The following is a 226,774-nucleotide window of genomic DNA, read 5'->3' as shown; positions in this document are numbered from 1 at the left end:
AAGGACCTCGCCGAGGAGCTCGAGATCACCGCGGCGTCGACCTCCGCACTCGTCGATCGACTCGTCCGCAGCGGGCACGTCGAGCGCCACGCGGACCCGAACGACCGCCGCGGCGTGATCCTCACTGCGACCGGTGCGTCGATGCGCGACGTGATGCGGGTCCTCGACCAGCTCGACTCCCGCGCGATCGAGGCGACTGAGAGCCTCTCGGGCGACGAGATGGCGGTGATCGTCGCGTTCCTCGACCAGATGGTCCGAGCGGTCGACGACGTGGACTCCCGTCACGGACGTTCCGCGTAGCCTGCTCCCATGGCAGGAACGGGTCCGCACGGTCACACGCCCGCACCGCACGACCCCGAGGACGACATGCCCCTCGCGGAACTCGATGCACGGGCCCGGGCGGACGCAGCACTCCGGCGCATCCACGCGGGCGCCGACCCCGCGCGTGAGGCGTTCGACCTCGCCAACACGATGAACGACGAGACCGTCGGACGGCTGACGAACGCGGTCCGACGGTTGTTCCGGCGCCGGTAGCCGGGCGTCGCTAGAACGCGGTCCCGACCGCCGCGATGTCGTCGCCACCGTGCCCTGCCGCGCTGGCGTCCGCGTACACCCGGCCGAGCGCCTCGAGCAGGACCGTCGAGACCCCCTCGCTCCGTGCTGCGTCGGTGATGAGCCCGATGTCCTTGCGGAGGCCGTCGAGGGCGAACTGCGCCGGGAACTCCCCCGCGATCATCGACTTGCCCTTGGTGTGCGCGTACGCCGAGTCGCTCGCACTGCCCTCGATCGCCTGCAGGAACAGTGCCGGGTCGAGGCCGAGCGCCGCCGCGAGGGCGAGGGACTGCCCGGTCGCCGCGGTGATCGACGCGATCCAGGCGTTGGCCGCGAGCTTGAGCGCCGTGCCCGCACCGACTTCGTCGCCCGCACGGACCGTCTTCGCACCGATCGCGTCGAGCACGGGGTCGATCCGGTCGAGGACGTCGGACGGTCCCGCGGCGAGCATCGTCAGCTTCCCCTGCTCCGCCGGCGCCTTCGTGCCGAGCATCATCGCCTCGACGAGCGTGATGCCGTACTTGCCTGCGAGCTGCACGACGGTCTCGGTGCCGGCGACCCCGATCGTCGAGGCCTGCACCCACACGGCGTCCGTCGGGGCGTCACCCGCCGCCGCCTCGAGCACGTCCAGCACGGCCTCGGTGTCGAACAGGGTGAGCAGGACGACCTCGGCGTCGGCGACCGCTGCGGCCGGATCAACGGCGACGGTCGCGCCGTGTTCGCCGAGCGGGGCGGCCCGGTCGGCGCTCCGGTTCCACACCGTCACCTCGTGGCCCTCGCGGAGCAGCGACCCCGCCACCCCGGCCCCCATCGCCCCGGTTCCCAGTACCGTCACCCGCACGTGCGTCTCCGTCTCCCGAGCAGCACCGTGCCGCTCCGCCGACGACGCTACGCGCCCGGTGTCAGAGCAGGCCGCGGTTCCGCAGCCACGTGGCCGGGTCGACCGGGGTGCCGCCGAGGATGACCTCGAAGTGCAGGTGCGACCCGGTGGAGACACCGGTGTTCCCCACGGCGCCGATCCGCTCGCCGACCGCGACCGTCTGGCCGGCGCGGACGCTGATCTGCGACAGGTGGCCGTACCGGGTCTCCGAGCCGTCGGCGTGCTGCAGGAGGACCTGGTTGCCGTACCCGCCGAACACGCCGGCGGACACGACGCGGCCGGACATCGCCGCGACGACCGCGGTCCCCGTCGGGGCGGCGAAGTCGAGGCCCTGGTGGTTCGTCGAGCACGAGGCGCACCCGCGCACCCACCGGGAGCCGAACCCACCGGCGATCGGGATCGTGCCCGCGACCGGCCGGACCGAGGTCGGGCCACCGCTCGTCGACGGCGGGGGCGATGCGGGCATCCGGATCGGGACCCTGCCGATCGCGAAGGAGTCGCGCAGGACCGGGATCGAGGACCCTGCGGCGACGGTGTACTCCTGCGCGTCGAGCGCGGGGAGGGCCGCCTGCGGGGTGGCGGCCACGGCTGTCTGCGGAGTCGCGACGGTGAAGAACAGGCACGCGGCGACGGCGGTCGCGGTCACGGGGACGGCCTTCGCGGAGGCGACGGCGCTGCTGATCGAGCGCAGCGGGAGGGTGATCCCCCGGGTCACGGTACGACCCACGTCCCGAGGGGTGGGTCGTGACTCGCGCTTCCGCTGCGGCCCGGCGCGGAGTTCGCGTCGGGATGGCAGGGCTTCGGACACCGGCCGGCAGGCACGGAGGGTGTCCGCGACGTCGCCTGCGGTCCGTCGAGGGGTCGTCTCTGGTGCAGTGGAGACCGGGGCGGCGGGTGCGGTCGCCGCCACCCCGGTGGCTTGGTGGGAGACCACGCCGGCAGCGGCCGCTGCGGCGGCGGCGGTCGCGGCGTTCGCCGCCTGCCGGGCTGCCCCGCGCGGACGCATCGGTGGGGGCTCGGTCGTCGTGGTCATCGGGTTCGTCGGGTTCGGCGGGTTCGTCCGGCTCGGCAGGTTCGGCGGGGTCGTCGGGTTCGTCGGGTTCGTCGACAATGCGTCAGACGCGGACGACGCCGTCGCGCGTGATCTGCTCGAGCTCGATCACGACGGCGTCGACCACGGCGCGGGTGATCGCGTCGGCAACGGCCTCGACCAGCGCGAGCTGTTCGGCGCGGACGACGTGCGCGGCACCTGCGGCAGCGACGACACGGGCCGGGATCTCGTCGATCGCCGCGACGAGGGCGGCGGGGACGAAGGTGGAGTCGTGCGACCGGACGGGCGCGGACATCGGCGAGGTGGGAGCCGGGGTGGGGCTCGCCGCGGCGACGCTCGGGACGGGCGCGGTCCCCTCGGCGCGGCGGGCGATGGTGTCGAAGAGCGGGGTGGAGGACATGCTGCTGACCTTCCGATCACGTGTGAGGCGGTCCGTTCTCGGCCGGACCGCGGTGGAGTGTGCCCCTGGGCACTGCCCCATTCAAACACTGATATGTCGGATGTGCAATAGCTGATACGGAGATCGTGCGACGATCAGTCCGGTTCGACGGCCTCGGTCGGGTCGTCGCGCCGGAGGGCCTGCCGGACGCGCTCCACGATCGTCGCCGGCGGGTTGTTGTACGCGTTCGCCGGCTCCTGCCCGCTGAGCTCCTGGATCGCGGCCATCACGGCGTCGGTGGCGTGACGGCGCGCACGGCCGGACGACGCCTCCCCGAACGAGGACAGGTCGAGCGGTTTCCCGAACTCGATCGTCACCTTCGCGAGCTTCGGGAGCCGGGACCCGACCGGCTGCACGTCCTCGGTGCCGGTGAGGGCGACGGGCACCACGGGAGCGCCGCTCGTCAGCGCCAGCCACGCCACACCCGTGCGGCCCCGGTAGATCCGGCCGTCGAGGGAGCGCGTGCCCTCGGGGTAGATGGCGAACGCCTCGCCCGCCTGGAGCCGCTCGAGCCCGAGGTCGAGGGCGTGCTGCGCGGCCGCACCCGCACCGCGCTCGACACCGATCGCGCCGATGCCGCCGAAGAAGGCGCGGGACACGGCACCGCGGAGGCCCTTCCCCGTGAAGTACTCCTGCTTCGCCAGGAACGAGACCTTCCGGGGCGCCATGAGCGTGATCGCCGGGGAGTCGATGAACGAACGGTGGTTGCTCGCCAGGATCACGGGGCCGCGCTTCGGGACGTTCTTCCGACCGACGATCCGCGGACGCCACAGCATGCGTGCGAGCGGGGTCACCACCGCCCGGCTGAGCGTGGTGGTGAACTTCGTCGAACCGGACACCGGGCCTCCTCGTGACGGGAGTCTCCGAGTGTAGTGAGGCAGAGCACGACCGCATGCCCGAGCGGGCATGTGTCGCGCTCAGTCCGCTGCGGCCACCACGTCGAGCACGGCACGGCCGTAGCGCTCGAGCTTCGCACCGCCGACACCGGAGATCTCGGCGAGCTGGTCCTCGTCCGCGGGCTTCACCGCGGCGATGCCGCGGAGCGTCGCGTCGTTGAACACCACGTAGGCCGGGACACCCTGCTCGCGGGCCTGTGCGGCACGCCATGCGCGGAGCGTCTCGAAGAGCCCGACGGCCTCTTGGGGCATGTCCGTCACGACCGCCCGGCGCACCCGGCTGCCGCGCGGGGCCTTCACCGGGTCGCGACGCATCCGGACGGTGACCTTGCCGCCGAGGACGTCGGCGCTCGTCGGACTGAGCACGATCGTGCCGAACCCGTCGCCCGACACCGCGGCGTACCCCTGCGCGAGGATCTGCCGGGCGACCCCGCGCCACTCGGCCTCACCGAGGTCGTTGCCGATGCCGAACGTGGCGAGCGACTCGTGCCGGAGCTCCTGCACGCGGGGCGACGGCTTGCCGACCAGGATGTCCACGAGGTGCGAGACGCCGTACCGCTGCCCGCGCTCACGGTCGAGCCGGACGACGGTGGAGAGCAGCTTCTGCGCCGGCACCGTGCCGTCCCACGACTCGGGCGGTGCGATGCACGTGTCGCAGTTGCCGCACGCCGTCGACTCCTGCCCGAAGTAGGCGAGCAGCCGGACGCGACGGCACTCGATCGTCTCGCACAGGGCGAGCATCGCGTCGAGGTGCGCGCTGAGCTGGCGTCGGTGGGCGGCGTCGCCCTCGGACTGGTCGATCATCCGGCGCTGCTGCACGACGTCGTTCAGGCCGTAGGCGAGCCACGCGGTCGCGGGCTGCCCGTCGCGCCCGGCCCGACCGGTCTCCTGGTAGTAGCCCTCCACCGACTTCGGCAGGTCCAGGTGCGCGACGAACCGGACGTCCGGCTTGTCGATCCCCATGCCGAAGGCGATCGTGGCGACCATGACGATGCCGTCCTCGCGCAGGAACGTGGACTGGTTGCGCGCGCGCACCGCCGCGTCGAGGCCCGCGTGGTACGGCAGCGCCTGGATCCCCTGCTGGGCGAGCGCCGTCGCGGTGCGCTCGACGGAGTTGCGGGACAGGCAGTAGACGATGCCAGCGTCGCCGCTGTGCTCGGTGCGGATGAAGGTGAGGAGCTGCTGCAGCGCCCCGGTCTTCGGCTCGATCCGGTACTGGATGTTCGGCCGGTCGAAGTCGGCGACGAAGTGCGCGGCGTCGTCGAGGCCGAGCCGGGCGGAGATCTCGCGGTGGGTCTGCGGCGTCGCGGTGGCGGTCAGGGCGATGCGCGGCACGGTCGGCCAGCGCTCGTGGAGGACGCTCAGTTCGAGGTAGTCCGGCCGGAAGTCGTGGCCCCACTGCGCGACGCAGTGTGCTTCGTCGATGGCGAACAGGGCGATGCGCGCGCGGTCGAGCAGCGCGCGGGTGGACTCGAGCCGGAGTCGTTCGGGTGCGAGGTAGAGCATGTCGACCTCGCCCGACACGACCGCGCGCTCGACCCGGGCACGTTCGTCCGGCCCCTGCGTCGAGTTGAGGAACGCGGCCTTGACGCCGTTCGCCGCGAGGGCGTCGACCTGGTCCTGCATGAGGGCGATGAGCGGCGACACCACGACCCCGACGCCGTCGCGCACGAGCGCGGGCACCTGGTAGCAGAGTGACTTGCCGCCACCGGTCGGCATGAGCACGAGGGCGTCACCGCCGGAGACGACCTGCTCGATGATCGCGGCCTGCTCGCCGCGGAAGTCGTCGTAGCCCCACACGCCGCGCAGGACCTCGAGCGCGGCAGCGCGCGACGGCGAGACGGCGGCACCGGCAGGCACGACGGCGGGCGCGGGCGTGGTGCTCATGCCACGAGCCTACGGCCGACCGGCGACACCCACCGCGTTCTCCACACGGTCCGCACCGGTGCCGGTGCCGTCGCCGTCGCCATCACCGGACCCGGCCACGTCGTCGACGCGGGCCGGTGCACCCGCCCAGCCCGTGCCTCCAGGCCGGAGCCACTGTCGGCCACCTGCCCAGGCCGGGGCCACACCGCGGAACCGTGGCGCCTCCCTGCCGGCGAACCGACGGTCCAGCTTCCGCCACCGAGCGAGGAGCTCGACCATGCCCCAGAACGCGAGCGACGTCCCGAGGGTGAGGAGCCAGCCGCCGACCGTGCCGTTCGCGTCCGACGAGGTCAGGTCGATCCGCGACCACCCCGGCGCCTGCAGCACGAAGATCATGATGTTGTTGAAGGCGTGCTGGAGGACGGTGGCCTCGAGCCCCCCGGTGCGCAGGACGATGATCGCCGCGATGAGGCCGAACGAACCGACGTCGAGGATGCCCCACACGTTGTAGCCGTTGGGGATGTGGAGCAGCGCGAACACCACCGTCGAGACCGCCACGGCGACGACCGTGCCGACGATGCGCCACGGGATCCACGAGCCGATCGTCTGCATGAGGAAGCCGCGGAAGATGTACTCCTCCGCCGCGCCCTGGAACGGCACGAGCAGCAGGACCAGCACGATCGTCAGGGTCAGCGTGCCGAGCGACACCGTCGACTGGCCGATCGCCGCGTGGTCCCAGCCGAAGCCACCCCTGAACGTGAACATGCCGCCGGTCTGGAACAGGAACATCACGACCGCGATGACCAGCGTCGGCAGGAGGCACCACGCCGTCCACGCCCAGCGCACCCGGAAGCGCACGGAGGACAGGATGCCCGCCGGTCCGACCCGCGCGATCCGCACCGCGAGCAGGATGCCGGGCAGCAGCACCACGAGCGACACCAGTGACATCGACAGCACGATCGGGTCCGTCGGGTCGAGGGCACCGCTCGCGAGGTCGTTCTGCAGGTCCATCAGCCCCTGCGCGCCCTGCGTCGCGCCGATCGGCACGAAGTACGCGACCGCGATGAGGACCTGCGACGCGATGTACCAGCCCGCCAGGAAGGCGAGGGCCACGAACGGGCGCCACCACCTCCAGCGTGCGTCGACGCGGGGCAGCCGGTGGTAGGGAACGCTCACGCCACGCAGGCTACCGGGCGGGGCAGGATGGGAGCCGTGCTCACCGTCGTCCTCGGCCTGTCCGGCGCCCTCGTCTACGGGTTCGCCGACTTCCTCGGCGGGCTGGCGTCGCGGCGCCTGCGCGCCGTGACCGTCGCCGCGGTCGCCGCGGCCGTCGGGATCGTGCCGCTGTTGCTCGGCCTCGTGGTCGTCGGCGGGGTCTTCACGTGGGCCGGCACGCTGTGGGGCGCGGTCGCGGGGATGTCCGGCGGGATCGGGGTGCTCCTCCTCTACCGTGCGCTGGCGATCGGGCCGATGAGCGTGCTCTCACCCCTCACCGCCGTGTTCGCCGCGGTCGTGCCCGTGCTGGTCGCGGTGTTCCGCGGGACGGCACTGTCCGGGCTCGCCGTCACCGCCCTCGTGGTGGCCGTCGTCGCGGTGGTCCTCGTCGCGGCCGTCCGGGACACGTCCGGCGCACGGTTGACGGCGCGCGGGCTCGTCACCGCGGCGGTCGCCGGGTGCGGGTTCGGCGGGATCGTGCTGGCGTACGACCTGACGCCGTCGGACTCCGGCGTCGCGCCCCTGGTGGTCGCGCGGGTGCTGCAGGCGGTACTGCTCGGTGTGGCGGCGCTCGTCTCGGGACTGGCCGGACGCCCTGGAGGCGCGGCAGACCCCGCAGCGTCGGCCGCCGTCGCGGGGTCTGCCGTGCCTCCAGGGACGCGCCCGCGTCTGGTGGGTCGGCTGCTGCTCACGGTCGTCGCCTGCGGCGTCCTCGACGCCCTGGCCAACGTGTTCATCCAGGCCGGGCTGCACTCGAGCGACGACCCGGTGACGCTGCCCGTCGTGAGCGTGCTCAACGCGCTGTACCCGATCGGGACCGTCGTCCTCGCGGGGGTGGTGCTGCGGGAGCGGCTCAGCGCGGTGCAGTGGGCCGGCATCGTGCTGGCGTTCGCGGCGTCCGTCGGGCTGGCGCTGGCGTAGGGCTCCGCTGCGCTGCGCTGCTGTGCTGCGCTCCGCTGCTGCGGGCCGGCGCGCGGTTCTTCGCGCTGAGCGACACGTCACGCGGTTCCGATCGCGTGAGGTGTCGCTCGGCGCGAAAGCTCGGTGGGGTCAGGCGTCGGGGATGAGGCGCTTGCCGAGCGAGACCGTGTGGTCCGGGGCGTAGCCGAGCGATTCGTAGAAGCCGAGCACCTGCTCGTTGCCGGCGCGCACCTGCAGGTTGAGCTTCGGGCAGCCGAGGTCCGTCAACAGGCGCTCGAACTCCGCCATGAAGGCGCGGCCGAGTCCGGAGCCCTGCAGGTCCGGGCGGACGGCGAGGTAGTTCACCCAGCCGCGGTGCCCGTCGAACCCCGCCATTCCGGCGCCGACGATCGCGTCCTCGGCGACCTCGGCGACCAGGAACAGCTCGGGCTGGACCGTGAGCTTGCGCGCGATGTCACGTCGGGGGTCGTTCCACGGGCGGACCAGCCCGCACGACTCCCACAGGGCGATGACGGCGTCGGTGTCGGCTGGCGTGAAGGCGCGGAGGACGTGCTGCATCTCCTCACGCTAACGGAGCTGTGGAGAACCTCGTCACGGTGCCGTCGCCGTGGTCTGATAGACCTGTCCGACCACCCCTTCCGGATCAGGAGCCCCGTGACCGCACACGACACACTGCCCTCACGTCGATCCCGACGTGACGGTGAGGGCGGTGCGACACGGACGCCCCGTCGCCGGCAGACGGTCGGCGGCGCGATCGTGTCGCTCATCGCGGAGCTCCTCATCATCGCGGGCGCGGGTACCGGGCTGTACGTGGTGTGGACCGCGTGGTGGACCGACGTCGTCGCGGTGCACGCGCAGACGGCGCTCGTCAAGGACCTCGGGCAGACCGAGACCAAGCCGACTGCCGGCACCGAGCACCGTGGGCCCGCTCCCGTCCTCGCCGAGCCGCCGAACGTCACCGACGTGTTCGGCACGATGCAGATCCCCCGGTTCGGTGCGGACTACACGCGGCCGATCGGCGAGGGCACCGATCGTGAGAAGGTCCTCAACACCATCGGGCTGGGCCACTACCAGGACACCGCGATGCCCGGTGCCGAGGGGAACTTCGCCGTCGCCGGCCACCGCGTCACCTACGGCAAGCCGCTCAACCAGATCGCCGAGCTCAAGACCGGCGACTCCGTCGTCGTGCGGGTCACCGACGCGAAGACGAAGTTCGACGTCTGGTACGTGTACAAGGTCACGGACTCCCAGATCGTCACCCCGGACCACATCGAGACCATCGCCCCGGTGCCGAACAAGCCCGGCGTGGAACCCACCGCCGACGACCGCTGGCTGACCCTGACCGCGTGCCACCCGATGTGGTCGGCCAAGGAGCGGTACGTCACGCACGCCAAGCTCGACTACTGGATGCCCGCGTCGGAGGGCACCCCCAAGGAAGTCTCGGAGACGTCGAAGTGATCTTCCCGTTCGTGTGGCGGATCCTGCCCGGTCCCACCGCGCTCAAGGTGATCGAGTTGCTCGTGCTGCTCGCGGCCATCGTGTACGTGCTGTTCACGTGGGTGTTCCCGTGGATCGCGGCCGACATCCTGCCGTCCCCGGACGGCACGGTGGACGTCTCCCCGACGCCCTGACTCGGCGGGCCGGTCGCGCCGGTCGGTCGCACGGCCGGCCGGTCGCGCCGGGCGCACTGCGGGCGGTCGCGCCGGTCGCACGGCGGGCCGGGTCAGACCGTGGTCGTGACGCGGGAACCGCCCTCGGCCGTCCGGCGTACCGCGATGCGCTCCGGGATCCGCTGCTTGAGTTCCTCGACGTGGCTGACGATCCCGACCTGACGGCCACCGGCGGTGAGCCGCGAGAGCTGCCCGATGACGTCGTCGAGCGTCTCCGGGTCGAGCGTGCCGAACCCCTCGTCGACGAACAGCGTGCCGAGCGAGACCCCGCCGGCCTCGGCCTGCACGACGTCGGCGAGCCCGAGCGCCAGGCAGAGCGACACCGTGAAGGTCTCGCCACCGGACAGGCTGCGGGGGTCACGGACGGTGTCGGTGGTCTGGTCGTGCACGGCGAGGGCGAGCCCCGTCCGACGTGCGCGTGACCCGGACTCCCGCTCGTCGGAGGTCTCGAGCGTGAACCGGCCCGCGAGCATCGCCCGCAACCGGTCGTTCGCCGCGGCGACGACGTCCTCGAACCGTCGCATGAGCACGTAGGTGCCGAGCGTGATGCCGCTCGGGTTCACGGACGGCTGTCCGGCGGCGATGTCGGCGAGGCGCACGACCGCGCGGCTGCGGGCCGAGGTGTCGTCTCGTGCGCGTCCGGCGTCGGCGACGTCGGCGGCGCACCGCTCGGACGCCGTGGCCCGGTCCCCCGCCGAGGTCGCGACGCGGGTGGCGTCCTCGGCGTCCGTGCCGGCCCGGTCGCGCGCGGCCCGGGCGCCGTCGAGGTCGAGACCTTCCGGGTCGTCATCGGCGGCGGCGACCACCGCGGGCTCCGCCAGACCGGCATCGACCACCGCGCGCTCACGATCCGCGGTGGCGACCGCGGTCCGGAGCCGCTCGGTCTCGGACCGGTCGAGGAGAGCAGCACGCGCAGCACCGACGTCGTCGAACTCCTGCTCGGCGAGCACCTGTTCGACCTCGGCCGCTCGTTCGCGGACGGCCTCGGTCGCGACGGCAGCGCGCTCGTCTGCCTGCGCCAGGGCGTCGAGCCGGTCGATGAGCACGTCGAGCTGCTCGACCCCCGCACGGAGTGTGTCCGGCGCGGCGTCGAGGAGCTCGGCCACACGGTCGACCGCCTGCTGCACGGCTGCGGTGTCCTGCTCGAGACGCTCGGCGTCGGCCGACGCCGAGCTCGCGAGGACCGCCCGCTCGGTGTCGACCTCGTTGCGCTGCCGCTCGAGAGCCCGGGTCTGCTCGTCGTGTGCGGCCCGCTGCTGCTCGAGGTCACGGACCCGCACGGCGGCGTCGTGGGCGGCGTCGACCCGGGCCCGGGCAACGGCGTCGAGGGCGTCGACCGTCGCCTCGTCGGTGTCGCCGAGCACCTGCCCGAGACGCTCGAGTTCGGCCCGCTCGACCGCGAGTGCCGCTGCGGCGTCGGAGAGGTCCTGTTCCGCGCGGCGGGCGACGTGGGCGGCTGCCTCGATCGCGTCGGCGGTGGGGTGGTCGTCCTGCGGGAGTGCGACGACGGGGTGCTCGGTCGCGCCGCACACGGGGCAGGGATCACCTGACACGAGCGCAGCGCCGAGTTCCCCGGCGAGTCCGGCGATGCGGCGCTCGCGGAGCTGCTGCTCGGCCCGGACCAGGTCGTGGGCGGCCGTCCGGGCAGCACTGACGGTCTGCTCGGCACCGCGGACCCGGCGCTCGGAGACCGCTCGGGCGTCGAGTTCGGCACGGAGCCGTCCGACCCGCTCGACCTCGACCCGTGCGCCCTCAGCCCCGGCGGCGATCTCGGCAGCGGCGCGGGCGGCCTCGACGATGCGGGCTCGTCCGGCCGGCCGTGCGTCGAGTGCGGCGTCGAGTTCGGCCAATCGGACGGTGAGCTGCTCGCCGCGACCGACGGCGGCGTCCGCGGCCCGTCGCCGCCCGGCGATCCCGGCTTCGACGGAGACCAGGTGGCGGACCGTCGTGAGGCAGCCGGAGACGGTCGAACGCCGACGGACGAGCGCATCGCCCGCCATGCTGATGTCGTGCCGGGTACGGAGGGCTTCGGCCGCCCCGAACGCTTGATCCGAGCGGGCGCGGGCGGCATCGAGTCCGTCGGCGACCGCCGCCACCCGTGCGGCCCGCTCGGCGAGGCCCAGGCGCGTCCGGGCAACATCGACGTCGGGCGCACCGGCGTCGAGGAGTGTGCGACGTCGGAGGAGTTCGGCGCGACGGTCGAGGGCCGCCGCGCGTGCGGTGACCGCCTGCTCGTGCGCCGCGGCTGCTGCGGCGACGCCGGCCGCGGATGCCCGCGCTGCCTCGGCGACGTCGGCTGCGGCGCGGAGTGTCACGACCGTCGGGCCGACGACGGACTCGTCCGGATCGTCGGTGCCGGCAGCCTGTGCGAACCGGCTCAGGGCGTCGCGCACGCGGGCGTCCGCGCCGCCGACGTCGGCCTGGACCGCTCGGCGACGGGCCGCGAGCTCGTCGGCGGTGCGGTCGTAGACCTGCGTGCCGAACAGGGACTGCAGGAGCTTCCGGCGGTCCTCGCCCGGGGAACGGAGGAACCGGGCGAACTCGCCCTGGGGCAGCACCACGGTCTGCAGGAACTGCGCCCGGTCGAGTCCCACGATGCGGGCGATCTCGACGGCGACCTCGGGGATGCGGGAGGACAGTGGCTCACCCGCGACGTCGGCGGGGTCGGCCAGACGGACGAGCTGCACGGACGCCTGCTGCTTCACGGTGCCGGTCCCACGCTGCTTCGGGCGGTCGTACTGCGGCGTGCGCCGGACCCGGTACACGCCGGCACCGGTCTCGAACACGAGCTCGACGAAGGGCTCCACCGCGGGGTCGGCGTGCTGGCTGTGCAGGCGGTCGTCGCTGGCGTCAGCGCCGGCGAGCTTGCCGTACAGGGCGAACACGACGGCATCGATGATCGTGGACTTGCCGGAGCCGGTCGGCCCCTCGAGCAGGAACACCCCGGAGGCGGCGAGCGCGGCGAAGTCGATCGACACGAGGTCCGGGTAGGGACCGATCGCGCGGAGTTCGAGACGGTGCAGGTACATCAGCGGTCCCCCTCGCGCTGCAGCGCCAGCGCGGCTGCCTCGTACGCCTCGGTGAGGATCGCGCGGTCGTCGTCGCTCGGCGCAGCACCCGTGGCGAAGGACACGAAGTCCGACGCGACCTCGACCGGGTCGGAGGTCGCCGTGACCGCCCGGACCGCGGCGCGTTCACCACGGTCGGCCGGCTCGTGCGTGATCGCGAGGGCGTGCGGGAAGTGGTCCTTCACGCGGGCGTACATCCGTTCCGGGTGCACGGTGTCCGTCACGGCGACCCGGACCCAGGCGTCCGCCGCGGACCGGAAGGTGCCCGACTCGATGTCGTCGATGCTGCCGCGGACGTCGACGAGGCGTCGGGGCACGGGTGCCGGGACGAGTTCGACCGTCACCCCGCCGGCGGCGTCGAGGTCGACGACGGTCACCGACTTCTGCTGGTTCCGCTCGCCGAACGAGAACGCGAGCGGCGACCCGGCGTACCGGATGCGGTCGGACGAGCCGACCCGCTGCGGTCCGTGCAGGTGCCCGAGCGCGACGTAGTCGACGCCGTCGAACACCGCCTCGGCAACGCGGTCGACACCGCCGACACGGATGTCCTGCTCGCTGTCGCTCGGTTCGGTCCCGCCGACGAACGCGTGCGCCACGACGACGCTGCGCGTGCCCGGGCGGTCGGCGAGGTCCGCGCGCACCCGCTCCATCGCGGCGCCGACGACGGCCTGGTGGGAGCGGGCGAGCGGTTCGTCGGGCACCGCTGCGAGCGCGTACCGCGTGAGGTCGGGGTGCAGGTACGGGATGCCGTAGACGGCGACCGTGCCAGCCGCGTCCGGCACGATCACCGGGGTCGCGATGCCGGCGGGTTCGGCGAGGATCCGGACGCGGTCGCCCATCACACCGGCGCCGAAGCCGAGTCGCGCGGCGGAGTCGTGGTTGCCCGGGGTGAGGACGACCGTCGTGGTCTCCGCCAGTCGCTCGAGGACACGGGACAGCATCCGGACGGCGTCGACCGGCGGGATCGCGCGGTCGTACACGTCGCCCGCGATCACGACGAGGTCGATCGCGCGCTCGCGCACCTGGCGGACGAGCCAGTCCAGGAACGCCACCTGGTGCTCGAGCAGGTCAGCACCCAGCAGTGTGCGGCCGAGGTGCCAGTCGCCGGTGTGCAGGATGCGCATGCCGTCACGCTAGCCGCGGCCACGGACATCACCCGACGCCCCGCGGCGACCTGTGGAGAACTCAGCCGCAGGTGAGGTTCGTGCCGACGAGCGCGGTCTGGATCTTCGTGCTCGAGGTGCTCGTGGCCGTCCAGTTGCTGCCGAGCTCCGTGCGGACGGTGATCGTGACGACGGCCCCGAGGCTGAGGATGCCGGATCCGGCGACGCGGATCGGCGATCCCGTCCCGCTCGTGACGACGGTGTTGCCGTTCATGATGACGGTGTACGTCGCGGTCGTGCCGGCGGGCGGCGTGAAGGTGATGTTGACCGAGTGGTCGGCGTTGTTCGTGCAGCCGAGGGCCGTCGGCGCGACGGCGGTGGCGGCACCGAACGAGGACCTCGGGTTCACCGTCGTCTGCGACCACGGCACCGCGACGGCCTGCTCCGGCAGCAGGACACCGAGACCGCCGGCGACCACCAGGACGGCGGCCGCCCCGCCGAGTCGGCGCAGCCGACGCACGCGTCGCGCCTGTCGACGGAGGACGTGGCGGCTCCGGACCGGAGCGGGATCGGACGGGAGGCGCGGGGCGGCGCCGTCACGCGCCTCCAGGCCGTCATCCGCACCGTCACCGCCGCCGTCGCCGTCACCGCCGTCGCCGTCGCCGTCGTCCGTGGGAGCGACCGGTGAGGACCCCGCGAACCGGCGCAGCGACCCGTCGATCGTGCAGAGCGCGAGCACCGCGACCAGCGCGAGGGCCAGCATGCCCACCGGCATCCACTGACCGGTACGGATCCAGGTGATCGGCGTCCCGACGAACGGCACCCGCAGGAACGCGACCCCGTGCACGGCGGACCGCTCGAGCGGCGTCGAGTCCTGCTGCGGGTTCGCGTCGCCCTTCGTGACGAGGGTGCCGTCGGGGCCGTCGTCGACGTAGCGGTGCATGCGGAGGTGTCCGGGCTGGTCCGGGTCGTCGGCGAGCAGGATCTTGCCCATCCGGACCTCGCCGGCGCTGACCGGCCGTGAGACCACGACGTCGCCGGGCGTGAGCCGGGGCTCCATGGACCCGGTCATCACCGTGGTCGGCTGCCAGCCGATCACCGCGGGTGCCGCTGCCCAGAGCGCGAGCCCGAGCAGTGTGGCGACGACGCCGCGGGCGAGGGTGGCGACGACGACGCGCCCCCAGTCGACGGCGTCACGGAGCACGTCGTGCGGTGTGGGACCACCGTGCACTGCGATGCTTGCCATGACTGCCTTCGACCGGGGGCGCGTTCAGGAGGGGGCGACGGGGCCGGCGTCACGCGCGGCCCCGGAGGTCACCGGGAGGAGCGGTCAGGAGCGCTGATCACGCTCCAGACGGTCCGGTTCAGCTGTTCTGGGCTTCCCAGGTGAAGCCGAGGGCCGCGGTGCCGCCCTGCACGGTGTTCGGCGCGGTGCTCGAGACCGAGTAGGTGAAGCGGTAGACGCGCGACTCCGAGGCGGTGCCGGTCGGGGCCCACGTGCCGAGGCCGCTGGCGAAGCTCGACGCGGTGAAGTTGCTGAGCAGGCCGCTGTAGAGGCTGCCGCTGGTCGTGGCGGGGGTGAAGCCGGTGCAGGAGCCGAAGCCGCCGCCGGTGCCCTGCTCGACCGTGAGGGTCATGTTGGCGTCGAGGCCCTTGGTGGCCGCGGCGTTGGTGCCGTAGAGCTTGACGGTCGAGGGCAGCGAACCGGTCGACGTGACCGTGATGCAGTTGGCGCCCGTCGAGCCCGGCTTGAGGCCGGTCGCGTTGAACAGCGCGGTGTTGTTGTCGTCGTCGGTGAGGGCGACGCTGCCGGCGGTCCAGTTGCTGGTCGGGTTGACCGTGGTGGCCGAGAAGGCCGAGTAGGACGCGGTCGAGACGACGACACCCGAGGCCACGAGAGCGGCGGGGATGGCGATCCAGGCGGCGAGACGGGCGGCGCGAGGGGTGACACGAGACATGGCGGAGCTCCTGATCCAGAGGTGGAACCGGTCTCGCGGTGGTTGGCCGCGCTTCGGTGCCGTGGTTGGTTGGTACGACGATCAAGCTACTTGGCAACCGTGCGGCTCACAAGCGGAGGTATGCCCCCACTGCTGGGGGTACCTTGATCGGTGAGATACTTGTTCAATGAGCAGCACGGCGGCATACCCGTGCCGTCCCTCCGATCGCGCAGGCGATCACCACCCGAGAAGAGCCGCCCGATGACGGACACCGCCCCCGCGCTTCCCCAGCAGCGTGGACAGGAGCTGCCCCCAGCCCCTGTCTCCCCCACCGTCAGCGTGCCCGAGCCGACGCCGGACACCGACCTCGCGAAGCTGATGACCGCGTTCCGCGTGCTCCAGATGCAGCACGCACGCGTCCTCCACCACGAGAGCCACACCCGCAGCCTCAACGCCACCGACACCCGGTTCGTGTTCTTCCTCGCGGCCGCCGACGGCCAGGGCGTCACCCCGAAGCAGGCCGGCGAGTACCTCGAGCTGACGACCGGGGCCATGACCTCGCTCATCGACCGGCTCGAGAAGCGCGCCCACATCGAGCGCCGCCCGAACCCCGAGGACCGCCGCAGCATCCTCATCCACCTCACCCCGTCCGGGGCCGAGGTCGCGAAGGGCATCGGCGCCGTCTACACGTCCGCCTTCCGCGAGGTCATCGCACCCGACGACCGGGCACAGCTCGCCGCCGCGTTCGACCGGCTCGGCACCGCGCTCGACCGGCACTCCCGCGCCGTCCACGACCAGGCGACGGTCGCCGGTCTCGTCCCCTGACCGAACGAGGGTGACGGGCGGGCGCCGTGACCGGCGGGCGCCGGTCACGGGCGGACGCGTGTGACGGTGCGTGTCGTGCCCGCCGCGTAGCGTGGCCGGCATGACCCCATCAGAACTCCTCATCGAAGCCTTCTCCCGCGTGCCCGAGACCGTGTCGCGCGCCGTGGACGGGCTCTCCGAGGACCAGCTGGCGTCGCGCCCGGCGACGGGTGCGAACACGCTCGCCTGGCTCGCCTGGCACATCGCCCGCGGGCAGGACGCACAGATCGCGGACCTCGCCGGCACCGACCAGGTGTGGACCGCCGACGGCTGGGTGGAGCGCTTCGGCCTGCCGTTCCCCGCCGAAGCACTCGGCTACGGGATGTCCCGCGACGACGTCGGGCGCGTGCGTGCCTCCGCCGAGTTGCTGCTCGGGTACCTGCGCGCGGTGCACGAACGCACCGTCGCCTACGTCGGCACCCTGTCCCCGGAGGACCTCGACCCGGTGGTCGACGACGCGTGGGACCCGCCGGTCACCGCCGGAGCACGGCTCGTCAGCATCCTCGACGACTGCACGCAGCACGCCGGGCAGGCCGGCTACGTGCGCGGCCTGCTCTTCTTCAACCGCTGAGGGCAGACGGGAGGCACGGTGCCAGCTGGCACCGTGCCTCTCTTCTGTCGTCTGGTCGCGACTACCGCGCGGCGAGCTCCGCGACGATCCCGTCACCGGGAGCGGCGTCGACGAGGTCCGCCTCGATCTCCGCGTGCTCGAGGATGCCCTCGATCTTGCGGCGACGGCTGCGCGGGACGATCGTCACGACCGTGCCCTCCTTGCCGGCACGACCGGTCCGGCCGGAACGGTGCATGTACGCCTTGTAGTCGTCCGGGGCGTCGGCCTGCACGACGAGCGACACGTCGTCCACGTGGATGCCGCGGGCGGCGACGTCGGTCGCGACGAGCACGTTGACGCGGCCGCTCGTGAGCAGCTGCAGGTTCCGCGTGCGGCGTGACTGGTTCAGGTCGCCGTGGAGCGAGGTCGCCCGGATGCCGGCGTCCTCGAACTGGTCGGCGAGCCGCTCGGCGTACGCGCGGGTGCGGGCGAACACGATGGTCTTGCCCGCGCCGGCGACGAGCTCCTCGAGGAGCTGGTCCTTCTGGCGCTGCTCGACCACGAGCACGCGGTGGTCGATCGTCGAGGACGCCTGGTCCTCGCCGGCGACCTCGTGGACGGACGGCTCGTGCAGGAACTCCTCGACGAGCGCCGCGACCTGGGCGTCGAGCGTCGCGCTGAACAGGAGCTTCTGCGCGCGGTTGCCCTCGGGCGTGACCTGGGCCGTGGCGGAGAGGATCTCCTGCACCGGCTCGAGGAACCCGAGGTCGCACATGTGGTCGGCCTCGTCGAGCACGGAGATGACGACCTCGCTGAGGTCGAGCGTCCCCTTGTTCATGAGGTCCTGCACACGACCCGGCGTGCCGACGATGATGTCGACGCCGCGCTCGAGGGCACCGACCTGGCGGCCGTACGGGACACCGCCGTAGATCTGCGTCGTGAAGAGCCCGACCGAGCGGGCGATCGGCTGCACCGTGCGGTCGATCTGCAGGGCGAGCTCGCGCGTCGGGGCGAGGATGAGCGCACGCGGGGCGCGGCCCATCTTGCGCTTCGTGCCGCCGCCGTTCTCCATGAGCTTCTCGACGAGCGGAGCACCGAACGCGATGGTCTTGCCGGAGCCCGTGCGGCCACGGCCGAGGACGTCCTTGCCGGCGAGCACGTCGGGGATCGTCGCCGCCTGGATCGGGAACGGGCTCGAGGCACCGAGCTCCTGCAGGGCGCGGGAGATGTTGCCGCCGATGCCCAGGTCGCCGAAGGTCACGCCCTCGACGTCGGCCGCGACGGTGGCCTCGGCCTGGAGCTTCTCGAGCTTGACGTCGTCCGCGGGGACGAACGGCTTGCGCTCGGCGTCGTCACGGGCGGGACGGCGGGGGGCACGGTCGTCGCGGTCGAACGTGCGCGGGGCACGGTCGTCGCGGTCGAAGCGACGGGGCGCGCGGTCGTCGCGGTCGAACCGGCGCGGGGCACGGTCGTCGCGGTCGGGGGTGCGACGCGGACGGTCGTCGGCGTCACGACGCGGGGCACGGTCGTCGCGATCGAACCGGCGCGGGGCACGGTCGTCACGACGGGGCGCGCGGTCGTCGCGGTCGAACCGACGCGGAGCACGGTCGTCACGGTCGAAACGACGCGGAGCACGGTCGTCACGGTCGGGGGTGCGACGCGGACGGTCGTCGCTGTCACGACGGGGTGCACGGTCGTCACGGTCGAACCGACGCGGAGCACGGTCGTCACGGTCGAACCGACGGGGTGCACGGTCGTCACGGTCGAACCGACGCGGAGCACGGTCGTCACGGTCGGGGGTGCGACGCGGACGGTCGTCGCTGTCACGATGCGGTGCACGGTCGTCACGGTCGAAGCGGCGCGGGGCTCGGTCGTCACGGTCGAAGCGGCGGGGGGCGCGGTCGTCACGGTCGGGGCGGCGCTGACCAGCGTCACGCGGCTCCCAGTTCGGACGCGCGGGGCGCTCGCCCTGCGACGAACGGCCGCGACGCTCCTCGGCGTCCCAGCGCTGCTTCTGCCGCGGCTGCGACGGTTCGGCGGCGCGGAACCCGCGGTGCTTGCTGCTGCGAGCGGCGGGGGTGCCGTTCGGGTGACGGACTCGGTCGGAGGCGCGGTTGTCCGCGCCCTTGTCGTACGGGGCCATGGCTACTTTCTCGGGGTGCAGACGTACCGCAGCGCCCGACAGCGACATCGGCGGGGGCTGCTTGCGGAGGGGGTTCATCCCGTCGCGGATCGACGTGATTCCAGCCCTCGAGCAACACACACCCAAACGAAAAGCCCGTGATCACAATGTCACGGCGTCGAAGGCCGACCGAGTGAGTCTACGTGATCACGGGCACGGTGGCCAGCCCCGAGGCGGGCGCAGGGCGCCCGGCGGGGGTGATCCGTTCCTCCAGGCCCGGTCGTCGGGTCAGGACTCGGCGAGCCGCTGACGCTGCTCGGCCACGTCGAAGTCCGCCGCGGGCCACGAGAGCTGCATGTCCTCGAGGGTGCGGAGGAGCAGCTGCTGCACCGCCAGTCGGGCGTACCACTTGCGGTTCGCCGGGATGACGTACCAGGGCGACCGCACGGTCGATGTCCGGTCGAAGACCGTCTGGTACGCCTGCTGGTAGTCGTCCCACAGCAGACGCTCGTCGATGTCGCCGGGGTTGAACTTCCAGTGCTTGTCCGGACGGTCCAGGCGCTCGCCGAGCCGCTCGCGCTGCTCGTCCTTCGAGATGTGCAGCATCACCTTCACGATGCTCGTCCCGGACTCGGCGAGACCGTCCTCGAAGGCCACGACCGCGTCGTACCGCCGCTCGATCTCCTCCGGCGGGGCGAACGAGCGCACCTTCTGGATGAGGACGTCCTCGTAGTGCGACCGGTCGAAGACACCGAGCTGCCCGGCGCCCGGCAGCTGCCGTTCGACGCGCCAGAGGAAGTCGTGCTCACGTTCCTCGGCGGTCGGCGCCTTGAAGCCGGCGTAGTGCACGCCGTTCGGGTCCACCGCTCCGACGACGTGCGACACGATGCCGCCCTTGCCCGCGGTGTCCATCGCCTGCAGCACGAGGAGCACGCGGCGGTCGTCACCAGCGGTCGACGCCGCCCAGAGCCGCTCCTGGAGGGCGGACAGACGGGAGGCCCCGGCGGCGAGCGCCTCGAGCCCGTCGATCTTCCGACCGGGGAAGCCCGGCGTGCCGTCCGGGTCGACGCTGTCGAGGCGGAAGCCCTCCTCGACGCGGAGCAGGGGTTCGGGATCGGCGTTCCAGGCCTTGCGACGGCTCACGGGTCCTCCAGCGGGGTCGTCTCTCATCCTGGCACCGCGGGTGCGCTGCGTCCGGGCGGGCGGGCGGTTCGGTCGGGCGGGCGGGACGGTCCGGGTGGGCGGCTCGGTCGGGCGGCGGACGGTCCGGGTGGGCGGTTCGTCCGTTCGGTGGACGCCGGGGTGCGGGGGCCGGGTTACCGTTGTCCTGATGAGGTCAGGCCGTCGCACGCTGCTCGCGCTCGTCGCCGCGGTCGTGGCGCTCGGCGTGGTCGCGTCGTGCTCGTCGGACCCGGTGGGCGACGAGAACCAGACGGTCACCGGCGGCCCCGTCATCTACCCGCTCTCGCTCCGGTACCACGGCATCGACGTGGTCGCCGACGTGCCGTACGGCTCGGACGCGCTGCAGCGGCTCGACGTGTGCCTGCCGGCGGACAGTGCGCCGGGTACGTCGGCGACGCCGAGCGCCACGGCGTCTGCGGGGTCCGCCGCGTCAGCGTCACCTGCTCCTGCTGCTGGGTCACCTGCTCCTGCTGCTGGCGGCGCAGCGGTCGCCGCTGCGGACGCCGTGGCTGCTGCCGGTACCGGTACCGGTGCCGGTGCTGCCGGTGCCGGTGCTGCCGGTGCCGGTGCGGGTGCTTCCGGTACCCCGTCGTCGTCGTCGTCACCGGCGCCGGATGCGGCGGACGGTGTGGTCGCCGGAGCCGAAGCCGTCGCGGCGGCCAGCGGCACCCGACCCGCCGTCCTCATGATCCACGGCGGCAGCTGGTCGCACGGCGACAAGGACACCGCGGCCTACCGGTCCGTGTGCAAGTACCTCGCCTCGCAGGGGTTCGTCACCTTCAACGTGGACTACCGACTCGCGCCGACGGACCCGTTCCCGGCCGGGCTGGACGACGTCCGGCGGGCGCTCGACTGGGTGTTCCGCCCGACGACGCTGTCCACGTACGACGTCGACAGCAAGCGCGTCGGGGTGTTCGGCGGCAGTGCGGGCGGGAACCTCGCCGCGATGCTCGCCGTCACCGACCACGACTCCACCGCGTACGCCGAGGGCAACCGCATCCGGGCGGTCGTCGACCTGAGCGGGCCGACGAACCTCACCACCCGCTCCACCCGGGCGGACGGGGTCTCCGCGGCGTTCCAACGGCGGCAGCTGCTGTACCTCGGCTGCCGGACGTACACGAACTGTCCCGCGGCGACACGGGCCTCGCCGGAGTACCAGGTCACGGAGGACACGGCCCCGTTCTTCATCGGGCACTCGACGGACGAGTTCATCCCGATGTGGGAGTCGCAGGAGTTCGCGGCGACCCTGCGGAAGCACGACGTGCCGGTCACGTTCGTCGCCGTCCAGGGCACGGCGCACTCGATCGCGCAGCTGGACCAGGCGATGAGCCGCCGCGTGGTGAACTTCCTGCAGCGCCGGCTGGGCTGAGCGCCGCCGGGGCCTGGCCGCGGCGGCGGCCGCCGCGTCCGCCGGGGCCGCGGCCGCCGGGGCCGCGTCCGCCGGACTCGGCCGCGCTCGCGGGGCCGAGTCTCGGCTGGGCGGACAGTCTGCGGGCATGTGGAGCACGAAAGTGTCCGCGGGGCCGAGACTCGCCCGCCCGCCCGGCCAGCCAGCCGGCGGGCCGGGCGGGCCGGCGGCCCGGGCGCCGTGCGGGCTGGCGCGCGCGTGCCCCGCGCGGGTGCCACCCGGAGTCGGGACTGCCGCCGACGGCCGCACCGCCGCAGAATTCCGTGGTGACCGACACCACGACGAGCCCCGCACGCGCCACCACCACCCGGTGGGAGCGGCACTCCCCGCTGCAGACGTTCGCCGAGCTCCTGCTCGGGCTGTCGTTCACCGCCGCCGTGGCCTTCGGCGGGTACGGAGTCGTGACGGGTCAGCTCACCGTGCTGTCGCAGGTCGCCGGGATCGTGTTCCTGGTGACCCTCACGTGCGTGCTCGTGTCGTGGTTCCGCGCGGTCGAGCGCGAGGACACGCCTGCCCCGACCGGCCGCGCCGTCGCCCAGGCCGCGTCCGCCGCCGTCGCCCAGGCCGCTCCCGCCTCCGTCAACCCGATCGCGGCCGTCGACGCCGAGTACCGCCGCTGAGCAGCTAGTCCCCCACCGCCGCCGCTGAGCGGCTAGTCCCCCGCCGCCTCCTCCGCACGCCGGTCGGCCCGCCGCTCCCGCGCCCGCTCCACCACGAAGTACAGCGCCGGCAGCACCACGAGGGTCAGCAGCGTCGACGACACCAGTCCGCCGATCACCACGAGTGCGAGCGGCTGCGAGATGAACCCGCCCTGCCCGGTGAGCCCGACCGCCATCGGCACGAGCGCGAAGATCGTCGCGAGCGCCGTCATGAGGATCGGCCGGAGGCGTCGGGTGGCTCCCTCGACCAGGGCCTCGCGCACGCGGAGCCCTCTTCGGCGGTACTGGTTGACGAGGTCGATGAGGACGATGGCGTTCGTCACGACGATGCCGACGAGCATGAGGACACCGATGAGCGACGCCACGCCGATCGGGATGCCGGACGCGATCTGCAGCAGGATCGCCCCCGTCGCCGCGAACGGCACCGAGACGAGCAGGAGCAGCGGCTGCAGCAGGCTGCGGAACGTCGCCACCATCACCACGTAGACGATGAGGATCGCGATGAGCGCGGCGAGCAGCAGCTGGCTGAACGCCGACGACTGACTCGACGCGACGCCGCCGATCGACGCCGAGGCGCCCCGCGGCAGGTCGAGCCCGTCGACCGCGGTGGTGACGGACTGCACGGCGGCACCGAGGTTCGTGGCGTCCGGGGTGACCGTGATGGTCGCCGTCCGCACGGCGTCGGAGGTCGTGACCGAGGTCGGCCCCTCGGCCTGCTCGATCGTCGCGACGTCCGACAGCGGCACGGGACCGGTCGACGTCGGGATGGAGAGTGCCCGGAGCGCGGCCGAGGTGGTGGGCGCGTCCCCGTCGGCGATGTAGACGTCGAGTGAGGCGTCGTCGATCTCGACCGTGCCGGTGTCCTGCGGGGAGACGGCGGCGGCCACGATCCCGCCGACCTGGGTCTCGGTGAGCCCGCGCGCGGCGGCCTTCGTGCGGTCGACGCGGACGGCCAGGTACGGTTCCGCCGACGACAGGTTGCTCGAGGCTCCGGTGGTGTGGTCGACCGTCCGCATCTCGCGGAGCACCTGGTCGGCCGCCGTCCGGAGCTGCGCCTGGGTGGGCGCGGTGACGTCCACCTCGATGTCGCTGCTGCCGCCGAAGCCGCCGCCGCCCGAGGCCACCGTGACCTCGCCCGCGTCGTCGAGGGCGTCGAGCCGCTTCCGGGTGTCCGACTGGATCCGGTCCTGGTCGGCGTCGGCATCGGTCGTCACGGCGTACTGGATCGAGGCCGAGGCGCCTCCGCCGAAGGCCGCCTGGATCGACTGGCCGCTCGTGCCGATGGTGGTCTGCACGGTGTCGACGCCGTCCACCGCGCGGAGCTGTCGTTCGACCTTGCGGGCCTCGTCCGACTGCACGTCGAGGCTCGAGCCGGGGTCGAGGTCCTGCGTCACGGTGAACGTGTTCTGCCCGGAGTCGCCGAGGTAGTTCGTCTTGACGAACGGCAGTGCCGCCGCCGTGCCGCCGAGGACCACGATCGCCAGGACCAGGACCGTCCACGGTGTCCGGAGCACCCACCGGAGCACCGGCTGGTAGCCCCGGCGGAGCCGGTCCGGCGCAGCCGCGTCGTGCAGGTCCGCCGCGGAGGTGAGCGTTCCGGTGGTGGCGGAGGAGCCTGGAGGCGCGGTGCCGGCAGGTGCGCCGGCTGCGGGCTCCGACGTGGTCGCGCCCGCGTGCTTGTGCGCCTTCGGGGCTCGGAGGAACCAGTACGCCAGCACCGGCACGATCGTCAGGGCGACGAGCAGCGACGCGACCAGGGCCATGCTGACCGTCAGGGCGAACGGCCGGAAGAGCTCGCCGACGAGCTCGGCGACGAAGGCGACCGGCAGGAACACGACGACGGTGGTGACGGTCGACGCGGTCACGGCGCCGGCGACCTCGCGGACACCGTCAAGCACCGCCTGCCGTCGGTCCACCCCGGGCTGCAGGTGCCGCTTGATGTTCTCGATCACCACGATGGAGTCGTCGACGACGCGGCCGATCGCGATGGTGAGGCCGGCGAGCGTGATGATGTTGAGCGTGTAGTCCGCTGCCCGCATGCCGATCGCGGCGAGGAGCACGGACGTCGGGATCGAGATCGCGGTGACGATCGTGGAGCGGACCGACAGCAGGAAGAGCAGGATCACGACGACGGCGAACCCGAGGCCGAGCAGCCCCTCCTCGGCCAGGGAGTCGATCGACTGCTGGATGTACGGCGCCTGGTCGAACACCACGGTGATCTCCGGGTCGTCGGTGATCTTCTTCTCGATCCCGGGCAGGGCGTCCCGCACGGTCGTCGAGACGTCGACGGTGTTGGCCTCCTGCGTCTTCGTGATCGCGATCGTGAGCGCCTGCTCGCCGTCGACGCGGCTGATCGAGGTGCGCGGGGACTCCTCGATCGCGACCTTCGCCACGTCGCCGATGGTGGTCGCGCTCGTGCCACCGGTGAGCGGCAGCGCCTCGATGTCGTCGATCGAGGCGATCCGTGCCCCGGTCTGCACCGACAGCGTCTTCCCGTCCTGGGTGATCGTGCCGCCGGGGATGAGCGTGCCGTTGTCGTCGAGGGCGTCCGAGATGGCCGTCTGGGCGAGGCCGCGGGTGGCGAGGGCGTCCTGGTCGGGGGTGATCACGACGCGTCGGCCGGGGTTGCCGTAGACGTCCGCTTCCCGGACGCCGTCGAGCTTCTCGAGGTCGGGGATCGCCGTGGCGTTCAACCGGTCGACGAGCTGTTCCTGGTCGCCCTTCGCCGACACCGCGAGCTGGATGACCGGCAGGTCGTCGAAGGACCCCGTCACGATCTGGGTCTGCACGGAGTCCGGCAGCGACAGGGCGTTGACGACGGTCTGGATCTTGTCCTCGGCGCTCGCCAGGTTCGACCCGTAGGCGAACTCGGCGGAGACGATGCTCTGCCCCGTGGACGACGTCGCCGTGGTCGACTTGAGGTCCGGCACCGCCTGGATGCCCTGCTCGATCTTCGTGGAGACGTCGTTCGACACGACCTCCGGCGTCGCCCCGGGGTAGGCGCTGACGATCGCGACCTGGGGGAACTGGACGCTCGGGATGAGCTCCTGCTTGAGGCTCGTCAGCGCGATGCCACCGAACACCGCGACCACGATCGTGACGAGCGCGATGAGTGCCCGGTTGCGGAGGCTGAAGACCGAGAGGAAGTGCACGGTCCGATCCTTGCAGGGCGGAGCCGTGCGCGGCCGGGATCAGCCGCCGAGCGCCAGGTACACGGCGAGCACCCCGACGGTGCCGAGGACCCCGGTGCCGAGCGCCAGCACCCGGCCGACGGACGTGCGTGCGGTGAGGACCGCCACGACCAGCACGGCGACGCCGACCGCGATCTCGACCACCCACGTCACCGGCCCGGTGGTGTCGGCCACCTGGAGGAGCGCCCGCACCCCCTCGCCGATGAGCACGGCGGCCGTCGCGCCGAGGGCCGTGCCGCGCCACCGGACGTCCCGGGAGCGGAGCGACACCGCGACGGCGCCGGCCAGCATCCCGGCGGGGATCCCCATCAGGACCCAGAAGTTCGTGATCGACAGGGAGTCGGGGTACCCGCGGAGGTTCGATGCCGCCCAGTAGCCGACGTGCATGAGCTCGAGGAGGACCACCCCGAGCACCATCGCCACCGGCAGGGCGACCCGGCCGGCACGGACACCGGCGAGCAGGCACAGCGCCGCGGCGACGACGAACCACGGTCCGGCCGAGTTCGCGACGGCCGACAGCCCGGGCAGCGCCTGCCCGTACGAGGTGAGCACCCCGACGAGGAGTGCGCCGGTGAGCGCCATCGACACCCGGGCGGCTGCGGGGACCGCGTGCGCGGGGGCAGCGGCTGCAGCGGCGACGGGGCCGGGAACGGACGAAGCGGTCATGGTCCCAGGATCCCGAACCGACCGGCCACCGCACATCACCCCACGGAGCGACATCCGGACCCGGCCCTCACCCCGCAGGATGACACCGGAGGACACAGGGCGACGCCGAGGGACGCCGGATCACACCACCGCCGCGAGCGACCCCCGCACCCCGGCGCTCTCCCCACCGATCCGGGCCCACGACCGCTCGAGCACGTCGACCAGCCGCACGCGGTCCGCCGGCGGCATCGTGAACGGCACGCGCAGGAACCGCTCGTACCCGCCGTCGGGCCCGAACACCCCGCCGGACGCGAGCACCACGCCCTCGGCCCGAGCGGCGAGCACCAGTGCGCTCGACACCGGCCGCCCGAGTCCCACCCACGTCGTCAACCCGCCGGCCGGCGAGGGGACGTCCCACTCCGGGAGCCGCGCGCGCAACGCGCCCACGACCTCGTCGCGACCCTGTCTCAGGTACTCGCGCCGCGCCTCCAGGACGGCCGCCGTGCGTGGGACCAGCTCCCGCGCGACCAGCTGGTCGAGGACGGGTGTCCCGAGGTCGCCCGTCGGGCGGGCGAGGAGCAGGCGCTGCAGCAGCTCCGGTTCCGCGCGGATCCACCCGATCCGGAGGCCGCCCCAGAACACCTTGTCGGCGGACCCGATCATGACGACCGGAGCCCCGGAGGGACCGGCGGCCAACGGCACCGACGGCACCCCGTCGATCCGCAGCTCCCCCATCGTCTCGTCGGCGATCACGGTCGTCCCGACCGACGCGGCGACCGACAGGAGCACCTCGCGCGTCGAGGCCGACATCGTGGCCCCGGTCGGGTTGTGCAGCTCGGGCATCACGTAGGCGACGACCGGAGCGGTCCGGCGGAGCGTGGTCTCGAGTGCCGACGCGTCCCAGCCAGTGCGGGCGTCGACGGGGACGCCGACGAGGCGGCCGCCGGCCTCGCGGAAGGCCTCGTGCGCGTGCGGGTAGGTCGGCGACTCGACGAGCACCGCGTCGCCCCGTCGGACGAGCACCCGTGCGAGCAGGGCGATCGCGTGCTGCGCCCCGATGGTGACGACGACCTGCGAGGGGTCGGTGGGCAGTCCGCGGTCGGTGTACCGCGCAGCGATCGCCGCGCGCAGTCCCGGGTCGCCCACGGTGTCGTACCCGATCCCGGCGAGCGCCGCGGGCACGTGGCGCATCGCCCGCTCAACGGCCTCGGCGACGCCGGGTGCCGAGTGGAGTGCGGCCTTCCGGAGGTCGAGCACGTCGTCCTCGACCACACCGCCGAGCCGCTCCGGGTCCGGTCGGCCGATGAGCCCGGCGGGCAGGCGGACCACGCTTCCGGAGCCGCGCAGGGACACCAGGAACCCGTCGTCCCGCAGCCGCGCGTAGGCGTTCGCGACGGTGGTGCGCGAGACGCCGAGGGCCGTGGCGAGTCCGCGCTCGGCCGGCAGGCGGACGCCCTGCGGGATGCGGCCGTCGATGACGAGCACGCGGACGGCGTCCGAGAGTGCCTCGTACGCCGGGGCGTCGGTGCCGGCGCGCCAGTCGGTGAGCAGGAGCGCAGCGGAGCGAGCGCTGAGGAGGACCGGGGACATGGATCCACGGTAGCGGAATTGGCCCTCGACGCGCAGTCCAATTCCGGACACGATCGACCCATGTCCCGCCCCACCGCCCTCACGCTCCGCTTCGTGCAGCTCTTCGTCGGCCTCTTCCTCTACGGCGCCTCCACTGCGCTGCAGGTCCGCGCGGTCGTCGGGGTCTCGTCGTGGACCGTGCTCACCGAGGGGCTCGAGAACGTGGTCCCGTGGTCGTTCGGGGTCATCACCGTGGTGTCGAGCGGCGTGATCCTGCTCTTCTGGATCCCGCTCCGGCAGAAGCCCGGCATCGGAACGCTCCTCAACGCCCTGGCGATCGGGCCGTCCGCCGACCTGGTGCTCTGGCTCGTCCCGACGCCGTCCGAGCTGGTCGGCCGGGTCCTGCTGTTCGTCGCCGGACTCCTGCTGCTCGCCGTGGCCACCGCGTTCTACATCGGCGCCGGCTTCGGCACCGGCGCCCGGGACGGCCTGATGGTCGGCCTGCACGAGCGACTCGGCTGGCCGGTGTGGGCGGCGCGGACCGTCATCGAGGTGACGGTCGTGATCGTCGGCTGGTTCCTCGGCGGCGACGTCGGCGCCGGCACGGTGGTCGCGGCCTTCGCGATCGGGCCGATGGTGCAGCCGCTCATGCCGGTGTTCCGCCGGTTCCCGTGGAGTCCGGAGCGGACGGGCGCTGCGGTCGCGCCGCCGGCCCTCGCTTCGCAGGCCCCGGAGGCCCTGGAGGCCCGCCCCACCCCCGCCGCGCCCGCTTCGTGAGCAGGAGTGGTCGGGTCGCGGCACCCCACCCGACCATTCCTGCTCACGGTCCGTCCGACGGCACGCCTCACCATCCGCCGGACGCCCTTGCGCCCTGCCCACTCGCGATATAACGTGTCCCGCACAGACGCGATACATCGCGAGTTGGAGGAAGCAACATGGCCCAGGAGAAGTGGCTCGTCGAAGAGCCGAAGGTGATCGACACCGGCATCGTCCGCACGCTCCGCGTGGGCCTCGCCGGTGGCCAGGTCGACGTCGTCGCCCACGACGAGCCGACCGCCCGCATCGAGGTGCACAGCGTGTCCGGCAAGCCGCTCAAGATCGAGCTCGACGGTGACACGCTCACCATCGACCACCCGCAGATCCGGTGGGACGACCCGCTCGGGTTCCTCCGCTCGTTCCGCGGCAAGGCCCACGCCGACGTCAGCGTCCTGGTGCCCCGCGACGCCGGCGTCACGGTCGGTGTCGTCTCCGCCGGTGCGCTGCTGTCCGGCACGAACCGCGGCGCGACCCTCAACACCGTGTCCGGCGACCTGGTCGTCGACGAACTCGCCGGGGACCTCGTGGTCAACGCCGTGTCGGGCACCACGACGATCCGCGAGCTCGACGGCGCGCTGACGGTGCACACCGTGTCCGGCGACATCGTGGCCACGGGCGAGATCCCGCGGTTCTCGGCCGACGGCGTCTCCGCCGACGTCGTGCTCGACCTGCACGGCACGCCCGACTCGGCCCGCGTGAACACGGTGTCCGGCTCGGTGAGCGTCCGGCTCGAGGACGGCGTGCCCTACCGCTGCACCGTCAGCACGGCCTCGGGCAAGCTGCAGTTCGACGACTCGGAGATCCGGGGCGTGCGTGGTTCGTACGTGAAGCAGGGCGGGGAGCTCTCCGGCCAGTGGCTCGATCTCCGCGTGAACTCGGTGTCCGGCGACATCTCGGTGCTGCACGCGCCACCGGTGCCCGGTCCGTCGGGCACCGCCCCGTCGGGTACCGCCCCGACCACCCCGTCCACGAGCACGACGACCGACAGCGAGGTCCCGGAATGAGCCCCGTCTTCGCGCACGGTCACCTGCGCCTCTACCTGCTCGTCCTGCTGGCCGACCACCCGATGCACGGGTACGAGGTCATCCAGGCGCTCGGTGACCGCTTCGGCGGTACCTACGTCCCGAGCGCCGGCACCGTGTACCCGCGGCTGTCGAAGCTCGAGGACGAGGGCCTCGTCTCGAAGTCCGCCGACGGCCGCAAGACCGTCTACGCCATCACCGACGCGGGCCGTGCCGAGCTCGACGCCCGCGCCGACGAGATCGCCGCGGTCGAGAACGGTGTGAACGACTCGGTGAAGACCCTGGCCGACGGTGTGCGCGCCTCGGTGGGCGAGGCCATGCGGTCCCTCCGCGCCGACCTCGCCGCGAGCGCACAGGCCCCGCGCAGTCAGACCGCCGACGAACCGGTGGACGTGCCGTCCGAGGGTGCGCGTGCACTCCGCGAGGTCGAGATGATCCTGTCGTCGTTCCGGCAGCAGGTCCGTGCGGACCTCCGTCGCCGCGCGACGCGCGGGACGCTCACCTCCGACACGGTGACGCGTCTGCGCGACGGCCTGGAGGCACTGCGCAAGTCCATCTGACGGCCGCCGGCCGACAGGCGGTCGCGCCCCGTGCCTCCAGGCAGTCGACCGCGGACCCTCAGAGTCCGCGGTCGGCCAGCGCGTGCATCGCGTCCCGCAGGGCGCGCGAGGCGCCCGCGCCGGCCCACTCGTAGGCGTGCGTGAAGCGCTCGTCCTGCACGTACATGTCGGCGAGCGTGCGGAACCGGTCCGCGGTCAGCTCGGTCGGGGGCGTCGCCTCGGCCAGCCACGCGAACTGGCGACGTGCCAGCGCGTCCCCGGCCGGCGATGCCGGACCGTCGCCGGACGCCGCGAGCGCCGCCGCGTCCGACGCGATCGCGCGCTGCTCCGCCTGGAACGCCGCCTTCGCGGTGGCGTCCTTCGACTCCCACCAGCTGGCGCCGCGGTCCCAGGCGTCGGCACCCCAGCGCTCGGAGACCTCCTGCTTGAACTTCGACTGGTCGAACCCGTCGAACGTGTCGGTGGTGTTCATGTCCTCTCCCTGTTCGATCCTCGTGATGGTGGTGCGGACGGCGGCGAGCTGCCGGGCGATCCGGTCGCGCTCGCGTTCGAGCCAGGTGACGTGCGCCGTCAGGGCCGTCACGTCGTCCTGCTCGCCGTCGAGGACCCGGCGGATCTCGGGCAGGCCGAGGCCGAGCCCGCGGAGCAGCAGGATGCGCTGCAGCCGGACGAGCGCGCGGTCGTCGTAGCGGCGGAGGCCGCCGTCGCCGACCGCGGTCGCCGGCAGCAGTCCGATCGCGTCGTAGTGGCGCAGGGTCCGGCTGGACACGCCCGCGGAACGCGCCACCTCGGCGATGCCGTGGGGTGCTTTCGCAGCTGCGTCGCTCGTGTCTGTCGAATCCCTCATGTCGACGACGGTAGCCGTTGACGCAGCGTCAACTGCAAGGGGTTTTCGGGGGTGAACCGGGGTCTCGCGCACCCGAACCGGAATAACCGACCGGCGACCCGTGTTGACTCGCGGCCGGAAATGAGTAGGTTTGCCGCTCGTGACGAACGAGATCCGGTCGTTGAAAGCACGACTGATCGGGGATCCCCTCCCCTCCGAGAAGCTCGAAGGGCAGCTCCTCCCGAAGCACCTGGCCCTGCCGATCTTCGCGAGTGACCCGCTGTCCTCCGTGGCGTACGCGCCGCAGGAACTCCTCATGATCCTGCTGCTCGGCGGGATGTCGTTCCTCACCTTCGCGCCGTGGGTCGCCGCACTCGTCGTGCTGCTGCTCGTCGTGGTCGTCGCGTCCTACCGGCAGCTCATCAAGGCGTACCCGTCCGGCGGCGGCGACTACGAGGTCGCGCACCGGAACCTCGGCGAGAAGGCGGGGCTCGTCGTCGCGTCGGCACTGCTCGTCGACTACGTGATGACCGTCGCGGTGTCGGTGGCGTCCGGCGTGGACAACATCATCTCCGCGCTGCCGATGCTCAACGAGTTCCGGGTCGAGCTCGCCCTGGTGTTCGTCGTGCTGCTCGCCGCGGCGAACCTCCGCGGCGTCCGCGAGTCGAGCAAGGCCTTCGCGGTACCGACTTACCTGTTCGTCGCGTCGGTGTTCGTCATGGTCGTCACCGGCCTGATCCGGGTCGCAGCGGGCCACGCACCCGTGGCCGAGTCCGCCGCGTACACCGTGCAGAACGTCGAGCACACCACGCAGGCCGCCTTCATCCTGCTGCTCCTCCGCGCCTTCGCGTCCGGCTGTTCGGCGCTGACCGGCGTCGAGGCGATCGCGAACGGAGTGCCGGCGTTCCGTCGGCCGAAGATCAAGAACGCGCAGAAGACCCTGGTCGCGATGGGCGGCATCGCGATCGTCCTGTTCGTCGGCCTCATCTCGCTGGCACTGATCTCCCGCGTGCACTACGCCGAGCGCGCCTGCGACCTGCAGGGCTTCGCGAACTGCGCCACCACGCCGCAGCGGTCCCTCATCGCGCAGATCGCCGCCGCGACGTTCGGCAACGACTCGGTGCTGTTCTTCGTCATCCAGGCGACGACCGCGGCCGTCCTGCTCCTCGCCGCGAACACGGCGTTCAACGGGTTCCCGCTGCTCGGCTCGATCCTGGCCCGCGACTCGTACGCCCCGAAGGCCCTGTCCACCCGCGGCGACCGGCTCATCTACTCGAACGGCGTGATCGTCCTCGCGCTCGTCGCGGCGGCGCTGCTGATCGTCTACCGGGCGAACGTCACGAGCCTCATCCAGCTCTACATCATCGGTGTGTTCGTGTCGTTCACGCTGGGGCAGAGCGGGATGGTGCGGCACTGGACGCGGCTGCTGCGCGAGGACCGGGCGGGGAGCGCGGGTGCCGGGGTTGGCGCTGGCGCCGGTTCGGGCCCCGGCGTGCCCCCGCTCAACCGCCGCCAGGTCTACCGCTCCCTCACCATCAACGCGATCGGCGCGACGTTCACCTTCGTCGTCCTCGTCATCGTCACGATCACGAAGTTCACCCACGGTGCGTGGCTCGTGTTCGTGATCATGCCGATCCTGTTCGTCCTCATGCTCGGCGTGAACCGGTACTACCGCGACGTCTCGCACGAGGTCGAGGCGGACGTCGAGACCCAGTTCGGCGCCACCGGCGACCACGCGATCGTGCTCGTCAACAAGCTCCAGAAGCCGGTGCTCAAGGCCCTCGACTACGCCATCGCCGCGAAGCACGCGAGCTTCGAGGCCGTGCACGTCGCGATCGACGACGCCGACGCCGCGCGACTCCGCGAGCAGTGGGCCGAGTACGGCATCGAGGTTCCGCTCACCATGGTGCCGAGCCCGTACCGGGACATCTCGATGCCCCTCATCAAGTACATCAAGGCCCACCGGGCGGAGCACGGCTCCGAGGTGGTCACGGTCTACACGCCGATCTTCATCGTCGGGCACTGGTGGGAGTCGCTCCTCCACAACCACCGCGGCCGCCGGATCCGGAAGAAGCTCCTGCTCGTGCACGGCGTCACCGTCGCGCTCGTGCCGTGGCTCCTGGACTCGTCCGAGCTGCTCTACGGCCGGCGCTCCCGGCCGCTGCCCGGTCAGGAACGCCGCGGTGAGCCGATCCGCCCCGCCTTCCGCCGTTCGACGAACGGCGCCGTCGAGCGAGACGTCGAGGTCGAGGACGACCGCCTGCTCCGATCGGCGCAGCGCAACAGCCTGCAGCCGCGTCGGGCGACCCGTCCCGCCGGTCCCGCCGAGGGTGTCGACCAGACGCTCTGCACGGGCGAGATGCAGGTGCTCGTGCCGTCGCCGCCGCGAGGTGACGGTCGTGCGTCGTAGTGGTCGAGTGCTCGATGCGGTCGTGCGTCGTCGTGGTCGAGTGCTCGCGCGGTCGTGCGTCGTCGTGGTCGTGCGTCGTCGTGGCCGTCCGTCGTAGCATCTGACGTCATGACCATCTCCGACCTGCGCACCTTCGCCACGTTCGACGGGCACGGCGGCAAGGTCTCGAAGCGCGTCGAGGTGCTCGACCACGAGCCCTCCGCCGGCGGCCCGTACGAAGGACTCGTCGCCGTCCGCGGCGAGCACCCGCTGGGTGCGATCGACGAACGCGCCGCCGACGAGTCGGCAGCGCTCGCCCGCGGCACCGTGAGCATCGGCTGGGTGGACCCCGCCACCCTCCGCGACTGGTACCGCCCGGACCGGGTCGTCGTCTCCCGTCTCGAAGCGCGCCGCTCCGGCATCGAGGCTGGCACCTACGCCGATTCGCGCGGTCGCGGCCGGGTCCGGATCGACGGCCTGGAGGCACGGCTCGCCCCCGACGGACGCCCCGCTTTCCGCGCACTGGCCGGTTCGGCCGAGGCTCCGGTCGCGGACGTCCCGCTGCCGACCGACCAGGCGGTGCGGCTCGTGGTCGTCCGCCCCGTCGAGGAGGGGTTCGAGATCGTCACCACCCCGGTGTCGCCGTTCCTGTCGCCAGGGCGGTACCCGGCGTTCGGCGACGACGTCGTCGGGCTGCCCCCGCACGGCGCCGCCGGGCACGTGCAGGTCAGCGCTGCCGTGCTGCTCGACGGCGAGCTGCACGAGGTCGAGCGGATCGACGTGCAGGCCGCGACGATCTGGATCCGGCGCGGTGAGCGGACCGTGCCGATCGCGGTGAGCTCGGTCGGGCCTGACCTGGTGCGGTACACGGCCGTACCCGCCTGACGCGGTTCCCGGGGTCCGTCGCGATCGGCACCGTCCCGGGTCCGTCGCGATCGGCACCGTCCGGGGGACGACGCGGTGAGGGTCCCGGTCGGGGGCGCGGCGTAGCGTCCACGGCATGAGCGACGTAGACCCCAACCAGACCCCGCCGACCGAGCCGGACGCCGCTCCGGAGACCCTCGGCGGCCCCCGACCGGACCCCTCGACCGACGCGAGCAAGGACCCCGAGGACTGGGTGACCGGCGACGAGCCGATGACCGGTCCGCAGCGCAGCTACCTCGACACCCTCGCCCGTGAGGCCGGCGAGGAACTCCCCGCCGACCTCACCAAGGCCGAGGCGTCGGAGCACATCGACCGCCTGCAGCAGCAGACCGGACGCGGCACCGATTCCTGACCCCGCTCCGTCGACGCGGACCCGCAGCTCGTTCCTGAGCGCGGGTCCGCGTTTCTGCGGCCCCGCGCCTGGACAGGTCCTGGTGATCTCCGAGCAGTCCCCCGGACGAGGGTCACCGATGACGTGTCACCGGTTAGCTTCGGCGACATGCGAACGACAACGACCTCCATCGGCCTGACCGCGCTCCGCATCGTCCTCGGGGTGGTGTTCATCGCCCACGGCGCGCAGAAGTTCGCGCAGGGCATCCCCACCGTGACCCAGGGGTTCTCCGGCATGGGCGTCCCGTTCGCCGAGATCGCCGCACCCCTCGTCGCGGGACTCGAACTCGTCGGCGGGGTGCTGCTCGTGCTCGGCGTCGCGACCCGGATCGTGGGGGTGCTGCTCGCGGTCGACATGGTCGTCGCCGGCCTGCTCGCGCATGCATCCTCGGGCTTCTTCTCGCAGGACGGCGGGTTCGAGTACGTGCTCGTGCTCGCGGTGGCGTCCCTCGCGGTGGCGCTCACCGGGCCGGGTCGGTTCTCGCTCGATGCCGTGGTGCTGCGCGCATCCCGGCGTCGTCGTGGCGCGCAGGAGCCCATCCCCGCCTGACGCGCTCCCTCGCACCGTGCGAGGTCCGTGGTGCCGCCCAGCGGCCCTCCCTCGCACCGTGCGAGGTCGCGCGGCTGCGCCCGAGTCCGGCGCACGCAACGGTGCAAGGTTCCCGACCCCGTGCGAGCCAGCGCGGCTCGCACCACGTCGGGAACCTCGCACCGTCCGCGCCGACCCTCGCACGGTGCGAGGTCAGGCGCCCCGGAGCTCGTCCATCACCTGGCGGGCGATGAGCCGTCCGGCGCGGTTCGCCCCGATCGTCGAGGCCTGCGGCCCGTAGCCCGCCAGGAACAACCGCGGCTCGTCCGCCGCACGCCCGTCCTCGACGACCACGCCGCCGGCCGCTGTCCGCAGGTGCAACGGGGCGAGGTGCCGCAGGTCGGCTCGGAACCCCGTGGCCCAGATGATCGCGTCGGCGTGCACGTGCCTGCCGTCGGCCGTGATCACACCGGACTCGTCGATCCGTCGGAACATCGGCTCGTCCTGGAGCACCCCTCGGTCGATTCCGGCCCGGATCCGTCGGGAGACCGGGACGCCGGTACCGCTGACGATGCTCGGCAGAACCTCACCGGCGCGGGCTGCTCGGTCCTGTTCGTCCACGGCGGCGACCGCCGACTCGAGGTCGAGTGACGTCGTGTCCGCCCAGAGGACCGGGCGCCGTGTGAACCACCGCGTCGAGCGGGCCACCCCGTCGAGCTCGAGCAGAAACCCGATGGCGCTCGTTCCACCGCCGACGACGACGACGTCCTGGCCGGCGAACTCGGCGGCGCTCCGGTACTCCGTGGTGTCGAGCTGCCGGCCGGCGAAGACGTCGCGGCCGGGGTACCACGGCATGAAGGGGGTGCCCCACGTGCCGGAGGCGTTCACGACGACCTCTGCACGGATCCGGGCCTCGGTACCGTCGGGCGTCCGGGTCGTGACACAGAGCGATCCGTCACCGATGCGGGAAACGGATGACACCGCGACGGGGCGGCGGACCCGCAGGTCGTAGTGCTGCTCGAACCGTCGGTAGTACTCGGACACGACATCACGGGCGGGCCGGGAGCGGTCGGCGTCGTCGAACTGCAGTCCCATCGCCCGCATCCCGGGCAGGTCGTGCACGCGGTGCGCCGCACCCAGTCGCAGGGCTTCCCACCGGAACTGCCACGCCCCACCGGTGCTCGGCGCGCGGTCGAGGACGACCATGTCGCTCCCGGGCACGAGCCCGAGGCGACGCAGGTGGTATCCCACCGAGAGACCCGCTTGCCCGGCACCGATCACGACCACGCGGGCGTGCTGGTCTGCTGGTGTTTCGAGGGGTTCGGTCATCACTTCGATTCTCCTGTGCGCGGAGCCGTCGCGGCGACGTCCAGATCGGGGTACATGGTAGAGTGATCGGCAGATTTCAAACCACGAATCGTCCAGTTCCCCGAGTGATCCTCCTTCACCCGCCAGGACCGGACCAGAGCCGATCACGAGGGGGTCACGCATGGGGCGCGGCCGTCAGAAGGCAAAGCACACCAAGGTCGCCCGAGAGCTGAAGTACTTCAGCCCGGAGACGAACTACGGTGCACTCGAGCGCGAGCTCTCCGCCGGACAGCATTCCGACCAGGACTACGTCGACCGCTGGGGCGACGAGTACAGTCCGGAACCCTCCGGCGACGAAGACGAGTTCGAGACCCAACAGGACCAGAACAAGTCCGCCTGACGTCTCTCGTCGTCACGCCGCGCGCCTCCGGGCACGCGGCGTTTCTTCGTTCCCGGCAGCACAACCGAGCGCACGAGTACACAACCGACGGCGGGCGCACCGGCACACGAACGAACGGCCACTGAGATCGCACTCGGGCGACGTTGTGCCGATCAGGTCCGCGCCGAACTGCGATCTCACCGCGCCCGCGCCGCGGCGAAGTGCGATCACACCCGCGCCGGGGCCCGCACCCGGGCCGGCGAGGCCGCTCAGCGGGACAAGGCCTCGCGGAGCACGCCGCTCAACGACCGCGCCATCCGCTCGGTGAGGTGCGACCGGTCAGCGCGCACGAGCGTGTCGCCGATGAACGCCGGGCACGTCCGGTCGGCGTCGCAGAACCACCGCGTGACGTCGACGCACTCGACCGCCCCCACCGCACAGCTGGCGTCGACCTCGGCCTGCGGCAACGTCGTCTCGCAGCGCTCGGGGCCGGCCGTCCGCACCGCGCAGTCGGCCGTGTGCGGGCCGTTCGGCGCCGGGCCGAGGACCACCACGCGCTCGGCGAACTGCTCGTACTCGGTGACCCGCTCGCGCACGGCGTCCGACCAGTCCTGCCGGAAGCGTTCGCGGTCGTCGTGCGCGACCATGGCGGCTAGCTCGGTCCACGTCTCACCGCCGGTGGAGAGCACCACGAGGTCGGGTGCGTCCTCGGCGGCGAGCGCGAGCTGAGCGGCACGAGCGGCATCGCAGGCGTTGGACGCGCCACCGCCGTCGCCGGACGGCTCCTCGTCACGGGTCACCGGCTTCGGGACGGAGAACGGCGAGCACGCCGAGAAGGACAGCGTCCGGACTCGCCAGCCTTCGGGCACGAACGCGTCCGCGACCCCGGGAGCCCAGGCCGCCGCGGTCGAGTCACCGATGAGCAGCAGGGTCCGATCAGCCGTCTCCGGGCCGTCGTCGCACGGGCGCAGTTCTGCCGGGTCGGTACCGGCCCAGAACCGGCAGCCGCTGACCTCGTCGAAGTGTGCGGAGATCGTCGTCGTGAACGCCCGGTCGAGCCCCGGTTGCAGGTCGCCCGGCCAGCGGTCCGCCGTGACGGCGGCGTCGACGGCGCGCTCGAGTTCCTCGGCGTCCGACCACGGGTGGACCGCCGGCGCACGCACCTGTCCGACGGCGGACGCCACGGCCGCGGTCGCTCGGACCTGCCCACGGTCCGCGACCGCACCGACGGCGCCGACCACGACCACCAGCGTCACTCCGGCCAACGCGGCCCGGACGACGTGGCGGGACGGACGTCGGACCACCGCGCCGGCGACCCGGAGCGGCCGGTGCTCGCCGGTCATCCAGCTCCGGAGCCATCGACTGCGGAGGACCGGGGTCTCGAGCCACCGGGACGTCAAGTCCGCGAGGAGCACCGACAGCAGCACGGCGGCCACGAGCACCGGCACCCCGCGCCCGAACGCCAGGGGCAGCATGATCGCGATGGGGAAGTGCCAGAGGTACAGCGGGTACGAGATCTTCCCGAGGTACATCGCCGGGCGGATCGTGAGGACCCGGAGTGCCCAGGTGCCGTGCACGCCGAAGGCGACGAAGAGCGTGGCACCGAGGACGCTCGGCACCGCTCCGGGCCACGGGAAGCCCGTCGTCGGGTCGAGCACGAACGCGGAGACGGCGAGGAGCACGAAGCCGAGCGATCCGATGAGGGTCCGGACCCGGACGTCGATCCGGTCGATCGTCACGGAGAGCGCGCCGGCGATGATCCCGGGGATGAACTCCCAGCTGCGGGCGATGGTGTCGAAGTACGCGGCGTCGGGCGCGGTGGCGGTGCGCCAGGCCGAGTAGGCGGCGGTCAGCGCGAGCGCGATCACGGCGAGCACGACGACGCGGGCGACGACCTTCCGGCGGTCTCCGGTGCGGACCGCCAGCGTCGCGAGGACCACGAGCACCGGCCACACCAGGTAGAACTGCTCCTCGACCGAGAGCGACCACGTGTGTTCCAGCGGCGACGGTGTGCCGCTCGGCTCGAGGTAGGAGTGCTGCTCCGCGATGAAGTGCCAGTTCGCGACGAGTGCCATCGCGCTGAGGCCGTCCCCGGCGACGACGATCGCCCGCGGCAGGTACCAGAGGAGCGCCGCAGCCAGCACGGTGACGACGATCACGAGCACGGCCACGGGCGCGATCCGCCGGATCCGCCTGGCGACGAACGCGACGAGCGAGATCCGGCCGGTGCGGGCGCGTTCGTCGACGAGCTGACGGGTGATCAGGTACCCGGAGATGACGAAGAACAGGTCGATGCCGACGGGGCCTCCGTTCGGGACGGCCCACAGGTGGTAGACGACGATCAGCGCCGCGAACCACCCCCGCGACGCGAGGATGTCGTCACGGAAGGTCGTTGCGCGTCGGGACATCCCGCAACGCTATACGGCAATACTCAAATATCGTGCATCCTGTGGATACGACATGTACGCCGCAGAGCGCCGCATCGACGCCGCGAAGCGCTGCGCTCGTCAGCCCGCGTAGCTCCCGACGAGCCGCACGGCGCCGCCGTCGACACCCTTCGCACCCTGCTCGAACCCGGCCAGGTCGCGCTCCGAGGTGGCGATCGTGCCCACGGGCCACGACGGCATCCCCGCGGCGCCGAGCGACGCGATGACGTCGGTGGCAGCGGCGGCGGAGACCACGGCGAACATGCCGATCCCGAGGTTCCAGGTGCCCTCGGTGTCCTCGATCGGGGTGCCGGCCATGTCGGCGAGCACCCGGAAGACGGGCAGGGGCTGCCACGTGGAGCGGTCGACCTCGACCCACGAGCCGACGGGCAGCACGCGTGCCAGGTTCGCCGCGATGCCCCCACCGGTCACGTGCGACAGCGAGTGCACGGCACCCGGGTGCTGCTCGAGGAGCGCCAGCAGCGGCGACGTGTAGAGGCGGGTCGGCTCGAGCAACGCCTCGCCGACGGAGACGGACGCGCCGAACTCCGGCAGCTGGTCGGTGAAGCCGATGTCCCGCGTTGCCAGGATGTGGCGCACGAGCGAGTACCCGTTCGAGTGCAGCCCCGACGACTCGATCGCGAGCACGACGTCGCCGTCCTGCACGAGGTGCGCGCCGAGCTGCGATCCGGCCTCGACCGCGCCCACCGCGGCGCCGGCCACGTCGTAGTCGTCCGGTCCGAGGAGACCGGGGTGCTCAGCGGTCTCGCCGCCGACCAGCGCGGTGCCGGTGTCCGCGCAGCCGCGCGCGATCCCGGCGACGATGTCGGCGATGCGGGCGGGGACGACCCGGCCGCACGCGATGTAGTCGGTCATGAAGAGCGGCTTCGCCCCGACCACGACGATGTCGTCGACGACCATGCCGACGAGGTCCTGGCCGATGGTGTCGTGCTTGTCGATCGCCTGCGCGATGGCGACCTTCGTACCGACGCCGTCGGTCGAGGTCGCGAGCAGCGGACGTTCGAAGTCCTTCAGGAACGAGACGTCGTAGAGTCCTGCGAACCCACCGACACCGCCCAGCACGGACGGGTTGTGGGTCGCCGCGACGGCGGACTTCATGAGCTCGACGGCGAGGTCACCGGCAGCGGTGTCGACGCCGGCCTCTGCGTAGGGGTTGGGCATGCGTAGTCCTCCGCTTGGGCATGGCAGACTTGTTCGGTACCACCCGATTCTACGGTCTGGAGCACTCCGCGAATGTGCGGCATCGTCGGCCTCGTTGCGCAGGGGCCTGCAAACCAATCCATCTACGACGCACTGCTCCTCCTGCAACACCGGGGACAGGACTCGACGGGCATCGCCACGGTCGAGGGTCGCATCCACCACATGCACAAGACCCGGGGTCACGTACGGGAGTCCTTCCGCACCCGTGACATGCGTGCCCTCCTCGGCACGATGGGACTCGGGCACGTCCGGTACGCCACGAAGGGCGCCGCGAGCAACGAGGAAGAGGCCCAGCCGTTCTACGTGAACGCGCCGTACGGCATCGTCCTCGTGCACAACGGCAACCTGACGAACACGCGGGAACTCACCCGTGAACTGTTCGACATCGACCGGCGGCACCTCAACACGACCTCGGACACCGAGCTGCTGGTGAACGTGCTCGCGCACGAGCTCCAGGGCCAGGTGCGCGACGCCGACCTCGACCCCGGTCAGGTGTTCGACGCCGTCGAGCGCGTGCACGAGCGGGTCGAGGGGTCCTACGCCGCGATCGCGACGATCGCCGGGCACGGCCTGCTGGCGTTCCGCGACCCGTTCGGCATCCGGCCGCTCATCCTCGGGCACAAGTTCGACGAGGCCGGCAACCCCGAGTGGGTCGTCGCCTCCGAGTCCCTCGTGCTCGAGTCGGGCGGCTACGAGATCGTCCGCGACGTCGCTCCCGGTGAGGCCGTCTTCATCGAGATGAACGGGCAGATGCACGCCCGCCAGTGCGCGAAGAACCCGCGCCTGGTGCCGTGCTCGTTCGAGTACGTCTACCTCGCCCGTCCCGACTCCGTGATGAACGGCATCTCGGTGTACGACGCACGGCTCCGGCTCGGCAACCGCCTGGCCGACACGATCGAGCGCTACGCCCCCACCGGCGACATCGACGTGGTCATGCCGATCCCGGACTCGAGCCGGCCGGCCGCGATGCAGGTCGCGCGGAAGCTCGGCATCGAGTACCGCGAGGGCTTCTACAAGAACCGGTACGTCGGTCGCACCTTCATCATGCCGGGGCAGGCGGAGCGCAAGCGGTCCGTGCGCCAGAAGCTCAACGCGATGTCGTCCGAGTTCAAGGGCAAGAACATCCTCATCGTCGACGACTCGATCGTGCGGGGCACCACCAGCCGCGAGATCGTGGAGATGGCCCGCGCCGCCGGTGCGAACGAGGTCACGTTCACCAGTGCCGCTCCCCCGGTCCGGTACCCGCACGTGTACGGCATCAACATGCCGACCCGCGCGGAGCTCATCGCGCACGACCGGAAGATCCCGGAGATCAACAAGGTGCTCGGCAGCGACCACCTGATCTACCAGGAGATCGGCGACATGCGCGACGCGATCATCGAGGGCTCCGACGTCACGGACCTCGAGATGAGCTGCTTCACCGGCGAGTACGTCACCGGCACCGTGAGCCCGGAGTACCTGGCCTGGGTCGAGGACAACCAGCTCAGCTGAGTGGGGGTCGCGAACGCGACCAGACGAACGGACTGGAGCGCGCCCCGCTCAGCGGTGACGCGCCAGCGTCACGCGGGGCGCGCCGACCGAGCCTGCGAGGGAGGAGTGCCAGCTGGCACCGCGCCTCCAGGCCGTTCCGGGGTCTCGTCTACTGCGACCGTTCGCCGCGGCCGTCGACGTCGCCGTGGTCCTCGATCTCGCCCTCGACCGTCTCCGGCGGGAGTTCCACCTCGACGCGCTCCGCGGTGAGGCGGGCCGCCCGCCGCGCGAAGACGCGGTCCAGCACGACCGCGACGACCGCGCCGACGAAGGCGCCGATCGTGACGCCCCACAGGCTGAAGTACCCCACCAGGCTGCCGAAGCTCGCGGTCTCCTGCTGGTCGCCGCGCTCGATGTTCATCGTCGCCGACACCACGATGAGCGTCGCGACGAAGCCGAGGACCGCGCCTCCCACGATGAAGACGCCGAACTTCGGGGCACGACGGATCGTGACCTGGTCGGAGGAGGTGACGGCGTTCGGCGCCGGGGCCGGTCGTTCGTCGGGTCGGTCGGTGTCGCTCACCAGTCCATTGTCCCCCACTGTGGGACGTGCTCCGGCCTCCACGGCGGGGTCGATCCGGGAGAGGATGGTCCCGACCGATCGGTATCCCACGGGGAGGAGTGACGCGTATGCGAGAACGCAGTGCACGTGGTGTCCGTGTCCCGGCCCGTGTGGCGTGGCCGATCCTCCAGCGCCGCGAGGAGGACCGCGCCGTGGCCGTCGTCGCCGAACACCGGTGGAGCGTCGCCCTCGTCGGGGCCCCCGGGCTCGGCAAGAGCGCCGCGGCGGGCCGGGTGACCGACCGGGTCGCCGGTCGTGACGCCTCCGGCCGGACCCTCGTCGTGCCGATCACCGCGGTCGCCGCGAGCCGTTCGATGCCGTTCGGTGCCGTCGCCGAGCGGTTCGGCGAGCTGCCGGGCTCCCTGACCGAGCTCGTCGGCGGGAGCCAGGCCGAACAGCGCCTCCGCGCGACCGAGGACCTCGCCGACCGTGACGTCCTGCTCCGCGTGGACGACGCCGACCACCTCGACGCGATCTCGGCGCGCTACGTCGCCTGGCTCGTCCGCGAGCAGGGCGCACGACTCGTGCTCACGTGCCGGGACTTCGCCGCGCTGCCCGAACCGCTGCGCTCGCTCTGGCAGGACGACCTGCTCGAGCGGATCGACCTGGCCCCGCTCGACCTGCACGAGACGTCGTCGATCATCGCCGAGGCCCTCGGAGCCCAGCTCGAGACGGCCTCGGCGGAACGGGTGCACCGCGCGACCGCCGGGAACCCGCTCTACGTGCGCGAGGTCGTCCGGGCTGCCCTGGCGACCGGAGCGCTCGAGCAGACGGCGTCCGGCTGGTACTGGCGCGGCCGAGTGACGGCGTCGAGCAGCCTGGCGGACATGTACCGCACCGAACTCGGCGCGCTGCCTGAGGACCTCCGCGACGTCGTGGACATCGTCGCCCTCGCGGACCCGATCCCGCTCCCCCGGCTGCTCGGGCTGGTCAGCGGCGGCGACGTCGACCGGGTCGTGGCGCTCGGTCTCGTACGCATCGACTCGCTCGACGACGGCACCGCTGTCGTCCGGCCGTCACACCCCCTCGTCGGCGAGGTCGTCCGCGCCCTCGTGCCCGTCGCCCGTCGCACGGCGCTGTTCGCCCGCGCCAACGCGTTCCGCACCGACCGTCCCGAGGGAGCGCCGGCCGCCGCGCGCCTCCGTGCCGCGCTCTGGTCGCTCGAGTGCGGGGTGCTGCCGGCCGTCGACCAGCTGCTCGACGCCACCCAGGTCGCGGTGCGCCTGCAGGAGCACGAGAGCGCGATCGCCCTCGCCTCGGCCGCCATCCGCACGACGCTGACCCCTGCCGAACGGGTCGCGGCGCACTGCCTCCGGTCCCTCGCACACTCGTACAGCACCGGTCGCGAGGCCGGTCGCTCGGACGCCGAGGCCGCATGGGCCGTCGCCCGTTCGGCGCCGGACGAGGTCGGCGACGCGGGCGTGATCGAGGCGTGCGAGACGCTGGCGAACATCCGGCAGTTCCACGATGACGACACCCTCGCGGCGGTGGCGCTCACGGACACCGCCGCCCGGCTCGTCTCCGAGGACGCGGCCGAGCGGCTCCGGCTCCTCCGGCTCGCGCACCTCGGCTGGGGCGGACGCTTCGAGGAGGTCCGCGCCGAGCTCGAACGCTCCGGCATCGTGCACGCCCCGACCGTCCCCTTCGCGTTCCTCTGCCTGGCGCCGTGCGCGGTGATGGCACTCGCGACCGCCGGACGGCTGGACGACGCCGCCGCCTTCGGGAAGCGGTGTCTCGCAACGGCTGTCGAGCACCTCGAGGAAGCCCCGTGGAGCGTCGGCGAGATCGTGTCGGTCATGCACCAGCTGCAGGTGTGGCGAGGCGACATCGCCGACCTCATCACCGAGGTCCCGGTGCGCCGGTCGAGTCCCTACCTGAAGTACGACTTCACCCTCGAGCTCATCGGCGACGGCAACCTCGCGATCGCGCAGCGCCGCTGGGACGACGCCGTGGCCGCGTTCTCGGCCGCCTGCGAACGCTACGACGTCGCCGACCACGGCGGCTTCGCGGCGTACCCGTGGGCACGGCTCGCGATGTCGTACGCCTACGCCGGACACACGGAAGAGGCCACGGCAGCGCTCGAGCGCGCGCGGTCGACACCGATCCGGGCGATGCGGATCACCGGCGAACAGGTCGCGGTGTCGATCGCCTGGACCGAGGCGGTGCTCGGCAACCCGGCGGGGCTCCGGCACGCCGACGAGATCATCGAGCGCTCGACCGCGAGTGGCTCGTGGACGCCGGTGATGTACGCGGAGACGCTCCACTACACGAACGACATGCTGAGCGGACGGGACACCGCTGCCTCGCTCGACCGGATGCGGGCGGCGGCGGCGAAGGTGGACGGACCGCTCGCCCATGCGATCGTCGCGTACGCCGACGCGGTCCGGGCCGGCGACCGCACCGGGACGATCGCGGCGCAGGGCGTCCTGGCGACGCACGGCATGTCGGTGACGGCGGGACGGTCGAAGACGCCGCTGACGAACCGCGAGTACGAGGTGGCCGCGCTCGCGGCGAAGGGCCTCAGCAACCGCCGGATCGCGGAGACGCTCGGACTGAGCGTCCGGACGATCGACGCACACATGTCGCGGGTGTTCTCGAAGTGGGACCTGCACACGCGGACGCAGCTCAGCGAACTGCTCTGACGCGCGTACCCGACACGCGACTCGGCCGAACCCGCAGGATCGTTGCGGAATGCAGCACGACTCGCCGGAACGGTTGACACGGTGTGTCGGATGTCGCGTACCTTTGGACCTGTCGCCGGGTTCGGACCCGTTCGGGTCGGGTCCGAATCCCGGCGACTTCTCCGGCCGGCGTCATCGGCGGCCCGTGTCTTCTACGGTAGGCGGCCGGTCGGTGACGTCACATCGGTAGGCATTACCTAATTCGGGTCGCCGAATTCAGCAACGGCTGTCGCCTCGTCCTGGAGGCCCGTGGCGGGCCCGCACCGCGCCTCCAGTCCGCCGTCCCGTGACGTGTCAGGTGTCCAGCCGCACCGGCAGGAACTCCGTCAGGACCGCACGGGAACCGGACGCGCTGACGCGCGACTGCGCGACCGCCTCGTCCCAGCGCAGCTCGCCGGTGGCGAGCGCCAGCCACGTCGTCGCGTCCGTCTCGACCACGTTCGGCGGCGTCCCCCGGGTGTGCCGCGGGCCGGGCACGGCCTGGATCGCTGCGAACGGTGGTACCCGGACCTCGACGCTGTTGCCGGGGACGTCGTCGGCGAGCCGCTGCAACGTCCAGCGCACGGCGGTCGCGAGGGTCGGCCGATCGGTCGCCCCCTGCCGGACGGCGGCGAGTGCGGCGCGCCCGTCGGCGTCCTCGATCCTCCTCGGTGGCATGTCCACAGGCTAGCCGTCGCATCGCAACGGGCGAGTCGGGCTGGGTAGGGTGATCGGGTGCGAATCCTCGTCCTCGGTTCCGGTGCCCGCGAGCACGCGATCATCACGGCCCTCCTCGCTGAACAGGCGGGCCACGTCATCACGGTGGCGCCCGGCAACGCCGGCATCGCCGCCGACGTCGAGACGGTCTCCCTCGACCCCACGAACGGCGCCCTCGTCGCCGAGTACGCGCTCGAGAACGACATCGAGCTCGTCGTGGTCGGGCCCGAGGCGCCCCTCATCGCCGGCGTCGCCGACCCCCTGCGGACACGGGGCATCCCGGTGTTCGGCCCGAGCAAGGCCGCCGCGCAGCTCGAGGGCTCGAAGGCGTTCGCGAAGCGCATCATGTCCGAGGCCGACGTGCCCACCGGCCGCCCGGTGTACGCCGGCACCGCCGACGAAGCGGTCGCGGCCATCGACGAGCTCGGTGCCCCGTACGTCGTGAAGGCCGACGGGCTCGCCGCCGGCAAGGGCGTCCTCGTGACCGAGGACCGCCAGGCGGCGATCGACCACGCCACCTACTGGCTCCAGCACGGCCACGTCGTCGTCGAGGAGTTCCTCGACGGCGAAGAGGTCTCGCTGTTCTTCCTGAGCGACGGGCACGACGTCCGACCGCTCAGCCCCGCGCAGGACTACAAGCGCCTCGGTGACGGCGACTCCGGGCCGAACACCGGCGGCATGGGCGCGTACTCGCCGTTGCCGTGGCTCGCCGACCGCTGGCCGTCGGAGCGCGCCTTCGTGGACGAGGTCACCGACCTCGTCGCGCTCCCCACCGTCCGCCGACTCGAGCACGAGGGCACGCCGTTCGTCGGCCTGCTCTACTGCGGCCTCATCGTCACCGAGCAGGGCGTGCGGGTCATCGAGTTCAACGCACGCTTCGGCGACCCCGAGACCCAGGTCGTCCTCCCCCGCCTGGCAACACCGCTGTCGAGCCTCATGCTCGCCGCCGCCAGCGGACAGCTCGCGTCCGCGCCGACACCGGAGTTCCGCGACGACGTCGCCGTGACGGTCGTCCTCGCCAGCGAGGGCTACCCGGAGAACCCGAGGACCGGTCGCACGATCACCGGCGTCGACGCCGCGAACGCGCGCGACGGCGTCTCGGTGGCGCACGCCGCGACCGGGGTCCTCGACGGTGACCTCATCGCGACCGGTGGCCGGGTGCTCAGTGTCGTCGCCGTCGGCTCGACGTTCGCGGAAGCCCGCGACCGTGCGTACGCCGGCGTCGGCGACATCACGCTCGAGGGCGCGCAGTTCCGCACCGACATCGCCGCGAAGGTCGTCCGATGAGCCCGGCACCCGTGCTCGCGGGGTGGCGCCACGTCTCCTCCGGCAAGGTCCGCGAGCTCTACGTGCCCGAGGGCACCGCCGACGTCGCGAGCGCATCGGAACTGCTCCTCGTCGCATCCGACCGGGTCAGCGCCTACGACTTCGCGCTCGAACCGCCGATCCCCGGCAAGGGTGAACTCCTCACCCGCCTGTCCCGCTTCTGGTTCACGCGGCTCGCCGACGTCCCGAACCACCTCATCGCGCCGTCGGCCGGCGGCACCCCGGTGCCGGAGTCGGTCGCGTCGCGGTCCATGCACGTGATGCCGCTCGAGATGTTCCCCGTCGAGTGCGTCGTGCGCGGGTACCTCGTCGGCAGCGGTTGGGCGGAGTACCAGGAGTCCGGCAGTGTCTGCGGCGTCGCACTCCCCGAGGGGCTGTCGAACGGGGACCGCCTGCCCGAGCCGATCTACACGCCGGCGTACAAGGCGCCACAGGGCGAGCACGACGAGAACATCTCCTACGAGCAGACGGAGGAGCTCGTCGGCGCAACGGCGGCGGCGCAGCTCCGGGACCTGTCGCTCCGGGTGTACTCCGAGGCGGCGGCGATCGCCCTCGAGCGCGGGGTGGTCATCGCGGACACGAAGTTCGAGTTCGGCCGCGACGGCACGGGGCAGATCCGCATCGGGGACGAGGTCCTGACGAGCGACTCCAGCCGCTACTGGGACGCCCGGTCGGGGAACCGCACCGAGTCGTTCGACAAGCAGATCGTCCGCGACTGGCTCAGCGCGAACTGGGACCGGCAGGGCACGCCCCCGGTGCTGCCCGAGGCGATCGTGACCCGGACGGCCGAGCGCTACCGCGAGCTGATCGAGCGGCTCGGCGCGTAGCGCGGGCGCCGCTCACCGTCGCTGAGATCGCACTTCGTGCGGCCCGCGCGCCACGGAAGCGGCAGCAAGTGCGATCTCAGCACCGAAGGACAGGCGTCGAGCGCGCCGTCCGCGCACCCTCCGCGTCAGTCGCGCGCGATGACGACGACCGTCAGGTCGTCGCCCGGGTCGTGCGTCCCCGCACGGGTCCGCACGCGTCCGAGGAACGTGTCGATGTCCGGGGCGTCGCGCCACATCGCGCCGAGTGCTCCGAGTGACGCGAGCGTGGAGTCCCACAGCTCGAGCGCGCCGTCGCTCACGAGCACGAGGACGTCCCCCGGCTCGAGTTCGAGGGTGCCCGTGACGCGGTCGGCGCCGACGGGGTGCAAACCGATCGGCAGGTCGTAGGAGCGTCGGACGGTCTCGGTGCCGTCCGCGTGCAGCTGGATCGCGAGGCCGTGTCCGGCGTCGGTGAACTCCATCCGCCCGGTCGCCGGGGTCAGGCGTCCGTGGAACATCGTGGCGAACGACTCGGCACGGCTGAGGTCCGGTCCGACCTGCGCCTCGAGCCCGGCCACCGCACGTGCGGTGGACTCGGAGCCTCGTGCGAGCAGCGCACCGCGGATGGTCGCGGCGAGGAGTCCGGCCGACATGCCCTTGCCCATCACGTCGGCGACCGTCACGACCAGCGCATCGCCGTCGACGTGCCAGTCGTGGAAGTCACCGGAGACGACACCGTGCGGGACGGACATGCCACCGACGCGGTACCCCGGCACCTCGATCACGGACGGCTCGAGCCCGGCGAGCACCGAGCGGAGGCGGTCCTCGTCGGCGCCGGCGGCGAGTTCGCGCTCGGCCCAGACGCCGAGTTCCTCGAGCAGCGCGAGGTCGTCGGGTGCGAAGGTGCGCGGAGCGGAGTCGATGAGGCAGAGCGTGCCGACCTTCACGTCGTCGTCGCCGACGCGGATCGGGACGCCGGCGTAGAAGCGGACGTTCGGGTCGTCGAGCACCATCGGGAGGTCGGCGTACCGGGGGTCCTCGAGCGCGTCCGGCACGACGATGGGCCCCTCGGCGGCGAGGGTCCGGCCGCAGAAGGTGTCCTGCAGCGGGATCGTCGGGTCGAAGACGTCGTCGCTCTGCTGCGACTTGATCGTCAGCACGTCGAGCCCGGCGAGGTTGAGGAACGAGCCGCTCACACCGAAGGCCTCCCGCGCGATGCGGGTGATCCGGTCGAACCGTTCCTCGGCACCGCCCTCGACCACGTCGAGTGCGGCGAGGAGCGCCGCGCGCCGGGCGTCCGTCGTCGGGCGGTCGGAGACGGCGGGCTCGGAGTGCATGGGTCCACGCTAACGCGCCAACCGGACAGTCCCAGTCCCCAGTACGGAGGACGCGGCGAGAGGATCCGGCACAGGTCCGCGCACGAGGACGGCGTGACGCGTGACGTCGGGCGCGTGCGGAGCGCCACCCAGCGCGGCGTACCCTTGGCGACGTGCTCCGTCGTGTCGTCCCCGTGCTCGTCCTCGGTGTCGCCGCCGCGCTCGCCCTCACCGGCTGCGGCGCGCACGACTCCACCGGGCAGGTGTCGGTGACGGTGTCGGCCAACGCCGCGGACCACCCCTACGAGGTGAAGGTCTTCGCGTCCACCGGCAAGCTGTCCGAGCACCAGCGGGTCTTCCCGGGCGGGACCGCGGACTTCGCGGGGGTCCCGCTCGGCGAGGTCACGGTGCGGGCGAACGAGCTCTGCCCCCAGAAGACCACGGTGTCGAACGATGCCGTGGCGAAGGTCAACCTGACGACGACGGGCTGCTGACCCCCACGGCCACCAGGTGCTCGACGCGGGGCTCCCCCGCCACCTCGCGCACCGCGTCGAGCGTCCGGGCGTCGTCGCCGGTCTGCCGCACCTCGTGCTGGTCGACGTGCTCCTGCCACGACCCCACCCGGAACGCCTCGACCCACGCACCGGGCCCGGCGCCGGCATCCCGGTAGAGGTTCCAGTCACGCGCCCCGGTCCGTCGGCGGCTCTTGCCGAGCGAAGCGGCGCGGGTGCGGAACACGTCGACGGACGCCTCCGGCACGGTCCAGTGCAGCAGAACGAGGGTCTCGCCGGTGGCCGCCGCGTGGTCGTCGGGGACGATGTCCACGTCGCCGAACGGCATCGGCGTCGCCGCACGCTGCCGGTCGGTGAGCACGGGGAACCGTGACGTGGCGAGGAGCAGCGCGCTCGCGGCGGTGACGACCCCGGCTCCGGCGAGGACGCCGACGACCCCGAGCGGCGTGGCCACGATGCCGGCCAGCGCCGCGCCGACCGCCGTGCTGCCGAACAGCACCAGTTGGTACACGGCCAGACCACGCGCCCGCACCCAGGCGGGCAGGAACGCCTGCACCGTGCCGTTCAACGTCGTGACGACACCGATCCAGGCCACCCCGCCGACGACGAGGGCGACGAGCACGACGGGGAGCACGGGGACGAGGGCGACGACACCCATGCTGATGCCGAAGAGCACCGAGGTCACGCCGACCAGCCGTCCGGTGCCGAGCCGCGCGCGCACTGCCGGCATCACGAACGCCCCGCCGACCGATCCGACGCCGACCGCGGCGAGCAGGAGCCCGTACCCGCCGGAGGACAGGCCGAGGGGCCCGCTGGCGACCAACGGCAGGAGCGCCCAGAGCGCGTTCGCCGGCACCATGAACACGGCCAACTGCACGAGCAGCCGGCGGACGACCCCGGCGTGGAGCACGTACCGCAGGCCGGCGCGGGTGGCGTCGATGAACGGTTCGGCCCGGGTCTCCGGCCGCTGGTAGCCACGCCACGCGAGGAGCACCACCAGGAAGAACGCGAACGACAGGGCGTTCGCCGCGAACACGAACGGGACCCCGAGCTGGGCGATGACGACACCGGCGAGCGCCGGCCCGATCGCCCGTGCGACGTTGACGCCGACGGAGCTGAGGGCAGCCGCGTCGGTGATCGCCGCCCGCGGCACGAGCTCCGGCACGAGCGCCTGGTAGGCGGGCAGCTGCAGGGCAGAGGCGGCGCCGAGCAGGAACGTGACGGTGAGGAGGAGCGCCGGCGTCATCGAGCCGGTCGCGGTCAGCACGGTCATCGCGAGGCCGACGACCACCTGGAAGGCCTGCACCCCGATGAGGAGTCGCCGACGGTCGACGAACTCGCCGATCACGCCGGCGGGGATGCCGATGAGCAGGACGGGCAGGCTCGACGCGGTCTGCACGAGCGCGATGACGACGGGTGCGGCGTGCTCGTCGACGAGCAGCCACTGCGCGCCGACGGTCTGCATCCAGCTGCCGATGTTGCTCACCAGCACCGCGATCCACAGTGCGCGGAAGACCGGGATCGCGAGCGGCGCGAGCGCCCCGCCGCGGGGTGTCGTCGACTGGTCGGTGGTCACGTCGCCTCCTGGGGGTGGAACGGTGGGGGCCTGGAGGCGCGGTGCGCGTCGGACGCACACCGCGCCTCCAGGCCGGGGTCGTGTCCCGATCAGTCGGCGAGTGCCGCCGTCAGGAAGGCGACCGCCTGCGCGATCGCGGCAAGCTCGGATCGTCGCTCGTCCACGGAAGCAGGATAGCCGGAAACCGCACGGATGAGAACCACCGTTCTCTGCGGAGCTCAGTCGTGCGTCGGGTCGGTCCGCCGCATCGACTCGTGCGGACGCTCCCCGAAGCGCCGCCGGTAGTGCTCGGCGAACCGCCCCAGGTGCGTGAACTGCCAGCGGTGCGCGACGTCCCGGACGGTCCGGACGCCACCCCGCGGCGACACCAGCTCGAGGTGCACCCGGTCGAGCCGGACCTCGCGGAGGTAGCGCATCGGCGTGACCGCGAGTCGCCGCCGGAAGAGGTCCTGCAGTCCACGCTCGCTGAGGTCGGCCCCCGCCGCGATGTCCGCGACCTCGATCGACTCCCCCGCGTGGTCGTGCACGAAGCGGATCGCCCGACGGAGCCGGTGCTCGACGTCGGACCGCGACCGGGTGAACGTCGACAGGACCACCGTCGTGACACGTCGGTTCAGGGCTGCACGCTCGCCGGCGTCGAGTGACGGGTCGAGGATCCGGTCGGCGACCTCACCGAGGAGTGCGAGGAGCGGCTCCACCCCGGGGTCGTCGTGGTCGGGCTGGACGAACTCGGACGGCTCGTCGGCGTCCCCGAGTACCGACGGGGCGACGTGCAGCAGGGTCATCGCAGTCGCGTCGGTGTCGAACGCGTACGCCACCGACGCGGAGAGCATCATCGGCCGTCCGGCTGCCACGGACCACTCGCTGCCGTCGTCGGCGGTGAGGGTGGCGTGACCGTCGGCGAGGACGAACACGACGTGGTCCGGACGCGGCCCGATGGTGCCGGACTGCGGTCCCGGAGTGCGGATCCGGTGCAGCGCGACGTCGTCGTCGCCGCCCGTCACGTACTCGAAGGCCGGGCCTGCTGGTGTCACGGGGTCCCTCCGGTCGACGACGCGTCGGGGACACCGTCCCACACGTCGGCGTGCCGCGACAGCACCGTCCACCGCGACACGGGCCAGGTCGTCAGGAACGCCCGCCCGACGACGTCCGACACCGGCACCGTGCCGTGCACCCGCGAGTCCGCGGAGTCGGAGCGGTTGTCGCCCATCACCCAGAGCCGACCCTTCGGCACCGTGACCGTGAAGTCCTGCCGCGAGACCCGGTCGGACCCCGGTTCGAGGACCACGTACGACTCGTCGACCGGGTGCCCGTTCACCGACAGCCGCCCCTGGGAATCGCAGCACGACACCGTGTCGCCGGGCATCCCGATCACCCGCTTGATGAGGTCGTCGCCCTGCGCCGCCGTGAGCCAACCGCCCGGGTCCTGGAAGACGACCACGTCACCGCGCTGCACCGGCACGACACCGGGCACGAGTTCGTTCACGAGCACGCGGTCGCCGATGAGCAGCGTGTTCTCCATCGACGCGGAGGGAATGTAGAAGGAGCGGACGAGGTACGCCTTGACCAGGAACGACGCCAGCAACGCCGCGACCACGATGATCACCACGTCGCGGAGGAACTTCCACCCGGGCCGCCTCGTCTGCTCCTGCGCCGCGCTCAATGCGTCAGCACCACCTTCACGAAGCCGATGACGAAGGCGACCGCGGCGAGCACGATGCCGCCCCAGAGCCCGAGGAACGTGGGGCGCTTGCCGCTGAACCGCTGCATGAAGACGCCGACCATGCCGATGCGCACCACCAGGATCACGGTCGCCGCGATCTGCGCCCACTCCGCCGGCAGCCACCCGATCCACGCCGCTGCGTAGAGGACCGCCGGGATGAGCCCGGACGTCGCGATCGGGTTCGCGTTCCGCACGGTGGTGACGACCGACTCGCGACGTGCGTCGTCGGACCCCGAGCCGTCGTCACCGAGACCGTGCGCGACGAGGTGCGCGAGGACGTGCGCGAGGTACGTCAGGACTGCGGTCGCGAGCACCGTGAGGACCGCCGCCCCGTGGTGGATCTGGTCGGGGTTCACCGCGATGGCCACGGCGAGCACCGTGATGTTGCCGTAGATGTACGACGACATCCGGTCGCGCATCTGCTCGACGGGGAACGTGGCGGGGTCGGGACGGCCGCCGCGACGGCCGCGTCCGCGTCCACCGCTCGGTCGCTCGTCCGGCAGGCGTCGTGAGCGTGGCATCCACCCATCTTGGCCCCGGTCGGCGCGGCCCCGCCGACAGGACACCGGGTGCGATGCCAAGCTGGGTGCGCCGACGCACCGCTGCGACGGACAGACGGGAGGCACGACCCATGTCCCACAGACCCCTCGCCCTGGTGACCGGTGTCGGTCGACGAGCCGGGATCGGCGCAGCGCTCGCGCTGCGGTTGGCGACCGACGGCTGGGACCTGGCCATCTCGTGGTGGGGCCCGTACGACGCCCGCGTCCACGGTGCCGCCGATCCGGAAGGGATCGACAGCGTCGTCGCCGGGTGCGAGCACGCGGGTGCACGCGTGACGCGCCTCCCGGTCGACCTGGCCGATCCGGAGCAGGCGGCCGCACTCGTCGGCCGAGCCGAGACCGAGGCGGGCGCGCCCGTGACCGCGGTCGTGATGTCGCACTGCGAGTCGGTGGACTCGGACTTCGCCACCACCACCATCGAGTCGTTCGACCGGCACATGGCGGTCAACGTCCGCGCACCGTTCCTCATCGTGCAGGCGTACGCGGCGCGACTGCGCGCCGGGGCCGCCGCACCCGAGGACCGGCGCCGCATCGTCGCGCTCACGAGCGACCACATCGCCTTCAACCTGCCGTACGGCACGAGCAAGGGCGCGCTCGACCGGCTGATCGTCGGGGCGGCCCAGGAGCTCGCGGACGTGCACGTCAGCGCCAACCTCGTCAACCCGGGGCCGAACGACACCGGGTGGATGACGGAGGAGATCCGGCAGTCGGCGATCGCGCAGACCCCGGGCGGGCGGACCTCGATGCCGAGCGACACGGCGGCGCTCGTGGGGTTCCTCTGCGGGCCGGACGGGGGCTGGGTGAACGGGCAGCTGCTCAAGTCCGACGGCGGGTTCAGCGCGAAGTGAGGCGGGCGCGCGCGTGCGTCATGGCCGCAGTCGTACGACAACGACGATGTCGCAACCCCGCGACGCACTGAGCAGGTCATCTTAGGTGACGCGTCACCGAAATTGGTTGACGCATCAACTATTTCGGCGCAGACTGATGCCATGCACACGCAGGACCTCCTCGCCGCCGACACCGGGATGGGCGCCGTCACCCTCCGGGTCGCGAACCTCGACCGGATGATCGGCTACTACCGCGAGGGCATCGGCCTGTCGCTGTTCTCGAACGACGGCGGCGTCGCCGTGCTCGGACGACCGTCACCGTCGGGCGTCGCCGTGCCGATCGTGATCCTCGAGCACGCCCCTGCGATGCAGCACGCCGGCGCGCACGAGGCCGGGCTGTTCCACACGGCGATCCTGTTCGACACGAAGGCCGACCTCGCCGCCGCGCTGTACTCGGTCGCGACGAAGTACCCGCAGACCTTCACGGGCAGCGCCGACCACCTGGTCAGCTTCGCGTTCTACTGCACCGACCCCGAGGGCAACGGCGTCGAGCTCTACTGGGACCGCGACCGCACCGAGTGGTCGTGGACGCACGGCATGGTCGACATGGACACGAAGTACGTCGACCCGAACGCCTTCCTGCAGGAGCACCTCACGCCGTCGGCCCTGGACGGCGTCGCCACCGCTCCCGGCCGGGTCGGACACGTCCACCTGTCCGTCGGCGACGTCGCATCGGCCCGCGAGTTCTACGTCGACAAGCTCGGCTTCGAGACCACCGCCGGGTGGGGCGAGGCACTCTTCGTCAGCGCCGGCGGGTACCACCACCACATGGCCATGAACACGTGGAACTCCCGCGGTGCCGGACGCCGCCAGCTCGCGCTCGGACTCGGGCTCGTGCGGATCGAGGTGCCGGGCGAGGACGACCTCGGCGCGCTGGCCTCTCGCATGCGGGACACCGGCGTGCAGACCGCCGACGACGGCCGCACGGTCGCGTTCGAGGACCCGTGGGCGAACCGGCTCGAGGTCACCGCACCCGGTCGCGGCTGACGGGTCGCGGCTGACTCGTCGCGGCTGACCGGTCGCGCTGGAAGCCCCTCGTCGGGTGCTGCCCGCTGCGGGCGGCCGGTCATCGCGACCGGAAGTAACGGTGCAGGGCGCGTTCGCGCACCATCATCGCGGCGAGCGCCCCGCCGAGCACCACGGCGACGAGGCCGAGCGTCGCCGTCGCCGCCGCTTCGAGCACGATCGGCAGCGCGTCGTCGACCGGGAGACCACGCACGAGCACCACGGCCACACCGACCGCGACGAGGGCGCCGACCGCACCCCACACCGCGTGCTGCACGACGATCCCCAGCACCTGCACGCTCCGCTGCACCCCGACGTGCAGGTCCGAGGCCAGCGCGAGCCGCCGCCTGGCGACCGCCGCCCCACCGACCGCCAACCCTGCGACGACCGCCGCGCCGAACGGCACCTCGGCCGATGCCGCAGCGGACGGCGCGAAGGCCGCGCCGAGCCGGGGATTGAGCTGCCCGACCGTCGGACGGGCCTCGTCGTCGGCGCCACTCGCCGGCAGGACGGTCCGCCGGAGCATCGCGCGGGTGTCCTCGCGCTGCGGCCAGACCGTGACCCAGCAGGCGTCGAACGGTGCTCCGTCGTCGGCGGTCGGCGCGAGGAGCGCGTACTCGAGGTCCGGGTCTCGACCGTCGTCGGGGTAGTCGTACACGCCCGCGACCTCGGAACTCGTCCCCGCCGCCGTGACGAGCGGATCACCCGGAGCGAGTCCGAGCGATTCCCGCACCGCGGGCGAGACGATGACGCCCGCGACCCCGACGGTTCCCGCGGTCCCCAGGACACCGGGCAGCCCCGCGGTGACCTCGTACGTCGGGACGGCCGAGCCGGGGAGCGCAGCGGGCACCGTCCCGGCGTCGAGACGCCGGAGCGCGCCGGACGTGATGACCCCTTCCGTCTCGGCGAGCGCATCACACACTCGGCCGTCGATCCTCCCTTCGGCGCGTTGCACGGTCGTCGCCGCCCCGCTCGCGACGAACGCCGCCGCGGCACGGACGTCCTTCGCGACCGCTGCCGTCCGGAGGCCGACGACGCCTCCGAGCAGGACCGCGAAGACGATCGCGCCGACACCAGCCCAGGCGGCACCGGACGCGATGTCCCGCCAGGCCTCGCGGACGACCTCGGCCAGCCGCATCACCGGTACCGCCCCAGGTCGAGCACGCCGTCGCAGGCGTCCCGTGTCTCGTCGTCGTGCGTCGCGACGACGACCGCGGTCCCCGACGCGGCGAGCGCGCCGATCGCGTGGTTGACCTCGGCCGCGGTCGTTCGGTCGAGCTGTGCCGTCGGCTCGTCGACGAGCATGAGGTCCGGGCCACTGGCGATGCCCCGCGCGAGCATCAGCCGTTGCGCCTCACCGCCGGAGAGTTCCGCGAACCGCGCGTGCGCCCGGGGGCCGAGCCCGAACCGGTCGAGGACCTCCAGAGCGCGCGCGTCGGCCGTCCTGCGGTCGGCGCCTGCCGCGAGGAACGGCAGCGCGACGTGGTCGAGGACGCGCCGCCGGGCGACGCCGTGCGGGTTCTGGAACACCCACAGGGGGCGGCAGCCTTCCGGCCGGACGACCGCGCCGTGGGTCGGACGGAGCATCCCCGCCAGGATCGCCAGCAGGGTGGACTTGCCCGAACCGCTCGGGCCGACGACGGCGGTCACCGTGCCCGATGCGAAGACCCGGTCGACACCACTGAAGAGCGCGGTGCCGTTCGGCCACACGTGTCCGATGGCATCGAGGGTCACCGGCACGAGCGGGACCGATCGGGGTCGGCGCGGACTCGATCGAGCGTCCGCCCGTCGGGCACCCGGACGAACGACTGACCGAGCTCCGACCCGAGCACCTCGACCCGGAGCGGCTGCCCGGTCGTCGGTTGCACACAGGCGTCGCCGCCCTGGAGGTCCCAGAGCACGGTCGGTGGCAGCACCTGGACGGTCCGCGGCCGGCTGAGCGTCCACGTCGCAGGCAACGTCGGCACTCCCTCGGCCGAAGCGACGGTCGCCGCGTACTCCGGCAACGCGGCGACCGCTGCGAGCGCCGTCGGTGCCGAGACCACCCCGCGCGCGTCGACCGGCACATCCCGACTGCCGATCCGCAGGACGCGCTCCCCCGGCGCCGGTTCGACCGGTGGCGTCTCGATGCGCGCGCCACGGAGTTCCGCGGGGAGTTCGACGAGGACGCCGTCGGTGCCGACCGGCGCCCCGACGATCGCCGTGCACGACCGCACGGTGTTCTCGGACGCCGGAACCCATGCGAACGGCCCCCGCGGCACCGTGTCGTCGGGCAGGTCGTGCTGTTCGACGCCCCGGTTCACCAGGAACTGCCTTGCGGCTCGGAGCGTCGCCCGCCCGAGGACACCGTCGACGGTGAGTCCGGCCCCGAATCGCGTGAGCTCACGCTGGAGCCCGGAGACGTCCTCGCCGCGGTCCCCGACTTCGAGGTCGCGCCACAGAGGACCGTCCGTGGCCAGCGCGATCACCGGCTGCCCGTCGATCCGGGCGACGACGGCGCCACTCCGGAGCGGTGCACCCGTCGAGCACGACGACGAGGTCACCGTGCCGGCCCGCACCGTGACGACCGCACGCGGCGAGCCGATGTCGAGCGCGAGCTGCACCTGCCGTTCGTCCGCGTCCGTGCGCTCCGTCACGCGGACGGTGCTCGCTGGCAGCGCCGTACGGAGTGCCGCCGGAGGGTCCGCGGGCACGACGACCACGATCGCGGCGGCCGTGCCCGCTGCCACCACCATCGACCCGAGCGCCAGGAGCGCCGCTGACGGCCACGTCGTCACCGCTCCCACCAGAGTCCGAGCGGATCGATCCGGCATGCGGTCCATTGCGGATCGAAGTCACCAAACGGCAGGTCGTCAGCGTCGTAGTCGAGTTCCCACTGCTCCTCGGTGTAGTCCCCGTCGACGAGCCCTGCCTTCCTGAGGCAGGCGACGGTGATCTTCGCGTCATCCAATCGTTCCGGATTTCGGCGAGTCTCTCCGTAGAGGTAGGTGATGCTCCGATCGAATCGCGCTTCGCAGGACTCAAGCACGCTGTTGGTGCGGCTCATGTCATTGCTCGGCGCGCTTCCATCGGTGCTCGCGACCTCGAACCCGCCCTCCGCGTAGTAGTTGATCGTGAGGTTCGAATCCCGCAGACACGAGTCGATCCGCGCATGCGCGTCCTCGAGCTCAGCGGGAGTGACGACACCGTCCGCCAAGGCAGCCCGCTCGTAGTCGGATCTGCTCTCCCCGTACGACGATCGGAACTCGTCCGCCCAGGGACCGTCAGCGATCGCGTCCGAGGTCTCAACGACGGGTGACACGTCGGTCGAGCATCCGCCGATCGTGGCCGTGAGGACGACCGCGACGCAGAGTCCTACGCCTCGTTCCAGCGCGGCGGGCATTCAACGCGCGGTCATGCCGTACGACACGACGTTCGCCCAGCACAGCTTCTGCTGGGAGATGCGCCCCTTGCCGACCCAATCGCCGTACTTCGGATTGGCGTTCTTGATGGCGTTCCAGTGCCGTGCCCCATTCGAGCACGAGTTGTTCTTCCCCTTCATCAGCGTGACGGATCCATAGCACGCGGCGTGCGCGTCCGGCGCGGTCGCACTGTCCAGCGCGATCCCTCCAGCCACGACGGTTCCGAGCACGGTGGCACACATCAGTACGTTCTTGATCGACATCGATCTCCCCAACTCATCGCTGATACTCGTGTATCACCGTTAACGTATCGATGCGACGGTCATCGGGCAACCCGTGTCGGGAGAACCCGGCAGGATGGACGCGTGACTGAAGACATCCGGTGGGAAGTCGTCGAGGAGAGCACGCTGTCGCTCCCCGACCACGAAGCGATCGCAGCGCTCCTGGGGCAGGCGTTCCCCGACTGGTCGCACTGGTACGTGGGCGGCCGCAGCTGGTCCGGCATGCAGCCGGAGCGCCGGGTGCTCGCACACGACGCCGACGGGGTCGTCCTCGCCCACGTCGGCATCCGCCGCATGTTCGTCACGGTCGGGGGCCGCGACGTGCTCGTCGGCGACACGGGCCTCGTCGCGGTGTCGCCCCGACTCCAGGGCACGGGCGTCGGCCGCGAGCTGATGACCCGCACCCACGCCGTCCTCGACGGGCTGCAGGTGCCGTACGGGTTCCTCGGCGCGGGCGAGAACCGGATCCCGTTCTACGCACACCTCGGCTGGCACGAGCTGGAGGACGCCGTCGGCACCTTCTCGGCCTTCACCGCCGAGGGCGCGGGCATCAGCAACACAGAACAGGGCGGCTGGATGGTGCGCCCGGTCGCGGAACAGCTCGAGGACTGGCCGACAGGCCCCATCTGGCTGAACGGCCAACAGGTCTAGCTCGAGGACTGGGCAGGCACACAGACCAGGCCCGATCTGGCTGAACGGCCAACAGGTCTAGCTCGAGGACTGGGCAGGCACACAGACCCGGCCCCATCTGGCTGAACGGCCAACAAGTCTGACCGCCGGGGCCGACCCCGGCCCTGCACCGCACGAAACGACGGACGGGAGGCACGGTGCCAGCTGGCACCGCGCCTCCCGTCCGTCAGTGGAGCGGCTGGGGCTTACGCCTCGACCGCGACCTTCTCCGGGTCCTCGTTCGATCCCGGCGCGCTCGGCGCGACCGCGGCGCGCACGCGCGCCCCCAGGTCGGCGTCGACGTTCGTCCAGTAGGCGAACACGCGCTCGCGCAGGTCGTCGCGGGTCACCTTCGAGACGTGCCCGGCGATGTTGCCGACGAGGCGCGCACGGGCGGCGTCGTCGAGGACCTCGCGGTAGAGCGTGCCGGCCTGCCCGAAGTCGTCGTCCTCGGGGTGGAGGGTCGCAGCGGTGCGCTGGAGGGCGCCGTCCGACTCCCAGCCCGGGGCGTCGTCGGTCGCGCTCGGGTCGGCGTGGGCGCCACCGAGCGAGTTCGGCGCGTACGCGGGGACCTCGGACTTCTGGAAGTCGAAGCGCATGGCGCCGTCCTTCGAGTACGAGTGGACCTCGTTCTTCGGGGCGTTCACCGGGAGCTGCGCGTGGTTCGTGCCGACGCGGTAGCGGTGTGCGTCCGCGTAGCTGAAGATGCGCGCGAGGAGCATCTTGTCGGGGCTCGCCGCGATGCCGGGGACGAAGTTCGAGGGCGCGAAGGTGGCCTGCTCGATCTGCGCGAAGTAGTTCTCCGGGTTGCGGTTGAGCTCCATCGTGCCGACCTCGATGAGCGGGTAGTCCGCGTGCGGCCACACCTTCGTCAGGTCGAACGGGTTGAAGCGGTACGACGCGGCGTCCTCGTAGGGCATGACCTGCACCTTGAGGGTCCAGCGCGGGTGGTCACCACGGTCGATCGCTTCGCGCAGGTCGCGGATGTGGAAGTCCGCGTCCTCGCCGGCGATGCGGTCGGCGTCCGCCTGCGACAGGGTCTTGTGGCCCTGCTCGGTGATGAAGTGGTACTTCACCCAGAAGCGCTCACCCTCGGCGTTGATCCACTGGTAGGTGTGCGACCCGAAGCCGTCCATGGTCCGCCAGCTCGCCGGCAGGCCGCGGTCGCCCATGAGCCACGTGACCTGGTGCGCCGACTCGGGCGAGAGGGTCCAGAAGTCCCACTGCATGTCGTGGTCGCGGAGGTGCGAACCCGGCAGACGCTTCTGCGACCGGATGAAGTCGGGGAACTTGATGCCGTCGCGGATGAAGAAGACGGGGGTGTTGTTGCCGACGAGGTCGTAGTTGCCCTCGCTCGTGTAGAACTTCAGCGCGAAGCCGCGGGGGTCGCGCCAGGTGTCCGGGGAGCCCTGCTCGCCGGCGACGGACGAGAAGCGGGCGAGCATCTCGGTCTGCTGGCCCGGCTGCAGGAACGCGGCACGGGTGTAGCGGCTGATGTCCTGCGTCACGGTGAAGGTACCGAAGGCGCCGCCACCCTTGGCGTGCACGACCCGCTCCGGGACGCGCTCGCGGTTGAACTGGGCGAGCTTCTCGACCAGGTAGTGGTCGTGCAGGGCGAGGGGCCCGTCGGCGCCGACGCCCATGGAGTGCTGGTCGCTCGAGACGGGGGCGCCGCTGTTGGTCGTGGTGGTGGGGGTGCCAGCCGGCTGGCCGGTCGTCGTGTTCTGGTCGGACACGTGTCCTCCTCGGGGGGAACGGTTGGTCGGTCAGGGATGCTCGGGTTGTCTGTGGGTCGCCGCCGGGTCGCGGCGGCGGCGGGTCGCGGGGACGGTGGGTCGCGCTAGGCGCTGGCGGGGCTGGCGCCGTCGGCCGCAGCGTCCTCGTCCGCGCCGTCACGCTCCGCCGCGGCGCACTGCGCGCAGATGCCCCAGTAGGTGACCTCGGCAGTGGTGACGGCGAAGCCGTGGGTCTCGGACGGCGTGAGGCAGGGCGAGTGCCCGACGGCGCAGTCGACGTCCTCGATCGCACCGCACATGGTGCACACGATGTGGTGGTGGTTGTCGCCCGTCCGCCGTTCGTAGCGCGCGGGGCTGCCGGCCGGTTCGATGCGTCGAACGAGCCCGACACCGGTCAGTGCCGCGAGGACGCCGTAGACCGCCTGGTGGCTGGTCGTCGGCAGTCCCGCGGTGAGGGCGGTCACGATGTCGTCGGCGGTTGCGTGCGGCATCGTCTCGGTGGCACGGAGCACCGCGAGACGAGGGGTCGTGACGCGCAGGCCGGCATCACGCAGAAGATCGGCATCGACGTCCATCGCGAACCCTTCTTTTGCAGCAATCAAGACAACGGTGCAACTGTACACCAGCCGCCGGACATCCCCTGCTGCAGCCCGGATCTGAACCGGTTCTCACCACCCGCGGCCCTTCGAGACGGCGCCGCGGGCGGAGGATCGTCTTCGGCCGCACGATCCGCAGGAGGCACCCCACGCCGTCGACACCCGAGTTCTGGAGCACCTGGCACCTCGACCCGCTCGCAGCGGTGCTCATCGCCGTCGCGGCCGTCACCTACGGCTGGTGGGTGGTCGGCGCGGCCCGACGAGGCACCCCGTGGCCGTGGTGGCGGAGCCTGGCGTTCCTCGCTGCGCTCGTCCTGTTCGGGATCCTCCAGTTCGGGATCGTCGGTCTCTACGACCGCGAGCTGCGGTGGGCGTTCGTGCTGCGGTTGGCCCTGCTGTTCTTCGCGGTCCCCACCTTCGCCGCGCTGGCCGCGCCCGTCTCGTTGCTCCGGACTGGAGGCCCGGCTCGCCTCGCGCAGACCGCCACCGCCATGCTCCGGTCGCGTCCGGCACGGTTCGTCGGCAACGCGATCGTCTCGCCACTCATCGCCCTCGTGCTCTTCTGCGTGCTGCTCACCCCGTTCGCTGCGACCATCCGCGAGTCCCCGGTCTGGGCGACGGCGATCACGGTCCTGGTGCCGATGCTCGGGTTCGGACTGCTCACGCCCCTGTCCGAACCGGGCATCCTCCGCTCGTCGACGTTCGTGACCGTCGAGTTCCTGCTCGCGTTCGTCGAGCTCCTGGCGGACGCGATCCCCGGCATCGTCCTGCGGATCACGAACCACGTGCTCGACGGGTCGGTCGTGCAGGCGGTCGGGCGGCCGTGGTTCCCCTCACCGCTCCGCGACCAGCACCTCGCCGGGGACCTGCTGTGGTTCATCGCCGAGGTCGCCGACGTCCCCGTGCTCATCTCCCTCTTCATCCGGTGGCAGCGCACCGATCGCCGAGAGGCCCGCACGATCGACGCCCTGACCGACGAGGAGATGGACGAGCTCACCCGGGCGCACCTGCAGCGCCGCGGGTAGCGCGTGCGCGGGGCCCGGACTCGCGGCGGGCTCGCGGCGGCCGCTTGTCGGACCTTGCACACGCATCCGGCGGCAAAGCACGCGTCGATCGACTGGTGCAACGTCGGAACATGCACGCGCAGCAGATGCACGTGCATGAGGCGACGAAGCACGCGTCGATCGACTGGTGCGGTGTCGGATCATGCGTGTGCAACTTCCGACGTCAGCCGCCGCCGCGGATGACGACGGGCCCCGCGCCGCTCGTGTGAGCAGCCCGGGGCCCGGGTCGACGACGCTGCCTAGGCGTCCGCGTGCTTGCCGTGGTGGTCGATCGCGGCCAGCTCGTCCTCGGCGGTGGCCGGAGCGGCAGCCGCAGCGTGCACGCCGTGCTCGGGGGCGGGAGCCCCCTCGGCGTCGGGCTGCGTCGCGACCGAGCCGGTCTGCTGCCAGGCGACGGTCTGCTTCGGCTTCGCGAGGAACAGCGCCGCGACGATCGCGATGACGAGCACCACGGCCGGCAGGACGAGCGCCTGTCCCATGGCGGTCGCGAACGGCTGCAGCAGGAGGTCCGGCAGGCCGCCGATCTGCTGCTCGGCGCCGGCCGACGACGCGCCACCCGACGCACCGCCCGACTGCGCCGGGAAGTTCGCGGTGATGCGCGACTCGATCAGCGCGGCGATGCCGGCCGAGCCGAGCACCGCACCGATCTGCCGGGTGGTGTTGTAGACGCCGGAGCCGGCACCGGCCAGGCGCGGCGAGAGGTTCCGCGTCGCCGAGACGGACAGCGGGCCCCACATGCAGGCGTTGGCGAGGCCGAGGAGCGCGCTCGGCAGGAGCACCCAGCCCCAGTCCGCACCGGAGGCCAGCAGCGCGCCGAACCAGAACAGCCCGGCCGAGAAGCAGGCGAGCCCGAACGACGCGACCCAGCGCGGGTTCCAGACGGTGAGCTTCTTGCCGATGAACGGCGCGAGGCCCGCGGAGATCACGGCCTGCGGCACGAGGAGCAGCGCGGCACCGGTCGGCGAGAACTTCTCGACGTCCTGCGCCCAGAGCATGATCGGGAGCGCGAACGACGAGATCGCGACACCGACGGCCGTGATCGCGATGTTCGCCAGTGTGAAGTTGCGGTCCTTGAACAGACCGAGCGGCAGCAGCGGCTCACCCTTCTGCACGCCCTGCCAGACGACGAAGGCGACGAGCACCACGATGCCGGCGATGATGAGCGACCACACGGTGATGGGGCCCGTGATGGTGCCCCAGTCGTAGGTCTCGCCCTCCTGGATGCCGAAGACGAGCAGGAACAGGCCGGCGGCGGAGAGCACGATGCCGAGGTAGTCGAAGCGGTGTCCGTGGCGCTCGAACTTCGGCACGAAGCGCTGCGCGAGGATGAACGCGACGACGCCGACGGGGACGTTCACGATGAAGATCCACTCCCAGCCGAAGCCGTCGACGAGCAGGCCGCCGAGGATCGGACCGACGAGCGAGGCGACACCGGCGGTGGCACCCCAGAGGCCCATCGCCGCACCGCGGTTCTGCGGCGGGAACATGCGCGTGATGACGGACATGGTCTGCGGCGTCATCATGGCCGCACCGAGACCCTGCACGACGCGGGCGACGATGAGCATCTCGATCGAGCCGGACAGGCCGCACCAGAGGCTGGCGAGCGTGAAGACCACGAGCCCGGTCTGGTAGAGCACCTTCGGGCCGAAGCGGTCGCCGAGCCGGCCGGTGATGAGGAGCGGCACGGCGTACGCGAGCAGGTACGCGCTCGTCACCCAGATGACGGCGTTGATGTCGGCGTCGAGCTTCTGGGCGATGGTGGGCGTCGCGACGGACACGATGGTCGAGTCGACGAGGATCATGAAGAAGCCGACGACGAGCGCCCACAGGGCGGGCCACGGCTTCTTGTCGGTCGTCCGCGGAGGCGTGACGGTGGTCATCGAGTGGTTTCCTTGCTGTTCGTGGGGGTCTGCTGCGGGACGGCCGGGCCGTCCCAGGGGATGTCGCCACGCGCGATGCGGTCGACCGTGGCGCGGAGCCACTCGATCTGTGCGCCGAGCATCGCACGCACGTACGACACGTCGAGCCAGAAGCGGTCGGACAGCTCCTTCTCGCGCACGCGGGCGATCGCGTCGTCGTACTCGTCGCGCTCCTGTTCGAGCGCGACGATCCGGGCCCGGACGGCATCGACCGCCTCGTCCCTCGGGAGGTTCTCGAGCACGGACAGCGCCAGGTGGAACTCCGGGTACTCGTCCGCGGGTTCGGCCACCATGCGGCGCAGGCCCTCGGCGAGCGCCGCGCGTCCGGTGTCGGTGATCGTGTAGGTCGTCCGTTCCGGGCGGTTGCCGTCGCGGTCGGTGCCGACGACCTCGGCCAGGCCGAGCTCGGCCAGCCGGCCGACCTGGTGGTACAGGGTGCCGGGCCGCACCTTGACGTTCCGTTCCTCCTGGCGGTGGACCATCGTCTGGAACATCTCGTACGGGTGCATCGGGGCCTCGTTGAGGAGGTCGAGCGCGGCGAACGCGAGGGGCGTGAGCGACGCCATCCGTGCCTCCAGGCCTGGTCGATGCGGCAGTCTTCCGACTGGACTATTCGAGTTGGAATATACCGCTTGGAACAAACGTGAGCAAACGCACAGCGGACACCGCCCTGGAGGCCCGGGGCGGTCCCGGCGTGTCGCGCGACCCGTAGACTGGTCGCGTCCCACCCACCCCCCAAGTGCTGGAGTGAACACGTGCCAACGATCGTCGTCGAGGTCATGCCGAAGGCCGAGATCCTCGACCCCCAGGGCAAGGCGGTGGGCAACGCCCTCGCCCGTCTCGGCAAGGCCGACCTGACCAACGTCCGCATCGGCAAGCGCTTCGAGGTGTCCGTCGACGGCCCGGTCGACGACGCGAAGCTCGCCGAGGTCCGCGACATCGCGGCCGACGTCTTCTCCAACGCGGTCATCGAGGACGTCGTGTCCGTGACCGTGGAAGGCCAGTGAGCCGGATGCGCATCGGCGTCATCACCTTCCCCGGCTCCCTCGACGACCGTGACGCCCAGCGCGCGGTCCGTCTCGCCGGTGCCGAGCCCGTCGCGCTGTGGCACGGCGACCACGACCTCCAGGGCGTCGACGCCATCGTGCTGCCGGGTGGGTTCTCCTACGGCGACTACCTCCGCGCCGGCGCCATCGCCGCGAAGGCCCCGATCATGGCGGAGGTCATCGACGTCGCCGGCAAGGGCATGCCCGTCCTCGGCATCTGCAACGGCTTCCAGATGCTCGCCGAGGCACGACTCGTCCCCGGCGCGCACACCCGCAACGCCCACCAGCAGTTCATCCGGCGCGACCAGAAGCTCCGCGTCGAGACGACCGGCACCGCGTGGACCTCGGGCTTCACGGCCCAGCAGGAGATCACCATCCCGCTGAAGAACGCCGACGGCCGCTTCGTGGCGGACGCCGACGAGATCAAGCGCATCGAGGACAACGGCCAGGTGGTGTTCCGCTACGTCGGCGTGAACCCGAACGGGTCGATCGACGACATCGCCGGCGTCTCGAACGAGCGCGGCAACGTCGTGGGGCTCATGCCGCACCCCGAGCACGCGACGGAGCCCGGGTTCGGCCCGGACACCGCCGCGGCGATGGCCTCCGGCACGGACGGCCTCACCTTCTTCACGTCCGTGATCGAGCACGCGCTCGTCAAGTGACCTCGCTCGTCAAGTGACAGGAACCGACACCACCGTGACCACTCCCGTGCGCCCGAAGCCCGACACCGTGCAGGACGCGGCGGCCACTCCCGACAAGGACCAGCCGTACGAGGCACTCGGGCTCAAGGCCGACGAGTACGCCAAGATCCGCGAGATCCTCGGTCGCCGCCCCACCTCGGGCGAGCTGGCCATGTACTCGGTGATGTGGTCCGAGCACTGCTCGTACAAGTCGTCGAAGAACTACCTGCGGCAGTTCGGCAAGAAGGTCACGCCGGAGATGACGAAGAACCTCATGGTCGGCATGGGCGAGAACGCCGGTGTGGTCGACGTGGGCAACGGCTGGGCGGTGACCTTCAAGGTCGAGTCGCACAACCACCCCTCCTACGTCGAGCCCTACCAGGGCGCGGCCACGGGTGTCGGCGGCATCGTCCGCGACATCATCTCGATGGGTGCCCGTCCGGTCGCCGTGATGGACCAGCTCCGCTTCGGCGCGATCGACCACGAGGACACGGCGCGCGTCGTGCACGGCGTCGTCGGTGGCATCTCGTTCTACGGCAACTGCCTCGGCCTGCCGAACATCGGCGGCGAGACCTACTTCGACTCCGTGTACCAGGGCAACCCGCTGGTCAACGCCCTCGCGGTCGGTGTCCTCCGTCACGAGGACCTGCACCTCGCCAACGCCTCCGGCGCCGGCAACAAGGTCGTCCTCTTCGGCGCCCGCACGGGTGGCGACGGCATCGGCGGCGCGTCGATCCTGGCATCCGACACCTTCACCGAGGGCGGCCCGACCAAGCGCCCCGCGGTCCAGGTCGGCGACCCCTTCGCCGAGAAGGTCCTCATCGAGTGCTGCCTCGAGCTGTTCCGCGAGAAGCTGGTCGAGGGCATCCAGGACCTCGGTGCCGCGGGCATCTCCTGCGCCACCTCGGAGCTCGCCTCCAACGGCGACGGCGGCATGCGCATCTCGCTCGACGACGTCCTGCTCCGCGACCCCACGCTCACCGCCGAGGAGATCCTCATGTCGGAGAGCCAGGAGCGCATGATGGCGGTCGTCCGCCCCGAGAAGCTCGACGAGTTCCTGGCCGTCGTCGGCAAGTGGGAAGTCGAGACCAGCGTCCTCGGCGAGGTCACCGGCACCGGCCGGCTCGTCATCGACTGGCAGGGCGAGGAGATCGTCAACGTCGACCCGCGCACCGTCGCCGTCGACGGACCGGTCTACGACCGCCCGGTCGCCTACCCGACCTGGATCGACGCCCTGCAGGCGGACGGCGCCGACTCGCTCGAGCGCCCCGAGACCGGGCCCGCGCTGAAGGCACAGTTCCTGCAGCTGCTCGGCTCGCCGAACCTGGCGTCGAAGAACTGGGTGACGAACCAGTACGACACCTACGTGCTCGGCAACACCGCACTCTCGTTCCCCGACGACGGCGGCATGATCCGCGTCGACGAGGAGACCGGGCTCGGCGTCACCATCGCGACGGACGCGAACGGCCGGTACTGCCAGCTCGACCCGAAGCAGGGCGCTCGTCTCGCGCTGGCCGAGGCGTACCGCAACGTCGCCGTCACCGGTGCCGTCCCCGCCGCCGTCACCGACTGCCTGAACTTCGGCTCCCCGGAGAACCCCGAGGTCATGTGGCAGTTCTCCGAAGCCGTCGAAGGCCTCGCGGACGGCTGCATGGAGCTCGGGATCCCGGTGACCGGCGGCAACGTGTCGTTCTACAACCAGACCGGCTCGACCCCGATCCACCCGACCCCGGTCGTCGGTGTGCTCGGTGTCATCGACGACGTCGCGCTCCGCGTGCCGTCCGGCTGGCAGGACGACGGACACAACATCTACCTGCTCGGCACGACGTCGCTCGAGCTGGACGGTTCGGCCTGGGCGGGCACCGTGCACGACCACCTCGGCGGTCGCCCGCCGGCGGTGGACCTCGGGCGCGAGAAGGCCCTCGCGGAGCTCCTGCACGCTGCGGCGGGTGAGCAGCTCCTGACGAGCGCGCACGACCTGGCGGACGGCGGCCTCGGCCAGTCCCTCGCCGAGTCGGTGCTCCGGTTCGGGCTGGGTGCCCGCGTCGTACTCGACGAGTTGCAGGCCCGCGACGGAGTGGACACCGCGACCGCGCTGTTCTCCGAGTCGACCGGTCGCGTCATCGTGACCGTCCGGCGCGAGGACGACGTCCGCTTCCAGGGTCTCTGCGACGGCCGCGGGTTCCCCGTGCTCCGCATCGGCGTCACCGACGCCGCGTCCGGGTCGCTCGAGGTCCAGGGTGCGTTCGAGGCGACGCTCGACGAGCTGCGCGGCACCCACGCTGCGACGCTGCCGAGCCGCTTCGGGGACGTGATCGTCGAGGACGTCATCGAGGGCTACGTGGGCCGCGGCCCGCTCGACTCCGACGGCGCGTTCTCGCCCCGTACGGACTCCTGACACCGGACGCCAGCACGATGCCCATCGTGACGCTGCCCTTCGCCGAGCTCGTCGACCGGTTCGGTCCCGTGCCGGACGGCGTGGAGTTGGACGTGTGGGACGTCGAGGAGCCCTACACGCGCCCCGACGACGTCGCCATCGCGTTCCTGCCGTTCTACTTCGGTGGACGGCACCGCTGGCAGTACGTCCACGACCTGCCCAACCTGCAGCTCCTGCAGCTGCCGAGTGCCGGGTACGAGCACGCGGTCCCGCACGTGCCCGGCCACGCGCAGCTCGCGAACGGACGCGGCATCCACGACGACGAGACGGCGGAGCTCGCGGTCGGGCTCGCACTGACCTCGCTGCGTGAGCTCGGGGCGTTCCAGGCCGACCGTGCGAACGGCATCTGGGACGCGCGGACCACCCGTTCCCTGGCCGACCGCCGCGTGACCGTCGTCGGCTACGGGGCGATCGGTTCCGCCATCGCGACGCGGTTCGAGGCGTTCCGCACCGACGTCACCGTGGTGGCACGGACCGCCCGCGAGCAGGACGGCCGGCAGGTGCACGCGTTCGGCGAGCTGCCCGGACTGGCACGGACGACCGACGTGCTCGTGCTCATCGCACCGCTGACCGACGAGACCGAGCGCCTCGTCGACGCCGACCTCCTCGCAGCACTGCCGGACGGCGCCCTCGTGGTGAACGTCGCCCGAGGCCGGGTCGTCGACACCGATGCGCTGGTGGCGGAGCTGCAGTCCGGACGGCTCTCAGCGGCGCTCGACGTCACCGATCCCGAGCCGCTCCCGGCGGGTCACCCGCTCTGGACGACGCCGAACACGGTGCTGACGCCGCACGTCGGCGGCAACACGGACCTCAGCGTGCCGAGGTCGATCGAGCTCGTGCGCCGTCAGGTGTCCGCGTTGGTCGAGGGTCGCCCGTTCGAGAACGTCATCGAGGCCTGACGGAGCGGCCAGGCGCGTCCGTCGGCCCGTCGGCCCGTCGGCCCGTCGGCTCGTCGGCTCGTCGGCTCCTCAGAGCGGGATGATGCAGGTCGGCGTCCCGACCGGGATCTGCGCCACGGCTTCGCCGGGGACCCCGTCGTCACCCACGGGCAGGACGGCGATCGCGTCGGACATCTGGTTCGCGACGAGCACGAACCCGGGCACCCGCGCGAAGTGCCGCGGCCAGACACCGCCGGACGGGGCAGAGCCGACGAGCGCGAGCCCGCCGTCCGCGGCGTCGAGCACGACGATGCGGTCCCGCCCGCGGACCGCGACGAACACGAGCCCTCGGTCGTCGACCTCGATGTGACTGAGCAGTGACGCGCCGACCTCACCGTCGAAGGTCGCAGCCGATGCGACGGTGACTAACGACCCGGACGCGTCGCGGTGGAGCCGGTGCACGTGTCCGTCCAGCTCGCCCGCGAGGATGAGGTCGCCGTCGTGCCACGCCATGTGCCGCGGACCGACGCCCGGCGCGACGTGGTGCACGCGGACCGGTTCGATCGAGGGTGCGTCGGTGATCCGGTACTCGTGGAGGGCGTCGGCGCCGAGGTCTGCGACGAGCACCGTGCCGTCGGGCGTTGCGATGGACTGGTGCGCGTGCGGGCCCTCTTGCCGGTCCTCGACCGGGCCGCTCGCCCGGGGCAGGCGTTCGGTGACGAACGACGTCTCGGGGACCCGGATCTGCCGGGCGCTGCCGTGCGTCCCGACGACACCGTCACCGGCGAGGACGGACGCGGCGTACGACTCCGCAGCCGCGAGCGACACCGCGGTGACGGTCCCGGAGACGTAGTTCGTGACGACGAGGGTGCCCGACGGGTCGACCCGCACGTGGCACGGGGCGTCCCCGCCGGCCGGTGCCTCCCAGAGGTGTTCGAGCACGGCACCGTCGCGGCGGAAGGCGGAGATGCTGCCCTCGACCGTCTCGGACACGGCGTAGACGCGGTCGCCGGAGACCGCGAGGAACGACGGGTCGTCGATGACCGCGACGGTCCGGACGTCGGGGGCCGCTGCGTCGCCGCCCGAGACGACCGAGATGCCCGTCGCGTTGCCGCCGCCGGTCGCCGTGTACGAGCCGACGAGGAGCATCGGCAGCGTCGCGCTCACTCGTCGCCGCCGGCGATCTGCTCGTGGTGGTGGATGACCTCGGCGACGATGAAGTTGAGGAACTTCTCGGCGAAGGCCGGATCGAGGTGCGACTCGGCGGCGAGCGACCGGAGGCGTGCGACCTGGATCTGCTCGCGTCCGGGGTCGGCGGCCGGCATGCCCGCGGCTGCCTTGAGGTACCCGACCCGCTGCGTGTACTTGAAACGCTCCGCGAGCATGTGGATCACGGCGGCGTCGATGTTGTCGATGCTCTGCCGGATGCTGCGCAGTTCGGCGACGGCCGCCTCGTCGTACTCGGGCGTGGTGTCGTCGTCGCTCATGCCCCGAGCCTAACGGCCGAGGCTGGCCGACCGGTGTCGGTTACGCGCGCCGAACCTGGGTGGAACCTGAGCACGACTTCGGAACTGCGAGAATGGAGGTCATGTCGGTGCTGCTCGTCCTCTCGTGCGTGTTCGCGGTCCTCGCGGACCTGGTGCACGTGTACATCTTCTTCCTCGAGTCCGTGGCGTGGACGAGCCCCCGGGTCCGGCGGATCTTCGGGCTGACCTCGGAGGCCGAGGTGCAGGCCACGCGGTCGATGGCGTTCAACCAGGGGTTCTACAACCTGTTCCTCGCCATCGGCGCGATCCTCGGTGTCGTGCTGGCGTTCGCGGGCAACGGCGCGAGCGGCTGGACGCTGGTCGTCTTCTCGACGGCGTGCATGCTCGGTGCCGCCGTGGTCCTCGCCGGGACGGGGCGCCGGTACCTCAACTCCGCGTTCGTGCAGGGCTCGTTCCCGCTGATCGCCCTGCTCTTCGCGTTCCTCGGATCGACGTTCGGCGTCTGACCGCCGCGCGCAACCTGCGCGTGCCCCGCACGTTCTGTCCCATCACGCGCGCAGTGGGATGCAGAAACGCGCATAGGAGGCCGGAATTCCCGACCTCCTATGCGCGATTCAGCACCCTACGAGCGAAACGGCCCCCTACGAGCGGATCAGCACCCGAGCCCCCGGGGTGGGTCAGCCGAGCTTCGCGGCGAACTCGTCCGGCAGCTTCTCCAGCGCCCACTCGATCGCGGCAGTGGTGCCCATCGAGAACGCTGACGAGACGTCCTTGTCGTCGAACACGATGTAGTGGCCGGCCTCGACCGACGGCACCTTCTGGAACAGCGGGTCCGCCTCGGCCTTCGACGCGTCGACGTAGATCGGCAGGATGGTCGTGAGGTCCGCGTTCAGCAGGTCGAGGTTCTCGTCGGAGAGGTGCACCGAGAACGCCTTGCCGGCCTGCTCGTCGATGGCCTTCGGGATCGTGAACCCGAGGTTCCGCATGAACGTCGAGCGGCTGTCGGTGGAGGCGTAGGCCCCGAACCCGTCGGCTGTGTAGGCACCGACGACGGCGGACTTGCCCTCGAACTCGGGGTGCGCCTTGCGGGCGGCGGCGTAGGCGTCGTCGAGGCCGGAGAGCAGCTTCTTGCCCTGCGACTCCTTGCCGAGCGCCTTCGCGATCATCGTGGTCTGCTGTGTGGTCGACGCGAGGTAGTTCTCGCCGCCCTTCGGGATCGCCACGGTCGGGGCGATCGCGGACAGCTTCGCGTAGCGGTCCTTGTCCCCCGAGGACTTCACGTCGAGGATGACGTCCGGCTTGAGCTTGAGGATGTCCTCGTAGCTCGGCTCGAGCGTCTGGATGATCTTCGGCGACTTCGTGTACGCACCCTTCAGCCACGGCCCGACGCCGTCGCCGCCGAACGCGAGCCAGTCGCTCGCACCGACGGGCTGCACGCCGAGTTCGAGCGCGGTCTCGGCGTCACCCCAGCCGAGGGCGACGACGCGCTTCGGCTGCACGTCGATCTTCGTGGTGCCGAGCGCCGTCGTGATCGACACCGGGAACTGGCCGCCGTCGGAGGACGACGCGGACGAGGAGGTGTCGGACGCGGAGCCGGAGGCACACCCGGCGAGGACGAGGGACGCTGCGACGACGGCGCCGGCAGCGGCGAGGACGCGTCGGAGGCGGTGGGGAGTACGGATCACGAAGGGTAGCCTAACCTAAGGGAGCGGCTCGGACGGCCTGGCTAGGCTGACTCACCGTGTCGTACCTCGATCCCGACCGCACCCGTCTGGCGGTGCTCGGCTCCCCCATCGCGCACTCGCTCTCGCCCACGCTGCACGCAGCGGCCTACGACGTGCTCGGGGTGCCGTTCCGGTATGGGAGGCACGAGGTCGCGTCCGGCGGACTGGAACCGTTCATCGCGGGGCTGGGTGGGGAATGGCGCGGCCTGAGCCTGACCATGCCGCTGAAGCGCGAGGTCCTGCCGCTGCTCGACCGGACCACACCACTCGTCGACGAACTCGGTGTCGCCAACACCATCGCGTTCCGGCAGTCGGGCGACCGCGTGCTCCGGTACGGCGCCAACACCGACGTCGAGGGGCTCGTCCGCCCCGTCGAGGCCCTCGGCCACCTGCCCGGCGAGGCGACGATCCTCGGTGGCGGGGCGACCGCCGTGAGCGCGCTGACCGCGGCGGTCCGTCTCGGTGCCGCGCTCGTCCGGGTGTTCGTCCGTGACACCGCGCGGACCGGACCCCTGGTCGACCTGGCCGTCCGCCTCGGTGTCACGCTCGAGGTGCTCCCGCTCACGGAGCTGCCGGGCACCCGCCACGGCTTCGTCGTGTCGACCCTGCCCGGTGGCGCCGCCGACGCACTGGACCTCGGGCCGTCGGGCGACGACGCCGTGCTGTTCGACGTGGCCTACGAGCCGTGGCCGACGGCGATCGCCTCGCGGTGGGCGGACTCCGGCGGTCGCGTGCTGAACGGCCTCGACATGCTCACCGAGCAGGCGATCGGGCAGATCCGCTTCTTCCTGACCGGCGACCAGGACGAGCTCCTGCCCGCCGAGGCCGACGTGCGGAGGGCGATGCGCGCCTCCGTGGGCCTGCCCCCGGTCATCGGAGCCTGACCCGATCGCACGCCGTGCCGACCGGCCGCCGGCACGACCGGCCACCGTGCCGACCGGCCGCCGTCCCGACCCGCCGCCGCTCCGACCCGTCAGGCGACCGTCCCGTCGACGTAGAACCAGCGACCCTGCTCGCGCACGAACTCGCTCGTCTCCTCGAGCGTGCCCCGGTCGTCGTCGGAACGCCACCACGCGCGGAAGGCGACCGTGCCCCGGGAGTCGAACGGGCCTCCAGAGCTCGTCGCCAGGATGTCCAACCGGGTCCAGCGCTGGTCCGCGTCCAACTCGAGGACCGGCGGTCGCGTCTGCGGGTGCCAGGTGAGCAGCAGGTACTCCGGCAGGCCGAGCGCGAAGGCGCTGAACCGCGAGCGCATCAGCCGTTCCGCGGTCGGGGCGGCAGCCCCCGCGTGCAGAGGGCCGCAGCACTCGCCGTAGGGGTTCCCGCTCAGGCAGGGGCAGCGCGACTCGTCGGTGACCACGCCGGAACGCTAGTCGACGATGGACAGCGCGACGGTGATGTTGCCGCGGGTGGCGTTCGAGTACGGGCAGATCTCGTGCGCGCGCTCGGCGAGACGCTGCCGCTGCTCGGGCTGGGCGGATGGTGCGTACACGTCGAGCTCGACCGCGAGGCCGAACCCGCCCTGCCCGTCGCCGCCGATGCCGACCTCGGCCGAGACCTCGGCGTCCTTGGTGTCGATGCCGAGCTCCTTGCCGGCGGCGTGCAGGGCTCCGAGGAAGCACGCGGCGTACCCGGCGGCGAAGAGCTGCTCGGGGTTGGTGCCCTCGCCGCTCCCGCCCATCTCCTTCGGCGGACGGGTGTCGAGGTCGAGGCGGTCGTCCTCGGTGCGCACGTGGCCGTCGCGGCCTCCGCCAGTGGCGTGGGCGGCTGCGGTGTAGACGATGTCGAGACTCATGGTGCGAGCGCATCGCGCCTTCCTGGGCGAGTGCTGGACCGCGGCGGAACGGCGGGCCGGGCAGCGTCCGCCGTCGGGCGAGGTCGGGCGTGTCCGTTCCGGCGCTCGGTGAGAGGAGTAGAAGGAACCTCGTGTTCAAGCTCGGATGGCAGGTGTTCCGGCAGCGCGTCGGCGACGTGGTCGATCCGGCGCGCGCTCGTCGTGCCGTGTGGATCGCGGGCACCGTGGCCGTGCTGGCGCTCGCCCTCCTCGTCGTCCTGCAGGTCGTGTTCGCCTGGGCAGGCACAGCGCCGGTCCGAGCATCGATCACGGTCGGCCTGGCGACGCTCGCCGCCGGCATGATCGCCTTCGCGTGCTGCCCGATGGGTCGGCCACCCGCACCGTCGAACACGATCAACGGGAGGCAGGTCCGCGCGGACTGGCAGCTCGCGGTCCGGTGGTCCGTGCAGCCGTACCTCGGGCGTACGGCCCGTCCTGTGGCACCCGACGACCGTGCAGCGGTGCTGAACGACGTCCCGCTGCTGCAACTCGGCCTGATCCATCGATTGTCCCGCACGGGTCCCCTGCTGGTCGGGTTGGCCCTGCTCGGCCTGACGGCGCTGTCCTTCGAGGGCGACCGCTCGTACGTGTTGCTCTGGACGCTCCTCTACGTCTTCACGCTGCCGGATCTCGTACGCCGCCTGGGTCGGGCCGAGCGGGCACGCCTCGCTGCGCTCGCGGCCAGCTCGCCGTCGCCCGAGACCCAGCCCGCGCAACGACGCAGGGATCCGAGCGGGTCGAAGGTGCGTCTGCCCGACGAGTAGCGCGGAAGCGCGTCACTTCCGCGCTACGTGCCGCACGCACGCACGCCTGTCGGTGGCACCGTGCACACTGGGCGCATGTGTGGAAGGTTCGTCGTCTCCGACACCACGGCCGACTTGTTGCCGGAACTGATCGGTGAGCTCGCCGACCGGACCGAGCACGTCGACGAGGACACCGGCGTGGTCGGCACCGGCCTCGTCCCGAGCTGGAACGTGGCCCCGACCGACCCCGTGTTCGCGGTCCGGCAGCGCCACGGTGAGCGCGAGCTCCCCCGGATCAGCTGGGGCTTCGTGCCGAGCTGGGCGAAGGACTTCCAGAAGCAGCGCCCGAAGCCCATCAACGCCCGCATCGAGACCGTGGCGACGAGCGGCATGTTCAAGCGGGCCTTCGCGACGAACCGGTGCATCATCCCCGCCCAGGGGTACTACGAGTGGGTCGTGCGCGAGGACGGCAAGGAGCCGCACTTCGTCCACGAGCCCGGTGGTGCCCTCGCGATGGCGGGCGTGGTGAGCGCGTGGCCGGATCCGACCAAGCCCGAGGGCGACCCGGACAAGTGGCGGCTGTCGCTCGCGATCATCACCCGCGACGCACACGTCGCTCCGGGCGAGGTGCACGACCGGATGCCGGCGTTCCTCACGCCGGACGGGTACGACCACTGGCTGAACGGTGACGCCGGGGGCCTCGGCACCGACGATCTGCTCGCGCTCCTCGACCACGAATCGCTGACGGTCGCGGCGGGACTCGAGCAGTACGAGGTCTCCCGCACCGTGAACAGCGTCAAGAACGACGGCCCGCAGCTCATCGAACGGGTCGCGTGACGGCGCCGCCGCAGACGGACTGGAGGCCCGGATCACGCGAGCAGACCTGCTCACGTGATCCGGGCCTCCAGTCCAGAACGTGCGTTCAGACGGCCGATCGGCTCACGCCGTGCGCATGACGTCCGGCAGGACGATGTGGAGGCGCTCGGCGAGGCGCTCCTGCGCCTCTTCCAACGAGCGGAAGTCACCGACGTACTGCCCGAAGGTGTCGGACACGAAGTAGTGCGTGCCCTGCCGGTCGACCGTGCCGCCGTAGTACCCGGCGTAGTTCGCGGCCCACAGGCCGGTGTCCGGGCGGGACCAGGTGATGCGGGTGCGCGCGGGCTGCGGGTGAGCGACGACCTCCGCTTCGATCTCGGTGATCGCTTCGATCGTGGCGGTGTCCAGGGTCACCTCGGCCTGCTGGCGGTGGGCGACGGTCGTGCTCATGGTGCTGCTCCTCGTGCGGTCGTGCTGCGGTGCTGACTGTCCTGCTGCGGTGCTGGTGGTTCGCGTGCTGGTGGTTCGCGTGCTGGTGGTTCGCGTGCTGGTGGTTCGCGCTCTGGTGGTTCGCGCTCTGGTGGTCGCGCTCAGTCGACGGGTCGGATCACGGACGGCAGCATCACGTGCAGCTGGTCGGCGAGCTGCGCCTGCGCCAGCTCGAGCGATTCGAAGTCGCCGACGACCAGGCCGAAGGTGTCCGAGGCGATGTACCGGCCGTCGCGCTTGTCGATCGATCCGCCGAAGTAGCCGCCGTAGTTCGCGACCCACTCACCGTCTTCCTCGTGCGTCCAGGTGAGCTTGGCGCGCGCCGGTCGGGCGTGCGGCTCTGCCTGGGCCTCGAGGATCGCGATGGTGTCGACCGTGTCGGTGTCGAGCGTGACCTCGGCTCGGCTGTCGGGGGTGACGGTGGTGCTCATGGCGCTCTCCTTCTTCGCGATCCGGGGTACATCTGCTGACACGAGAACGCTACGAGAGCAGCACCGTCCGACGCCAGCCAGGCCCGTCGATTCACGGTTTCCGTCAATGCGATGCATCGGTGAAGCCCGTACTTCCGGGGACGTGCGACGCACTTCCGGGGTACAGCCCACCGGTTCGGGGTACTCGCTTCCCGTCCATTCCCAGTGCGGACGGACGCGGCCCGACGATCAGGCCGGGGCAGCGCCCGCCGCTCGCCGGTACGCGCCCGGGGTCATCCCCACGAGCGGCGTGAACTGCTCGATGAACTGGCTCGTCGTCGCCCACCCGCTGGCGGACGCGACCTCGGTGACCGAGCGCCCCTCGGCGAGCAGGACGAGCGCGTGATGGACGCGCAGTTGTAACCGCCACTGGCGGTATCCCATCCCGGTCTCCTGCCGGAACAACCGGGTCAGGGTCCGCTCGCCGACGCCCGCCCACGTCGCGAGTGCCGCGAGCGACACCGGCTCGCTGAGGTCGCGTTCCACCCGGCGGACCACGCGCCGCAGGCGCGCATCCGTCGGTTCCGGCAGGTGCAGGGGCTGCTCCGGCGCGGAGGTGAGCTCGTCCACGATGACCCCGCGGAGGTGAGCCCGGGCCACGTCGGAACGCGGAGCCGACGTCGTGATGGCGAGCAGCGCCTCCCGGGCGAGCGGTGACACGGTGAGGACCGCCGGACCGGACGGGAGGCCCGTGGCGGCTTCGGCGGACAGGTGCACGATGCGCATGTCGGTCGCCCCGTGCGCCCGGTGCCGGTGCTTCGCGCCGGCAGGGACCCAGGCTACCCGGTTCGGCGGCGCGATCCACGCACCGTCGTCGGTGATCAGCGACAGGACCCCGGTCGCCGCGTGCACGAGGTGACCGAGCGCATGGACGTGCGGCGGGACGGTCTCGGCGTGCGCGAACAGGAACGCGGCCTCGGTCCGGTCGTCGTCGTCGAGGGGTTGGCTGGAAACGGACATCTCCTGGCAGGGTACGTGTTCCACGCCGACCCCGCTCGGTGGTGTGATCGTGCAGTGACCACCGCATCCGTCCCCGTTCCCACCGCCGTTCCCCGTCGCGGCCTCCTCGCCGCCTGGTACGTCGCCGCGGGGCTCCTGCTCGTCGCGCTCAACCTGCGGATGGGCGTCGCCTCGGTGGGGCCGGTGCTCGGGTCGATCGAGCGGTCGCTGCACCTCACCCCGTCGGCGGCCAGCCTCCTCACGACGATCCCGGTGTTCGCGTTCGGGGCGTTCGCCTTCCTGACGCCGGTCCTCACCCGGAGGATCGGACTGCACCGGCTGCTCGGCCTGACGATGGCCGTGCTCGCACTCGGCATCGCGCTCCGCCTCGAACCGCACGGTTGGGCGCTCTACGGCGGCACCGTCCTGGCGGGGGCGGCGATCGCGGTCGCGAACGTGCTCATGCCGGCGGCGATCAAGAGCGACTTCGCGCACCGCGTCGGCCTGATGATGGGGCTGTACTCGACGGCGCTCTTCCTCAGCGCCGCCGTCGCGTCCGCAGCGGTCGTGCCGCTCATGGCCGCCTTCGGGTCGTGGCGTCCGGCGCTCGCGTTCTGGGCGGTCCCCGCCGTGGTCGCGTTCCTCGTGTGGCTGCCCCGCGCACTCCGGAACGCGGGCCACGTCCGCGGAACCCGCGGAACCCGTGGAACCCGTGGAACCCATGGAACCCGCGTGGCCGCCGACGCCCTCGTCGACCCGGCCGACGAGCCGACCTTCGCCCGGTTGTTCCGCGACCCGGTTGCGATCGCGGTCACCGGCTTCATGGGACTGCAGAGCCTGTCGTACTACGCGTTCCTCACCTGGGTGCCGACGGTGCTGCAGGACGCCGGGATCTCGGCGCACCAGGCGGGACTCATGCTGGCCTACTCGAGCCTGCCCGGGATCGCCACCGGGGTCACGGGTCCGGCGATCGCGCGCCGACTCCGGCCGACGTGGTTGCCGGTCCTCGTGGTGGCGGTGCTGTGCGGGGCGGGGTTCGCCGGGCTCCTCGTCGCCCCGGCCGCGGGCGCCTGGGTGTGGATGACGCTGCTGGGCCTCGGGCAGGGCGGCGCGATCAGCCTGTCGCTGAGCTACATCGTGTGGCGCTCCCCGGACGCCCGGCACACGGCGCACGTCTCGACGATGGCGCAGGGCACCGGGTACCTGCTCGCGGGGCTCGGCCCGCTCGGCATCGGGCTGCTGCACGCGGCGACCGGGGGCTGGACGGTGCCGATCGTGGTGCTGCTGGCGCTCATCGTGGTGCAGGCGGTCGCCGGCGTGGCCGCGAGTCGCGACCGCCAGGTGCTCGCGCGGCGCTGAGCCCGCCCGCGCTGGGTGGGCGCGCGGGCGCGGGCCCGCGCGCGGCGCGGGCCCGCGCGCCCGAGACTCGGCTGGGCGGACAGTTTCGCGGTGCGGAACCCGCGAAACTGTCCGCGGGCCCGAGTCTCGGGTCCGGCGGCAGCCGGCCGGCGGCCAGCGGCGGGCGGCAGGCGGCAGGCGGTGCGCCGGCCGGCGGCAGCCGGCCGCCGTCAGGCGCCGAGCAGGTCGTGCCGCACGACGATCGCGTCACGCCCGGGTCCGACGCCGATCGCGGAGATCCGCGCGCCGGACATCGCCTCGACCGCGAGCACGTACGCCTGGGCGTTCGCGGGCAGGTCGTCGAACGTGCGGGCGCCGGTGATGTCCTCGGTCCAGCCGGGGAACTCCTCGTAGATCGGCTTCGCGTGGTGGAAGTCCGACTGGTTCACGGGGACCTCGTCGACGCGGACGCCGTCGACCTCGTACGCGACGCACACGGGGATCGTGGACAGGCCGGTGAGGACGTCGAGCTTCGTCAGCACGAAGTCCGTCACGCCGTTCACCCGCGCCGTGTACCGGGCGATCGGGGCGTCGTACCAGCCACAGCGGCGCGGGCGTCCGGTGGTGGTGCCGAACTCGAAGCCGTTGGCGCGGAGGAACTCGCCCGACTCGTCGAAGAGCTCGGTCGGGAACGGACCGGCACCGACGCGGGTCGTGTAGGCCTTGACGATGCCGATGATGCGCTCGAGCTTGCCCGGGCCGATGCCGGAGCCGGTCGCCGCGCCACCGGCGGTCGCCGACGAGGACGTCACGAACGGGTAGGTGCCGTGGTCGACGTCGAGCATGGTGGCCTGGCCGGCCTCGAACAGGACGGTCTCGCCGCGCTCGAGCGCACGGTGGATCTCGAGCCCGGTGTCGGCGACCATCGGACGCAGCCGGTCCGCGAAGGACAGCAGCGACTCGACCACTTCTTCGGCGTCGATCGCGCGGCGGTTGAAGACCTTCACGAGCAGGTGGTTCTTCTGGTCGAGGGCCGCTTCGACCTTCTGCCGCAGGATGTTCTCGTCGAAGATGTCCTGGATGCGGATGCCGACACGGTTGATCTTGTCGGCGTAGGTCGGGCCGATGCCGCGACCGGTGGTGCCGATCTGGCGCTTGCCGAGGAAGCGCTCGGTCACCTTGTCGATGGTGCGGTGGTAGTGCGTGATGACGTGGGCGTTCGCCGACACGAGCAGCTTCGACGTGTCGACGCCGCGGGCTCGGAGCGCGTCCAGTTCCTGGAACAGGACCTCGAGGTCGACGACGACGCCGTTGCCGATGATCGGCGTGACACCGGGCGTGAGGATGCCGGAGGGCAGCAGGTGGAGGGCGTACTTCTCGCCGCCGACGACGACCGTGTGTCCGGCGTTGTTGCCGCCGTTGAACTTCACGACGTAGTCGATGCGGCTGCCGAGGAGGTCGGTGGCCTTCCCCTTGCCCTCGTCGCCCCACTGGGCGCCGATGATGACTGCTGCGGGCATCTGGTTCTCCTCACGTTGGCGGAGGACCTCACGCGACCGTCGGGCCGGTGGTCCACCCGAGTCTATCGGCTGGTCACCTGCGCGTCACCCGCCTGTGGACAACGCGCCTGGGAGCGCACGCACCCGGTCCGGGGCAACGTCACGGACGTCAGATCCACGACGGAAGGAGCACGACATGAGCGGCATCGGTGACAAGGCGAAGGACCTCGCGGGCAGCGAGAAGGGCGAGAAGGCGACGGACGCCGGCCTCGACAAGGCGGCCGGCGCGGCCGACAAGGCGAGCGGCGGCGGTCACGGCGACCAGATCGACAAGGCCGAGGACGCGGCCGACAAGAAGGTCGGCGACTAGGCAGTCGACGGCGACCCCACGACAGACTGGAGGCGCGGTGCCAGCTGGCACCGCGCCTCCAGGCTGCAGGTGGTCGCGTCCCGAATCGCGCCACCGCTCTCCGGATCAGCTCCGGAAGAAGTCTTGGTAGGACGGGTCGCCGACGGGCTGCGAGTGACCCGGTTCGGCGAGGCGCGCCTCGATCATGGACTGGATGACGTCCGGCGGGGTGAGCCCACGGCGACGCCACTCCGCGGGGTTGGCCCGGAGCTGCTTCAGGGTGCTCTGCGTCTGCATGCCGCAATCCTGGCACCGAATAACTAGTTCGTCTAACTACATGTCCTCTTGACGCACTCGAGGCCCCGTCACACACGGTGACGGGGCCTCGAGTGGACTGCCGTGCCTAGCGGCGGGAGACCTTCGCGGTCGGCTTCGACGTCGCCGAGCCGTCCTGGTACCCCTTCGCCTTCGCGGTGACCTGCACCTGCAGACGGTGTCCGGCATCGGACGACCCCAGCGTGTAGGTCTGCTTCGTGGCCCCCTGCACGACGACGCCGTCACGGGACCACTGGTAGGAGTACGTCACACCCTTCGCGTCCCACGAGCCGTGGTGCGCGGTGAGCCGCTTGCCGACCGTGGTCACGCCACTGACCGTCACCGCGCTGCCCTTCCGGAGCGACAGCGTCGGGGCCGCGACCGTCGCGGAGACGGTCTGGGCCTGGTCGCCGACCGCGTTGCCGAGGTGCAGCAGCAGGACCTGGGCGTTCGCGACACCGGTGCCGCGGGTGACCCGGAGCGAACCGCTGTCGGCGAAGAGCACGCCCGTCGCCGTCCCCTGCGTGAAGGCGAGCGCCGGTGCCGACGGGTCGTAGGTCGCCTCCGCCGTCTCGTCCACCACGTAGGAGCCGCTCGTGGCCAGTGCCGGGGCGTACGCCGACTCGGTCAGGACCGAGTAGGTGAACGGTCCCGTGGCACCGATCGCCCCGGCCTGCACCGTGAGGACCTTGACCGCGCTGTCGAACGTGTTCACGTCCTGCCCGGGGGCTCCGCCGTTCAGCGGCTGCGCGTCCACCGTCTCACCGGTGGCGAGGTCGACCGTCGTGGCGAGCGTGGCGTCGACCGCGGCCGACTTCGCGTCGTACACCAGGTAGTCCGGCGTGCCGTCGCGGTCGGTGTCGATGAGCACCTCGACGTTGGTCACGGCGCCGGGGTTGGCGTCGGGACCGGCCGTCTGCACGCCGAACGCGAGCGTGTCGGACGCCTTGTCGTAGTTCGCACCGTAGGCACGGACGTCAGCGGCCTGCAGCGAGCGCTTCGCCGAGCCGGCCGGGAACGACTCCTGGCCGTCCGTCCCGCCGAGCACGAACGGTGCGACCGCCGCGTGGTACCCCGTCGTCGCATCGCCCTGGTCGACCGAACGCCCGGTCAGGGCGAGGGAGGCCGTGCGACCCGAGCCCGTGAAGGACACGTCCGCGCCGTGCACCGCGCTGACCGGCTTCGGTGCCACGTAGGCGCCGAGCCGCAGCGGGTTGAGCGACTTGTCCGTGGGGGTGAAGGTCACCACACCGGAGGCAGCGGCGACGAACTCCCGCTGGTAGCCCTGCTGCACCGACTCCTGGGTGGGGTCGATGACGCGACGGAGCTGCGTGGGGTCGGCGATGGAGAAGGTGAGCTTCACCGTCGCGGTGCCGTGCGGTCGCACGGTGACGCGCTTCGCGCTGAGCGCGAAGGCCACGCCCGGCTGCGACACCTGCGGCTGGTAGGCCACGTCGTAGGTGTGCGGACGGCCGTCGGTGTTCTCGATCTGCAGGGTGCGGCTCTCGCTGGTCTTCGAGGCGACCTCGACGACACCGTACGAGGCGGTGACGAGCTGGTCGTTCTCGATGCTGCGGACCGTGGTGCCGGCCGTGACCGCCTGCAGTGCGTCGACCCGGCCGGTGCCCTGTCGGAGCAGGGTGGCGGTGCCGTCGCCCTGCTCGACGTCGTGGGTCGCGGTGTTCATCAGCGCGGCCTTCACCTGCGGTGCCGTCCACGTCGGATGCGACTGGAACGTCAGCGCGGCGATGCCCGCCACGTCCGGCGTCGCCATCGACGTGCCGCTCATCGACATGTGGCCGTCACCGGTGCCGTTGGCCGCGGAGATCACGTTGACCCCGGGGCCGGCGATGTCCGGCTTGACGATGTCGTCGAACGATCCGTGGACACCCCGGCTGGTGAACGACGCGAGCGTGTTCACGGTCTCCGGGTCGGTGGCCAGTTCGAAGCCCTTGAGCTCGTCGGCGAAGCGGACGTGCAGGGTCCCGGCCTGGGCGGCTGCCTGGAGGCTCGACACGCTGTCCTTGGTCAGCTCGGCTCCCGGGATGGCCTGGTTCCCCGCGATGCCCGAGTCGAAGGTGTTGATCGTCCCCGCCAGGAGGACGCCGACACCGCCGGCTGCCTGGACGTTGTTGAACCGGACACCGGAACCGCACTCGAGCGCGGCGTCGGTCCACTTGAGCCAGACCACCTTGCCCGCGATCTTCGCGGCCTCGTCCGCGCTGAACGCCGCGCAGCCGTCGGTGTTCGTGGTCGGGACGACGACGTCGCCCTCGACCGGCAGGTCACCCGCGTAGTTCTGCGAGTACTGGGCACGCCAGGTCTTCGCGACGTCGGCCGGGGCGGTCGCCTCGACACCGTCGTAGAGGGACTGACCGGTGGCGCTCGCGGCGACCGTCAGGGCACCCTCGGCGTTGCCCGGCGAGCCACCGATGTCGGTGAAGTCGTCGGCGTTGCCGGAGGCGATCACGGGCAGCACACCGCGCGCCGTGAGGGCGTCGATCTTGGCGTTGTCAGGGTCGTCCGGCGCGCCGTAGTCGGAGCCGAGCGAGAGGTTGAGGACGTTGATGTCCTTGCCCTCGGTCAGCGCCTGGCCGACCCAGTCGAGGGCTGCGCCGGTGAGGTCGGTCGAACCGCCGCCGTCACCGAACACCTTGAGGGCGTAGAGCCCCGCCTCGGGTGCGGTGCCCGGGCCGATCCACATGTCCTGGACCTGCTGCGTCGTCAGCTTCGTGTAGTCGCCGTCGAAGGTCTTCTTGTCGGCGTCGAGGCCGTACCCGGCGATGGTGCCGGACACGTGCGTGCCGTGGTCGCCGCCCGCGCCGTCGATCGGGTTCTCGTCCGGGGCCGGGGTCGGGTCGTACGCGGGGTCGCTCGGGTCCGCGTTGTACGTCGGGCCGGCGAAGTCGTAGCCGCCGAGGAACTTCGAGGCGTCGAACCAGCTGGGGTCCGGCGCGCCGGTGCTCGCGAGGGCGGCGTCGTACGCGGCCGTGGTGCCGGGGCCGCCGAAGTCCGCCTGGGTGTAGTCGAGGCCGGTGTCGAGCACGGCCACGTTGACGCCCTTGCCCGTGTGACCGGTCTGCTGCCACGCGTCGAGGGAGCGCGTGTAGACGTCGCTCGCCGCGTTCTTCGGCGTGACGCCGTCCGCGCCGGGCTGCACCAGGCTCGGGTCGACGCCGGACGGTGCCTTGCCCGAGTCGGCGTTCACCGTCGGGTCGACGATCTGCTTCGGCGTCAGCGGGATGACGCTCTCGACGTCGGCGCGGGCCGCCACCTTCCGGAGGGCCGCGACGTCGGCGACGACGGCGACACCCGGCACGGTGTACTCGGTCGAGTACAGCTCGGTGGCGTCGCCGTCGGACTGCTTGAGCGCATCGCTGACGGCGGTGGTCGTCGAGGTGATGGCCTTGACACGCTGCTTCGCGGCCGAGGACTGGACCTTCGACTTCGTCAGGTCCCCGCCCTTCGCCTGCGCGTCGACCTCGAGCGCGCCCTGGCCGGTCGTCCGCACGAACGCGGCGATCGTCTTCGAGGGCTTCGCGTCCCGCAGTGGCTGCGCGAGCTTGAGGTCCGCCGTGGCCAGCCCCGACGGAGCTGCCGAAGCGGCTCCCCCGACGGCGAGACCGCCGCACGCCAGGGCCGCGGCGGCGATGCCGGCGGTCAGGACGCGCGCGATGCGGTGTGTGTTCGGATTCGGGTCGTTGTTCGGTGTTGCACGGTTCAAAGGGCGCACTCCCGGTTCGTCCGTGTTTCGCAAGGAATTGCTGTGAAGTTATGCGTTTCCTCTCAGGTGGCACAGTCCGCACTTTGGGGGACGTCCCTCGTTCGGGGGTACAGGCCCTGTTAACTTGCACACACGTGTGCAGGTTATTACGATGGGTGCATGACCACCCCTGACCAGCCCGTTCGCGCGCCCCGCCGCGACGCGACCGAGAACCGGGCGGCGCTGATCGAGGCGGCGAAGACCGTCCTGCAGGGCGATCCGGACGCCTCGCTCGAGACGATCGCCGCCGCCGCCGGACTCTCCCGGCGCGCGGTCTACGGACACTTCCCGTCGCGGGACGACCTCGTGCGCGAGGTCGTGACCGCCGGCGCCGGTCGGATCGCCGCCGCGATGCCGACCGCCTCGGACCTCGACGCCCTCCCCCCGGCCGCCCGCCTCGCCGCGATCGCGGTGACGCTCTGGGCCGAGGTCTCACACGTCCGCTCGATGGCCCGGGTCGCCCTGCGCAGCCCGTTCAGCGAATCCGTCGCCGAGGTGTTCGCACCCCTCCGCGCCCAGGTCCGCGACGCGTGTGCGCTCGGGATCGCCGACGGCGCCATGCGCGACGACGTCGACCCCGCCACACTCGGCCGGCTCGTCGAGGGCGCGTGCATCGCCGTCCTCGACGAGGCCACCCGTTCCCGGACCCCCGACGAGGACGGCCGGCGCATGGTGGTCATCTCCGCACTCGGCATGGCCGGCATCGACTGGCGCACCGCGATGCTCTCCGAGCCGGTCGCCCCCGCGGCACCGGCCCGCCCGAACCCCACGAAGGACCTCGTATGACCCTCGAACTCGACCACGTCGGCATCGGCGAGGAGCCGGGCGCCGAGCTGCCCGTCGTCTCCGCCGTCGCCGCCCCCGGACACCCCGGCGTCATCGCCGTCGAGACCGAGCAGGCGCCGGTGCTCGCCTCGCTCGTGGCCGGTGGCCGCATGCAGCCGGACACGGGCCGGGTCCTCCTCGACGGGCACGAGGACGCCGCCGGCGTGCGGAAGGCCTTCGCGCTGGTCGACACCCCCGGCGTCGCCGAGCCGTTCCCGGTCATGACGCTGCAGCAGATCGTGCGCGAGGAACTCGCGTACGCCGGACGGCGCCCCTCCCGTCAGCACGTCCACACCGTGCTCGACGAGCTCGGGCTGCAGCGGTACGCCGACACCCACGTGCAGCGCGTGCCGACCGACGTGCGCCTGCGGCTGCTCGCCGAGCTCGCCCTGCTGCGAGACGGCGTGACCGGGCTCGTGATCACGTCGCCGGAGCGGCACGGCGGCGCGGTCGAGGGCTGGTTCACCGTCGTCCGCGACGTCGCCCGCCGCGGCGTGACCGTCGTGCTCGTGACCTCGAAGGCCGCAGCAGCGACCGTCGAGACCCTGCTCGACACCGTCGAGACGTCCGACACCACCCAGATCGAGGATCCCGAGGACGCGACCCTCCATGCCGGAACCGAGCCGGGCCTCCAGTCCGACCCCGATACCGACACCGCAGAATCCGCAACCGTCGCCCCGGAGGCAACCGCGTGACCACCACCTCGCTCGTCCGCGCCGAACTGGCGCGACTCACCGCGACCCCGCTCGCACGTCTCGCGTTCATCGCGCTCATGGTCGTGCCGCTGCTCTACGGCGGCGCCTACCTCTGGGCCAACCGCGACCCCTACGCCAAGCTCGACCAGGTCCCCGCGGCCATCGTGAACCAGGACGCCGGGGCGACCCTCGACGGCGACCACGTGGACTACGGCAAGGACGTCACGAAGGAGGCGATCGACGGCGCCGACTTCAAGTGGACGAAGACCACGGCGGCCGACGCGCGCTCCGGCGTCCGGAACGGCACCTACGACTTCGTCGTGACGATCCCGCACGACTTCTCCGAGTCGCTCGTGTCGGCGCAGTCCGACGACCCGAAGCAGGCGAAGCTCGTCATGACGACGGCGGACACGAACTCCTACCTCGCGTCGACCATCGCCGAGCAGGCCGGCAAGACCATGCGCACCGCCGTCGCCGAACGCGTCGGCAAGCAGGCGGCGAAGACCCTGCTCGTCGGACTCGCCGACGTCCGGGACAGCCTCGGCGACGCCGTCGACGGCGCGGGGCAGCTCGCATCGGGCGCGTCCGACGCCGCAACGGGAGCAGCCACGCTCGCGGACGGCACCGGCAAGCTCTCCACCGGCGCGACCGAGCTCTCCACGGGCACGGCGCAGCTGCCGGCGCAGACCACGAAGCTCAACGACGGCGCGCAGCAGGTCGCGTCCGGGGCGGCGACGCTGTCCTCCGGGCTCGCGACCGCGAAGCAGCAGACCTCGACCCTGCCGGCCGACACCGCGAAGCTCAACGAGGGGGCGCAGCAGGTGGCCGCGGGCAACAAGACGCTGGCGGACACCGTCGACTCGGCGAGTGACACCGTCGACGCGCTGCAGCCGGTCGACGCCGCCACCGTCCTCGCGGAGATCCAGGCGAACCTGCCCGAGGGCGTCACGCTGAGCGACGAACAGACAGCCGCCATCACCAAGACGGTGTCCGACGTCAACGCTGCCGGGGCCGAGGCGAAGACCACGTACGAGACCACCAAGTCCTCGGTCGACCAGCTCCGCGACGGCTCCGCCCAGGTCGCCGCCGGCACCGCTGCGCTCGCGAAGTCCGCACCGACGCTGTCCTCCGGCATCGCGACGGCAGCCACCGGAGCCTCGAAGCTCTCCGCCGGTGCGACGCAGGTCGCCTCGGGGACGGACACCCTCGCCAAGGCCGCGCCGACCCTGTCGTCCGGTGCGTCCGCACTCGCCACGGGTGCCGCGTCGGCGGACAAGGGCGCGAAGTCGCTCGCCTCCGGCCTGACGAAGCTCCAGACCGGGTCGTCGGAGCTCGCGTCGCAGCTCGACGAGGGACGGACGAAGATCCCGGCGTCGACCGCGTCCCAGCGGAACGACCAGGCGTCGGTGATCTCCGACCCGGTGAAGGTCGGGACGGACGACGTCGCCGCCGCGTCGAACTACGGCGCCGGCCTCGCGCCGTTCTTCATCTCCCTCGCGGCGTGGATCGGCATGTACGCGCTCTTCCTCATCCTCAAGCCCATCTCGAAGCGGGCGATCACGGCGGTGCGGAAGCCCCTCGCCGTGGTGTTCGGCGGCTGGCTGACGCCGGCGCTGCTCGGGCTCGTGCAGATGGTGGCGCTGTTCTTCATCGTCCGGTTCGCGCTCGACCTCAACGTGGTGCACGCCGGGGCCACGATCGGGATCATGGTGCTGGCGTCGGCGACCTTCGCGGCGATCATCATGGCGCTGAACGTGCTGCTCGGTTCGGTGGGGCAGTTCCTCGGCCTGGTGCTCATGCTGGTGCAGCTCGTCACCGCCGGCGGGACCTTCCCGTGGCAGACGCTGCCGGGACCGTTGGCGGCGCTGCACTTCGCGCTGCCGATGACGTACTCGGTCGACGCGATCCGGCAGACCATGTACGGCGGCGACCTCGGTGCGGCGTGGTCTGACGCTGGCGTGCTGACGTGCTGGCTCCTCGGCGCCCTGCTGGTCTCGTTCGTGGTCACCGCGCGGCAGACCCGCTCGCGGACGCTGCGCGACCTGCGCCCGAGCCTGATCGGGTAGGGCGCGCCGCTTCGTGAGCGCCACGAGCGCCACGAGCGCGACGAGCGCCACTTCGTGAGCAGAAATGGTCGGGTCACCTCAGGGAACCCGACCATTTCTGCTCACGAAGTGCGGCGCCCGAGCGGCACGTCGGCCATGTCGCCGCCAAGGTACCGGAGGTCCTCGGCCGGCAGGGCTGCACGCGCGTCGGTGTCGAGCACCTCGGACGCGTCGTCGCGCGGCTCGAAGCCGATCCGCTCCCCCGCGGTGAGGTCGGCCGGCGACCCGGTGTTCCGCGACAGCGCCCAGACGACGTGGTGCCCGGGCTCGCGGAGCTCGACCGTCGCCAGCACGAGTCGCACGAGGTCGTCCGGGGAGCTCCACATCAGGAGCGCGCGAGCCGAGGACGGCTGCTCGCCGAAGGCCCCGATCCGCGCCGAGACGACCGACATGCCGAACCGGTCCGCGAACATGCTGCCGAGCAGTTCCATCCCCGCCTTCGTCACGCCGTAGTAGGTGTCCGGCCGGGGCAGGCGGTCGCCGGGGACGGTGCCGGGTTGCTCGAGGGGCTCCGGCACACGACCGACAGCGTGGATCGAGCTCGCCTGCACGACCCGGAGCACCCCGGCCGTCGCCGCCCGCTCGAGCACGTTCTTCGTCCCGGTGAGGTTCGCGGCTACGAGCTCGTCCCACGTCGCCTCGGTCGGGATGCCGGCCAGGTGCACCACGGTGTCGACGCCGATCAGTGCGGCGTCGAGCGCACCGGGGTCGTGCACCGAGCCCACCACGAGTCGCTCACCGCCCGACACCGGGTCGTCCGGGGTGCGCTCGTCGAACAGCACGAGGGAGTGGCCGGCCGCGAGGAGACGGGGTCGGAGCGCGGCCCCGATCCGTCCCGCAGCCCCGGTGATGAGCAGCGTCGCCATGCCGCGGACGCTACCCCCGGCGCGCGAGCAACGACCGCAGGTGACCGACGGCGCCGTCGACGTGGCGTGCGAGGTCCGAACGGGACCACCGCACGACCGCCCACCCGAGACGTTCGAACTCGCGGTACCGCCGGAGGTCCCTCCCCCACTGCTCGGCATCCGTGCGGTGCTGGTCGCCCTCGTACTCGATGACGATCCGCTCCCGGCGGTACGCCAAGTCGACGCGACCGACGAAGCACCCTGCTGCATCGCGGATCTCGACCTGGAGCTCGGGTTCGGGCAGGCCCCTGCGGACGATCGCGAGCCGCGCGCGCGTCTCCTGCGGGGACCCGGCCCCGACCCGGACCTGTTCGACCGCCGCCCGCAACCTCCGGACTCCGGCTCGCGCCCCGGCCCGGGCGAGCGCGCGACGGAGGTCGTCGATCGTCGTCCGGCACCGCGGCTCGGTGACGATGGCGTCCCCGAGCACGACGAGCTCGTCGACCGTCAGCACGGCGCCGCAGTCGACCCACAGGGCTGCCGGTGTGCTGGCCGGGAGGCCCCAGCGATCGGCGACGGCGGCCCGGTCCGGCGTGAGCCGGTGTCCGACGACGCCGACCCGACGGGGTTGAGCGGCCGGCATCAGGCTCGTGACGTGCACGGGAGCGTCCTCGGCGACGGGGACCGGGAGCCCCCACAGGACGGCCGCCGAGACGTGACTGACGAACTGTCCGGGCAGCAGGATCGGTCGCAGCGCCCGGATCCGTCGAACGGCATCGGGCGGGCGTTCTCGAGCCCAGCGGATCGAGCGGGTGGGCCGGACGAGGTCGCTCCGCCGGAGTCGCTGGCGGGAGACACCCGCACGGTCGGCTGCCCGCACGTCGAACGCGCGGTTCCGGAGCGATGGCGGAAGTGGGCGGGGATGCATGCCCGACACCCTCGCGCCCCGCGCGCACGCACCACGTGGCGAACGTGACCTCCGTGGACAAGGTGCACCGCGCCTCCCGTGTGGAGGAGTGACCACGTGCGGATCGTGAGCAGAAACGGTCGGGTCGAGACCGCGAACCCGACCATTTCTGCTCACCAAACGAACACCACTCGAACACGCCGCACCCCCGCTACGATCGACGCGAGAGCCACGGAGGTCGATGCAGATCATGGGAGCCGGCAAACCCGCGACCATCTACGACGTCGCCGCGCGCGCCGGGGTCTCGAAGTCCCTCGTCTCGCTCGTCCTGCAGCGCTCCCCCCGGGTGAGCCAGCAGCGACGCGACGCCGTGCTCAAGGCGATCCAGGAGCTCGACTACCGGCCGAGCACCGCGGCCGTCTCCCTGGCCGGCACCCGCTCCCGGACGATCGGCGTGGTCCTCGACGACTTCCGGAACCAGTGGTTCGTGGACCTGCTGACCGGCCTCCGCGAGGCGCTGCAGGACCAGGGGCACCGCCTCGTCGTCGCCGACCGGTTCCTCAACACCGGCCTCGACGTCTCCCCCGTCGAGGGCTTCCTCTCGATGCGCGTCGAGGGCATCGTGATCGCCGGCGAGCCCGACACCGACCTGGCGATCCCCGCCTCCACGCCGCTCGTGATCGCCGGCGGACGGGTCTCGATCCCCCGTGCCGACACCGTCGCGAACGACGACCGCGCCGGTGGACGGATGGCCGCGGAGCACCTGCTCGGGCTCGGCCACGTCCGCCTCGGGTTCGTCGGAGCACGGTCGGCGGCATCGGCCGAACGACGCGCCGGCTTCGAGCAGCGCGTCGGCGAGGCGGCCGACGTCGCCGTGGTCGTCCTCCCGGGTGAACCCACGGAGGAGGCCGGCTCGAGCGCGGTCGCCGAGTTGCTCGACGCGCACCCGGACGTCACCGCGGTCTTCGCCGCGAACGACGTGATGGCGATCGGCGCCCTGTCCGAACTCGCCGCCCGCGGACTCCGCGTCCCCGAGGACGTCTCGGTGATGGGCTACGACGACACACCGCTCGCGGCGACGCGGTACGTCGGCCTCACGAGCATCGACGACCGCAGTGTCGAGATCGGACGCGGCGCGGGCGAGCGACTGCTCGCCCGGATCGCGGACCCGGGGCTCGCGGCGACCGAGGTGCTGGTCGAGCCACGGCTGGTCGCCCGGCGCACGACCGCGGCGCGCTGACGGCCTGGAGGCGCGGGTCGCCCCCGCCCCGCCGGCTGCGCTCTCGCGGTGCGCCGCTCAGCCCAGGTCGGCGTGCTGCACGACCCAGCTGTGCATCACGATCGCGGCGGCGGCCGAGGCGTTCACGCTCCGTGTCGACCCGAACTGCGTGATCTCGAGGTGGCCGTCCGCGCCGGCGACGGCCTCGTCGGTGAGCCCCGGACCCTCCTGCCCGAACAGGAACACGCACCGCTCCGGGATCGCCGCGGACTCGATCCGCTCGGCACCGGGGGTGTTGTCGATCGCGATCACCGGTCGCTCCTCGTCACGCATCGTCCGGAGGAACGCCTCGACGTCGGGGTGGTAGCGGACGTGCTGGTAGCGGTCGGTCACCATCGCGCCCCGCTTGTTCCAGCGCCGGCGGCCGATGATGTGCACCGTGCCGGCGAGGAACGCGTTGGCGCTCCGCACGATCGACCCGATGTTGAGGTCGTGCTGCCAGTTCTCGATCGCCACGTCGAAGGCGTGCCGGCGGGTGTCGAGCTCCGCGACGATCGCTTCCATCGACCAGTACCGGAAGCGGTCGACCACGTTGCGGGTGTCACCGGCGGCGAGGAGCTCCGGGTCCAGCCGGGGGTCGTCCGGCCACGGCTCGGGGTGCGGACCGACCCCGTTCGTCGTCCGCTCGTGGGACGGTTCGGGCACAGCGCTCACGTGTCCAGGGTACGGCCGGGCGGGTGCGACCTCAGCGCACCCGGGACTCGATCCCCGCGATGAGCACGTCGATCCCCAGCGCGAAGCGGTCCTCGTAGGAGTGCGACCCCACCATCTCGCCGACGAGCGCGTGCCGCTCCGGACGCCCGGCCTCGGACGACCCCCGGCCGACCTGCACCCCGGTGTGGCCGACCACGAAGTCGTACACGACGAAGAACGCGTACATCGCCTCGGCGTCGCTCAGGCCGGCCGAGCGGAGCGCGCCGACGACCTTCGCCACGACGGCGTCGGACTCCGTGGAGACGAGGGCTCCGCGGCGGCTGTGCGACTCGAGCACGAGGGGGTGCGTCAGCATGAGGTCGCGGAAGGTGGTCGCGAACACCCGCACGACGGCGTGCCACTCGGACGGCCAGACGAAGGTCGCGGTGAACTCGTCGACGGTGCGCCGGACGAGTTCGGCGTGCAGGTCGTCGAGGCCGCCGATCGTCCGGTGCACGGTCATCGGGGCGACGCCGAGCCGCAGTCCGAGGGCACGGAACGACAGCCGGTCGATGCCGTCCTCGTTCGCGATGACGGTCGCCGCGTCGATGACCTGTTCGCGGCTCAGCACGTTCGGGCGGCCACGGCGTCGCCGCGGCACCCCGCCCTGATCCGACACCGGGTCCGCGACGGCAGCCGGGTCCGCGACGGCAGCCGGGCCTGCCAGGGCGGCCGTGGCTGCCGCTGGTCGGGGCGTCGCGGTCGGGGTTCCGGGTTCGACGAGCACGGGGCCTCCTGGTATCGATACGTGTCCCGAAAACCCTACGGCAAAGCCGAGCGGCGTTCGGTGTCTCGACCATCTCGGGTCCGGGAGCAGTCCGCAAGAGCCGATCCGCGCCTCCCGGCCTGCTCCGAGGCGACAGCCTGCCGGACGTGAGCAGTGCCACCGAGGTGCCGTCACACGTGCCCAGTAGGGTGAGGACCATGGCAACCCGCGACGACGTCGAGTGCTGGCTGACCGACATGGACGGCGTGCTCGTGCACGAGAACCAGGCGCTCCCCGGTGCGCCGGAACTCATTCAGCAGTGGCTCGACGAGGGCACGGAGTTCCTCGTGCTCACGAACAACTCGATCTTCACGCCGCGTGACCTGAGCGCCCGGCTCCGCTCGTCGGGACTGCACGTGCCCGAGGAACGCATCTGGACGTCCGCGCTCGCGACCGCCGACTTCTGCAAGTCCCAGATGCCCGGCGGCTCGGCGTTCGTCATCGGCGAGGCCGGCATGACCACGGCCCTGCACGAGGCCGGCTTCATCATGACCGAGACCGCTCCCGACTACGTCGTCGTCGGCGAGACCCGCAACTACTCGTTCGAGGCGATCACCAAGGCCGTCCGCCTCATCCGCGCCGGCGCACGCTTCATCGTCACCAACCCCGACGCGACGGGTCCGAGCGCCGAGGGCGTCCTCCCCGCCACGGGCGCGATCGCCGCGATGATCGAGAAGGCCACCGGCAAGCAGCCCTACGTGGTCGGCAAGCCGAACCCGATGATGTTCCGCTCCGCGATGAACCGGATCGGCGCGCACTCCGAGAACACCGGCATGATCGGCGACCGGATGGACACCGACGTGCAGGCCGGCATCGAGGCCGGGCTCCACACCGTGCTCGTCATGACGGGCATCAGCGACCAGGCCGAGATCGACAAGTACCCGTTCCGCCCGAGCGAGGTCATCTCGGGCGTGCACGAGCTGGTCCGCACCGAGCCGTTCGAGGTCGAACTCTAGGGATGCGCTGGGACCCGGACCGGTACGCCGCCTTCAACGCGGCGGTGCGGCGGGTCGGCGGGGCGCTCGCACAACCGAAGTCACCCGGAGCCGCACGATCCCACGGTTCCGGGTGACTTCCGTTGTGCGGCGGCAGGCCTCGCAGCCCCGCGCCTCCAGTCCGCTGCTGGTCGCTTCAGACCACGGCCTGGAGGCGCGGCTCGTCTCCCTGCACCACGAGGGCCGCCATGGGCGGTACCGTCCGCCACCGGCGCCGCAGGCGGCGCGGCCGGTCGTCCCGCCACGCGATCACCCCGCCGGCGACGACGCCGAGCGCGAGGACCGCGAAGGAGAACAGCCCCACGAGGCCGACGAGCACGAGCTTCGACGGGTCCTCCAGGTCGCTCGTGGCCGAGAGCGCGATCGACCCGAAGTCCCAGAACGCGTGCAGCAGCACCGGAAGGAGCAGGTTGCCCGTGAGTCGGCGCGCGACGTAGAGCGTCGACCCGAAGGACGCGGCGAACACGACCTGGACGAGCGTCGCGCCGATGCTCGCTCCGGCCAGGGCGTTGAGGAGGTGGAGCAGGCCGAACAGCGTGCACGAGGCGATCCACACGCCGAACTCGGGCAGCCGCCGCCGGAGTCCGACGAGCAGCACGCCGCGGGTCATCAGCTCCTCGAAGACCCCGACGAACAGCACCCCGACGGACAGCAGCAGGAAGTAGTGCCCGGGGAGGGCGGACCAGTCGACGAGCGGCAGCCGCACGATGCACACCACGGCGATGAGGAGCGGCGCGAGCATCGTCCACCGGAGCCGGGTGCGGGTCGGGTCGACGGTCGCGATGCGCCACCAGCCGAGCCCCGTCACGACCAGGCAGAGGGCGACCGCCGCGATGCCCTCGGGGACGACGAGCGAGCGGACGACGCTCTCGACGGTCTGCCCGAGCGTCGGGTAGTCGTCGCTCGGGCGGGGGCGCCAGGCGCTGATCGCCGCGAAGACCACGAGCGGCGCGAGGCCGACCAGCAGCGAGGGCGGGACCGGCCAGCGGCGTCGACGGGGTCGTTCCACGTCCTGTTGTTCCACGTCCTGTTTGTACCAGGGCAGCCGTACCATTGGCGGTATGCGCCTGCCCTCGCTCAGCACCATGGCCGAGGACTACGTGAAACTCGTCTGGAAGGCGAGCGAGCGCGGCGGACCGGGGCTCGCGACGCGGGACATCGCCGCGACGCTGAAGGTGTCCGCGTCGACGGTGTCGGGCAACCTGCGGAAGCTCGACCGCGACGGCCTCATCGAGCACACCCCCTACTACGGCGTCGTCCTCACCCCGCTCGGGCAGCAGGTCGCCGTCGCCATGGTCCGGCGGCACCGGCTCATCGAGACCTTCCTCGTCGAGCGGCTCGGGTACTCGTGGGACGAGGTCCACACCGAGGCCGAGGCGCTCGAGCACGCGGTGTCGGAGACGTTCCTCGACCGGGTGGACGATGACCTCGGGCACCCGACGCACGACCCGCACGGCGACCCGATCCCGCGCGCGGACGGCACCGTGCCGGACTCCCCGGGGACCCTCCTCGGCGCGATCGAGCCCGGCGCGTGCGGCACCGTCGACCGGGTGTCCGACGACGACCCCTCGCTGCTGCGGTACTTCGACGAGCTCGGGGTCGGGCTCGGGACGCACCTGCGGGTGGAGCGGGTGCGGGACTACGCGGGCGTGATCGCCGTGACACGCCGGTCACCCGACGGTGAGGAGTCCCTCGTGGACCTGCCGGCGGCCGCCGCGTCCGCGATCTGGCTCGCGCCCGACGCCGACTGACGCACGCGGCGCCCGCCCGCGCGCCGCCCGCCCGCGCGCCGCGCCCGCGCGCGCCCGCGCCGCGCCGCTCACGTCCGCCGAGATCGCACTTCGTGCATCCCGCGCGAGCGCCGAGCGACACGAAGTGCGATCTCACGACGCCGACGCCCGGAACGCCCCGGACGCCCCCGCCCGGCGGAACGGCGCCGCCACCGTCGGCAGGATGTCCCGCCGGTTGATCCAGAGCACCACGACCGCCACCACGACGTGCACGGCGCTGAGCACCCACCGCCCGTCCGTGCCCGTCACGAAGAACTGCACCGCGAACAACGCCGCCAACGCGATCGCCGACCACCGGTGGAACCGCAGCGCGATGATGATCGCCACGCCGAGCACGGTCTGTGACGCGGTCAGCATGAACTCCTCGACCTGCCGGCCGTCGAGCGGCAGTCCGCCCGTGGTCCCGCCGCCGAGGACGTGCGCGATCGGCAGCGACCCGACGAGCAGCGACCACTGGTTGACCTTCGAGGCGATGAGCGTGCCGATCGCGGCGCCGCCCATCCCCCGCAACGCGAAGAGTGCGGCGACGATGAACTCCGGTGCCTCGGTGGCGAGCGGCGCGAGCCACTGCACGAGGAAGTAGCTGTCGATGCCGAGCGTGCTGCCGGACTGCACGAGGGCGTCGGCGAAGGGCTCGGCGGCCGAGAGGATGACCGCCGCCGCCACCACGAACAGCCCCACGATGATCCAGCGCCGGGCCCGCTGCGGCATCGAGGCGATGTTGCCCGCCATGCCCACGAGCTCCTCGTCGTCCCCGTCGTCGGGCACCTTCGAGGCACGCCAGAGGTACCAGACGAACGCGGCGAGCAGCACGAACCCGAACCACATCGGGATCGACCCCATCAGCGGGATGAGGAACGCGACGAGGGCCAGCAGCGCCAGGAACCCGACGTCGAGCCGTGCCGAGCGTTCGAGCTCGAGCACCTTCGCGGCGATCGGCGGCATCGATCCCGCGCGGACGAAGCGTCGGGCGACGAGCAGCGAGATGACCACCACGAGCGGCCACCCGAACCCGAGCAGCAGCCGGTTCGACCCGGTCATGTTCGCGGCGGCGAACTGTTCGTAGGCGGGGTCGGACCCGGAGCGGAACGCGTAGTACAGGTCGACGGCGTACTCGGGCAGCACGGCGATGAGCGCGAGGATCGCGATGGCGAGTGCCCCGGCGATGTCCTTCTGCGCGGCCTCGGCCGCCCGGGCGAGGAGGAACGACGCGGCGACGACGGCGCCGCCGAACACGAGCAGGTCGACGAGGGGGTTCGGCGCGAGACCGCCGACACGGAAGACCACGGCCGGCAGGGCGAGCACGACGCAGACCGCGATCCGTCCCCAGGCGCTGGCCCCCATCCTCGGCCCGGAAGCAGAAGCAGACGCAGCCACAGAAGCAGAAGCAGCCGCAGCCGGCGCCGAGTCGGGCGCCCCAGTGGGCGTCGGCAGGGTGTTCGTCATGGTGCTCCTCTGGTGGAGCCATGACGCTGCACACACTCGAGCGGCTTCGGCCATGGCGGAACGGCCGAAGGTCTCGCTCGCCCGCGCCGGTTCGGTGCCGGTCGGGTGGTGCACCGGGCCGATCGTCGTGATGGCCAGTGTGTCGATGCACGCGCTGGGAGCTACTCCCCTTCAGGACCACCTTGGCGCGCTCCGATCGGCACACGCAAGCCGATCCGTCCTGTTCGGCGACCCGAATCCGGGTCTTGCCCGGCCCGCCCCGTGGTGACGGCACGACGGCCTGGAGGCGCGTGACGGACCCGTCACGCGCCTCCAGGCCGTCATCGCTCGGGTCTCACCCCGATGCGCGCTTCGTCCGCCCGAGTGCGACTTCGCGGCGTGCGCGCTCGAGCGCGAGCGAGGACGCCGCGTCAGGGTCCTGGAGCATCCGTCGGACGTCGGCCAGGTGTTCCCGGACGCGTTCGTCGCGACGCTGATCCGCGGTGTCCAGCACGGGGGCGACGACGTCTTCCCCGAGGGCGACGAGCGCGCGGCTCAGTGCGAGTCGTGCGTCACGGTCACCCTGTCCGAGGTCGCGGGCGAGGCGCCGGGCGAGTTCCGGGTGTTCCGCCTCCGGGGCGAGGCGGACCGAGGCGCGCCACGCGGTCCGCACGACGCCGCGGTCCTCGTCGTCGAGCCGTCCGGCGACGGCCGGGTACGCCGAGCGGTCACCGATCTTCGACAGGGTGTGCAGCGCTTGGCTGCGCGCCTGGGCCTCCGGCCGGTCGAGCTGTCCGAGCAGCCGGGGGACGACCGGCTCGGCGGGGAGCCGCACGAGCGCCCAGGTGAGCATCTCGCGCACCTGCAGGTCGGGCTCGACGGCGCACTGCTCGACGAGGACGTCGAGGTCGTCCGGGTCCGGAGTCGTGCCGGCCTCCATCACCGCCCGGAGCCGGACGGTGGGGCGCGGGTCGTTGAGGGACGAGGTGAGCGTCGACATGATCCGGCCCAGCACACTGCACGGACCTGAGTGCGCACCGGAAGGCCGTCCCCCGACGACCCGACGCTACGGGGCGAGCGACCCCGTCAGCGTCTCGCCCGAGGAACGCGTCACGAAGCACGAGATGAAGGTGTCACCCTGGTCCCACGTCGCCTGGTCGGGCGCGTACGACCCCTGCACCTGCACGTCGCCGAAGGCCGCAGCCGCCGAGGTGTTCAGTGCCGCGGACGTCTGGCACTGCTCGGTCGCCTGCGCCGCGAGGGCGTCCGGTCCGGGCCACTGGTTCGCCGAGACGGGTAGGCGTGCGGTGAGCTGGGCGATGTGCGGCGACGCGCAGTCCACGACCGTGAAGGTCTGCGACCACGCGTTCGTGAACGGCGACAGGCACTCCCCGCCGGCGAGCTCGGTCCAGGTGTGCTCACCCGGAGCGGCCGGGGTCGTCGCGAACTGCAGGGTCTGCAGCCCCGTGGACGGCGACGGGGTGGCGGCCGCGCTGGAGACCGAGGAGGCCTTCGGCGAGGACCCCGACGACGCCGCCGAGGTCGACGTGGAGGTCGGCGCCGGCGTGTGGTCCTCGATCGTGTTGCCGAGGATCCAGCGCGTCAGGGCGAACACCGCGACGAGCAGCAGCACGATGAGCGCGACGGAGCCCCAGATGAGCAGGCGCTTGCCGCGTTGCCCCTCGTTCCGGAGCTTGGCGAAGCCCTCGTTGATGAAGTTGCCGCGGTCACCGCCACCTGCGGCGGCAGCGGGTGCCGGAGCGACGGGCGCGACCGGCGTGCGGCCCGGGGCAGGTGCGTGCGCGGGTGCGCCACCGACCGCCGGCATCATCCGCGTGCTGTTGTCGGCCGGGTCGTACCCGGTCCCGCCGAGCTGACCGACGGCCTCGGTGCCGAACAGGTCCTTGATGGCGCTCGTGTCGCTCGTCTCGCGGCCGTCCCACTCGGACTGGTCGAGGTCGTCGGGCGCCGCGGAGGGCAGCGGTGCGGGCTCGGCTCCCCGGTCGTCACGCTCGGTCGACGCGTACGCCCCGATGCCCATCACGGCGTCGAGGTCCCGCCCGACCGCGGGCGGGAGGTGCGCGGGGTACTGCGCGTCGGGTGCGGCGGCGGCCGGCTCGACGAGGGGCGGGGCCGCGGTGGGCGGGACGGTCCCCTCGGGCTCGGCCCACCACGGCGTCGCCGCCACCGGAAGTGCGGTGGTCGCCGCGTCGGCCTGGAGGCCCGTGGCCGCGTCCGCCTCGTCACGCGCGTCGTCGACGTCGGTCGCGGCACGCGACCCGGTGGCCGCGTCGGGCACGTCGGTCGCGTCTGGCACGTCGGTCGCGTCGGGCACGTCGGTCGCGTCGGGCACCGGGGTGCCGTGCACCGGCGTCGGGAGCTCTCCGGCGACGACATCGTCGTCGGACTCGTCCGCGAGCGTCCAGGCACCACCGGCGAGCGCCGTCGTGTCGAAGGCGTTCGTCGTCAGGGTCGTCGGGACCTCGCCGGTCTCGTCGTCGCGGATCGCCCAGTCGAAGGGACGTTCGTGTCCGTCGGTGTCCTGCGCGCCGGTCGCACCGGTGGCGTCGGCGATGCGGAGGAGTTCGGTGAAGCTCGGCGGCTCGTCACTCGTCGGCAGCACGTTCTCGACGCCGAGCGGCTGCGGAGCGGGCGGCTGCGGCGTGCGGGGCTGCGGGGCGAGGGACGGCGGGGCGACGGGAGCGGCCGGAGCGATCGCGTCCGGGTGCGAACCGGATGCCCGACCGAGCCAGTCGACGTCGTTCCGGCCTTCGCCGAACGGGTCGACCCGACGGCGTTCGTCCTCGATCGCCCGGTGCTCGACGGCGCGCTCGTCGCGGTGCGACAGGGCACCGGGCAGGCTGATCGACGACGGGTGCGGCACAGCCGACGCCGGCGGCGGCACGGGAGCAGCGGGCGGGATCCGCTCGCCCAGGGTCTCGCGTTCGTGTTCGGCGCTGGCCTGCGGGTTCTGCGACGGCGCGGTGAGCTGCTCGGGCATCGAGATCGCCTGGGTGGCGTTGTCCTCGTCGGCCGACGGAGCCGACTGGGCCGACTGGGCCGCCGGGGCCACCGGGGCCACCGGCGCGACGTCGGGGTCGGGCTCGACGACCTCGACCGGCTCGAACGGTTCCGGCAGGGGCGCGCCGGTCTCGCGGGCGGTCTTCTCGGCTTCGCGGCGTTCGCGGCGCGAGGGCCAGTCCTCGGCGCCGCGGGGCGCACCGAAGATGTCGGCGGCACTGCGGAGACCGTGGAACGGAGCGTCCGGGGCGGACTCGCGCCGTGCCTCCAGTCCGTCGTCCCCGTGTTCGGGACCGGCGGCCTGGTCGGGCTCGTGCGCGTCGTCCGGACGCTCCGGGGTCACGCGCTCAGCCCCAGATCAGCCAGCCCGATCGCCGCGAAGTACGGGTACCCGGCGGCCTCGATCTTCTCCTTCGCACCCGTGTCGCGGTCGACGACGACGGCCACCGCGGCGACGATCGCGCCCTCACGCTCGAGCGCCTCGGCCGCCTTGAGTGGCGAGCCACCGGTGGTGGAGGTGTCCTCGAGCACGACGACGCGCTTGCCCTTGAGGTCCGGACCCTCGACCTGCTTGCCGCGGCCGTGGTCCTTCGGCTCCTTGCGGACGACGAACGCGTCGTAGGCGAGCCCGCGTGCCGCTGCCTGGTGCAGCACGGCGCTCGCGATCGGGTCGGCGCCCATGGTGAGCCCGCCGACGGCGTCGACGTCCGGCACCTGGCCGACGAGGTCCGTCATGACCTGCCCGATGAGGGGTGCCACACGGTGGTCGAGGCTCACCTTGCGGAGGTCGATGTAGTACGTCGCCTTCTTCCCACTCGTGAGGGTGAAGTCTCCGTGGAACACCGCTTCGTCCGTGATGAACTGGATGAGCTGGTCGCGCGCGTCGGTCACAGCCCACAAGGGTAGCCGGTCGTCCCCGTACCGCGCTCCCCCAGCCTGTGGGGGTGCTCCGCCAGCGGCGCTCGGTACGCTCCGGTCATGCCCTCCGAAGCGCGCACCGCCACGGCCGTGGCGCGTCCGTCGGGCGGCCCGCGGTGGCGTGGTCTGGTCGCCACGGCCGGACGGGAGGCGGCGGGTGCGCTGATCGCGCTGGCCCTGTCCGTCATCGCCCTCCGTCACGTCGTCGCGACGGCCCGGGTGGACCTGCTCTGGTACGACGGCGACTCGGTGCTGCTACCGCTCGTCCAGCGCTCGCTGGCACTCGGGCAGCCGTTCGAGTGGGCGATGTCCCCGGCGCTGTTCTTCTTCCCGGAGCTGCCGGTCTACCTCCTCTGCGCCGCGGTCACGGCGACCCCGCAGCAGGCCCTGGCGCTCAACGGGGTCCTGGTGTTCCTCGCCGTGTACGCCCTGGTGCGCGCGGCCGCGAACGAACTCATGCCGGCCGCCCGTCGGTCGGCGCGGGTCGCGGTGTCCGCGATCGCCCTCGGGTTCCTGACGCTCCTCGTCCTCACCGAGTCGTCCGCGACGGCGACCTCGTTGGAGCTCGCCTCGCTGCTCCTCACCACGACCTACTACTACGGCGTCGTCCTCGCCATGCTCGGCACCGCGGTGCTGGTGCTGCGCGCCGTCCGGCTCGGTCGGGCGTCGGTCACCGTGCTCGTCATCCTCGGTCTCGTGGCGGCGTGCACGACGGCGTCGAACCCGCTCTACGTGCCGTGGTCGGCGGCGCCGGTGGTCGTGACGCTCGTGCTGCTCGCCGTCGCCCGCCGGTTGCCGTGGCGTCCGGTGCTGCTGCTCGCCGGCACCGTGACGATCGGTTCGGTGGTCGGCTACCTGCTGCGGATCCCGCTCCGCCCGTTCGTGTCGCTCGACCCGTCGACGTACGTGCAGCCGTCCCACGCCGGCGAGACGCTCGGCTTCTTCGCCGCGCTCACCGACGACCGCGCCGGGACGGCCGCCGGGGACGCCGGGCTCCTCCTCATGTTCATCGGGGTGCTGCTGACCGTCGGCGGCACGGTGTGGGCCTGGCGGGTGCGGACGTCACGGACGGTGCTGGTGGCGGCGGCATTCCCCCTCGTCACCGTGCTGGCCGTGTCGGTCGGGGTGGTCGTCGCCGGCTCGGAGACGCCCCGGTACCTCGAGCCGGTCGTGACGGCGCCGCTCCTCGCGCTCGTCGCCGTCGCGGAGCTCGCCCGCACCGCCGTCCGCCGGACCCAGGTGCACCGTCCCCGCCGGGGGGTCCGCGTGGTGCTGGCGATCGCGGCGGCCGGGGTGCTCCTCGCCGGGGTCGCCACGGCGCCGAGCACGGCACGGGCGGTCACGGCAGCGCGGTACGACCCGGCATCGTGCCTCGACCACTGGGCCGACGGACGGTCCGTCGTCGGGGTCGGCCAGTTCTGGACCGTCCGGCCCCTCGCCGCCTACTCGGCGACGAACGTGCAGCTGCTGCAGGTCCGCGACACGTTCGAGACGTACCCGTGGCTCGTCGACCTCGGCGCCTACCGGGACGCCGCCCCGACGTTCGTCGTCATCGGGTCGCAGGACCTCTGGACGACCGCGGTCGAGGACTCGCTCGGGGCCCCGGCGACGATCACGCACTGCACCGGGTTCGACGTCTACGACTACGCCGGCACGTCCGGGGCCGCGGTGCTGCAGCGGGACGTGGTGGGGAGCGCCGACCGGATCCGGCTCGAGCGAGGCTTCTGAGCCCGGCGGGTTCTCCACAGTGCGAGCTCTCCACAGTGCGAGTTCTCCACAGCGGCGCGGCGTCGGCTGGTCTTCTCTGTACGGATGTATAGGCTCGTCCCCGTGCCTCGCCCCTCCAGCCACCGCGCCACCCGCGCGACCGTGCGCCTCCGACTCGCCGCGACCGCCCTCGCGCTCGCGGGCCTCGTCGGCACCGTCGTGCTCGACGCGCCCTCGGCCAGTGCGGCGAAGTACCCCTCGTGGGACGAGGTGATGGCCGCCCGTGGGCAGGAGTCCGCGAAGCAGGGCCAGATCACCGCGATCAAGGACATCGTCGCCGGGCTGGCGGACGACCTCAAGGCGGCCGAGGCCGAGGCGAAGCGGCTCGGCACCGAGTTCTTCGAGGCGCAGAGCGACGCGCAGGACGCCGCCGAGAAGGAACAGCGACTCCGCGCCGACGCCGAGGAACACACCGAGATCGCCGAGCAGAGCGCCGCGCAGGCCGGGCAGTTCGCGGCGCAGATGGCACGCTCGGGCGGTGCCGACGTCACCGCGTCCGTGATCACCGGCGGCGAGGACGCGAAGGACCTCCTCTACAACCTCGGCGCCCTCAGCAAGCTGTCCGAGCAGGCCGAGCGGGTCGAGTCCGCCGCCACCGCCGACGCCGCCGTCGCCCGCTCGCTCACCGCGCAGGCCGACCGCGCCGCCGACGCCCTCGACGAGCTCGCGGCCGAGGCCGAACGACGCATGCAGGCGTCCCAGGCAGCCGCCGACAAGGTGCAGACCGCCTACGACGAGCAGCAGGCCAACAAGGCACGACTCGACGCCCAGCTCGCGACCCTGACGTCCGGTCGGGTGCGCACCGAGGCCGAGTTCGCCCAGGGCGAGAAGGTCCGCAAGGCAGCCGAGGCGAAGGCCGCGCGCGAGGCGGCAGCACGTGCCGCGGCGGCGGCCGCGGCCGCGGCGAACAGCGGTGGCGGCGGGGGTTCCGGCAGCAGTGGCTCGGGCGCCGGTGGCTCCGCGGGCTCCGGCAGCGGGACCGGCTGGGTCCGTCCGGCCAGCGGGTACGTCATCAGCCCGTACGGGTACCGGGTGCACCCGATCACCGGCGCGGTGACGAAGCACGACGGCGCCGACCTGGCGAGCGGCTGTTACACGCCGATCGTCGCGGCGGCCGCGGGCACCGTCGACTACGCCGGCTGGTACGGCGGGTACGGCAACTACGTGCGCATCAGCCACGCCGGCGGCGTGCAGACCGCGTACGGGCACATCGTGAACGGTGGCTACCGCGTCGCCTCCGGGCAGCAGGTCTCGGCCGGGCAGCTCATCGCCCTCGTCGGCTCCACCGGGGCATCGACCGGCTGCCACACCCACTTCGAGGTCCACCTGGGCGGCGCGACCATCGATCCGATCCCGTTCATGCAGGCGCGGGGCGTCGGCTTCTAGACCAGACGGCGCGCAGGCCGGACTGCGCTCAGGCCGGACTGTGCTCAGGCCGGACGGCGCTCAGGCCGGACGGCGCTCGGGCCCGGCGGTCTCGACGCCGTCGTCGTCCAGGTTCCACAGCGCCCGGTACCACGCGGTGCGCTCCTCGTCGATCGGCACCCCGTACGCCTCGTGGAAGAGCTGGTCCCACCCGGGCCCGTAGTTCCAGCCGAGCGCCATCGTCGCCACACCCAGGTCCGCCCAGCGGTCCGCGATGCCGAGAGCGTCGAGGTCGACGTGCCCCGCCCAACGGCCGTCCGCGCCGATGAGGGTGTTGGGCGTGCAGGGGTCGCCGTGGCAGACCACCACGCGGTCGGTGGGCGGCTCCGGCCCGATCGGCTCCGGATCGGCGCCGGCGGCACGCGCGCGGCCGCTCCGCTGTGCCGTCGACCACTCGAACGGGCAGTCGAGCACCGGCAGCGCCTCGTGCAGCGCGCGGAGGCCCTCCCCCGCCGCGACGACGGCCGTCCGCGGTTCGTCGTGCCACCGCGGGTCCACGGCGCTCCACCCCGGCAGTGCACGGGTCCGCAGCCAGGCGCCCTCGTCGTCGACGCCGTGGTCGAGCAGCTCCGGGACCTTCGCGTACCGGGAGGCCCAGGTCAACCGCGCCGCCTCGCCGACGACCCAGGGGGCGTAGGCGTGCGGCAGGACCTTCACGTACTCCTCGGCGTGCCCGTCCTCGGCGCTCCCGTGCTCGCTGATGCGGAAGGTCCGTCCGCCGATCTCGTTGACCCACACCGCCTGCACCGGCCGACCCCGCGCGACCTCGGTCACGACGCGCGGCACGCCGACGTGACCCCGTGCCCGGGACAGACCGTCGACGGACCGCCGCACGCCGGCCTCAGTGCACCCGGTCGGTGCGGCCGGAGCCCGATCCACCGCGGGCGATCTCGAGCAGCACCGGCAGGCGGTCGCCGAGCAGTGCGTCGAGGTCCGCGACGACGCCCTCGACCCCGGTCGTGATCTCGCGCGGAGAGGCGCCGCGGCGAGGCCGGACACGGATCCGGACGGCGCGACCGCCCCGGACCCGGTAGACGTCCACCGCGAGGGACCCGACCTGCGGCATCGCGCCGATCGCGGACGACAGCGCGTGCTGCACGGCGGCCGCGTCGATCCGGACGAGCCCGGCGACGCCTCCGGCGGATCCGTCGTCCTCGACCACGGTCCCGACCCGACCACCACCGAGCGTCGTCAGCACCACGAGCGCCAGGATCCCGAGCACCACTCCGCCGCCGAGGACCCAGGTCCACGCGGTGACCGACGCATCTCGGGGCGCACCGGCACCGAGGTCGCCCAGGGAACGGCCCCAGTCGTGCCAGGTCGATGCGGCCCACGGCACCGTCTGCACCAGGATCGTCGCGACACCGGCGACGAGGAGCACCAGACCGACGACCACGAGCGCCGTCCGTCCCAGCCCGCGGTTCGTGGCGTTCATCCGTCCACCCGTCCGGTCGGCTGCACCCGCACGTGTGCGGTGATCGGCGGTTCGGTGTCGATCGCGGCGAACTCGGCGTCGACGGCCTCGGTCGCGGCAACCGCGGGGACGTCGACGCCCGCGGCGGGGCGGAGCACGACGTCGACGGTGCGACGGCCGACGGTCCCGACGGCGGCGTCGGGACCGAGCCGGGTCACGGACCGGGCAGCACGGGCCGCTGCGGAGGCGAGCACCTCGTCGTCGACGACCACGGCGAGGCGGTCGGACGACATCGCGTGCCGCGGGCGACGCTGCGGCAGGAGCCCCTGCGCGAGGAACACCAGGCCGAGGAACGCCACGATCGCTGCGATGCCGACCGTGATCGTCGTGTCGAGGCCGCGCGGCGCCCGGACGGCACGGTCCACGACGTCGCGCGGGTCGATCCCCAGGACGCGCTGGTCGAGCAGCACGAGGGCCGCGGCGAACACGGCCGCCGCGGCGATGAGGAGCAGGACCAGCATCGCGACCACGACGGCGCCGGAGCGGGAGGCACTCGTCTCACGGCGGACGATGCGGCGGTAGACGCGGTCGTGCGTGCGGCCGGGCGACGAGGAGGGGGAAGGTGAGGCGGACGGTGGCATGGCCGATGAGGACGGCGACGGCGACCCGGCCGTCACGTCCTGCCCGAGGGTCACCGGACCCTCCGCGGGGTGTCCACGATGGACGACGAGAACGTCACGGTCACCCGTTCGACCTGTCGGCCGGTGATGCTCCGGAGCCGCTCGGCGATCACGGCGCGGGCGCGGTGCGCCGTCGTGACGACGGGTTCGTCGGGGACCGCGTGGCTCCCCAGCACGGGGACGGCGAGCGGGGCCGTGATCTCGACCGCGAGCGCGCCGTGACCGTCGTCGGATACCCGGGCACGGGCCTCCCGGAACGGCACGCGCAGCGCTTCGGACGCGACGGCCTGTGCCGTGTGCACGAGCGCCGCCGACCCGACGCGGTCGTACCCGGCCACCTGCCGGGGCGCAGACGACGGAGCCCCGTCGGGCGACCGCGTGCCGACCGGTGCCCCCGCGGGCCGCCCCGTGGCGGCTGGGATCACGACGAGCTCCGGCGTCCGCGCAGCACGTCGAGCAGACGACGGAAGTCGATGTCGCCCGAGACGATGCGGGCGACGAGTCCGCCGACGAGCATGAACACGGCGACGACGACGAACGCCCAGAAGCCGAGCGTGACGGCGACGATCGCGAGGAGCGCGCCGACGCCCATACCGACGACGGTGGCGTTCACCGGACGCGACCCTCGGCATCGACCTCGACACCGTTGAGTGCCGGGATGTTGACGTCGTTGATGGCGATGTTGACCTCGGTGACCTCGAGGCCGACGAGCTCCGTGACGGCGCTCGTGACGGCCGCGCGGACGGCGGTCGCGACGTCCATCATCGGGGTCGGGTAGTCGACGACGATCGTCAGGTCGACCGCGACCTGGGTCTCGCCGACCTCGACGCGGACGCCCTGGCCGAGCGCGCTCGAGCCGATCGCGTCGCGGATCGCACCGAAGGCCCGAGCGGCGTTGCCGCCGAGCGCGAAGACCCCGGGGACGTCCCGCGCGGCGATGCCGGCGACCTTCGCGACGACGGTGTCGTCGATGATCGTCCTGCCGTTGGTGGTCACCTGCGTCGTCGTGGTGCCCGTCGCCGTCGTGCCCGTCGTCGCGGTCCCGTCGACGCGGTTCGTCGTCGATGCCATCAGTGCCTCCGGTTGCGTCGCTTGCTGGACCCCCAGCGAACACCATCGTGCCGTGCCACGCCCGAGAGCCGGACGCGGCACGCTGCACTGCAACACGGCAGACCGCACGACGACCCACCACGTGCTGCGGCACGCCCCGCGGCACGCGGCGCCGCACCCCGGCTGCACCCGGCTGCCGGTGGTCCCCGGTAGGTTCGATCCCATGCGCGTGGCGACCTGGAACGTGAACTCCGTCCGCACCCGAGTGGGTCGGGTCGTCGACTGGCTGGTGCGCGAGGACGTCGACGTCCTCGGCATGCAGGAGATCAAGTGCAAGCCGGAGCAGTTCCCGGTCGAGGCGTTCGAGGCGGCCGGCTACCAGGTCGAGGCGTACGGCCTCAACCAGTGGAACGGCGTCGCGTTCGCGAGCCGCCTGCCGATGGAGGACGTCACCCGCGACTTCCCCGGCCAGCCCGGCTTCCTCAAGGGGCACGAAGGCCCCGACGTCCCGACCGAGGCCCGCGCGATCGGCGTCACCGTCGACGGTGTCCGGCTGTGGAGCCTCTACGTGCCGAACGGTCGAGAGGTCGGCGATCCCCACTACGTCTACAAGCTCGACTGGCTCGCGCAGCTCGCCGACCGCACCTCCGAGTGGCTCACGGCGGACCCGGAGCAGCCCCTCGCGCTGATGGGCGACTGGAACGTCGCACCGCTCGACCAGGACGTCTGGGACATGCGGGTGTTCGAGGGCGCCACGCACGTCAGCGAGCCGGAGCGTGCCGCGTTCCGCGCGTTCGAAGCCCGCGGGCTGCAGGACGTGGTCCGGCCGATCGTGCCCGAGGGCTGGACCTACTGGGACTACAAGGCGCTGCGCTTCCCCCGCAACGAGGGCATGCGCATCGACTTCATCATGGGGTCGCAGGCGTTCTCGGACATCGTCACCGACGCGCGCATCCACCGCGACGAGCGGAAGGGCGACGCCCCGAGCGACCACGTGCCCGTCTCGGTCGACCTGGACCTCGAGACCTCGCTCGACGACGACCGTCCGATGATCTTCTAGCCGACGCGGCTCTGTTACGTCCCGTGTAGCCCACCGTTGAAGGGGGCGTCGCGCCCGACGTAGGTTTCCTGCACCGAACCCCTCCGAGAGCAGGTGAAGCCATGTCCCGCACGACCCCGTCGACGATCCTTCCGATCCAGCGCGTCATGGCCGACGCCACGCCCCGCGCCTGGCGGGACGGCATCGTCCTCGAAACACGGCCCGCCGACGTGGTGGTCGCGTTCCTCGACGGCGACGTCACGCAGCTGCGGGTGGCCGACGCGGACACGCTCGTGTCGGTCGGCGACCCGATCGCCCACCACCCGGCGGCAGAGATCCTCAGCGCGGGTGGCCGGAAGACCACCGCGCGCGTCGCGTAGTCCTCAGGCGGTCATCGAGGCCATCATCGCCTCGCACTTCGCCACCATCTCGTCGCACGCCATCGCGCAGTAGCGGCAGGCCTCGTCCATGTCGGCGTGCGCCCGGCACTCCGCGGCACAGGCCGTGCCCATCGCCACGCAGGCCGTGAGCATCGTCCGCATCGACAAGGCGTCCATGCCCATCGGCCGCATCATCATGCGCATGCCGGTGTCCGCCATCGTGGCCGTGTTCGAGCACATCGCGGCGCAGGTCGCCATCTCGGCGCCGATGCGCATGTCGCTCGCGGAGCACATGGTCGCGGCCATCGACGCGGCGTTCATCGCCATCATCGTGTCCTGCATCACGTCCATGTCCATCGCCATGGGCATGTCGGTCGTCGACATCGTCTTCATCATCGCCATCGTGTCCATCGGGATCTCCCGTTCCTCGTGGTGTCCGGCGCGGACGCGCCGCTGTGCCGCCAGGGTACGCGCGCACCCGATGCCCTCGGTGAGCAGGAGTGGTCGGGTGGCACGACGCGACCCGACCGTTGCTGCTCACCATCCGCGGTGGTCGCGACCGCAGGGCGGACGGGAGGCGCGGGGCGGCGCCGCCACGGGCCTCCCGTCCGCCGCATCGCGGCCTGGCCTGGCGGCTCCTACGGGTGCAGCAGCGCCGCGACGGCGACGAGGACCGGCACCGAACCGATCGTCGAGATGAGCACCACGTCGCGTGCCATCGGCACCGCCGCCCCGTACCGCTGGGCGTAGTTGAAGACGTTCTGCGCGGCCGGCAGCGCTCCGAGCGTCGTGAGCACGAACACGTCCTGGTCGCCGAGCCCGAACACGTACCGGGCGAACACGAACGCCACCGCGGGCATCACCACGAGCTTGATCGCCGACGCCACGATGACGTCCGTGCGGATCGTCGGGTCCCGGAGCGGGGTCGCACCGTGCAGGCTCATCCCGAAGGACAGCAGCACGACGGGGACGGCGGCCGCCCCGACCAGGGAGAACGGCTCGAGCACCGGCGTCGGCAGCTCGATCCCCGTCGCCGAGAACACCAGCCCGACCAGGGACGCGATGATGATCGGGTTCCGGAACGGCCCCGAGATGCGTCGGCCCCAGCTCCCGCCGTCCGAGGTCGCGGTGTCGAGCACGGTGAGGGCGATCGGTGCGAGCACGATGAGCTGCAGGAGGATCACCGGCACGACGGCGGTGGCCTGCCCGAGGACGTACACGGCGACCGGCAGCCCGATGTTGTTCGCGTTGACGTAGCTCGAGGCCAGCGCGCCGATCGTGGTCGTCGTCACCGGGCGCCGGAGGACCAGCCGGAACACCAGCGCGGCGCCGAGCGCGACCGAGACCGCACTGACGAGGGACACCCACAGCATCGGCGACAGCAGCGACCCGATGTCGGCGCTCGCGATCGTGTGGAAGAGCAGGGCGGGCATGAGCACGAAGAACGCGAGCCGGCTCATCACGAACTGGGCGTGCGGGCCGAGCAGGCCGATGCGCCCGACGACGTACCCGGCAGCGATGATCGCACCGATGATCGCGAACCCCGTCAACACGCCACCCATCGGACCCATCCTGGCACCACGGTCGTCACTCGGCGACATGTGACGTCGTACAGGTCGGAAATGCGTACGCATCGAATACCGTTGACCGCACCATGACCTCGACGAACTCCAGCACGCTCACGCGTTCGACCGACTCCAGCCAGCCCCTCGTCCCCCTGCTCGAGGAACGCTGGAGCCCCCGCTCCTACGACGAGACCGCGACGATCTCGGACGCGCAGTTCGACGCCGTCCTCGAGGCCGCCCGCTGGGCAGCGTCGGCCATGAACTTCCAGCCCCGTCGCTTCATCGCGGGCCGTCGTGGCACCGAGACGTTCCGGAAGATCAACGAGAACCTGCTCGGCTTCAACGCCGCGTGGGCGTTCCGTGCCAGCGCCCTGGTCGTCGGCGTGCTCGAGACGGTGACCGAGGACGGCGACGCGCGTCCGTTCGCGCAGTACGACCTCGGCCAGTCCCTCGCCGCGCTGACCGTCCAGGCGCACGCCGAAGGCCTCCACGTGCACCAGATGGCGGGCATCGACGCCGAGGGTCTCCGTGCGGCCTTCGACCTGCCGGAGCGCTTCCTGCCCTACACCGTGACCGCGATCGGCACCGTGGCGGACCCGTCGCAGCTCGACGAGAAGGCCGCCGGCCGCGAGGTCGCCCCGCGCACGCGCATCCCCCTCGACGAGGTCGTCCTCGTCAAGGAGTAGCCACTCCGCTTCGCCGCGCGGCCGTGCCCTCCCCGGAGGACGCGGCCGCGCGTAGTATGTAGTGACATGCAGCAGGATCAGCCACAGCCCGATCAGCCACAGCCCGAGATGAACTTCTACACGCGGAAGTGGGTCCGTCCCGAGGACCTCAACGCGAACGGCACCCTCTTCGGCGGCAGCCTCCTCCGGTGGATCGACGAAGAGGCCGCGGTGTACGCGATCATCCAGCTCGGCAACGGCAAGGTCGTGACGAAGTACATGTCGGAGATCGAGTTCGTGTCCTCCGCGAAGGAGGGCGACATCGTCGAGATCGGCCTCGTCGCCACCCGCTTCGGCCGGAGCTCGCTCACGATGCGGGCAGAGGCGCGGAACCTCTTCACGCACCGCAGCATCCTCACCATCGACGAGGTCGTGTTCGTGAACCTCGACGCCGACGGCAACCCGGCGCCGCACGGGTACACCGACATCACGTACGCCCGCGACCGGGTCCCGGCCACCCACCGCTCCTGACCGCGGCGGTGTCGGCCGGACCTGACAGAATCGGTCGCATGACCACGCCCCGACTCGTCGCCTTCGACCTGGACGACACCCTCGCCCCCTCGAAGTCCGCGCTCGACCCCCGCATGCTCGAGACCTTCGCGTCCCTGCTCGAGGTCGTGCCGGTCGCGGTCATCTCCGGCGGCAACTTCCAGCAGTTCGAGCAGCAGCTCGTCACGCCCCTCCGGCACCGCGACGGGCTCGCACTCGACGACCTGCACCTCCTGCCCACCTGCGGCACGCGCTACTACCGGTGGTCCGACGACGACTGGGCGCTGCAGTACGCCGAGGACCTCACCGAGGAGCAGAAGGCCCGCGCCCTCGCCGCGGTCGAGTCGCACGCGAAGGCCGCCGGGTACTGGGAGTCGGAGACCTGGGGTGCCATCCTCGAGGACCGCGGCTCCCAGATCACCTTCTCCGCGCTGGGCCAGGCGGCACCGGTGGACGTGAAGAAGCGGTGGGACCCGACCGGGGCGAAGAAGGACGACCTGAAGCGTCGGGTGCAGGCGGACCTCCCCGACCTCGAAGTCCGTTCCGGCGGCTCGACGAGCGTCGACATCACCCGCAAGGGCATCGACAAGGCATACGGCATGCAGCGCCTCGCCGAGATCACCGGCATCACGCTGGACGACATGCTCTTCGTCGGGGACCGGCTCGACCCCGAGGGCAACGACTACCCGGTGAAGGCCCTCGGTGTCCCCTGCCACGCGGTGGAGGGCTGGGAGGACACCGACGCCTTCCTGACGGAGCTCATCCCCACCCTGCGCTGACCGGCGCCCGCCGCGACGCGAGACTCGGCTGAGCGGACAGATTCGCGTCTCGCGACCCGCGAAGGTGTCCGCATGGCCGAGACTCGGCCCGGCGCGGCCGCTGCCGCCTGCGCCGGCGACGAGCGTCAGGGGATGCTGCGGACCGCCTCGACGAACGCGCGGATCTTCGCCGCGTCCTTCACCCCGCGCTCCGACTCGACCCCGCTCGACACGTCGACACCGTCCGGGTCGAGGGACTCGATCGCGGCGACGACGTTCGCCGGCGTGAGCCCGCCCGCGAGGATCCAGGCCTCGTCGACCTTGCCGTCGATCGACGCGGCATCGATGAGGCGGCCGCTCCCCGGGACCGCGGCGTCGAGCAGCAGCAGGTCGTGGTCGTACGCGGCACGCTCCTCCGGGGTCTCGCGCAGGTAGTCCTCGGCCGCGATCGCACGGATGGTGAAGAAGCCGGCGTCGCGGGCACGGGCGAAGTCGGTCGCGGACTGGCCACCGTGCAGCTGCAGGGTGGTCAGCCCGACCTCGGACGCGATGCCCACGATCTCGTCGATCTCCTGGTCGCGGAAGACCCCGACGGCGTCGATCCCGTCAGGCACGCGCTCCACGAGCTGCTTCGCGAGGTCGGCCGTCACGTTCCGGGGACTCCCCGCGGCGAAGACGAACCCGACCGCGTCGGCACCCGCGTCGATGGCGGCGTCCACGGTCTCGGGCGTCGACAGGCCGCAGATCTTGATCCAGCGCTGGTCGGTCATGCCGTCCATCCTGCCAGGGACGCGCGGTGTCCGGGCCGACCTCGCGCAGTCCGTCCGCCGGGGTCCACCGGTGCGAGGGATCAGTGCAGCATGCCCGCGACGTAGGCCGCGCCGCAGGCGACGATGACGCCGAACGCGGCGAACGACCCGACGAGCACGTTCCGCCGACGCCAGCGCCGCACGACCGCGAACGTCCCGCGCTTCGCGTGCCGGTGCGCGGCCCGGTGCATGCGGTGGTCACGCTTGTGCTTGACCCGCTGCGGGCCGAGCGGCACCGGTCCGGTGATCTGCGTCGAACCGCCGCGGAGCGCCCTGGCGATCGCCACGGCGGTGGGTCGCCGGTCCGGGTTCCGCGCGGTCATCCTCGCCAGCAGGTCACGCCACTCGGGTGCGATCCCGTCGGGGATCTCCGGGTCGTGCCGCAGCCGTGCGAGCGCGGCCTCGATGAGGGTGCCGGAGTACTCCTGCTTGCCGGTGAGGGCCTCGAGGAGCACCAGTCCGAGCGAGTACACGTCGGTGGCGAAGCCGATCGGTTCGCCGGCGACCTGCTCGGGGCTGAGGTACGCGGCCGTCCCGATGATCGTGCCGTCGTTGGTGAGCCGGGACCCGTCGACGAAGTGCGCGACGCCGAAGTCGGTCAGCTTCACGGTGCGGACGAAGCCGGACGAGCCCTCGTCGCTGATGAGGATGTTGGCGGGCTTCACGTCACGGTGGACGATCCCGCGGGAGTGCACGTACGCCAGGGCATCGGCGAGCTGGGCGCCGAGGTCGGCCACCTCGTAGTTGTGCAGCGCTCCGCCGGCCAGTCGGCGCAGCAGGGTGGTGTCCGCGATGAGCTCCATCACGATGTACCGGTGCGGACCGTCGTCGAACTCGTGGGTGCCGGCGTCGTAGAGCGGGATGAGCCCGGGGTGCGAGAGCATGCTGAGCAACCGGATCTCGCGCTCCTGGCGCACCCGGTCGGCCGTGGTCATCGAGTCGGGCGTCGCGAACATCTTCACGGCGACGGCGCGGTACGTGTGCTCGTCGCGTGCTTCGTAGACCGATCCCATGCCCCCGGTGCCGATCAGCTTCACGAGCCGGTAGCGGCCCGAGAGGACCGTGTCCGTCCGTACGCTGTCGAGCAGTGTCATGGTGTCGTCGTTCCGTGTTCGGAGCCCGGTGATCCGTGGCAGTTGCCAGCAAGGTGACTCACCCAGTACGGTACGCGGCCGCATCCGATTCCGCTCGTGCGTTATGACATCGTGATGGGCCCTACTTCCCTGTGTTCATGCGGATGCATCGGGGTATCGTCCGACCTCCACGAATGTGAGCGATCACGCAAGGAGGACAGAATGGCGCTGTCGAAGGGCGACGAAGTGCACTGGAACACCTCGCAGGGGAAGACGACCGGCACGCTCGTGCAGAAGCGGGTGGAGGACTTCGAGTTCGACGGGCAGACGTTCAAGCCCACGGACGACGATCCGTACTGGATCGTCGAGTCGGAGAAGTCTGGCAAGCGCGCGGCGCACAAGGAGTCGGCGCTGACGAAGGCCTAGTCCTCGGCGGGCTCGGCTCGGCGACGACCGCGTGCTGCCCGGTCGGTCCGGGCGCGACGGACCCGGCGCACGACGAAGGTGACGACGACCACGGCGATCGCCACGTAGAGCACGCGGTCGATCCACTCCGTGTACTGCTCGACCCGCTCGTACTGGTTGCCGAACGCGGCCCCGAGCAGGACGAGCGCGCTGTTCCAGATGCCGCTCGCGATGATCGTGAAGACCGAGAACGTGCCGAGGTGCATCCGGTCCGCGCCGGCGGGCAGCGAGATGAGACTCCGGACGATCGGGACGAACCGGCCGAAGAACACCGCGCTCTTGCCGTGCCGGTGGAACCAGTCGGCGGCCTTCCGGAAGTCGTCCTCGTCCACGAGCGGCAGCTTGCCGAGCCAGCGGGTGGTCCGCTCGAAGCCGATCTTCGCTCCGAGGACGTAGAGCACCAGCGCTCCGAGGTACGACCCGAGCGTCGCGAGCACCAGGACGAGCAGCAGGTTCATCCGCCCCGCACCGGCGAGGAAGCCGGCCAGCGGCAGGATCACCTCGGACGGGATCGGCGGGAACACCGTCTCGACGAAGAGCATGAGCGCGACGCCCCACTCCCCCAGGGCGTCGATGAGCTGGAGCACCAGGCCGGAGAGCCCGCCCAGGTCGGAGCCGGAGGAACCGGAGGAGTCGCCGGCGGCGACGGTCATGGTGTGGGCAGGCGCAGCCACGGCAGTCGTCATGGACACATGGTCCCTGAACGCCCTGACAGAACCCGGCGCACGACCTGGGGATCAGCCCGTCAGACCGCGCCCGTCAGCCCGCGCCCGCCAGACCGCGCTCACCGCGCCCTTCAGAACGCGCCCGTCAGCCCAGCCCCATGTGCGACGTCCGGACGTGGGTCAGGGACCGCGCGAGCGCCCCGCGGGCCACCGCATCGCGGCCGACCGTCGACGGGACGATCTCCACCGGGTGCCGCAGCTGCGACGTCACGATCTCGGCGAGCGCCTCGGCGAACACCGACGCTGCCGGCAGGACCTCGCCGCCGACGACGACGACCTCGGGGTCGATCGTGGCGATGAGCTGCACGACGCCGGGCGCGACGTCCTCGGCGAAGGCCCGCACGATCGCCGACGCGGCAGCGTCGCCCTGCCCGGCCGACGCCATGACGGACTCGAGGTCGGAGCCGGAGGGGATCCGTGCCTCCAGTCGGGCGGGTGCGCTCGGCCAGCCGGTCGATGCCAGGCCGCCCATCTCGCCCGCTGCCCCGCGCGCACCGCGCGCGAGCTGCCCGTCGACCACGTAGGCCGCACCGATCTGGCGACCCATCACCAGGTAGAGCCCGTCCTGCACGCCGCGGAAACGGCCCCACATCGCCTCGGCGGTGGCGGCGAGCTTGGCGTCGTTGTCGAAGAAGGTCGCGGAGCCGGGGAAGAGGTCGCCGATCCGGCCGGGCACGCGTCGTTCGACCCACTGCGGGACGGCGACGGTGTAGTCGATCTCTCCGGAGCGGTCGACGACGGCGGGCACGCCGAAGGTGGCGGCGAGGAGCCGCGACGGGTCGGTGCCGTCGACGAGCCGGCGGACGACGTCCTGCACGCTCTCCCATGCCTGTTCGGCCGAGGCGAGGTCGGCGTAGACCTCCTCCACCCGGGCGAGCTGCTGCCCGCGGAGGTCCGACCGCAGCCCGACGATGCCGTGCAGGCCGAGGTCCACGCCGAGCACGGATCCCGCAGCGGCGTCGGCACGGAAGCGCTTCGCGCGGCGGCCGGCCTTGTTCGGCGTGGCGATCGCCTCGGCCTCGGTGACCCAGCCCTCTTCCACCAGGTCGGCGAGCGCTGCCTCCACCGTGGGGCGCGAGAGTCCGACCGTGCGGCTCAGCTCGGTGACGGTGTGCGAACCGTCGTCGCGGAAGAGCTCGTCGAGGAGCGCCCGCGAGTTGATGAGGCGGAGCATCCCCGGGGTGCTGCCCACGACACCGCTGGGGAGCGTTGACACGGTCTCGTCCACGGCCATAGCCTCCATATTACGAAAGATCATTGAGGAATGGTGGACTGCGACATGCTCATCCCACGGCCGCGCCGCACCGAACCGGGTGTCGGCGCCTTCGCGATCACCCCGTCGACACGCATCGCCGCAGACCCTGCGAGCGAGTCGGTCCGACTGTACCTGCAGCAGACCCTGCGCGGATCGACCGGGCTGCCGGTGCGCGACGCAGCCGAAGCGGCCGCCCCCAGCGGCACCGGCACGGACGGCACCGACGGCGCCGCCGGCACGGACGGCGCCGCCGGCACGGACGGCACCGACACCGCCGGCACCCAGGCCACGCGCACTGACCACATCGTGCTGCGCGTCGCCGACGACGACACCCTGCCCGCCGGGCCCGACGGCGACCGCTCCGAGGCGTTCCGTCTCGTCGTGACGTCCGAGTCCGTCGAGATCACGGGCGGGAGCGCCGCCGGCGTCTTCTACGGCGTGCAGGCACTCCTGCAGTCCCTGCCCGCCGACGTCTACCGGCACGGCCGCGTCGGCACCGGCCCGTGGACGATCCCCGCGGTCACCGTCGAGGACGCCCCGGCCTTCGCGTGGCGCGGCGTCATGCTCGACGTCGCCCGGCACTTCCGCACCAAGCACGAGGTGATGCGCGTGGTCGACCAGCTCGCCGCGCACCGCATCAACCGCCTGCACTTCCACCTCACCGAGGACCAGGGCTGGCGCATCGAGATCCGCAAGTACCCGCGCCTGACCGAGATCGGGTCGTGGCGGAAGGAGTCGCAGGTCGGCGCGCACGTGCCCGACGCCGACGGGGTCCTCCACCCGGTCTCGTTCGACGGCCGCCCGCACGGCGGCTACTACACGCAGGACGACATCCGCGAGATCGTCGCCTACGCCTCCGACCGCTTCGTCACCGTCGTGCCGGAGATCGAGACGCCCGGGCACGTCCGCGCCGCCCTCGCCGCGTACCCGTCGCTCGGCGTCTCCGGCGAACCGATCGACGTCTGGACCGAGTGGGGCATCGCGGACGACGTGCTCAACGCCGAGGAATCGACGATCGCGTTCTTCGAGGACGTCCTCGACGAGGTCATCGCGCTGTTCCCCTCCGACTACATCGGTGTCGGCGGTGACGAGTGCCCGAAGGTCCAGTGGGAGCAGGACCCCCGCACGCAGGAGCGCATCCGCGAGCTCGGTCTGCAGGACGAAGAGCAGCTGCAGGCGTGGATCATCGGCCGGCTCGCCGCGCACGTCGAGTCGCACGGACGCCGGGCGTTCGGGTGGGACGAGATCCTCGAGGGCGGCACGCTCTCGCAGTCCGCGACCGTCCTCTCGTGGCGCGGTCTCACCGGCGCCCGCACCGCGGCGAAGCGGGGACACGACGTCATCTCCGCGCCGGACGACCAGGTGTACCTCGACTACCGGCAGAGCGACCTCGAGACCGAGCCGATCCCGGTGTCGATCGTCCTGACGGTCGACGACGTGTTCGCCTTCGACCCGGTTCCGTCCGATCTCACCGAGGCCGAGCGCGCCCACGTCATCGGCGGCCAGGGCAACATGTGGACCGAGCACGTCGACACCGCCCGGAAGCTCGACTACCAGCTGTTCCCCCGCGTCGCGGCCCTCGCCGAGGCGCTGTGGTCGGCAGACGTCACGGGTCCGCGCGACGTCGCCGAGTTCCGTGGCCGGCTCGCCGAGCACGTCGCCCGGCTCGAGGCGATGGGCATCGAGTACCGGCACGAGGCCGGGCCGTTCCCGTGGGAGCAGCGTCCGGGGGTGCCCGGGCGTCCGCACTCCCGCGAGGAGCGCGCCGCCTACATCGACGCGGTGACCGCCAACATCGCCGAGTAGGCGCGCGCGGGCACACGGTGCCCGGCACGCACTTCGTGAGCAGGAATGGTCCGGTCCCGCAGGGCGACCCGACCATCTCTGCTCACCAAGCGGGGCGGGCGCGACCACGGAGGGCAGGCGCGACCACGACGGCCTGGAGGCGCGGTGCCAGCTGGCACCGCGCCTCCAGGCCGTCGTGTCGTCACCGCAGGACGCGCGACCTCACGGCTGCACCGGGCGGCGCTCAGGGGACGAGCGCGGGGTCTGCCGTCGGGGCAGCGGAGGGGGTGGCGGACGCCGACGGCACGTCGGTCGGCGCTGGCGAGGCCGACGGAGCAGCCGTCGGAGCAGCCGTGGGGGCAGCCGTCGGAGCGGTCGTCGGAGTCGGCGACGACGGCGCGATCGGAGCCGACGCGGACGGCGGTGGCGTCACCGGAGCCGTCGGCGCGGACGGGGACGCCGACGGAGCCGGTGTCGGCGCGGGCTTCGGCGCAGGTGCCGGCGCAGGCGTCGGCTTCGGCCGTGCCACCGACGTCGCGCGCCACTTCTTGGCCTTCGCGTCCCACCGGAGCTGCGACCGCGCGTTCTTCGTCCCGGAGTTGAGGACGACGTCGCCGTCCCGCGGGGTCAGCAGGCCGGCGTCGAGGCCGATGAACGGGGACACCGCCGACACCCGCTGCGACCCCGTGCGCGACACCAGGGTCGCGGGCCGCGTGGACGTCCCGTCGACGACCACGCGCACCGGGGACGCCGCGGCGGAGTTGAGCCGGACGGCGGCACCGGAAGCGGCGGGTTGCGAGAGACCCTGCACGCTCACCGTCGCGGGTCCGCGGAGGAGTGCGACGGCGCGGCCTCCCGTGAACGCGGAGATCGTCAACGCAGTCGTGACCGAGCTGTCGGCGTCGGCGGCCCAGATCGACCCGGTGCTCCGGGCGATCCGCGCGAACGTCGCCTTCGCGATCCGGTACCCGGCAGCCGGGAGGGCGAGCACGTTGCCCGCGAGCGCCGCCGACTTGTCGTCGGTGACGGTGAGGGACGTGATCGTGGCCGATGCCTTCACGATCCGCACGGAGTCGAACTGCGGCGCGAGCACCGGGCAGGCGACCCCGCTCACGACGACGGTGGGGACGGACCCGACCGCGAGGGCGACCCCGCCCGCTGCGCCCTTCGCGGTGGAGCGGTTCGTGACCCGGTGGACCGTCACCGACGACGCGCTCGTGGCGGCGACGCGGACGATGCCGTCCGTTGCGGCGTGGGCACCGGCGGGGAGGGTGACGTCCTCGACGACGAGCGCGCCGAGCGTCCGTACGTCGACGTTGACGATCGTCCCGCTCGTGCCGGTCGCGGTCACGCGGGAGACGGTCCCCTCGAACCAGGTCGGCCCGGCGTAGTTCATGATCTGGACGGGCGAACGGCCCGTGACGGTGCCGGTCAGGTCCGAGGCCGTGAACCGGCGGATCCGTCGCTGGACGCCGTTCGCGCCGATGCCCGAGGTGACCTTGAGCAGGCAGAGGCAGTTCTTCCCCTGCACGTCCTCCACGACGACGTCGGTGATGTCGCCCTCGCAGTCGCCGAGTCGCGACCCGGCGTGGGTCTGCCCGTCGACGGTGGTGAACGCGACGAGGTCGTCCCCGGTGCGCTCCCCGGTGATGCGGCGGACGGCGATCCGCGACGACGGCCCCTGGAAGTGCACCCCGTCCGAGGCGGTGTCGATGAACGCGATGTCCTCGACGGTGACGTCGGTCACGTCACCGAAGGACACGGCGTACTGCCCGCCGACCTGGGCGCTGCCGGTGGAGTGCACGGTGAGGCCGGTGAGCGTCACCCGCGAGGCCCGCCGCAGGAGCAGGCCGTGCGACTCGGTGGTCTGGGAGACGGAGTTCTTGCTGCGGTTCGTCCAGGTCCCGCCGGTGATGCTGATGTCGCCGTCGTTCGGCGGGAACACCGAGGTCGACGCCGATGCGAGCGTCGTGGTCGCGGGGACGTCGAGCGTGGCGCGGGTCGACGACTGCACGGACACGATCCGGCCGTACATCGATCCCGGGGCGTCGGACTTCCCGGCGCGCGGCCCGGCGCCGAGGACCTGCACCCGGCGCCCCACCATCGCGGCGCTGAACACCGCGGCCTTCGTGGTGACGATCGGCGACCCGGCACGGACGGCGGCGGTGGTCCGCGCGCTCGGGTTCGCCGCGGCGTTCCGGAGCACGTTGTCCCCGACGGCCCCCGTGACGCTCGCGGCGGAGGCGTCGAGCTGCGTGCCGGAACGGATGACGAGCGGTCCGGACAGGACGGCCGCGCCGCGGAGGACCCGGACCCCGCCCACTGCGAGCCACGCGTTGATGGCGGCGGTGCTCGTGCGCGGGTTGACGGTCATGACGGTCGCGTCGGCTGCGTTCGCAGCCCGGCCGGTCGCGACGACCGCGGCGAGCGCCCCGACGGTCCCGGCAGCGGTGAGGCCGAGCATCCGGCGGCGGGACGGGCGCAGCGCTTCGAGGAGGTTCGGGTGCCCCGGCATGGTGAGTTCCGTTCATCGCCACTGGGGCGTGCTGTGCCGTGGCGAGACGGCGTTCCTGCGGTGTGCTCCGACGCTACCGGCCGGGGTACGGCATGAGGGAGCCTCCAGTTCGCGGGCCACAGCGCGGTCCGCTGCACTTCGTGAGGTGGGCGCGACCACCACGACGGCCTGGAGGCGCGGTGCCAGCTGGCACCGCGCCTCCAGGCCGTCAGGTGGTGACGTCGACTACACGGCCACCGCGACCCGGTCGCCCGCGGTCTCGGAGACGGCGGCGTCCGCCGCCGGCGTCCGCCGCACCCACTTCTTCAGGGCGACCAGCACCAGCGCCGAGACGACGGTGCCCGCCAGGATCGCGACGATGAACATCACGACGTCACCGATGGCGAAGAACACGAAGATCCCACCGTGCGGAGCCCGCGAGGTCACACCGGCCGCCATCGAGATCGCTCCCGTGATAGCAGCACCGACCATCGACGCCGGGATCACCCGCAGCGGATCGGCTGCGGCGAAGGGGATCGCGCCCTCGGAGATGAACGAGGCGCCGAGCAGCCACGCGGCCTTGCCGTTCTCCCGCTCGGGCTTCGTGAACCCCTTGCGGTACAGCACGGTCGAGGCGAGCGCGAGGGCGAGCGGCGGGACCATGCCCGCTGCCATCACGGCCGCCATGATCTCGAACGGCACCACGTTCGTCGCGGTCCCGGCACCGAGCCCGGCGACGGCGAACGCGTACGCCACCTTGTTCACCGGACCGCCGAGGTCGAACGCCATCATGAGCCCGAGGATGATCCCGAGCAGGACGGCCGAGGCACCGGAGAGCGAGTTGAGCCACGCGGTGAGCTCCGTCATCACCCAGGCGATCGGGCCGCCGAGCACGAGGAGCATGAGGCCGGACGCGATGATCGAGGCGAACAGCGGGATGATCACGACCGGCATGAGCCCGCGCAGCCAACGCCATGTCGGGATGCGTCCGATCCAGTACGCGGCGGCACCGGCGATGAGGCCACCGACGAGACCACCGAGGAACCCGGCGTTCATGAACACGGCGATCGACCCGGCGACGAAGCCCGGCGCGATGCCCGGCCGGTCGGCGATGGCGTAGGCGATGTACCCGGCGAGCGCGGCGACGAGGAACCCGAGCGACACCGAGCCGATCTGGAACGCGGCGGCGCCGAGGTAGTAGCCGAGGCCCTCGGGCGGCAGGTTGAGCAACGTCGAGTTCGTCAGCGTGAACACCGCGTTGTTCTGCCCGGAGTCGCCGTGCGGCAGCGCGATCCCGTACCCGGCGAGCAGGAAGCCGAGCGCGATGAGCAGCCCGCCGCCCGCGACGAACGGGATCATGTACGACACACCGGTCAGGAGCCAGCGCTTGAGCGACTGGCCGAAGTGCTCGTCCTTCGCGGTGCTCGTGCCAGCCTCGGCGGCCGAGCCGGACACGCGTGCGGCGTTCGGGTCGTCGGCCGCGCGGAGCGCCTCGGCGATCATCTTGTCCGGCTCGTCGACGCCGCGCTTCACCGGGCCGGAGACGAGGGGCTTGCCGGCGAAGCGGCCGCTGTCGCGCACGTCGACGTCGACCGCGAAGACGACGGCGTCGGCACGGGCGATGAGCGCGGGGTCGAGGGGCTCGACCTGCGAGGACCCCTGCGTCTCGACGTGCATCTCGGCGCCGGCCCGCTGGGCCGCGGCGACGAGGGCGTCGGCGGCCATGTAGGTGTGGGCGATTCCGGTCGGGCAGGCGGTGACGCCGACGATCACCTTGCGCCGGGTTGCCGTCTCACCTGCGGGTGGGGTCGGACTGGAGGCGCTGCTCGCCTTCCCGACACCGGCCTCCGACACCTCGCCGCTCACTTCGCGATCGACCAGGTCGACGATGTCCTGCGGGGTGGCGGCGGCACGGAGCGCCGCGGTGAAGTCCTCGCGGATGAGCGCACGGGCGAGGGTCGAGAGGACCGTCAGGTGGTCCTTGTCCGCCCCCTCCGGCACGGCGATCATGAACACGATGTCGGCGTCGCCGTCCGGGGCGCCGAACGACACCTTCCGCGCGAGCCGGGAGAACGCCAGGGTCGGCTCGGACACCGACGCCGAACGGGCGTGCGGGATCGCGATGCCGCCGGGGACGCCGGTGCCGACGCTCGCTTCGCGCGTGATGGCGTCCTCGGCGAGGACCGCGCCCTCCGCAGCACGGCCGGTCGCGGCGACGCGGTCGGCGAGGACGCGGATGACGTCGCTCGAGGTGGCGCCGAGGTCCTCGTCGAGACCGACGAGCTGGACGCTGATGAGGCGTGGACTCGTGTTGACGGACATGGTTGCTCCTTTGCAATCGTGCTGCGGACGCACGGGGTGCTGGTTCGAGGGGTGTGTTCGAGGGGTGTCGCGGACTGTCCGCGGCGGTGGTCGCGGCGGTGGTCGCCGCGGTGTTCGCGGTGGTGGTCGCGGCGGTGTTCGCTGGTCAGGCCGGTTCGCGTGCCGGGTGCTGCGTCAGGTGCAACGTCCGGACGGTGATCGCCGACGGGTCGGTCTGGTCGAGGGCGGGCACGTCGCTGCCCGGCAGGGCCGCGGCGGCGGCCCCGGTGGCGACGGCCTGGGCGAGGCGCAGCTCGGGCGACTGCCCGGCGACCTCGGCGAGGAGGTAGCCGGCGAGCGAGGAGTCCCCCGCGCCGACCGTCGAGCGCGCCGTGATCCGTGGTGCGGCCGCGGCGTGGCTGCCGTCCTCGGTGACGAGCACGGCCCCGGCGCTGCCCAGTGTGAGCAGCACGGTGCCGACGTTCTTCTCGCGGAGACGCTGTGCGGCCCGCGCGGCGGCGTCGACGTCGCGTTCGAACTCGTCCGGATCGCCGCCGACGACCTCGGCGAGCTCCTCGGCGTTCGGCTTGACCAGGTCGATGCGCTCGCCGGACTGCAGCAGCGCGGTGAACGGGACACCCGACGAGTCGACGGCGATGCGGACGTCGTCGCCGTGGCGCTGCCGGACGGCGCGGACCAGCACGGCGAGGGCGTCGTCGGGCAATCCCGGCGGCAACGACCCGGCGAAGACGACCCAGCGGGCGGCGGGCCCGGTGGCGGTCGCGGCGGCGGTGTCGGCGACGAGCGCGGCGAGGTCGTCGAGGCGTCCGGCGAGGGACGGCCCCGGCTCGTTGAGCTTCGTGGTCGTGCCGGTCGGCTCGGTCACGGTGACGTTCGAGCGGAGCGGCGCACCGATCGGCAGCGCGGCCGTCGGGATCCCCCGGGTCGCGAGGCCGAGCAGGACGGGGTCGAGCTCGTCGCCGGGCAGGACGGCCACGGTGTCACCGCCGCTCGCGACGACGACCCGGGACACGTTGACGCCCTTGCCGCCGGGCTCCGCGGTCGAGCGGGTCGCCCGCTGCACGGCACCTCGTTGGAGTTCGCCGGCCAGCTCGATGGTGCGGTCGAGGGAGGGGTTCGGGGTGACGGTGACGATGCGGGTGGACCGCACGGCGTCCGGGGTCGCTGCGTTCATGCGACGACCACCTCGACGTCGGCGTCGGAGAGGGCCCCGGCGAGGTCGACCGGCGGCTGCTCGTCCGTCACGATCGTGTCGATCTCGTCGAGCCGGGCGAACCGCATGAGCGCCTCGACCCCGTGCTTCGCCGCGTCGGCGACGACCACGCTGCGGCGGGCCGCGAGGACGTAGGCGGCCTTCACCGCGGCCTCGTACTCGTCCGGCGTGCTGAGGCCGAACCCGGCGGACAGGCCGTTCGTCCCGACGAACGCGATGTCCGGTCGGAGCGCGCCGATCTGCTCGACGGTCGCGGTCCCGACGGCGGCGCTCGTGACACCGCGGACACGGCCGCCGAGCAGGTGCAGTTCGACGTGCTCGCTGTGCTGCAGGGTCGCGGCGATCGGCACCGAGTTCGTGATGACCGTGATCGTGGCACCGGCCGTGGCGGGCTCCCACCGTGCGAGCTCGGTCGCGACGGCGGCGCAGGTGGTGCCGGCGTCGAGGGCGATCGACCCGGTGAAGGTCGGCGGGACCAGGCGCATCGCGGCGCGGGCGATGGCGGACTTCGCCGAGTTGTGCTGCCCCTCGCGCTCGGCGACGGTCAGCTCGACGACGCTCGACCGGCCGACGGGCACCGCTCCCCCGTGCACGCGGCGGAGGACGCCCGCCGACTCGAGCAGGTCGAGGTCGCGGCGCACGGTCTCGGTGGTGACGTCGAAGTGCTCGGCGAGGTCGGCGACGGAGACCCGCCCGGCCGACTGCAGGACGGCGGCGATGGCGTCGTGCCGCTCGGTTGCGTACATGCCCGAACTCCTTCGTTCCCGTGGGTTTCAGGAACTGTACGTCCGAAGGTCACACAAACGCAACCGTTTCGTCCCGAAACCAACACGGACGAAGGCGGCAGGAGTCGGCGCCCGTCGAGCGCAGGCCGCCGAGATCGCACTTCGGCGCGGGCCGCCGAAGCGAACCCGCGCCGAAGTGCGATCTCAGTGCCGCCCGCCCGCGCGCCGGACCGGCATCGCCGGCGGCACCCGGCCGCGGCCGACCGCGACCGACCGACCGGCGCCTACCCCTTCACGGCCCCCGCGGTCATGCCGCTGACGAGCCGGCGCTGCACGATGAGGAAGAACACCACGACCGGCAGCGAGAACAGCACGCTCGCGGCCATCAGCCCACCGAAGTCGGTGCCCTTGTCCGTCGAGAACCCGGCGAGCCACACCGGCAGCGTGTACATCCCCTGGTCCTTCAGCATCACGTACGCCGTGAGGTAGTCGTTCCACGCCGCGATGAACGCGAACACGCTCGTGGCGATCACCCCGGGCATCACGAGCGGGAACAGCACGCTCCACAGGATGCGGAAGGTGCCGGCGCCGTCGACCTTCGCCGCTTCCTCGATCTCGATCGGGACCGCGACGAAGAACCCGCGCATCACCCAGATCGAGAACGGCAGGACGCTCGCGACGTACGCCAGGATCAGGCCGATGTAGCTGTTGAGGAGCCCGAGGGTCTGGAACGACAGGAACAACGGGATGAGCAGCGCCCCGGACGGGATCATCTGCACGAACAGGATCGCGACGAGGATCGCCCGCCGTCCGCGGAACCGGAAGCGCGACAGCGCCGCCGACGCCAGGAACCCGACGACGATCGAGAGCAGCACGGCGGCCACCACGACGATCGCGGAGTTCCGGAGGTAGACGAGGAAGCCGTCCTGCGTGAGCGCCCGCGTGAAGTTCTCGAGCGTGGGACGGAGCGGCAGCCAGATCGGCGTGAGCGTCGTCACCTCGTCGGCGGGCTTGAACGCGGTGTTCACCATCCAGTAGATGGGGAACACCCAGATCAGGCAGAACACGACGGCGACGGTGTTCGCCAGGACGCGCGGCTTCCGCTTCCGCCCGCGGACCGGTGCCACGGGCCGGGAGGCGCGGTTCACCCCCGTAATGTCCGGTTGCGTCTCCGAGGCGGTCGCCCCGGTCACGCCGGGGGTCGTGGTGGTCGTCACAGGTCCTCCTCCCCGCTCCGGACGAGCCGGCGGATGTAGTAGCTGGTGAGCGCGCCGAGGATCAGCGTCGAGATGACGGCGATCGCGGCGCCCTGGCCGTACGCGTTCGACACGAAGGACCGCACGAACGTCCAGATGCCGAGGGTCAGCGTGGTGTCCTCGGGGCCGCCGCGGGTGAGGAGCCAGATCTGGTTGAAGACGTTGAAGTCCCAGATCACGGACAGGATCGTCACGAGCAGCAGGGTCGGCACGAGCGCCGGCAGCGTGATCGCGCGGTACATCGCCCACGCGGACGCACCGTCGAGCGACCCGGCCTCGTAGTACTCGGGCGCGATCTGGGACTGCGCCGCGTAGAGCGTCAGGGCGACGAACGGCACCGCCTGCCAGATGACGAGGGACAGCACGATGGTCAGGGCCTGTCCGGGGCTCGATGCCCAGTTGTCCTGCGTGTGGTCACCGAAGACCCCGAGCTGCGTGATGACCCAGTTGAGCACGCCGTAGAACGGCTGGAAGAGCCACTGCCAGACGAGGCTCGACGCCACGTTCGGCATCGCCCAGGCCAGCACGAGCACGACGCTCACGATCGTTCGCATCACGACGCCGAGCCGGGTGAGCAGCTGCGACACCGCCATGCCGATGCCGATGGTCCCGACGACCATGGCGCCGGTGACGAGGATCGTCCGGAGGATGACCGGCCAGAAGCTCGGGTCGGCCAGGACGTTCGTGTAGTTCGTGAAGCCCGCGAACCCGGCCTGCCCGGTGAAGATCGCCCGCAGGCCGTAGTCCTGGAACGAGATGACCACGAGCCGGACGAGCGGGTAGACGACGAGTGCGAGCAGCAGGACCGCCGCCGGCGCGAGCAGCACGAGGGGTGCGCGCGACGAGGTCACCGACCGGCGACCCGCACCGCGCCCGCCCCGCGGGCCGGAGCCCGCGGGGCGGAGACGGGACGTGCCTCCAGGACGGCGCCGCCGGGTGCCCGGCTCGGCCGGAGCCGAACCGGACACCCGCTCCGTGGTGGAGGTCATCGACTACTGCTGCGCGTTGAGCGCGGACGTGAGGTGCTTCGAGAAGCCCTCCGCGGCCTGCTGCGGTGTCTTCCGACCCGTGGCGACGTCGGCGAACATCGTCTGGAAGGTCGAGTCGCCCTCGATCGTCGCCCAGCCCGGCGTGGCCGGGGTCGGGCGGCTCGTCGACGCTGCGGCGAAGTACGGCTTGTGGAGTTCGTCCACGTCACCGGCCACCGCGTCGAGCAGCTGCGTCGAGTTCGGCTCCCAGCCGTCGACCCCGAACACCTGGTCCTGCTGGAACTTCTTCGAGGTCAGGATCTTCGTGTAGTACAGCGCGAGGTCCTGGTTCTGCGACTTCGCGGGGATGCCGAGGTCCGATCCGCCGAGGAAGACGGGCTGCGTCTTGCCCTCGGTTTGCGACGGCATCGCGAAGGTGCCGATCTGGTCCTTGAGCTCGGGCTTCGCCGTCGTGATCGAGCCGATCTCCCATGCCGATCCGAGGATCGCGGAGGTGTTGCCCTGGGCGAAGATGTCCGACTCGGCCGGCTTGTCGGTGTTGATGTCCTGGGTGGACTTCGCCGAGTAGCTGTTCTGGAAGTCCTTCCAGGCGGTCAGGCCCTTGACGGCGTCGGCGGAGTCGATCGACCCCGTCCACTTGCCGCCCTTCTCCTTCGCGATCTGCCCACCGGCGTCCCACACCCACTGCAGTCCGCCGTACCAGTACTGGCCCGGCATGTAGAACGCGGAGAAGTCCGCCTGCGGGTTCTTCGCCTTCACCTTGTCGAGGTCGGCCGTCAGCTGGTCGTAGGACGTCGGGACCCCGGTGACCCCGGCGTCGGCCCACATCTTCTTGTTGTAGATCACGGCCCGGTTGCCGGCGAACAGCGGTGCGCCGTAGAGCTTGCCGTCGACCGTGGCGGGCCCTTCGAGCCCGGAGAGCCAGGTCTGCCCGCCCTGCAGTTCCTTCTTGTAGGGCGAGAGGTCCATCAGCCCGCCGGTCGCCGCGTACACGGGGACCTGCGTGTTGCCGAGGTCGACCACGTCCGGGGCGTCCTTCTGGGCGAGCGCGGTGGTGAGCTTGGTCGTGATGCCGTCCCACTGCTGGAGCTGCAGCTTCACCTTGGCGCCGGTGGCCTTGGTGAACTGCTTCTCGGCGACGTCGAGGATCTTCGGGCTGAGGTCGCCGTTCATGATCCAGACGTTGAGTGTCTTGCCCTTGCCATCGGGTGTGCCGATGGACTTCGTGCCGCCGTCGGAAGCTCCGTTGCTTCCGGCGGAGCACCCGGTGAGGGCGAGCGCGCCTGCGAGGGCGAGCGCACCGAGTGCGGCGAAACGCGTGCGTGTCACGTTGACTCCCTTGGTCCGACCTTTATGAAAGGACGTTGCGTATTCGCAAGTGAAGACCCTCGAGGGCGGCTTGTCAACCATGGATTCCGCACCTGTGCACGCCGCTGATCCGCATGTTTCCGGGGGATCACGGATGTCGAACGGATGACTCCCGATGCTTGACGGACTGGTCATGACCAGGCATGATCAGCACCCGCCGAAACGCGACCGCCTGGAGGCGCGGAGCCGGTCTCGTCGACCGGCACCGCGCCTCCAGGCGGTCACCCCCACTGCGTGACGCGGCTCACACTGCGGCCAGCGCGGACGTCGGGGGGATGCGCGCTGCGCGCGCTGCCGGGTACAGCCCGGAGACCCCGCCGATGAACACCGTCGCACCGAGGCCGCCGGCGACCGCCCAGACCGGGATCGCCACCGGCCATCCCTGCCCGAGGGCGAAGACCACCGTCACCCCGACGCCGAGCACCACCCCCGCGACCCCGCCGAGGAACGACAGCAGCAGCGACTCCACCAGGAACTGGTCGCGGATGTTCCGCCGCCGTGCGCCGAGCGCTCGACGCACCCCGACCTCCGCCCGACGCTCGAGCACGGTGATCACCATCGTGTTCGCGACGCCGATCCCGCCGACGAGCAGCGCGACCCCGCCGATGCCGACGAGCAACCCGGTGAACGAGTCGTCCGTCGCGCTCTTGGCGGCGAGCGCGTCCGACGGTCTGGTCACGGCCACCTCCTGCGGCGACGCGGGGCTGATCGCCCGCGCCAGGACGTCCCGCGTCGGTGCGACCCGCTCGGGGTCGACCCGGGTGTACACGGCGGTCGGTGACCCGTCGAAGCCGAGTTCCGCCGCCAGGCCCCGGGGGACGAAGACCTTGTCGTCGAGCTCGTCCGCCAGCTCCAGCGGCTGCAGGACACCGACCACCTGGACCCAGCGCCCGCCGATCCACAACTTGCTGTCGGCGTGGACCTCGTCGATCCCGAACGCCTCGGCCGCGGTCGCACCGAGGACCACCTGCGGCGGCGCTCCGGGTGCCGAGTCGAGCCACTGCCCTGAGGCGAGTTCCCCGCCGAGGACCGACGGCGCATCGCCCCACGCCGCCAGCACGCCGATGCCCTTCGACTCGGGCGGCGGCACGAACTGGTTCCGGTAGACCCTGCCGTCCGCCACCGTGCCGACGGCGGCCGCGTCGAGGACGGCGTCCTGCCGGAGCGCCGACCCGAGCGCCGACGCGGGGAGCGGCTGCGGTTCGCCGAACCCCTGGCCCGGCGTCACGGTGAGCACGTTCGTGCCCAGCGCGTCGAGGACCTGGTCGACCTTCGCCTTGCTCGACGAGGAGATCCCGACGACCGCGATCATCGCGGCGATGCCGATCGCGATGCCGAGCGCCGACAGCACGACGCGGGCCGGACGGGTGCGGAGGCCGAAGACCCCGAGCCGGAGGAGATCACCCGGACCGAGCCCCTTCCGCGCGCTCACGCCGGGCCCCGGATAGCCGACGCGAGCGTCGCGGCATCGGTCGTCGTCCGTCCGTCGGGGTCCGGCGTCCCGGAGTCGTGCTCGACGCTGCCGTCCCGCATCCGCACCTGCCGGGGCAGGGACGCCGCGAGTTCCAGGTCGTGGGTGATCACGAGCACCGTCGTCCCGCCGTCGTTGAGTTCGCGCAACAGCTCGAGGATCGCCGAGCCCGACGCCGAATCGAGGGCCCCGGTCGGTTCGTCCGCGAGCAGGATGGTCGGCTCGCCGACGATCGCCCGCGCGATGGCGACCCGCTGCTTCTCGCCGCCGGAGAGCTGGTTCGGGCGGTGGTCGACCCGGTGCCCGAGCCCGACGCGACCGAGTGCGTCGACGGCTCGACGGTGGCGCGCCCGTCGGCCGGTCCCGGCGTAGAGCAGCCCGTCCGCGACGTTCTCGGCGGCGGTGGCACCGGACTGCAGGTGGAAGTGCTGGAACACGAAGCCGATGTGGTCCGCGCGGAGGAGCGACAGGGCGTCGTCGGACATCGTGTCGACGTCGCTGCCCGCGATCGTGACCGTGCCCGAGGTCGGACGGTCGAGCGTCCCGACGATGTTGAGCATCGTGGACTTGCCCGAGCCCGAGGGCCCGACGACGGCGACGAGCTCCCCCGCCGCGACGTCGAGCGAGACACCGCGGAGTGCACCGACGTCCCCGTAGGTCTTCGTGACGTCCCGGAGCGCCAGGACCGCATCGGCGCTCATCCGGGCACCACCACGCGGTCGCCCTCGGACAGGTCTCCGGTGACGGCGATCCGCCCCTCCGCGATGAACCCGGTCGTGACCGGAACCCGCTTCGTGGTCTTGTCACGCCGGACGACGTCGACCGCGTACCGGTCACCGTTCCCGGCGACGAGGGCCGCGATCGGGACGGACAGCACGCCCTTCTCGGTGGCACCGCGGGCGTCGATCTGCGCCGAGGCCGCGGCGGGCAGCTGCCGGCTGCCCGGGTCGAACCCCACCGAGACGTCGACCTTCGCGCCGCTGTCCTCGGCTTTGCTCGGTTGCACGTCGGTGACCTTGCCGGGCATGGGTCCCCGGCCCCGTTGATCCGGACGTCGACGTCCGTGCCGACCGCCAGCCGCTCGGACTCGCGCTGTGACACCGTCACCGTGACGATCCGCCCGGTGCTCGTCACCTTGAGGACGTCACCACCAGCGGGCTGCCCGAGCTGCCCGTCGACGGAGGCCACCCGGACGTCGCCGTCGACGAAGGCGATGTCGTCGGCGGTGATGATGCCAGTCCGGTCGTGCCCGCGGTCCCGCTGCCAGCGCTTGACGGCTCGCTCGGTCCGGGGTCCGAAGGTGTCGTCGACCGAGACGTCGTACCCGAGCGCCGCGAGGTTCTCGTTGAGCTGCCGGACGTCCGTGCCCTTGCCGCCTCGCTTGAGGTCACGCCACAACGGGACGGTGCCGTGCATCGCGCGCACCGCTCGTTCGTCGACCGCGTAGAGGAACTCGTCGCGGTGGACGACCTGGCCCGGCTTCGGCAGCCAGGTGAGCGTCCCGCTCGCCGCGCCGGGGACCCCGGCTGGCTCGCCGTAGCCGAGGGTGCCGGCGAACACCTTCGAGTCGGTCAGGTCGCCGAGCACGACCGGTGCGGTGGGCCCGGTGTACGGGGTTCCCTTTCCCTCCGACCCCGACCCCGACCCTGACGCCGACGACGCCGCGGACGATGCCGCGGGGCCGACCAGGTCGACGAGCGCCCAGGTCCCGGCACCCGCGGCGAGCGTCGTCGCGAGGCACAGCCCGGCGACGACGAGTCGCTTCCGTGTCCGCGGCCTCACGGCTTGTCGGCCGTTCCCGAGGTGCCGAACGCCTCGCGGTCACAGGTGTCCATGACGTCGTGGAAGGCGTTCTCGTCGTCGGGCTGGTAGGTCCCCCGCGCATCCGGGTCGTCCGGGTAGTCCGCGAACCCGTTCTCCCGCACGCACTGCAGGAATTTCTTCTCCTTCTTGGCTTGTCCGGGTCCGGGCTTCGCGTCCGTGGCGCCACCCGAGTCGCCGGCCCCGGACACCGGCCCCATGCACTTCTCGAAGTCCGCCGACCACTGCTCCTTGTCGACGCCGTCGGGCACGGACAACTGCATCGAGTTGCCGGATCCGGTGCCCGCGGCGTCGTCCATGTCGTACCCCTTGCCGCGCATGCACTCGGAGACGGAGTCGCCCTTGTCCTTCCCGGCTGCGGCCTTCGAGGGGTCGCTCTCCGGAGACCCCGAGGAGCAGGCGGCGAGCAGACCGGGCAGCAGCACGACGACGGCTGCGGCGGAGAGGAGCCTGCGACGGCGGGCGGAGGAGGATGAGGCGGCGGCTGCGGTGCGGCCGCCCGATGTGGTGTGTGTCATGTGACCAGCACACCGGAGCGCCTGTTTCGTCCCCGGTTCGCGCCGTCTTACACCGACGAAACGTCGACCTGCACGCGCAGCCCACCGTCCGGCCGGGCCGCGATGGAGAGCCGCCAGCCGTGCGCCTGCACGATCGAGGCGACGATCGAGAGCCCGAGCCCGCTGTGCCGTCCGGCGGACGCTCGGCCCGGGCACCGTCGGAACGGCTCGACCAGGAGCGGTGCGACCTCGGCCGGCACGACGGGTCCCGAGTTCTCGATCACGAGCCCGTCATCCCGAGTGGTGACGCGGACGAACCCGCCGGCGTGGTTGTGGTCGACGGCGTTGCCGACCAGGTTGACGAGGAGCTGTCGGACGAGCGTCGGCTCGCCGGACACGACGGCACTGCCTGGAGGCGCGGCTCGCCCCTCGTGGAACAGCGTCACTCCCGCCTCGTGGGCACCACCGGCGGCTCCCGCGACGACCTGCTCGGCGACGACGTCGAGATCGATGTCCTGCACGGCGCCCGCGAGGCCACGGTCCGCTTCGGCCAGCACGAGCAACGACTCGACCAGGTGCTCCGTCCGCCGGTTCTGCTCCAGGAGCTCGTCACGCGTGGCCCGGACCTCGACCGCGTCCGCGTGGTCGTGCAGCCCGATCTGCATCGCCGCACGCTGCACGGCGAGCGGGGTGCGCAGCTCGTGCGAGGCCTGCGCGACGAACCGGCGCTGGCTCTCGAACGCCGTCTGCAGGCGGTCGAGCAGGTCGTCGACGGTGCGCGAGAGCCGCCGGAGTTCGTCGTCCGGCCCGTCCAGGTCGATGCGCTCGTGCAGGTTCGACGCGGTGATCCGGCTGGTCGTCGCGGAGATCCGGTCGATCGGACGGAGCATCCTGCGGCTGACGGCCCAGCCGACCACGCCGGCGACGAGCCCGGCACCCGTGATCCCGACGGCGGACCACTGCCACTGCTGGAAGGCCACCAACCGGACGACGGCGACGGTCGAGCCGTCCTGGGCACGGGCTTCCGCGTCGATGGCCCCCGTCGCCCCCCAGCCGGGCGGGACGGACGCCTCAGCGGTCGGCGCACTCGTCGCGTCCGGCAGCCCCGCGCCGATCCCGGCGAGGGACATCACGTTCGTGAAGACGACGACACCGGTGGAGAGGGCCATGGCGGCGATCGCGAACACCAGCGCCGTCCGAGCCCGGATGCTCCAGATCCGCTTCACAACGCGTACCCGGTCCCCGGCACCGTCCGGATCGGGTCGGGGTCGCCGAGCTTCTTGCGGAGCTTCGACATCGTCACCCGGACGGCCGCGGTGAACGGGTCGATGTTCATGTCCCAGACCTTCTCGAGCAGCGCTTCGGCCGACACGATCCGGCCGTCGGCGCGGAGCAGGGTCTCGAGGACGCCGAGCTCCTTCGAGGTGAGGTCGAGCGGCCGCCCGTCACGGGTCGCCATCCGGCGGTTGGTGTCCACGAGCAGCCCGTTCCGTTCGAGCACGGGGGCGACCGGAGCGACGCTGCGTCGGCCGAGCGCCCGCACGCGTGCGACGAGCTCGGGGTACTCGAACGGCTTCGGCAGGTAGTCGTCGGCACCGAGCTCGAGCCCGTTCACCCGGTCGGTGAGGGTGGTCGCCGCGGTGAGCATGAGGATCCGGGTGAGCCCGCCCCGACGGGACAGGCGCCGGGCGACCTCGTCCCCGTGCATCCCCGGTACGTCGCGGTCGAGCACGACGACGTCGTAGTCGTTGACCGCGAGCAGTTCGTCGGCGTGGTCGCCGCGGTAGGCGACGTCGACGGCCATGTCCTGGCGGGTCAGGCCCTTCGCCACGAGGTCGGCGAGCGCGCATTCATCGTCGACCACCAGGACTCGCATACATGTATTGCATACCACGAGGCTAGGAGACGGCTGGGTCGACGTGGACGACGCCGGCCTGCTCGTCGATGCGGATGACGAACTCGACCCCTCCGGGCCCGGGGACGACGGTGAGCGGGACGGTGTTGATGCTGAGGTGATCCATGACCCGAGTCTTCGCCGCCGGGTGTTTCGGCACCGTAACAGGCGCCGGAACCCGGGGTCAGGAGCACTCAGGCGTCGAACGGCACCTCGCCGTTGCGACTGACGCCCGCGCGCTGCCGGTAGGCCAGGTGACCGCCGAGGTACCCGCCGACGCCGACGACCGCCAGGCCCGCGAACCCGAGGAGCTTCCCGGCCCCGTGGTTGCCGCGCTTCCGCTGCATCCACGACAGCCCGTACAGCGTGATGCCGGCCCAGTTCACGGCCTGGTGGACCCATCCGGTCCGGAGCTGTTCGCGGTCGAGCTCGGACCAGTCGACGTACCCGGCGACGGTCGCACTGCCGGCCGAGACCAGCCCCGTGCCGACGAGGGTCTTCGCGGCCTTCGCGTTGCCCTTCCCGCCGACCAGGTCGAGGACGGCCGCCGAGATCCACGCCCCGAGCGGGACCTGCACCATGAGCGGGTGCAGCGGGTGCCCGAACGGCACGCCGTGCAGCAGCTGCCGCAGCGCCTTCGGCTTCGCGAGGGCCCGCACGAGGGAGCGGTCGAGGTCGACGGCCTTGTCGAGCACGCTCGCGTGCTCGACGGATTCGGTGAGGCGACGGATCAGTGGCAGCTCAGGCATGCCCTGGACGCTAGCCGGGAGGCGCGGTGGCGGTCCCAGGAACCGGCACCGCGCCTCCAGGCGGCCACGCCCACTGCGTCGACTACTCCTCGACGATCTCCGCCAGTTCGAACGGTTCCACCGTCAGCTCGTCGCCGCCGGCGGCGACGTCGACCCGGACGGTGTCGCCGTCGCGGACGTCACCCGACAGGATGGCGCGTGCGAGCCGGTCGTCGATCTGCCGCTGCATGAGCCGGCGGAGCGGACGGGCGCCGTACACCGGGTCGTACCCGCGCTCGGCGAGCCAGCTCCGGGCGTCCGGCGTGACCGCGAGCTCGAGGCGGCGGTCGGTGAGCCGGCGCGCGAGACGATCGACGTAGAGCGAGACGATCTGCCCGAGGTCTTCTTCCGTGAGCGCCTGGAACACCACGATGTCGTCGAGCCGGTTGATGAACTCCGGCCGGAACGCCTGCTGCACCAGCTCGCGGACGCCCTCCTCGCGCTGGACGTCGCTCAGTGACTGGTCGGTCATGAACTGCGAGCCGAGGTTCGACGTGAGGACCAGGATCGTGTTCCGGAAGTCGACCGTCCGGCCCTGTCCGTCGGTGAGGCGGCCGTCGTCGAGCACCTGCAGCAGGACGTCGAAGACCTCGGGGTGCGCCTTCTCGATCTCGTCGAGGAGCACCACGGAGTACGGGCGACGACGGACGGTCTCGGTGAGCTGCCCACCGGCCTCGTACCCGATGTACCCGGGCGGGGCGCCGATGAGCCGCGCGACGGAGTGCTTCTCGCCGTACTCGCTCATGTCGATGCGGACGAGGGCCTTCTCGTCGTCGAACAGGAACTCGGCGAGCGCCTTGGCCAGCTCGGTCTTGCCGACGCCGGTGGGGCCGAGGAACAGGAACGAGCCCGTCGGACGGTCCGGGTCGGAGATGCCGGCGCGGGTGCGACGCACCGCCTCGGACACGGTCGACACGGCCGTGCGCTGCCCGATGATCCGTCGGCCGAGCTCGTTCTCGAGGTGCAGGAGCTTCTCGGTCTCGCCCTGCAGCAGGCGTCCGAGTGGGATGCCCGTCCACTGTGCGATCACGGCGGCGATGTCCTCGTCGGTGACGCTGTCGTTCACCATGCGGTCGGCGGACTCGGCCTGCTCGGCGGCGGCGAGTTCGGCCTCGATGCGGGGCTTCTCGCTGTACTCGATCCGGGAGACCAGCTCGTAGTCGGCCTCGCGCTGGGCGCGCTGGCTCCGCATGTTGAGTTCGTCGAGTTGCTGCTTGAGCTCACCGATCCGGTTGAGGCTCGCACGCTCTGCCTGCCAACGCTGCTCGAGCCCGGTCAGGAGTTCCTGGCGGTTCGCGAGCTCGGCGCGCAGGGTCTCGAGACGGGCCTTCGAGGCGTCGTCCTTCTCCTGCTTGAGCGCGAACTCCTCGATGCGCAGGCGGTCCACGGTGCGCTTCAGCTCGTCGATCTCGACCGGACTGGAGTCGATCTCCATGCGGAGCCGGCTCGCGGCCTCGTCGATGAGGTCGATGGCCTTGTCGGGCAGCTGGCGACCGGAGATGTACCGGTTCGACAGGCTCGACGCGGCGACGAGGGCGGAGTCGTTGATCGTCACCTTGTGGTGCGCCTCGTACCGCTCCTTCAGCCCACGGAGGATCGCCACGGTGTCCTCGACGCTCGGCTCGCCGACGAAGACCTGCTGGAAGCGTCGTTCGAGCGCGGCGTCCTTCTCGATGTACTCGCGGTACTCGTCGAGCGTCGTCGCGCCGATGAGCCGCAGTTCACCGCGCGCGAGCATCGGCTTGAGCATGTTCGAGGCCGCGACGGATCCTTCGCCACCGCCGGCGCCCATGAGCGTGTGCAGCTCGTCGATGAACGTGATGACCTGCCCGTCGGAGTCGTTGATCTCCTTGAGCACGGCCTTGAGCCGCTCCTCGAACTCGCCGCGGTACTTGGCACCGGCGATGAGCGCGGACATGTCGAGCGACACGAGGCGCTTGTCCTTGAGGGAGTCGGCGACGTCGCCCGCGACGATGCGCTGGGCGAGCCCTTCGACGACGGCGGTCTTGCCGACGCCGGGTTCCCCGATGAGCACGGGGTTGTTCTTGGTGCGGCGCGTCAGCACCTGACTGACGCGGCGGATCTCGGCGTCACGGCCGATCACCGGGTCGAGCTTGCCGCTGCGGGCGATCTCGGTGAGGTCGACGCCGTACTGCTCGAGGGCGGTCTTCTGTCGCTCTTGCGAGTCAGGAGCGCCCTGGAGGTTCGCCATGCGTTCCGTCCTTTCGTTGCGGTGGTCGTTCGGCTGGGTTGAGCCTACTTGACTCAAGTTTACTCCGTGCGGTGCTATTCCGTCTTCGGGTTACGGATCCCGACCGCGCTGACGACCGCGCCCGCCACGAGCAGCAGCGCCATCACGACCATCGCACGGTGCAGACCGTCCACGCTCACCTCGCCGCCGAGGACCACGCCGGCGAGCGCCACCGTGACGAGGCCGGCGATGCGGGCGATCGCGTTGTTCACCGCCGACCCGGCGCCCGCTTCGGACTGCGGGACGGACCCCAGCACCGCGCTCGTCAGCGGGGTGACCATGATCGAGATCCCGGCACCGACGAGGACCAGCCCCGGCAGCACCGACCACCAGTACCCGTGCGGGTCGTCGCCGGCGAGCAGGAGCAGGAGCGCCCCCACGGCACCGATCGCCGGGCCCGCGGCCATGAACCACCGCGGTCCCCACCGTCCGGCGAGGGACCCGACCGTGGTCGAGAGCAGCAGGAGCATCACGGTCGGGGGCAGCGTCGCGAGGCCCGCCAGCCAGGCCGGGAACCGCCAGACCTCCTGCAGGAAGAGCGTCACCACGAAGAACACCAGACTGAGGGCACCGTAGATCGACAGGGTGGCGAGGTTGCCGACGGCGAAGTTCCGCGCCCGGAACAGCCCGAGCGGGACGAGCGGTCCGCCCGACGTGCGTGTCACCCGGAGCTCCCACGGCACGAACGCCGCGAGCGCCGCCGCACCGATCACCAGCGCCGCGACCACGACCGGCGCGCCCCACCCCAGCCGCTCCTGCTCGATGAGCCCGAGGACCACGCCGCCGACCCCCAGGACGGCGAGCACCGCACCGACCACGTCGACCCGGGCGCGCGGTCCGACCCGGACCTCCGACTGGATGCGGCGCACGAGCGGGATCGTCACGGCGATGGGGACGGCGGTCAGCACGAAGATCCACCGCCAGCCGACGCCGTCGACGATGAGCCCGCCGACCACCGGGCCGAGGATCGTCGCCGCACTCGACCAGGCCGTCCACGTGCCGATCGCCTTCGCCTGCGCCGCACCCCGGAAGGCGGCGACGATGAGCGCCAGCGCGCTCGGGGTCACCAGCGCGCCGCCGACCCCCTGGAGCGCCCGGGCGACGATGAGCACCTCGCCGGTCGGGGCGATCGCACACGCCACGGAGGCGATCCCGAACACGACCAACCCCCACGTGATGATCCGCACGCGGCCGAACAGGTCAGACAGGCTCCCGGCGACGAGGATGAGCGAACCGAGCGTCACCAGGTACGCGTCGACGGTCCACTGCTGCACGACGAGTCCGCCGCCGAGTTCGTCCCGGATCGCCGGCAGCGCCACGTTGACCACGCTCGAGTCGAGCCCGACCACGAACGACGACAGGATCGCCACCACCAGCACGACCCGGCGGTCGTCGCGGAGCGGGGCGGTGGCCGTGCCCAGGGGTGCAGGCGGGGTCGGGGTCGTCATGTGCTCATCCTGCGCCCTCCCGGAGCGCTCGCGCGTGTCCCCGCCCCTCCCCCGCTCTGGCGCCGCCGCTTCTCGAGCCCCCACCCCACCCCTGCCGCGCGCGACGAAGCCCCCGCGACCGGTGTGGTCGCGGGGGCTGCCGACAGGACGGGGCTGGGTGTCCTGGCTGGGGAAGTCGCTAGTTGCGGGAGTCCGAGTTCGGCTGGACCGACGGGCCCGGGTTGACGACCGGCTGCGGCGTCGACTCGGCGGCAGTGTTCTGCACGCCAGCGGTGTTCTGCACGCCGCCGTCGGTGCCCTTGGCCTTCTTCTCGTCGTCCGACATCTCCTTCTTGAAGATGTTGATCGACTGGCCGAGGCCCTTCGCGAGCGCCGGGAGCTTGGTCGCACCGAACAGCAGGATGACGATCCCGAGGATGATCAGCAGGTGAATGCCGCCGAGGTTTCCGAGCATCATGACTCCTTGGTATTGAACTGGTCGCCGTGCTCGTGTCGTCGTCGACACGAGCGGCGGAAGTCCGTGGTCCCCCCATCGTAACTCCCACCCGGCTGGAAGCCCAGGCCGGGCCGCCGAAGGACACCGTTCGCACAGCCAACGGGCTGGGCGCGACGGTCAGTAGGCGCCCCGGGAGCGGAGCACGGACGGGATCGTGCGGGCGAGGATGACCACGTCGTGCACGAAGGACCAGTTCTCGACGTAGTGCAGGTCGAGCCGCACTCCCTCGGCCCAGTCGAGGTCCGACCGGCCGCTGACCTGCCAGAGTCCGGTGATGCCCGGGGTCACGAGCAGCCGGCGGTCGGCGAAGTCCTCGTACAGGGCGACCTCGCGCGGGAGGGCCGGCCGGGGCCCCACCAGGCTCATCGACCCCGTCAGCACGTTCCACAGCTGGGGCAGCTCGTCGAGCGAGGTCTTCCGGAGGAACGCGCCGATCCGTGTGATGCGCGGGTCGTCCTTCATCTTGAACAGCGGCCCGGCGCCCTCGTTCGACTGCTCGAGCACCGCCACCCGCGCTTCGGCGTCGACGCACATCGTCCGGAACTTCAGGATCGAGAACTCCTGCCCGCCGCGGCCGACCCGGGTCTGGCGGAAGAAGACCGGCCCGCGGTCGTCGGCGCGGACGACGAGCGCGATCACGGCGAAGACCGGCGCGAGCAGGACCAGACCGATGCCCGCCCCGGCCGCGTCGAGCGCACGCTTGCCCAGTCGCCGTCGGTAGTCCGGTGTCTCGACGTGCATGAGGGGCAGCCCGTCGACCGGTCGTTCGTGGACGCGACCGGCGGCGATGTCCGCGAGGGGCGAGGACACCACGAGTTCGACCCGTGCTCCTCGAGCTGCCACCCGAGCCGCCGCAGCCGCTCGTGCCCACCGCGGATCGCGCCGGCGACGACCACCGCGGCGACCTGCTCCGAACGAGCACGGTCGAGGACGGCGTCGACACCGTCGAGCACCGGAGCCGACGCAGCCCCGAAGGCGACCTCCGTCCCGCGCACGGCACAGTCGGTGATGACCGCCCGCACCCGGTAGCCCGCCGACGGCGTCGAGGCGATGCGGCGCCCGACGTACTGGACGTCGTCGAGGTCCCCGACGAGCAGGACGTCCTGCAGCCGTTCGCCACGGGCACGGCGCCGCGCGAGTGAGGTGCGCACGGACTTCCGGCCGAGCGCGAGCAGGAGCAGCCCGAGCGGGAACGCGATCGCGACGTAGCCGCGGGCGAGGTCGATCTGGACGGCGTACGCCACCGCGGCCACCGAGGCGACCGACACCAGGCTGGCGGTGAAGAGTCGGCGGTACTCGTCGCCACCGACCCCGGTGATCCGCGGGTCACGCGTGCGGAACACCGAGAGCAGGACCATCCACGTGGCGATCATCACGGGTGCGACGACGAACTCGACCCATCCCGCCATGGCGGAGCCGGCGCTGAGTTCACCGGGGAAGCGGGCCACGTGCGCGATCGCGAACGCGACGAGCAGGAGGCCGAGGTCGAGCACCCCGAGGCCGAAGCCGTCGGTCCGGCGTCGGACCGTGCGGCCGCGAGCAGCACCGGCCCCGGCACCGGCACCGGCACCGGCACCGGCACCGGCATTCGCCCCGTTCGACGGGGTGGAGGTGGGCGGAGTCGGAGCAGCTGGCTGCGGCGATCGGATCGCGAGTGACATCGGGGGCCTTCCTGTCGGCACCGGCCGGGAAGACCGACCGGGTGCCGTCATCGCTCGGGAACGACGAGGACGGCACTCCGGTCAGTATATCACTCTGTAGTTTTGCATATCAACGGTCGAGGACCCGATCGAGTGTCCAGAGGACGGGCGCCTCGCGCAGCGCTGGCACGTCCGCCTCGGTCACGCCGTGCAGTCGGAAGGCGACCCGCTCCCCCGGCAGCAACGTCATGAACCCGCGGTCGACGGTGCCACCGGGTGCGACCCGGTCGGGCTGGACGAGCAGGTCCCGCACGAGCGAGTCCGCCTCGACGACGAGGTCGAGACCGTCGCCGTCCTCGGTGGAGAACGGCGTGAAGGTCGTCCGGTACCGCGCCGGCTCCCAGCGCATGTCCTGGTCGGGCGCCGGGGTCCAGACCGCTCGGCGCCAGTCCATGTCGGCCACGACGAGCTCGTTCGCCGGGTCGTCGACCACGCCGACCGACTCGGGCAGGGCCACCACGGCGACCCCGGCGGCGGACAGGTGCACGGGCAGCGTCACCTCGGCGAGCACGGTGCCGGCGAGGGTGATCCGCCGGACGCGCACGACGCTGTCGTGGCCGGTGCGGGTGGAGCGGACGGCGACCTCGATGGGCGAACCACCGGACGCCCCGGGCGACACCCCGAACGAGAGGGTCTGCGCCAGGTCGCCCAACTCGGCCGTCTCGCCCACGGCAGCCGACGAGGCCGGGTGATCCGCGCCTCCAGGCTGCCCCGACCCGCCCGACGCGACCGACGTGACCGGACGGATCGTCAGCAGCACGTCGTCGTACAGCCGACGCAACTCGTGCGCCAGCGGCTTCAGCCGCCCCGCCGAGTCGATCGCCGACCACGACGAGACCGACCACAGGTCGTTGAGCTGCCAGACCACGACGCCGGTGTTCCGCGGCCAGTGCGTCCGCCAGTGCTCGACGCCCGTCGCGATCGCGCGCGCCTGCTGCAGCTGCGTCAGGTAGTGCCACGCGTCGAACGCGGCCGGGTCGACGGAGCCGAAGCGCGGCGCGATCCCGCGGGCGAGCTTCGCCATCCCGTCGGTGGCCTTCTGGTGGTGCACGACACCGGGCGAGTCGACCCGGAGCGGCGCGTCGGTGACGGCCTCACGCAGGGTGCGCCACGCGGGCGGCGCCTGCCACCCGAACTCCGACACGAACCGCGGGACGGAGTCGCGGTAGTGCTCGTCGGACAGCCGGTTCCAGACGTCCCACGAGTGGTGCGTCTCGTGGTCGGGGTCGTTCGCGAACAGGGCTTCGTCGCCCGACCACGGCGACGCCACCGTGTAGAAGCGCGACGGGTCGACCGCGTCGACGATCGTCGGCAGGAGGTCGAGGTAGTAGTCGAGGCCCCAGCCGCGGTCGCCGAGCTCGTCGCCCCAGTTGTCGACGCCGTGCAGCCAGATGTTCTCGTTGTTGCCGTTCCACACGACGAGCGAGGGGTGGCGGGAGAGCCGGGCGACGTTGTCCCGGGCCTCGGCGATGACCTCGCTGCGGATCGGCTCGCCCTCGGGGTAGGCGGCGCAGGCGAACGGGAAGTCCTGCCAGACGAGCAGGCCGAGCTCGTCGCAGACGTCGTAGAAGTCGTTCGACTCGTAGACCCCGCCACCCCACACGCGCATGAGGTTCACGTTGAGGTCGACCGCGGCCTGCAGGCGGGTGAGCACCCGCGCACGGTCCACCCGCGACACGATGACGTCGTCCGGGATCCAGTTCACGCCGCGGACGTCGATGGGTGTGCCGTTGACGTGGATGACGAAGGGCTTGCCGATGTCGTCGGATGCCGTGACGACCCGCGTCGAGCGGAAGCCGGTGCGGAAGGTCGAGCGGTCGAGGACCTCGCCGTCGACGGTCTGCAGTTCGACCACCACGTCGTACCGGTCCTGTGCGCCGTAGCCGCGGGGCCACCAGCGCTGCACCTCGGGGACCCGCACCGTGACCACGGTCTCGTCGTCCTTCGGCGTCAGCTGCGCACGCGAGCGCTGCCGCGTCGTCCCGCCGTCCGCCGTCCCGCCGCTCACCGTCACCACGAGGACGAGGTCGTCGTCCTCACCGTCCTGGTCGAGGTCGTTCATGCCGGAGCGCTCGACGGTGATGTGCGCGTCGAGCACGCCCTCGCCCGCCTCGACGTCCACCAGCGGCCGGACGTCCCGGAGTCGAGCGGTCGACCAGCGTTCGATCGCGACCGGTCGCCACGGACCGCTCGTCACCGCGGTGAGTCCCCAGTCCCACCCGAAGTTCGACGCCATCTTGCGGATGTACGGGAACGGCTCGTCGTAGGGGCCGGGCATGCTGCCGGCCTTCGCCGCGACCCGCCCGGCTTCGCGGTACGGCGACTCGAACAGGATCTCGAGGGTCTTGCTCCCCCGGCCGACGCCGCCGGTCTGGTCCCGCGCGTCGAAGCGGTAGCGGCGGTGCATGTTCCGCGTGGTGCCGACCACGACGCCGTCGAGGCTGAGCTCGGCGACCGTGTCGAGTCCGTCGCAGACGAGGTCGACGCGCTCGAAGCCCCGCGGGTCCACGTCGACGGTGCGCTGGTACGACCAGTCGGCCCGTCCGACCCACTTGCCGGCGTCCTCGTTGCGGTCGAGGGTCGGGTCGGCCAGCAGGCCCTCGCGCTCGAGGTCGGTGTGCACCTGCCCGGGCACCGTCGCCCGGATGGCGCGTCCCGAGATGCCGGTGGGTGCCCCGGCGGGCACGCCGTCCCCCGCGATCGTCACGGTCCAGTCGTCGCGGAGTTCCTCGCGTTCGAGGGTCATGCGGGTCCTTCTCTGAGCGGACGGATTGGTGCCCACCGTGGTCGGGACGCCGGCCGGCCGGCCGCCTCGTGGTCGGTCTTCCGGCCTGGAGGCGCGGCACCGGTTGCCCGGGCGTCGTCGCGTCGCGCGCGCGGACGCTGGTGCGGCCGCGCGTTGGGGTGCTCGGCGATGCTAGTACGGCTTGCTCTCTGCAACCTCTGCGGAGATACGGTCAACGCGGCCGGATTCGTGCAGGCTGGGGTGGTGATCACCGCTGCACTCGCCCGATCCCTCCGTGACGCCGGGCTCCGCTGGCACCCCACCACCGGCGACCGGTTCGTCATCGACAAGCCCGGCGTGGACGACGACGTCTACACCGTGTCCGAGATGACGGTCGAACGACACGACTACCCCTCGGGCACCGTCCTGGGGTTCAACGGCACGACGGAGTGGGCACTCGACTCGGTCGAGGCGTCCGAGTCGCTCTGGCTGCCCCGCGAGGACCAGCTGCGCGAACTGCTCGGGCCGGCGTTCGTGTCCCTGTCGGCGTCGGGGTCGTCCTTCGTCGTCACCGCCACGATCGCCTCGTCGCCCGAGACGTTCAGCGACGCCGTCGCCGCGGATGCCTACGGTGCGGCGCTGCTCGCGTACATCACCGCAGCCCTGGCCTGACGGCGCGCCCGGGCTGGGTGTTCCCGGAATGGTTCCTGGGGACCGTTTGGTTGCATGGCACCATGACCGTTCCGAACATCACCCTGAACGACGGCAAGACCATCCCGCAGCTCGGCTTCGGCGTCTTCCAGATCGACCCCTCCGAGACGAAGGCCGCCACCCTGGCCGCGCTCGAGGTCGGGTACCGCCACATCGACACCGCCGAGATGTACGGCAACGAGAAAGAGGTGGGAGAGGCCATCGCCGAGTCGGGCATCGACCGTTCCGAGATCTTCGTGACCTCGAAGCTCAACAACGGCTTCCACGACCCGGCCCTCGCGACGGAGAACGGCAAGAAGTCGGCCGACCTGCTCGGCGGCTACACCGACCTGTTCCTCATCCACTGGCCACTGCCCACCGTGTCGGACTTCGTCCCGACGTGGAAGGCACTCGAGGAGCTCTACCACGCCGGCACCTCCCGCTCCATCGGCGTGAGCAACTTCCAGGCGCACCACCTCCGCCGCCTCATCGCGGAGACCACGATCACGCCGGCCGTGAACCAGATCGAGGTGCACCCGTACCTGACCCAGGACGAGCTGCGCGCCGTGGACACCGAGCTCGGCATCGCGACCGAGGCCTGGTCGCCGATCGCGCAGGGCCTCGTGCTCGACGACGAGACCATCACGCGCATCGCGTCCGCGCACGGCAAGTCCCCCGCACAGGTCGTGCTCCGCTGGCACATCCAGCGCGGCGACATCGTGTTCCCGAAGTCGGTGACCCGTGCCCGCGTCGAGGAGAACTTCGCGATCTTCGACTTCGAGCTCTCGGGCGAGGACATGACCGACATCACGACGCTCGACAAGGGCCACCGGACGGGTCCGGACCCGGACACGTTCGACTACGTCCCGGCGTAGACGTTCACCCCTGCGGACTCGCAGGGCAACGGAGGGCGGTCGCGCGGTGCGCGGCCGCCCTTCGTCATGCCCGCTTCGAGGCCGTCACCGTGAACTTGTCGGTACGCGTCACCTGTCGGGTCGGCCCGACCAGGCGTTCCAGCACCGGCCGGTAGCGCAGGTGCGAGTTCCAGACGCACCAGAGCTCACCACCGGACTGGAGGATCGTGGCCGCGTTCCGGAACATCGCCTCGGCCGCGTCGGTGGTCACCGTGGTGTCCGCGTGGAACGGCGGGTTGCAGAGCACCAGCTGTGCGGCCCCGGTCCCGAGCTCGTCGCCGGCGTCCGAGCGCACGGCGGTGACCCGGTCACCGACACCGTTCGCCTCCGCCGTCGCCAGCGTCGAGGCGACCGCGATCCGGGACACGTCGGTCGCGATCACCCGCACCGATCGTCGTCGGAGCGCCGCGGCCACGGCGATGACCCCGTTGCCGGAGCCGAGGTCCACGATCGTGCGCGCCGTGGGCACCGCGCGGTCCATCGCGTCGAGCAGCACCCGCGTGCCCTGGTCGAGCGAGGCGCCGGCGAACACCCCGCCGTGCGCCACGAGCGTCATCCCGAGGTCGTCGATGTGCACCGACCGCGGCCACGGGTTCGTGACGGCGGCGCGGGTCGCTTGTGCCCGCAGCGGGTCCTGCGCGATGAGCAGCCGGGACTTGCCCCGGCCGCGTGAGGCCGTGACCTCGCCGAACGACCGCCGCAGCACGTCGTTCTGCGACACGTGCATGTACTTGACGTTCCCGCCGCACAGCAGCACCACGTCGGGCGCGGCGAAGCGGGCGACGGCGCGCGCGATCTCGTCGAGCCGGTCGTGCGACTTCGACAGCCGCAGGACCACGAGCCGGACGTCGCGGAAGGCGTCCTCGAGCGAGTCCGGGTGGTGGAAGCCGCGCAGTCCGAAGGTGCCGGCGTTCGCCTCGAGTGCCCGCTCCCCGACGAGTGAGTCCTGCACGACGCGGATGTCCGAGGCGCCGTACTGCGTGATGAGCCCGAGCGTCAGGACCCCGTAGCGGTCGTCCACGACGGCGACCTCGCCGGGCTGCCGCAGCGCGTCACCGTGCACGTGCGGCGCCTCGTCGATGAGGAACCGGTCCGTCCCGTCGATCGCGATGAGGTCCGGCACGTCGTCGTCACGGCGGCGGAAGAGGTCGGCGAAGTCCGGTGGCACGGCGCCAGCGTACCGATCCCTGCCTCCGGGTCGTCGACCGGAGCACGTTGTCCTGGCAACCGCGGGTCATATGGACGTTGGTATATGTGACATGTTGTATGCGTGCACATGCACGCTTCTCCCCCACCAGAAGGCACCTCCATGCGAAAACTCTGCACCGCCGCCCTGACGACCGGCCTCGCCACCGCGACGATCGTGTCCGGTCTCGCGCTCGGCCCGGCCGCCGCGACCGCACTGCCCACCGAGGCTCCCGCCACCCCGACCGCCACGTCCTCGACCGCCCCCGCAGCGGCGTTCACTGCCAGGGTCGGCGCGACGGACATCGTCGACCGATCGGCAGTCCTGCACGGCACCGGCACCCCGTCAGCGACCATCCGGGTCGGTGACCGCGTCGCCGGCACGGTCGGCACGGACGGCACGTGGAAGGTGACCGTCGACAGTCTCCGCCTCGGTATCAACACCCTCACCGTCCAGCAGGTCGTCGGCGGCACCGTCGTCGACACCGCGACCGTGACCGTGACGCTCACGCGGGCCGCGACCACCGGTTCGGTGCGCTTCGCCGGCTTCGTGACCGAGCGGGCGACGATGTCCGGCACGGCCACGGGCGGCGCGACCGTGATCGCCCGTGATGCGGCGGGCACTCGGATCGGCTCCGGCATCGCGGACGGCGTCGGCGGCGCGTACTCGTTCCCGATCACGGCACCGAACAAGGCCGGCGCGACGACGATCACCGTGTGGCAGAGCGCAGCCGAGGAGTCGTTCGGGCACATCGACGTCACCGCGAACTACGGTTCGGGCGTCGACATCGTGACCCCGGCGGCGGGGTCGGAACACGAGCCCGGCCGCCTGGTGGTCGTCGGCCACGGTGAAGCCAACAGCCTGCTCGAGGCCCGCCTCGCCGGGTCGCCGACCGTGATCGGCACGGGGGAGGTCAACGGGTTCGGCGACTACACGCTCCGCACCTCGGACCTCGCGCCCGGTCGCCACACGATCGAGGTGACCCAGAAGTCCCGCGGCGCGAACACCACGACCGCCTCCGTCGCCGTCGTCGTGAAGGCCCCCGCGGTGTCGCCGCTCATCGTCACCAGCCCCACCGCCGGCTCGACGGTCACCACGCCGCGTGCGACGTTCGCGGGTCGCGGCCACGACGGTGCGAAGATCACCGTCCGCGGGACCTCGCGCACCGTCTGCGAGACGACCGTCGTGAACGGCCGGTGGTCCTGCACCGCCGACTTCGACCTGTCGAACACCTCGTACGCGCTGTTCGTCGACCAGACCGTGACCGGTTCGGGCAAGACGACCGCGACCATCGCGTTCCAGGTCGCCGCACAGCCCACGAAGCCGCTCGCGGTCACCAGTCCGGGTGCGAACGCGGTCGTGACGACGGCGAAGCCGACCTTCACGGGCACGGGTGCAGCGGGCGCGACCATCACGGTCCGTGGCACCACGCGCACCATCTGCGAGACCACGGTCCGCGCCGACGGCACGTGGTCCTGCGTCTCGGGCATCTCGCTCGGGAACAGCACGTACAACGTGTACGTCGACCAGAAGGCGCCGGGCGGCGCGACCAGCACGATCGAGGCCGCGTTCAGCATCCGCCTCGCCTGACAGACGCACGAAGCGGGGCGGAGCATGTGCTCCGCCCCGCTTCGTGCGTCTCGGGCTGGATCAGCGCGGTGGACGCCAGAGCACGATCTGCGTGTTCCGCTGCGGCCGTGAGCCGGCCTTCAACGAGATGGCCGCACCCGTCGCCGTCGCCGCGAACACCCGGGCACCCGGCCGGCTGATGAGCTGATCGGCGAGGGCCGTCTCGAGCTCGCGCACCCGGTCCCGCAGCGCCTTGTTCTCGTTCTCGAGCTCGAGCACCCGCCGGACCCCCTCCAGCGAGACGCCCTCGGAACCGAGCCGCGCGATCTCACGCAACTGTGCGACGTCACGCATCGAGTACCGGCGGGAGCCGCCACGCGTCCGGCCCGGCACGACCAGGCCGAGCCGGTCGTACTGGCGGAGCGTCTGCGGGTGCATCTCGGCGAGCTCCGCCGCCACCGCGATCGCGAAGACGGGCGAGTTCTCGTCCATGTCGGTCATGGCGTGTTCCTTTCCGTCGTCCGCGTGGGGTGAAAACCAGCCTGGAGGCCCGGTGCGGCTTCCTGACGGAGCCGCGCCGCGCCTCCAGGCCGGTTCCCTGCTGTTGTTGCGCTGCCAGGCAGGCGTCAGCCGCGCGCCTTGGCGAGGAGGTCCTCGCGAGGGTCCTCGTCCGGCAGGGTCTCGGCGAGTGCCTCGACGGCCTCGCGCTGCTTGTCCGTCAGGTGCGACGGCACCGCGACCTGGACGGTCGCGAGCAGGTCGCCCGTGCCGTTCTTGGTCGTGACGCCACGGCCCTTGACGCGCAGGACACGACCCGAAGGCGTGCCCGGCGCGACCCGGAGCTTGACGGGCTCGCCGCCGAGGGTGGGCACCTGGATCGTCGCGCCGAGCGCTGCCTCGACGAACGTCACGGGGACGTCCAGACGGAGGTTCTGCCCGTCGCGCTCGAACACCGGGTGCTTCCGGACGGTGACCGTGACCACGAGGTCACCGGCCTCTCCGCCGTCGGGCGACGGTTCCCCGCGCCCGCGCAGCCGGATCTTCTGACCGTCAGCCACGCCCGCGGGGATGCGGACGTTGACCGGGCGGCCGTTGCCCTGCGACAGCTTGACGGTGTCGCCGGCGATCGCGGTGGTGAAGTCGAGCGTCGTCGTCGCGGTGACGTCTCGGCCCTTCGTTGGTCCACCGAAGCCGCGGTAGCCGCCGGAGGGCTGGCCGAAGCCGCCACCCCCGCCGCCACCGAACATCCCGCCGAGGATGTCCTCGAAGCCGCCCGCGCCGCCGCCGCCCTGGCCGAAGCGGACACGCTGCCCACCACCGCCGGCGCCCTGCTGACCGAACATGCCGCCGAAGACGTCCTCGAACCCGCCGCCCTGGCCCGGGCCACCCGATGTGAACCGAGCGCCCGAACCCATGGCGCGGACCTGGTCGTACTCCTGGCGCTGCTCCTTGTCGGAGAGCACCGAGTACGCCTCGCTGATCTCCTTGAAGCGGTTCTCGGCGGCCGCGTCACCCTGGTTGGAGTCCGGGTGGAACTGCCGCGCGAGCTTCCGGTAGGTCTTCTTGAGGTCGGCGTCCGAGGCGTCCTTGGACACTCCGAGGACCTTGTAGAAGTCCTTGTCGAACCAGTCTTGACTCGCCACCGCTCACCTACCTTCTTCTGTCGTCGCCACGGGGCGCCCGGCTCAGGCCGGGACCGCCACCGCGACCTTGGCCGCACGGAGGACACGCTCACCGAGCTTGTAGCCCGGCTCGACGACGTCCGCCACGGTCTGGCCGGTGGCGCCCGGTGTCGGGAGCTGCACGATCGCCTCGTGGATGTTCGGGTCGAAGGACTCGCCCTTCTCGCCGATCTGCACGAGCTTGAACTTCTCGAAGCCGCCACGGATCTTCTGGCCGATGACCTGCATGGGGCCCTCGGTCAGGTCGCCGTGGGCCTCGGCGCGGGTCAGGTCGTCGAGCGCCGGGAGGAGTGCACGCACCACCTCGGCGATGGCGACCTCGCGGTTGGCCTCTCGGTCGCGCTCGACGCGCTTCCGGAAGTTCACCAGTTCGGCCTGCGCACGGAGCATGTCCGCACGCATCTCGGCGACCAGGTCGCGGTCGGCGGCGGAGAGGTTGTCCTCTGCCATCCCCCTCGCCGCGTCGGCCAGGAGGGCTTCGTCCTCGGGGCTCAGGTCGTTGGGTGCGTCGGTCGGCACCTCGACGTCGGGGCCTTCGGCCTCGATGAGGTCCTCCGGCTGCTCGGCGTTCGTGGCGTCGCCCTCGACCTGGGGCTCGTCGTTGTCGTTGACGTTGTCGTTGGGGTCCGTCATCGGCTACTTCTTGTCGTTCTCGTCGTCGTCCACGACCTCGGCGTCGACGATGTCCTCGTCGTCGGCGGCCTGGGGCTGCTCGCCCTCGGCACCCGCAGCACCGGCACCGGCAGCGCCGGCGTCCTGCTGGGAGTAGATCGCCTGGCCGAGCTTGCCCTGCGACTCGTTGAGCTTGTCGAAGGCCGCCTTCACAGCGTCCTCGTCCTCACCCGCGAGCGCGGACTTGAGCGCGTCGACGTCGGCCTGCACCTCGGACTTGACGTCCGCGGGGAGCTTCTCGTCGTTCTCCTTGATGAGCTTCTCGATCGAGTAGACGAGCTGCTCGGCCTGGTTGCGACGCTCGTTCGCCTCACGACGGGCCTTGTCCTCGGCCGCGTGCTCCTCGGCTTCGCGGACCATGCGCTCGATGTCCTCCTTCGGCAGCGACGAGCCGCCGGAGATGACCATCGACTGCTCCTTGCCGGTGCCCTTGTCCTTCGCGGACACGTGCACGATGCCGTTGGCGTCGATGTCGAACGTGACCTCGACCTGCGGGACGCCACGGGGAGCCGGCGCGATGCCGGTGAGCTCGAAGGTGCCGAGCGCCTTGTTGTCGCGGGTGAACTCGCGCTCGCCCTGGAAGACCTGGATCGCGACCGACGGCTGGTTGTCGTCAGCGGTCGTGAAGGTCTCGCTGCGCTTGGTCGGGATCGCGGTGTTGCGGTCGATGAGCTTCGTCATCAGGCCGCCCTTGGTCTCGATGCCGAGCGAGAGCGGCGTGACGTCGATGAGCAGGACGTCCTTGCGCTCGCCCTTCAGGACACCGGCCTGCAGTGCGGCGCCGACGGCGACGACCTCGTCCGGGTTCACGCCCTGGTTCGGCTGCTTGCCACCGGTCAGCGACTTGACGACCTCGGCCACGGCGGGCATGCGGGTCGAGCCACCGACGAGGACCACGTGCGCGATGTCGTTGACGGACACGCCCGCTTCCTTGATGACGTCGTTGAAGGGCTTCTTCGTGCGGTCGAGCAGGTCGGAGGTCATCTGCTCGAACTGTGCGCGCGAGATGGTCTCGTCGAGGTTGAGCGGGCCGTCGGCCGTGAGCGTGAGGTACGGCAGCTGGATGCTGGCGCTCAGCTGGCTCGACAGCTCCTTCTTGGCCTGCTCGGCAGCTTCCTTGAGCCGCTGCTTCGCGATCTTGTCCGTGGACAGGTCGACGCCGTGCTCGTCCTTGAACTTCTTGACGAGGTAGTCGACGATGCGCTGGTCCCAGTCGTCACCACCGAGGCGGTTGTCACCGGAGGTCGCACGGACCTGGATCGTGGAGAAGTCGTCGTCCTTGCCCACCTCGAGCAGGGAGACGTCGAACGTGCCGCCACCGAGGTCGAAGACCAGGATGAGCTCGTCTTCCTTGCCCTTGTCGAGGCCGTACGCCAGCGCAGCAGCGGTCGGCTCGTTGATGATGCGGAGGACGTTGAGGCCGGCGATCTCACCGGCGTCCTTCGTGGCCTGGCGCTCGGCGTCGTTGAAGTACGCCGGCACGGTGATGACCGCGTCGGTGACGTCTTCACCGAGGTACTGCTCGGCGTCGCGCTTGAGCTTGCCGAGGGTGCGGGCCGAGATCTCCTGCGGCGTGTACTTCTTGCCGTCGATCTCGGTCGTCCAGTCGGTGCCGACGTGGCGCTTGACGCTCGCGATGGTGCGGTCCACGTTCGTGACGGCCTGGCGCTTCGCGGTCTCGCCGACCAGCACCTCTCCGTCCTTCGTGAAGGCGACGATCGACGGCGTGGTGCGGAGGCCCTCGGCGTTCGCGATGACGGTGGGCTCACCGCCCTCGAGCACGCTGACGACCGAGTTGGTGGTTCCGAGGTCGATGCCTACTGCACGTCCCATGTGTGGGTGCTCCTTCTGTTCGGTGCGTTGTCTTGCAAGTCTGCCGGACTTGCGTCCGATGGACTCAACTCTACTCGGGACAGGAGGCGCGTCAACTTCGGGAGCTGAAAGTTGCGTCTGAACGACGCAATTTCACGGCGAGAGTGGCAGCCGCATGCAGCTTGTTGATATGTGATGTTGCGTGTGATATTTTGATATGACGCGGTGAGTCTTCTCCGAGCCCCCGCCCGTCTCCTGTATCCCGACCAGGCATCCGACACCACGGCGCCGGTCTCCACAGAAAGCACACACCCATGCGAAAAATCAGCAAGGCAGTCGCCGCTGCCGGTCTGGCCGCGGCCACGATCGTCTCCGGCTTGAGCTTCGGCTCCGCCGTCGCCACTGCAGCGCCTGCCGCCCCCACCTCCGTAGACCAGGCAGACGAAACGATCCCGCTCGTGTTCAAATCGGGGGGGGATGTACTACACGTACCGAACCCTTGGTAACAACCACTACTTCGAAACCAAGTACCTGGAAGAAGCGCTCGACAACTCCTACCGGTACACCGTTGTTCCCATGCCTGATGGTTTCGTGAAACTCAAGATGGACGGCACGCAATCATGCATTCACTTGCGCGCGCCCACGACGCCGATTCCGTGGATGTGGCAGAACGGGTGTGACATTCATCCGAACGAGCTTGCCATGCAGTGGTACGAAAAAGACGGCCAGCTGATCAATCGCGCAACTCAATCCGCCGTAGGCTCCCCACAGAGCCCCTTCCCAAGCTCCAAATATATTGGTCATGGGGCTGATGCGACTCTTGCGAGTGACTTCAGCGCGATCAGTCAGGGTGCGTTGAAGGCGAGCGTGAGCTCAGTTGACGTCTCTGGCCGCTCGGCTGTGTTGTCGGGTCGGGCGACGGCTGGCGGGAAGTTGCTCTTCAACGGTGGCGGGCAGCTCACCGTCCCGGACTCCGGCCAGTGGACGAAGACGGTCACCGGGCTGAAGCTCGGGAAGAACGACATCAAGGTCGAGCAGTACGTCGACGGCGCGAAGAAGGACGACGTCACCGTGGTGGCGGACTTGGCGATCGCGCCGCTGAACGTGGAGCACTCCTTCTCCCAGAACACCAACGACCGCGTCAAGGTGTCCGGCACCGCGGACAAGGCAGCGAATGTCATCATCCGGACCGCGGACGGCAAGAAGCAGTCCGTGCCTGTCGGCAGCGACGGCACGTGGGAGACGACCGTTCCCGCCCCGAACAAGGGCGGCAACACGACCATCACTGTCGCCCAGGAACTTCCGAAGGACTCTGGCGGCTCCGACGAGACCACCCCGGTCGAGCACACCATCAACTACGGTGCAGGTGTCAGCGTCACCTCCCCGGGTGATGACGCCGGCCACACCGGTGGGCCGCTCGAGATGCGCGGTCGCGGCGAGCCGGATTCCAAGGTACTGATCACCGAGAAGGGCAAGCCCGCCCAGATCATCGGCGAGACCGACGTCCTCGTCAACGGCACCTGGTCTCTTTCGACCGCTGATCTCGACAGCAGCGAGCACACCATCGTCGCGACCCAGAAGTCCAAGGGTCAGAACTCCACCATCGCCGAGATCACGGTCAACCCGGGTCAGGGTTCCGAGGTCGCACCGCTCGTGGTGACGACTCCGGCGAACGGGTCGACCGTCGAGACGAAGCGGCCCGTGTTCTCCGGCACCGGCGACAAGGGTGCCACGATCGAGATCGCCGGCACCTCCCGCGTCGTCGCGACCACCACGGTCGACAGCGACGGCAAGTGGTCCGTGCCGGCCGGTTTCGACCTCGGCGACGCCGTCTACAACCTGACCGTGAAGCAGGCGCCTGTGTCCGGTGCTGTGTCGGCGCAGCCGGTCACGTTCACGATCAAGGACACCGCCGGCTACGTCGCACTGACCGCCACCGGCGCGTTCGATGCCGACGTCAGCAAGCCCGCCACGATCTCCGGCAAGGCAACCGCCGGCGCCGTCGTCATCGTCCGCGACGCCGTCGGCAACGAGATCGCCCGCACGATCGCCACCTCGAACAACGCCTACACGATCGCGATCCCCGCGAACAAGGCGCAGTTCGGCGTGAACGACTTCACCGTCACCCAGACCGTCAAGGGTGAAACGTCCGCCCCGGTGAACGTCTCCCTCGACTACGGCACCCCGACCCCGGTGAACATCACCTCCCCGGAGAACGGCGCCACCGTCGACAAGAACGACCTCACCTTCACCGGCACCGGCCAGACCGGCGCGAAGATCGACATCCGCGGCTCGGTCAACGCCATCGCCACGGGCTCGGTCGTCAACGGCCAGTGGAGCGCCAAGGTCAACTACCCGCTCACGAACAACGTCTACAACCTCTCGGCAGTGCAGACCACCAAGGGCGGCCTGACCACCAAGCAGGCGATCACCGTCACCGTGACCGACCAGTCCGTCGCACCGCTGACCGCGACCGCCGCGTTCAACGCCAGCAACGCGAACCTGCCCGCAGCCATCACCGGCACCGGCCAGGACGGCGCGACCGTCACCGTCAAGAACAAGGGCGTCACCGTCGGCACCGCCACGGTCGCCGGAGGCAAGTACACCGTCTCCATCGACCCCAAGCACGCCACATTCGGGATCAACACCTTCACGATCACCCAGACCGTGAACGGCAAGGAGTCCGCACCGCTGAACCGCACCCTCGACTACGGCAACCCGACCGCACCAGTGATCACCACGCCCGCCAACGGCGCGACCGTCGCCGCCGGCAAGGTCACCTTCACCGGCACCGGGGACTCGGGCTCCAAGATCGACATCCGCGGCACCTCCAGCACCGTCGGCACCAGCACCATCGCCAACGGCGCCTGGAGCGTCGAGACGCGCGAGCTCACGGCGAACGTCTACAAGCTCTTCGCCGTGCAGACCAGCAAGGGCGGTCTCACCAAGCAGGTCGAGACGACGATCACGCTCGAGAACAAGAAGGTCACCGAGCTCACCGCTACCGGCACCTTCGGCGCAGTGGACGCTGACGCGACCATCTCGGGCAACGCCGAGACCGGAGCACCCGTCGTCATCAAGGAAGGCTCGACCGTCATCACGACCGTCACCGCCGTCAACGGCAAGTACTCCGCCACGATCCCCGCCACCACCTCCGGCATCCGCACCTTCACCGTCACCCAGACCGTCGACGGCGTGGTCTCCCCCGCCAAGACCGCCACCCTCGACTACGGCACCGTCACCGACGTCCAGGTCACCTCGCCCACGAACGGCGCATACATCAAGGCCGGCACCGTCACCTTCACCGGCACCGGAACCCCCGGCGCCATCGTCAAGGTCAGCGGCACCAGCAACCAGCTCGGCGCCGCCACCGTCAACGCACAGGGCGACTGGTCCCTCACCCTCACCCGCGAACTCACCGCACAGCAGTACACGCTCTTCACCAAGCAGACCACTAAGGGCAACCTGGTCGGCGACGCCGTCGAGCGGAGCTTCACCGTCATCAACTAACACCACCCAACACCAACAACGGGCGTCCCTCCACACCGAGGGACGCCCGTTCGTCGTTGACGGCAAAATCTGGCAACACCTGATCTTTCGTATGTTACGTACTAGCGTCATGGCGTCCGGTATGACCGGACTTCTTTCCTTGCACCGACGCTCCGCCTCACGGTGGTGCCACACAGCAGAAAGCACTCGATGCGCAAACGGAACACCCTCAAGGTCCTCGGGGCGGCGGTTCTCGCGGCCGCCACCGTCGCGTCCGTCCTCGGCGTCGGGAGCACAGCGGCCTCCGCTGCCCCGTCAGGTACCGCCACTTCAGAAAGTGCGATCCTCTCGACAGCCTGGCCACCACAGAACACAAAGGTCGTCGCGACGCCCTCGTCGCTGACCCTCACCGCCACGCCCTACTGCTCCGGCGCATGCACCCTGTACCTCTGGGCGTTCTCCGACTCCGAGCATCAGCAGATGAAGTACGGGTCCAACCCGTGGCCGTCGTGGTGGACCCCGGGAACCATGCACAAGGTGGAGTTCGTCAGCGTCGGAACGCAGGGCAGCGCGTCCAGCGTGTACGCCACCGCCATCCGGCCGTACGCAACGTCTCCCGTCACGGCACAGGTCGATTCCGTCGATGATGCCGAGCGCACGGCGAACCTCTCCGGCACCGCGACCCCGGGCGCCGAGATCAAGGTGGGCAACGTACGGATCGCATGGGCCGACACCAACGGACGGTGGTCCGGCTCGGTGTCCGGACTGTCCGTCGGCACGCAGACCGTGACCGTGGACCAGTTCCGCACGGGATCGAAGGTCAACAGCACGACCGTCAGCATCACGGTCGAGGACCCGGGAACGCCGACCGAACCGATCACCGCACGCGTGGACTCCGTCGACGACGCCGAGCGCACCGCGAAGGTCTCCGGCACCGCGACCAAGGACGCCGAGATCCGCGTCGGTGACCGGACCATCGCCAGGGCCGACAGCGACGGCAACTGGACCGGCACCCTCACCGGGCTCCGGGTCGGCGCGCAGGACGTGGTCATCTCGCAGTACATCGGTGGGGTGCAGGTCAACGACACCACGGTCACCGTCACGGTCAAGGACACCGAGGTCGCGCCGCTCGTCGTCACGACCCCGGCGAACGGTTCCACGGTCGACACCAACCGGCCCGTGTTCTCCGGCACGGGCGACAAGGGAGCGACGATCGAGATCGGCGGCGTCTCCCGAGTCGTCGCGATCACGACGGTCGACGCCGACGGCAAGTGGTCCGTGCCGGCCGGCTTCGACCTGCCGGATGGCATCTACAACCTCACCGCGAAGCAGACGCCCCTCTCAGGAGCAGCTTCGTCGCAGCCGGTGAGCTTCACGGTCAAGAACGCCGCCGACACGGTCCCGCTGACCGCCACCGGTGCGTTCGATGCCGACGTCGCCAAGCCCGCCACGATCTCCGGCAAGGCCACCCCCGGCGCGGTCGTCATCGTCCGCGACGTGGTCGGCAACGAGATCGCGCGGACGGTCGCCACGACGAACGCGACCTACACGGTCGGGATCCCGGCGAACACGGCGCAGTTCGGCGTCAACGACTTCGCCGTGACCCAGACCGTCAAGGGCGACGTCTCCGCTCCCGTCAGGGTCTCCCTGGACTACGGGAACCCCGTCGCTCCGGTGATCACATCGCCGATCGACGGCGCGACGGTCACGGCTGGGAAGGTCACCTTCACGGGCACCGGCGACTCGGGCTCGAAGCTCGAGATCCGCGGCCTGGTCAGCGCGGTCGGCACCAGCACCGTGGTGAACGGCGCCTGGAGCGTCGAGACCCGTGAGCTGACGGCCAACGTGTACAAGCTCTTCGCCGTGCAGACGAGCAAGGGCGGATTGACCAAGCAGGTCGAGACCACCATCACGCTCGAGGACAAGAAGGTCACGGAACTCACCGCCTCGGGCACGTTCGCGCCGGCCCCGGACGCGCCGGCGACGATCTCGGGCAACGCCGAGACCGGTGCCCCCGTGGTGATCAAGGAAGGCGCGACCGTCATCGCGACCGTCATCGCCGCCGACGGCAAGTACTCCGCCACGATCCCCGCGACGGTCTCCGGTGTCCGCACCTTCTCCGTGACCCAGACGGTCGGCGGTGTGGTCTCGCCAGCGAAGACCGCCACCCTCGACTACGGCACCGTCGCCGGCGTGCAGGTGACCTCGCCCGCGAACGGTGACGTCGTCAAGGCCGGCACCGTGACCTTCACCGGCACCGGAACCCCCGGCGCGATCGTCAAGGTCAGCGGCATCAGCACCCAGCTCGGCGCCGCCACGGTCAACGCCCAGGGCAACTGGTCCGTCACCCTCATCCGTGAACTCACCCCGCAGGACTACACGCTCTTCACCAAGCAGACCACCAAGGGCAACCTGGTCGGCGACACCGTCAACCGCACCTTCACCGTCATCAACTGACACCGCCGGTTGCGCACGGCGGCAGCAGCCCCGCACGATCCGAGGATCGTGCGGGGCTGCCGCCGTGCCGACGCAACACGGCGCGACCGCCACCCCGCGACGCGCGCGCCGCCGCCCCTACAGCGCGTACGTGCGGTGCCGCACCGAGCCCAGGAACCGGCCGCAGGCGGAGCCGAGGCGTGTGGCGGCGGTGAGGCGGGCCTCCTGGCCGGTGGGTGCCAGGGCGAGTGCCTTGACGGCCGCGAGCCACTCACGAACGGTGTCGAGGACGGTCCACCGAGCACCGGACGCGCGGTGGCGGCGCAGGAGCACGGCGTCGTCCGCCGCGTAGCGGAGCGACTGCCGGAACGCACCGCGGGCGTCCGGACGCAAGCGGTAGTGCACGACCGCGTCTCGGGCGAACGCCATGTGCACGCCCTGACCCGCCAGACGCCAGGACAGGTCGACGTCCTCGCCGCAGGCCAGGGATTCGTCGAACCCGTCGACGGCGACGAGCAGGTCGCGGCGCACCCCGAGGACACAGCTCGCGCTGAACGGCAGGTGCCGGAACTTGACCGGGAGCGCTCGCGACGAGGTGGTCACGCGCGCGGCGAGGGCCGGCGGGTTGAGCCGCTCGTACTCGAGCCGCCCACCGCACGCGCCGGCCGACTCGACCGCGACGGCCATGTGCTCGGCCCAGAGCGGATCCACCAGGTCGTCCGCGTCGCAGAACAGGACGATGTCGTGCACGGCGGAGTGCCAGCCGACGTTCCGGGCATGGCTCGGGCCTGGGACGTCGCTCGCGTCGATGGTGCGGACGGTCCACGCTGACGGCCAGGCGATCGTGGCGACCGCCTGTCCGACGACGACGACGTCGCGGTTCGCGGCGACGACGACTTCGACCGGACGGAGCGTGCGGAGGGCGCCGACCGCGCGGAGCTGCTCGTGGAAGTGGTCGTCAGCGCCTCCGACGGGGATGACGATGGAGATGCCTGACGCGTTCACACCGGGGCTCCTGCGGGTCGGCGCCGGCGGACCGCCAGCGCGAGGATCTGACGGCAGTCGCGACGGAGCGGTGTGGTCGCGACGACGACGACGCATGCGGCGGCGACCGCGGAGGACCCTGCAGCGACCAGCCCGACCATCGGCGGGGCCGCGGTGGTGCTCGCGACGACGACGGCCGCGGTGGCACCAGCCGCAACGGCGACGAGCGCCGGTGCAGCGAGGGGCGCGAGGAGGTCACGGAGGCGCAGTCCCGCGTGCCGACCCGCGACGAGGAAGCCGGGGACGACGAGTGCGAGCGACACAGCAGCGACCGCCGTGGCCATTCCCGTCACCCCGAACGGCACCGCGAGCAGGCACGACGCGGCGACCAGCGGGCGACTGATGAGCGCCCACACTGTCTGCCGGGTCCCCTGCCCGGTCGCGATGAACACCCACACCGTGACGTACCCGACGGTCTGGGCGATCCCGGCGACGGCGAGGATCCGGAAGATCGGCACCGATCCGGCCCACGCCGGCCCGAACAGGACCGCGACGACGTGGTCGGCGACGACGGCGAGGACAACGAAGAGGGGCCAGAGGACGAGTGCGGCGACCCCGGCCAACCGTCGGTAGTACCGGACGAAGCGCTCGCGGTCGTCGGCGACACGGGCGAGCACGGGAACGGCGACACGCTGCAGCGGTGCGGCGAGCTGTTCGAGGGGCAGGACGAGGAGCTGGGATGCCTGCGCGTAGAGGCCGGCGGCGGCGGGCCCGAAGGTGGTACCGACGACGATGCGGTCGACGTTCCGGGACACGAAGGTCAGCACCTGCACGCCCGAGACGTTCGCGGCGAACCCGAGGTCGCGTCGGAGGCCTCGGAGGCGCGCGGGCCGTGAGGGCTTCCACGGGCTGCGGGCGAGCACGACGACGGCGACGACCACGCAGAAGACGAGGGGCTGGAGTGCCAGGGACAGCGGGCCGGCTCCGAACGCCGCGGCGACGAGGGCGCTGCCGACACCGAGCACGATGGCGATGAGTTCGGCGCCTGCGAGCACGCCGAAGCGCAGGTTCCGGACGAGGAGCGCCGCCGGGACGCACACGACGGCGGCCGGCACGAAGGAGAGCGCGAGCAGGACGACGAGGTGCGCCTGGCCCGGGAACCCCATCGCCGAGGCGATGGCCGGTGCCGCGAGGGCGGTGGCCCCGGCGACGACGACGCCGATCGCCGTGCTGAGCAGGTGGAGGGTGGTCGCCGAGGCCCCGTCGAGACGCGGCGCCCGGGCGACGAGGGCCGCGAGACCACCCGCGCGCACGAGTTCGGCGAGCCCGGCGAGGACGACGGACACCGCCGCGAAACCGTAGGCAGCGGGTCCGAGGAGCCGCGCGAGGACGATCGTGCCGGCCAGCTGCGCGGCGAAGCGGAGCGCGGTGCCGGCAGCCGTGACGACGCCGCCCCGGACGGCTCCGGCGGCGAGGTGGTCGTCACCGGACCAGTCGGTCGCGGTGGTCCGCGTGGTCCGGCCGGTTCGGGTGGTCGGGCCGATTGGGGTCCGGCCGGTTGGGGTGGTCCGGGTGGTCGACTGCACGATCTGCTCCGTCGGGTCGGGTGTCCGGACACGTGGACCGCCCCGGACGCGGATGTCCGGGGCGGGAGGGGTCAACGCTTCTCGAAGACGTTCTGCTGGCCGCCGTCCTTCGGCTTCGGGCCGTTGTCCGAGGTGACCCGGTTGCCGTTGCCGGTGACGGTGATCGTCGTGACGGCCTTCGCCGCGACGTCGTTGATGGAGCCGGTGACGACGAGGTCCTCCACCGCGCCGAGGTGCACGACGCTGTTGCTCGCGTCGATCGTCACCTTCGCGCAGTCGGGCACGGTGACTTCCTGGTTGCTCTGCGTGACCGTCGCCGCACCGTCCGTGCACTCGACGGCGGACTTCTCGATGTCGGCGGGCGGCGCGAAGTACTGCGGCTCGGTCGTCTTCGTGGCGGTGGGGCTGCTGCTCGGCTTCGCGGCGTCGCGGTCGGCGTCGCCGTCGGTGGCGGAGCACGCGGCGAGGGTCGTCACGAGCGCGAGGGCACCGAGGAGGGCCAGGGAGTGTCGGGTGAAGTGCTTGGGGCGCATCGGGTGCTCCGGTTCCGTGAAGAGGACGGACAGTATTTCCATCTCGTGTTTCATATATTACGCGATATGCTGGACACATGACAAGCCCGAGTCCTGACCTGCCCCGCGTCGCCTTCCTCACGCACAGCGCCGCACTGTCCGGCGCCGAACTCTTCGTCGCACGGGTGGCCGCGGCCGCACGCCGGACCCATCCGGTCGTCGTCCTCGGCGAGACCGGTCCGCTCGAACGACGCCTGGCGTCCGACGGCATCGAGACCGTGGTCGTCCCCCTCGCCGACGCCGCCCGCGACCGGACGGCCGGCGCCGGCCTCCGATCCGTCCCCGCGGCCGTCCGCACCACCGCGCGCACCACGCTGGCGCTCCGGCACGTGCTGCGGGATCGGCGGATCGACGTGGTGACGACGCACTCCGCGAAGGCCCACGTGTACGGCGCGGTGGCCGCGCGACTGGCCGGCATCCCGGTCGTCGCCCACGTCCACGACGTCGCGCGCGGAGCGCACCTGTCCGCTCTGAACGGCGTGGTCCTCCGCGCGGCGCTCGGCGTGCTGCCGTCGCACCGGGTCGCCAACTCCGTCATGACCCGCGACTCGCTCGGACGCGCCGGCCGTACCGCCGCCGTCGTCGGCTGCCCCGCTGCCCTGCCCGAGGTCGCCTCCGCACCCGACGGCCCGTTCGTCCTCGGCATGTTCGGCCGCCTCGCACCGTGGAAGGGACAGGACCTCGCGATCCGCGCCTTCGCCGCGGCCACCGAGGCCGGCCTGCCCGCCGACGCGCGGTTGCGCATCGTCGGCGGCGCACTCTTCGAAGCGGACCACGAGTACGCCCACGGACTCCGCCGACTGGTCGCCGAACTCGGCCTGGAGGCACGGGTCGACTTCACGGGACACGTCACGGACGTCGCGTCCGAGCTCTCGGGCTGCCACGCCGTCGTGCACGCCAGCCGCCGCCCTGAACCGTTCGGGCAGGTGATCGTCGAGGCGATGGCCGCCGGCCGCGCCGTCGTCGCGGCCGACGCCGGTGGCCCGGCGGACCTGCTCGACCACGACCGGTCGGGGTTCCTCGTCGACCCGACCGACACCGGCGCGCTGGCGGCGGCCGTCGTGCGGCTCGCCGACGAGCCGACCCGACGACGCCTCGCGGCCGCGGCGACGGTCGCTGCCGAGCCGTACCGGCCGGAGCGGATCGTCGCGCGCCTCGAGGACGAGTACCTCCGTCCGCTGCGGCCCTGATCGCCGACCCCGCAAGGACGGACGACCCGCACGACGAAGCCCGCGACCGGTGGTCGCGGGCTTCGTCGTGCGCTGCGCCCCTGCCGGGCGCGATCTGCTGATCAGGCGAGGCGTGCCGGGGAGGCGAGCCGCGCCTCCAGGCCGTCCGCGACCCCGATGTCAACGCGTGCGCCTGGCCGGACCGGAGCACCGGTGTGTGCGCGCCAGGCGTCCGAGACGCACGCGGCGAGCAGGAGCCACAGGATCGGTGTCGAGAGGTCGGGCGTGCCGACGACCTTCGCGACGAGGAGCGCGAGGAGGGCGCAGGCGAAGGCGACCTGTCCGGAGCGGCAGGCGACGACCACCGCGCCGACGAGCACCGCGAGGAGCAGGGCTGCGCCGGGCACCCCGAGACAGGAGAGCACGGACATCGCGAACGACGAGGGACGGTTGCCGCCGAGCCCCGTGCCGAGCCAGAGCGTGTCCACGGCGACGCCCCACGCGAACTCGTCCCCACCCGTCCTGGCGTTCCACGACTGGCTGCCCACCTTGTCGGTGACGAGCGCGGCGACCGGTGCCCACAGTGACGGACCGGCGACCAGGATCGCGATGGCGCTCCCCAGGCCGCCGAGGACGAGCCAGGGTGTGCCGACGCCGCCCCCGAGGACGTAGCGGACGGCGAGGACGACGAGTCCGGCGCCGACCACGACCGCCGACGCGACCAGGGCGGTGCCCGACGACGCCTGGAGGAGGTTCGAGCAGGCGAGGCCGAACAGCACGGTCCATCCGGCGCGGGCACGGCCGCGAGCACGGGCCGCCGCGAGCAGGAAGAACACGGTGGCCGCGACCGAGAACGCGGAGAGCTCACTCGGCTCGCTGAAGACCCCGCGGATCCGTTCCCCGGCCGCGAGGACGCTGTAGCTCGACGTCGGGTTGGTGTCGAACAGCCACTGGAACCCGCCGAGGCCGAGTGACACCGACAGGCTGCGGGCGCTGCTCAGCACGGTGCCGACGATCAGGGCGACCCGGACCGCGCGTCGGGTGCCGTCGGTCCGGACGAGGAAGAGGACGGTCAGCATCGCGAGGACGAGGTAGCCGACCTGTGCGAGGTTCGACACCGTGTAGCCGAGGGCGTCCGGGTTGAGCACCTGGTCGTCGAGCCCGCCGCGCGACGACATCACCGGGATGCCGGCGAACATCCACGGCCCGAGGGTCGTGATGACGAGGGACCAGAGGCCGAGGGCGACGAGGGCGTTCGCGGTCCAGTGGGTCGTCCGGAGGGGTGCCGTGCGTGCGAGGAGGACCACGGCGACCCCTGCGGCCGCGTAGAACAGCGGGATCCCGTTGCCGCCGAACTCGACCGCCACGGAGTACGGCAGACCGGCGGCCGCGCCGAGCACGACCGGCATCCACTCGCGGCGGGCGACCACCGTCACCGCGAGGGCCGCGACCAGCAGGGCGCCGAGCGCGGTGATCACGGCGCCATCGAATCGGTGACGGCGCGGACCCGGCGGGCGAACGCGGAGGCACTCCACCGGGCGGCGTCGGCCGAGATGGCCTCGTGGTCCCACCGGAGGCCGAGCCCGCGGACGATCCCGGCGCGGAGGGATTCAGTGGTGTGCTCGTCGAAGAACACCCCCGAGTAGCCGTCGGTGACGGTCTCGACCGCGCCGCCACCGCGGAACGCCACGATCGGGGCGCCGGCCGTCATCGCCTCGATCGGGACCATGCCGAAGTCGTCCTCGGAGGGGAACACCACGAGGGCGGCACCGGCGTAGAGGTCGGCGAGCGTCTCGGTGCCCACGGCGCCGAGGAAGCGGACGTTGGCGGGCGCCGTCGCCTGGAGTCGCTCGCGGTCGCGGCCGTCCCCGGCGACCACGAGGGTGACGTCCGGGAGGTCCCGCATCGCCTCGAGGAGGAGGCCGAGCTGCTTGTACGGCTCGACGATCCGGCCGGCCCAGACGATCTCCGCCCCGCGCTCGACGGCGGGGCGACCGGCGCGGGCGAACGCGTCGTCGACGGGCGGCGGGACGACGGCGAGCGGTTCGACGTCGTAGAACCGGCGGATGCGGTCCGCGACGACCTGGTTCGTGGCGATGTAGCCGTCGGCTCGTCGAGCCGCCCTGCGGTCGAGTGCACGGAGCGCAGGCGCCACCGCGGCGAGCGCGCGCCCGCCGTACAGGTCGCGCCCGCTCCAGATCTGCCGGAGTGGGCTGTGGCAGTAGACGACGTGCGCTCCGTCGGCCCGGACGTGGTGGGCGAACGCGTACGACGACGAGATGACGTTGCCCGGGATCCGGCGGCGGACGAGGTCGAGCACCGGGCGCGACAGGGACCGCATCCGGTAGTTCCGCGGGGTGTAGCCCGGGCCGCCGACGTGACGGGTGCCGATGAGGCCGAGCTGGGCCTCGACCGCGGGGTCACCGGCGATCGCGAAGACGTCGTCGGTGTCGACCGCTGCGGCGAGGTGCGTGCTGACGCGTTCGGCACCGCCGAGCTGGAAGAAGAAGTCGTGGCTGACGCTCCAGGTGGAGGAAGAGGACACGGGGCGCCTTTCGGGTCGGGCCGCGAGGGTGGGGACGGGTGGTCGCTCGTGGGTGTTCACGCGTGGGCGTGGGCGAGGAGGGCGGCGAGCACGGCGATCGGCTCGGCGACGCGGGAGCGGAAGCGCTCGTGGTCGGTGTCGTCACCGCGGATCGGGTCCGCGACGTCGTCGGAGTCCGGCGCGGACCCGGGCAGGCGTGCCGAGCGGACCGCGGCGACGACGGCGGTGAGGCCCGTGCGGGGAACCGGCACCCCGGATTCGGCGAGGTGCACCGCGGCCCGCGTGAACTCGGCGAGCGTGAAGGTCCGCTTGAGGAGCGACGGCGCCACGTCGAGGACCGCCGCGCGGTGCCGACGTTCGAGCGTCAGCACGAGGTCGACCGCGGCGAGCGCGGGGACGTCGTCGAGGCCGCGGGAGCGGAACCCGGCTGGGTCGATCCCGTCGGCGCGGAGTGCTGCGGCCGACCGCTCGTTCATCGGGTGTCCGAGCCGGGCCAGGCCACCGGCGCTCTCCAGTTCGACGCCGGAGACGCGCTGCTGGACGAGGCGTGCGCGGAGTGCGTGTTCGACGTAGGGCGACCGGCAGATGTTGCCGTCGCACACGATGAGGATCCGAGACATGGGCTGCTCCTGTTCGGTCGGGTTCGAGTGCAATACTACACCATGTGATATTCTAACGGCGAAGACCCGACAACCCGGAAGGCAGCACATGACGCTCGTACAGTTCCTCGACGTGGTGCGTCGCAGGTGGCTCACGATCACCATCGCGGTGGTCGTCGGCGTCGCCACGGCGTTCGGTGTCACGCACTTCCAGACGCCCGAGTACCGATCGACGGCCGGTGTGTTCGTCTCGGTGAGCGGCAGCGACACCATCGCCGACCTCAGCCAGAGCAACAACTTCTCGGCAGCCCGGGTGACCTCCTACGCCGCGCTCGCCACCACCCCCGAGGTTCTGCGCGCGGCGGCCACGGCGGCCGGCCTCCACGGAGAGGACGCCGAGATCGCGGACGCCGTCGACGTCTCGACCGAGCCGGACACCGTGATCATCGACATCGGTGCCACCGCGACGAACCCCGACCGGGCCGCAGCGATCGCGAACGCGGTCGCCGCCGAGCTCATCGACGCCGTCGCCCGGGTCGAGCGCGGGAACGGCACCGCCGTCATCCGCCTCTCCGTGGTCGAGGAAGCGATCCCCGCCGAGGAACCCTTCACCCCGCGGGTGCCGGTCAACATCGCGCTCGGGCTCCTCGCCGGGCTCACCCTCGGGATCGCCGGGGCCCTGCTCCGCGAGGTCCTCGACACCCGCCTCCGGTCGATCGAGGTGCTGCACCGGATGATCGACACCAGCGTGCTCGGCGAGTTCCCGATCGACGACACCGTGCGCGACCACCCGCTGCTCGACGGCACGAACCGGTACACCCCGCGCGCCGAGGCCTTCCGGCAACTCCGGACGCAGTTGACGTTCACCAACCTCGAGGGGTCGTCGCAGAGCCTCGTCGTGACGAGTGCCCGCCCCGGCGAGGGGAAGTCCACGACGGCCCTCAACCTCGCGATGACGCTCGCCCAGAACGGCGGGCGGGTCCTGCTCGTCGACGCCGACCTCCGCCGACCGAAGGTGGGCGACTACCTCGGCCTGGAGAGCCGCGTCGGGCTCACCACCGTGCTCGCCCGGCAGGTCGCGCTCGACGACGCCATCCAGACCGTCGGCGACACGAACCCCCTGTCGGTGCTGGCGTCGGGTCGCGTCCCGCCGAACCCCAGCGAGCTGCTCGGATCGCAGCACATGGCCGACCTGATGCGGGAGCTCGAGCGCCGCTACGACTACGTGATCGTCGATGCTCCGCCGGCACTCCCCGTGACCGACCCCGCGATCCTCGGGGCCATCTGCTCCGGCGTCCTGCTCGTCGTCAGCATGAACGGGCACGTCCGTCGCGCTGACGTGCAGGCCGCCCACGAGCGGATGCAGCGCATCGGAGCCGGGGTGCTCGGCGTCGTGCTGAACAAGACCCCGCTCCAGCGCAAGGAGCGTTCCTACTACCACTACGAGGCATCCGCGCCGCTGAGCGAGAGCCCGCGCCGCGTCGGCCGGGCCCGCGCCCGCCGGTCCTCGTCGACCACCCCGATGGAGGAGACCTCGTGACCCGCGACCGCGTGACCCGCGACTTCGTCTACCTCGGCTGGCAGGGCTACGACAACTTCGGTGACGACCTGCTGCACGAGACCTGGCGTGCAGCACTCGACGCGCCGCTCGACGTCGAGGCCCCGCTCCACGCCCGCGCCTACGTGAAACGCTCCCCCGCGATCGCCGCCCACCGTCTCCGGACCCTCGGCTCACGGCGGCTCGTGCTCCTCGGTGGCGGGACCACGGTCGGCTTCGGGACCTGGGCCGGTCATGCACGCCGGGCCGGTCTGGCGTACGGCGCCGAGGCGGTGGTCGGGCTCGGGCTCGGTGCCGCCGAGTCGACCGACACGCACCTGCTCTCCTCCCAGCCGCACGACTGGGAGGCCTGGCGACGCAGCACCCGGTTCCGCCTCGCCGGCGTGCGCGGACCGCTGTCGCAGCACGAGGTGTCGCAGCACCTCGGGCCGACCGAGGTCGTCGGCGACCCGGCTCTCCTCTACCCCGTCGTCCGCCCGGTCACCCCGTCCGGTGCCCCCGCGATCGGTGTGACCCTGGGGTCGGACCCGACGACGCGCTTCGACCTCGCAGCCGTCGCGGCCGTCGTGGGTCGCCGTGCCGCGCAGGACCGCCTGCCGGTCCGGGTCTTCGCGCTGTCCCGCGCTGACCGGGCCGTCGCCCGCGAGCTGGCGGCGCGGATCACCGCACCGGTCGAGATCCACGACTACACGGGCGACGTCCACGCCACGATGCGCGCGATCGCCGCGTGCACCGTGCTGGTCTCCGAGCGACTGCACGGGGCCATCGCCGCCGTCGCGCTCGGCGTCCCCACCGTGCCGCTCGCCTACGCGTCGAAGTGCGACGACTTCTGGATGAGCGTGACCGGTTCCCGGCCGACCACGACCGTCGGGGCCTCCGAGGCGACGATCTCCGCTGCGGTCGACCACGTGATCGACCACGCCGTGGACCACGCGATCGATCACTCGGGCGCCGACGACGGCCGCACCATCGCCCGGTCGGTCGCCGCGATGCAGCGATCGCTCGGCACCCTCGCCGACCGCCTCAGCGCCTGGCGCTCCGGAGCACCGCTCGACCTCGACCGACTGACCGAACCCCTCGTGACGACCCCGGAGACCACCTGATGCGCACCGACAGCACCTTCCACCTCGTGATCAGCACGATCCGCGGGCCCGAACACCTCTCCCGCTGCCTGTCGACGCTCGAGCACGAACCCGAGTCGGTGTTCGTCACCGTGGTCGAACAGCACGAGGACCAGCGCTGCCGCGCCCTCGTCCAGCCGTTCATCGACGCCGGCCGGGGCGAGTACGTCCACGAGCCCGTCGCACGTGGGGTCAGCCGCGGCCGGAACCGCGGAATGCAGCAGCTCCGCGGGCAGTACGTCGCGTTCCCGGACGACGACTGCTGGTACCCCGAGGGGACCCTCACGGCCGTGCGCGAGCAGTTCGCCCGCCCACACGACGGGCACCCGGTCGACGGGATCGCGGCCACGATCGCGACGCCCGACGGCGACCAGGGACTCCTTCGCTGGCTGCCGTCGACGACCTGGGTGCGCCCGCGCACGATCCCCCGGACCATCTCGGCGGCGAGCCTGTTCTTCCGCGCGGACGTCGTCGACGCAGTGGGCGGCTTCGACCCGGAGCTCGGCACCGGCTGCGCCACCCCGTTCGGTGCCGGCGAGGAGGCCGACTACGTCCAGCGCACCCTGGACCTCGGGTACCGGGTGCTGTACCGCGCCGACCTCGCCGTGTACCACCGCGAGTGGCGGGACGACCCCGACGTCGATGCCGTCCGCGCGAAGGTCCGGCGCTACAACCGCGGGTTCGCCCGGGTGCTCCGGAAGCACGGGCAGTTCGGCCACTTCGCGTACTGGGCGGCGCGGTCGGTCGTCGGGGTCGCGGTCACGACGCTCCGCCGTGATCGTCCGGCGCGGGCGCACCAGGTCGACCAGCTGGTCGGACGGCTGCAGGGCTGGTTCAGCGGGCCGGTACCGCGCTGACCTCGCTGCGGCCGGGCCCGTCGTGCGCAGGCCCGTCGTGCGCAGGCCCGTCGTGGCCGGGTCCGTCGTGCGCTGACCCGTCGTGCGCTGGCCCGTCGTGGCCGGGCCCGTCGTCGTCGGCCGCCCTGCCCGGCTGACCACGGCGGCGCACTGCCCGGATCACCGGCCGCTCGACGAGGTACCAGGACAGCGTCGCCGCGACGAGTGCCAACGCGATGACCGCCAGGCGCGCCGGCCCCGTGATGGACTCGCCTCCGGGCCGGAGCTGCAACAGCGCGAAGTGCCACAGGTAGAGCCCGTACGACACCGTGCCGAGCCACCGCAGCGGTGCGAGGTCGAGCACGGGGACCGCACCCCGGGCGGCGGACAGCACGACGAGGGCGGCGAGCGCGACCGCCGTGGTGCCCACCCACCGGGTGATCCCGTCGACGGGTCCGAGCGCGATCGGCAGCGTGCAGACCGTCGACAGCCCGAGGAGCAGCACCCCGGCCGTACCGAGGACGATGCCGCGGACGCCGGCGACCGCAGGGACGATCCCCACGCGGACCGCGACGGCCCCGGCGCACCCGAGCAGCAGCGCGGCGACGGACGTGTCGAACGAGTACGCCAGCCAGTCGTAGGGCGCGACGACGGTGGCGACGACGCGCCAGCACACAGCAGCGGCGACGACGGCGACCAGGAGGACGGCCGAGAAGCGGGGCCGGCGGCGGGCGAGGGCCACGAGCCCGATGAGGACGAGGGGCCACACGGCGTAGAACTGCTCCTCGACCGCGAGCGACCACGTGTGCCCGAGGACGCCGAGGTCTCCCCCGACCGCACGGACGTAGTCGGCGGTGTAGGTCACGGCGCCGAGCACCTGCCAGCCGATGACCGCACGGCTGGGGTCGTCGAGCACCACGACGAGCACGGGGACAACGACGACGAGGAGCCCGAAGGCCGGCAGGAGCCGCGCCACCCGCCGTGCCCAGAAGCGCCGCAGGTCGATCCGGCCGGCGACGTCGACCTCGTCGAGGAGTCCCCGCGTGATCACGAAGCCCGACAGGACGAAGAACGTCGTCACGCCGACGACGCCGCCGTACGGCACGACGGACTCGGCGACGTGGCCGGCGACGACGAGCAGGACCGCGAGTCCGCGGAGGCCGTCGAGCTGTGTGAGGCGCATCAGTCGGTCCAGACGACGTACCGAGGACTCCACTTGGCCGTCATGGTCAGGGACCCCTTCGTCGCGGTCACCGGCTTGCGGGCGCCGTACGCCTCGACGAGGGTCCCCGTGCCCGGCAGCGGTACGGTGACGGACTGGTCGGCGAACCGGTCGACCGTCTGCCAGACCACGCGCACGTGGCGTCGTCCGTCGGCCGACACGAACTCGACCTGTCGCGTGGTGTCGCGCGCCGTGCTGCCGACGACCCGCATGCCGGCGAGCATCCGCTGCATGGTGAGGTAGGCGGCAGCGGCCGGTCGGGGCTCGTACCCGGTCCCGACGCCGCCGGTGAGGGCGAAGGTGCGACCGCTCCGGGCGTTCGGTTGCGCGAGTTCGAACGTGTACACGCGCTCGACACCGCTCTCGGCGGCAAGGGCGTGTGTCCGGACGAGGAACGCGGCGAGGTCCGCTTCGTCGACCCGGGTGACCCCGGTCGCCGGCCAGCCGACCTCGGTGATCCAGATCGGTGCCGGCCCGCCCGAGGCCGAGGGGTGCTCCGCGGCCTGTTCCCGCAGCGCGGCGAGGGTGTCGGCGATGCAGCCGAGTCCGGCGGCGCACTCCTCCGGTGCCCAGGGTTGCGAGTACGGGTGGACGCTGATGGCGTCGACCCACCGCGCACCGCCGAGTTCGAACCAGCGGGTCATCCACTCGCGTTCGGGGAGCGAGACCGCGTTCACGCCCGGTCCGACGACACGGATGGTCGGGTCGACCGCCCGGATCGCCTTGAAGGTGACCTCGGCGAGCGGGAGGTACGCCTCTGGGGTGGCGGGGAACGAGCCGTGGAAGTTGTTCCACTCGTTCCAGACCTCGAAGGACAGGTCGGCCCTCGGGTGGCGCTCGCGGAGGTGCCACACGGTGTTCACCACGAACCGCTCCCACGCGGCACGCTGCTCCGGCACGGCCATGTCGGGCGGGGTCATCGAGCTGCCGGTGTGCGCGGTGTTGCCGTAGTCGAGCACGAAGAGCGGCGCGACGCCGGCCTCGTGCACCCACGGGTCGATCCGCGGGTCGATGGGCGTGAAGTCGAACCGGGCCGGCGTCTTCTCGACCGCCTGCCACTGGAGGTCCTGCCGGTAGCTGCCGCCGCCGATCGCCTGGAAGGTGGGGAGGACCTCGGCTGCCGAGCCGGCGCCGGCGTCGACGGCGAAGCCGAAGAACGGGTCGGCGACGGCGGGGCCGGACGAGCGGACGAACCGCGTCGACCCGGTCGCCGTGCCGCACGTGACGGACAGGCGGTAGATGCCCGGCGTGGTCGCGGTGCCACCGGGGAGCGATCGTGCAGCGTCGGCCGAGGTGGAGGACGGGTGTGATCCGGACCCGGCGGGCTTGCTCTCGGAGTCGGTGACCCGCCAGTCGGTCGCCTCGGTCAGGCACCCGGGGACGCGGAACGCGATCGGGTCACCCGGCGCGATGATCGCGGTGGCGCCGTCGATGTCCACGGTGAGGTCGGTGGCTCCGCGAGCGGAGGTGGGATCGAGCGCGAGGCCGGAGGTCACCACACCGATCGCGAGGAGGGTGGGCAGCGTGCGGCGCCGCGTCAGAGGTCGCATGGTGCCATCGTGGTGGGCTGCTCGGGGCGCCGACGAATTGTTCGTATGCACGACACGAGCGATGGAAATGCCCGTCGATCCGCGCGACGACGGGCCTGTAGGCTCGCGAGGTGCGATGGAGTCGAGTGGGCTGGCCCGGGGTCGGGTACGTCTCGTTCGAGGACGTCGAGGGCTACGCCGAACACCTCGGCCGGCTCGTCACGGACGCCCCGCCCACCGTCGCGGCACTCGCCTCGATCACCTGGAGCGAGGCACGCGTGTCCGAGTGGCGCGTCGAGGACGCCGGTCGCCACGGCAGCGCGGGGGTGGGCGCCGAACCGACCCGCACGGTGCACGCCGCGTTCGTCGTCCGGAACGACGAGGTCCTGGACACCCCGGACGGTCTCTGGCGCCGCTGGAACCACGCCCGGGTCGCGCTCCGGTTCGACCGCGCCGTGCTCGAGCCCGAGGACACCGACGCCCTGGACCTGCTCGCCGGGGACGTCCAGGTCTCCCGTGGCGAACTCGCCCACGTCGACGCGGACGTCTGGGAGCTGCGCCTGCTGTTCTCACCGACCGGCGAGCTCGCGATCCACTTCCGCGACGTGGCCGTCGAGGTCCGTCGCGTCGACGACGAGGACTGGACCGTCCTGGAGGCGCGCCCCGCGCACGGATGGCACGGCCCGATCCCCGACGGCTGGGTCGACTGGGCCACGCCCGCCGTGCGGGCTGCGGCCCACGGCGACGTCGGCGGCCTCTCGCTGGCGCTCGACGGCTTCGACGCCGACCCGGCCGACATCGACGCGATCGACCCGCGCTGGGGCTTCGCGCCGCTGCACGCGGCCGCGTGGTTCGACCGCCGTGCGGTCATCGAGGCGCTCCTCGAACGCGGAGCGGCCCTCGACGTCCAGGACGCCGAGGGCCGGACACCGATCGAACTCGCGCGCGAGCGGGGATCGACGCGCGCCGAGGAACTCCTGCTCGCGGCCTACGACGCGGGCTGAGCGGCGGTCTCGAGGGCGTTCGCCTGCGCGACCTCCCCGTACCAGTGCGCGCTCGGCTTCGGCGTGCGCTCGAACGTCACCGGGTCCCACGACACGAGCCCGAAGGTCGGACGGAAGCCCGAGGCCCACTCGTAGTTGTCGAGCAGCGACCAGTGCTGGTACCCGAGGACCTCGATGCCGTCCTCGATGCAGCGGTGGATCCCCTCGAGGGCGCCCTGCGTGTACGCCTGGCGACGGGTGTCGTCCGCGGTCGCGATGCCGTTCTCGGTGATCATCAGCGGCACGTGTCCGGAGAGCTCCCACGCGCTGCGGAGTCCGTCCGCCGATGCTTCGGGGTAGAACTCCCAGCCGGTCAGGGTCGTCTCGACGTCGTCGGCGACGGGCAGGGGGCCGTCCGGCCCGATGAAGGTCCGGGTGTACGCCTGCACGCCGAGGAAGTCGTCGCCGGCCGCGGCCTGGAGGTACCAGTCGTCGCGCGGGTACCCGTACTCACGGAGCATCGCGTCGGCACCGGGCTGACCGGAGGACTTGAAGGCCTGGGTCGCGATGGTCCAGCCGGACTGGATGCCGTTCACCTGGGAGAGCACCTCGCGGGACCGCTGGTGCGAGGCCAGCAGGGCATCGGCGACGCCGAGGTCCGGGTTCGGCAGGCCGTACGCGACCAGGTTCGCCGCGTCCTCGCCGCCGGCGAGCATCGCGGCGATGTTCGGCTCGTTGATCGTGCAGACGTAGCGGACACCGTCCTGCACCACGGGGAGCGCGGCCTCGGTGTAGCGGGCGAAGAGGTCGGCGGCGTCGGGCGCACGCCAGAAGCCGTCCCGCTCGAACCAGCGCGGCACGGTGAAGTGCATGAGGGTCACGATCGGCTCGATGCCGAACTCGTGGCAGGCCTCGACCATGCGCCGGTAGTGGTCGACCTCGGCGCGGCTCACGAACCCGCGCTCGGGCTCGATGCGGGCCCACTCGATGCTGAACCGGTACGAGTTCAGGCCGAGCTCGGCCGCGGTGCGGATGTCCTCGCGGTAGCGGTGGTAGCTGTCCGCGGCGTCACCGGAGGGCTCGACGATGGTGGTGTCGGGCTCGTGCTCGTGCACCCACCAGTTCGAGTTGACGTTGTTGCCCTCGATCTGGTGCGCGGCCGTGGCCGCACCCCAGAGGAAGCCGTCGGGGAAGTTCAGCGTGGAGATGATGGTTCCTTTCAGAGCTGGCGTCAGTGCGCCGACAGGAAGCGGTCGAACACGGCGACCGTCCCGAGCGGGTCCTCGACCTGGGGGCCGTGGTAGCTGGACGGGATGACCTGGTAGTCGGCACCCGTTCGTTCCGCCATCGCCCGCTGCCACGGGATGGGCCAGGCGCCGTCCCACTCCCCGTGCGTGACGAGGACCGGCAGCCCGGTGGCGCGGAGTTCGTCGGAGGCGTCGGTGTGGTCCTCCAGGATGTGTGCGCCGGCGATGACGCTGAGCGGGCTCGTGGCGTCGAAGCGGTCGCGGACCATCCGGACGTCGCCCGGGAGTTCCTCGTCGGGTCGGCCGGCCCAGAGCGGGTTCGTGGCGTCGAAGAGCGTCCGGTTGTCCCCGCCCGTGTCGTGCATGATCGTCAGCTCGGTGACCTTGCGGTACGGCCACCCGTGCGGCCCGGAGCAGAACTGCACGACGTCGCGGAACGCCGTCGGCGAGGCGATCGCCGCAGCGCGGACGATCACGCCGCCGAGCGAGTGCCCGACCAGGTGCACGGGGGCGCCGTCGTCGAGCAGGCGCGCGACCCGGACGACGTCGGCGGCTTCTTCGTCGAGGGAGTAGTCGCGGGGTTCGGTCGGTGCGGCCGAGTCGGCCTGGCCGCGTCGGCTGATCGCCACGGCGGTCCACCCGGCGTCGCGGAGGACCGGCAGGAAGGTCCGCCAGTCCTCCTTCGAGCCGGTGTACCCGGGGACGATGAGGACGGTGCCCTTCGACACCCCGGACGGCACGACCCGGTAGGCCGTCAGCCGCCCGACCGGCAGGTCGACGCCGACGACGTCCACGCCGTCCGGCGTCGGCAGGTGCCCGAACGCCGGGACCGTCGGGAAGTCGTGCAGCGTCGTCACAGGCGCCCCTCCGCGAGGGCTCTGCGAGGATTCGGCACCGCGTCGAGCAGGGCGATCGTGTACGGGTCCTGCGGGTCCTGCAGCACCTCGGACGTGCGTCCGCGCTCGACCACGGCGCCGTCGTGCAGCACCATGATGTCGTCCGTGATGAGCCGGGCACTCAACAGGTCGTGCGTGATGTAGAGGAGCGAGACGCCCCACTGCTCGCGCAGGTCCTCGAGGAGCGCGAGCACCCCGGCACGGAGCGTCACGTCGAGCATCGAGACCGGCTCGTCGGCGATGATCACCTGCGGGTCGGACGCCAGCGCGCGGGCGATGACGACGCGCTGCCGCTGCCCGCCGGAGAGCTGGTGCGGGAGCTTCTGCGCGAACTGCTCCACCGGGGTGAGCCCGACGGTGTCGAGCAGTTCGAGCACCCGACGACGGGCGTCCTTGCCCTTCAGCCCGGTGTAGTTCACGACCGGCCGGGTGAGCGTGTACTCGACCGTGTGCAGCGGGTTGAGCGCCGCGTACGGGTCCTGGAACACCATCTGCACCTCGGACCGGAGGTCACGGAGACCCCGACGGCCGAGACGCGCCACGTCGAGGTCGCCGAACCGGACCGTGCCGGTGGTCGGCTTCTCGACGCCGGTGAGCATCTTCGCGATCGTCGACTTGCCCGAACCGGACTGGCCGACGAGGGCGAGGGACTGCCCGGGCTCGAGGGTGAACGACACGTCGCGCACCGCGCGGACCGGGTCCTCACCGCGACGCGGCGCGGGGTACGTCTTCACGAGGTCCGACACGACGATCGGGTTCTTCGCGGCGGACCGCTCGCGGGAGCCGACGGTGCTGAACGACGAGGTCGTCTCCTGGCGCTTCGCGCCCGACGCCGCACGCTCGGACCGGTCCGGGAACCCGGGCAGCGACACGACGGCCGCGCGCGGGTCGGCGTAGTGCGACAGCAGCATCTTCGTGTACTCGTCCTGCGGGTCGCGCAGGATCTCCTTCGAGCCGCCGTCCTCGACGATGCGCCCCTCGTGCATGACGAGCACGCGCTCGGTCGCCTCGAGGACGATGCCGAGGTCGTGGCTGATCAGGATCGCCGTGAACCCCTCGGACTGCTGCAGCTCGATGATGGTGTCCATCACCGCGTGCTGCACGAGGACGTCGAGCGCCGTCGTCGGCTCGTCGAACACCATGAGGCGCGGCTCGAGCGAGAGCGCCAGCGCGATCGACACGCGCTGCCGCATGCCGCCCGAGAGCTCCCCGGGGTAGCGGGCGAGCATCGCCGTCGGCAGCTTCACCTTCTCGATGAGCTCCTTCATCCGTGCATCCCACCGATCGCGCGACACGTGGCCGTGCGCTCGGAAGATGTCGATGAAGTGGTTCCGGATCGTCCGCACCGGGTTGAGCGCGTTCATGCCGGACTGCAACACCATCGCGAAGCCGCCCTGGCGCTGCTGCCGGAGCTCCTCGTCGTCGAGGTCACGGATGTCGTGCCCGCCGAAGAAGATGTTGCCGCCGTTGGTGCGCGCCGGAGGCTTCTGCAGCCGCGTCAACGCGTACCCGAGGGTCGACTTGCCCGAGCCGGACTCGCCGACCAGGCCGACGAACTCGCCCTTCCGCAGCTGGAAGGAGACGTGGTCCACCGCCTGGACGGCCTGCTGGCCGGCGGACTCGTAGACGACCGACAGGTCGCGGACGTCGAGCAGGACGTCCTGCGTTGCGTTCGTGGCATCGGACGGGAGGCGCGTGGCGGCGCCGTCCCGCGCCTCCAGGCCGTCACCGGTCGAGACGTGACGTGAGCCGCTCATGCGGTTGCCTCCTTCTTCCGGCGCGCGCCCTCGCGCAGCCGCGGGTTGGACACGGCGTCGACGCCGAAGTTGATCAGGGTCAGGCTCATCGCGAGGAGCGCGATGCAGAGGCCCGGGGCGAACAGCAGGATCCACTGGCCCGTGAGGAGCGCGTTGGAGTTCTGCGCCCAGTAGAGGATCGTGCCCCAGCTGACGATCGACGAGTCGCCGAGTCCGAGGAACTCGAGGCCCGCCTCGGCGAGGATCGCCGACGTGGCCGCACCGAAGAACGAGCCGACGATGAGCGACGTCATGTTCGGCAGGATCTCGCGGAAGACGATGCGGGTCGCACCCTCACCGGAGAACTGCGCCGCGGTGACGAAGTCACGCCCACGGAGCGACTGCGTCTGGCTGCGCAGGACGCGCGCGCCCCAGGCCCAGCCGGTCACGACGATGACCGCGATGATCACCGCGATGCCGCCGTTCTGCAGGTACGCCGCGATGACGATCATGAGCGGGAGGCCCGGGATGACGAGGAAGAGGTTCACGATGAACCCGATGACCTCGGCGACCCAGCCACGGACGTAGCCCCAGCTGAGGCCGATCGCGACCGCGACCAGCGTCGACAGGATGCCCGCGACCGCGCCGACCATGACCGAGATGCGGGCGCCGTAGATGATCTGGGACAGGACGTCCTCGCCGGCGGCGGTGGTGCCCATCCAGTGGGCGGCCGTCGCGTCGGCGGACCGGGCGAAGCCGTTCTGGCTGGCGCCGTACGGCGCGAGGAGCGGGGCTGCGATCGCGACGAGGACGAACACGGCGAGGATGATGATGCCGATCCGGGCCTTCGTGTTCGACCAGACGACGCCGAACTGGCGGGCCGCGGCGCGCCACTTGGACGGCGCCTGCTGTTCTTCGTTGGGTGCGTTCTCTTGCGTGCGCACTGACACGGTTGCGTTGGTCATCGACGCGTCCTCGGGTCCAGGACGCCGTACAGCACGTCCACGATGAAGTTGGCGATGAGCACCGACACGGTGATCATCAGGAAGAGGGCCTGCATGAGCGGGTAGTCCTGCCCGATGACGGCGTTGAACAGCAGGTAGCCGATGCCCGGGTAGCCGAACACCTGCTCGACCAGCACCGAACCGCCGACCACGCCACCGAGCGCCAGACCGAAACCGGTCAGGTTCGGCAGGATCGCGTTGCGGGCCGCGTACCGGATCGCCACGGTCCGACCGCGGAGGCCGTTCGCCTCGGCGAAGGTCACGTAGTCGTCACCGAGGGTGTTGATCATCGCGTTGCGCATGCCGATGATCCACCCACCGAGGCTCGTCACCAGGATCGTGACCGCCGGCAGGACCGCGTGCTGCAGGGCGTCCCCGATGAACGCGCCGCTCAGCCCGGGTGTCGTCGTCGCCGAGTAGGCACCCGTCGTCGGGAACCAGTGCAGCACGTAGCCGAGGAAGAACAGCAGCAGGAGCGCCGTCCAGAAGTACGGGAACGTCGACATGAAGCTCCCCGACAGCGTCGGGAGGGAGTCGAGCCAGGTGCCGCGCTTCCACGCCGCCCCGACACCGATGAGGGTGCCGAGGACGAACGCGATGATCGTCACGACGCCGACCAGGATCAGCGTGTACGGCAGGGCCCGGGCGACGAGGTCACCGACCGGCTGCGGGTAGAACGTGTAGCTCGTCCCGAAGTCCAGCGTGATGACCTGGTGCAGGTAGCTGACGTACTGGTCCCAGAGGTTGCCGGTCGGGACGCCGAGCTGCGCCTCGATGGCCTTCTTGGTGGCGTCGGTGACCGGGCCGTTCTGGCTGAGCTTCGCCAGCGCGGCGTCGGTCGGGCTGCCCGGCATGAGACGCGGGAGCACGAAGTTCAGCGTGACCGCGGCCCAGAGGGTCAGGACGAAGAGGACGAGTTTCTGGAGGATGTACTTCACTTGCTCTGCTCCTGTTCGGCCTTGACGATCGCCTGGCCAGCGGCGCTGTCGCGCAGCCGGAGCTTGGAGAAGATGAGCAGCGGAGCAGAGTCGTAGTTCTGCGGTGCCATGTAGGGGTCCTCCGCGCTCGGCCAGCCGACGAACTTGCTGGTGTTGAAGAGTCCCCAGAGCCCGCCGTAGTACATGCCGATCACGGGAAGGTCGTCGTACACGATCACCTGCAGCTGGTCGAGGATCTCCTGCTGCTTCGCGGTGTCCGTCGTCGCCTTGTACTCGTCGAGGAGCTTCTGCGTGTCGGCGTTCTTGTACCGCTCGTAGTTGTTCACCGTCGACTTGCCGACCGGCTGGTAGAAGTCGGTGCTGAGCAGCGAGTTGAACGCCTGGTAGACGTCACCGTTGCCCATGCCGCCCATCGCCATGTCGAACGTGCCGTTGTTGATGTTCTGCTGGTACCCGGCCGGCTGCGGTGCCTGGATCGTCACCTTGATGCCGATGGCGGTCAGGTTGCGGCGGACCTCCTGTGCGGCGCGGAGCCAGTCGGAGTAGCCGTTCGCGGTCATGATGGTGATCTCGAGCTGCTTGCCGTCCTTGACGATCTTGCCGCCCTGGTCGACCCAGCCGGACTTCGCCAGACTCGCCTTCGCTGCCGCGACGTCCTGCGTGACGACGCCCTTGTCCGGGATGTCGTCGTTCACGTACTGCGACTGGTTCGGCAGGATCAGGCCGGTCTGCGCCGCCGCCTTGAGGTTGCCCTCGGTCGCGGTCTCGGCGATGCCCTCACGGTCGAGCGCGAGCGAGATGCCCCGGCGGACGTTGACGTCGTTGTACGGCGCCTTCGTGAGGTTCGGGATGAGGCCGATCACACCCCCCGGCGGGAACCAGTACGTGTTGGTCTTCGACGCGGCGCCCCAGGTGCCCTTGACGTCGGAGATGAACGCGTACGCCCAGTCGTAGCCGCGCGTGACGGTGTCGAGCTGCGTGTTCGTCGCCGGCAGGATGAGGTGCTTGATGGCGATCTTGTCGGCCTGCCAGTACCGCTTGTTCTTGTCCATCGAGTACTGCTGGTCCGTGTAGTTCCCGAGCACGAACGGGCCGGTGCCGACCGGGTTCGGGTCGCGGAAGGTCGTCGGGTCCTTGACGTCCTTCCAGTGCTGCTCGCCGAGGATGTACGTCTGCCCGATGATCGTGAGGCTCGGGACGTCCTCCGACTTGAGGTGGAAGACGACGTGCTGGCCCTGCTGCTCGATCGTGTCGATGTGCTGCCAGGCGCCCTTGACGTCCATCGCGGGGAACTTCTTCAGCAGGTCGAACGTGAAGACGACGTCCTTCGCGGTGAAGGTGTCACCGTTCGACCACTCGACGCCGCTGCGGATCGTCATGTCGATCGTCTTCGCGTCCGGCTGCGACCAGTCGCTCGCCAACCAGGGGTTCCGCTTGCCGTCGAGGGGGTTCACCTCGATGAGGGGCTCGTACATCCACTTCGACGCCGTGCGGGCGTTCGCGATGTACGGGTTGAAGTTGCGGTCGAACAGCGGGTTGCCGTGGTCCGCGTTGATGAGCATCGTGTCCTTGCCGATGCTCGGGTCCGGTTGGGAACGGACCTGGATGCTGCAGCCGGTGGCGGTGAGTGCCACGACGGCGAGCCCGGCGATGGCCGCGACGAGGCGGGCTCGTCGGGAGCGGTGCGTGCGCGGCGCGGCTTGGGTGCTCTGCGTGCGCTGCGCGCTGTGCGTGCGTTGCTTGCCGCGCGTGCGCTGTGGGGGAAGCGTCATTGCTCGGTCGACCTCCGTGTCGAGTGGGTACCGGGACAATGTATGCGCTTACATCGCGTTGCGCAAGCGGACGATCGGTGCGCCGTTCGCCGGTGCGCCGGTGCGCGGGTTCGCGGGTCCGGTGGCGAGATCGCACTTTGGACGCGCACGCCGGCGGTTCGGATCGCCAAAGTGCGATCTCGGCGAACGGACGGCGCGGCCGGACCACCACGACCGCGACGACCGCGCCGCGCACGACGACAGCGACCACGACGGCCGCGGCCACCACGACCACGCCGACCGCGCCGCGCACGACGACGGCGACCACGACTAGAGCGCCGGCGGGCAACTCTCGCGCAGCAGCACCTCGACCGGCAGGCGCATCGCGCGCGGAGGCCCCTCGGGACGCTCCAGCCGGTCCACGATCGCCCGGACCGCCGCACGCCCGAGCGCCCCCATCGGCTGGTGCACCGTCGTGAGCGGCGGTGCCGAGAACCGTCCGGCGTCGATGCCGTCGAACCCCGTGACGACGAGGCCCTCCGGCACCCGCACCCCGCGGGCCCCGGCGGCGTCGAGCACCCCGAGCGCGGACTGGTCGTTCGAGCAGACGATCGCCCGCGGTACCTCGTCGCCGTCGAGCAGCTGGGCGGCGAGCTCCCGCGCTCGGGCCCGCCCGAAGTCACCGTGCACGACCCGCACGGACGACGACGGCACCCCGTGGTCGTCGAGCGCCTGCCGGAACCCCGTCGAACGCTCGATGTCGTCCGGGGAGTCGATCGGCCCGGCCAGGTACGCGAGCGACCGGATGCCGAGCCGCCCGATCACGTGGCCGCCGATCGTGCGCATGCCCGCGGCGTTGTCGACGCTCACCGAGTCGAAGCCGTGCGAGCGCCTGTCGTCCGCGAGCACCACGACCGGGATCCGTCGGGCGACGTGCTCGAGCAGCTCGTCGGGCACGGTCCGGGCGAGGACGGCCAGCCCGTCGACCCGACCGGCGACGTCGTTGACGATGACGTCCCGGGAGGACCCACGACCGGCCGCGACCATGAGCGCCAGGCCACGCTGCCACGCCTCGGTCTCGGCGCCGCGGAGGACCTCGTCGAAGTAGAGGTTGGACGAGAACGGCTGCGTGACGTGCCGTCGGTCGTCGACGACCCGGACGCCGCCGTCGGTGACGAGGTCGGGCCGTTCGTCGGGGACGACGTCGAACCCGGGCAGCAGGAGCCCGACCACGCCGGTGCGCTTGCCGGCGAGGGCCCGGGCGTTCCCGGAGGGCACGTAGCCGAGGGATCGGATCGCCGCCTGCACCCGGTCGCGGGTGCCCTCGCGGACCGCATCCGGCGTCCGCAGCACGCGCGAGACCGTGGCGATCGACACCCCGGCCGCGGACGCCACGTCGTAGACCGTGGGAGGCGCCGTGCGCTGCTCGGCCAAGCCGTGCCTCCCGTCCGACGTCACGCGACGTCCGCTGCTTCCGTGCCGCGAGGCGCGCGGCCGGACCATCCTAGGCACGGAGCCCGCTGGGACTTCTCCACAGGTCGCGGCGAGCCCTTGCGGTCTGCGGACAGACGGAGCGAGACTGTCACGACCTCAGTACGTCCCGTGAGGAAGCGCACCGGCAGGCAGCCGCCTGCATCACACACGATGCCCACACACAGGGGAAGGACGACACCATGTCGCAGTCGACACGTTCCGGGAGCAAGCTCGCACAGCGGCTCTCGACCGATGAACAAGAGGTCAAGGCCGCGCTGCTCGACCATTCGGACGGCAGCAGTGCCTGGATCTTCGACCAGATCGACGCTGCGGAGGACCGCGCGACGACGCCGTAGGTCGCGGATCAGGACCGTTCCGGACTGGAGGCGCGGTGCGGGTCCGCCCCGCGCCGCGCTGCTCCGGGGCGGTGACGTCCAGAGCGCCCGGTCACCTCCCAGGCGCGTCAGCGCTCGGTCGCGCCCACGATCGCCATGCCGGCTCCGCGCAGTCGGCGACGTTCCTGCGCGATCCACGCCAGCAGCCGGTCGTTCGTCCCCGCGACGTGCGCCGCGAGCAGGTCGGCTGCGCGGTCGCCGTCTCCGGCGCGCACGGCGTCGATGATGGCGCTGTGTTCCTCCCAGGCGGCGTCGCGGGCCTCGGGCGTGCGCACCTCGATCCAGCGCGTGCGCTCGAGTCGGGTGAGCGCGTCGGCGATGGCGTCGGTGATGAAGCGGTTGCCGCCGAGCGCGGCCAGGTCGAGGTGGAACGTCGAGCCCATCCGGATGCCCGCTTGCTGGTCGGGCGTCGGGCGGAGGGTGTCGAGGTGCGCCCGGACCTCTGCCAGCTGCTCCTCGGACGCTCGCCCGACGGCGAGCCTGGCAGCGGCTGGTTCGAGCACGCCGCGCAGTTCGGCGAGCGAGGCGATCTCGTCGAGGTCGATCGGCGTGACCGTCCAGGAGCGGCCCTCGTGCAGGATGAGTCCTTCGCGTTCGAGCCGTGAGAGCGCCGCGCGGACCGGGGTGCGGGAGGCGTGGAACCGCGCTTCGAGCCCTCGCTCGGAGATGCGCTCCCCGGGGGCGATCTCGAGCGTCAGGATCGCGGAGCGCAGGTTGTCGTAGAGCTGGCTCGTCTGCGACACGGGGGTTGCATCGGTCGTCTCGCTCACGGCGTACCAGCCTAGCGGGGGCGGGGCGGGAATGGTATACCGTTGTGGTATACCAATCAGTTCCGCGATGAAACGACTGACCCGATGACCGCCACGGCACCCCGCACGACCACGACTCCCCCGATCTCCGGCCGAGCCTGGACGATGCTCGCGCTCGGCGTCGCCGCGCAGGCCGCCGGGACGCTCGTGGTGTCCGCACCCGCACTGCTCATCCCGTACATGCAGGCGCACGGGACGCCACTCACGCTCGCCGGACTGCTCGCCGCGGCGCCGACGTTCGGCATGGTGCTGACGCTCATCGCGTGGGGAGCGATCACCGACCGGTTCGGCGAGCGCGTCGTCATCGCCGGGGGGCTCGTGCTCACCACGCTGGCGGTCGTCGGCGCCTGGGCAGCGGCCGGCAACCCGGTGCTGCTCGGTCTCGCGTTCCTCGCGGGCGGCATGACGAGCGCCTCGACGAACGCGGCGAGCGGCCGGGTCGTGGTCGGGTGGTTCCCGAAGGAGCGCCGGGGCCTCGCGATGGGGATCCGGCAGATGTCGCAGCCGCTCGGGGTGACGCTCGCCGCCGTCACGGTGCCGCAGCTCGCCGAGGCCGACGGCATCCGGGCCTCGCTCGTCCTGCCGATCGTCCTCTGCGCGGTGCTCGCGGTGCTCTGCGCGATCGGCATCCAGAACCCGCCACGACCCGCCCGATCGGCAGCGCCCACGGCGGTCACCGCGAACCCGTACCGGGCGAACGGGTTCCTGTGGCGGATCCACGCCGTGTCGATCCTGCTCGTCGTGCCGCAGTTCACCCTGTCGACGTACGGCCTGGTCTGGCTCGTCGGCCTCGGGTGGTCGACGCCGGCGGCGGGGCTGCTCGTCGGGGCGTCGCAGTTCGTCGGCGCGATCGGCAGGATCCTCGTCGGCGTCTGGAGCGACCGGGCCGGCTCACGTGTCGGGCCGCTCCGGATCGTGGCGGTGAGCGCGGCGGTCGTGATGGCGGTCCTCGCGGTCGTCGACGCGACGCACCTCGCCGGAGCCGCGGTGTTCCTCGTCCTGGCGACGAGCGTGACCGTCGCGGACAACGGCCTGGCGTACACCTCCGTGGCCGAGGCCGCGGGGCCCTTCTGGTCCGGTCGTGCCCTCGGAGCGCAGAACACCGGGCAGTTCATCGCGGCGAGCGCCGTCGGCCCGGGCATCGGCGCGTTGGTCGGGGCGCTCGGGTTCGCGGTGTCCTTCGGCGTCGTGGCGGTACTCCCGCTGCTGGCGCTTCCCCTGGTGCCCCGCCGCGACCGCTCCCACGACTGAACCCACGACGTTCCTGCCCATCGCACGAGCAGTAGGAAGCGGAATCGCGCATAGGGTGCTGGAAGTTCCTGCCTCCTACGAGCGATTCCGCTTCCTACGCGCGGGTCCGCTTCCTACGCGCGGATCGGCCCCGCCCCGCGCGGGTCAGGCGGGGACGGGCGGGCCCACCGGCCACCGCAGGAGCGCCGCGGCCACGGCTCCGCCGGGGAGCGACGCGGCGTTGACGAGGATGAGCTCCGCGTCGGTCAGCGCGATCGCACGGACGAGGGCACACGCAGCGGGGACCGTGCCGAGCACCGCCACTCCCGACGCCTGCTCCGGCGCGGTCGCCACCCACGGTGCCGCGGCGAGCGCCAGGAGCTGGCGGTCACCGAGCGCCTGGTGGTCGAGCGCGACGACGGACGCCTGCGCCTGCTGCAGCGCCCCGACGACGGACCCGAGACCGCTCACGGTCTGGTTGTCACCACGGCCGACGTGCGTCCGGAGCAGGTCCTCGACGTCGTGTCGGCGCGAGGCGAGCACCCGTGCGAGCGCGATCTCGACGTGCTCGACGAGGGCGGCGTCGGCCGCGTCGTCCGCACGTGGGTCGATCGGCACCTCGGACACGAGCGACCGGGCCTCGGTGGACAGTTCCTTCAGCAGGAGTTCCCGCGCGCGGATGTCCCCGGCCACCACGATGAGCCGCGGTGACAGGCGACGGACGGCTTCCTCGATCGAGGCTGCGACCTCGGCCGACGTCTGCTTCCAGATCTCCTCGGTGTGGTGCTGCCAGCGGAGGTGCGCCCAGCCGCCGCCCTTCACCTTGTGCAGCGTGTCGGTGCGACCCTGCACGCGGTCTTCGTCGCGGCGGTCCGGGTGGTCGGCGTGACCGAGGTGGAACGCGCGGTACCCGCCGCCCTCACGGCCCACCTGCACGACCAGGAACGGCACGTCCATCGGTCGGTGTGCGAGGAGCGGCAGGAGGTCCGGCACCGGGTCGTGCCCGATCGACTGGGCAGCGTGCATCCGGCCGGGGAGCACCTCGCTGAGCACGAGTTCGCCGTCCCGCACGAGCACGTAGCGGCTGACCGGTGCGGCGACGCCCGGCGTCTCCTCGAGCTCCGCCATCACGGTGTCGATCACGTCGGCGTCGGCACCCGCGGCGCGGAGGGCGTCCTCGGCCTTCCGGCGCTGGAGCGCTGCGAGGTGCTGCGGGTCCTCACGGTTGCCCGAGGCGTCCACGTACGCCCAGGTCCACATCCCACCCTCCTTGAGGCGGTCGGCGAGCGTCGACTGCAGCGCGCTGGTCTCATTCGTCGTCTGCACCACGGCCCGCCTCCTCCGTCGTCTCCGTCGTGTAGACCGTGCCGTCGGCATCGGGTTCCGGGACGTCGCCATCGGTCTGGTCGAACAGTCCGCCGGCCGAGTCGTCCTTCAGGGCGCCCTCGACCTCGCCGTCGTAGCCCGAGGCGGTCACCGTCTCGGCGTCGTCGGTGTCGTCGGGGTCCGGTTCGGACTGTCGGAACTCCTCGACGTGGCTGTTGCTGCCGTGGCCCTGGACGATGCTCTGCGCTTCGTGCGCGAGCTGCTCGTCGAGTTCGGGCCGGTGGGTGGTGTTGCCGCGATCGGTCATCGCTTCTCCTCCCGTTCGTGCCGGAGGTGGCGCTCGTCGCCGTTCCGACTGTCGTGCGACCCACCGTTCGCGCATCCGGCTGGACCGGTTCCAAGGTCGCAGCCAACCCCCAGCGAAAACGAACCCCGAAGGTCGCAGCCAACCCCCAGCGAGTGGACACCCCGTGAAACTGCACCGACGCTCGGTTTTGTGGTTGGCTGAACCGCAACCCCGATCAACGACGACCTGAGGTGCAGGCAATGACGCCAACGACCCCACGACGACCACTGACGAGACGACAACTGTTCGGATTCGGGATCGGAGCGGCCGCGACCGGCCTGCTCGCCGGGTGCGCGGTCCCCGGCTCGACGAACGTGAACAAGGCGGCGCTCATCCCCGCCGCCGCGAGCGGCCAGAAGGTCGAGCTGACCTACTGGGCCTGGCTGAAGGACCTGCAGAAGGTCTGCGACGTGTGGAACAAGACGCACCCGGACATCCAGGTGAACGCCAACTGGATCCCCGGCGGCAACAGCGGCGGCTACCAGAAGATGTACTCCGCGCTGGCCGCCGGCGGTGGCCCGGACATCGGGCAGGTCGAGCTCCGCCAGATCCCCGAGTTCATGCTCGCGAACGGCCTGGTCGACCTCGCCCGCTACGGCGCGAAGGACTGGGAGTCGAAGTACGACGACGCCGCCTGGGCGCAGGTGTCCTTCGTCGACGGGGTCTTCGGCATCCCGCAGGACACCGGCCCGATGGGCTTCTACTACCAGACGGCCCTGCTCGAGCAGGCCGGCGGCGAACCCCCGACGACGTGGGACGAGTGGCGTGGCCTGGCCGAGAAGGTCCGTGCGACCGGACCGCAGAACTACCTCGAGGTGTTCCCGGTCGCGGACGCCTCCCCCTTCGCGGCGTACGCCCAGCAGGCCGGAGCCCGGTGGTTCAAGGTCGACGGCGACGAGTGGGTCGTGGACATGACGGACGACAAGACCCTGATGGTGGCGGAGTTCTTCGACGGGGTGATCGACGACAAGCTCGTCGACACGAGCGCCGGTGCGTACTCCCCCGGCTGGTACGCCTCGGCGGCGAGCGGCAAGATCGCCGCGGTCACGAGCGCGAGCTGGGGTGACGCCCTCATCGGGTCCGTGCAGGGCGGCGAGGGCAAGTGGAAGGTCGCCCCGATGCAGAAGTGGGGTGACACCGGCTTCGGCTCGAGCGCGATCGGCGGATCGACGGCAGCGGTGCTGGCGAACTCGCAGCACCCGAAGGAGGCGCTCGAGTTCATCACGTGGATGACCACCTCGGACGAGGGCATCGACGCGATGATCAAGTACTGCGGCATCGGCTGGTCGCCGGCGAAGGACTACATCGGCGAGCAGCGCGAGCAGCCGTCAAAGTGGTTCTCCGGCCAGAACTACAACGAGGAGGTCTTCGTGCCGGCCGCCAAGGAGCAGAACGTCGACTGGTCGTGGTCGCCCGTGACGCAGTCGGCGTTCACGTCGTTGCAGAACCAGTTCCGGCGCAAGCTCACCAGCGGCCTCAAGCTCACCGACGCGGTGGAGCGCGCCGAACGGGAGATCGTCCAGTCCTTCAAGGACAAGGGCCTCAGCGTCAGGACGGCACGATGAGCCAGCAGACGAGCACCAAGCCCGCGGTCCGGACGAGCACCACGCCCGCGTTCCGGACGAGCACCAAGGCCACGGTCGCGCAGAAGCGTGCCCCGTGGATCCTGCTCGCCCCGTTCCTCGCCCTGTTCCTGCTGACGTTCATCATCCCGATCATCAGCGCGCTGTTCCAGTCGTTCACCACGGTGGACCGAGAGGGCCTGTTCGGCGAGGACGGCGTCACCGGCCGCTTCGCCGGGTTCGACAACTACGTCACCGCCCTGAACGACACGGGCTTCGTCGCGTCGATCGGCCGCATGCTGCTGTTCGGCGTCGTGCAGGTCCCCGTGATGATCATCGCGTGCACGATCCTCGCGCTGCTCCTCGAGTCGGCGAGCGCCCGCTGGCCCGGCTTCTTCCGCGCGATCTACTTCATGCCGTACGGCGTGCCCGGCGTCATCGCGACGATCCTCTGGTCGTTCCTGTACGTCCCGGGGCTGTCGCCGATCGTGTCGCTGCTGCAGTCGGTCGGGTTGCAGCCGGACTTCCTCGGCGCGAACAGCGTGCTGTGGTCGATCGCGAACATCGTCACGTGGACCTACACCGGCTACAACATGCTCATCATCGTGGCGCAGCTGAAGTCGATCCCCGGTGAGGTGTACGAGGCCGCGAAGGTGGACGGCGCCAACGCGTTCCAGGTGGCGTGGCGGATCCAGATCCCGCTCATCGCCCCGGCGCTGGTGCTCACCACCGTGTTCTCGATCATCGGCACGCTGCAGCTCTTCGCCGAGCCGCAGATCCTGTCGACGGTCGCCCCGGCGATCGACACCGAGTACACGCCGAACTACGCCGCGTACACGAACGCGTTCGCGTTCAACGAGTACGGCGTCGCGAGCGCGCAGGCCGTCATCATCGCGCTGGCCGCGTTCATCCTGTCGTTCGCGTTCCTCGCGTTGACGAACCGTCCGCCGAAGGACGAACGGGACCGTCGCAAGGGTGCGAGGAAGGACGGCCTGGAGGCGCGGCGTGCGCTCCAGACGCGCGCATCCGCCCGACAGGTGGTCACCACCGGGGCCGACCCGGGCCTCCCGGCCAGGTCCGGTCAGCAGCACGGAACGAACGGGGCGGAAGCATGACCAGTGAAGCCATCGAAGCGCCGGTGACCAAGCAGGCCGCCGTACCGGTCGACACCACGTCGATCAGCGCGCACCAGCGCCGCCGGCTCGACCGGACCGGCAAGTCCCAGATCGTCGTGACGGGGATCCTCGTCATCGTCGCGCTGTACTTCCTCGTCCCGCTCTACTGGGTGGTCATCGCCGCGACGAAGACCACCGGAGCCCTGTTCGCGACGAACGGGTTCTGGTTCGGCGGCGACTTCGCCCTGTTCAGCAACCTGCAGCAGGTGTTCACGTACGACGGCGGCATCTTCGTCCGCTGGATCGCGAACAGCATCCTGTACTCGGGCGTCGGTGCCGTCCTCGCGACGTACTTCGCCGCAGCCGGTGGGTACGCGCTCGCGAAGTACGAGTTCCGCGGACGGCAGCTGGTGTTCGGCACGATCCTCGGCGGCGTGCTCGTGCCGGGGACCGCGACGGCGCTGCCGCTGTTCCTGCTGTTCTCGACCCTGGGACTCACCGACACGTACTGGAGCGTGCTCATCCCGAGCCTCGTCTCCCCGTTCGGTCTGTTCCTCTGCCGGGTGTACGCCGCGGCGTCGGTGGACACGACGCTCCTCGAACAGGCCCGGATCGACGGCGCCGGGGAGCTCCGGATCTTCCACACGATCGTGCTCCGGCAGATGACACCGGCGCTCGTGACCGTGTTCCTGTTCCAGGTCGTGGGAATCTGGAACAACTTCTTCCTGCCGCTCATCATGCTGGCCGACCAGAAGCTCTACCCGATCACGCTCGGGCTGAACAACTGGCGCTCACAGGTGGACCGGCTGCCGGAGTTCTACCAGCTCACCACCGGCGGGGTGCTCGTCTCGGTCATCCCGCTCGTCATCGCCATCATCGTCCTGCAGCGCTTCTGGCGCGGGGGCCTCACGGAAGGATCGGTCAAGGGTTGACCATCGAACCACTCGCCTCCACCACTCCCGGCTCGGACACCCGGCTGGCCCCTCGGGCCTGGCTGCACACCGACGCCCCGGCGCTCTCCCTGAACGGGGAGTGGGACTTCCGGTGGTCGCCGGTCGCGGACGTGCCGCTGCCGGGGCCGGACGACGAGTGGGGAACCCTGCCGGTCCCGGCGCACTGGGTCCTGCACGGACACGGCGCACCGAGCTACACGAACCTGCAGTACCCGTTCCCGATCGACCCGCCGCACCCGCCGGAGGAGAACCCGACCGGCGACTACCGGCGGACGTTCACGCTGCCCACGACCTTCGACGCGGCCGCCCGGGTGCTGCTGCGGTTCGACGGGGTGGAGTCGCACTTCCGGGCGTGGGTCAACGGTTCGGAGGTGGGCTGGGCGACCGGGTCGCGGCTCGCGACCGAGTTCGACGTGACCGACGTCCTGCAGCCCGGCGAGAACGAGGTGCGGGTGCGGGTGCACCAGTGGTCGGCGGCCTCGTACCTGGAGGACCAGGACCAGTGGTGGCTGCCCGGGATCTTCCGCGACGTCACGCTCCTCGCCCGGCCCACGGCGCCGATCGAAGACGTGTTCGTCCGCGCCGGGTGGGCTGCCACGCTCGGTGACGCCGCGACGGCGGGGACGGCGGCGTCGGGTCGACCGGCGACCGGCACGGGGACGATCACGTTCCCGACGCTCGACGCGGTGTTCCCGGTGCGGTTCGCGGTCCCCGACCTGGGCGTCGACGTGGTGTGGGCGGGCCCCGACGACGTCGCGCCGATCGAGGTCGAGGGGGTCGAGCCGTGGAGTGCCGAGCTGCCGCGGCTGTACGACGCGACGGTGTCGACCGGCTCCGGAGCCGGTGGCACGTCGGGCGGCGAGACCGTCTCGCTCCGGCTCGGCTTCCGGACGGTCGCGATCGACGGCGACCGGTTCCTGGTCAACGGCGAGCGCGTCGTGTTCCACGGCGTCAACCGGCACGAGACGCACCCGGAGCGGGGGCGCGTGTTCGACGAGGCCCACGCCCGCGCGGACATGGCGCTCATGAAGCGGCACAACGTCAACGCGATCCGGACATCGCACTACCCGCCGCACCCGCGCGTGCTCGACCTCGCCGACGAGCTCGGGTTCTGGGTCATCCTGGAGTGCGACCTCGAGACGCACGGGTTCATCTTCACCGACTGGGTCGGCAACCCCTCGGACGACCCGGCCTGGCGGGACGCCTACCTCGACCGCATCGCGCGGACCGTCGAGCGCGACAAGAACCACGCCTCGATCGTGATGTGGTCGCTCGGCAACGAGTCCGGCACCGGCCGGAACCTCGCGGCGATGTCGCAGTGGGTGCACGACCGCGACGCGGAACGCCCCGTGCACTACGAGGGCGACTACACGGGCGAGTACACCGACGTCTACTCGCGGATGTACCCGAGCCTGCAGGAGACCGAGTCCATCGGCGGTGGCCCGGCCACGCCCCTGCTCGGCTGCGGGCCGGCCGCCGCCGCACGGCAGCGGTCGAAGCCGTTCATCCACTGCGAGTACGTGCACGCGATGGGCAACGGCCCCGGCCAGATCGCCGAGTACGAGGCGCTCGTCGACCGCTACCCGCGTCTGCACGGCGGGTTCGTGTGGGAGTGGCGGGACCACGGGTTGCTGGCGCACACCGCGTCCGGCGAGCCGTACTACGCCTACGGCGGGGACTTCCACGAGGTCGTGCACGACGGGAACTTCGTGATGGACGGCCTCGTGCTGCCGGACGACTCCCCGACGCCGGGGCTCGCCGAGTTCGCGGCCGTGGTCGCCCCGGTCCGCCTGTCGGCCTCGGTGGTCGGCGGTCGCGGCACGGTCCTCGTCGAGAACCGGTACCACTCGGCCTCGACCGCGGGGCTCCGGTTCCGCTGGATCCTCACGCGGAGCGGCGTCGTGGAGCACGAGGGTCGGTTCGCCCCGGGTGTCGTCGCCGCGCGGGAGTCCGCCACCGTGCCCGTGCCGGCCGAGGTGCTCGACGCCGCGAGCGGTCCCCTCGCGCCGGGCGACGAACTGTGGTTCGACGTCGTCGCGGAGCTCGCCGGGCCGACGGCCTGGGCGGACACCGGCCACGTCGTCGCACGCACCCAGACGCTCGTCGCGAGCCGGCCGGCGGCGGTGCCACGCGCCTCCGGTCAGGGGTGGGACGGCGACCGTCTCGGCGACGGCACCTTCACCGCCCGCGGGGACCTGGTGTCGTGGAAGGGACACGAGGTCGCCGGACCCCGGCTCGACCTCTGGCGCGCACCGACCGACAACGACCGCGGAGCATCTCAGGGCGGCTACGAGACCGCCGACCCGGTGCTCACCCAGGGCGTCGGCGACCCGGACGCGCCCTCGTCGGCGTCGAAGTGGGAAGCGCGCGGGCTCGACCGTCTGACGCACCGGCTCGTGTCGGTGTCGCGCACGTCCCACGGGCTGGAGCAGCGCGTGCGTGTCGCGGCGGCGAACAGCGGGTGGGGCGTCGACGTCACACACCGCTGGACGGTGACGGCCTCGGGGCTCGCGCTGCAGACCGACGCCGTGCCCTTCGGCGCGTGGGATGTCACCTGGCCGCGTATCGGTGTGCGGTTCGACCTGCCCGCCGGGCTGGCCGACGGCGACGCCACGTGGTTCGGCACCGGACCGCTGGAGTCGTACGCCGACTCGTCGCACGCGGCTCGGGTCGGCCGGTTCACGGCGCCGGTGCGGCCGCTCGGTGCGTCGTACTCCCGTCCGCAGGAGACCGGCCACCGACCGGAGCTCCGGACCCTGACGGTCGGCGACCTGACGGTGTCGACGGTCGGGTCGCACCGTGCGGGGTTCACGCTCTCGCCCTGGACGGCGCAGCAGATCGGCCGCGCCGGGCACCCGTACGAGCTGCCCGCGTCGGAGCACCTGTACCTGTACCTCGACGCGGCGCAGCACGGCATCGGCTCGCGCGCGTGCGGGCTCGACGTGCTGCCGGAGCACCAGCTGTGGCCGCAGGCGTTCTCGTGGAGCGTCGTGCTGGCCTAGGGCGCGGCGCAAAACACCGGTGTTCGTCCGTCGCACCGTCGCATGTCGAGGTGCGGCTGACGAACACCGGTGTCTTGCGGCGGCACTACTCGGCCGATAGCGCGGGCAACGCCTCAGGGTCGCTCGCGTTCAGGAACTCGGTCAGCCGCGCGGGCTCGCATTGACACGCCTGACACTTCACGTTTCACTGATCGTGTGCTCTTCTCCGGTCTCGCTCTCGCACTCAGTGGCCTCGTCGTCGGAACGGTTGCGGAACTCGCCGCCCGAGGAATCATCCGGCCCAACGGTGGCGCTGGCATCCGGATCGCCTCCGTCATGAAATCGGAGGCGTCCTGGCTCGCGGGTCATCGCGCTGCCCGGCTGTGGCTCTACGGCGCCGCTCTCGCCTTTCTCGCCGCTGGGATCCTGAGCGCCGTCGCTGCCGAACGGGTCGCTGAAACGAGCATGCTCATTGGAATGGCGGCGGGCCTTCTCTTCATTCTCGCGGGGACGTTCGCCGCAAGTCGCGCTGCGCGCCGTTGCAATGACCCCGATACCCAGAAATAGCATGCCTCCTCGCGCCGACGAATGACCGTGACGCTCGTGGGAGCGTTGCCAGGCGTCGAAGCCCAGATCCACGATGTCACCGGAACCACAGAACGGAGCACCCCACCCAGCACCGGTGGGCCCGCTGCTGGATCGGGCGGCTTTGCAGCGTCGAACCACGGGCCCGACACCGAACCAGGCAGTCGTGCCGGTTCGACGTCGGTTTCGTGGTTCTCCGCCCGCTACTCGGCGGACAGCGCGGGCAACGCGGCGGGATCGCTGGCGTCCAGGAACGCCGTCAGGCGCTCCGGCTCGCCGGCCTCGCCGATCGCCTCGGCCGCACGCCGCAGGGCGAACAGGGCGCGCAGCACGCCACGGTTCGGCTCGTGCGACCACGGCACCGGACCGGCACCGCGCCACCCCGCCTTCCGCAGTGCGTCGAGGCCGCGGTGGTAGCCGACGCGCGCGTAGGCGTAGGACTCGAGGGTCGCGCCGCGCGCCCAGGCCTCGTCGGCGAGGAGCGCCCACGCCAGGCTCGAAGAGGGGTGCGACACGACGACGCTCGCCACGGGGGCGTCGGCGTCGAGTGCAGCGATCACCTCCGGCTCGGCGGGGAGGAGGGTCTCGGGGTTCGCGGTCGGGTTCGGCAGCAGGTTCTCCGGCATGCCCCCAGCCTGTCACGGATGCGGGATGAATTGGGACAGCTCTCGGCTCAGACGCGTCCCGGGATCAAAGGCTCATCCGGGTCCGTGATGCCAAGCCGATCAGCCCAGTTCTTCACAATTCTGTTCGCCTCCTCCAACATCGTATCCCCCTCTTCCATCAGCTTCATCGTCTCGTCGAGGTGCTTGCTGTACTTCGCAACATCTTTCCCAGGCCCAACACCATCAGGCGCGTACTCCCCACCTCGGATATTCTCAACAGCTTGCTCCACGCCAGACCTCAAGACTTGTAACGCGTCCGCAAATTCTGGGTTCTTATCGATAAAGCTGACGGCTTGCACGACGTCAGGATTCAGGGTAATGGTGAGGCGCGAGTAGGTACGAACTTGCGAAAGCCGCTCCTTGGCGATCGGTAGGACACTGAGCCCGAAAGATCTATACACCGACAGAATCGCTCCCGCGCTTGACCTTTGTGCCCGAAGTCTTGCAACGCGCCCGAGACGCTCATCCGAAATAGCGCGCCACTGCGCAAGAGAGAGCGAGGCGAAGTCGACCGCGCCGAGCCAGGGCCCCAACTGGTCATTGATTCTAGACAAAACCTCGGTAAGGTCGTCGGCTAGCTCGGCCTCGTCTTTAATCTCTTCTTTTAGCTGCGAGGCAGCCACATCTCGCTTTGCCTTTCGGAGACGTTCCGCGAGGATATTAATCGCGTTCATGTACTCCGGAGACTCTGCGCTTTTCAATCTCAGGTCCCGCCAGTCGAAATACTGCGTTCGGGCGATTAGCGCACGCAGCTCATCCTCACTATCTACCGACAGGTCTTCAACATCTACAAAAAGAATGGGAAGAAGCAACTTTGACGCATTTTGACCAGTCTGAGAAACAAAGCTGAGGACTTCCCTTCTACATTCGGCACTCCGAATGAAATTAGGTGAAATCATTGCTATGAGGAACGGCGAATCCGTTAGTGCTGAATCAATCTGCTCCCGCCAACGATCGCCCCAAGCAATGGCCTCGTGATCGATGAATGTATCGATCTCTTCACCTTCGAGCACCGAGTATTCGTCGACCAAAGCTCGCACTACCTGCAGGACACGCCCACCCTGCCGCTCATTGTCCGCGTGCGAGTAACTAACAAAAATGTTCCGTGCCATTGAGGCCCCCTCTGCGTCGTCGACCCTTCGGATCCTTTCACATAAACCACAGCCTGGACTCCCTTGCGTGCCGCGCGCAGCCGGGCGTACCGTGGGCAGGACCCCGTCGTCATCACGGGGCCGCGGTGCGGGACGACCGACCGGCGGCACGGATGGCGGCCACGGGGCATCCCCGACGGAAGAGACGCCTTGCTGGTCATCACCGGTTCTGCTCAGCCCACGCGCTGACACCGTGATGACGCGCCCCGTCGGGCGCTCCGCCGTCGTGCGCCTCCGTGCGCAACGTGGCGGGTCCGGTGTCGTGCGCCCAGCATCGACCACCGGGGAGGCACTCCCATGCCCATCAGTCCGTCCGTCGTCCTGAACGACGTCAGCTTCACCTGGCCCGACGGCTCCGTCGCGCTCGGTCACCTCACCACCGCCTTCGGGCGCGGCCGCACCGGGCTGGTCGGGAGGAACGGGGCCGGCAAGTCCACGCTCGTCCGGCTGGTGACCGGTCGGCTCCACCCCACGTCCGGCACCATCACGACGTCGGGTCCCGTCGACCACCTGCCGCAGCGGCTGCAGCGGGGCGACGACGACGCGGTCGCCGACCTGCTCGGCATCCGTCGGCCGCTCACGGCGCTCCGATCGGTCCTCGACGGTGATGCCGCGCCGGAGCACTTCGACGAGATCGGCGACGACTGGGACCTCGAGGAGCGTGCGGCAGCGGCGCTCGAGCGGATCGGGTTGCGCGGTGCTGCGCTCGAGCGGCCCGCGTCCACCCTGTCCGGCGGCCAGGCCGTGCTCGTCGCCGTCGCCGGGATCCGGTTGCGCGGCCTGCCGATCGCGTTCCTCGACGAACCGACGAACAATCTCGACCGCCGGGGCCGTGGGCTCCTGCTCCACATGGTCGACGACTGGCCCGGCACCCTCGTCGTCGTCAGCCACGACCGGGAGCTCCTCGAGCACGTGGACGAGACGTGCGAACTCCGCGCCGGGAGCATGACGGTGTTCGGCGGGACGTTCAGCGCGTTCGAGGAGCACCTCGCCGTGCAGCAGGCCGCCGTCGAACGCGAGGTCCGGGTCGCCGAACAGCGGCACCGCACCGAGAAACGGCAGCGGATCGAGGCGGAGACGAAGATCGCGCGCCGGGCGAAGGCGGGCGAGAAGGCCGGCCGGTCGATGCCGAAGATCCTGGCGAACGAGCAGCGGAAGAAGGCGCAGGAGACCGCCGGACGGCTCCGGGTCGCGCACGGGTCCGCCGAGCAGGAGGCCCTCGCGACCGCGCGCGAGGCCGAACTGCGGCTCCGCGACGACGAGTCCATCCACGTGGCACTGCCGGACCCGGACGTGCCGGCATCACGGCGCATCGCCACCGTGACCGTGCGCGGCCGGGAGACCATCGTCCAGGGGCCGGAGCGGGTCGCCGTCGTCGGGGACAACGGCGTCGGCAAGACGACGCTGCTCGAGCAGCTCGTCGGGGTCCCGGACGCGCGGGAGCACCCGCTCCCCGGGACGCACGCGACGCCCCACGTCGACCGGATCGGGTACCTGCCACAGCGGAAGGACTCGCTCGACGACGCCGCCACGGTGCTCGAGAACGTGCGACGGGACGCCCCGCACGTCGCACCGGCGGAGGTCCGGAACCGGCTCGCGCGGTTCCTCGTCCGCGGCGACACCGTCGACCGTCCGGCCGGGGCGCTGTCCGGCGGCGAGCGGTTCCGGGTGGCGCTCGCGAGCCTGGTGCTCGCGGACCCGCCGCCGCAGCTCCTGGTGCTCGACGAGCCGACGAACGACCTCGACCTGACGAGCGTCGACCAGCTCGTGGACGCGCTCCGGGCGTACCGCGGCGCGCTGGTCGTCGTCAGTCACGACGAGGCGTTCCTCGACCGGCTCGACCTCACGACCCGGGTCGAGCTCGGGTAGCGGAGGCCCCGGGCCGGGTGCCGGTCAGCGCCGCTTCGTCGGTCGGATCGCCAGGGACTCGATCGTGCCGCGCTCCGGCAGGTCGACGACGGTGCGGACCGCGGCGGCGACGTCCTCCGGTGCGAGGTAGTAGGCGGTGTCGTAGTCCTCGCCGAGCTTCACGGTGAGGGCACGCTGCATGTCCGAGTCGGTCCGGCCCGGGTGCACGCTCGACACCCGCACGCCGTTCGCCCGCTCCTCTTCGCGGAGGGCGTCGGCGAACGCCCGCAGCGCGAACTTCGACGCGGCGTAGACGCCACCGCCGGGGCCGGAGTGGAAGCCGGACCCGCTGTTGACCGGCACGACGATGCCCCGCGCAGCCCGGAGTGCGGGGAGCGCGACCCGGGTGAGCTCGGCGACGGCGAAGAGGTTCGTGGCGAAGACCTGCTCCCACACCGCGCGCGGGGTGTCCGCGACCGTGGTGCCCTGCTCGACGCCGGCGCTGTGCACGAGCACGTCGAGCCGGTCCGGCAGGTCCGGGAGCTCGCCCGCGCCGAGGTCCCCCACGAAGGGCGACGCACTCGGCAACGCGGCGACGAGCTCGTCGACGGCGCCGGCGGTCCGGCCGCCGACGAACACGTGGTGCGTGCGTCCCAGGTCGAGCGCGATGGCCCGCCCGATCCCACGGGTCGCGCCCGTCACGAGTGCGGTCGGACGGACGGGAGGCGCGGTGTCGGTCATGCGCACCAGCCTACGGATGCGGCGGGGCGGGGCTGCACCGCGCCTCCAGGCCTAGGGTCCGGACCCGGACGCGACCCGACGTCGACGACGGACCGACCAGACGACCGCGCCGACGGCGACGACCAGCGCGACCAGCGCGACGACGCCCCACGGCGAGCCCGCGAACGCTGCGAGGACCGCCCAGAACAGGGCGATGCCGACGGTCGCGTAGACGAACGCCCAGGCCACGCACCCCGGCACCATCGCGAGCGTGTACCGCCACCACGGCACGCGCGCGATCCCGGCCGCCGCGTTCATGATCGTCTGCAGTCCCACGGTGAGGAAGCTCAGCGTGACGACCGGCAGGCCCCAGCGGTCGAGGAGCGCCGATCCGCGGCGGACCGCAGCCGAGTCGAGCCAGCGTCCCCACCGCGATCGCGACGCCCCGGCGACCGCGCCGCGTGCCACCCAGTACGTGGCCTGCGCGCGGCAGAACACCGGGACGAAGAGCGCGAGGACGAGCCACCGGAACGGGAGGCCCTCGAGGAAGGACGGCACGCGCCGACCGTAGCGGTCCGGGCCGGGAAAAGCGCCCGTTCCGCGTCAGTCCCGGTCGGCGTCCTCGCGGATCTTGATGCCCTCGAGGACGTCCTGCGCCCGCTTCTCGTCCTGCTTCTCGATCTGGCGGGTGTCACGTTCGGGGAGCTGGATGTCCTCTTCGGCGCGGATGCCCGCCTGCAGCTGGCGGCCGCGTTCGATCTCGGCGTCGAACTCGGCCCCGAACAGCAGCGCGTTGTTCGTGATCCAGATCCACAGCAGGAAGACGATGACCCCACCGAGGGAGCCGTACGTGGCGTTGTAGTTCGAGAAGTTCCCGACGTAGAAGCCGAAGCCGACGCTCGCGATGATCCAGATGAGGAGCGCCAGGATCGACCCGCCGCTCACCCAGCGGAACGACGGCTGGCGCACGTTGGGCGACCAGTAGTACAGGACCGCGATGACGACGACCGCGATCACGAGCAGGATCGGCCACTGCACGATGGTCAGCACCGTGACCGCGACGTCGCCGAGGCCGATGACGTCACCGAAGCTGCGGGCGAGGGGGCCGCTCACGAGGGTGAGGAGCCCGAGCACGAGCAGGATCACCGTGAAGACCGTCACACCGAGCATGGTCGGGCGGAGCTTCCAGATCGGACGACCCTCGCGGACGTTGTAGATCCGGTTCATCGCACGGCCGAAGCCGCCGACGTACCCGGACGCCGACCAGATCGCGCCGACGAGACCGACGATGAACGTGACCGGCGCAGCCGGCGACCGGACGAGGCCCTCGATCGGGTTCTGCAGCAGGTCGGCGACCTGGCCGCCGCCCGCGTTCCGGACGACGTCGAGCAGGGTGCTGATCGTCTTTTCCGGATCCGACACCAGGCCGAGGATCGACACCACGGCCAGCAGCCCGGGGAAGAGCGCGAGCACCGAGTAGTACGTCAGGCCCGCGGCGAGGTCCGTGCACTGGTCGCTCGAGAACTCACGCAGCGTCTTCTTGAGCGTGTAGACGAGCGTCGGCTTCTTGAGGTCGGTGGGACTGTCCGGCTTCCGCGAGTCGTCCGGGTCCGGCTTCTGCTGTTCTCGTGCCACGGGACTACCCCCTCGCCTTCACTGCCAGCTTCGACCGCTTGGCGGCCTGCTTGCGGGACTTCTTCGCCTGCTTCTGGACCTTCGCCCACCGCTTGTCGCGGTCCTGCCGTTCCTGCAGGACCGGGTTGTGCTTGTCGTCCTTCCGGCTGAACACCGGGACGCCCTTCGCCTTGCCGTCCTTCCCGACCTTCACCGGCTTGAACACCGGCACGGGTGCCGGCTCGCGGAGCGCGTCGAGCCGTGCGCCCGGGTGGTTGCGGATGCGGATCCCGACGACGATCGCCGCGAAACCGGCAGCACCCGTCACCGCGAGCGCCACGAGCGGGGTCGGGTCGCGGTGCCAGCGCTGCCGGGTCTTCGCGACCGCCAGCCTCGTCCGTGCGGGCAGGTCGGCGCGACGGCGGATCTCGGTCACGGTGTCGGTGATGTGCTCACGCGTGCGGACGTTCGCGAGTTCGAGCTCGGGGAGACTGTCCTTGGCCATTCCCCATTTCCTACACGTCGACCCCGGAACGGCGCCCAGTGTGCAGTGGCTAGCGTGCGCTGCATGCTCATCCGAGACGTCGCCGAGGGGATCCACCGCCTCGAGATCGCACACACCAACACGTACCTCGTCGAGACCGGCGATCGGCTCCTCGTGGTCGACGCCGGGCTGCCCGCCGCGTGGCCGCACCTGCAGCTCGCCGTGCGCGACCTCGGGTACACGCCGGGCCGCGTGGAAGGGCTCCTCCTCACCCACGGGCACTTCGACCACGTCGGCACCGCCGCCCGCATGCACCGCGACTGGGGCACGCCGGTGTTCGTGCACCCGGGCGACCGGTACCTTGCTGCGCACCCGTACTCGTACCGGCCGCAGACGAACCGGTTCGGCTTCGTGGCGCTGCACCCGGGCGGCCTCCGCCCCCTCGGCGAGATGCTCCTCGCGGGAGCGCTGACGGTCGACGGCATCGCGGACACGGCGCCGCTGGAGTCCCGCGCCGACGTCCCCGGGAACCCGTGGATCATCGAGACGCCGGGGCACACCGACGGGCACGTGGCGCTGCACTTCGCGGACCGCGACGCCGTGATCGCCGGCGACTCGCTCGTCACGCTCGACCCGTACACGGGCGGGATCGGGCCGCGGATCGTCGCACCGGCCGCCACCGCCGACGTGGACACCGCCGTCGCGTCGCTCGACCGGCTCGCGGACACCGAGGCGAAGCACGTGCTGCCGGGGCACGGCCCGGGGTGGTCGCTCGGGGTGCGGGCCGCGGTGGCGCAGGCGCGGCGGGCCGCCGGCGCGGCCTGACGCGGGGCGGGCGGCGGCGCGGCCTGACGCGCGGCGCGCCCGCGCGGCGGCGGCGCCTCGGCATTTCGCGCTGAGCGACAGCTCACGGGCCCGAACGACCGTGACCTGTCGCTCAGCGCGAAAGACGGCGGCAGGTCAGGCCGTCAGGCCGTCAGGCCGGGACGACGACGTCCTCGGGCCGACCGGACGCCGCGGAGCGACCCGCCGCCTCCATGAGCGCGAGGCTCCGCAGGTTGTCGCGCCCGCTCGTCGCCGGTGCCGGACCACCCGAGACCGACCGTGCGAAGGCCTGCAGCCCGCCCTGCCGGTCGGTGTGCTCGAGCGCGGGGAGCTCGACGGCGACCGCCTCGTCGTCCTGCGTGCGGCGGATCGTGACCCGGTCGCCCTCGACGGCGTTCGGCGCACCGCTGCGGCTCGTGAACCAGAGCTCACCGTCCTCGCCCTGGATGCTCCACTCGCCGGCCCAGGCCGTCCGGGGAGCGCGCGAGAGCCAGCTGCCGCGGTAGCTGACGACGAGGCCGTCGTCGAGCTCGATGATCATCGACGCGACCGCTTCGTCCTGGTACTTGCTGTACGACGGGTACGACGCCTTCGCGAAGACGCGCACGGCCTCGCGACCGGTGACCATCCGGATGAGGTCGAAGTGGTGGATGGCCATGTCGTTGATCATCGCGTGCGGGAACGCGTAGTGCGGGTACTCACCGACGGGCTGGTCGTTGTCCCACTGGCGGAAGTCGATGTCGATCGCCGAGACCTCGCCCACGGTGCCCTTCGCCAGGAGTTCCTGCACGACGCGGGGTGCCGGGTACCACCGGTAGTTCTGGCTGACCTGCAGCACGAGGCCGAGCTCCTCGGCACGACGGACCGCGGTGACGGCTTCGTCGGTGGTGTTCGCGAACGGCTTCTCGACGAGGACGTGCTTGCCGGCCTCGAGCGCCTCGAGCGCGAGCGGCACGTGCGTGACGGCCGGGGCGGTGATGACGACGGCGTCGGCGTCGACGGCGGCGAGGGCCTCGGTGAGGGACGCGAACGCAGCGGTCGCCGGCAGCCCGAGGTCCGTCCGGACGGCCTCGAGCGTCGGCGCGCTCGGGTCGACGATCCCGACCACCTCGACTTCGGTGACCTCAGGGATGGCGGTGCGGGCCCAGTTGCCGCCCCACCCTCCGAGACCGACGTGGATGATCCGGACGCTCATGCGTGCACTCCCTCGTGGCTGGTGTCGCGACGCGGGCGCCGCGTCGCGTCCGACCAGTCTGTCAGGATCCGGCGACACCGCGCAGCGACGGCGCGGCCGCGCGACCGCTCGCCCGCTCGCTCGCTCAGTGCGTGAACGCGTACGCGATGAGTGCCATCGTGACGATGAACCCGGCGAGGTAGTTGATCCAGAGGAACCGCTTCCACCCCGCGTTCGCCGCCTCGGCCCCGGCGTCGGTGATGTTCCACCACGGGAGCACGTTGAGCGCGTACGGGATCACCACGACGGCGGCGATCGGACCGGGGAACGCCGAGAACAGCAGCGCGACGCCGGCGACGAGGTACGCCACGAACGCCAGACGCACGGTCGCCCGGGCACCGATCACGGTCGCCACCGAGCCGATCCCGCCGGCCCGGTCGGCCAGCACGTCCTGCACCGCACCGAACGCGTGCGAGGCCACGCCCCACAGGAAGAACGCGATGCACACCGCGACGAGCTGCCCCGTCCAGTGCGGCCCGGCGAGCGCCAGGCCGTAGATCGCCGGCGACACGAAGTGCGTGCTCGAGGTGAGCGAGTCGAGGAACGGCTTCTCCTTGAAGCGCAGACCCGGCGCGGAGTACGCGAGCACCGCGAACACGCTGATCGCCAGCACGAGCCACGACCACGGCCCGTTGCCGCTCGCAGCGCCGAGCAGGACGAGCGCCACGAGGAACGGGACGTTCGTGACGACGACCGCCCAGAGCGTCGTGCGGTGCACGCTCTTGTCGAGCAACGCGCCCTCGACCCCGCCCTTCCGCGGGTTCCGCAGGTCGGACTCGTAGTCGAAGACGTCGTTGATGCCGTACATCGCCAGGTTGTACGGCACGAGGAAGTAGACGACCCCGACGAGGAACGCGGCGAGTGAGAAGCCGCCTCCGCCGTCGACGCCGACGCCGCTGCCGAGCAGGTAGGCGGCGCCGAACGGGTACGCGGTGTTCACCCAGCTGATCGGGCGCGACGACACGAAGAGGACGCGCATGGTCGACGGCCTGGAGGCGGTGCTCGCGTTCATCGAGGGGGCTCTTCTTCCTGGGATGGCCTGGTGGGTCGGTCGAACAGCACCCACAGGCTCGGCAGCAGCACGATCGCCGCGATCGCGTACGCGAGGTCCTCGACCGGGATCGCCCCGATCTTCGCACCGCTGATGAGCGCCGGGTCGTACGCCACGATGCGCAGGGTCACGATGACGTTGTCGAACACGATCGTCATGACGAGCAGGGCGACCCCGGCGACCAGCCCGGTGACGAGTGCGATCCGCCGACCCGTCCGCGCGGAGCGTCCACCCGCCCGCGCCCGCCGAGCCGCGACGACACCGGCGACGACGGCGACCACGGCCACGGCGGCGAAGAACGGCAGCGCGAGCAGCGCGTACGCACCCGCCCCGGTCACGATCGGCTCCGCTCGGCCCGCCGGAGACGCCGGGCGACGAGGGGCCGGACGAACCCGGTGAGGTCCATGGTCGTGTAGCAGAGCAGCACGAGGAAGAAGAGCTCCTCGAGCGGGACGTCCGGCGCGAGCAGCACGCCGGTGAGCAGGTGCTGCGGCCCGATGAAGAAGATGCCGGCCGCGACGCCGAGCACGTCCCACAGCATGAAGAACGCGACGCCGACGACCATCACGGCCGCCGCCCGCCACGGTGCCCGCCAGAAGAACAGCCGGAAGCGCGCGTCGAGCACGGTCATGCCGACGAGCGACACGAGCAGCCCGGCGAGGTACAGCCCGGGCATCAGACCGTGGCACCCAGCGGCGTCGGCAGCGGCTCCGTGCTGGTGTCGCCGTGGATCCGCTTGATGAGGACCTCGGCGCTGATGAGGCACATCGGCAGACCGATCCCCGGGATCGTGGAGGCGCCCGCGTAGTAGAGCCCGTCGACCTTCCGCGAGACGTTCTTCTCACGGAAGAACGCGCTCTGCTGCAGGGTGTGCGCCGGCCCGAGCATGGAGCCGTTCCACGCGTTGTAGTCGTCGGCGAAGTCGCGTGGGCCGATCGTCCGCCGGACCCGGATGCGGTCGCGCAGGTCCGGGATCCCCGCGCGCTCGGCGACCACGTCGATGGCTCGGTCGGCGATGCGCTCGACCTCGTAGTCGCCGGCTCCGTCGATGCCGCCCTTGCCGATCGACAGGTCGGCGGGCAGCGGCACGAGGATGAACAGGTTGCTCGACCCGGGCGGAGCGACGGTGGGGTCGGTCTCGGACGGGGCGCAGACGTAGATCGACGCGGGGTCCGGGACGTGCCGGTCGGCGCCGAAGATGGCGCCGAAGTTCGCCTTCCAGTCCTCGGTGAACACGAGGGTGTGGTGCAGCAGCCCCGGTGCGGGTCCGTCGACGCCGAGGTAGACGAGCACGGCGCTCGGCCCCGGGTCGCGCTTCTGCCAGTGCGACGCCGGGTACGTCCGGTGCTCCTTGTCGAGGAGCTGCAGCTCGGTGTGGCGGAGGTCCGCCGCGCTCACCACGAGGTCGGCGGGCGCGGTGTGCTGCACGCCCCGGCGGTCGCGGTGCACGACGCCCGTGACGTGGCCGTCCTCAATGACGATGCGCTCGACCTTGGCGCCCGCGATGATCTTCGCGCCCTCGCGTCGGCCGACCCGCTCGACGGCGGAGATGAGCTCGGAGATGCCGCCCTTCGGGTAGAGCACCCCGTCGGTCAGGTCGAGGTGGCTCATCAGGTGGTACATGCTCGGCGCCGCGTAGGGGCTCATGCCGAGGAACACCGCGGGGTACCCGAGGACCTGCCAGAGCCGACGGTCCTTCACGGCGGACTCGGCGAACGTGGAGAGCGGTTCGATGAGGAGGCGTGCGAGCTTCGGCAGACGCCGGAGGACGTCCGGTGCGGCGAGCGTCCGGAGGTCCTGGAACGACGTGTAGAGGAACCGGCGGATCGCCATCGCGTAGGTGTCCTCGGCGGAGGCGAGGTACTTGCGCATCCGCTTGCCGGCGCCGGGCTCGATCGACTCGAAGAGCGCGATGTTGGCTTCGCGGTCGGCGCGCAGGTCGATGGGCTCGTCGTGCCCCTCGCTGTAGACGCGGTACCCGGGGTCGAGCCGCACGAGGTCGAGTTCCGCGTCGGCCGAGGTGCCGAGCAGCTGGAAGAAGTGGTCGAACACCTCGGGCATGAGGTACCAGGACGGCCCGGTGTCGAACCGGAAGCCGTCACGCTCCCACGATCCGGCTCGACCGCCGAGCTGTGCGCGCTGCTCGAGGACGGTCACCGAGAAGCCGTCCCGCGCGAGCAGCGCGGCGGACGCGAGTCCGCTGATGCCGCCGCCGATCACGACGGCGCGACGGGCGGGCACCTTGCGTTTCAAGGCGGGCGCCTTCGGCCTGGAGGCGCGGGGCGGGGTCATGACGCGCCTCCAGGCCGTCTCGTGGTCGCGCGCGACAGCAGCGGGGCGCGTCCGGCGAGCACCTGCGCGGCGAGCCGCGCCTTCACCGGGTTCGGCACGCGCACCCGGGTGGTGACGAGACGGTTCGCGGGTGTCGCGGCGATGCGGTCGTTGAGTTCCTGGAACAGCGCGTGGGCCAGTCCGACGGCGTTCCGCGCATCGGTGGGGAGCAGCCGGACGGTGACGGCGGCGCGGTCGAGGTCGGCCTGGACGTCGGCGACGAGCCGGTCCTTCGTGGCCTCGTCGAAGGTCCGCACCTCGACTCCGGGGAAGTACGAGCGCCCGAGCACCTCGAAGTCGGCGTGCAGGTCGCGCAGGAAGTTCACCTTCTGGAACGCGGCACCGAGGGCGCGCGCGCCGTCCACGAGCACGGTGTCGTCGAAGGTCGGGCGACCGGCGCGGTACACGAACGCACGGAGGCACATCAGCCCGACGACCTCGGCCGAGCCGTACACGTACGTCCGGAACGAGTCCTCGTCGTGTTCGGTCTGGTCGAGGTCCATCCGCATCGAGGCGAAGAACGGGCGGGTCAGCTCCGGACCGAACCCGGTGACCCGGGCGGTGCGGGCGAACGCGTGCACGACCGGGTTGACCGAGAACCCGAGTGCGATCGCGCGCTCGGTGTCCGCCTCGAGCTCGTCGAGGACGGTCCGGGCGAGCTCGGGGTCGAGCCCGGCCTCGGTCGCGGGGCCGTCGACGACCTCGTCGGCGACCCGGACGAGCGCGTAGACGTTGCGGATGTGCTCGCGGGTGTCCTTCGCGAGCAGGCGGCTGGCGAGCCCGAACGAGGTCGAGTACCGGTCGATGACGACCCCGGAGGCAGCCTCGGCCGTCGCGTCGTAGAGGGCCAGACGCCCTGTGGTGCCGTGACTCAACGGATGTCCCCGCTCACCGGGCGCGCTCAACGAGTTCGGTCACGAGGCCCTCCAGGCGGTCGGCGAGATCGTACGGCAGTCCGGCGAGCTCGGCACGGGCGAGTGCTGCGTGCTCCGCGACGCGGGACTCCGCGGCAGCGCGGGCACCACAGGACACCAGGGTCGCACGGACCTCGTCCGCGCGCTCCTCCGTCAGGTCCGGGTCGCCGAGGTACGGCTCGAGTTCCGGCCAGCAGTCGGTGGTCGCCGCGTGGGCGATGAGCATCGTGCGCTTGCCCTCGCGCAGGTCGCCGAGGACGGACTTGCCCGTCATGGTCTCGTCGCCGAAGACCCCGAGGAGGTCGTCGACGATCTGGTAGGCGATGCCGATCTCGCGGCCGAAGTCGCCGAGCGCGGTGACGACCTGTTCGGAGGCGCCGGCCAGCACGGCCCCGGACTGCAGCGGCGCCTCGAACGAGTACACGCTCGTCTTCGCCCGCTCCATCGCCAGGACCTCGTCGACGGTCGGCATCACCCCGAGGGCGAGGTCCACGTCGGTCATCTCCCCCGCGGCGCTGGCGAAGATCGCTTCGTCGAGGAGTTCGAGCAGCCGGGCTCGTCGCTCGCCGGTCACGCCGGACGACTCGATGAAGCGCGGGGCACCGGCGAGCGCGAGGTCACCGGCGATCACCGCGGCGCTCATCCCCCGGTGCTCGGCGGTCGGCAGCGGGAGCCCGCCCGTCGTGCCGGTGTCGCGGAACGACCCGGCGACGTTCGGCTGCCCGCGGCGGGACCAGTCGCGGTCGATGACGTCGTCGTGCACCACGAGCGCGGTGTGCAGCAGTTCGTAGGCGGCGGCGATGTGTGCGGCGGCCGGGACGTCCGCCCCACCGAGGCCGGCGTAGGCGGTGAGGACCATGCGAGGCCGGAAGCGCTTGCCGCCCATGCTCGCCTTGCGGAGCACGCGCCAGAGTTCCTCGGACGGTCGGCCGTACCGCTCCGCGCGGGCCGACGACACGGCGAAGAAGCGCTCGAGGCATTCGTCGACGAGCGCGAGGTCGATGTGCGCCACGGTGGCCGCTTCCTCGCTCATTGGCCTAACCTATCGATGCAGATGAGCACTTTCCCTGAAACCGTGGTGCTTCTGGCCGACGACCGTACCCCGATCGGTACGGCGGACAAGTTCACGGTGCACACAGACCACACGCCCCTCCACCTGGCGTTCTCCTGCCACGTGCGGAACACCGAGGGCGACGTCCTCGTGACCCGCCGTGCGCTGTCGAAGAAGACCTGGCCCGGAGTGTGGACGAACACCTTCTGCGGCCACCCCGGCCCGGACGAGTCCTTCGAGGACGCCATCGCCCGACGGGCCTCCCGCGAACTCGGCATCACCGTGCGCGACGTCGAGCTCGTGCTGCCGGACTTCCGGTACCGGGCGGTCGACGCGTCGGGCATCGTCGAGAACGAGGTCTGCCCCGTCTTCCGCGCGGTCACGGACGACGTGCCGGCGCCCGCCGACGACGAGGTCGCCGAGTACGCCTGGGTGTCCGAGGACTCCCTGCGCGCCTCGGTCGAGGGCTCGCCCTTCGCCTGGAGCCCCTGGCTCGGGTGGCAGCTGACCGAGCTGGCGTCCGAAGGGCTCCGCATCACCCGCTGACGCGCCCTTGGCACGCTCCACCAGCGGGAGTAGTCTCGGACGTCGGCCACGAGCGTGGCCTGTCGGCTGCGCACTGCGGCCGCGACGGACCGGAAGGGCAGGTGAGGCGCGATGTCGGGTGACCATCCTCGATCGGGCCGGCCGCCGCTGATGGCCGTCGCCGTGCCCGTTCGCTGACCCACGCCCTGCTCCCGGATCCGTCCGGGACTGCTTCGCGCCTGCCTGCTCCCGATGAGAGGAGCACGCACATGGCACTGATCGACAACGCGGTCTACGTCGGAGGACGTCGCGTCGAGTCTCCGTCGACCCTGTCGCTCGCCAGCCGCGGTGACCTCGCGTGGATCGGGCTGCTCCGACCCGACCCGTCCGAGCTCGAGGCCGTCGCGGCCGAGTTCGGCCTGCACGAGCAGGCCGTCGAGGACGCCCGCAAGGGGCACCAGCGCGCCAAGCTCGAGCGGTACGGGGACACGCTGTTCCTCGTGCTCCGGCCGGCGTGGTTCGACCACCGCGCCGAGTCGGTCGAGTTCGGCGAGGTGCACCTCTTCGTCGGTGACCGCTTCGTGGTGAGCGTCCGGCACGCGGAGCGTCCCGACCTCGCGGCGCTCCGGGCGCAGGTCGAGGCGGACCCGGAGTTCCTCGCCCGCGGGTCCGAGGCCGTCACCGCTGCCGTGCTCGACGAGGTCGTGGACGGCTACGCCCCGGTGGTCGAGATCCTGCAGGACCAGGTCGACGCCATCGAGGACCAGCTCTTCGCCGGCCAGGTCGACCCCGGTGTCTCGAAGCGCATCTACCAGCTCCTCAGCGAGGTCCTCGGGTTCCAGCGCGCGACGAAGCCGGTGCCCGCGATGGTGAAGGGGCTGCTCCGCGGCGCCGACAAGTACGGCGTCGACGACGAGGTGCAGCACCGGCTGCGGAACGTCCTCGACCACGCGCTCCGCGTCACCGAGCGGGTGGACTCGTTCCGTGCCCTGCTCGAGAACGCCCTGACGCTCCACGCGACGCTCGTCTCCCAGGAGCAGAACGAGGCGATGCGGCGGATGACGAGCGCGAGCCTCGCCCAGGGTGAGGAGAGCCGGCAGCTCGCCCGTGCCGCACACCGCCAGGGCGAAGAGGTGAAGAAGATCTCCTCGTGGGCGGCGATCCTGTTCGCACCCGGGCTCATCGCCGGCGTCTACGGGATGAACTTCGACCACATGCCGGAGCTGCACTGGCGGTACGGCTACCCGGTCGCGATCATCGGGATGCTCGTGCTCATGGGCGTCCTGTGGGCCGTCTTCCGGAAGCGGAACTGGCTGTAGACCGGCCTGCTGACGGACGGCCCGCACGGTGTCCGATCGGCCCCGGACCGTCGACTCAGGTGGCGCGGATGCTCCGGGCATGCATAATGATCTGGCTCGGAATGTGAACGTGCACATCGACGTGCCACGACCCCGGGCAGGAAACGAGTAGCAATGGCGTCGACGCGGACACAACAACCGCGGTCGCCCAGCATCCGCGACGTCGCGCGGGTCGCAGGCGTGTCCCACCAGACCGTGTCCCGGGTGCTCAACAACTCGGACGCGATCCGGGCCGAGACCCGTGACAAGGTCCTGGCCGCGATGGAGCAGCTGCAGTACCGCCCGAACCGTGCGGCGCGGGCGCTGGTGACGAGCCGGACCCACACGATCGGCGTCCTGACCGCGCGGCGCGCCCACTACGGACCGGCGGTCGCACTGCAGGCGATCGAGGACGCGGCGATGCTCCGGGGGTACTCGGTGACGACGGCGAACATCGCCGAGGCCACCGACACGGCCGTTCGGGAAGGGTTGGGGCACCTGCTCGACCTGGACGTCGAGGGCATCGTGGTGATCGCCCCGCAGCAGCGGGTGTTCGACCTCATCGAGGAGCTCGGCATCCGGACGCCCTACGTCACGATGCGCTCGAGCGTCGGCGAGGACCCGACCGCGCTCTGGGTGGACCAGATGGAGGGCGCCCGCCTCGCCACGGAGCACCTGCTCGACCTCGGCCACGAGCACGTCCGGCACATCGCCGGACCGCAGGACTGGATCGAGGCCGACGCACGCATGCAGGGGTTCCTCCGCGCCATGTCCGACCGCGACATGCCCGTCGTCGCCCCGATCCTGGGCGACTGGACGGCGGACTTCGGCTACCACGCCGGCCGTGAGCTGCTGCGGTGGCGGGACTGCACCGCGGTCTTCTGCTCGAACGACCAGATGGCGCTCGGCGTCATGCACGCGGCCCGGTCGTACGGGCTCGACGTCCCCGGGGACCTGTCCGTGGTCGGGTACGACGACATCCCGGAGGCGAAGCACTTCTGGCCGCCCCTCACCACCGTCCAGGTCGACTTCGCGGAGCTCGGTCGTCGCTGCGTGGACCTGCTCCTGCCCGGCGAGGACGACGAGCCGCTCCGGCCGATCGACATCGTCCCCCAGCTCGTCGTGCGCGGCTCGACGGGCGCGCCCCGCCGTCGCTGACCCGGCCACCTGCCGGCCCGGAGGCGCCTGGCGGGGCCGCCCCGCGCCTCCAGGCCGGTACGCACGCACGTGCGGATTCCCGCACGATCACCCCAACGCGGGGGACGTGTACCCCCCGGTTCCGCCGGATCACGCGGGCCGTTACGAAAACGCGACCAATCCGAATTGACAGGCGCGCCGACCCCGTGCGTAGTATTACCTCCGTTCCGCCGATGTGAACGGTCACATGGACCATCACAGTGCTCGTCCGAAAGGGCGCGCGGCAGGACACCGGACACGACAACGAGGTCCGCACAGACTCCCTGTGCCCTTCGTTGCCGCAGCAGAACCACCCGAAGAAACTGCCGCATCGCAGCGGCAGAAGGAGATGCACCGTGGCGTCAACCCCGATCGACACCGGACTCGAGACCCGGTCGATCACCGCACCCGAGACGATCCTCGAGATGCGCTCGATCACCAAGGAGTTCCCTGGTGTGAAGGCGCTGTCCGACGTCTCGCTCAGCGTCCGTGCCGGCGAGATCCACGCGATCTGCGGCGAGAACGGCGCCGGCAAGTCGACCCTGATGAAGGTCCTGTCGGGTGTCTACCCGTACGGCACCTACAGCGGCGAGATCGTCTACGAGGGCGAAGAGGTTCGCTTCGCGAACATCAAGCAGTCCGAGCAGGCCGGCATCGTGATCATCCACCAGGAGCTCGCGCTCATCCCGGAGCTGTCGATCACCGAGAACCTGTTCCTCGGCAACGAGTCGAGCCGGTTCGGCGCGATCGACTGGACCGCCGCGCAGCTGCGTGCCCAGGACCTGCTCGCCCGCGTCGGCCTGGCCGACGACCCCGACACCCAGATCAAGAACATCGGCGTCGGCAAGCAGCAGCTCGTGGAGATCGCGAAGGCGCTGCACAAGGACGTCAAGCTGCTCATCCTCGACGAGCCGACCGCGGCCCTGAACGAGAACGACTCGCAGCACCTGCTCGACCTGATCGTCGGCCTGAAGGCCAAGGGCATCGCGAGCATCATCATCAGCCACAAGCTCAACGAGATCGAGCAGATCGCCGACGAGATCACGATCATCCGCGACGGCAAGACCATCGAGACGCTCAACGTCAAGGCGGACGGCGTCAACGAGGACCGCATCATCCGCGGCATGGTCGGCCGGTCGCTCGAGTCCCGGTTCCCGGACCGCACCCCGAAGATCGGCGAGACCTTCTTCGAGGTCCGCGACTGGACCGTGCAGCACCCGCTCGACTCGTCCCGCCTGGTCTGCAAGGGCTCGAACTTCCACGTGCGGCGCGGCGAGATCGTCGGCTTCGCCGGGCTCATGGGCGCCGGACGCACCGAGCTCGCGATGAGCATCTTCGGCCACTCGTACGGCACCTTCATCGGCGGCAGGGTCTTCAAGGACGGCGAGGAGATCAAGGTCAACACCGTCCAGCAGGCGATCGACAACGGCATCGGCTACGTCTCCGAGGACCGCAAGGCACTCGGCCTGAACCTGCTCGACACCGTGAAGCGATCAACCGTCTCGGCCGACCTCAAGAAGATCTCCAAGGCCGGCGTCGTCGACTCCCTCGAGGAGTACTCGGTCGCCGAGAAGTACCGGAAGATGCTCCGCACGAAGGTGCCGACGGTCGAGGAGAACGTCGGGAAGCTCTCCGGCGGGAACCAGCAGAAGGTCGTCCTGTCCAAGTGGATGTTCACCGACCCGGACATCCTCATCCTCGACGAGCCCACGCGCGGCATCGACGTCGGAGCCAAGTTCGAGATCTACGGCATCATCCAGCAGCTCGCGGCACAGGGGAAGGGCATCATCCTCATCTCCTCCGAGCTCCCCGAGCTGCTCGGCCTGTCCGACCGCATCTACACCATCTTCGAGGGCCAGATCACCGCTGACCTCCCGGCCGACCAGGCCGACCCAGAATCGCTCATGCGCAGCATGACCTCCGCGCGGAAGGGCGCCACCGTCTCATGAAGAACCTGAAACTGCTGTTCGGCAAGGGCAACAGCATCGGCCAGTACGGCATGATCATCGCACTCATCGTGCTGCTCGCGTTCTTCGCGATCACCACGCAGGGGCTGGTCCTCCAGCCGACCAACGTGATCAACCTGTTCCTGCAGTACTCCTACATCCTGATCCTGGCGCTCGGCATGGTCATGGTGATCATCGCGGGCCACATCGACCTGTCGGTCGGTTCGGTCGCGGCGGTCGTCGGCATCATCGTGGCGCAGTCCATCTCGGTGTGGCACTTCCCCGTCTGGACGGCGATCATCCTCGGCCTGGCCGTCGGTGCCCTGATCGGTGCCTGGCAGGGCTTCTGGGTCGCGTTCGTCCGCGTCCCGGCGTTCATCGTGACGCTGGCCGGCCAGCTGATCTTCCGCGGCGTGAACCAGATCATCGGCAACTCGACCTCGGTCCCCGTGCCGAACGACTTCACCCCGATCGGCGCCGGCTTCCTCGGTGACTTCGGCCCGGACTTCGGCTACAGCAACGGCACGCTCCTCATCGGGCTCGTCACCATCGCGGCGCTCATCATCATCGAGGCCCGTGGCCGTGGCCGTCGTCGCAAGATGCAGGCCGAGGTCCCGCCGCTGTGGGTCTCGATCGTCCGCACCGGCATCCTGGTCGCCGTGACGCTCGTCGCCACCTACCTGTTCGGCGCCGGTCCCGTCGGCACGTCGGTCCCGATCGTCGCGATCATCCTCGGTGTCCTGACGATCATCTACGGCTTCGTCACCAAGAACACGATCTTCGGTCGCCAGGTCTACGCCGTCGGTGGCAACTCCAGCGCCGCCGTCCTGTCCGGTGTGTCCGCGAAGAAGGTCAACTTCTTCGTCATGATGAACATGTCCGTCCTGGCCGCCGTCGCCGGCATGGTGTTCGTCGCCTACTCCGGCGCATCGGGCCCCGCTGACGGCACCGGCTGGGAGCTCGACGCGATCGCCGCCGTCTTCGTCGGTGGTGCTGCCGTCGCCGGTGGTGTCGGCACGATCTCCGGCTCGATCATCGGTGGCCTCGTGATGGCGCTCCTGTCGAACGGCCTGCAGCTGATGGGCCTCGAGTCCAACAAGGTGCAGATCATCCGCGGTCTGGTCCTGCTCGTGGCCGTCGCCTTCGACGTCTACTCGAAGTCGCAGGGGCGTCCGTCGCTCATCGGCGGCATGATGCGGCAGTTCCAGCGGAAGGACACCGAGCAGAACACGGTGGCCGCCCAGCAGCCGCGGTCCATCGAGGACCAGCCCGAGAAGGTCACCCTCCCCTAGTCCCACCACCCCACAGCGGGGCTCCGGCCCCACCACTCCTCAACGAAGAGAAAGCAATCACATGCGCAAGAAGATCGTCGCCGGCCTCAGCCTGGCGCTCATCGCTGGCCTCGCCCTCAGCGGCTGCTCGGCTCGCGGTTCCGATTCCGGCAGCGGTTCGGACTCGACCATCAAGAAGGGCGACCTCATCGGCGTGGCGCTCCCGGCGAAGACCTCGCAGAACTGGGTCCTCGCGGGCGCCGCGTTCAAGAAGTCGATCGAGGACGCCGGCTTCAAGGCCGACATCCAGTACGCCAACGCCGGCAACCCGGTGCCGGACCAGCAGTCGCAGATCTCGGGCATGATCACCAAGGGCGCCAAGGCCGTCATCATCGGTGCCGCCGACGGTTCGCAGCTGACCGCGCAGGTCAAGTCGGCGAAGTCCTCGGGCGCCGTCGTCATCGCCTGGGACCGCAACATCCTGAACACCAAGAACGTCGACTACTACGTCGCGTTCAACAACTACAAGGTCGGCCAGCTGCAGGCCCAGGCACTGCTCAAGGGCCTCAAGGAGAAGAAGGGCGACGGACCGTACAACGTCGAGCTCTTCGCCGGTTCGGCCGACGACGCCAACGCCACCGTGTTCTTCAACGGTGCGATGAACGTCCTGCAGCCGAAGATCGACGACGGCACCATCAAGGTCGTCTCGGGTCAGACCACCTTCCAGAAGGTGCAGACCAAGGGCTGGCTCGCGCAGAACGCCCAGTCGCGCATGACCGACCTGATCTCGCAGTACTACACGGGTGACACCAAGCTCGACGGCGTCCTGTCGCCGAACGACACCCTGGCCCGTGCGATCCTCACCGCGACGAAGGCCGCTGGCAAGGAGAACCCGGTCGTGACCGGTCAGGACTCGGAGACCGCTTCGATCCCGCTGATCATGCAGGGCACGCAGTACTCGACGATCTACAAGAACACCACCGAAGAGGCCCAGGCGGCCGTCGACCTGGTGTCCGACCTGTCGAAGGGCAACAAGCCCGACACGAAGATCGACAAGACGAACAACTACAACGGCGTCAAGACGGTTCCGGCGATCGAGCTCACCCCGATCCTCGTGACCAAGGAGAACGCGGTCGAGGCCTACAAGGGCAACGACACCCTCGAGGCACTCGCCAAGAAGGGCTGATCTCCCCCGCTCCACGGACGGCCCCGTCTCGCTTCGGCGAGACGGGGCCGTCCTGCGTTCGCGGGCGGTGTGCGGCGGGGCGGGCGGCAGGGGCCGCGGCAGCAGCAGCAGCAGCGAGGCCGAGTCTCGCCTCGGCGGACGGATCGCGTCTGCCGGACCGCGCAGGGTGTCCGCTGGGCCGAGACTCGGCCGCCACGTGCCGTGGACGCGCGCCGACGGCGGACGGGAGGCACGGTGCCGGCCCGCACCGCGCCTCCAGTCCGCAGCCGGTCGGTCGGGCGGCGGGGCCGTCCCCGAGACTCGGCCCGGCGGACAGATCGCGCCCGCCGGAACGCGCAGGACGTCCGCGGGGCCGAGACTCGGCGGGGCCGGCCAACCGGGCCGGCCGACGGGGCCGGCCGACGGGGCCGGCCGACGGGCCGGCCGACGGGGCTGGCCGGCGGGGCGGCGCGCGCTACGCCTGCCCGGCGCGCATGCGCTGGACCGCATCGCAGAGCGCCGGCACGTCCACCCGTGCCGTCCCGAAGACGACGGCGGGCGTGGTGTCGAAGTAGCGGCGGGTCAGACGCTCCCCCAGCAGGGAGACCCGCGCCCACGGGATGCCCGGTTCGCTCGAGGTGACGGCACTCGGGAGCATGCGCACGGCCTCGCCGATCTCGACCAGCCGCATCCGGACCGCGTCGTAGACGAGGTCCTCCGGCAGCCCGTCCTCGTCGACGTACCGACGGATCACACCGCACGCCCGGATGACGTCGTCGAGCCGGTCGCCCACGTCACGGCTCACAGCGGGACCGCGTCCCGGACCGCGTCCGCTCCCATGCCCGCGGCGTCCGCGACGTCGACCCGGACGCCGAGGAGCTGCTCGGCCTCGTCCTGGATCCGCATGAGCGCGAAGATGCCGAGCCCCGGATCGAGGTCCACCATGAGGTCGACGTCGCTGGAGGGCCCGTCCTCGCCGCGTGCGACGCTGCCGAACAGCCGCGGGTTCCGCCCGCCGAGCCGGTGCACGATCGCCAGCAGTTCCTCGCGCGCCGCAGTCACGCGCTCCCGCAGTGGCAGGGGTTCCTCGACCGGACGCAGGTCGATCGCGGTCGTGAACCCGGCGGCGAGCAGCAGGCGCTGCAGTGCCGCGAGGGACGGCTCGCGACGGCCGTTCTCGTAGGTGCTGATGACGCTCTGCGTGACCCCGGCTCGGTAGGCGAGCTGGACCTGGGTCAGTTCGGCGCGGAGCCGGGCGTCCCGGATGAGCGCGGCAGCCGACACCAGTGTCGCGGGCCGTGGGAGAACTGCGGACATGCCGCAACGATACACAGAATGCGACATTTCGTTACGCGCGGACGACCGCGCCGAGCGATCCGCACGGAAGATGGCGGAACGCGATATCGCAGGACGCGCTACGGGCGGCCGGAGACGTCCGTCCGGAGGAAGTTCTGCGCCGAGCGGGACGCCGTCGGCCCACGCTGGCCCTGGTACCGCGACTGGTACTCGGCGGAGCCGTACGGCTTCTCTGCCGGACTCGACAGCTGGAAGAAGCAGAGCTGGCCGATCTTCATCCCTGGCCAGAGCTTGATCGGCAGCGTCGCCACGTTCGACAGCTCGAGCGTGACGTGTCCGGAGAACCCCGGGTCGATGAAGCCCGCGGTGGAGTGGGTCAGTAGACCGAGGCGGCCGAGCGAGCTCTTGCCCTCGAGTCGTGCGGCGATGTCGTCGGGGAGCGTCACGACCTCGTACGTCGAACCGAGGACGAACTCACCCGGGTGCAGCACGAACGCCTCGTCCGGGTCGGTCTCCACCAGACGGGTGAGGTCGGGCTGGTCCACCGCGGGGTCGATGTGCGGGTACTTGTGGTTGTCGAACAGCCGGAAGAACTTGTCGAGCCGGACGTCGATGCTCGAGGGCTGGACGAGCGAGGCGTCGTACGGGTCGAGCCCGATCCGGCCCTCGGCGAGCTGGGCGGTGATGTCGCGGTCGGAGAGCAGCACGCGCAGAAGCCTAGCGGCACCGCACCCGCGCCGGTATGCTGCGAGGCTGCCCAGCGTCGGGCAGCGGGACACCGCCGGGAGGCTGGACATGACCACGTACGCCGTGCACGAGATCGACGTCCCCCGGACGATGACCGACGACCCGGCCGTCGTGCAGGCCTTCCGGGAGTGGGTCGCGGTGCAGAACGCCGCCGAGGTGGCCGTCACCGGGCTGCCCGAACTCCTCTGGTCCCCGGAGGAACAGCTCCCCTACCTCCTCGACCCGGAGGGTCCGAGCCGGCTCTTCGTCGCCCGATCGTCCACCGGAACGGTCGTCGCCGCGGGGGCCTACGACTCGAAGCAGGCGCCGGGCACCCCGAACTGCTGGATCTCGATCAGCGTCGCCCCGGACCACCAACGGAACGGGATCGGGACCCTGGTCGCCGACCACCTCGAAGACCTCGCGCGAGCCGCGGGTCGGACGCAGTGGAAGACGTACGCGCCCTCCCGGCAGGTCGGGCCAGCGTCCGGGCACGGGTACCGACCGGCGCCGACCGGCTTCGGCGCCGTGCCGGAGGACGAGGCGGCCGTCCGGTTCCTGACCGGCCGCGGCTGGCGCTTCGGCCAGGTCAACCGCATCAGCCGCCTGTCGTTGCCCGCCGACCGCTCCGTCGTGCAGACGCTGCACGAACGCGCCTCGACCGCCGCGGGCCCGGGGTACCGCCTGCACGCGTGGACGGGTCGCACGCCGACCGCGTGGCAGGAGGGCATCGCGCTCCTCGAGACCCGGATGAGCACGGACGCGCCGGAGGGTGACATGGAGGAGCCCGAGGACGTCTGGACCCTCGAGCGCCTGCGGGAACACGAGGAGCTGCGGGAACGCTCCCCCCGGACCATGGTCACGGTGGCGGTCGAGCACGTGGAGAGCACCACGCTGGCCGGTTTCACGCAGCTGGCCGTACCGGACGCCGTCGGCCAGCCCGTGATGCAGGGCGACACGCTCGTCCTCCGGGAGCACCGCGGACACCGGCTCGGCTGGCTGCTCAAGGTGGCGGGGATCGAGCGGATCGAGCAGGACCACCCCGGGCACCCGTCGATCATCACCTTCAACGCGGAGGAGAACCGGCCGATGCTCGACGTCAACGAGGCGGTCGGGTTCGTCGGGGTGGGCAGCGAGGGGATCTGGGAGCGCCGCGTCTGACGACGCGACCCTGAAGCGGACCGCAGCCGGATCCGGCGACTCGCGCCGCGCCTCCAGTCAGGACGCCTACCATGGGACGGTCATGACCGTCACCCCCACCGCAACTCAGCCTGGAGGCGCGGCACCGGAATCCGCGCCCGTCACCGCGCGCACGTCCACCGTCGCGACGGTCCTCGTCATCGCCGTCCCGCTCGCGGTCGCCTGCTCGATCCTCGGGATGACGCTCACCGGAGCGTTCAGCGCGAACCAGCAGCTGGTGTCCGCCGGCGACCTGGTCGAGTACGGCCTGCCCGTCGCACGAGTCGTCCACGACACCATGGCGGCCCTGACCATCGGGCTGCTCGTGGTCGCGGCGTTCGCACTGCCCGCGCAGAAGAAGGACCACGGCGCGATGTCGAGCGTCCAGCACCGGGCGTCGCGGTGGGCCGCCGTCACCGGCGCGGTCTGGTTCCTCGCCGCGGTCGTCAGCATCGTCCTCACCGGGGCGAACACCCTCGGGGTGCCGCTCACCAGCCCGGTGTTCGCGCGCAACTTCATGCTCTTCGCGTTCCAGGTCGAGATCGGGCAGGCGCTCGTCGTCTCGGCGGTCGCGATCCTCCTCGCGACCGTCGTCGCGGCGTTCGCCACCCGGGTGACGACGCTCGCCGTGGCCACCGTCGCCGGGCTCTTCGCGCTCCTCCCCCTCGCGCTGTCCGGGCACGCCGCCGGGTCGCTCGAGCACGCGAACGCGGTGAACTCGCTCGCCGTGCACCTCGTCGCGGTGTGCGTGTGGGCGGGCGGCCTCGTCGCCGTGCTGGTCCTGCGCACCCGCTTGAAGGGCGCCACCGGCCGGGTCGTCTCGCGGTACTCGACGCTCGCCGGGTGGGCGTTCGCGGCGGTCGCGTTCTCCGGCATCGTCAACGCGTCTCTCCGGCTGACCGGGCCGCTCGACCTCTTCACGACCACGTACGGCTGGCTCATCACCGTCAAGGCCGCGCTCCTCGTGCTGCTCGGGCTCGCCGGGGTCGTCCAGCGTCGCCGGATCGTGCCCGGGCTGCTCCGCGCACCGCTCGACCGCAGGCTCTTCGTGCGCTTCGCCCTCGCCGAGATCGTCTTCATGGCCGTCGCCATCGGGGTCTCGGTCGCCGTCTCCCGGTCGCAGCCGCCCATCCCGCAGACGCCGGCGACCGGTGAGGACACCCGCTCCGGGCTCATCGGTTTCCCGTACCCGCCGGCGCAGACCGTGCAGACCTACCTGACGCAGTGGCACATCGACTGGGTGTGGCTCGCGCTGGCCGTGGTCGGTGCCGGCTGGTACCTGCTCGCCGTCCGCAAGCTGCGGAAGCGCGGGGACAAGTGGCCCGTCGGGCGGACCATCGCGTGGCTGCTCGGGTGCGCGCTGTTCATCTGGACGACCTCGGCCGGGCCCGCCGTGTACGGCATGATCCACTTCTCGTCGCACATGCTCCAGCACATGCTGCTCATGATGTTCGTGCCGCTGCCCCTCGTCCTCGGCGGCCCGGTGCTGCTCGCGCTCCGCACCCTGCCGGTCCGGAACGACGGGTCCCGCGGAGCCCGCGAGTGGCTCATGCTCTTCACGCACTCGCGGTACATGCAGTTCCTCGCGAAGCCCGCCGTCGCCGGGGTGATCTTCGCGGGCTCCCTCGTCGTGTTCTACTTCACGCCCGCCTACCAGTACGCGATGCAGTCGCACGAGTGGCACGTCGCGATGGTCGTGCACTTCGTGTTCAGCGGCTACCTGTTCTTCTGGGTGTTCATCGGCGTCGACCCGGGTCCGAAGCGGCCGGAGTACCCGATCCTCATCATCGCGCTGCTCGCGACCCTGGCCTTCCACGCGTTCTTCGGCGTCGCCGTGATGACCTCGCAGTCGGTGTTTGCGCTCGACTGGTTCCACGCGCTCGGTCAGACCAACGACGCCGCGCTCCTCGACGACCAGCACACCGGCGGCGGGATCGCCTGGGGCGCCTCCGAGCTGCCGATGGTGTTCGTCGCGCTGCTCGTGGTGCGGAACTGGGTGAAGTCGGACACCCGCGATGCGAAGCGCCTCGACCGGAAGGCCGAGCGCGACGGCGACGCGGACCTCAAGGCGTACAACGAGCAGCTCGCGGCGATGCACGACCGCGACTGAGGCGGGCGCGGGCGCCGCGCGGCGCGGGGCGCGGGGCGCGGCGCGTTGTGCCGTTCGGTGCGAGGTTCCGTACTCCGTGCGGGGTCGAGGCCGTCGCACCGAGGACGGAACCCCGCACGGGACGCGCACGACCTCGCACCGTGCGAGGCGGCGCGGCGAGGCGGCGCGGCCGCGCTCAGTCCCCGTGGACGATGCAGACCGCGTCGAGGTCCATCGCGGCCTCGAGCGCAGCCGTGATCCCGGACTCGCCGTCGGCGCCGGCCGGGGTCACCGTGTCCACCCACCACAGCGGCGTGGAGAGCGTCGGGGCGTCGGGCAGGATGCGTTCGACCTCGTCGAGGGAGTCCACCCGCCGGACCCCGAGCACCGTGATGACCGGGTGCGTGGCGTCGCGACAGACCTGCACCATCGGACCGTCGTCGAGTGCCCGGACGCCCCAGGACTCGTCGTGCAGCAGCAGGGCCTCGGCGACGTCGCGGGTCTCGACGGGTTCTCGGCAGAGCAGGGTCACGTCACGGGGCACCCTGGCCACCCATCACGGGCGAACCGGTGCCGCCGACGTAGCCGCCGCCGCCATGCCCGCTGCCGCCGCGCCCACTGCCGCCGTGCCCACCGCCCACGTGTCCGTCGAGCGTGCCCTCGTCGTGCGCGGGGTCGAGCGGTGCGCCGCCGACGAGCTGCAGGAAGCGGTCCTCGTCGATGCGGTCGAGGAAGGCCTCGAGCGCTTCCCACCCGTCGTCGAACCGCACGACGAGTCCGCCGCCGCCGAACGTCGTGGTGGTCGTGCGCGGTGGCGGCCAGACCCCGTCGCGGTCGAGGAACTCGGACGCCTCGGGTCCCACCACGACGGCGAGCGGGGACGGTTCCCCGTGCGACACCGCGCGGACGAGGTGGTCGGCGTCGCCGCGGCGCTGCATCACGACGCCGAACACCGGTTCGACGTCGTCGGCCACACGGTGGACGGCGTCGAGGAGCTTCGATGCGAGCGCCGGGTCCGCGCCGTCCTCGGGGATGGTGAGGACGGCGGACATCGTCTCCACGACGACCCCGTCCAGCAGGTGCGCGGTCATGGTCGCGGAGAACCCCTCGCCCACGGCGTACGAGGTCGAGATCGCGGGGGCCTCGTGCTTCGCGTACTGGGTGACGACCCAGCGGTCCCACGGCACGGTGAGCGGTTCGGCGGTCCCCCAGCGGGTCGGGCACGTGCCGACGGTCTCGCAGAGGGCTTCGATCGCTGAGCCGATGTCGATCGCGCGGCCCGCGTGGTGCCGCAGCGTGAGGTCAATGCTGATCTGGCGGACGGAGTCGATCGCCACGGGGTGCTCCGGGGACGGTGTCCCGACGAGTTCCGGGCCACGGTGGACGACGTCCTCGATGCTCGTGGCGGCGACACCGGTACGGCCGTCTCGCAGGGTGCCGTCGAAGTCGGTGACGACCCACGCGGCACCGTGTGCGCCGAGCGCGTGCCGGAGCGCGGGGGTGAGTGCCGCTTCGCGCCCGGTGCGGAGCACGACCATGCGTCCGGACTCGGACGCCCGACGGAGCAGCGATGAGAACGCATCGGTCAGCCACACCACCGGCGAAGCTGATCGGACCACGATGGCCGGTCCGACCACGTCGTCGATGAGGGGATGCCTGACCATCCGGGTCCTCCTCGGTTCGGGGTCGCTCGATCCACCTGGACGGTACACACGGGGGCGACACCTGTCCGTCAGACGGGCGGGCTCACAGCGGGTACTCGGCTCCGGCAGACGGCCAGCGGTGCGACGGCCTGGAGGCGCGGATCACCTCCGGCAAGCGGCGTCCGGTGGTCGTCCGGCCGGCGCTCGGCTCGCATCCAGCAGAGAATCCGCTAGGCTTGCGTCGTCCCGCTGAGCGGGTGCGCGAGTGTAGTTCAATGGTAGAACTCCAGCTTCCCAAGCTGGTAGCGCGGGTTCGATTCCCGTCACTCGCTCGGTACCACGAAGGGCCGCCCGTGTCGTTTCTCAACCCAGATGCGACTTCTCTCGAAGTAGTTGAGACTCCAGCCCCGGAAACACGCACCAGGTTGAGCTCTCCAACGCCGCGCAGGACGGCAGGTTGAACCCCGAGCAAGGCCGCCTCGCGGCGCGCAGACCTCGTTTTGCTCGGATCCGTCGTCGTCGTCCATCCCGGGGACTCGGAGCATCAAGCGCGACGAGCGGACCTCGGCTGTGGCGTCCTCGCCGCACAGGTCGAGGTGCACCCGGTCCCCGACGATCTTCGGCTCGCGCACGGGCAAGACGAAGTACCGCGGCGGCGACCCGAGCGTGCTTCAACCAGCACCTTGGGTCGTCCTCAAAGCTCGTCGGACCCGAGGGAGCGCAGCCGACGGAAGCGCTGACGTTGGCTGCGATCCGTGTCATCGAGGTCGAAAACCATCACGATGGCGTTCCAAGGGGATGTTCTCACGGTTCGCCGGGGCTCCTTGGGGCCGCCGCTTGTCGGTCGCCCTCAGATCTTGTCTCTATGCCACGAATCGTGTCGCTTCCGCGCAAGGCGACAGCCTCCGTGACACCAGAGAGATTCCGTCGACTCGGCGAAGCAGGGTTCCCACACAGCTTGAACGGACGATCGCTGCTTCCGACGCGGAAGATAGAGGAGCGCCAGGACGTCTTGTGGTTCCGAGCTGCAGGCAACTGCCAGGCAAGGATGTAGATGAAGAACAGTCCTTTGAGAGCACGGGTGCCGCGATGACTTCTCACCGAGCGTGCGTCTGCCCACGCAGTCCGAGGCTTCGCAATCCGGCGAGACTTTAATAGGAGACCCTGACTCCTCTGTCACAGCGGCGCGCTTCGAAGGTGCGTAGCCCCAGAGATGGTTAGGTGAGCGCTAATCGTGTTGTGAGGGAAGGGGCGCCCGTGGTGATCGACCTTCGGTACCCATCTCCTGGTGCGTTCGGGGAGGGCTCCCTCCTGGACGATGTCTACTCGCTCTGGAAGCTCAACTCGGCGACGCTCGGATTCCTACCCTTCGAAGCATTCAACGACCGGGCCCGATCAGGGCAGGTGCTCGCCGCCGTTCAAGACGACACCGTCGTCGGGTACGTCCTGTTCGATCTGCCGCGCACCGGACAGATCACCCTTCGTCACGTCTGCATCGCGGAGGCAGCGCGAGGCACTGGACTGGCACGAACGCTGACCGACCGTGTCATTGCCGATCACCCGGAACGGCTCGAGCTCGCCGCTGACTGTCGAGAGGACTACGGGCTTCACGGGTTCTGGTCTCGCCTTGGAATGTCGCCTCGCGCTGAACGTCCGGGCCGACGGCAGCTCGGATCCGTGCTCACCAGGTGGCGGCGCCCCCTCGGCCAGCTCGACCTTCTGGAAGCTGCGCTGCTTGCTTCCAAGCTTCCGCTCGCCGTGCTTGACGCCAATGTCGTCAGTGACCTCTGCAGCGCACCACACGTACCTCGGGCACGAGCACAGGAATCCGCCGGCTTGCTTGCTGACTGGATGCAACAGAAGATCGACTACGCAGTGTCCGTGCAACTCGACCAGGAGTTCAGCCGTACGATCGACCCGGTTCAGCGCGCTGCGCTCCGCACCGGTTCGCAGCACTGGGTGCGCCTACGCACCACACGCCCCGACGACGAAGCGCTCGAGCACGACCTTGCCAAGCGACTCGCTACGGCAATCGCCCAGGACGCGTCCATCAGTGAAGACCTCCTGCACCTTGCTGACGCCATCCGAGCAGAAGCAGCGTATTTCGTCACGAATGACGACACCCTGATCGAGCGAACGGCTGACTGGCTGCTCGCTGACTTCGGCGTAGAAGCGATCCGACCGCACGTGCTGATCGGTCGGACCCGGAGCGGCGTCGGACAACCGTCGTTCGTGCCCCGGCTGATCAGCTCCGTCGACCTCGATTGGGAACCGCTCGACCGGCTCGACGGAACCACGCTGCAGAACGCGTTCACCAACCACCACACTGGGGAACGCGGCAGAAGCCTGCTGCAGCGCATCGCCAACGAGCGAAGCCATCCGGACACCACCCAAGTGCAAGTCCTCTCCGACGGACACACACCATGGGCTCTACTGGCATACCGACCAGACCACGATTCGCTGTACGTGCCGCTCCTTCGAGTCGCCCCTGGGCCGCAAGCCCTCACCGTCGCACTCCAGCTCACCCGTTACCTGCGGCGAGAGGCGGTACGGCTGGGATGCACGACGGTGATTGTCGAAGACACTGTGCAGGAAGTCGTCGGGGAAGCGCTTCGCGAAGATGGTTACGCTGCCAACTCAAGCGGATGGACGGCGGAGCCCCGTACTGGGTTCGAAAACCACCCGTCGCTCCTCCCGCAGGAAGCAGCGGATCGTGAGCGGATCCATTACCCGCTTGCCATCACCGGTACCGGCACGCCGGCAGCGGTCGTGCCAATCCGTCCCCGATACGCGGAGACACTCCTCGGGTACGCCGGCGACACATTGCTGCAACTTCGGCGCACCACTCTCGGAATCCTTCGGCAGCACGTCTACTTCCACACCCCAGCCGGGCCGGCGCTGACCGCACCAACCCGCCTGCTCTGGTACGTGACGGCCGACAAGCTCTCCCGCACTCGCCGAATGGTCGCAACATCTCGCCTCATCGGGTCCGAGATACTCCCAGCAGCGGAAGCGCACGCCGTCTACCGAGAACTTGGCGTGCTCTCTCTGTCAGAGATCCGCGCCATGGCGAACGATGCCGGGGAGGTTCATGTCGTACGGTTCGAGGACACTGAACTCCTCCCCCGAGAACTCGGCAGGAGCGACGTCGCCGCCTTGAACAGCGCCCACAACGTCCGTGGGAACTTCCTCACCATCCGAGAAGTTCCGAGTGGCTACTTCGATGACCTGATGACAACGCAACTCCTGGAGGCACGATGAGCACCGACCGAAGCGTGCTCCTGTCAGTACGGCCCGAGTTCGCCGACGCCCTCCTTGCCGGCACGAAGACCGCCGAGGTGCGCCGTCGGTTCCCGGCAATCGCCGTCGGCACAACCCTTTACGTCTACGCTAGCTCGCCGTCCAAGCAGGTCATCGGAACGCTGCGCACTTCGGCAGTGCATCGAGTTCCACGTCAGACCGTCTGGGATCGGTTCAAGCGCATGATCGGCATCGACCGCCGCTACCTCGACGCTTACCTCCACGGCGTTGAGCACGCGGCCATCATCGAGGTGGACACTCCCTCCACCTGGACGCGCCCCGTGTCCCTCGCGGAACTTCGCGCCCACGTCGCCGTCGAACCGCCGCAGAGCTACCGGTACCTCAACATCTCGCAAGCAGCGCAGCTGGAGTCAG

General features: G+C 71.4%; 208 protein-coding genes, 1 tRNA gene and 4 pseudogenes (2 of these 213 cut by a window edge). 82 read left to right on the top strand and 131 right to left on the bottom strand.

From position 1 onward, the window contains the following. Together DEJ28_RS03535 and DEJ28_RS03530 are read left to right on the top strand one after the other, a co-directional pair. Positions 1-300, top strand: the 3' portion of a protein-coding gene (locus DEJ28_RS03535; RefSeq protein WP_258368183.1) for a MarR family winged helix-turn-helix transcriptional regulator. It extends 216 nt beyond the left edge of the window; 300 of the gene's 516 nt are visible here — the last part of the coding sequence; its start codon lies beyond the left edge, outside the window; the stop codon is at positions 298-300. 9 nt (positions 301-309) lie between these two features. Further along, positions 310-534, top strand: a complete 225-nt coding sequence (locus DEJ28_RS03530) for a hypothetical protein (RefSeq protein ID WP_111116707.1) — start codon at positions 310-312, stop codon at positions 532-534. Between the two features lie 10 nt (positions 535-544). Here the strand turns inward: DEJ28_RS03530 and DEJ28_RS03525 are convergent, their stop codons facing one another. From DEJ28_RS03525 to DEJ28_RS03500, 6 genes are all read right to left on the bottom strand, one after another. Continuing rightward, positions 545-1,387 (bottom strand): NAD(P)-dependent oxidoreductase, encoded by an 843-nt coding sequence (locus DEJ28_RS03525; protein ID WP_111116769.1) that lies wholly within the window; start codon positions 1,385-1,387, stop codon positions 545-547. Positions 1,388-1,454: 67 nt separating this feature from the next. Continuing rightward, positions 1,455-2,465, bottom strand: coding sequence for a M23 family metallopeptidase (locus tag DEJ28_RS03520; protein WP_220034654.1), 1,011 nt, complete (start codon positions 2,463-2,465; stop codon positions 1,455-1,457). Between the two features lie 82 nt (positions 2,466-2,547). After that, the gene (locus DEJ28_RS03515; protein WP_111116704.1) at positions 2,548-2,883 is read right to left on the bottom strand and encodes a hypothetical protein; all 336 of its coding nucleotides are present in this window, start codon (positions 2,881-2,883) and stop codon (positions 2,548-2,550) included. Between the two features lie 134 nt (positions 2,884-3,017). Beyond that, on the bottom strand, positions 3,018-3,761 hold the full coding sequence (locus DEJ28_RS03510; protein ID WP_111116703.1) for a lysophospholipid acyltransferase family protein: 744 nt from the start codon (positions 3,759-3,761) through the stop codon (positions 3,018-3,020). 78 nt (positions 3,762-3,839) lie between these two features. After that, positions 3,840-5,705 carry a DNA helicase RecQ gene (recQ, locus tag DEJ28_RS03505; protein ID WP_111116702.1) on the bottom strand — a complete coding sequence of 622 codons (1,866 nt, stop codon included), beginning with the start codon at positions 5,703-5,705 and terminating at the stop codon, positions 3,840-3,842. 9 nt (positions 5,706-5,714) lie between these two features. After that, a complete protein-coding gene (locus tag DEJ28_RS03500) occupies positions 5,715-6,860 on the bottom strand; it encodes a CPBP family intramembrane glutamic endopeptidase (protein ID WP_146248896.1) in 1,146 nt (381 codons plus the stop codon). A gap of 36 nt (positions 6,861-6,896) precedes the next feature. Between DEJ28_RS03500 and DEJ28_RS03495 the strand changes: the two genes are divergently transcribed. After that, the gene (locus DEJ28_RS03495; RefSeq protein ID WP_111116700.1) at positions 6,897-7,820 is read left to right on the top strand and encodes an EamA family transporter; all 924 of its coding nucleotides are present in this window, start codon (positions 6,897-6,899) and stop codon (positions 7,818-7,820) included. Between the two features lie 129 nt (positions 7,821-7,949). Here the strand turns inward: DEJ28_RS03495 and DEJ28_RS03490 are convergent, their stop codons facing one another. Beyond that, the gene (locus tag DEJ28_RS03490; protein WP_111116699.1) at positions 7,950-8,378 is read right to left on the bottom strand and encodes a GNAT family acetyltransferase; all 429 of its coding nucleotides are present in this window, start codon (positions 8,376-8,378) and stop codon (positions 7,950-7,952) included. Positions 8,379-8,474: 96 nt separating this feature from the next. On the opposite strand from DEJ28_RS03490, the gene DEJ28_RS03485 reads away from it, so the two are divergent. Both DEJ28_RS03485 and DEJ28_RS03480 read left to right on the top strand, forming a co-directional pair. After that, entirely contained in the window at positions 8,475-9,278 is an 804-nt protein-coding gene (locus DEJ28_RS03485; protein WP_258368181.1) for a class E sortase, read from the top strand. Then, complete coding sequence (locus DEJ28_RS03480) at positions 9,275-9,451, top strand: hypothetical protein (RefSeq protein WP_181433808.1); 177 nt, start codon at positions 9,275-9,277, stop codon at positions 9,449-9,451. The genes DEJ28_RS03485 and DEJ28_RS03480 overlap by 4 nt, the downstream gene beginning before the upstream one ends. Before the next feature lie 92 nt (positions 9,452-9,543). Here the strand turns inward: DEJ28_RS03480 and DEJ28_RS03475 are convergent, their stop codons facing one another. The 4 genes from DEJ28_RS03475 to DEJ28_RS03460 all read right to left on the bottom strand — a co-directional run bounded on the left by DEJ28_RS03475 (position 9,544) and on the right by DEJ28_RS03460 (position 15,619). Further along, positions 9,544-12,519 carry an AAA family ATPase gene (locus DEJ28_RS03475; RefSeq protein WP_111116698.1) on the bottom strand — a complete coding sequence of 992 codons (2,976 nt, stop codon included), beginning with the start codon at positions 12,517-12,519 and terminating at the stop codon, positions 9,544-9,546. Further along, positions 12,519-13,682: an exonuclease SbcCD subunit D gene (locus DEJ28_RS03470; RefSeq protein ID WP_111116697.1), complete on the bottom strand. Its 1,164-nt coding sequence runs from the start codon at positions 13,680-13,682 to the stop codon at positions 12,519-12,521. Before DEJ28_RS03470 ends, DEJ28_RS03475 begins: the two co-directional genes overlap by 1 nt. 61 nt (positions 13,683-13,743) lie before the next feature. Beyond that, positions 13,744-14,907, bottom strand: coding sequence for a S24/S26 family peptidase (locus DEJ28_RS03465; RefSeq protein ID WP_111116696.1), 1,164 nt, complete (start codon positions 14,905-14,907; stop codon positions 13,744-13,746). A 118-nt stretch (positions 14,908-15,025) separates the two neighbouring features. Then, complete coding sequence (locus tag DEJ28_RS03460; RefSeq protein WP_111116695.1) at positions 15,026-15,619, bottom strand: hypothetical protein; 594 nt, start codon at positions 15,617-15,619, stop codon at positions 15,026-15,028. Positions 15,620-15,859: 240 nt separating this feature from the next. Here DEJ28_RS03460 and DEJ28_RS03455 point away from each other — a divergent pair, with 240 nt between their 5' ends. Continuing rightward, entirely contained in the window at positions 15,860-16,423 is a 564-nt protein-coding gene (locus DEJ28_RS03455; RefSeq protein WP_111116694.1) for a MarR family winged helix-turn-helix transcriptional regulator, read from the top strand. A 100-nt stretch (positions 16,424-16,523) separates the two neighbouring features. Beyond that, on the top strand, positions 16,524-17,033 hold the full coding sequence (locus tag DEJ28_RS03450) for a mycothiol transferase (protein ID WP_111116767.1): 510 nt from the start codon (positions 16,524-16,526) through the stop codon (positions 17,031-17,033). 61 nt (positions 17,034-17,094) lie between these two features. On the opposite strand, the gene DEJ28_RS03445 is transcribed toward DEJ28_RS03450, so the two are convergent. Both DEJ28_RS03445 and DEJ28_RS03440 read right to left on the bottom strand, forming a co-directional pair. Further along, positions 17,095-19,155, bottom strand: coding sequence for a DEAD/DEAH box helicase (locus tag DEJ28_RS03445; RefSeq protein ID WP_111116693.1), 2,061 nt, complete (start codon positions 19,153-19,155; stop codon positions 17,095-17,097). A gap of 267 nt (positions 19,156-19,422) precedes the next feature. Continuing rightward, entirely contained in the window at positions 19,423-20,304 is an 882-nt protein-coding gene (locus tag DEJ28_RS03440) for a PPK2 family polyphosphate kinase (protein ID WP_111116692.1), read from the bottom strand. Between the two features lie 160 nt (positions 20,305-20,464). Here DEJ28_RS03440 and DEJ28_RS03435 point away from each other — a divergent pair, with 160 nt between their 5' ends. Both DEJ28_RS03435 and DEJ28_RS03430 read left to right on the top strand, forming a co-directional pair. After that, positions 20,465-21,685 (top strand): alpha/beta hydrolase, encoded by a 1,221-nt coding sequence (locus tag DEJ28_RS03435; RefSeq protein WP_284180768.1) that lies wholly within the window; start codon positions 20,465-20,467, stop codon positions 21,683-21,685. A gap of 305 nt (positions 21,686-21,990) precedes the next feature. Further along, the gene (locus DEJ28_RS03430) at positions 21,991-22,344 is read left to right on the top strand and encodes a hypothetical protein (RefSeq protein WP_111115799.1); all 354 of its coding nucleotides are present in this window, start codon (positions 21,991-21,993) and stop codon (positions 22,342-22,344) included. A gap of 32 nt (positions 22,345-22,376) precedes the next feature. On the opposite strand, the gene DEJ28_RS03425 is transcribed toward DEJ28_RS03430, so the two are convergent. The 3 genes from DEJ28_RS03425 to yczR all read right to left on the bottom strand — a co-directional run bounded on the left by DEJ28_RS03425 (position 22,377) and on the right by yczR (position 27,809). Next, positions 22,377-25,535 carry an efflux RND transporter permease subunit gene (locus tag DEJ28_RS03425; RefSeq protein ID WP_111115800.1) on the bottom strand — a complete coding sequence of 1,053 codons (3,159 nt, stop codon included), beginning with the start codon at positions 25,533-25,535 and terminating at the stop codon, positions 22,377-22,379. A 39-nt stretch (positions 25,536-25,574) separates the two neighbouring features. Then, positions 25,575-26,240: a DUF6518 family protein gene (locus DEJ28_RS03420; protein ID WP_111115801.1), complete on the bottom strand. Its 666-nt coding sequence runs from the start codon at positions 26,238-26,240 to the stop codon at positions 25,575-25,577. 120 nt (positions 26,241-26,360) lie between these two features. Beyond that, positions 26,361-27,809, bottom strand: coding sequence for a MocR-like transcription factor YczR (gene yczR, locus DEJ28_RS03415; protein WP_111115802.1), 1,449 nt, complete (start codon positions 27,807-27,809; stop codon positions 26,361-26,363). 60 nt (positions 27,810-27,869) lie between these two features. On the opposite strand from yczR, the gene yczE reads away from it, so the two are divergent. From yczE to DEJ28_RS03400, 3 genes are all read left to right on the top strand, one after another. After that, positions 27,870-28,565, top strand: coding sequence for a membrane protein YczE (gene yczE, locus DEJ28_RS03410; RefSeq protein ID WP_258368079.1), 696 nt, complete (start codon positions 27,870-27,872; stop codon positions 28,563-28,565). Positions 28,566-28,723: 158 nt separating this feature from the next. Further along, positions 28,724-29,608, top strand: coding sequence for a DUF4097 family beta strand repeat-containing protein (locus DEJ28_RS03405; protein WP_111115803.1), 885 nt, complete (start codon positions 28,724-28,726; stop codon positions 29,606-29,608). Beyond that, positions 29,605-30,186, top strand: a complete 582-nt coding sequence (locus DEJ28_RS03400) for a PadR family transcriptional regulator (RefSeq protein WP_111115804.1) — start codon at positions 29,605-29,607, stop codon at positions 30,184-30,186. Before DEJ28_RS03405 ends, DEJ28_RS03400 begins: the two co-directional genes overlap by 4 nt. 58 nt (positions 30,187-30,244) lie before the next feature. Here DEJ28_RS03400 and DEJ28_RS03395 read toward each other — a convergent pair whose 3' ends face one another. Continuing rightward, a complete protein-coding gene (locus tag DEJ28_RS03395) occupies positions 30,245-31,033 on the bottom strand; it encodes a MerR family transcriptional regulator (RefSeq protein WP_111115805.1) in 789 nt (262 codons plus the stop codon). Positions 31,034-31,163: 130 nt separating this feature from the next. Between DEJ28_RS03395 and DEJ28_RS03390 the strand changes: the two genes are divergently transcribed. From DEJ28_RS03390 to DEJ28_RS03375, 4 genes are all read left to right on the top strand, one after another. After that, complete coding sequence (locus DEJ28_RS03390; protein WP_111115806.1) at positions 31,164-33,422, top strand: APC family permease; 2,259 nt, start codon at positions 31,164-31,166, stop codon at positions 33,420-33,422. Positions 33,423-33,530: 108 nt separating this feature from the next. Continuing rightward, positions 33,531-34,286: a hypothetical protein gene (locus DEJ28_RS03385; protein WP_111115807.1), complete on the top strand. Its 756-nt coding sequence runs from the start codon at positions 33,531-33,533 to the stop codon at positions 34,284-34,286. 115 nt (positions 34,287-34,401) lie between these two features. Beyond that, the gene (locus tag DEJ28_RS03380) at positions 34,402-34,677 is read left to right on the top strand and encodes a DUF3072 domain-containing protein (RefSeq protein WP_111115808.1); all 276 of its coding nucleotides are present in this window, start codon (positions 34,402-34,404) and stop codon (positions 34,675-34,677) included. A gap of 147 nt (positions 34,678-34,824) precedes the next feature. Next, the gene (locus DEJ28_RS03375) at positions 34,825-35,265 is read left to right on the top strand and encodes a DoxX family protein (protein WP_111115809.1); all 441 of its coding nucleotides are present in this window, start codon (positions 34,825-34,827) and stop codon (positions 35,263-35,265) included. Between the two features lie 192 nt (positions 35,266-35,457). On the opposite strand, the gene DEJ28_RS03370 is transcribed toward DEJ28_RS03375, so the two are convergent. After that, positions 35,458-36,573, bottom strand: coding sequence for an NAD(P)-binding domain-containing protein (locus tag DEJ28_RS03370; protein WP_111115810.1), 1,116 nt, complete (start codon positions 36,571-36,573; stop codon positions 35,458-35,460). Positions 36,574-36,733: 160 nt separating this feature from the next. Here DEJ28_RS03370 and DEJ28_RS03365 point away from each other — a divergent pair, with 160 nt between their 5' ends. After that, on the top strand, positions 36,734-36,952 hold the full coding sequence (locus tag DEJ28_RS03365) for a DUF3073 domain-containing protein (RefSeq protein WP_111115811.1): 219 nt from the start codon (positions 36,734-36,736) through the stop codon (positions 36,950-36,952). Positions 36,953-37,200: 248 nt separating this feature from the next. Here DEJ28_RS03365 and DEJ28_RS03360 read toward each other — a convergent pair whose 3' ends face one another. Further along, entirely contained in the window at positions 37,201-39,339 is a 2,139-nt protein-coding gene (locus DEJ28_RS03360; protein WP_111115812.1) for an acyltransferase family protein, read from the bottom strand. A gap of 99 nt (positions 39,340-39,438) precedes the next feature. After that, positions 39,439-40,539 carry a phosphoribosylformylglycinamidine cyclo-ligase gene (gene purM, locus DEJ28_RS03355; protein ID WP_111115813.1) on the bottom strand — a complete coding sequence of 367 codons (1,101 nt, stop codon included), beginning with the start codon at positions 40,537-40,539 and terminating at the stop codon, positions 39,439-39,441. A gap of 72 nt (positions 40,540-40,611) precedes the next feature. Here purM and purF point away from each other — a divergent pair, with 72 nt between their 5' ends. Continuing rightward, the gene (gene purF, locus DEJ28_RS03350) at positions 40,612-42,069 is read left to right on the top strand and encodes an amidophosphoribosyltransferase (protein WP_111115814.1); all 1,458 of its coding nucleotides are present in this window, start codon (positions 40,612-40,614) and stop codon (positions 42,067-42,069) included. Positions 42,070-42,217: 148 nt separating this feature from the next. Here the strand turns inward: purF and DEJ28_RS03345 are convergent, their stop codons facing one another. Next, on the bottom strand, positions 42,218-42,631 hold the full coding sequence (locus tag DEJ28_RS03345; RefSeq protein ID WP_111115815.1) for a hypothetical protein: 414 nt from the start codon (positions 42,629-42,631) through the stop codon (positions 42,218-42,220). 107 nt (positions 42,632-42,738) lie between these two features. Here DEJ28_RS03345 and DEJ28_RS03340 point away from each other — a divergent pair, with 107 nt between their 5' ends. Next, a complete protein-coding gene (locus tag DEJ28_RS03340; RefSeq protein WP_146248860.1) occupies positions 42,739-45,312 on the top strand; it encodes a helix-turn-helix transcriptional regulator in 2,574 nt (857 codons plus the stop codon). Positions 45,313-45,645: 333 nt separating this feature from the next. Here the strand turns inward: DEJ28_RS03340 and DEJ28_RS03335 are convergent, their stop codons facing one another. Next, the gene (locus DEJ28_RS03335) at positions 45,646-46,008 is read right to left on the bottom strand and encodes a sterol carrier family protein (protein WP_111115895.1); all 363 of its coding nucleotides are present in this window, start codon (positions 46,006-46,008) and stop codon (positions 45,646-45,648) included. A 57-nt stretch (positions 46,009-46,065) separates the two neighbouring features. Here DEJ28_RS03335 and purD point away from each other — a divergent pair, with 57 nt between their 5' ends. Further along, positions 46,066-47,334, top strand: a complete 1,269-nt coding sequence (purD, locus tag DEJ28_RS03330; protein ID WP_111115817.1) for a phosphoribosylamine--glycine ligase — start codon at positions 46,066-46,068, stop codon at positions 47,332-47,334. Continuing rightward, positions 47,331-48,200, top strand: a complete 870-nt coding sequence (locus DEJ28_RS03325; protein ID WP_111115818.1) for a phosphoribosylaminoimidazolesuccinocarboxamide synthase — start codon at positions 47,331-47,333, stop codon at positions 48,198-48,200. Before purD ends, DEJ28_RS03325 begins: the two co-directional genes overlap by 4 nt. Before the next feature lie 125 nt (positions 48,201-48,325). On the opposite strand, the gene DEJ28_RS03320 is transcribed toward DEJ28_RS03325, so the two are convergent. Continuing rightward, on the bottom strand, positions 48,326-49,516 hold the full coding sequence (locus tag DEJ28_RS03320; RefSeq protein ID WP_111115819.1) for a PP2C family protein-serine/threonine phosphatase: 1,191 nt from the start codon (positions 49,514-49,516) through the stop codon (positions 48,326-48,328). Positions 49,517-49,668: 152 nt separating this feature from the next. Here DEJ28_RS03320 and DEJ28_RS03315 point away from each other — a divergent pair, with 152 nt between their 5' ends. After that, positions 49,669-49,989 carry a hypothetical protein gene (locus tag DEJ28_RS03315; protein ID WP_111115820.1) on the top strand — a complete coding sequence of 107 codons (321 nt, stop codon included), beginning with the start codon at positions 49,669-49,671 and terminating at the stop codon, positions 49,987-49,989. Here the strand turns inward: DEJ28_RS03315 and DEJ28_RS03310 are convergent. The 4 genes from DEJ28_RS03310 to DEJ28_RS03295 all read right to left on the bottom strand — a co-directional run bounded on the left by DEJ28_RS03310 (position 49,964) and on the right by DEJ28_RS03295 (position 53,827). After that, positions 49,964-51,583, bottom strand: a complete 1,620-nt coding sequence (locus DEJ28_RS03310) for an MFS transporter (RefSeq protein ID WP_181433725.1) — start codon at positions 51,581-51,583, stop codon at positions 49,964-49,966. The genes DEJ28_RS03315 and DEJ28_RS03310 overlap by 26 nt on opposite strands. Before the next feature lie 218 nt (positions 51,584-51,801). After that, complete coding sequence (locus DEJ28_RS03305; protein WP_111115822.1) at positions 51,802-52,617, bottom strand: helix-turn-helix transcriptional regulator; 816 nt, start codon at positions 52,615-52,617, stop codon at positions 51,802-51,804. Continuing rightward, positions 52,614-53,246 carry a signal peptidase I gene (lepB, locus tag DEJ28_RS03300; RefSeq protein WP_111115823.1) on the bottom strand — a complete coding sequence of 211 codons (633 nt, stop codon included), beginning with the start codon at positions 53,244-53,246 and terminating at the stop codon, positions 52,614-52,616. The genes DEJ28_RS03305 and lepB overlap by 4 nt, the downstream gene beginning before the upstream one ends. Then, positions 53,243-53,827: a hypothetical protein gene (locus DEJ28_RS03295; RefSeq protein WP_111115824.1), complete on the bottom strand. Its 585-nt coding sequence runs from the start codon at positions 53,825-53,827 to the stop codon at positions 53,243-53,245. The genes lepB and DEJ28_RS03295 overlap by 4 nt, the downstream gene beginning before the upstream one ends. Positions 53,828-53,937: 110 nt before the next feature. Between DEJ28_RS03295 and DEJ28_RS03290 the strand changes: the two genes are divergently transcribed. Continuing rightward, positions 53,938-54,714: an SDR family oxidoreductase gene (locus tag DEJ28_RS03290; protein ID WP_111115825.1), complete on the top strand. Its 777-nt coding sequence runs from the start codon at positions 53,938-53,940 to the stop codon at positions 54,712-54,714. A gap of 141 nt (positions 54,715-54,855) precedes the next feature. Beyond that, complete coding sequence (locus DEJ28_RS03285; protein ID WP_111115826.1) at positions 54,856-55,740, top strand: VOC family protein; 885 nt, start codon at positions 54,856-54,858, stop codon at positions 55,738-55,740. A 79-nt stretch (positions 55,741-55,819) separates the two neighbouring features. Here the strand turns inward: DEJ28_RS03285 and DEJ28_RS03280 are convergent, their stop codons facing one another. Genes DEJ28_RS03280 through DEJ28_RS03260 form a run of 5 tightly spaced genes read right to left on the bottom strand, consistent with a single transcriptional unit; the run spans position 55,820 to position 59,422 of the window. Next, the gene (locus DEJ28_RS03280) at positions 55,820-56,896 is read right to left on the bottom strand and encodes a hypothetical protein (RefSeq protein WP_181433726.1); all 1,077 of its coding nucleotides are present in this window, start codon (positions 56,894-56,896) and stop codon (positions 55,820-55,822) included. Further along, on the bottom strand, positions 56,896-57,492 hold the full coding sequence (locus tag DEJ28_RS03275; RefSeq protein WP_258368080.1) for an ABC transporter ATP-binding protein: 597 nt from the start codon (positions 57,490-57,492) through the stop codon (positions 56,896-56,898). The genes DEJ28_RS03280 and DEJ28_RS03275 overlap by 1 nt, the downstream gene beginning before the upstream one ends. Beyond that, on the bottom strand, positions 57,489-58,535 hold the full coding sequence (locus DEJ28_RS03270) for a peptidoglycan-binding domain-containing protein (RefSeq protein ID WP_146248861.1): 1,047 nt from the start codon (positions 58,533-58,535) through the stop codon (positions 57,489-57,491). Before DEJ28_RS03270 ends, DEJ28_RS03275 begins: the two co-directional genes overlap by 4 nt. Continuing rightward, positions 58,532-59,140 (bottom strand): hypothetical protein, encoded by a 609-nt coding sequence (locus tag DEJ28_RS03265; RefSeq protein WP_111115829.1) that lies wholly within the window; start codon positions 59,138-59,140, stop codon positions 58,532-58,534. The genes DEJ28_RS03270 and DEJ28_RS03265 overlap by 4 nt, the downstream gene beginning before the upstream one ends. After that, positions 59,141-59,422, bottom strand: a complete 282-nt coding sequence (locus DEJ28_RS03260) for a hypothetical protein (RefSeq protein WP_181433727.1) — start codon at positions 59,420-59,422, stop codon at positions 59,141-59,143. 102 nt (positions 59,423-59,524) lie between these two features. Here DEJ28_RS03260 and DEJ28_RS03255 point away from each other — a divergent pair, with 102 nt between their 5' ends. After that, positions 59,525-60,091: a GNAT family N-acetyltransferase gene (locus tag DEJ28_RS03255; protein WP_181433728.1), complete on the top strand. Its 567-nt coding sequence runs from the start codon at positions 59,525-59,527 to the stop codon at positions 60,089-60,091. Between the two features lie 224 nt (positions 60,092-60,315). Here DEJ28_RS03255 and DEJ28_RS03250 read toward each other — a convergent pair whose 3' ends face one another. After that, a complete protein-coding gene (locus DEJ28_RS03250; protein WP_111115831.1) occupies positions 60,316-61,845 on the bottom strand; it encodes a catalase in 1,530 nt (509 codons plus the stop codon). A 104-nt stretch (positions 61,846-61,949) separates the two neighbouring features. Next, positions 61,950-62,420 carry a Fur family transcriptional regulator gene (locus tag DEJ28_RS03245; protein ID WP_111115832.1) on the bottom strand — a complete coding sequence of 157 codons (471 nt, stop codon included), beginning with the start codon at positions 62,418-62,420 and terminating at the stop codon, positions 61,950-61,952. A 224-nt stretch (positions 62,421-62,644) separates the two neighbouring features. On the opposite strand from DEJ28_RS03245, the gene DEJ28_RS03240 reads away from it, so the two are divergent. Further along, positions 62,645-63,466, top strand: coding sequence for a cytochrome c oxidase assembly protein (locus DEJ28_RS03240; RefSeq protein WP_258368081.1), 822 nt, complete (start codon positions 62,645-62,647; stop codon positions 63,464-63,466). Positions 63,467-63,744: 278 nt separating this feature from the next. Here the strand turns inward: DEJ28_RS03240 and DEJ28_RS03235 are convergent, their stop codons facing one another. Both DEJ28_RS03235 and DEJ28_RS03230 read right to left on the bottom strand, forming a co-directional pair. Beyond that, entirely contained in the window at positions 63,745-65,385 is a 1,641-nt protein-coding gene (locus DEJ28_RS03235; protein ID WP_111115833.1) for a DHA2 family efflux MFS transporter permease subunit, read from the bottom strand. Further along, positions 65,382-65,990, bottom strand: a complete 609-nt coding sequence (locus tag DEJ28_RS03230) for a PadR family transcriptional regulator (protein WP_111115834.1) — start codon at positions 65,988-65,990, stop codon at positions 65,382-65,384. The genes DEJ28_RS03235 and DEJ28_RS03230 overlap by 4 nt, the downstream gene beginning before the upstream one ends. A 189-nt stretch (positions 65,991-66,179) precedes the next feature. Here DEJ28_RS03230 and purS point away from each other — a divergent pair, with 189 nt between their 5' ends. The 4 genes from purS to DEJ28_RS03210 are packed head-to-tail and all read left to right on the top strand — an operon-like array spanning position 66,180 to position 70,486. After that, complete coding sequence (purS, locus tag DEJ28_RS03225) at positions 66,180-66,431, top strand: phosphoribosylformylglycinamidine synthase subunit PurS (protein ID WP_111115835.1); 252 nt, start codon at positions 66,180-66,182, stop codon at positions 66,429-66,431. 5 nt (positions 66,432-66,436) lie between these two features. Next, entirely contained in the window at positions 66,437-67,132 is a 696-nt protein-coding gene (purQ, locus tag DEJ28_RS03220) for a phosphoribosylformylglycinamidine synthase subunit PurQ (protein WP_111115897.1), read from the top strand. 34 nt (positions 67,133-67,166) lie between these two features. Further along, entirely contained in the window at positions 67,167-69,548 is a 2,382-nt protein-coding gene (gene purL / locus DEJ28_RS03215; RefSeq protein WP_258368082.1) for a phosphoribosylformylglycinamidine synthase subunit PurL, read from the top strand. A 17-nt stretch (positions 69,549-69,565) separates the two neighbouring features. Then, positions 69,566-70,486: a 2-hydroxyacid dehydrogenase gene (locus DEJ28_RS03210; protein WP_111115837.1), complete on the top strand. Its 921-nt coding sequence runs from the start codon at positions 69,566-69,568 to the stop codon at positions 70,484-70,486. Between the two features lie 69 nt (positions 70,487-70,555). Here DEJ28_RS03210 and DEJ28_RS03205 read toward each other — a convergent pair whose 3' ends face one another. Both DEJ28_RS03205 and DEJ28_RS03200 read right to left on the bottom strand, forming a co-directional pair. Then, on the bottom strand, positions 70,556-71,632 hold the full coding sequence (locus DEJ28_RS03205) for a lactonase family protein (RefSeq protein ID WP_111115838.1): 1,077 nt from the start codon (positions 71,630-71,632) through the stop codon (positions 70,556-70,558). Then, the gene (locus DEJ28_RS03200; protein WP_111115839.1) at positions 71,629-71,952 is read right to left on the bottom strand and encodes a chorismate mutase; all 324 of its coding nucleotides are present in this window, start codon (positions 71,950-71,952) and stop codon (positions 71,629-71,631) included. The genes DEJ28_RS03205 and DEJ28_RS03200 overlap by 4 nt, the downstream gene beginning before the upstream one ends. A 101-nt stretch (positions 71,953-72,053) precedes the next feature. Between DEJ28_RS03200 and DEJ28_RS03195 the strand changes: the two genes are divergently transcribed. Further along, positions 72,054-72,458, top strand: a complete 405-nt coding sequence (locus DEJ28_RS03195) for a DUF1304 domain-containing protein (protein WP_181433729.1) — start codon at positions 72,054-72,056, stop codon at positions 72,456-72,458. A 171-nt stretch (positions 72,459-72,629) separates the two neighbouring features. On the opposite strand, the gene DEJ28_RS03190 is transcribed toward DEJ28_RS03195, so the two are convergent. Further along, positions 72,630-73,637, bottom strand: a complete 1,008-nt coding sequence (locus DEJ28_RS03190; RefSeq protein WP_258368083.1) for an iron-siderophore ABC transporter substrate-binding protein — start codon at positions 73,635-73,637, stop codon at positions 72,630-72,632. 56 nt (positions 73,638-73,693) lie between these two features. On the opposite strand from DEJ28_RS03190, the gene DEJ28_RS03185 reads away from it, so the two are divergent. Next, complete coding sequence (locus DEJ28_RS03185; protein ID WP_111115840.1) at positions 73,694-74,560, top strand: shikimate dehydrogenase family protein; 867 nt, start codon at positions 73,694-73,696, stop codon at positions 74,558-74,560. Between the two features lie 89 nt (positions 74,561-74,649). Here DEJ28_RS03185 and DEJ28_RS03180 read toward each other — a convergent pair whose 3' ends face one another. Both DEJ28_RS03180 and DEJ28_RS03175 read right to left on the bottom strand, forming a co-directional pair. Beyond that, entirely contained in the window at positions 74,650-75,036 is a 387-nt protein-coding gene (locus tag DEJ28_RS03180) for a YchJ family protein (protein WP_111115841.1), read from the bottom strand. A 9-nt stretch (positions 75,037-75,045) separates the two neighbouring features. Beyond that, on the bottom strand, positions 75,046-75,471 hold the full coding sequence (locus tag DEJ28_RS03175; protein WP_111115842.1) for an organic hydroperoxide resistance protein: 426 nt from the start codon (positions 75,469-75,471) through the stop codon (positions 75,046-75,048). Positions 75,472-75,602: 131 nt separating this feature from the next. Between DEJ28_RS03175 and DEJ28_RS03170 the strand changes: the two genes are divergently transcribed. Continuing rightward, positions 75,603-76,274: a hypothetical protein gene (locus DEJ28_RS03170; protein ID WP_111115843.1), complete on the top strand. Its 672-nt coding sequence runs from the start codon at positions 75,603-75,605 to the stop codon at positions 76,272-76,274. A 75-nt stretch (positions 76,275-76,349) separates the two neighbouring features. Next, positions 76,350-77,090: an SOS response-associated peptidase gene (locus tag DEJ28_RS03165; protein WP_111115844.1), complete on the top strand. Its 741-nt coding sequence runs from the start codon at positions 76,350-76,352 to the stop codon at positions 77,088-77,090. A 102-nt stretch (positions 77,091-77,192) separates the two neighbouring features. Here the strand turns inward: DEJ28_RS03165 and DEJ28_RS03160 are convergent, their stop codons facing one another. From DEJ28_RS03160 to DEJ28_RS03150, 3 genes are all read right to left on the bottom strand, one after another. Beyond that, the gene (locus tag DEJ28_RS03160; protein ID WP_111115845.1) at positions 77,193-77,519 is read right to left on the bottom strand and encodes a hypothetical protein; all 327 of its coding nucleotides are present in this window, start codon (positions 77,517-77,519) and stop codon (positions 77,193-77,195) included. Between the two features lie 140 nt (positions 77,520-77,659). Then, positions 77,660-77,989, bottom strand: a complete 330-nt coding sequence (locus DEJ28_RS03155; protein ID WP_111115846.1) for a hypothetical protein — start codon at positions 77,987-77,989, stop codon at positions 77,660-77,662. A 228-nt stretch (positions 77,990-78,217) separates the two neighbouring features. Beyond that, positions 78,218-78,988 (bottom strand): AraC family transcriptional regulator, encoded by a 771-nt coding sequence (locus DEJ28_RS03150; RefSeq protein ID WP_111115847.1) that lies wholly within the window; start codon positions 78,986-78,988, stop codon positions 78,218-78,220. 54 nt (positions 78,989-79,042) lie between these two features. On the opposite strand from DEJ28_RS03150, the gene DEJ28_RS03145 reads away from it, so the two are divergent. Then, positions 79,043-80,326 (top strand): MFS transporter, encoded by a 1,284-nt coding sequence (locus DEJ28_RS03145; protein ID WP_258368084.1) that lies wholly within the window; start codon positions 79,043-79,045, stop codon positions 80,324-80,326. Between the two features lie 209 nt (positions 80,327-80,535). On the opposite strand, the gene DEJ28_RS03140 is transcribed toward DEJ28_RS03145, so the two are convergent. Then, complete coding sequence (locus DEJ28_RS03140; RefSeq protein ID WP_111115849.1) at positions 80,536-81,825, bottom strand: adenylosuccinate synthase; 1,290 nt, start codon at positions 81,823-81,825, stop codon at positions 80,536-80,538. 175 nt (positions 81,826-82,000) lie between these two features. Between DEJ28_RS03140 and DEJ28_RS03135 the strand changes: the two genes are divergently transcribed. Beyond that, positions 82,001-82,174 carry an Rv0909 family putative TA system antitoxin gene (locus tag DEJ28_RS03135; RefSeq protein ID WP_111115850.1) on the top strand — a complete coding sequence of 58 codons (174 nt, stop codon included), beginning with the start codon at positions 82,001-82,003 and terminating at the stop codon, positions 82,172-82,174. Between the two features lie 105 nt (positions 82,175-82,279). On the opposite strand, the gene DEJ28_RS03130 is transcribed toward DEJ28_RS03135, so the two are convergent. Together DEJ28_RS03130 and DEJ28_RS03125 are read right to left on the bottom strand one after the other, a co-directional pair. Continuing rightward, positions 82,280-82,450, bottom strand: a complete 171-nt coding sequence (locus tag DEJ28_RS03130) for a hypothetical protein (protein WP_181433730.1) — start codon at positions 82,448-82,450, stop codon at positions 82,280-82,282. A gap of 106 nt (positions 82,451-82,556) precedes the next feature. Next, on the bottom strand, positions 82,557-86,192 hold the full coding sequence (locus DEJ28_RS03125; RefSeq protein WP_181433731.1) for a S8 family peptidase: 3,636 nt from the start codon (positions 86,190-86,192) through the stop codon (positions 82,557-82,559). Between the two features lie 159 nt (positions 86,193-86,351). Between DEJ28_RS03125 and DEJ28_RS03120 the strand changes: the two genes are divergently transcribed. The 3 genes from DEJ28_RS03120 to DEJ28_RS03110 are packed head-to-tail and all read left to right on the top strand — an operon-like array spanning position 86,352 to position 89,817. Further along, positions 86,352-87,017, top strand: coding sequence for a TetR/AcrR family transcriptional regulator (locus DEJ28_RS03120; RefSeq protein WP_111115852.1), 666 nt, complete (start codon positions 86,352-86,354; stop codon positions 87,015-87,017). Next, the gene (locus DEJ28_RS03115; RefSeq protein ID WP_111115853.1) at positions 87,014-87,751 is read left to right on the top strand and encodes a hypothetical protein; all 738 of its coding nucleotides are present in this window, start codon (positions 87,014-87,016) and stop codon (positions 87,749-87,751) included. The genes DEJ28_RS03120 and DEJ28_RS03115 overlap by 4 nt, the downstream gene beginning before the upstream one ends. Next, the gene (locus DEJ28_RS03110) at positions 87,748-89,817 is read left to right on the top strand and encodes a YhgE/Pip domain-containing protein (RefSeq protein WP_111115854.1); all 2,070 of its coding nucleotides are present in this window, start codon (positions 87,748-87,750) and stop codon (positions 89,815-89,817) included. The genes DEJ28_RS03115 and DEJ28_RS03110 overlap by 4 nt, the downstream gene beginning before the upstream one ends. Positions 89,818-89,918: 101 nt before the next feature. Here the strand turns inward: DEJ28_RS03110 and DEJ28_RS03105 are convergent, their stop codons facing one another. Both DEJ28_RS03105 and DEJ28_RS03100 read right to left on the bottom strand, forming a co-directional pair. Next, positions 89,919-90,722: an NAD-dependent epimerase/dehydratase family protein gene (locus DEJ28_RS03105; protein WP_111115855.1), complete on the bottom strand. Its 804-nt coding sequence runs from the start codon at positions 90,720-90,722 to the stop codon at positions 89,919-89,921. A gap of 10 nt (positions 90,723-90,732) precedes the next feature. Then, positions 90,733-91,629 carry an endonuclease domain-containing protein gene (locus DEJ28_RS03100; protein WP_146248862.1) on the bottom strand — a complete coding sequence of 299 codons (897 nt, stop codon included), beginning with the start codon at positions 91,627-91,629 and terminating at the stop codon, positions 90,733-90,735. 220 nt (positions 91,630-91,849) lie between these two features. On the opposite strand from DEJ28_RS03100, the gene DEJ28_RS03095 reads away from it, so the two are divergent. Then, positions 91,850-92,848, top strand: a complete 999-nt coding sequence (locus DEJ28_RS03095; RefSeq protein WP_258368085.1) for a LacI family DNA-binding transcriptional regulator — start codon at positions 91,850-91,852, stop codon at positions 92,846-92,848. A gap of 57 nt (positions 92,849-92,905) precedes the next feature. Here the strand turns inward: DEJ28_RS03095 and DEJ28_RS03090 are convergent, their stop codons facing one another. Beyond that, positions 92,906-93,541, bottom strand: coding sequence for a TrmH family RNA methyltransferase (locus DEJ28_RS03090; protein ID WP_111115857.1), 636 nt, complete (start codon positions 93,539-93,541; stop codon positions 92,906-92,908). Positions 93,542-93,572: 31 nt separating this feature from the next. Then, complete coding sequence (locus DEJ28_RS03085) at positions 93,573-94,307, bottom strand: TetR/AcrR family transcriptional regulator C-terminal domain-containing protein (RefSeq protein WP_111115858.1); 735 nt, start codon at positions 94,305-94,307, stop codon at positions 93,573-93,575. Between the two features lie 197 nt (positions 94,308-94,504). Between DEJ28_RS03085 and DEJ28_RS03080 the strand changes: the two genes are divergently transcribed. Then, the gene (locus tag DEJ28_RS03080) at positions 94,505-95,302 is read left to right on the top strand and encodes an HAD-IIA family hydrolase (protein WP_111115859.1); all 798 of its coding nucleotides are present in this window, start codon (positions 94,505-94,507) and stop codon (positions 95,300-95,302) included. Between the two features lie 175 nt (positions 95,303-95,477). Here the strand turns inward: DEJ28_RS03080 and DEJ28_RS03075 are convergent, their stop codons facing one another. Further along, positions 95,478-96,365, bottom strand: a complete 888-nt coding sequence (locus tag DEJ28_RS03075; protein WP_146248863.1) for a CPBP family intramembrane glutamic endopeptidase — start codon at positions 96,363-96,365, stop codon at positions 95,478-95,480. A 37-nt stretch (positions 96,366-96,402) separates the two neighbouring features. Here DEJ28_RS03075 and DEJ28_RS03070 point away from each other — a divergent pair, with 37 nt between their 5' ends. Continuing rightward, complete coding sequence (locus tag DEJ28_RS03070) at positions 96,403-97,092, top strand: metal-dependent transcriptional regulator (RefSeq protein ID WP_111115861.1); 690 nt, start codon at positions 96,403-96,405, stop codon at positions 97,090-97,092. Between the two features lie 132 nt (positions 97,093-97,224). Here DEJ28_RS03070 and DEJ28_RS03065 read toward each other — a convergent pair whose 3' ends face one another. The 4 genes from DEJ28_RS03065 to pyrE form a co-directional block, all read right to left on the bottom strand. Then, positions 97,225-98,577 carry a calcium:cation antiporter family protein gene (locus DEJ28_RS03065; RefSeq protein WP_258368086.1) on the bottom strand — a complete coding sequence of 451 codons (1,353 nt, stop codon included), beginning with the start codon at positions 98,575-98,577 and terminating at the stop codon, positions 97,225-97,227. Positions 98,578-98,911: 334 nt separating this feature from the next. Then, entirely contained in the window at positions 98,912-99,556 is a 645-nt protein-coding gene (locus tag DEJ28_RS03060; protein ID WP_111115901.1) for a HEAT repeat domain-containing protein, read from the bottom strand. A gap of 66 nt (positions 99,557-99,622) precedes the next feature. Then, entirely contained in the window at positions 99,623-101,920 is a 2,298-nt protein-coding gene (locus tag DEJ28_RS03055; protein WP_111115863.1) for a septum formation family protein, read from the bottom strand. After that, positions 101,917-102,468, bottom strand: coding sequence for an orotate phosphoribosyltransferase (pyrE, locus tag DEJ28_RS03050; protein ID WP_111115864.1), 552 nt, complete (start codon positions 102,466-102,468; stop codon positions 101,917-101,919). Before pyrE ends, DEJ28_RS03055 begins: the two co-directional genes overlap by 4 nt. An 87-nt stretch (positions 102,469-102,555) precedes the next feature. Between pyrE and DEJ28_RS03045 the strand changes: the two genes are divergently transcribed. Continuing rightward, entirely contained in the window at positions 102,556-104,223 is a 1,668-nt protein-coding gene (locus DEJ28_RS03045) for a hypothetical protein (RefSeq protein ID WP_111115865.1), read from the top strand. Between the two features lie 102 nt (positions 104,224-104,325). Then, positions 104,326-105,648 carry a M23 family metallopeptidase gene (locus DEJ28_RS03040; RefSeq protein ID WP_111115866.1) on the top strand — a complete coding sequence of 441 codons (1,323 nt, stop codon included), beginning with the start codon at positions 104,326-104,328 and terminating at the stop codon, positions 105,646-105,648. 60 nt (positions 105,649-105,708) lie between these two features. On the opposite strand, the gene DEJ28_RS03035 is transcribed toward DEJ28_RS03040, so the two are convergent. From DEJ28_RS03035 to DEJ28_RS03010, 6 genes are read right to left on the bottom strand one after another with little or no spacing between them, the layout of a single operon-like run. Next, positions 105,709-106,521 carry an aminoglycoside 3'-phosphotransferase gene (locus tag DEJ28_RS03035; RefSeq protein ID WP_258368087.1) on the bottom strand — a complete coding sequence of 271 codons (813 nt, stop codon included), beginning with the start codon at positions 106,519-106,521 and terminating at the stop codon, positions 105,709-105,711. Between the two features lie 7 nt (positions 106,522-106,528). Beyond that, a complete protein-coding gene (locus DEJ28_RS03030) occupies positions 106,529-107,122 on the bottom strand; it encodes an Asp23/Gls24 family envelope stress response protein (RefSeq protein WP_111115867.1) in 594 nt (197 codons plus the stop codon). Continuing rightward, positions 107,119-107,796, bottom strand: a complete 678-nt coding sequence (locus DEJ28_RS03025; protein WP_111115868.1) for a hypothetical protein — start codon at positions 107,794-107,796, stop codon at positions 107,119-107,121. The genes DEJ28_RS03030 and DEJ28_RS03025 overlap by 4 nt, the downstream gene beginning before the upstream one ends. After that, positions 107,793-108,206, bottom strand: a complete 414-nt coding sequence (locus DEJ28_RS03020) for a hypothetical protein (protein ID WP_146248864.1) — start codon at positions 108,204-108,206, stop codon at positions 107,793-107,795. The genes DEJ28_RS03025 and DEJ28_RS03020 overlap by 4 nt, the downstream gene beginning before the upstream one ends. After that, positions 108,203-108,394 (bottom strand): DUF2273 domain-containing protein, encoded by a 192-nt coding sequence (locus tag DEJ28_RS03015; RefSeq protein WP_111115870.1) that lies wholly within the window; start codon positions 108,392-108,394, stop codon positions 108,203-108,205. The genes DEJ28_RS03020 and DEJ28_RS03015 overlap by 4 nt, the downstream gene beginning before the upstream one ends. Then, complete coding sequence (locus tag DEJ28_RS03010; protein ID WP_111115871.1) at positions 108,391-108,852, bottom strand: Asp23/Gls24 family envelope stress response protein; 462 nt, start codon at positions 108,850-108,852, stop codon at positions 108,391-108,393. The genes DEJ28_RS03015 and DEJ28_RS03010 overlap by 4 nt, the downstream gene beginning before the upstream one ends. 202 nt (positions 108,853-109,054) lie before the next feature. Between DEJ28_RS03010 and DEJ28_RS03005 the strand changes: the two genes are divergently transcribed. Both DEJ28_RS03005 and DEJ28_RS03000 read left to right on the top strand, forming a co-directional pair. Next, the gene (locus tag DEJ28_RS03005) at positions 109,055-109,891 is read left to right on the top strand and encodes an exodeoxyribonuclease III (protein WP_111115903.1); all 837 of its coding nucleotides are present in this window, start codon (positions 109,055-109,057) and stop codon (positions 109,889-109,891) included. A gap of 101 nt (positions 109,892-109,992) precedes the next feature. After that, a complete protein-coding gene (locus tag DEJ28_RS03000; RefSeq protein ID WP_111115872.1) occupies positions 109,993-110,250 on the top strand; it encodes a nuclease in 258 nt (85 codons plus the stop codon). Positions 110,251-110,253: 3 nt separating this feature from the next. Here the strand turns inward: DEJ28_RS03000 and DEJ28_RS02995 are convergent, their stop codons facing one another. Both DEJ28_RS02995 and DEJ28_RS02990 read right to left on the bottom strand, forming a co-directional pair. Further along, on the bottom strand, positions 110,254-110,661 hold the full coding sequence (locus DEJ28_RS02995) for a four-helix bundle copper-binding protein (protein ID WP_111115873.1): 408 nt from the start codon (positions 110,659-110,661) through the stop codon (positions 110,254-110,256). Positions 110,662-110,888: 227 nt separating this feature from the next. Continuing rightward, positions 110,889-111,812 carry an AEC family transporter gene (locus DEJ28_RS02990; protein ID WP_111115874.1) on the bottom strand — a complete coding sequence of 308 codons (924 nt, stop codon included), beginning with the start codon at positions 111,810-111,812 and terminating at the stop codon, positions 110,889-110,891. A 92-nt stretch (positions 111,813-111,904) separates the two neighbouring features. Between DEJ28_RS02990 and DEJ28_RS02985 the strand changes: the two genes are divergently transcribed. The 3 genes from DEJ28_RS02985 (at position 111,905) to DEJ28_RS02975 (ending at position 113,808) form a co-directional block, all read left to right on the top strand. Next, positions 111,905-112,501 (top strand): nitroreductase family protein, encoded by a 597-nt coding sequence (locus DEJ28_RS02985; RefSeq protein WP_111115875.1) that lies wholly within the window; start codon positions 111,905-111,907, stop codon positions 112,499-112,501. A 66-nt stretch (positions 112,502-112,567) separates the two neighbouring features. After that, entirely contained in the window at positions 112,568-113,011 is a 444-nt protein-coding gene (locus DEJ28_RS02980; RefSeq protein WP_111115876.1) for an acyl-CoA thioesterase, read from the top strand. A gap of 38 nt (positions 113,012-113,049) precedes the next feature. Beyond that, positions 113,050-113,808 carry an HAD-IIB family hydrolase gene (locus tag DEJ28_RS02975; RefSeq protein WP_111115877.1) on the top strand — a complete coding sequence of 253 codons (759 nt, stop codon included), beginning with the start codon at positions 113,050-113,052 and terminating at the stop codon, positions 113,806-113,808. A 125-nt stretch (positions 113,809-113,933) separates the two neighbouring features. Here DEJ28_RS02975 and DEJ28_RS02970 read toward each other — a convergent pair whose 3' ends face one another. Both DEJ28_RS02970 and DEJ28_RS02965 read right to left on the bottom strand, forming a co-directional pair. Then, positions 113,934-114,557, bottom strand: coding sequence for a phosphoribosylanthranilate isomerase (locus DEJ28_RS02970; RefSeq protein WP_111115904.1), 624 nt, complete (start codon positions 114,555-114,557; stop codon positions 113,934-113,936). Between the two features lie 80 nt (positions 114,558-114,637). Next, positions 114,638-115,690 (bottom strand): serine/threonine-protein kinase, encoded by a 1,053-nt coding sequence (locus tag DEJ28_RS02965; protein WP_181433732.1) that lies wholly within the window; start codon positions 115,688-115,690, stop codon positions 114,638-114,640. Between the two features lie 201 nt (positions 115,691-115,891). Here DEJ28_RS02965 and DEJ28_RS02960 point away from each other — a divergent pair, with 201 nt between their 5' ends. Then, positions 115,892-116,095 (top strand): hypervirulence associated TUDOR domain-containing protein, encoded by a 204-nt coding sequence (locus DEJ28_RS02960; protein ID WP_111115879.1) that lies wholly within the window; start codon positions 115,892-115,894, stop codon positions 116,093-116,095. Here DEJ28_RS02960 and DEJ28_RS02955 read toward each other — a convergent pair. Next, entirely contained in the window at positions 116,092-116,820 is a 729-nt protein-coding gene (locus DEJ28_RS02955; RefSeq protein ID WP_258368088.1) for a DedA family protein, read from the bottom strand. The genes DEJ28_RS02960 and DEJ28_RS02955 overlap by 4 nt on opposite strands. Positions 116,821-116,944: 124 nt before the next feature. Then, complete coding sequence (locus DEJ28_RS02950; RefSeq protein WP_181433733.1) at positions 116,945-118,087, bottom strand: ROK family transcriptional regulator; 1,143 nt, start codon at positions 118,085-118,087, stop codon at positions 116,945-116,947. A gap of 51 nt (positions 118,088-118,138) precedes the next feature. On the opposite strand from DEJ28_RS02950, the gene DEJ28_RS02945 reads away from it, so the two are divergent. Then, on the top strand, positions 118,139-119,920 hold the full coding sequence (locus tag DEJ28_RS02945; RefSeq protein ID WP_111115905.1) for a beta-N-acetylhexosaminidase: 1,782 nt from the start codon (positions 118,139-118,141) through the stop codon (positions 119,918-119,920). Between the two features lie 223 nt (positions 119,921-120,143). Here DEJ28_RS02945 and DEJ28_RS02940 read toward each other — a convergent pair whose 3' ends face one another. The 22 genes and pseudogenes from DEJ28_RS02940 to DEJ28_RS02840 all read right to left on the bottom strand — a co-directional run bounded on the left by DEJ28_RS02940 (position 120,144) and on the right by DEJ28_RS02840 (position 145,378). Beyond that, positions 120,144-122,414, bottom strand: coding sequence for a hypothetical protein (locus DEJ28_RS02940; protein ID WP_181433734.1), 2,271 nt, complete (start codon positions 122,412-122,414; stop codon positions 120,144-120,146). A 225-nt stretch (positions 122,415-122,639) separates the two neighbouring features. Then, positions 122,640-124,715 carry a PTS fructose transporter subunit IIABC gene (locus DEJ28_RS02935; protein ID WP_111115882.1) on the bottom strand — a complete coding sequence of 692 codons (2,076 nt, stop codon included), beginning with the start codon at positions 124,713-124,715 and terminating at the stop codon, positions 122,640-122,642. 145 nt (positions 124,716-124,860) lie between these two features. Then, positions 124,861-125,889, bottom strand: coding sequence for a 1-phosphofructokinase family hexose kinase (locus tag DEJ28_RS02930; protein ID WP_111115883.1), 1,029 nt, complete (start codon positions 125,887-125,889; stop codon positions 124,861-124,863). Next, a complete protein-coding gene (locus DEJ28_RS02925) occupies positions 125,886-126,674 on the bottom strand; it encodes a DeoR/GlpR family DNA-binding transcription regulator (RefSeq protein WP_111115884.1) in 789 nt (262 codons plus the stop codon). The genes DEJ28_RS02930 and DEJ28_RS02925 overlap by 4 nt, the downstream gene beginning before the upstream one ends. Positions 126,675-126,937: 263 nt before the next feature. Next, a complete protein-coding gene (locus DEJ28_RS02920) occupies positions 126,938-127,870 on the bottom strand; it encodes a carbohydrate ABC transporter permease (RefSeq protein WP_258368089.1) in 933 nt (310 codons plus the stop codon). Further along, complete coding sequence (locus DEJ28_RS02915) at positions 127,867-128,898, bottom strand: carbohydrate ABC transporter permease (protein WP_111115885.1); 1,032 nt, start codon at positions 128,896-128,898, stop codon at positions 127,867-127,869. The genes DEJ28_RS02920 and DEJ28_RS02915 overlap by 4 nt, the downstream gene beginning before the upstream one ends. Positions 128,899-128,901: 3 nt before the next feature. Beyond that, the gene (locus DEJ28_RS02910; RefSeq protein WP_220034634.1) at positions 128,902-130,227 is read right to left on the bottom strand and encodes a sugar ABC transporter substrate-binding protein; all 1,326 of its coding nucleotides are present in this window, start codon (positions 130,225-130,227) and stop codon (positions 128,902-128,904) included. Positions 130,228-130,510: 283 nt separating this feature from the next. After that, positions 130,511-131,605, bottom strand: a pseudogene (locus DEJ28_RS02905) (ABC transporter permease); the annotation flags it as partial. Between the two features lie 89 nt (positions 131,606-131,694). Next, positions 131,695-132,438 carry an ABC transporter ATP-binding protein gene (locus tag DEJ28_RS02900; protein ID WP_111115887.1) on the bottom strand — a complete coding sequence of 248 codons (744 nt, stop codon included), beginning with the start codon at positions 132,436-132,438 and terminating at the stop codon, positions 131,695-131,697. Continuing rightward, entirely contained in the window at positions 132,435-132,743 is a 309-nt protein-coding gene (locus DEJ28_RS02895; RefSeq protein ID WP_146248865.1) for a permuted SH3 domain-containing protein, read from the bottom strand. Before DEJ28_RS02895 ends, DEJ28_RS02900 begins: the two co-directional genes overlap by 4 nt. Before the next feature lie 227 nt (positions 132,744-132,970). Next, positions 132,971-133,153: pseudogene (locus DEJ28_RS18045) on the bottom strand (peptidoglycan-binding domain-containing protein); the annotation flags it as partial. A gap of 362 nt (positions 133,154-133,515) precedes the next feature. After that, a complete protein-coding gene (locus DEJ28_RS02890; RefSeq protein ID WP_111115889.1) occupies positions 133,516-134,076 on the bottom strand; it encodes a hypothetical protein in 561 nt (186 codons plus the stop codon). A gap of 47 nt (positions 134,077-134,123) precedes the next feature. Next, positions 134,124-135,224, bottom strand: coding sequence for a sensor histidine kinase (locus DEJ28_RS02885; protein WP_146248866.1), 1,101 nt, complete (start codon positions 135,222-135,224; stop codon positions 134,124-134,126). 53 nt (positions 135,225-135,277) lie between these two features. Further along, a complete protein-coding gene (locus DEJ28_RS02880) occupies positions 135,278-135,931 on the bottom strand; it encodes a response regulator transcription factor (protein ID WP_111115891.1) in 654 nt (217 codons plus the stop codon). Positions 135,932-135,953: 22 nt separating this feature from the next. Next, positions 135,954-136,076, bottom strand: a complete 123-nt coding sequence (locus tag DEJ28_RS02875; protein ID WP_258368090.1) for a hypothetical protein — start codon at positions 136,074-136,076, stop codon at positions 135,954-135,956. Positions 136,077-136,143: 67 nt separating this feature from the next. Continuing rightward, positions 136,144-136,698: a DUF2231 domain-containing protein gene (locus DEJ28_RS02870; RefSeq protein ID WP_111115892.1), complete on the bottom strand. Its 555-nt coding sequence runs from the start codon at positions 136,696-136,698 to the stop codon at positions 136,144-136,146. A gap of 82 nt (positions 136,699-136,780) precedes the next feature. Continuing rightward, positions 136,781-138,949: an ATP-dependent Clp protease ATP-binding subunit gene (locus DEJ28_RS02865; RefSeq protein ID WP_111115893.1), complete on the bottom strand. Its 2,169-nt coding sequence runs from the start codon at positions 138,947-138,949 to the stop codon at positions 136,781-136,783. A gap of 74 nt (positions 138,950-139,023) precedes the next feature. Then, positions 139,024-140,436: an MFS transporter gene (locus tag DEJ28_RS02860; protein WP_111115894.1), complete on the bottom strand. Its 1,413-nt coding sequence runs from the start codon at positions 140,434-140,436 to the stop codon at positions 139,024-139,026. Positions 140,437-140,614: 178 nt separating this feature from the next. After that, on the bottom strand, positions 140,615-140,893 hold the full coding sequence (gene tatA / locus DEJ28_RS02855) for a twin-arginine translocase TatA/TatE family subunit (protein ID WP_258368163.1): 279 nt from the start codon (positions 140,891-140,893) through the stop codon (positions 140,615-140,617). Positions 140,894-141,049: 156 nt separating this feature from the next. Continuing rightward, the gene (locus DEJ28_RS02850) at positions 141,050-141,742 is read right to left on the bottom strand and encodes a sugar transferase (protein WP_258368162.1); all 693 of its coding nucleotides are present in this window, start codon (positions 141,740-141,742) and stop codon (positions 141,050-141,052) included. Positions 141,743-141,825: 83 nt separating this feature from the next. Next, positions 141,826-142,290 (bottom strand): annotated as a pseudogene (locus tag DEJ28_RS02845) (nucleoside-diphosphate sugar epimerase/dehydratase); the annotation flags it as partial. A gap of 412 nt (positions 142,291-142,702) precedes the next feature. Continuing rightward, positions 142,703-145,378, bottom strand: a complete 2,676-nt coding sequence (locus DEJ28_RS02840) for a glycoside hydrolase family 2 protein (RefSeq protein WP_111116595.1) — start codon at positions 145,376-145,378, stop codon at positions 142,703-142,705. Positions 145,379-145,621: 243 nt separating this feature from the next. On the opposite strand from DEJ28_RS02840, the gene DEJ28_RS02835 reads away from it, so the two are divergent. After that, the gene (locus DEJ28_RS02835) at positions 145,622-146,029 is read left to right on the top strand and encodes a pilus assembly protein CpaE (RefSeq protein WP_111116608.1); all 408 of its coding nucleotides are present in this window, start codon (positions 145,622-145,624) and stop codon (positions 146,027-146,029) included. Positions 146,030-146,091: 62 nt separating this feature from the next. Beyond that, on the top strand, positions 146,092-146,922 hold the full coding sequence (locus DEJ28_RS02830; RefSeq protein WP_111116594.1) for an aldo/keto reductase: 831 nt from the start codon (positions 146,092-146,094) through the stop codon (positions 146,920-146,922). 64 nt (positions 146,923-146,986) lie between these two features. Here the strand turns inward: DEJ28_RS02830 and DEJ28_RS02825 are convergent, their stop codons facing one another. Further along, positions 146,987-148,129 (bottom strand): class I SAM-dependent methyltransferase, encoded by a 1,143-nt coding sequence (locus DEJ28_RS02825; RefSeq protein WP_111116593.1) that lies wholly within the window; start codon positions 148,127-148,129, stop codon positions 146,987-146,989. Between the two features lie 141 nt (positions 148,130-148,270). Between DEJ28_RS02825 and DEJ28_RS02820 the strand changes: the two genes are divergently transcribed. Continuing rightward, positions 148,271-149,737, top strand: coding sequence for an Ig-like domain-containing protein (locus DEJ28_RS02820; protein ID WP_111116592.1), 1,467 nt, complete (start codon positions 148,271-148,273; stop codon positions 149,735-149,737). 60 nt (positions 149,738-149,797) lie between these two features. Here the strand turns inward: DEJ28_RS02820 and DEJ28_RS02815 are convergent, their stop codons facing one another. The 4 genes from DEJ28_RS02815 to dnaK form a co-directional block, all read right to left on the bottom strand. After that, positions 149,798-150,208 carry a heat shock protein transcriptional repressor HspR gene (locus tag DEJ28_RS02815; protein WP_111116607.1) on the bottom strand — a complete coding sequence of 137 codons (411 nt, stop codon included), beginning with the start codon at positions 150,206-150,208 and terminating at the stop codon, positions 149,798-149,800. A 134-nt stretch (positions 150,209-150,342) separates the two neighbouring features. Then, entirely contained in the window at positions 150,343-151,359 is a 1,017-nt protein-coding gene (locus DEJ28_RS02810; protein ID WP_111116591.1) for a DnaJ C-terminal domain-containing protein, read from the bottom strand. 42 nt (positions 151,360-151,401) lie between these two features. Then, positions 151,402-152,031: a nucleotide exchange factor GrpE gene (locus DEJ28_RS02805; RefSeq protein ID WP_111116590.1), complete on the bottom strand. Its 630-nt coding sequence runs from the start codon at positions 152,029-152,031 to the stop codon at positions 151,402-151,404. Between the two features lie 3 nt (positions 152,032-152,034). After that, positions 152,035-153,903, bottom strand: a complete 1,869-nt coding sequence (gene dnaK / locus DEJ28_RS02800; RefSeq protein ID WP_111116589.1) for a molecular chaperone DnaK — start codon at positions 153,901-153,903, stop codon at positions 152,035-152,037. Between the two features lie 846 nt (positions 153,904-154,749). On the opposite strand from dnaK, the gene DEJ28_RS02795 reads away from it, so the two are divergent. Together DEJ28_RS02795 and DEJ28_RS02790 are read left to right on the top strand one after the other, a co-directional pair. After that, positions 154,750-157,392, top strand: a complete 2,643-nt coding sequence (locus tag DEJ28_RS02795; RefSeq protein WP_181433791.1) for a beta strand repeat-containing protein — start codon at positions 154,750-154,752, stop codon at positions 157,390-157,392. Positions 157,393-157,581: 189 nt separating this feature from the next. Continuing rightward, entirely contained in the window at positions 157,582-159,828 is a 2,247-nt protein-coding gene (locus DEJ28_RS02790; protein ID WP_111116587.1) for an Ig-like domain-containing protein, read from the top strand. 117 nt (positions 159,829-159,945) lie between these two features. Here the strand turns inward: DEJ28_RS02790 and DEJ28_RS02785 are convergent, their stop codons facing one another. From DEJ28_RS02785 to DEJ28_RS02775, 3 genes are all read right to left on the bottom strand, one after another. Then, positions 159,946-160,812 (bottom strand): glycosyltransferase family 2 protein, encoded by an 867-nt coding sequence (locus DEJ28_RS02785; RefSeq protein WP_181433790.1) that lies wholly within the window; start codon positions 160,810-160,812, stop codon positions 159,946-159,948. Next, positions 160,809-162,377, bottom strand: coding sequence for a lipopolysaccharide biosynthesis protein (locus DEJ28_RS02780; RefSeq protein ID WP_181433789.1), 1,569 nt, complete (start codon positions 162,375-162,377; stop codon positions 160,809-160,811). The genes DEJ28_RS02785 and DEJ28_RS02780 overlap by 4 nt, the downstream gene beginning before the upstream one ends. Positions 162,378-162,448: 71 nt before the next feature. Beyond that, positions 162,449-162,964 carry a DUF3060 domain-containing protein gene (locus DEJ28_RS02775; RefSeq protein ID WP_146248889.1) on the bottom strand — a complete coding sequence of 172 codons (516 nt, stop codon included), beginning with the start codon at positions 162,962-162,964 and terminating at the stop codon, positions 162,449-162,451. Between the two features lie 23 nt (positions 162,965-162,987). On the opposite strand from DEJ28_RS02775, the gene DEJ28_RS02770 reads away from it, so the two are divergent. Further along, positions 162,988-164,139, top strand: coding sequence for a glycosyltransferase (locus tag DEJ28_RS02770; protein ID WP_111116583.1), 1,152 nt, complete (start codon positions 162,988-162,990; stop codon positions 164,137-164,139). 101 nt (positions 164,140-164,240) lie between these two features. Here the strand turns inward: DEJ28_RS02770 and DEJ28_RS02765 are convergent, their stop codons facing one another. The 3 genes from DEJ28_RS02765 to DEJ28_RS02755 are packed head-to-tail and all read right to left on the bottom strand — an operon-like array spanning position 164,241 to position 167,283. Next, positions 164,241-165,596 (bottom strand): hypothetical protein, encoded by a 1,356-nt coding sequence (locus DEJ28_RS02765; protein ID WP_111116582.1) that lies wholly within the window; start codon positions 165,594-165,596, stop codon positions 164,241-164,243. Beyond that, positions 165,593-166,663, bottom strand: coding sequence for a glycosyltransferase (locus tag DEJ28_RS02760; RefSeq protein WP_181433788.1), 1,071 nt, complete (start codon positions 166,661-166,663; stop codon positions 165,593-165,595). Before DEJ28_RS02760 ends, DEJ28_RS02765 begins: the two co-directional genes overlap by 4 nt. A gap of 56 nt (positions 166,664-166,719) precedes the next feature. Then, positions 166,720-167,283 (bottom strand): arsenate-mycothiol transferase ArsC, encoded by a 564-nt coding sequence (locus tag DEJ28_RS02755; protein WP_181433787.1) that lies wholly within the window; start codon positions 167,281-167,283, stop codon positions 166,720-166,722. Positions 167,284-167,371: 88 nt separating this feature from the next. Here DEJ28_RS02755 and DEJ28_RS02750 point away from each other — a divergent pair, with 88 nt between their 5' ends. Genes DEJ28_RS02750 through DEJ28_RS02740 form a run of 3 tightly spaced genes read left to right on the top strand, consistent with a single transcriptional unit; the run spans position 167,372 to position 170,798 of the window. After that, on the top strand, positions 167,372-168,802 hold the full coding sequence (locus DEJ28_RS02750; RefSeq protein WP_181433786.1) for a tyrosine-protein kinase domain-containing protein: 1,431 nt from the start codon (positions 167,372-167,374) through the stop codon (positions 168,800-168,802). Further along, on the top strand, positions 168,799-169,923 hold the full coding sequence (locus tag DEJ28_RS02745; RefSeq protein ID WP_111116579.1) for a polysaccharide pyruvyl transferase family protein: 1,125 nt from the start codon (positions 168,799-168,801) through the stop codon (positions 169,921-169,923). Before DEJ28_RS02750 ends, DEJ28_RS02745 begins: the two co-directional genes overlap by 4 nt. After that, entirely contained in the window at positions 169,923-170,798 is an 876-nt protein-coding gene (locus DEJ28_RS02740) for a glycosyltransferase family 2 protein (RefSeq protein WP_111116578.1), read from the top strand. Before DEJ28_RS02745 ends, DEJ28_RS02740 begins: the two co-directional genes overlap by 1 nt. On the opposite strand, the gene DEJ28_RS02735 is transcribed toward DEJ28_RS02740, so the two are convergent. Continuing rightward, positions 170,776-171,960: an acyltransferase family protein gene (locus DEJ28_RS02735; protein WP_111116577.1), complete on the bottom strand. Its 1,185-nt coding sequence runs from the start codon at positions 171,958-171,960 to the stop codon at positions 170,776-170,778. The two genes, DEJ28_RS02740 and DEJ28_RS02735, sit on opposite strands and share 23 nt — an antisense overlap. Next, the gene (locus tag DEJ28_RS02730; RefSeq protein ID WP_111116576.1) at positions 171,960-173,549 is read right to left on the bottom strand and encodes a GH39 family glycosyl hydrolase; all 1,590 of its coding nucleotides are present in this window, start codon (positions 173,547-173,549) and stop codon (positions 171,960-171,962) included. The genes DEJ28_RS02735 and DEJ28_RS02730 overlap by 1 nt, the downstream gene beginning before the upstream one ends. A 110-nt stretch (positions 173,550-173,659) precedes the next feature. Between DEJ28_RS02730 and DEJ28_RS02725 the strand changes: the two genes are divergently transcribed. Continuing rightward, positions 173,660-174,532: an ankyrin repeat domain-containing protein gene (locus tag DEJ28_RS02725; protein WP_111116575.1), complete on the top strand. Its 873-nt coding sequence runs from the start codon at positions 173,660-173,662 to the stop codon at positions 174,530-174,532. Here the strand turns inward: DEJ28_RS02725 and DEJ28_RS02720 are convergent. From DEJ28_RS02720 to DEJ28_RS02695, 6 genes are read right to left on the bottom strand one after another with little or no spacing between them, the layout of a single operon-like run. Then, positions 174,517-175,722 carry a glycoside hydrolase family 1 protein gene (locus DEJ28_RS02720; protein ID WP_502866962.1) on the bottom strand — a complete coding sequence of 402 codons (1,206 nt, stop codon included), beginning with the start codon at positions 175,720-175,722 and terminating at the stop codon, positions 174,517-174,519. The genes DEJ28_RS02725 and DEJ28_RS02720 overlap by 16 nt on opposite strands. Before the next feature lie 20 nt (positions 175,723-175,742). Continuing rightward, the gene (locus tag DEJ28_RS02715) at positions 175,743-176,615 is read right to left on the bottom strand and encodes an alpha/beta fold hydrolase (protein WP_111116574.1); all 873 of its coding nucleotides are present in this window, start codon (positions 176,613-176,615) and stop codon (positions 175,743-175,745) included. Further along, on the bottom strand, positions 176,612-178,411 hold the full coding sequence (locus tag DEJ28_RS02710; protein WP_111116573.1) for an ABC transporter ATP-binding protein: 1,800 nt from the start codon (positions 178,409-178,411) through the stop codon (positions 176,612-176,614). The genes DEJ28_RS02715 and DEJ28_RS02710 overlap by 4 nt, the downstream gene beginning before the upstream one ends. Beyond that, positions 178,408-179,355 carry an ABC transporter permease gene (locus DEJ28_RS02705; RefSeq protein WP_111116572.1) on the bottom strand — a complete coding sequence of 316 codons (948 nt, stop codon included), beginning with the start codon at positions 179,353-179,355 and terminating at the stop codon, positions 178,408-178,410. Before DEJ28_RS02705 ends, DEJ28_RS02710 begins: the two co-directional genes overlap by 4 nt. Next, the gene (locus tag DEJ28_RS02700) at positions 179,352-180,332 is read right to left on the bottom strand and encodes an ABC transporter permease (protein ID WP_111116571.1); all 981 of its coding nucleotides are present in this window, start codon (positions 180,330-180,332) and stop codon (positions 179,352-179,354) included. The genes DEJ28_RS02705 and DEJ28_RS02700 overlap by 4 nt, the downstream gene beginning before the upstream one ends. After that, positions 180,329-182,104, bottom strand: a complete 1,776-nt coding sequence (locus tag DEJ28_RS02695; RefSeq protein WP_258368161.1) for an ABC transporter substrate-binding protein — start codon at positions 182,102-182,104, stop codon at positions 180,329-180,331. Before DEJ28_RS02695 ends, DEJ28_RS02700 begins: the two co-directional genes overlap by 4 nt. Positions 182,105-182,225: 121 nt before the next feature. Here DEJ28_RS02695 and DEJ28_RS02690 point away from each other — a divergent pair, with 121 nt between their 5' ends. Further along, entirely contained in the window at positions 182,226-182,417 is a 192-nt protein-coding gene (locus DEJ28_RS02690; protein WP_284180767.1) for a hypothetical protein, read from the top strand. Here the strand turns inward: DEJ28_RS02690 and DEJ28_RS02685 are convergent. Beyond that, a complete protein-coding gene (locus tag DEJ28_RS02685; protein ID WP_258368160.1) occupies positions 182,414-183,517 on the bottom strand; it encodes a LacI family DNA-binding transcriptional regulator in 1,104 nt (367 codons plus the stop codon). The genes DEJ28_RS02690 and DEJ28_RS02685 overlap by 4 nt on opposite strands. A 239-nt stretch (positions 183,518-183,756) precedes the next feature. Between DEJ28_RS02685 and DEJ28_RS02680 the strand changes: the two genes are divergently transcribed. Then, positions 183,757-183,912: a hypothetical protein gene (locus DEJ28_RS02680; RefSeq protein ID WP_181433785.1), complete on the top strand. Its 156-nt coding sequence runs from the start codon at positions 183,757-183,759 to the stop codon at positions 183,910-183,912. A gap of 107 nt (positions 183,913-184,019) precedes the next feature. Here DEJ28_RS02680 and DEJ28_RS02675 read toward each other — a convergent pair whose 3' ends face one another. Beyond that, the gene (locus DEJ28_RS02675; protein ID WP_220034646.1) at positions 184,020-184,721 is read right to left on the bottom strand and encodes a GntR family transcriptional regulator; all 702 of its coding nucleotides are present in this window, start codon (positions 184,719-184,721) and stop codon (positions 184,020-184,022) included. Between the two features lie 84 nt (positions 184,722-184,805). Between DEJ28_RS02675 and DEJ28_RS02670 the strand changes: the two genes are divergently transcribed. Next, positions 184,806-186,011, top strand: coding sequence for an MFS transporter (locus tag DEJ28_RS02670; protein WP_111116568.1), 1,206 nt, complete (start codon positions 184,806-184,808; stop codon positions 186,009-186,011). Positions 186,012-186,155: 144 nt separating this feature from the next. Here DEJ28_RS02670 and DEJ28_RS02665 read toward each other — a convergent pair whose 3' ends face one another. Both DEJ28_RS02665 and DEJ28_RS02660 read right to left on the bottom strand, forming a co-directional pair. Further along, positions 186,156-187,319 (bottom strand): baeRF2 domain-containing protein, encoded by a 1,164-nt coding sequence (locus DEJ28_RS02665; protein WP_111116567.1) that lies wholly within the window; start codon positions 187,317-187,319, stop codon positions 186,156-186,158. Further along, positions 187,300-187,623: a hypothetical protein gene (locus DEJ28_RS02660; protein WP_111116566.1), complete on the bottom strand. Its 324-nt coding sequence runs from the start codon at positions 187,621-187,623 to the stop codon at positions 187,300-187,302. Before DEJ28_RS02660 ends, DEJ28_RS02665 begins: the two co-directional genes overlap by 20 nt. A 239-nt stretch (positions 187,624-187,862) precedes the next feature. On the opposite strand from DEJ28_RS02660, the gene DEJ28_RS02655 reads away from it, so the two are divergent. The 5 genes and pseudogenes from DEJ28_RS02655 to DEJ28_RS18040 all read left to right on the top strand — a co-directional run bounded on the left by DEJ28_RS02655 (position 187,863) and on the right by DEJ28_RS18040 (position 194,840). Beyond that, on the top strand, positions 187,863-189,227 hold the full coding sequence (locus tag DEJ28_RS02655) for an ABC transporter substrate-binding protein (protein WP_111116565.1): 1,365 nt from the start codon (positions 187,863-187,865) through the stop codon (positions 189,225-189,227). Further along, positions 189,224-190,168: pseudogene (locus DEJ28_RS02650) on the top strand (carbohydrate ABC transporter permease); the annotation flags it as partial. The gene DEJ28_RS02655 and the pseudogene DEJ28_RS02650, both read left to right, overlap by 4 nt. 167 nt (positions 190,169-190,335) lie before the next feature. Then, positions 190,336-191,271: a carbohydrate ABC transporter permease gene (locus DEJ28_RS02645; protein ID WP_258368159.1), complete on the top strand. Its 936-nt coding sequence runs from the start codon at positions 190,336-190,338 to the stop codon at positions 191,269-191,271. A 2-nt stretch (positions 191,272-191,273) separates the two neighbouring features. Then, positions 191,274-194,294 carry a glycoside hydrolase family 2 TIM barrel-domain containing protein gene (locus tag DEJ28_RS02640; protein WP_502866961.1) on the top strand — a complete coding sequence of 1,007 codons (3,021 nt, stop codon included), beginning with the start codon at positions 191,274-191,276 and terminating at the stop codon, positions 194,292-194,294. 315 nt (positions 194,295-194,609) lie between these two features. Further along, positions 194,610-194,840 carry a hypothetical protein gene (locus tag DEJ28_RS18040; protein WP_502866960.1) on the top strand — a complete coding sequence of 77 codons (231 nt, stop codon included), beginning with the start codon at positions 194,610-194,612 and terminating at the stop codon, positions 194,838-194,840. Positions 194,841-195,061: 221 nt separating this feature from the next. Here the strand turns inward: DEJ28_RS18040 and DEJ28_RS02630 are convergent, their stop codons facing one another. Together DEJ28_RS02630 and DEJ28_RS02625 are read right to left on the bottom strand one after the other, a co-directional pair. Continuing rightward, on the bottom strand, positions 195,062-195,484 hold the full coding sequence (locus DEJ28_RS02630; protein WP_111116561.1) for a DUF3151 domain-containing protein: 423 nt from the start codon (positions 195,482-195,484) through the stop codon (positions 195,062-195,064). Positions 195,485-195,531: 47 nt separating this feature from the next. Then, complete coding sequence (locus tag DEJ28_RS02625) at positions 195,532-196,635, bottom strand: toll/interleukin-1 receptor domain-containing protein (RefSeq protein WP_111116560.1); 1,104 nt, start codon at positions 196,633-196,635, stop codon at positions 195,532-195,534. A 336-nt stretch (positions 196,636-196,971) separates the two neighbouring features. Between DEJ28_RS02625 and DEJ28_RS02620 the strand changes: the two genes are divergently transcribed. Then, on the top strand, positions 196,972-198,543 hold the full coding sequence (locus DEJ28_RS02620) for an ABC-F family ATP-binding cassette domain-containing protein (protein ID WP_111116559.1): 1,572 nt from the start codon (positions 196,972-196,974) through the stop codon (positions 198,541-198,543). A gap of 24 nt (positions 198,544-198,567) precedes the next feature. On the opposite strand, the gene DEJ28_RS02615 is transcribed toward DEJ28_RS02620, so the two are convergent. Genes DEJ28_RS02615 through DEJ28_RS02600 form a run of 4 tightly spaced genes read right to left on the bottom strand, consistent with a single transcriptional unit; the run spans position 198,568 to position 201,361 of the window. Then, positions 198,568-199,263, bottom strand: a complete 696-nt coding sequence (locus DEJ28_RS02615; RefSeq protein ID WP_111116558.1) for an SDR family oxidoreductase — start codon at positions 199,261-199,263, stop codon at positions 198,568-198,570. Positions 199,264-199,314: 51 nt separating this feature from the next. Next, complete coding sequence (locus DEJ28_RS02610; protein WP_111116557.1) at positions 199,315-199,800, bottom strand: DedA family protein; 486 nt, start codon at positions 199,798-199,800, stop codon at positions 199,315-199,317. 45 nt (positions 199,801-199,845) lie between these two features. After that, positions 199,846-200,877 (bottom strand): YihY/virulence factor BrkB family protein, encoded by a 1,032-nt coding sequence (locus DEJ28_RS02605; protein WP_111116556.1) that lies wholly within the window; start codon positions 200,875-200,877, stop codon positions 199,846-199,848. Between the two features lie 4 nt (positions 200,878-200,881). After that, on the bottom strand, positions 200,882-201,361 hold the full coding sequence (locus DEJ28_RS02600) for a hypothetical protein (RefSeq protein ID WP_111116555.1): 480 nt from the start codon (positions 201,359-201,361) through the stop codon (positions 200,882-200,884). Positions 201,362-201,424: 63 nt separating this feature from the next. Here DEJ28_RS02600 and DEJ28_RS02595 point away from each other — a divergent pair, with 63 nt between their 5' ends. Beyond that, the gene (locus tag DEJ28_RS02595; RefSeq protein ID WP_111116554.1) at positions 201,425-202,165 is read left to right on the top strand and encodes an MBL fold metallo-hydrolase; all 741 of its coding nucleotides are present in this window, start codon (positions 201,425-201,427) and stop codon (positions 202,163-202,165) included. 151 nt (positions 202,166-202,316) lie between these two features. Here the strand turns inward: DEJ28_RS02595 and DEJ28_RS02590 are convergent, their stop codons facing one another. From DEJ28_RS02590 to DEJ28_RS02560, 7 genes are all read right to left on the bottom strand, one after another. Further along, a complete protein-coding gene (locus DEJ28_RS02590) occupies positions 202,317-203,360 on the bottom strand; it encodes a Gfo/Idh/MocA family protein (RefSeq protein ID WP_111116553.1) in 1,044 nt (347 codons plus the stop codon). 124 nt (positions 203,361-203,484) lie between these two features. Further along, positions 203,485-204,411, bottom strand: a complete 927-nt coding sequence (locus DEJ28_RS02585; protein ID WP_111116552.1) for a prenyltransferase — start codon at positions 204,409-204,411, stop codon at positions 203,485-203,487. Then, the gene (locus tag DEJ28_RS02580) at positions 204,408-204,788 is read right to left on the bottom strand and encodes a lycopene cyclase domain-containing protein (RefSeq protein WP_181433784.1); all 381 of its coding nucleotides are present in this window, start codon (positions 204,786-204,788) and stop codon (positions 204,408-204,410) included. The genes DEJ28_RS02585 and DEJ28_RS02580 overlap by 4 nt, the downstream gene beginning before the upstream one ends. Continuing rightward, positions 204,785-205,126, bottom strand: coding sequence for a lycopene cyclase domain-containing protein (locus DEJ28_RS02575; RefSeq protein ID WP_111116550.1), 342 nt, complete (start codon positions 205,124-205,126; stop codon positions 204,785-204,787). Before DEJ28_RS02575 ends, DEJ28_RS02580 begins: the two co-directional genes overlap by 4 nt. Then, positions 205,126-206,742 (bottom strand): phytoene desaturase family protein, encoded by a 1,617-nt coding sequence (crtI, locus tag DEJ28_RS02570; protein ID WP_181433783.1) that lies wholly within the window; start codon positions 206,740-206,742, stop codon positions 205,126-205,128. Before crtI ends, DEJ28_RS02575 begins: the two co-directional genes overlap by 1 nt. Next, positions 206,739-207,656 carry a phytoene/squalene synthase family protein gene (locus DEJ28_RS02565; protein WP_111116548.1) on the bottom strand — a complete coding sequence of 306 codons (918 nt, stop codon included), beginning with the start codon at positions 207,654-207,656 and terminating at the stop codon, positions 206,739-206,741. Before DEJ28_RS02565 ends, crtI begins: the two co-directional genes overlap by 4 nt. A gap of 13 nt (positions 207,657-207,669) precedes the next feature. Continuing rightward, complete coding sequence (locus DEJ28_RS02560) at positions 207,670-208,728, bottom strand: polyprenyl synthetase family protein (RefSeq protein WP_111116547.1); 1,059 nt, start codon at positions 208,726-208,728, stop codon at positions 207,670-207,672. 21 nt (positions 208,729-208,749) lie between these two features. On the opposite strand from DEJ28_RS02560, the gene idi reads away from it, so the two are divergent. From idi to DEJ28_RS02530, 6 genes are all read left to right on the top strand, one after another. Further along, positions 208,750-209,292: an isopentenyl-diphosphate Delta-isomerase gene (idi, locus tag DEJ28_RS02555; protein WP_111116546.1), complete on the top strand. Its 543-nt coding sequence runs from the start codon at positions 208,750-208,752 to the stop codon at positions 209,290-209,292. 248 nt (positions 209,293-209,540) lie between these two features. Beyond that, entirely contained in the window at positions 209,541-210,590 is a 1,050-nt protein-coding gene (locus tag DEJ28_RS02550) for a magnesium and cobalt transport protein CorA (RefSeq protein ID WP_111116545.1), read from the top strand. A gap of 153 nt (positions 210,591-210,743) precedes the next feature. Beyond that, a complete protein-coding gene (locus DEJ28_RS02545) occupies positions 210,744-211,766 on the top strand; it encodes a LacI family DNA-binding transcriptional regulator (protein WP_111116544.1) in 1,023 nt (340 codons plus the stop codon). A 443-nt stretch (positions 211,767-212,209) separates the two neighbouring features. Further along, positions 212,210-213,733 (top strand): multiple monosaccharide ABC transporter ATP-binding protein, encoded by a 1,524-nt coding sequence (gene mmsA, locus DEJ28_RS02540; RefSeq protein WP_181433793.1) that lies wholly within the window; start codon positions 212,210-212,212, stop codon positions 213,731-213,733. Next, on the top strand, positions 213,730-215,022 hold the full coding sequence (gene mmsB / locus DEJ28_RS02535) for a multiple monosaccharide ABC transporter permease (protein ID WP_111116543.1): 1,293 nt from the start codon (positions 213,730-213,732) through the stop codon (positions 215,020-215,022). Before mmsA ends, mmsB begins: the two co-directional genes overlap by 4 nt. 61 nt (positions 215,023-215,083) lie before the next feature. Next, positions 215,084-216,187, top strand: coding sequence for a substrate-binding domain-containing protein (locus DEJ28_RS02530; RefSeq protein ID WP_111116542.1), 1,104 nt, complete (start codon positions 215,084-215,086; stop codon positions 216,185-216,187). Between the two features lie 454 nt (positions 216,188-216,641). Here DEJ28_RS02530 and DEJ28_RS02525 read toward each other — a convergent pair whose 3' ends face one another. The 3 genes from DEJ28_RS02525 to dcd all read right to left on the bottom strand — a co-directional run bounded on the left by DEJ28_RS02525 (position 216,642) and on the right by dcd (position 218,169). Then, entirely contained in the window at positions 216,642-216,971 is a 330-nt protein-coding gene (locus tag DEJ28_RS02525; protein ID WP_111116541.1) for a HepT-like ribonuclease domain-containing protein, read from the bottom strand. After that, the gene (locus tag DEJ28_RS02520; RefSeq protein WP_111116540.1) at positions 216,968-217,483 is read right to left on the bottom strand and encodes an XRE family transcriptional regulator; all 516 of its coding nucleotides are present in this window, start codon (positions 217,481-217,483) and stop codon (positions 216,968-216,970) included. The genes DEJ28_RS02525 and DEJ28_RS02520 overlap by 4 nt, the downstream gene beginning before the upstream one ends. Before the next feature lie 98 nt (positions 217,484-217,581). After that, positions 217,582-218,169 carry a dCTP deaminase gene (dcd, locus tag DEJ28_RS02515; protein ID WP_111116601.1) on the bottom strand — a complete coding sequence of 196 codons (588 nt, stop codon included), beginning with the start codon at positions 218,167-218,169 and terminating at the stop codon, positions 217,582-217,584. An 88-nt stretch (positions 218,170-218,257) separates the two neighbouring features. Between dcd and DEJ28_RS02510 the strand changes: the two genes are divergently transcribed. Together DEJ28_RS02510 and DEJ28_RS02505 are read left to right on the top strand one after the other, a co-directional pair. Continuing rightward, positions 218,258-219,349 (top strand): GNAT family N-acetyltransferase, encoded by a 1,092-nt coding sequence (locus tag DEJ28_RS02510; protein WP_181433782.1) that lies wholly within the window; start codon positions 218,258-218,260, stop codon positions 219,347-219,349. Between the two features lie 82 nt (positions 219,350-219,431). Continuing rightward, the gene (locus DEJ28_RS02505; protein WP_111116538.1) at positions 219,432-221,477 is read left to right on the top strand and encodes a bifunctional copper resistance protein CopD/cytochrome c oxidase assembly protein; all 2,046 of its coding nucleotides are present in this window, start codon (positions 219,432-219,434) and stop codon (positions 221,475-221,477) included. A gap of 175 nt (positions 221,478-221,652) precedes the next feature. Here the strand turns inward: DEJ28_RS02505 and DEJ28_RS02500 are convergent, their stop codons facing one another. After that, the gene (locus tag DEJ28_RS02500; protein WP_111116537.1) at positions 221,653-222,000 is read right to left on the bottom strand and encodes a hypothetical protein; all 348 of its coding nucleotides are present in this window, start codon (positions 221,998-222,000) and stop codon (positions 221,653-221,655) included. Then, positions 221,990-223,120 carry a DUF6177 family protein gene (locus DEJ28_RS02495; RefSeq protein ID WP_111116536.1) on the bottom strand — a complete coding sequence of 377 codons (1,131 nt, stop codon included), beginning with the start codon at positions 223,118-223,120 and terminating at the stop codon, positions 221,990-221,992. Before DEJ28_RS02495 ends, DEJ28_RS02500 begins: the two co-directional genes overlap by 11 nt. A 240-nt stretch (positions 223,121-223,360) precedes the next feature. On the opposite strand from DEJ28_RS02495, the gene DEJ28_RS02490 reads away from it, so the two are divergent. The 3 genes from DEJ28_RS02490 to DEJ28_RS02480 all read left to right on the top strand — a co-directional run. Then, positions 223,361-223,431 (top strand) — tRNA-Gly (locus tag DEJ28_RS02490). A gap of 925 nt (positions 223,432-224,356) precedes the next feature. Further along, positions 224,357-226,360, top strand: coding sequence for a GNAT family N-acetyltransferase (locus DEJ28_RS02485; RefSeq protein WP_146248885.1), 2,004 nt, complete (start codon positions 224,357-224,359; stop codon positions 226,358-226,360). Next, positions 226,357-226,774 carry the 5' portion of an ASCH domain-containing protein gene (locus DEJ28_RS02480; protein ID WP_111116533.1) on the top strand. The gene runs 35 nt beyond the window's last position, so only the first 418 of its 453 coding nucleotides appear in the window; it begins with the start codon at positions 226,357-226,359; its stop codon lies beyond the right edge, outside the window. Before DEJ28_RS02485 ends, DEJ28_RS02480 begins: the two co-directional genes overlap by 4 nt.

Origin of the sequence: Curtobacterium sp. MCPF17_002, from assembly GCF_003234115.2 — a bacterium.
GTDB lineage: Bacteria > Actinomycetota > Actinomycetes > Actinomycetales > Microbacteriaceae > Curtobacterium.
Note: the sequence above shows the minus strand (reverse complement) of the source record. Positions and strands in the feature narration are given on the sequence as shown.

Excerpts from the sequence above, each read along its gene's own strand:
- DEJ28_RS03455 (WP_111116694.1), top strand. The coding sequence starts at position 15,860 with ATGACGGACACCGCCCCCGCGCTTCCCCAGCAGCGTGGACAGGAGCTG.
- yczR (WP_111115802.1), bottom strand. The coding sequence starts at position 27,809 with ATGTCCCCGGTCCTCCTCAGCGCTCGCTCCGCTGCGCTCCTGCTCACC.
- dnaK (WP_111116589.1), bottom strand. The coding sequence starts at position 153,903 with ATGGGACGTGCAGTAGGCATCGACCTCGGAACCACCAACTCGGTCGTC.
- DEJ28_RS03465 (WP_111116696.1), bottom strand. The coding sequence starts at position 14,907 with ATGGCAAGCATCGCAGTGCACGGTGGTCCCACACCGCACGACGTGCTC.
- DEJ28_RS03235 (WP_111115833.1), bottom strand. The coding sequence starts at position 65,385 with ATGACCACCGTCACGCCTCCGCGGACGACCGACAAGAAGCCGTGGCCC.
- DEJ28_RS03140 (WP_111115849.1), bottom strand. The coding sequence starts at position 81,825 with ATGCCCGCAGCAGTCATCATCGGCGCCCAGTGGGGCGACGAGGGCAAG.
- DEJ28_RS03295 (WP_111115824.1), bottom strand. The coding sequence starts at position 53,827 with ATGCCACGCTCACGACGCCTGCCGGACGAGCGACCGAGCGGTGGACGC.
- mmsA (WP_181433793.1), top strand. The coding sequence starts at position 212,210 with ATGCGCTCGATCACCAAGGAGTTCCCTGGTGTGAAGGCGCTGTCCGAC.
- DEJ28_RS02900 (WP_111115887.1), bottom strand. The coding sequence starts at position 132,438 with ATGAGCGCCGATGCGGTCCTGGCGCTCCGGGACGTCACGAAGACCTAC.
- DEJ28_RS02600 (WP_111116555.1), bottom strand. The coding sequence starts at position 201,361 with ATGGCCAAGGACAGTCTCCCCGAGCTCGAACTCGCGAACGTCCGCACG.
- DEJ28_RS02890 (WP_111115889.1), bottom strand. The coding sequence starts at position 134,076 with ATGACACACACCACATCGGGCGGCCGCACCGCAGCCGCCGCCTCATCC.
- DEJ28_RS02625 (WP_111116560.1), bottom strand. The coding sequence starts at position 196,635 with ATGGCACGGAACATTTTTGTTAGTTACTCGCACGCGGACAATGAGCGG.
- DEJ28_RS02775 (WP_146248889.1), bottom strand. The coding sequence starts at position 162,964 with ATGAAACACGAGATGGAAATACTGTCCGTCCTCTTCACGGAACCGGAG.
- DEJ28_RS03065 (WP_258368086.1), bottom strand. The coding sequence starts at position 98,577 with ATGACGAACACCCTGCCGACGCCCACTGGGGCGCCCGACTCGGCGCCG.
- DEJ28_RS03080 (WP_111115859.1), top strand. The coding sequence starts at position 94,505 with ATGGCAACCCGCGACGACGTCGAGTGCTGGCTGACCGACATGGACGGC.
- DEJ28_RS03150 (WP_111115847.1), bottom strand. The coding sequence starts at position 78,988 with ATGTCCGTTTCCAGCCAACCCCTCGACGACGACGACCGGACCGAGGCC.
- DEJ28_RS02530 (WP_111116542.1), top strand. The coding sequence starts at position 215,084 with ATGCGCAAGAAGATCGTCGCCGGCCTCAGCCTGGCGCTCATCGCTGGC.
- DEJ28_RS03520 (WP_220034654.1), bottom strand. The coding sequence starts at position 2,465 with ATGACCACGACGACCGAGCCCCCACCGATGCGTCCGCGCGGGGCAGCC.
- DEJ28_RS03210 (WP_111115837.1), top strand. The coding sequence starts at position 69,566 with ATGCCCATCGTGACGCTGCCCTTCGCCGAGCTCGTCGACCGGTTCGGT.
- DEJ28_RS02660 (WP_111116566.1), bottom strand. The coding sequence starts at position 187,623 with ATGACCGATCGCGGCAACACCACCCACCGGCCCGAACTCGACGAGCAG.
- DEJ28_RS03445 (WP_111116693.1), bottom strand. The coding sequence starts at position 19,155 with ATGGCCCCGTACGACAAGGGCGCGGACAACCGCGCCTCCGACCGAGTC.
- DEJ28_RS03045 (WP_111115865.1), top strand. The coding sequence starts at position 102,556 with ATGCCCTCCGAAGCGCGCACCGCCACGGCCGTGGCGCGTCCGTCGGGC.
- DEJ28_RS03155 (WP_111115846.1), bottom strand. The coding sequence starts at position 77,989 with ATGAGCACCACCGTCACCCCCGACAGCCGAGCCGAGGTCACGCTCGAC.
- DEJ28_RS02885 (WP_146248866.1), bottom strand. The coding sequence starts at position 135,224 with ATGGCCCTCTCCACCGGTGTCGTCGTCTTCACGAACGTGATGTCCCTC.
- DEJ28_RS02545 (WP_111116544.1), top strand. The coding sequence starts at position 210,744 with ATGGCGTCGACGCGGACACAACAACCGCGGTCGCCCAGCATCCGCGAC.
- DEJ28_RS02790 (WP_111116587.1), top strand. The coding sequence starts at position 157,582 with ATGCGCAAACGGAACACCCTCAAGGTCCTCGGGGCGGCGGTTCTCGCG.
- DEJ28_RS03285 (WP_111115826.1), top strand. The coding sequence starts at position 54,856 with ATGCACACGCAGGACCTCCTCGCCGCCGACACCGGGATGGGCGCCGTC.
- DEJ28_RS02590 (WP_111116553.1), bottom strand. The coding sequence starts at position 203,360 with ATGAGCGTCCGGATCATCCACGTCGGTCTCGGAGGGTGGGGCGGCAAC.
- idi (WP_111116546.1), top strand. The coding sequence starts at position 208,750 with ATGAGCACTTTCCCTGAAACCGTGGTGCTTCTGGCCGACGACCGTACC.
- DEJ28_RS03005 (WP_111115903.1), top strand. The coding sequence starts at position 109,055 with ATGCGCGTGGCGACCTGGAACGTGAACTCCGTCCGCACCCGAGTGGGT.
- DEJ28_RS03340 (WP_146248860.1), top strand. The coding sequence starts at position 42,739 with ATGCGAGAACGCAGTGCACGTGGTGTCCGTGTCCCGGCCCGTGTGGCG.
- DEJ28_RS02935 (WP_111115882.1), bottom strand. The coding sequence starts at position 124,715 with ATGTCCGTCAACACGAGTCCACGCCTCATCAGCGTCCAGCTCGTCGGT.
- DEJ28_RS02960 (WP_111115879.1), top strand. The coding sequence starts at position 115,892 with ATGGCGCTGTCGAAGGGCGACGAAGTGCACTGGAACACCTCGCAGGGG.
- DEJ28_RS03000 (WP_111115872.1), top strand. The coding sequence starts at position 109,993 with ATGTCCCGCACGACCCCGTCGACGATCCTTCCGATCCAGCGCGTCATG.
- DEJ28_RS03195 (WP_181433729.1), top strand. The coding sequence starts at position 72,054 with ATGTCGGTGCTGCTCGTCCTCTCGTGCGTGTTCGCGGTCCTCGCGGAC.
- DEJ28_RS03175 (WP_111115842.1), bottom strand. The coding sequence starts at position 75,471 with ATGAGTCTCGACATCGTCTACACCGCAGCCGCCCACGCCACTGGCGGA.
- DEJ28_RS02990 (WP_111115874.1), bottom strand. The coding sequence starts at position 111,812 with ATGGGTGGCGTGTTGACGGGGTTCGCGATCATCGGTGCGATCATCGCT.
- DEJ28_RS03395 (WP_111115805.1), bottom strand. The coding sequence starts at position 31,033 with ATGAGGGATTCGACAGACACGAGCGACGCAGCTGCGAAAGCACCCCAC.
- DEJ28_RS02585 (WP_111116552.1), bottom strand. The coding sequence starts at position 204,411 with ATGAACGCGAGCACCGCCTCCAGGCCGTCGACCATGCGCGTCCTCTTC.
- DEJ28_RS02575 (WP_111116550.1), bottom strand. The coding sequence starts at position 205,126 with ATGCCCGGGCTGTACCTCGCCGGGCTGCTCGTGTCGCTCGTCGGCATG.
- DEJ28_RS02550 (WP_111116545.1), top strand. The coding sequence starts at position 209,541 with ATGGCACTGATCGACAACGCGGTCTACGTCGGAGGACGTCGCGTCGAG.
- DEJ28_RS02560 (WP_111116547.1), bottom strand. The coding sequence starts at position 208,728 with ATGAGCGAGGAAGCGGCCACCGTGGCGCACATCGACCTCGCGCTCGTC.
- DEJ28_RS03060 (WP_111115901.1), bottom strand. The coding sequence starts at position 99,556 with ATGTCGACGCTCACCTCGTCCCTCAACGACCCGCGCCCCACCGTCCGG.
- DEJ28_RS02945 (WP_111115905.1), top strand. The coding sequence starts at position 118,139 with ATGCTCATCCCACGGCCGCGCCGCACCGAACCGGGTGTCGGCGCCTTC.
- DEJ28_RS03420 (WP_111115801.1), bottom strand. The coding sequence starts at position 26,240 with ATGACCGCTTCGTCCGTTCCCGGCCCCGTCGCCGCTGCAGCCGCTGCC.
- DEJ28_RS03460 (WP_111116695.1), bottom strand. The coding sequence starts at position 15,619 with ATGTCTCGTGTCACCCCTCGCGCCGCCCGTCTCGCCGCCTGGATCGCC.
- DEJ28_RS03370 (WP_111115810.1), bottom strand. The coding sequence starts at position 36,573 with ATGACCGAACCCCTCGAAACACCAGCAGACCAGCACGCCCGCGTGGTC.
- DEJ28_RS02805 (WP_111116590.1), bottom strand. The coding sequence starts at position 152,031 with ATGACGGACCCCAACGACAACGTCAACGACAACGACGAGCCCCAGGTC.
- DEJ28_RS03475 (WP_111116698.1), bottom strand. The coding sequence starts at position 12,519 with ATGTACCTGCACCGTCTCGAACTCCGCGCGATCGGTCCCTACCCGGAC.
- recQ (WP_111116702.1), bottom strand. The coding sequence starts at position 5,705 with ATGAGCACCACGCCCGCGCCCGCCGTCGTGCCTGCCGGTGCCGCCGTC.
- DEJ28_RS02645 (WP_258368159.1), top strand. The coding sequence starts at position 190,336 with ATGACCAGTGAAGCCATCGAAGCGCCGGTGACCAAGCAGGCCGCCGTA.
- DEJ28_RS02680 (WP_181433785.1), top strand. The coding sequence starts at position 183,757 with ATGTCGCAGTCGACACGTTCCGGGAGCAAGCTCGCACAGCGGCTCTCG.
- DEJ28_RS02620 (WP_111116559.1), top strand. The coding sequence starts at position 196,972 with ATGCCCATCAGTCCGTCCGTCGTCCTGAACGACGTCAGCTTCACCTGG.
- DEJ28_RS03260 (WP_181433727.1), bottom strand. The coding sequence starts at position 59,422 with ATGTCGATCAAGAACGTACTGATGTGTGCCACCGTGCTCGGAACCGTC.
- DEJ28_RS02980 (WP_111115876.1), top strand. The coding sequence starts at position 112,568 with ATGCAGCAGGATCAGCCACAGCCCGATCAGCCACAGCCCGAGATGAAC.
- DEJ28_RS02865 (WP_111115893.1), bottom strand. The coding sequence starts at position 138,949 with ATGGCGAACCTCCAGGGCGCTCCTGACTCGCAAGAGCGACAGAAGACC.
- DEJ28_RS03095 (WP_258368085.1), top strand. The coding sequence starts at position 91,850 with ATGCAGATCATGGGAGCCGGCAAACCCGCGACCATCTACGACGTCGCC.
- DEJ28_RS02955 (WP_258368088.1), bottom strand. The coding sequence starts at position 116,820 with ATGACGACTGCCGTGGCTGCGCCTGCCCACACCATGACCGTCGCCGCC.
- DEJ28_RS03290 (WP_111115825.1), top strand. The coding sequence starts at position 53,938 with ATGTCCCACAGACCCCTCGCCCTGGTGACCGGTGTCGGTCGACGAGCC.
- DEJ28_RS02815 (WP_111116607.1), bottom strand. The coding sequence starts at position 150,208 with ATGGACGAGAACTCGCCCGTCTTCGCGATCGCGGTGGCGGCGGAGCTC.
- DEJ28_RS03105 (WP_111115855.1), bottom strand. The coding sequence starts at position 90,722 with ATGGCGACGCTGCTCATCACCGGGGCTGCGGGACGGATCGGGGCCGCG.
- DEJ28_RS02520 (WP_111116540.1), bottom strand. The coding sequence starts at position 217,483 with ATGTCCGCAGTTCTCCCACGGCCCGCGACACTGGTGTCGGCTGCCGCG.
- purM (WP_111115813.1), bottom strand. The coding sequence starts at position 40,539 with ATGCCCAACCCCTACGCAGAGGCCGGCGTCGACACCGCTGCCGGTGAC.
- DEJ28_RS03200 (WP_111115839.1), bottom strand. The coding sequence starts at position 71,952 with ATGAGCGACGACGACACCACGCCCGAGTACGACGAGGCGGCCGTCGCC.
- DEJ28_RS03230 (WP_111115834.1), bottom strand. The coding sequence starts at position 65,990 with ATGGCGTCGCTCACGCCCCTCGCGTTCGCCGCGCTCGACCTCCTCAAC.
- DEJ28_RS02880 (WP_111115891.1), bottom strand. The coding sequence starts at position 135,931 with ATGCGAGTCCTGGTGGTCGACGATGAATGCGCGCTCGCCGACCTCGTG.
- DEJ28_RS03325 (WP_111115818.1), top strand. The coding sequence starts at position 47,331 with ATGAGCCCGGCACCCGTGCTCGCGGGGTGGCGCCACGTCTCCTCCGGC.
- DEJ28_RS03435 (WP_284180768.1), top strand. The coding sequence starts at position 20,465 with ATGAGGTCAGGCCGTCGCACGCTGCTCGCGCTCGTCGCCGCGGTCGTG.
- DEJ28_RS02670 (WP_111116568.1), top strand. The coding sequence starts at position 184,806 with ATGACCGCCACGGCACCCCGCACGACCACGACTCCCCCGATCTCCGGC.
- DEJ28_RS02505 (WP_111116538.1), top strand. The coding sequence starts at position 219,432 with ATGACCGTCACCCCCACCGCAACTCAGCCTGGAGGCGCGGCACCGGAA.
- mmsB (WP_111116543.1), top strand. The coding sequence starts at position 213,730 with ATGAAGAACCTGAAACTGCTGTTCGGCAAGGGCAACAGCATCGGCCAG.
- DEJ28_RS02740 (WP_111116578.1), top strand. The coding sequence starts at position 169,923 with ATGCGCACCGACAGCACCTTCCACCTCGTGATCAGCACGATCCGCGGG.
- yczE (WP_258368079.1), top strand. The coding sequence starts at position 27,870 with ATGTCCCGCCCCACCGCCCTCACGCTCCGCTTCGTGCAGCTCTTCGTC.
- DEJ28_RS02705 (WP_111116572.1), bottom strand. The coding sequence starts at position 179,355 with ATGACCAACGCAACCGTGTCAGTGCGCACGCAAGAGAACGCACCCAAC.
- DEJ28_RS02730 (WP_111116576.1), bottom strand. The coding sequence starts at position 173,549 with ATGCGACCTCTGACGCGGCGCCGCACGCTGCCCACCCTCCTCGCGATC.
- DEJ28_RS03400 (WP_111115804.1), top strand. The coding sequence starts at position 29,605 with ATGAGCCCCGTCTTCGCGCACGGTCACCTGCGCCTCTACCTGCTCGTC.
- DEJ28_RS03245 (WP_111115832.1), bottom strand. The coding sequence starts at position 62,420 with ATGGACGTCGATGCCGATCTTCTGCGTGATGCCGGCCTGCGCGTCACG.
- DEJ28_RS02495 (WP_111116536.1), bottom strand. The coding sequence starts at position 223,120 with ATGGTCAGGCATCCCCTCATCGACGACGTGGTCGGACCGGCCATCGTG.
- DEJ28_RS02595 (WP_111116554.1), top strand. The coding sequence starts at position 201,425 with ATGCTCATCCGAGACGTCGCCGAGGGGATCCACCGCCTCGAGATCGCA.
- DEJ28_RS03440 (WP_111116692.1), bottom strand. The coding sequence starts at position 20,304 with ATGAGAGACGACCCCGCTGGAGGACCCGTGAGCCGTCGCAAGGCCTGG.
- DEJ28_RS02710 (WP_111116573.1), bottom strand. The coding sequence starts at position 178,411 with ATGAGCGGCTCACGTCACGTCTCGACCGGTGACGGCCTGGAGGCGCGG.
- DEJ28_RS03010 (WP_111115871.1), bottom strand. The coding sequence starts at position 108,852 with ATGGCATCGACGACGAACCGCGTCGACGGGACCGCGACGACGGGCACG.
- DEJ28_RS03530 (WP_111116707.1), top strand. The coding sequence starts at position 310 with ATGGCAGGAACGGGTCCGCACGGTCACACGCCCGCACCGCACGACCCC.
- DEJ28_RS03100 (WP_146248862.1), bottom strand. The coding sequence starts at position 91,629 with ATGCATCCCCGCCCACTTCCGCCATCGCTCCGGAACCGCGCGTTCGAC.
- DEJ28_RS03515 (WP_111116704.1), bottom strand. The coding sequence starts at position 2,883 with ATGTCCTCCACCCCGCTCTTCGACACCATCGCCCGCCGCGCCGAGGGG.
- DEJ28_RS02655 (WP_111116565.1), top strand. The coding sequence starts at position 187,863 with ATGACGCCAACGACCCCACGACGACCACTGACGAGACGACAACTGTTC.
- DEJ28_RS03115 (WP_111115853.1), top strand. The coding sequence starts at position 87,014 with ATGACCCTCGAACTCGACCACGTCGGCATCGGCGAGGAGCCGGGCGCC.
- purF (WP_111115814.1), top strand. The coding sequence starts at position 40,612 with ATGTGCGGCATCGTCGGCCTCGTTGCGCAGGGGCCTGCAAACCAATCC.
- DEJ28_RS02915 (WP_111115885.1), bottom strand. The coding sequence starts at position 128,898 with ATGACCTCCACCACGGAGCGGGTGTCCGGTTCGGCTCCGGCCGAGCCG.
- DEJ28_RS03030 (WP_111115867.1), bottom strand. The coding sequence starts at position 107,122 with ATGAACGCCACGAACCGCGGGCTGGGACGGACGGCGCTCGTGGTCGTC.
- DEJ28_RS02930 (WP_111115883.1), bottom strand. The coding sequence starts at position 125,889 with ATGAACGCAGCGACCCCGGACGCCGTGCGGTCCACCCGCATCGTCACC.
- DEJ28_RS03320 (WP_111115819.1), bottom strand. The coding sequence starts at position 49,516 with ATGCACTCCGAGCCCGCCGTCTCCGACCGCCCGACGACGGACGCCCGG.
- DEJ28_RS02510 (WP_181433782.1), top strand. The coding sequence starts at position 218,258 with ATGACCACGTACGCCGTGCACGAGATCGACGTCCCCCGGACGATGACC.
- DEJ28_RS03335 (WP_111115895.1), bottom strand. The coding sequence starts at position 46,008 with ATGCCACCGAGGAGGATCGAGGACGCCGACGGGCGCGCCGCACTCGCC.
- DEJ28_RS02770 (WP_111116583.1), top strand. The coding sequence starts at position 162,988 with ATGACAAGCCCGAGTCCTGACCTGCCCCGCGTCGCCTTCCTCACGCAC.
- DEJ28_RS02630 (WP_111116561.1), bottom strand. The coding sequence starts at position 195,484 with ATGCCGGAGAACCTGCTGCCGAACCCGACCGCGAACCCCGAGACCCTC.
- DEJ28_RS02820 (WP_111116592.1), top strand. The coding sequence starts at position 148,271 with ATGCGAAAACTCTGCACCGCCGCCCTGACGACCGGCCTCGCCACCGCG.
- DEJ28_RS03130 (WP_181433730.1), bottom strand. The coding sequence starts at position 82,450 with ATGCAGACGCAGAGCACCCTGAAGCAGCTCCGGGCCAACCCCGCGGAG.
- DEJ28_RS03375 (WP_111115809.1), top strand. The coding sequence starts at position 34,825 with ATGCGAACGACAACGACCTCCATCGGCCTGACCGCGCTCCGCATCGTC.
- DEJ28_RS03450 (WP_111116767.1), top strand. The coding sequence starts at position 16,524 with ATGACCCCATCAGAACTCCTCATCGAAGCCTTCTCCCGCGTGCCCGAG.
- DEJ28_RS02840 (WP_111116595.1), bottom strand. The coding sequence starts at position 145,378 with ATGACCCTCGAACGCGAGGAACTCCGCGACGACTGGACCGTGACGATC.
- DEJ28_RS03160 (WP_111115845.1), bottom strand. The coding sequence starts at position 77,519 with ATGAGCACGACCGTCGCCCACCGCCAGCAGGCCGAGGTGACCCTGGAC.
- DEJ28_RS03380 (WP_111115808.1), top strand. The coding sequence starts at position 34,402 with ATGAGCGACGTAGACCCCAACCAGACCCCGCCGACCGAGCCGGACGCC.
- DEJ28_RS03385 (WP_111115807.1), top strand. The coding sequence starts at position 33,531 with ATGACCATCTCCGACCTGCGCACCTTCGCCACGTTCGACGGGCACGGC.
- DEJ28_RS02875 (WP_258368090.1), bottom strand. The coding sequence starts at position 136,076 with ATGGATCACCTCAGCATCAACACCGTCCCGCTCACCGTCGTCCCCGGG.
- DEJ28_RS03070 (WP_111115861.1), top strand. The coding sequence starts at position 96,403 with ATGCGCCTGCCCTCGCTCAGCACCATGGCCGAGGACTACGTGAAACTC.
- DEJ28_RS02985 (WP_111115875.1), top strand. The coding sequence starts at position 111,905 with ATGACCTCGACGAACTCCAGCACGCTCACGCGTTCGACCGACTCCAGC.
- DEJ28_RS02735 (WP_111116577.1), bottom strand. The coding sequence starts at position 171,960 with ATGCGCCTCACACAGCTCGACGGCCTCCGCGGACTCGCGGTCCTGCTC.
- DEJ28_RS02970 (WP_111115904.1), bottom strand. The coding sequence starts at position 114,557 with ATGACCGACCAGCGCTGGATCAAGATCTGCGGCCTGTCGACGCCCGAG.
- purQ (WP_111115897.1), top strand. The coding sequence starts at position 66,437 with ATGCGCATCGGCGTCATCACCTTCCCCGGCTCCCTCGACGACCGTGAC.
- DEJ28_RS02750 (WP_181433786.1), top strand. The coding sequence starts at position 167,372 with ATGACGCTCGTACAGTTCCTCGACGTGGTGCGTCGCAGGTGGCTCACG.
- tatA (WP_258368163.1), bottom strand. The coding sequence starts at position 140,893 with ATGATGCTCGGAAACCTCGGCGGCATTCACCTGCTGATCATCCTCGGG.
- DEJ28_RS02755 (WP_181433787.1), bottom strand. The coding sequence starts at position 167,283 with ATGTCTCGGATCCTCATCGTGTGCGACGGCAACATCTGCCGGTCGCCC.
- DEJ28_RS03120 (WP_111115852.1), top strand. The coding sequence starts at position 86,352 with ATGACCACCCCTGACCAGCCCGTTCGCGCGCCCCGCCGCGACGCGACC.
- DEJ28_RS03360 (WP_111115812.1), bottom strand. The coding sequence starts at position 39,339 with ATGTCCCGACGCGCAACGACCTTCCGTGACGACATCCTCGCGTCGCGG.
- DEJ28_RS02830 (WP_111116594.1), top strand. The coding sequence starts at position 146,092 with ATGACCGTTCCGAACATCACCCTGAACGACGGCAAGACCATCCCGCAG.
- DEJ28_RS03470 (WP_111116697.1), bottom strand. The coding sequence starts at position 13,682 with ATGCGCATCCTGCACACCGGCGACTGGCACCTCGGCCGCACACTGCTG.
- DEJ28_RS02695 (WP_258368161.1), bottom strand. The coding sequence starts at position 182,104 with ATGACGCTTCCCCCACAGCGCACGCGCGGCAAGCAACGCACGCACAGC.
- DEJ28_RS02995 (WP_111115873.1), bottom strand. The coding sequence starts at position 110,661 with ATGGACACGATGGCGATGATGAAGACGATGTCGACGACCGACATGCCC.
- DEJ28_RS18040 (WP_502866960.1), top strand. The coding sequence starts at position 194,610 with ATGAAATCGGAGGCGTCCTGGCTCGCGGGTCATCGCGCTGCCCGGCTG.
- DEJ28_RS02860 (WP_111115894.1), bottom strand. The coding sequence starts at position 140,436 with ATGACGACCCCGACCCCGCCTGCACCCCTGGGCACGGCCACCGCCCCG.
- DEJ28_RS02615 (WP_111116558.1), bottom strand. The coding sequence starts at position 199,263 with ATGACCGACACCGCGCCTCCCGTCCGTCCGACCGCACTCGTGACGGGC.
- DEJ28_RS03280 (WP_181433726.1), bottom strand. The coding sequence starts at position 56,896 with ATGCGGCTGGCCGAGGTCGTCCGCGAGGCCTGGCGGGACATCGCGTCC.
- DEJ28_RS02940 (WP_181433734.1), bottom strand. The coding sequence starts at position 122,414 with ATGCCGGGGCACCCGAACCTCCTCGAAGCGCTGCGCCCGTCCCGCCGC.
- DEJ28_RS03265 (WP_111115829.1), bottom strand. The coding sequence starts at position 59,140 with ATGCCCGCCGCGCTGGAACGAGGCGTAGGACTCTGCGTCGCGGTCGTC.
- DEJ28_RS02965 (WP_181433732.1), bottom strand. The coding sequence starts at position 115,690 with ATGACACTGCTCGACAGCGTACGGACGGACACGGTCCTCTCGGGCCGC.
- DEJ28_RS02870 (WP_111115892.1), bottom strand. The coding sequence starts at position 136,698 with ATGCCTGAGCTGCCACTGATCCGTCGCCTCACCGAATCCGTCGAGCAC.
- DEJ28_RS03490 (WP_111116699.1), bottom strand. The coding sequence starts at position 8,378 with ATGCAGCACGTCCTCCGCGCCTTCACGCCAGCCGACACCGACGCCGTC.
- DEJ28_RS02975 (WP_111115877.1), top strand. The coding sequence starts at position 113,050 with ATGACCACGCCCCGACTCGTCGCCTTCGACCTGGACGACACCCTCGCC.
- DEJ28_RS03405 (WP_111115803.1), top strand. The coding sequence starts at position 28,724 with ATGGCCCAGGAGAAGTGGCTCGTCGAAGAGCCGAAGGTGATCGACACC.
- DEJ28_RS03365 (WP_111115811.1), top strand. The coding sequence starts at position 36,734 with ATGGGGCGCGGCCGTCAGAAGGCAAAGCACACCAAGGTCGCCCGAGAG.
- DEJ28_RS03165 (WP_111115844.1), top strand. The coding sequence starts at position 76,350 with ATGTGTGGAAGGTTCGTCGTCTCCGACACCACGGCCGACTTGTTGCCG.
- crtI (WP_181433783.1), bottom strand. The coding sequence starts at position 206,742 with ATGACCCCGCCCCGCGCCTCCAGGCCGAAGGCGCCCGCCTTGAAACGC.
- DEJ28_RS02925 (WP_111115884.1), bottom strand. The coding sequence starts at position 126,674 with ATGTACGCAACCGAGCGGCACGACGCCATCGCCGCCGTCCTGCAGTCG.
- DEJ28_RS03135 (WP_111115850.1), top strand. The coding sequence starts at position 82,001 with ATGAGCGGCATCGGTGACAAGGCGAAGGACCTCGCGGGCAGCGAGAAG.